The organism is Amaricoccus macauensis (genome assembly GCF_014201905.1).
GTDB lineage: Bacteria > Pseudomonadota > Alphaproteobacteria > Rhodobacterales > Rhodobacteraceae > Amaricoccus > Amaricoccus macauensis.
Window position 1 is genome coordinate 1 of sequence record NZ_JACHFM010000004.1, and the last position, 224496, is coordinate 224496.

Genomic DNA, 224496 nt, shown 5'->3' on the forward strand with positions numbered 1-224496 from the left:
TCCGCCTAAAGGGCCAGATATGCAAACGTTCGTCCATCGAAATGAACCAAACCGCCCACATATCCCTTCATCTAGATATGTTATGTCAAAGAGCGGGAGGCCGAAAAAACAACCCGTGGCGCCAAACCTCTGGCGCTACAAGCTGCCCGAACCTCCGATTTCCGCCGCCGCTGCGCTAGTGTTTGCCTCGCCGCCGGTGGAGCGTCTTCTACGGCCGAGTCTCAGAGTCCGCAAGCGAAAAAAGCGAGCTCATGACAGATTCTTTTCAGCCTGCCCGGCGGAGGGGCTGGCAACCCCGAGCGGCACCGTCTCGACGCCGCCATTCCACAGCGGACGCGGGCCTGCTTCGAGCCCCGGAAGCGCCAGATCGATCTCGCCATAGGTCCAGCCGGCGGAATCGACCTTTCCCATGGCGAAGACCCCGTCGTCGGGCAGCCCGGGGGCCGGCGGCACGTAGATCCCCGCCGCGCCGTAGCCCTGCCGGGCCGCGGGCAGCCAGTCGGCGCTTCCGATCGTCATGGCGGCGATGACCGGCACCCCGGTTTCTGCCGCGCGGGCGCGCGCGGCGATCCGGAGGCGGGCGACGCTGCGTGGAATGTCGGCGATACCGGGCGCCAGCAGCAGGCTCGCGCCCGAGTCGACCATCGCCCGGGCGATTTCCGGGCGGGTCAGGTCGCTGCCGATCAGGATACCAATGCGGCCGAGCGGTGTCTCGAAGACCCGGGCCATCTCGCCGGCGGTGAGCGGGAGTGCCTCGTTCGGGTCGATCGTGAGGCGATCCTGCCGGCCAACGCTGCCGTCGGGGGTGAAGAGGCGCGCGCGATCGACCGGATCGCCGTCACGCGGCCGCACCGGGCCGGTGGCCGCCGAGATCGTTGCCTTGAACTCGCGCGCGAGACTGGCGTGGAGATCGTCGACGTCCTTCAGCCGGGCCGTCATCGCCTCGATGGCCCGCTCGGGATCCTTGGCGTTCTCCTTGCCTGCGAGACTTGTGAGCTCGAGAGCGGCCAGTTGCGGGAAAACCAGCAGTTCGGCCCCCTGCTCCGTGGCGGTGCGGACCCAGACCCGCAGCTTTCCCACATAGTCATTCCAGCGCGAGTGCCACTCGATCGGAAAGGCTGCCGCGGCAAGCTTCATCATCGTCCTCCGCCGGCCTCCTGCGGCCGCGGCGGCATTCCGCCAGCCGAGCGCCGCGGGTGCAACAGGATTCTCGCCCGCCGCGCGGACGTGCCGCTCACGCCGCTCCGGCGTCCTTCGGCCCCGAACCGAGGCTTTGCAGGACCTCCGCCGCGATCTCGAAGGAGCGCAGGCGGGCGGCGTGGTCATGAATCTGGCCGGTGAGAATCACCTCATCTGGCTGAAACCTCTCGATAATCTCCGAGATTCCGGCGCGCACTGTCTCCGGGGAGCCAACGGCCGTGACCGAGAGCGCCTGATCCGCCATGGCGAGTGCGGCCGGATCGCAGACCGCGGTGATGTCGTCGACCGGCCGCGGCAGCGGCCCGGGTCGTCCAGTGCGCAAGTTCACGAAAGCCTGTTGCATCGAGGTCCGCAACCGCCGCGCCGCCGCGTCGGTCTCCGCCGCGAAGACGTTCACAGCGATCATCAGGCGTGGTGCGGCAAGCTCGGGCGAGGGCTTGAACGTCTCGCGATAAATCCGGCTCGCCGCCACCAGATCGGTCGGCGCGAAGTGCGAGGCGAAGGCGTAGGGCAGCCCGAGATGCGCCGCGAGTTGCGCGCCGAAGAGGCTCGATCCGAGAATCCAGACCGGCACGTGCGTGCCCTCGCCCGGGACCGCGCGCACCTGTGCGCCCGGCCGGGGATCACCGAGATAGCCGAGAAGCTCCACCACGTCCTGCGGAAAGCTGTCGGCGCCGGCCAGATAGCGCCGGAGCGCGCGCGCCGTCGCCATGTCGGTGCCGGGCGCCCGGCCCAGCCCAAGGTCGATTCGGCCCGGAAACAGCGTCTCCAACGTGCCGAACGCCTCCGCAACCTGTAGCGGAGCGTGATTCGGCAGCATGATGCCGCCCGCGCCGACGCGGATCGTCCGGGTCTCCGCCGCCACCCGGCCGATCAGCACCGCCGTCGCCGCGCTGGCGATGCCGGTCATGTTGTGATGCTCGGCGAGCCAGTAGCGCCGGTAGCCGAGCGACTCGGCATGGCGGGCAAGGTCGAGCGTGTTCCCCAGCGCCTCGGCCGCAGTCGAGCCTTCGGGAATCGGGGCGAGATCAAGGAGCGAATACGGGATCATGCAGCGGCATGTAGGCAGCGGACCGGCCGCGGCAAGGGCCAATCGCCACGCGACGATCCCCGGCGCTTGACCCCGGCACCGTGGGGGATCAGCCTCGGCCCCATGCTCAGCGCCCTCGCCCTTCTCTTCGCCGCCCCGGCCCTCGCGCAGGATCTGCCGCCCTACCTCGACGACCGCTCGGATCCGGCGAGCCTCGTGCGTTCCTACTACAACGCCGTGGCCCGGCAGGAGTACGCCCGGGCCTACGGCTATCTCGCCAGCCCGCCCGACTACCCGGGCTTCGCGGCCGGCTACGCCGAAACGGCGAAGGTCGAGCTCGAACTCGGCCCGGTGACGACCGACGGTGCCGTCGGCAGCATCTACGCCGCCGTCCCCGCCGCGATCCGCGCCACCGCGACCAATGGCACGGTCACGACGTTCGCCGGCTGCTACACCACACGGCAGATACAGCCGGCGATCCAGGACCCGCCCTTCCGGCCGATCGAGATCACCCAAGGCCACCTCGCACCGGTGGCCTCGGGTGGCACCCTCACCGCGGCGGTTCCGACCGACTGCGCCGACCGGATCCCGTGACCGCAGGCTCAGAGCGGCGAGAAGGCGCAGGTCCGCATCATCTCCCGCCGCTCGGCACTGCCCTCAGGCAGCGACGGCGGCAATCCGGGCCAACGCGCCAGCCCGACCCGCGTGCCCGGCCGCTCGCCCGCGACCACGCGCCACGTCGCAACGCTGCCCGCGAGGGGCTCGCCCGTCCCGCCGAACTCCACCATCGCCATGCCCGGCGCGAAGAGCTCGCCGGGCGGCGCCTCGCGCACACCCCGCGCCCCGGCGACCGCTGCCTCAAGCTCCGGCGAGCCGGTCTCGAGGCTCAGGAACCAGGTCTCCTGCGCCTCGACCATCGCGGCGGCGCCGGGCCAGAAGCCCGACACCCACTCCGTATCCGCGCCAAGCGTCATGCGACACGCGGCACGGTCGTCGAGATCACGATAGACCCAGAGATGGTGCAGCAGGTTCAGCCGCCCGGCGTCGGTCAGCCAGTAGCCGAGCATCGGCAGGTGCCGCGTCACCAGAGGCAGGCCTTCCTTGCGGAAGGCCTCCAGGTAACGCACCGCCTGTCCCGGCCGGAAGCTGTAGGTACGCCATTCGTAGAGCATCAGTACGGCAGCCCCACGTAGTTCTCCGCGAGCGCCGTCCGCGCGGCGACCGAAGAAAGCGTATACGACAGCTCGGCATCGTGGATCCGCCGGCCGAATGCATCATCCTCGGCGAAGGTGTGCAGCATGGTCGTCATCCACCAGCTGAACCGCTCCGCCTTCCAGATCCGCGCCAGCGCCCGCTCGGAATAGGCATTGAGCCCGGCCGGGGACTTGTCGGCATAGTGCTCCCGCAGCCCGTCGAAGAGATAGCGGATATCCGACGCCGCGAGGTTCAGACCCTTCGCGCCGGTCGGCGGCACGATGTGCGCCGCGTCGCCCGCAAGGAACAGCTTGCCGAAGCGCATCGGCTCGGCGACGAACGAGCGCAGCGGCGCGATCGACTTCTCGAACGACGGGCCGGTCACCACCGCGTCGGCGACCTGCTCCGGCAGGCGGCGGCGCAGCTCATCCCAGAACGCGTCATCCGACCAGTTCTCCACCTGATCGGTCAGCGGCACCTGCAGGTAATAGCGGCTGCGGGTCTTCGAGCGCATCGAGCAGAGCGTAAAGCCGCGCGCGTGCTTGCCGTAGACCAGTTCCTCCGCCGCCGGCGGCACGTCGGCCAGCAGCCCGAGCCAGCCGAACGGGTACACCCGCTCGAAGGTCTCGATCGCCTTTGGCGGCACCGCCTTGCGGCTCGGCCCGTGGAAGCCGTCGCAGCCGATGATGAAGTCGGCGTCGATGCGATGGGTGGCACCGTCCTTCTCGTAGCTGATCCACGGATTCTTGCCGCCGAATTCGCGCGGCGTGACGTGCTGGGCGTCGTAGATCGTCGTCACCCCGTCCGCCTCGCGCTTGTCCATCAGGTCGCGCGTGACCTCGGTCTGCCCGTAGATCGTGACGCGCTTGCCACCGGTCAGCCCGTGCAGGTCGATGTGGTGCAGCCCGCCGTTCAACGCGATCTCGAAGCCGTCATGCGGCAGGCCCTCGGCGTCGAGCTTCTCGGACGCCTGCGCCTCGCGCATCATGTTGACCATGCCCTGCTCGAGCACACCCGCACGCACACGTCCAAGGATGTATTCGCGATCGACCCGGTCGATAATAATGTTGTCAATTCCGGCGAGCGTCAGCAAACGCCCAAGCAGAAGCCCTGACGGGCCAGAGCCAATGATTGCGACCTGGGTACGCATAAAGCGTTTTCTCCTGTCCTTTTTGTCCGGCCCCCCCGGCCGGCGGTTTCGACCATCACTCATGCGTGGCCCCGACGAAAGTGCTGGTTGCACTTAAAGTCAGCGTTTATGGCTCTGCGCGACCAGATCGCCTCGCACGTCCCACTCGAACTGGGTCGCCAGGTCGACCTGGGATCTGCGAGGCGCGCTCGCCAAACCCGACGCCGATCCGTCCGGATCAGCCAATAGTTGTATTTTCCATCGATATGCGATTATGCTTCCGTTCCGCGTCCGGAGTCGGCACAGATACGGTCAGCCTGATCTCTCGCAACTCGCAGGCGAGGATCGTCCGCCCTGCCTGTGGGCTGGGCAGGATCAAGCCGTTGCAAGTAGTTTCAGGCTTCCCGGCGAGCAGCGTCCCAACCCGATCAGGATGCGCAGACGACTGGCGATAAGGGCTATAAGATGAAGATTGTAAGAACGCGCCTCACGATCTGGGACGCACTGGTGCTGAGTTCGCCCTTCATGTCGGGCCTCTTCTTCGATAGCCCTATTGGCAACCTTTACTTGTTTTACATCCCATTGTCCATGTATCTTTTTGGGCATATTCTTGTCAATGGCAACTTGCGATTCCCGGCATCGTTTGCTTACATGTTCTTTCTAATCGTATTTCTATCGGTTATCGGAAGCTTGGCCTTTTCGACACCAATAAAATATCTGATCTCTTACATGCCGCCAATCATTCTGACGTTCTTGGCGTATCATGCATACATCCGAGATTATAATTTTGACATTGAGCGAATATTTCGAAAGTACTATGCGGTCGCTGTATACTTTTCGATATTCGCTTTCGTCCAGGAAGCGTTCTGGCTTGCAGGGTCAACCATCCTTTTCGCATGGGCACTCATCGGAAAGACGAGCGGCTCCCTTCTCGGCGTCGTCGGGCTTAGCAGCGAACCCTCGAATTTTGCCGTAGCACTGATGCCGGCAGTCTACTTTGCCCTCTACAAAATTCTGGTCCTGAGAAAGATAACGCTCGGCGCGGTAGCGGTCATCGCAGCGCAGTTGCTCACCCTTTCCGCGCTGGGATACATGGGCATTATTGCCTCGATACTTCTGATTTTGCCCACGCTTGCGCGACGCCGCCTTCTCTTTTTCACCCTGGCGTCTCCTTTCATTTTGTATCTGGTCATCTCGATGATCAGTGTCGACGTCTTCGCGGTACGCTTCGCAGATACTCTGGAAGTGCTTAGAGATAAATCGGCCCTGAAACCCTATGACGTGAACCTGAGCACCTACACGCTCCTGGTGAATTACTATATCACCAAATCAGCGTTCTTTGACAACTATTACCTAGGTACAGGAATCGGATCCTACTATGAGATTTATAGTAGGTATATCGGGGGCTTCGAGGTGCCCTCGTACCTCGAAATCCTCCCTGGTAACAACTCCGCCTCATCGTTTCTCCTGAAGGTCACGGCAGAGATGGGCATTGTTGGCCTTGCCCTCTCCATCTTCTTTCTGGTGCGCTTCTTTTCATTAAATGTCGCAAATTATATCAATCATGCATTCTTTGTAACTCTCATTATCATTTACCTTCGGCTTGGGATGTACTTCGTGAACGGCGTTCCTTTCATAGTCATGATGTACATTTATAGCTATCAGTCCTATCGCCGGAAGAACCCGGCGGCGCTGGAGTCTGTTCCTCCGCGGTCAGAGCGGTTTCCGCCCGATCTGAATCATCCGCAATTCCCGAGAGACAGTGGGGTTGTCTGATTGCCTTTCCCCCGAGGCGGATCGGGACGAGAAGATGGGCAAACCTCAGTAGATGGATTGAGCGAGCGGGCGTTGGCGGCGGTCGATGCGAGGCTGAGCCGCCGAAGCGCGGGGCTTCGGCATTTCGATCTCGTCCTGTCATCCGGCGGGATGCTTGGGGTCGCGCGACCGAAAGCTTCCCGCCGAAGGCGCAGGGCACTGCTCTAATGTCCCGGCCGGGGCACGTGCGACATCAGCGTCTGACTGAAGCCTCCGTCAACGACGAGATCCTGCCCGCTGACGTAAGCGGCTCGCGGGCTCGCAAGGAACGCCGCCGCGTTGGCGATGTCCTCGGGCGCCCCCACGCGCCGCGCCGGAACCACGGCCGAGCGTGCCTCGAGGATCCCCGGCACCTGATAAAAGCTTTCCGACAGCGGCGTGCGAATCATCCCCGGGCTCACCGAGTTCGACCGCACCCCATCCGGCCCCCATTCAAAGGCGAGCTGGCGCGACAGCATGGCGACCGCGGCCTTTGACGGGCTGTAGGCGCCCGAGAAGGCCTGCGGCTCACTCGCCGCGATCGAGGCGACGTGGACGAGCGCCCCGCGCCCGCGCTCGCGCATCCCCGCGCCGAACGCCTGCGAGCAGGCGAGATAGCCCGTGAGGTTGATGCGCAGCACCAGATCCCATTCCGCCAGATCCGTCTCAGCGAGCGGCCCGCCGCGCAGGATGCCGGCGTTGTTGACGAGGATATCGCAACGTCCGATTGTCGCCGCAGCCCTGTCGATCGTCGCCCGGTCGGCCGCGTCGAACGCCAGCCCCCGGGCGCCATGGCCAACTTCCGCCGCCGCCGCGTCACACGCGGCCTGATCCCGGTCGAGGATCCAGACCGCCGCCCCGGCATCTGCCAGAACCTGTGCGATCCCCTTGCCGATACCCCCGGCCGCGCCGGTGACGACGGCCACGTCTCCCTCGATCCCGAGCCAGTGGCTCGGGGTGTGCTTCGTTTCCATCAGAATTGTCTCCTTCAGCCGGCGACGAGCGGGCAGCCGCCCTCACTCATGGGCCGGAACGCCTCTTCGGCGGGAATGGTGGCGAGCAGGTTGTAGATGTCGCCGGGTTCGGTGCTCTCTTCGGGAGTCTTCACCTGGAAGAGATACGCCGGGTGCAGCTTGCGGCCGTCGGGCCGGATCGTGCCCTGCCCGAAGGCGTCGTCGTCGGTCGGCATTTCCTTCATCTTCGCGATGACGGCACCGCCCGAGGCTTTCGCCTGATCGACGCCAACCGCCTTCACCGCCTTCAGGTAGTGGAGCACGCCCGCGTAGTCGCCGGCCTGGCTCATGTTCGGGAACACGTTCTCGCCGAGCCGTGGCCGCATCCGGTCCATGAAGGCCCGCGTCCGGTCGTTGAGGTTCCAGTAGAACGTCTCGGTCAGCGTCAGGCCCTGCGCCACGTCGAGGCCCATGCCCATCACGTCGGTGATGTAGCCGACCAGCGCCGCCATGCGGACACCGCTCGCGACGATGCCGAATTCCTGCGCCTGCCGCAGCGCGTTGATCAGCTCGTTGCCCGAGTTGGCGAGGCCGATCACGTTCGCGCCGCTGGCCTGTGCCTGCAACAGGAACGAGGAGAAATCCGTGGTGCTGCCGTAAGGATAGCGCACCGCGCCCAGCACCTGACCGCCCGCGGCCTCGACGAACCTCGTCGCGTCCTGCTCGGCGGCGTGGCCAAAGGCGTAGTCAGCCGTGATGAAGAACCACTTGTCGCCGCCGGTCTTGACCGACGAGGTCGCGGTCGAATGGGCCAGCGCCCAGCTGTCCCAGCTCCAGTGCACCCAGTTGGCGTTGCAGCTCTTCCCGGTCAGGTCGGACGAGCCCGCCGTGGTGATGAGCGCGGCCTTGTCCTGCGCCTTCAGCAGTTCCCCCGCCCCGAGAGCGATGGCGCTGTTGCCGACGTTCGAGATGAGATCGACGCCCTCCTGATCGAACCACTGCCGGATGACGCTGAGGCCCACGTCGGGCTTGTTCTGGTGATCGGCGACCAGCACCTCCACGGCGATATCGGGATTGGCCGCCGTGAACTCCTCGACCGCCTGCTTCGTGCACTCGACCGTCGTCGGCCCCGAGACGTCGCGGTAGATCCCCGACATGTCGGTGATGACGCCGATGCGGATCGTCTTGTCCTCGGCCCGTGCCGGTCCGAACGGCCAGACGCTGACGGCAGCGGCGGCAGCCGCCGTGCCGAGCAGTGTGCGTCGCGTAACGTGCATGGGTTCCTCCCCTTCAGGTGTTGTTGAGCCTGATTTCCGCCGGGTTGATGCCCGGAAGGTCATTTATCTCTTCCAGATAGTTGTCCTTGCCGCGCATCTCGCGCGGCAAGGCTCGCTCACGCCGCCTCGGCCAGATGCCGGCCGGTGATGAACCCGAAGGTCATGATCGGTCCGAGGGTGATGCCGGCCCCGGGATAGTTGCCGCCCATGATGCTCGCCCGGTCATTGCCCACCGCATAGAGCCCGGAAATCGGCTGCTCGTCGGCGTCGAGAACCTGCCCCTGCACGGTCGTCTTCAGCCCGTCGAAGGTGCCGAGATCGCCCATCACCAGCTTCACCGCATAGAACGGCCCCTTGGCCACCGGCCCGACGCAGGGGTTCGGCTTCACCTCCGGGTCCGCGAGATAGCGGTTGAACGCCGTCTCACCGCGGCCGAACTGCTCGTCCCGCCCGTTCGCCGCACCCCGGTTGTACTCGGCCACCGTCGCCTCGAGCGCGGCCGCATCGATCCCGCAGGCCTGCGCCAGCGCCGCCAGCGTCTCCCCCTTCTTCAGGTAGCCATTCTTCAGCAGCGGCCCGAGCGGCAGCGGCGCCGGCTTCGCGTAGCCGAGCCCGTACTTCCCCATCGTCTCCTTGTCGGCGATCAGCCACGCCGCCGTCTCCTTCTCGCCGTCGCAGGCCGCGATCATCGCCGCGCCCACGTCGTGATAGCTCTCGGCCTCGTTGCAGAACCGCTTGCCGTTCTTCAGGACGGCGATGATCCCGGGCTTGTAGCGGTCCAGCAGATGCGGGAACGCCGTGAACCCGCCCTTGCCGTTGGGCACCTTCGAGACTGGCATCCACGCCGCAGCCGAGGGATACCGGATCTCCATCTGCGCCCCGGCCGTCTCCGCCAGCTTGATCCCGTCGCCGGTGTTTGCCGCCGGCACCGGCGAGAGATGCTCGCCGCCCCGCTTCAGGTGCGGATAGGCCTCCGTCGTCCGCGCCCGGTCGTGCGGGAAGCCGCCACAGGCCAGCACCACGCCACGCCGCGCGGAGATCCGCACCGGGCCGTTCGCCCCCTTCACCACCGCGCCCGTCACCGCCTCACCCTCGCGGATCAGCGACTCCGCCGGCGTGCCGGTGTGGATCGGAATCCCGAGCTTGAAGCACGACCGCGCCAGCCGCGCCGCCAGCGCGTTGCCGCTCGTCACCTGTACACCCCGCCCGTAGCGGGCGAGTTCCACCGCATGAATCCCGAGCCGCTTCGCCACATAGAGTGCCGAGGTGATCGACTTCGTCGCCTTGAAGAAGTGCTTCAGGTCAGCGTTCGACGAGTTGAACATCATGCCGACGAAGGTGATCGTCGAGAGCGGCGGCCGCAGTCGCTTCAGCTCCGGGCCGAGTTCCGACGAATCGAACGGCGCCGCCAGCACCGAGCGTCCAACATCGACACCCCCCGGCGCCGTCGGGTGATAGTCGGGATACATCGTCGGAACGAAGCGGACCTCGGTCTCGTTCTCGAACCAGTCGAGCATCTTCGGGCCGGTGTCGAGGAACGCCTCGATCATGTCGTCCTGAAAGAAGTTGCCGGTCTCGGACTTCAGATACTCCTTCGCCCGGTCGCGGCTCTCCCGCGCATCCGTCTGCGCCCGGCCGTTCCCCGGGATCCAGAGCACGCCGCCCGAGAACGCCGTGGTGCCCCCGAACACATCGTCCTTCTCGATCACCACCACGTCGAGCCCGTGCTTCTTCGCCGTCACCGCCGTCGAGAGACCGCCCGCACCCGAGCCGATCACCAGCACGTCGCACGTGATATCCTGAGATAGCGCCATGTTTCCTCCGCTTCGGCCGACCTCTCCGTCATGACTGACGTTGCCGGCATTTCCGTTTTGCTGATGAGGAAACTAGCCGCCCCACACGCCACGGCGAATGGACGCTCCCGCTCAAAGCTTGCACAATTCGAATGTCCGGCGCGTGCGGCGGGCGGGGTCCGGCAGGGGGCAAGAAGCATGACCGCGGCAGTGCCAATCCCGCACTACTATCTCTACGGCCAGCTTGATGACGACGAGAGCGCCGCGGTCGAGCTGGATTTCGTCCACGTCGAGCCCATCGCCAAGCGGTCGGGCTCCTACGACTGGACGATCGCGCCGCACTCGCATCCGAACCACTATCAGGTGCTTTACGTAGCCGCGGGCGGCGGCTCGATCGACATCGAGGACAGTCGGATCCCGGTCGAGACGCCATGTCTGATGAGCGTGCCCGTGGGCGCGATCCACCAGATCCACTTTCTGCCGGGGACCGACGGCACGGTCATCACCGCCTCCGAGCCCTTCGTCAGCCAGTCCTCGCACGGCGACGCCCGGCTCATGGAGGCGACCCGCCTCGCCGGGGTCTTCCCCCTCGCAGGCACCGGCCTCGACCCCGCGCAGGTCGCAAGCTGCTTTGCCGAGCTCAGCCGCGAGTTCGTCTTTTCCGCCCCCGGCCGCCGACCGGCGATCATGGCGCACTTCATCACCGTGCTCGTGGCCCTGATGCGCGCCCAGGTCTTCGCCGCCGCGCCGAGCCAGCCGACGGACCGCAGCTACGCCCTCGTCCTGCGCTACCGCGATCTCGTCGAGCAGCACTTTCGCGCCGAGCGCGGAACCGAGTTCTACGCCAGCGCACTCGGCGTTACCCCGGCGCGGCTCAACGCCGCCTGCAAGACCCGGCTTGGCACGACCGCCTCCGGGCTCCTGCACGACCGGATCATCACCGAAGCGAAGCGCTGGCTGATCTACACCGGGATGACCGTCGCCGAAATCGGCTATGCCCTCGGCTTCGAGGATCCGGCCTATTTCAGCCGGTTCTTCTCCAAGCGCACCGGCGTCGCCCCGGGACGGCTGCGCGAGGAACTCGGCGCAGCACCTCCCGTGGCCCCTGCCGCGCCGCGCTGAATTGCGTTATTTCCGGCTCGCCCGCGCCGCGACAAGCGCCCCGCCGGTGATGAGCACCGTCGCCGCCACGAGCGACAGGCTCGGCCGCGCGAAGCCTGCCGCAATGAGCGCAAACGTCGACAGCAGCGGCGCGGCATAGGACGCGGTGCCAAGAAGCTGGATGTCGCCGCGCTTCACGCCGATGTCCCAGAGATAGAACGCGAGCCCCACCGGCCCGAGCCCGAGCGCCACCATCGCCACCCAGCCCGACGCCGTCCCCGGCCAGACCGTCGTCTCGAACGCCAGATGCGCCAGCAGCGACAGCGCCGCCGTTGCGAGGCAGAAGACCGCCACCGTCTCGGTCGGTGCCGTGCCGAAACGCCGGCTCAGGACCGAGTAGGCCGACCAGATGAGGGCGCAGGCCGCCGCCGCGAGGTAGCCCGGCAGGAACGCCGCCGCCACCGCCTGCCCCGGCCCCGCCACCACCAGCCCCGCGCCGAGAAGCGCCACCACCGCCCCCCCCACATGACCGGCCCGCAGCCGCTCACCCGGAAGCAGCCCGGAGAAGAGCACGATCAGCAGCGGCCAGAGGTAGGCGATGAGGCTCGCCTGCGCCGGCGGCGCCAGTTGCAGCGCCGCGAAATAGGACGCGTGATAGCCGAAAAGCCCGCCGATCCCGATGAGCCAGACCACACCCGGCACCCCGCGGATCGCGCCCGAAAGCCGGCCGGTCGCCGCGATCCAGACGAGCCCTGCGGTCCCGCCGATCGCGAAGCAGAACGCCGAAAGCTGGAACGGCGGCACCGGCCCGACGGCGACCGTCAGCAACGCCAGCAGCGCCCAGAGCAGGACGGCGCCAAATCCGGTCGCCGTCGCGCGGCCCCGGCTCATGCGGCGTCCGGCAAGACACCGTGCAGATAGTCGACGATCGCCCGCGCCCACGCCTCGTTGGCCACCGGCCGGACCAGCGATGCCCGCGCCTCGTCGGCAAGCTCGGTCGCGAAGGTGGTCCCGGCGCGCAGCGCCAGCAGCTCGTCCATGAACTCCGGCCCGAACTCCGGGTGCGGCTGGAGCGAGATCGCCTCCGGCCGCTCGGGATCGCCGTAGGCCACGGCGGCGAAGTCGCAATGCGCCGAGTGCGCCAGCACATGGGCGTTCGGCGGCAGCTCGACCACCTGATCCTGATGCAGCGCCCGCATGGCGAAATGCTCCGGCAGCGCCCCGAGCCAGGCCGGCGCCCCCGGCACCACGTCATACTCCTGCACCCCGAGCCCCCAGCCGCGATCGGACTTCACCGCTCGCCCGCCCAGCGCCTCGGCAAGGATCTGGTGTCCGAAGCAGATGCCGACGACCGGCACCCGCGCGTCGATGCAGTCGCGCAGGAACCCCTTCAGGGGCTCGATCCATGGCAGCCCGTCGTAGACGCCGTGCCGCGAGCCGGTGACGAGCCAGGCGTCAGCCTGCCCGGGAGCCGCCGGCATTGCGCCCGACACCACGGAGACGGTGGCGAATTCCAGCTTCGGCTCGACGGCGCCGAGCAGGGCCCGGAACATCGCCGGGTAATCGCCATGGCGTGCCTTCAGCTCCGGGGCCACATCGCCCGTCTCGAGTATCCCGAGCTTCATCTCGCCTGTCTCTCCCGCCTCACGCCGAGCGCCGCTTGCGCGAGATTTGGAGCTTTCCACGCTCCGCTGCAAGCCGACTTTCCCGCGTCGCCCGTCGACACCCCGGCGGCGCGTGACCGGCTGGCGGTTGACAGACGTTGCCACCCTCCCGGACAGTCTCCCGACAAGCTCGGAGGACCTCCCATGAAACTGACCCGACGCGCCATGATGATGGCGGCGGCGCTCGCCGCCGTCGCCTTGCCGGCGGCAGCGCAGGACTACCCGACCCAACCCGTGACGCTCGTCATCCCCTTCGCCGCCGGCGGCTCGACCGACGTGGTCGGCCGGATCATCGCCGAACGCATGGCGCAGGAACTCGGCCAGCAGGTGGTGGTGGAGAATCGCGCCGGCGCCGGCGGCAGCCTCGGTGCCGGCACCGTCGCCCGGGCGGCACCGGACGGCTACACCATCCTGATGGGCACCGTCGCCACCCACGCCCTGAACCCGCTCATTCTCGCTCAATCCCCCTATGACCCGGTCAAGGACTTCGCACCGGTCTCGCTGCTCATCATCGTGCCGAACGTGCTCGCGGTGAACCCCGAGCTGCCGGTCAAGACCGTGCAGGAGCTGATCGACCTCGCCAAGGAGAAGCCGGGCGAACTCGCCTACGCCTCTTCGGGCAACGGCACGCCGCTGCATCTCTCGGGCGAACTCTTCAAGTCGATGGCCGGCGTCGACATCGAGCACGTGCCCTATCAGGGCTCCGGCCCCGCGCTCACCGACGTGATCGGCAACCAGGTTCCGATCATCTTCGACAACCTCCCCTCGGCCTCGGCGCACATCAAGTCCGGTACGCTCCGCGCCCTCGGCGTCACCACCGCCGAACGCGCGCCGTCCTTCCCCGACGTGCCGACGATCGCCGAGACCCTGCCGGGGTACGAGACCTACACCTGGAACGCGCTCTTCGCGCCGGCCGGCACGCCGCCCGAGATCGTCGCGAAGCTGAATGCCGCGGCCCTCGCCGCCGTCGCCGACCCGAAGGTCGCCGAGCGCATGGACGAGTTCTCGGCCCAGATCGTCGGCTCCTCCCCAGAGGAACTCGCAGCCCACGTGGAAGCCGAGATGGCAAAGTGGAAGCCCGTGGTCGAGGGCGCCAACATCAAGGCCGACTGAGCATGGCGGGAGGCAGCGCCGCAGCGCGGGGCTGCCTCGACCCCGCGTTCCCGCTGCGCTGCCGCCGGCCGTGGCACCGTCTCGCGCAGAAACGCCGCCTCCTCCGCCAGCCAGTCGCGCAGCGCCGCGATGAGTGGCAAGTCCGGCCCGACCTGCCCTGAACGGAAAAGGGCCGCCCCGAAGGGCGGCCCCGATATCGAAACGCTGGCAGAGTGATCAGAGGAAGTACTGGCCGCCGTTCGCCGAGATCGTCGAGCCGGTGATGAAGCCCGCGTCGTCGGCCGACAGGAACACCACCGCGCGCGCAATCTCCTCCGGCTCGCCGAGGCGGCCGACGGGGATGAGCGGCAGGATGCGCTCCTTCAGCACCTTCTCGTCGATGGCACGCACCATCTCCGTCCCGATGTAGCCCGGGCAGATCGCGTTCACCGTGATACCGGCCCGCGCGCCTTCCTGCGCGAGCGCCCGGGTGAAGCCGAGATCGCCGGCCTTCGCCGCCGAGTAGTTCGCCTGACCGGCCTGGCCCTTCTGGCCATTGATCGACGAGATGTTGACGATGCGGCCGAACTTGCGCTCACGCATGCCGTTCCACACGCCGTGCGACATGTTGAAGAGGCCGGTGAGGTTCGTGTCGATGACTTCCTTCCACTGCTGGGGGGTCATCTTGTGGAACATCGCGTCGCGGGTGATGCCCGCGTTGTTCACCAGCACATCGACCGGACCGAGGTCGGCCTCGACGGCCTTGATGCCCTCGGCGCAGGCATCATAGTCCGCCACCGACCACTTGAAGGTCTTGATGCCGGTCTCCGCGGTGAAGGCCTTCGCCGCCTCGTCGTTGCCGGCGTAGTTCGCCGCGACGGTGTAACCCGCATCCTTCAGGGCCTTGGAAATTGCCGCGCCGATTCCGCGCGAGCCGCCGGTGACAAGAGCTACTCGTCCCATAAGTCGTTCCTCCTACGGTGAATTTTTTCTGAATCGACCCGGGGGCCCGCAGGTCCCCGGCAGTCAATAGCTCAACGTTCGACGCAGAGTGCAACACCCATACCGCCGCCGATGCACAGAGTGGCAAGGCCTTTCTTCGCATCGCGCCGCTTCATTTCGAACAGCAGCGTGTTGAGGATCCGGGCACCGGAGGCTCCGATCGGGTGGCCGATCGCGATCGCGCCGCCGTTCACGTTCACCTTCGACGTATCCCATCCGAGGTCGTTGTTGACCGCGCAGGCCTGCGCCGCGAACGCCTCGTTCGCCTCGATGAGATCGAGGTCGGAGGCCTTCCAGCCGGCCTTTTCCAGCGCCTTGCGCGACGCGGGGATCGGCCCGGTGCCCATGATCGCCGGATCGACACCGACCGTCGCCCACGAGGCGATCCGGGCGAGCGGCTCGATGCCGCGCTTCGCGGCCTCTTCCTCAGTCATGAGGAGCACTGCCGCCGCGCCGTCGTTGAGGCCCGAGGCGTTGCCCGCCGTCACCGTGCCGTCCTTCGAGAAAGCCGGCTTCAGCTTCTGCATCGCTTCGATCGTCGCGCCGTGCCGGATGTACTCGTCCGCGTCCACGACCGTCTCGCCCTTGCGGGTCTTCACGGTGAACGGGATGATCTCGTCCTTGAACCTGCCGGCCTTCTGCGCGGCCTCGGCCTTGTGCTGGCTCTGAACCGCGAACTCGTCCTGCTGCTCGCGGGTGATCTGGAACTGACGCGCCACGTTCTCGGCGGTGGTGCCCATGTGGTAGCCGTGGAAGGCGTCCCAGAGGCCGTCCTTGATCATCGTGTCGATGAAGGCGAGATCGCCCATCTTCTGTCCGGCGCGCAGGTGCTGCGCGTGCGTGGACAGCGACATGCTCTCCTGGCCGCCCGCGATCACGACCTTGTCGTCACCGAGCAGGATGTGCTGGGCGCCCATGGCGACGGCACGGAGGCCGGAGCCGCAGACCTGGTTGATGGTGATGGCGGTGCTCGACTGAGGCAGGCCGGCGTTGATCGCGGCCTGACGAGCCGGGTTCTGGCCCTGCGCCGCGGTCAGGACCTGACCGAGGATCGCCTGGGTTACATCTTCCGGTGACACACCCGCGCGCTCAAGCACGCCCTGGATCACCGCAGCACCGAGCGCCTGAGCCGGCGTCGTGGCGAAAGAGCCGTTGAAGCTCCCCACTGCAGTACGGCCAGCGGATGCGATTACTACGTTCGTCATGCTTCCTCCTACTGGCCCGCGGCGCCATTCTGGTCTTGCGCAGGCGAATCCTTCCCTGACGCTTCACCCTCTCGCACATGGCAAGGGCAGGCTCAACTGCCATAGGTGCGCAGAAAATCCCCCAGAGGCCGCCATACCGCCGTCCGCGCCTCGCTGCCGATGATCATCCCGACGTGACCGGTTCGTGCCACCCGAATCGCGGCGTGCGGCAGGACGGAGGCAAGCGGTCGCGCCAGCGAGGGCGGCGCGATCGAGTCGCTCTCGCCGCAGACCACGAGCGTCGGCGCGCGGATTTCCGAAGGCACGACGCGCTGGCCGAGAAATCGCCAGTCCTCCGATCCGGTCAGATTGCGGATCTGCCAGCCCACAAGCAGATCGCTCGCCGCCGCCGCCGGCATCGGCACCCCGTCGGCAAGCCAGTCCTCGAGCGCCACAAAGAGTTCCGCCGCCGGACTCGCCGGATCGAGGCGGGCGAGCTTCTGGAACTTCATCGCCGCCTGCATCGGATTGACCAGCGCGAACAGCGACTGGAGGAAGGTGACCGGCACCAGCCCGAAGGCGGCCCCCATCGACTTGAGCAACTGCTCGAAGCGCTCCGCCCCACGCGAGCGGATGAGCGTGCGCAGCGCGCCCGCGATGCCGATCCCCCGGGCGAAATTCCATGGCGCACCGATGGTGACGAGCGCCGCCACGTCCTCGGGCACCCGCGCGGCCAGCCCGACCGCGAGCGTGCCGCCCATGCAGTAGCCGATGACCGGCACCGGGCGCCCGGCGAGCGCGCGCGCCGCGGCGAGGGCCGGCACCAGCCGCCGCTCGCCGTAGGTGTCGAGGCTGAACCCCACCTCCTCGGGCCCCGGCTCGCCCCAGTCGACGAGCAGCGGCCGGAAGCCCTGCGCCGCCAGCCAGCGCAGCAGCGAGCGGCCCTTCAGGAGATCGAGGATGTAGGGGCGATTGATCAGGCTCGGCACCACGAGCACCGGCGGCCCGTCCGGCCGCGTCGCCCCGGGAACCGCTCCGAAGTCGCGCAGCCGCGTGCAGCCGTCGGACCAGATCGCCGGCGCCTCGTCGAGGCTGCGCCGGTAGGGGTGCCTCTGCCAGGTCTCGATCCCGGTCATCATCGCCTGAAGCCGCGCGGCGACTTCGGCCGTGATCTCGGTCTGGTCGAGACCGGCCACCGTCTCGCGATCCGGGGCGAGGGCTGGCAGCCATGGAAAATCCGGGCTGTCGGCGCGCGGGGCCATCGCGAGAGCCTGCCCGTAGGCCGAAAGCGCGACCGTGAGGTGAAAGATGAGCGGACTGGGTTCGCCCACCCGGTGCGGTGCGATTTCTCCCCTCACGCCAGCGGCGGACCTCCCGCCGCGGCATCGACCGCCTCGCCACCTGCCTCGTCTTGCGTCTCCGGCGCCGCGGGACCGATCCGGGTCCGCACCGCGGCGTGGACCAGATGATGCTCCCAGAGGTCGAGATATGCCCGCGCCCGGGCGGCAGGATCGTCGGCCGCCCCCCCGCGCCCGTCTCCGGCCTGCTCGTTCGTCGCCATGCAGTCCTCCCGCACACGCCCCCGGGTTTTTCGCAGATGCGAGAATGCCCTTGTTCGTACAGCCCCGCCGACGATAAGGTTGCATCAGCGAGAGGCACATTCACTAGGGGAGATGCGAGTGGCCGAGAAGCCCGAAAATGCCGCCGCCGAGCCGATCATCATCAAGAAGTATGCCAATCGCCGGCTCTACAATACCGCGAAGTCGAGCTACGTCACCCTTGACCATCTCGCGCAGATGGTCCGGGACGGTCAGGATTTCGTGGTAAACGATGCAAAGACTGGCGAGGACATCACCCGTGGTGTGCTTGCCCAGATCATCTTCGAGGAAGAAGCCAAGGGGCAGACGATGCTGCCGTCGGCGTTCCTGCGCCAGTTGATCCGCCTCTATGGCGACTCGCTGCAGGGCTTCGTCCCAGGCTATCTGGAAGCGTCGATGGAGACCTTCTCGCGCAATCAGGAAGCCATGCGCGAACAGGTCCGTCAGGCGTTCGACGCCAATCCTGCACTTGCGAACTTCGAGGCGCTGGCTCGTTCCAACATGGAATGGTTCGAGAACGCCCTGAAGATGTTCGCGCCGTTCGCCGGCGGCATGCCCGCGAAGCCGCCCGTGGCCGGTGCCTCTGCCGGCCGCAACCCGCGCAAGGACGTCGAGCTCGAGGAGCTGAAGGAACAGCTTGCCTCGATGCAGGCCCAGCTCGCGAAGCTGGTGAAGGAGGGCTGAGAGCCCACCCCGGTGCGCGCGCTCCGGCCCCGGAGCGATGGCGCGCGGACCTTACCCCACGCGTCGCGCGGTTTCGGCGATCTCAGCCCGCTCGACGCATTGCGCGGATGCCTCGCGGAGTGGCGGCAGTATCGGTTCCGCCTCCGGCCGGCCATAGAGCCAGCCCTGGAAACAGTCGATCCCCTGCTCGCGCAGCCAGATCGCGTCCGCCTCATCCTCGATGCGCTCGGCGACCGTCCCCATCTCGAAATGCCGCGCGATGCCCACGAGGCACTCCACCAGCACCTGCGCGTCCCGCTGCGCATGCACACCCCGGCAGAAGCTGCCGTCGATCTTCACGAAGTCGAAGCGGAAGTCGCGGAAGTGCCGGAACCCGGTCGCACCGGCGCCGAAGTCGTCGAGCGCGAAGGCGCAGCCGCTGCGGCGCACGTGCTCGATGAAGTCGCGGGTCTGCTCGGGGTCGCGCAGCGCCGCCGTCTCGGTCACCTCGAGGATCAGCCGCTCGCAGACCCCGCCGCCACGCCGGGTCGCCGCGGCCAGCATCCCAAGCCACGCCTCGTCACCCATGGAGAGCGGCGAGACATTCACCGAGACGCGCAGGCGCGGGGCCGCGGCAAGCGCCCGAAGTCCCGCGCGGAGCGCCGCCCGGTCGAGGGCACGGCCAAGCTCGCTCTCCTCGACCACCGGAACGAAAGCCCCCGCCGCCAGCAACTGCCCGTCCGGCAGCTGCAACCGGGCGAGCATCTCGAAGAACGCCGGGAAGCGCGGATTCGCCGCCCGCACCACCGGCTGGAAATGGAACAGCATCCGGCCCTGAGCGATCGCCTGTGCCACCTTGAACCGGAGCCGCGCCCGCGCCTCGAGCCGCGATGCCGCCAGTCCGTGCATCGGCTCCGCCAGCTTGAATGCATCGATCATGGGAAGCGGGATCATCGCGGGGCTCCTTCGGGCGGGCACTCCTGACCGTAGCGCTCACTCCCTTAAGCATCGGTGAATCGTCTCACCGTTCCCCGGACGGATCCTCGGCCTCCCGCAGCGCCGCCTCGAGCCGCGTCGTGGCGCTGCCGGGCCGCAGCGGCTGCGGCTGCCCCGGAGCCGGCGCCCAGCCGGTCAGTACGATCACCTCGAACGTCGCGGCGATGCGCCCGCCCGGCAGGGGCGCCGCGAGCGCGTAGGCCTCTTCCGTCCGGGCCAGCATCGCCCGCGGCATCGGCCGGCGCAGCCGCTCGCGCATGACGTTGGTCTCGCCCATCGCCCGAAGATCGCGCATGAGAGCGACGGCGCTGCCGTAGCTCACATCGAACCGCCGGCTGTCGGCCACCGGCATGGCGAACCCCACCCGCTGCAGGAGCCCCCCGAGATCGCGGATCTCTCCCATCGGCGCCACCCGGGGGCTGAGGCCGCCGAGGGTCGCGGTCTCCGCCGCCGCCAGTGCCTGCCTGAGCTCGCTCAGCGTCTCACCGCCGAACAGCGCCGCGAGCAACAGCCCGTCGGGGCGGAGCGCCCGGCGGCACTGCACGAGTTGCCCGACCGGATCGTTCGCCCAGTGCAGCGCGAGCGCGTGCACCACGAGATCATGCGCCCCGGGCGCAAGGTCGAGCCGCTCCGAGTCGGCCACGAGTGTCGCGCCCGCGAGCCCGAGGCGTTCCGCCCAGAGGCCCGCCTTCGGCCCGACGATCGCGGGTGCGAGAAAGCTGCGGTTAACCTCTTGCAGTCTTTCTCCGATCTCGTCGGCCACCGCCTCCTGCAGGAAGTCGGCGCCACCGATCCGGGCGGCTCGCGCCCGGCGCAGGGCGAGGAGGTCGGCATCGAACAGGGCTGGCGGGGTCGGCATCTGGCTCACCTCCTCGGCCCGCCTGAGATAAGGGGCGGCGCGCCGGATGACCATGCTCGAGACGATGACGAAGGCGGTCGTCGACGGGGTTTTCCCGCCGCGCTGCCTCGCCTGCGCGACACCGACCGAAAGCGCCGGGCGGCTCTGCGCCACCTGCTGGGGCGAGACGCATTTCATCACCGGCACCACCTGCCGCCGCTGCGGCGCGCCGCTCCATGGCGAGGCGGGGGCGGAGGACACCTGCGAGCGATGCCTTCGCCACCCGCCCGGCTGGGACCGCGGCGCCGCCGCCCTCGTCTACGGCGGCGCGGGCCGGCGCATGGTGCTGGCGCTGAAGCACGGTGACCGGCTCGATACCGCGGGCCCGCTCGCCGCATGGATGGCGGCGGCGGGCCGGCCGCTCCTCGCGGACGCCGACGTCATCGCGCCCGTGCCGCTCCACTGGTGGCGGCTGCTCCGCCGCCGCTACAACCAGTCATCCGAACTCGCCCGCCGCATTGGCCGCCTCGCGGAGAGGCCCGTCATCCCGGATCTGCTGGTGCGCCGCCGCGCCACCCCGCCGCAGGCAGGCGGCCGCGAGGCGCGCGCCGCAAACCAGGCCAATGCCTTCGCCCTCGCACGCCGTCGCAGCGTCGCGGGCCAGCGTGTGCTCCTCATCGACGACGTGCTGACGACCGGCGCGACGCTCTCGGCCTGCACCGAGGTGCTGCGCGCCGGCGGGGCCGCCGCGGTTGACGTGCTGGTTCTCGCCCGCGTTGCCTTCGACGAGTCGCTGGGCCTATAGTCGCGCCTCCCTGCGACAAGGCCCGAACGCCGATGAAGCCCGTCACCATCTACACCACCCCGACGTGCGGCTATTGTGCCGCCGCCAAACGGCTCCTCACCTCGAAGGGGGTGTCGTTCGACGAGATCAACGTCGCCGCCGACCCCGCGCGCCGCGTCGAGATGACCCAGCGCGCCATGGGTCGCCGCACCGTGCCGCAGATCTTCATCGGCGGCGCCCACGTGGGCGGCTGCGACGATCTCTATGCGCTGGAAAGCGCCGGCAGCCTCGACCGCGCGCTGGCCGGCGACTGATGCGCGCCGCACTCGTCCAGCTCACTTCCGGCGACGATCCGGGCGCGAACCTCGAGGTGACAGAAGCGCTGGTGCGCGAGGCGGCCGCGGGTGGTGCCGCGCTCATCCTGACGCCGGAATGCACCAACATGATGTCCTCGAGCCGCGAGCGGCAGCGCGAGTTCCTGCGCCCGGAGGCCGAAGACGCCACGCTCGCCCGGATGCGCGAGGTCGCCGCCGAGCTTGGCGCCTCCGTCCTCCTCGGCTCGCTGCTGCTCAAGGCCGATGACGACGCCGATGACGACGAGCGCTTCGTCAACCGCTCGTTCCTGATCGGCCCTGATGGTGGTATCGCGGCGCGCTACGACAAGATCCACATGTTCGACGTGTCGCTGAAGGACGGCGAGAGCTACCGCGAAAGCGCCGCCTTCCGCCCCGGCGACCGCGCCGTCCTGACCGAGGCCGCCGGCCTCCGGCTCGGGCTCAGCATCTGCTACGACCTGCGCTTTCCCCGGCTCTATCGCAGCCTCGCGCAGGCAGGCGCCGAGGTTCTGACCGTTCCCGCCGCCTTCACCGTGCCGACCGGCGAAGCGCACTGGCACGTGCTCCTGCGGGCGCGCGCGATCGAGTGCGGCGCCTATGTTCTCGCCCCGGCCCAGTCGGGGACCCATCCCGCCACCGCCGGCAAGCCGCGGCGCACCTATGGCCACAGCCTCGCCGTCGGCCCGTGGGGCGAGATCATCGCCGACGCGGGCGACGACGGCCCCGGCGTCACCTTCGTCGAGATCAAACGCGACGAGATCGCCCGGGCCCGCGAGATGGTGCCGTCGCTGCGCCACGACCGCGACTTCTCCGCGCCCTGATGACGGCACGGCACGATCCCCCGGAGTCTCCCCGCGACCCGGTGATCATCGCGCTCTTCAGCGAAATCGTCATGGTCGAGACGTTGACCCGCACCCGCCTCGCCCGGGTGCTGCCGAAGGGGATGGAACTCTCGCACTTCATGGTGCTGAACCACTTCGCCCGGCTCGGCGGCGAGCGCACGCCGGCGCAGCTCGCCCGCGCCTTCCGCGTGACGAAGGGCGCAATGACCAACACGCTCGCCCGCCTCGACGCCGCCGGATACGTCCACATCCGCCCGGACTGGGAGGACGGCCGGCGGAAGTGGGTGGCCCTGAGCCCGACCGGCCGCGCCGCGCGCGATCTGGCGGTCGCCGCCATCGAGCCGGTGTTCGACGACGTGGTGGCAGGCCTCGGACTCGACCGGATGCGCAGCGCGCTCCCCATCCTGCGCCGCCTGCGCGAGTTGCTGGACGAGGACGCCGCCCGGAGCGACCCCCGGCCGGGCTGACCCTATCCGAGATGCTCCAGCACCGAGCGCGCGGCCCGCAGGCCCGGCGGCTCACCGCCCCGCCCGAGCAGCCGCATCGCCTCATCACCGGCGGCTTTCTGCGCCGCCGAGGCGGCCGGATCGACCAGCAGTGCCTCGACGGCAGGACGGATCTCGCCGGGCGTGCAGTTCTCGAACAGGAATTCCGGCACTGCCCGCGTGCCCGTCACCAGATTGACCAGCGTCGCGGTATCGACCTTCACCAGCCGTTTCGCGAGCCAGGCGGTCAGCCGGTTCGTGTCGTAGCCGATCACCACCGGCGTCCCCGCCGCCGCAAGCTCGAGGCTGACCGTGCCTGACGCCGCCAGCGCCACGTCCGCCGCGGCGAACGCGGTCCGCTTGCGCATCTCCCAGCCCGCCGCATCGAACCCGCGCGGGTCGAGCACATGCGGCCAGCCGGCCGCGTCGGCCTTCAGCATCTCGTCGAGCAGGCCCACGACCCCGCGCGCCGCCGGCGCGATCACCGCGAGCTCCGGGTTCGCCGCCCGGAGCCGGCGCGCCACCTCGGCAAAGACCGGGGCGAGCCGCGTCACCTCGCCCCGCCGCGATCCGGGCAGCAGCGCCAGCACCGGCTGGCCCGGCGCGATCGCCAGCTCCTCGCGCAGGGCAGCCACCGCCTCCGGGCCCGCCTGCGGCTCGGTCGCCACCGGATGCCCGACGAAGTCGCAGGTCATGCCCGCCGCCGTCATGTAAGGCGGCTCGAACGGCAGGATGGCGAGCACGTGGTTGACGACCTCCGCCATCTTCGCCGCCCGCCCCGGACGCCACGCCCAGACCGAGGGGGCGACGTAGTGGATGACCCGCAGCCCCGGCAGCCGCTTGCGCGCCTTGCGCGCCACCCGCAGGGTGAAATCCGGGCTGTCGATCGTCACCAGCGCGTCGGGCCGGGCCGCAACCACCGCGTCCGCCGTCTCCGAGATCCGGCGCAGCAGGTTCGGCAGGCGCGGCAGCACCTCGGCGACCCCCATGACGCTGAGTTCGTCCATGGGAAAGCGGCTCACGAGCCCCTGCGCTTCCATCGAGGCGCCCCCCACCCCCTCGACCTCGACGCCGGGGGCGAGTTCGTTCAGCCCGGCGAGGAGCGCCCCCCCGAGCAGGTCGCCCGACGCCTCGCCCGCGATCATGAAAAGCCGCGTCATGTGCGCACCCTCCGCCGCAGCCGCGGATCGAGCATGTCCCGGAGCCCGTCGCCGAGCAGGTTCAGCCCCAGCACCGTCAGCACGATCGCGAGGCCGGGAAAGAGCGCGAGCCAGGGCGCGAACGCGATCATGGTCTGGCTCTCCGCCAGCATCCGCCCCCACGACGGCGTCGGCGGCTGCGCCCCGAGGCCGACGTAGGAGAGCCCCGCCTCGGCGAGGATGCCGAGCGAGAACTGGATCGTCGCCTGCACCACCAGCAGGTTCGCGAGGTTCGGCAGGATGTGCTCCACCGAAATCCGCGCCTTGCCCTTCCCCGCGAGCCGCGCCGACAGGATGAAGTCCCGCCGCCAGAGTGCCAGCGCCGCCCCGCGCGTCACCCGCGCGAAGACCGGAATGTTGAAGATGCCAATCGCAAGGATCGCGTTCAGCGCCGAGGGCCCGAGGATCGCGGTGATCATGATGGCGATGAGCAGCGAGGGAAACGCGAAGACGAGGTCGTTGCCGCGCATGATCGTCTCGTCGAGCAGCGTCCCCGGCCGGGCGGCGGCAGCGAGCCCGAGCGGAATGCCGAGCCCCATGCCGATCCCCACCGCGACGAGCGCCACGGCGATCGACACCCGCGCCCCCACCAGCAGCATGGAAAAGACGTCCCGCCCGAAGTGATCGGTGCCGAGCCAGTGCCCCGCCGATGGCGGTTGCAGCTTTGCCGCGATGTCGAGCGCCGACACGTCATAGGGCGTCCAGACGAACGAGAGAAGCGCGGCGGCAGCGACGAGCGTCACGAGGACGACGCCGACGATGGCGGAAGCGCGCCCCATCAGAGCCCCCCCGTCATGGCCGCCTCAGCCGCGGATCGACCGCGAGATAGGCGAGATCGACGACGTAGTTCACCAGCACCACGGCCACCACGAGCAGCAGGACGACGCTCTTCACCACGATGAGATCGCGCTGGCTGATCGCCTGAAACACCAGCCGCCCGAGGCCGGGCAGGAAGAACACGTTCTCGATGATGATCGCCCCCGCCAGCAGGAACGAGAACTGAAGGCCGATGATGGTGAGGACGGGAATGAGCGCATTCCTGAGCGCGTGCCGCGTCAGCACCTGCCACCGGGTCAACCCCTTGGCGCGGGCGGTGCGGATGAAGTCCTCCGACATGGTGTCGACCAGCGCCGAGCGCATCACCCGCGACAGGATCGCCGCCTGGGGCAGCGCCAGCGCCAGCGCCGGCAGCAGCAGCGCCTTCACGGCGGCCACCGGATCCGCCCAGCCGGGAAATCCCCCCGCCGGCAACCAGCGCAGGCGCACCGCGAAGAGCAGGACGAGCAGCATGGCGAACCAGAAGTTCGGCAGCGCCACGCCCACCTGCGTCGCGGCCATGATCCCGGTGTCGGTCGGCGTCCCCCGCCGCGCGGCCGCCCAGAGGCCGATCGGAAACGCGATCGCCGTCGAGAGCGCCAGCGACAGCAGCGCCAGCGGCAGCGACACCTGAACCCGGTCGAGGATCATCCCCGAAACCGGGGTGCGATAGGCATAGGAGGTGCCGAAATCCCCGGACAGCACGCCCCCCACCCAAGTGGCGTAGCGTTGCAGCGCCCCGGCATCGAGCCCGAGCTCGCTGCGCAGCGCCGCCACCGTCTCGGGCTGCGCGTTCATCCCGAGCATGAAGGAGGCGGGATCGCCCGGCACGACCTCCAGCACCAGAAAGATGACGAGGCTCGCCACGACGAGGCTCGCCACCAGCGAGGCGGTGCGGGTGAGGACGTAGCGCAGCATCAGGCCACCCGTTCAGACCTGCGGGCAGACCTGCGGGCGCGAAGGGCCGAAGCCGGCAACCGCCGGCCCCGGCAGGGCATGTGGCGCGACAGGGGCATCACTCCGCCCAATAGACCGCGGTCAGATCGGTCGCCTGCGTCGGCGAGTTCGGCCAGAGACCGCGCAGCCGGGCGTCCGCGACGCCGGTCTTCGCAAGCTGGAACAGGAAGGTGTTGACGAAGTGGGTCGCCACCCGCTCCTGCGCCGCCCGCAGCAGTTCGTTGCGCTCTTCGTCCTTGGAGGTGAAGTCGAGCCCGCGGATCAGCGCGCGCATCACCGGGTCGTCGTAGCCGAAATAGTAGTCCGGCCGGGCGTAGATCTCGATGTCCATCGGCTCGGTGTGGCTGATGATCGTCATGTCGAAGTCGTGGTTCTTGAACACCTGCTCCAGCCACTGCGCCCATTCGACGTTGACGATCTGCGGCTCGATCCCGACGGCGCGCAACTGCGACGCCACGATCTCGCCGCCGCGCCGGGCATAGGTCGGCGGCGGCAGCACGAGCGTCGGCTTCAGCCCTGTCACCCCGGCCTCGGCCAGCAGCGCCTTCGCCTTCTCGGGGTCGTGGCCCGAGAGCCCGGTCAGGTCCTCATAGGCCGCATTGTGCGGCGCGAAGTGACTGCCGATCGGCGTGCCGTAGCCGAACATGGCGCCGTCGATGATCGCCTTGCGGTCGATGGCATGGCCGATCGCCTCGCGCACGCGGATGTCGTCGAACGGCGGGCGCTTGTTGTTCATCGCGAGGATCGTCTCGCCCTCGGTCGATCCCACGATCACCTGAAACCGCGAATCTGCCTGAAACTGTGCGAGATTTTCCGGCGCCGGGAAGACCGGGAATGCGTCGATGTCGCCCGACATCATCGCCGCATAGGCCGCCGTCGGGTCGGAGATGAACTTGAAGGTGGCCCGCTCGAGCTTCGCGGGTTCGCCCCAGTAGTCGGGGTTGCGCACCAGCTCGATCCGGTCCCCCTGCACCCACTTCGAGAACTTGAAGGGGCCGGTGCCCACCGGCTGGGTCTTGTCGGTATCGATGCTCGCGGGCGAGACGATCACCGCGTCGCCCCAGGCGAGGTTCGACAGGAACAGGCCCTTCGGCTCGTCGAGGCCGATCTCGACGGTCACGTCGTCGATCGCCGTCACCTCGTTGATGCCCTTGAAGAGCTGCTTCTGGGCGTTGGTGGAATCCGGCGCCATGGCGCGGTCGAAGGAGAAGACCACGTCCTCGGCGGTGAACGCCGTGCCATCGTGCCACTTCACGCCCGGCCGCAGGTGGAAGACCCAACTGAGATTGTCCGGTGCAGGCTCCCAGCTCTCGGCGAGCGCGGGCAGCACCTCGCCGTCCGGGCCGAACCGCGTCAGCCCCTCGAAGACGTTGGCGTAAACCACCTCGTCGATCGCGGCGGCCGCGCCGGACGTGGGATCGAGGGTCGGTGGCTCGAGCTGCATCCCGACGACGATGTCGGTGCGCGGCGCGGCAAGGGCCGTGCCGGCGAGAAGCGGCGCGGCGAGGAGGGTCGCGGCGAGCAGGCGGCGAAGGGGGCTGGAGTCACGCATGAGGCGTCCTCGTGTCGGGAAGGGGCTGCATCCAGACGATCCGCTCCTCGAGGAAGTCATGCCCCTCGGGGGTGAATGCCCCCGGATCGTCGAGGAGCGCGACGTAGAGATGGGTTTCGCCGGGCAGGCTGTCGTTGCGGTAGAAAAGCGGACTGCCGCAGGTCGGGCAGAAGCCGCGCGTGACGCCGGGCGAGGAAGCGAATGCGGCGGGCGTTGCCCCGGACCACGCGAGCTGCGCGTCGGGAACGCTGACAAAGGTGGTCATCGGCGAGGCGGTGGCGCGCCGACAGCTTTCGCAGTGGCAGTGCAGCACCCAGGTCACCGGCCCGTCGAAGGCGAAGCCGATGGCGCCGCAGAGGCAGTGGCCGGTGTGGCTCATGCCACGGCCGGGCGCCGGGCGCCCTCGTGCACCGACCGGCGACGCGAAACGGCCGGGGCCGCGACCGAACCTGCTGTCATCCCTGTGCGTCCCCTCCCACCCCAAGGAGATCGCCCAACGCGCGGGCCATCACCGTGGCGGCGTCGAGCATGTCCTCGACATCGATATATTCGTCGGGTTGATGCGCAAGATCCAGTATCCCCGGGCCGTAGGCGACGCAGTTATCGAGCTTTCCGATGCGATCCACGTGCTTCTGGTCATAGGTGCCCGGCGAGACGACGTATTCCGGAGCCCGTCCGAAGCGCTCGGCGATCGCCCGGGTGAGCGCCGCGGAGACCGGCGCATCGCGCGCGGTCATGCTCGGCAGCACCTCGTGCATGTCGCGGATCGTATAGGAAAACGGCCGGCGCGCCGTGGCGCGGTCGATGGCCGCCGCGATCTCGGCCTTCACATCGCCGATCGCCTCCTCCGCGAGAAACCGCCGGTCGATCACCATGCGGCAGCGGTCAGGCACCACCGGCGCCGGCCAGCCGTCGAAGCCGTCTAGCTCCGGCTGGCCGCCGTGCACCGAGTTCAGGTTCAGCGTCGAGGCCCGCGCCTGCGGCGGCACCACCGGCATCGCGGTCCTGCGGGCGGCGAGCGCGGGATAAAGCGTCTCCTCCATCTCCGCGACGATCGCCCCCATGTGGCGGATCGCGCAGTCGCCGAGGAACGGCATCGAGCCGTGGGCGATGCGCCCCTCGGTCTCGATCTCGGCCCACCAGACGCCGCGGTGCCCGAGGCAGATGCGGTCCTTGCCGAGCGGCTCGGGAATGATGACCGCCGAGACGTGGGCGAAACGCCCGAGCCGCGCCAGATGCGCGACGCCGCCATAGCCGCCCGATTCCTCGTCCGCCGTGCCGGAAATCTCGATCGCGCCGGGGAAATCCGGGGTGTGCGAGAGAAACGCCTCGACCGCGACGATCGCCGCCGCCAGCCCGCCCTTCATGTCGCAGGTGCCACGCCCGTATATCCTGCCGTCGATCAGGTCGGCCGCGAACGGATCGGTGGTCCAGCCCTGCCCGACCTCCACCACGTCGGTGTGGCCGTTGAAGTGCACCGTCGGCCCGGGCCGCGTGCCCTCGCGCCGGGCGATGACGTTCCAGCGGGGATAGCGGTCGCTGTCACCGGGCGTGCCTTCGGCCCGGATGAACTCCGACGCGAAGCCCGTCCGCGCCAGCCGGGCGGCGATAAGCTCGCATATGTCGCGGTAGTGCTCACCCGGCGGGTTGAGCGTCGGGATGCGCACCAGCGCCTGCGTCAACGCAATGAGATCGTCCGCGCGGTCACGGATGTCGTCGGCCAGATGCATCGGGGGGTCTCCGCCTGTCCTGCCGCCAAGCTGCGGCAAGGCGGCATCCCATGTCCAGCCCGATGCGCCGCCCGGGGGGTGCCCGGGTCGGCGCCGAAGTCCTAGTCCCGATCGAGGTTTACCGTCCTCAGCCTGAGCGCATTGCCGATCACCGAGACCGACGAGAGGCTCATGGCGGCCGCCGCCAGCATCGGCGAGATCAGGATCCCGAACGCCGGGTAGAGCAGCCCCGCCGCGATCGGCACACCAGCCGCGTTGTAGGCGAAGGCGAAGAACAGGTTCTGCCGGATGTTCCGGAGCGTCGCCTTCGCGAGCCGCCGCGCCCGCACCACGCCCGCCAGATCGCCACCGGCCAGCGTGATGCCCGCGCTCTCGATCGCCACGTCGGCGCCCGTCCCCATGGCGATGCCCACGTCCGCCTGCGCCAGCGCCGGCGCGTCGTTCACCCCGTCGCCTGCCATCGCCACTTTCGCGCCCTTCGCCTGCAACTCGCGGATCACCGCCGCCTTGGTCTCGGGCGTGACGCCGGCATAGACCTCGTCGATGCCGAGCTCGGCCGCGACCGCGCGGGCGGTGCGCTCCGCGTCGCCGGTCGCCATGACGATCCTGAGGCCGAGGGCATGGAGCGCCTTCAGCGCCTCCGGCGTCGTGGGCTTCACCGGATCCGCCAGCGCCAGCGAGCCGACGTGGCGGCCGTCGACCAGCAGGTGCATCACCGTCTCACCCCGGTCGCGCGCCTCGTCGTAGGCCCGGTCATCGACCGCGTCCCCCACCATCGCGGCGTTGCCGAGGGCGATCTCCTGCCCGTTGATCCGGCCCCGCACGCCCTTCCCGGTCACCGCCTCGAAGCCTTGCGGCTCGGTCAGCGGCAGGCCCCGCGCCTCCGCGGCCCGCAGGATCGCATCGGCGAGCGGATGCTCCGAGCCCTTCTCGAGGCTCGCGGCGAGGCGCAGGATCTCGTACTCGTCGCCGCCGTTCACCGGCAGGATCGCCGCAAGCTCCGGCTTGCCGGCGGTGATCGTGCCGGTCTTGTCGAGCACCAGCGTATCGACCGACGCCAGCGTCTCGAGCGCGGCCGCGTCGCGGATCAGCACGCCCGCCTGCGCGCCCCGTCCGGTCGCGGTCATCACCGACATGGGCGTGGCCAGCCCGAGCGCGCAGGGGCAGGCGATGAGCAGGACCGAGACGGCGGCGATGAACGCCCAGGTGAGCGAGGGCTCCGGCCCGACGATCGCCCAGACGATGAACGCAAGCACCGCCACCGCGAGAACCGCCGGCACGAACCAGCCCGCCACCCGGTCGGCAAGCCGCTGGATCGGCGCGCGCGAGCGCTGCGCGGTCGCGACCATCTCGACGATGCGCGCGAGCACCGTGTCGCGCCCGACCCGCGCCGCCTCGATGACGAGGGTGCCCGAGCCATTGATCGTGGCGCCCGTCACGCTGTCGCCGGCCACCTTCTCCACCGGCACCGGCTCGCCGGTCAGCAGCGACTCGTCCACCGACGAATAGCCGTCGAGCACCGTGCCATCCACCGGCACCCGCTCGCCCGGCCGCACCCGCACCCGGTCGCCCACCACGATCGTCTCGAGCGGCACCTCGGTCTCGCCCGCGTCGGTGATCCGCCGCGCGGTCTTCGGCGCCAGATCCATCAGCGCCCGAATCGCCGAGCCGGTACGCTCGCGCGCCGCGAGCTCCAGCAGCTGCCCGAGCAGGACCAGCGTGACGATGACCGCCGCCGCCTCGAAATAGACGCCGATCTCGCCACCGTGCCCCCGGAAGCCATGCGGGAAGACGCCCGGCGCCACCGTCGCCACGACGCTGAAGAGATAGGCCGCCGTGACGCCGACCGCGATCAGGCTGAACATGTTGAGATGGCCGCTGCGGAACGACTTCGCGCCGCGCACGAGGAACGGCCAGCCGCACCAGAGCACGACCGGCGTCGCCAGCAGCAGCTCGAGCCACCGCCCCGCCGCCCCGAGATGGAGCGGCAACCCGAGCATCGGCCCCATGGAGATGACGACGAGCGGCACCGTGCAGGCCAGCGCCACCTTGAAGCGCCGGGTGAAATCCACCACTTCCGGGTTCGGCCCGCTGTCCTGCGGGATGCCCGCGGGCTCCAGCGCCATGCCGCAGATCGGGCAGTCGCCGGGATGATCCTGCTCGATCTCCGGATCCATCGGGCAGATCCAGAGCGTCCCCGGCGGCACGTCGACCGGGGGCGGCGCCTCGCCCGCGAACCCCGCCGGATCCGCCTCGAATCGCGACTGGCAGCGCGCCGAGCAGAAATAATGCCGCTGCCCCTCGTGCTTCGTCATGAAGCGGGCCGAAGCGCGATCGACGTCCATGCCGCACACCGGATCCTTCGCGGTGAGATACGTGTCCGGGTCGGCGGCGAACTTCGTGGCACAACCGGCGGAGCAGAAGTGGAAGGTGCGCCCGTCGTGCACGTGCGCGGGCTTGCCGCCATGCGGGTCGACCGTCATCCCGCAGACCGGGTCGCGGATCACCGCCGGGGCGTCAAGAACTTCAGCGGAATGCATGAGCCAAGCCTCCAAATTTCGAGCTTGCGCCCTAAATGGTCTTTCCAGTCACTGGAAGGTCAAGGGGAAGAATATGGGCGTGAGCATCGGCGAGGCGGCCGCGCAGAGCGGCCTGCCCGCGAAAACCATTCGCTATTACGAGGACATCGGGCTGGTCCGGCCGCTGCGCAGCGCCAACGGCTACCGGGCGTTCGACGGCAAGAACCTGCAGGCACTGGAATTTCTGGCCCGCGCGCGCTCCCTCGGATTCTCGATCGAGGAATGCCGCGAGCTTCTGGCGTTTCAGGCGGACGCGGAGCGCGCCAGTGCCGACGTGAAGCGGGTTGCGGTCGAGCATCTTGCGCGCATCGACGCGAAGATCGCGGAGCTGACGGCCATGCGCCGGAGTCTGGCGGATCTGGCAGAGCGGTGCGCCGGCAACGAGACACCGGACTGCGCGATCCTGCGGACCTTGGCCGGCGCCTGAGACAGCGCCGGACGAGATACGGCCGAACCGGCCCCGCGCTCACCGGGGCTCCACCGCCGGCATGGCGATGCGCTGCCATTGCGCCGCGACTTCGTCGGCGGTCACGGCCCTGATCGCCCGAAGATCGCGCGGATAGTCCACCCCGGCGGCCTCGGCGGCGCGCGTCGCGTGGAACTGACCGTTCGCCGCCCGCAGGATCCAGCCGCCTTCGCTGCACGCGTCCGAGGCGAGGAACGCGACGCCCGGTGCCACGTCGGCCGCGCGAAGCTCGTCCGGCTCCCCCTCGACACCCCACATCCGGGTCTTGGCGACGGGTGAGACGGCATTGACGACGATGCCATGGGCAACGCCCTCGGCCGCCAGCACATTGACGATGCCAACGGCCGCCATCTTGGCGGCGGCATAGGCGGCAAGCCCTTGCTGCACATACTGGGGATAGAGCGCCCGACAGGACGTCGTCAGCACGATCCGTCCGTATCCGGCCTGCCGCATGGTCGGCCACGCGGCCTGCGCGAGCCAGAGCGGCGCCTTGGCACCGACTGCCATCATGTGATCGAAGGCCGCCTCTTCGATCTCCTCGACGGCCTGATAGGCGACCCACCCGGCATTGTGGATGAAGCCGTCCAGACGGCCGTGGACCGCAACGGCCTCATCAACGAGCAGACGGCAACCGTTCCGTGATTCGAGCGAGCCCGCGATCGCCAGCGCATCGCAACCGCTCTCGCGCAGCTTGGCTGCCGCCCCCTCCGCGACCCCGGGATCGCCCCCAAAGCCGCTGGAATCGGCCCCCACGTCATGAATGATGACCGTTGCCCCGAGGTCCCCGAGAGCACGGGCATAGGCGAGGCCCAGGCCACGCCCGGCGCCGGTAATGAGGATCACTCTGTTTCTGAAGTTCATCCGGCGACTCCCATCTCGCTATCGGAATGGAGGCCGATCCACAGGCGCTTCTGACGTGGGACCGTGGAGCACTCGCAGGGATGTGCTGTCGCAAATCCGCCCTGCGGGTCACCCCGGCGACGCGGTGCGGGCGGGCTCCACGGAGTCCGCCCGAATCCGCTTGTCCTCAGGTGTCCTGACGCCCCGGGGTCGGGACGCTCGCCGGAGCCGTTCCGGTCTTGCCGGCGGCCGCGGGCTCAGGCCGCGCCACGGCGGAGTCGCCGATTGCGCCGGCCGCGCCGGCGCCGCTGAAGCTGGTACCCATGTCACTCTCCTTTTTCTTCATCACTCGGCGAGCCCGCAATCACGGGCACGCCGGAAACCCTGCACGCAATCGCTCCACCGGAAGATGCCGACACCCCATGACACGATGACGCGGGACCGACACCGGCGGCCGGACCAAACGTCCGAGTATCCGCGGCAGGATTCGACGGATCGCCGCGGGAGAGCCGCGCCTTGGCAAGCGTCTCGCAAACGATCCACGTCCCGACTTAGCGCCTTCCCGGCGCGTGTCCAGTGCATGTGCGAAGAACCTGTCCGCGACTTGCGCCGACGTGCCGGCAGCGCGGGCGATTGCACCCGGCGCCCGCGCCCGTTTGGCTCACGGGTCTCCGGTCGCGGGCGTATCGCGGGCCGGCTCTCGGCCCGGACAAACGCCGGGCTGGCCACCGACTGGGATCGCGGGCATCACTCGGGCCATGCTCGACTCATCCGCCTTCCTGAACGTCGACGCCTCGGTCACCGGACGCCGCTGGCTCGGGCCATCGGCAGAGCACGAACGCCTTGGCCTCGCGATCGCTCAGTCAAACGGCCTGCCGGAACTCGTCGGCCGCGTCCTCGCCCGGCGCGGCGTCACGCCCGCCGAGGCGGCGGCGTTCCTCGCGCCCTCGCTCCGCGACCTGATGCCCGATCCCTCGCGCCTGCGCGACATGGACAGGGCCGCGCTCCGGTTCTGGCAGGCGGTGCAGAAGCGCGAGCGCATCGCCGTCTTTGCCGACTACGACGTGGACGGCGGCGCCTCCGCCGCGTTGCTTCTCGTCTGGCTGCGCGAGATGGGCCTCGCCGCCACGCTCTACATCCCCGACCGCATCGACGAGGGCTACGGGCCGAACGTGCCGGCGATGGAGAACCTTGGCGCCGCACATGATCTGATCGTCTGCGTCGATTGCGGAACGCTCTCGCATGAGCCGATCGCCGCCGCCGGGACGGACGTCATCGTCCTCGACCACCACCTCGGCGCCGAGACCCTGCCCCCGGCCCTCGCCGTGGTGAATCCCAACCGCCAGGACGAGGACGGCAGCCTCGGCTATCTCTGCGCCGCCGGCGTCGTCTTCCTGCTCCTCGTCGCGGTCAACCGCCTCGCCCGCACTGGCGGAGCCGGCGTGCCTGACCTCCTCGGGCTTCTCGACCTCGTGGCGCTTGCCACCGTCGCCGACGTGGCGCCGCTCGTCGGGCTGAACCGCGCCTTCGTCCGGCAGGGGCTGAAGATCATGGCCCAGCGTGGCCGGCCGGGGATCGCGGCCCTTGCCGGGTCCGCCGGCGCCAACGGCCCGGTCACCGCCTTTTCCCTCGGCTTCGTGCTCGGGCCTCGGGTGAACGCCGGCGGCCGGGTCGGCGCGGCCGATCTCGGCGCCCGGCTCCTCGCCACCGCCGACCCGCACGAGGCCGCGGCCCTCGCCGCAAGGCTCGAAGCCCTGAACGCCGAGCGCCGCGCCATCGAGGCGTCAGTGCGCGCCGCCGCCGAGGCCGAAGCCGCCACCCGCCCGGACGGCCCGCTGGTCTGGGCGGCCGGAGCGGGCTGGCATCCGGGCGTCGTCGGCATCGTCGCCTCGCGGCTGAAGGACGCGTTCCACCGCCCGGCGGTGGTCATCGGCTTCGACGGCGACGCCGGCAAGGGCTCGGGCCGCTCGGCAAACGGCCTCGACCTCGGCGCCGCGATCCACCAGCTTGCCCGCGAGGGCCTGATCGAGAAGGGCGGCGGCCACCGCATGGCCGCGGGCCTCAGCCTCTCCCGCGCCCAGCTCGAGCCCGCCATGGCCCGCCTCGGCGATCTCCTCGCCTCACAGGCACCCGAGGCCGCGCCGTCGCCCCGCAGCCTGCGCATCGACGGCATCGTGGCGCCCGCCGCCGCCACGCCCGCGCTCGTCAGCGCGCTGGCCGACGCCGGCCCCTACGGGGCAGGCGCCCCCGCGCCGCGCGTGGCGCTGGCCGGCGTGCGCCTCGCGGGCACCCGGCGCGTCGGCGACAGCCACCTCGCGCTCTCGCTCGCCGGCACTGGCGGCCCCCGCCTCGAAGCGATCGCCTTCCGCGCCTTCGAGGGCCCGCTCGGCCCCTTCCTCGCCGAGCGCGTCGGCGGCGGCCTCCACGTCGCCGGACGGCTGGAGCGCGACGACTGGGGCGGCCGCACGCGCGTGAAACTGCATGTGGAAGACGCGGCACCCGGCGATTGAAACCTGCGATTTTCCGGCTTGAATCCACCGGGATGGCTCGCTACATACCCCGCGCGACCGGGCGCCCTTCGTCTATCGGTTAGGACACCAGATTTTCAATCTGGTAAGACGGGTTCGATTCCCGTAGGGCGTACCACCACCACCCGGCACTCGATTCGCCGGCACAGTCTGAAGCGACGGCACCTGGCCCCTTCGTCTATCGGTTAGGACGCCAGATTCTCAATCTGGAAAGACGGGTTCGACTCCCGTAGGGGCTGCCACCTCGCTTCTCGACCCCGCACCCGCGCGCGATCTCGCTCGTCCCCCGGTCGAGGCGCCCCTGCGGCGCAGGCGACGCCTCTCCTTGACGGTTACCCGAGATCGAAGTCGCTCGCGGAGAGCCGGCCCGTGTAGTCGGACAGCACGATGGTGAGCAACTGCTCTTCGCCATCGAGAACCAGCCTTGCCTCCACGATCGTGTCGCCGCCATCGCGGTGATAGCCGACGTCGCCCACGGCCAGATCCTCCGAATTTGCGGCACCGACGAAGCGCATCACGCCACCCGTTTCGATGGTTTCGAACTGGAACGAGTCCTGCCCCCGCTCGAAGTCGGTGACCGTCGTTGTACCGAAGAGGTTCATTTCCGGCGAGAAGTCGTAAAAATGGCGGTCGCTGATGGAAAACAGATCCCGCCCACTTCCCCCGGACATCGTCCCCATCGCGCCTCCGCCATAGAGACTGTCATTCCCGTCGCCGCCAACGAGAACCTCTTCTCCGCCTACAGGCTGGCTTTCATAGAATTGGAGCAACTCCGACCCCATCCCAAAGATGGCGTCATCGCCCGCCCCGCCATTCAGCACCTCGACCGGATTGCTGGAACTGGAGTCGGCAGCATAGATTTCGAACCCGCCGACGATCGTGTCGTTCCCCGCGCCTGCGTAGACCACGTTCGCGCCGGCGCCGGCGACGATGAGGTTGTCTCCGGTACTTCCGTTGATCGAATCGTGGCCGGAGCCGGTCTCGATGTTCTCGATGGAAACGAGCGTCGAGCGGGTGTCGCTGTCGCCCAGTCGCAGCGTTCCGAGACCAAGGTTCGCTCGCACCGCCGGCGCTCCGGCCAGAACATCGAAGCCGGAGCCTACAGGATCGATCTCGTAGACCGATCCGCTGACGTAGAGCGTATCGGTCCCGCCACCGCCGTCGATGAGGTCCGCGCCGAAGTCCACAAGGCCGACGCCGGTGGTCGGGGGCTCGTCGCCGGGCACGACCGTCCCGATCGGCCCGATGGCAAAGACATCGTCGTGCAACCCGCCGAGCATCGTGTCGTCGCCGAAGCCGCCGACGAGACTGTCGAGGCCGTTGCCGCCGTCGAGCCTGTCGTTGCCGACGCCCCCGACCAGCGTGTCGGAGCCGATGTTCCCGGTAAGCGTGTCGTTGCCGGCGTTGCCCAAAAACAGGTTGCCGGCGCCGTTGCCGACGAAGGCGTCATGCCCGGCGCCGCCGTCGATCGCCTCAATGTTCAGCAGCGCCTCGTCCGGCCACGCCTGCCCGGGGAAGCTCACGACCCCCGTGCGCAGGTCGGCACGCACCGACGTCGTGTTGCTGGTGTAGAGCGCAAGGTCGAACCCGCCCTCGCCATCGAGGACGTCCGAACCCGCGCCACCGTCGAGCGTGTCGTTGCCATTGCCCCCGAAGAGGAAGTCGCGCCCCTGCACCCCCTCAAGGCTGTCGTCGCCCCAAAAGCCATGGATCGCGTCAGCAAACGCAGTTCCACGCAGCGCATCCGCGCCGTTGGTTCCAAAGATGTCTGACATTCTGCCCCCCCGCAATTCGATGAGACTGGGATAGGACCCGAAGTCGCGCAAGCAAGATCTGCCGCTCGAAGTGCTCCTTCCGGCTTCGGATCTCTACCGACAGTACGGCCCATGCCGCCGTTCCGCCACGTCGAGGTGCAGGTGATCCTCGTGGAAGGCGTCCGAGCCCGGCCCCAGCACCGTCGAGAACGGACCGCAGGCCCCGGCGCGGGCGGTGGCGACGAGCGGTGGGGCGCCCGGCGCCACCGCGACCGGCGCGCCGGCCCCAGACCGCTCCGCCAGCCGGAAGGCCGCCATGTCGAGCGCATGGCCGAGCCCGTGCTCCGAGAGCTTCGCCCCCGGCTGGCCGTTCCTCCCTCGGCAGACATACGTGCCGGCGATGTCGAGCCCGACCAGCCGCTCGCCTGCCGCGGCCAGCACCGGCTTCACGTCCGCCGTGAGCCACGCCGCGAGCGCCCGGGCCGCGCCGCAGCTCACCACCGCCGGCGGATCAAGCGCCACGCCGGCCGCGAATCGCAGCTCGACGGGTGCCGCGACACCGCAGCCGCCCGGCCCGGTGATCTCCGGCAACGGCACCCCGACCAGCGCGTCGGCATCGCAAACCGGCCCCGCCACCGCCGGCCGTGGCAGCGGCGCCCCGGCGACCGGCACGAACACGCCCTCCGGCACCTCCCCTGCGGCGGCCGGCGCCTGCAGCGCGAGCCCGAGCACCACCAGCAGGCCGACCCGCGTCAAGCGCCCCCCGCCCGCAGCTCGCCGCGTCCGCCATTGCCGGCGAGGGCCACCTCCCCCGGGGTGGGCGACGGCAGGCAGACGAGGAAGGTCGAGCCCCGCGAGCCGGTCTCCTCCAGCGTGACCGTGCCGCCATGGCCCCGGACCAGCTCGCCCGCGATGGCGAGGCCGAGGCCCGAGCCGCCCGGCCGCGCCGAGCCCCGGAACGGCCGGAACAGGTTCTCCCGCGCCTTCTCTGGCAACCCCGGCCCGGTGTCGCGCACCCGGATCTCGGTGGTGCCGCCAACCTGGGCGGCAATGACCGTCACCGACGCCGGCTGACCCGTCGCCTCGACCGCCTGCACGCCGTTGCGCACGAGGTTCGTCAGCACCCGGAAAAGCTGGTCGGGATCGCCGCGCACCAGCAGATCCCCGGGCAGTGAGGCCGCGACCCGAGCGAGGCCGGAACCACCGCTCCCCTCGTTCTCCAGCACCTCCCCGACCAGCGGCGCAAGGCGGAAGATCGTGACGACCGGCGGCAGTTCCTCGGCCCGGCCGAAGTCGAGGGTCCGCTCGCAGAGATGGATCGCCCGCGCGAGCGAGCCCACGAGCTTCGGGGCGGTCCGCCTGACCGCCGGATCATCGCTCCCGTCGATGCGGTCGGCGAGAAGCTGCGCCGTCGTCAGCATGTTCCTGAGATCATGGCTGATCTTCGCCACCGCCGAGCCGAGCTGCGCCAGCCGCTCCTTCTGGCGCAGCGCCGAGACCAGCCGCACCTCGAGATCATGCAGCGCCACCTCGGCCTCGTGCAGCTCGCGCGCGCCCTCGCGCGGCGAGATGATCCGGGTCGAGTCCTCGGGGTCGTCGCGGAATGCGGTCATGTGCGCCACTACCCGGTCGATCGGCCGCACGATCAGACGCTGCACCGCGAGAAACAGCAGCGCCGCCGTTGCAAGGGAGAGGCCGAGCGACACGTAGAAGATCCGCTTCGCATGATCGACCAGCGCCATGCGCAGCGGCGTCTCATGCATGGTGACCTCGACGATGCCGCGCCCGGTCGCGCCCGTCACCTTGATGATGCGGTCCTGATCGAGAAAGAGCACGTGCAGCGCGTCCTGAATCCGCGTGCGTGTGTCGGAATGCACCAGATCGTAGCTCTCTGCCACCTGGCCATCGAACGGCGCGGAGAGCACGAGTTCGCGGACGCCGCCATCCCAGAGCACCACGTTCAGCAGCCCCGAGGTCTGAAGCAGGATGCTTTGCAACCCCTCCGAGGCCGCGTCGCCCGAGGAGTTCAGCATCGCGAGGGCGCCGAGTTCGCCCAGCTCCAGCCGGCTCTGCAGGTAATTATCACGGAATCGGGTGATCGACGGGACGGACACAAGTACCGTCGCAATGACGACGAAGATCACCGTCAGGCCGAGGAAGCGTCCGGAAAGCGTGTTAAGGGCCATGCGTCCCAGGGCTCACGATCTCGCGTGGAGTCTAGGCCTTGCGCCTCGCCGCCACAAGTCACCGTCCGGCCAAGCGAAAACTCGCCGGCCCGACCCGCGTGGCAGTCCGGCGGGAATCCGACGCTCCAGCGCATTCCGGGAATTGACTTTGGTGCGTCTCATCCGTAAGGCAAGCGCTCGAAATTAAGGGGAGCTCGACGCAGAGCGCTGACATCCCCGGCCGGCCCGGATCCGGCGAGACCAGGAGATGTGAGATGTCGAAGTCGAAGCGGACCTATCAGCCCAGCAACCTCGTGCGCGCTCGTCGCCACGGCTTCCGCGCCCGCATGGCGACGAAGGCTGGCCGGACCATCCTGAACCGCCGCCGCGCCATGGGTCGCAAGCGCCTTTCGGCCTGATTCCGAAGTCGCGGGACACCGCGCCGGATCGCCTGAAGCCATGCTCGACATCCTGAACCGCCGTGCGGACTTCCTCGCGGCGGCGCGTGCCGTTCGGCACACCCGACCGGGCCTGCTGTTTCAGGCGCGCCGCCGCGCCGAGGCGGAAGGCGTCGCACCGGAACGGCTGCGCGTCGGGTTCACCTGTTCGAAGAAGGTCGGCAATGCCGTCGCACGCAACCGCGCGAAGCGCCGGCTGCGCGAGGTGGCCCGGCTCGAACTGTCGGCGAACGGCCTCGCTGGCTGGGATTACGTTCTGATCGGCCGCCCCGGCGCCACGGCCGCCCGGCCGTTCGAAGACCTCCGTGCCGATCTCGTCTCGGCGCTCCGCGCGACGCACCGGCCCGACCGCCCTTCCGCCCGTCCTTCCGACCCTCCTTCTGGCCGTCCTGCAGAGGGCACGGCGCCGCAGAACACGGTTGTGCCCCGACGGCAAAGCTGAGACACCAAAGGGACGGGCGGCGTCGCCCTGCCTTTATGCCGCGAGCCTTTCTGCCATGACGGGATCTGCCATGGACTGCCGCCTGATCGTCTTCGACGTGGACGGCACGCTCGTCGATAGCCAGCACCTGATTCTCGCGTCGATGCAGGCCGCCTTTGACTTCCTCGGCGAGCCGCTGCCGCCGCGCGAGACGGCGCTCTCCGTCGTCGGCCTCTCGCTGCCGGAAGCGATGGGGACGCTCCTGCCGCATCTCCCGCCCGAGGACGCGCTGCGGGCCGCTGACAGCTACCGGCAGCATTTCCTCGCCCGTCGGCTCGAGAATGCGGCAGAATCGGTGCCGCCGCTCTATCCGGGCGCTCTCGACGCCCTCGAGCGGCTGAACGCGACGCCCGAGACGCTGCTCGGCGTCGCCACCGGCAAGGCAAGGCGCGGTCTCGACCACCTGCTCGACGCCTACGATCTCCGGCAGCTTTTCGTTACACTGCAGACCGCCGACGGCCACCCCTCAAAACCGCACCCGTCGATGCTGCTCAGCGCGCTCGCCGAGAGCGGCGCGACGCCCGGGTGCGCCGCGATGGTCGGCGACACCGAGTATGACATCGCCATGGGCCGGGCCGCGGGCATGCGCACTGTCGGCGTCGCGTGGGGCTATCACCCCCGCGACCGGCTGGCCGCGGCCGGCGCCGACGTGGTGATCGACGGTTTCGCCGAGCTCGACGCGGCGCTTGCCTCCCTCGGGCTGGTGCCCGCATGAGCCTCACCCCGCAGAAACGCTTCTGGACCGAGGCGACGCCCCGTCCCGAGCCCGACGGCTTCGGCGTGTCGCTCGATACGCGCCCCCTCAAGACGCCGGCCGGCGCCACGCTCATCGTCCCGACCGAGGCCCTCGCTGCCGCCATCGCCGCCGAGTGGAACGCCATCGACGGCGCGATCCGCCCTGACGAGCTCCACCTCACCCGCGCGGCGAACTCCGCCATCGACCGCATCGCGCCGGACCCCGGGCCAGTGATCGACGCCATCGCGGAATATGGCGGCTCCGACCTGCTCTGCTACCGCGCCGCCGAGCCGGAGGCCCTCGCGGAGCGGCAGGCCGCGGGCTGGGATCCCTGGCTCGCCTGGTCGGCGCGCGAACTGCACGCTCCGCTGATCGCCGTCACCGGCATTGCTCACCAGCAGCAGCCCGGCCCGAGCCTCGCCGCGCTGCACGCCGCCACCGCCGCCTACACCCCCTTCGCCCTCGCCGGCCTCTATGGACTGGTGTCGCTCTCGGGCTCGCTGATCCTCGGCCTCGCCGTCGCTCGCGGCGCGCTTCCGGCCGAAGAAGCGTGGGCTCTCGCCCGGATCGACGAGACCTGGCAGGCGGAGCAATGGGGCCTCGACGCGGAAGCAGAAGCAATGGCCGCCGCCGCGCGCGCGGATTTCCTCGGATCGGCCCGCCTGCTCACGCTGCTCGACTGACCAGCACTCCGCCCGCATCCGCGGCACATACAACGAACTGCCGGACTATTCATCAATTTCTGTGATGCCAGGGTTAATGAATCTTCATCGGCCCGCTTGACGTTTGGCTGCCTCCCTTCAACAGTAGCGCACGGGCGGTGAACATCGCCCCGTGAACAAAAACCCGGGGGGAGACGACCCCTGCCCCGTGTCCTCAGGATGCGGCCCAACAGGAAAACACACGGATGCACAAAGGTATTCTTCTCGGAGCGTTCGCCGGCATGGCCCTCGCCGCCGGAGCGGCGTCCGCGGGCACCCTCGACGATGTAAAGGCGCGCGGAACCCTCAAGTGCGGTGTCAATGCCGGCCTCGCCGGGTTCGCGGCGCCCGACGCCAGCGGCCGCTGGGAAGGCTTCGACGTCGCCTATTGCCGCGCGCTCGCCGCGGCGGTCCTCGGCGACGCCGAGAAGGTCGAGTTCACGCCCACCACCACCGAGACCCGCTTTACCGCACTGGTTTCCGGCGAGATCGACGTGCTCGCCCGCAACTCGACCTGGACCTTCACCCGCGACGTCGACCTGAAGCTCGACTTCATCGGGGTCAACTACTACGACGGCCAGGGCTTCATGGTGTCGAAGGATCTCGGCGTCACCTCCGCGAAGGAACTCGACGGCGCCACGGTCTGCATCCAGACCGGCACCACCACCGAGCTGAACCTCGCCGACTTCTTCAAGACCAACGGCATGACCTATCAGCCAGTGCCGATCCAGACCGAGGCCGAGGCGCGCCAGCAGTTCCTCGGCGGCGCCTGCGACGCCTACACCACCGACGCCTCGGGCCTTGCCGCCGCGCGCTCGGGCTACCCGAACCCGGAAAACTACATCATCCTGCCGGAGATCATCTCCAAGGAACCGCTCGGGCCGGTCGTGCGCCACGGTGACAACCAGTGGGCCGACATCGGCCGCTGGACCTTCAACGCGCTCGTCTCCGCCGAAGAGCTCGGCGTCACCAAGGCAAACCTCGACGAGATGAAGGGGTCGCAAAACCCGGAGATCCGCCGTCTCCTCGGCGTCGAGGGCAGCCTCGGCAAGATGTTCGGCCTGAATGACGACTGGGCCTACAACGCCATCAAGGCCGGGGGCAACTACGGCGAAATCTTCGCCGCCACCATCGGCGAAGGCACGCCCTCGAACCTCGCCCGTGGCCTCAACGGCCAATGGACCGACGGCGGCCTTCTCTACTCCCCGCCCTTCCGCTGAGCTCGTCGCTCCGGCCCGGACTCCGCACGGGGTCCGGGCCGCTTGACGCCTGAGCCGTTCTTGCAGCAGGAGGGCCGCGCATGACGATGCCAGTCGCCGTGACGGCAGAGCCGTTCCGCCTGAGCATGCTCATCTACGACACGCGATATCGGTCGATCACCATCCAGATCATCGCACTTGTCGCAACACTCACCTTCTTCGGCTGGATCGTGAGCAACACGCTCGCGAACCTCGCCGCACTCGGGAAGACCTTCGACTTCGGCTTCCTGCAGCAGCGCGCCGGTTACGACATCAACCAGGCGCTGATCCCCTACACGAACGACAGCACCCATGGCCGCGCGGCGCTCGTCGGCATCGTCAACACGCTCCTCGTCGCCGTCCTCGGCTGCATCACCGCGACGATCATCGGCGTGCTGGTCGGCGTGCTCCGGCTCTCGTCGAACTGGCTCGTCGCGCGCCTCGCCACGGTCTACGTCGAGACCTTCCGCAACGTGCCGGTCCTGCTCTGGATCCTCGCGCTGATGGCGGTCATCACCGACCTCTTCCCGGCGCCCGCCGCCTTCCGGGGCGACAACGCCACCGCCGCGATGATGGCCAACGGCACCGTCGCGATCACCAACCGCGGCGCCTACATCCCGTGGCCGGTCTTCGGCACGGGCTGGCAGGCGGTCGCCATCGTCTTCCTTCTCTCGATTGCCTCCGCCTGGGCGTTCGGGCGCTACGCCCACGCCCGGCAGGTGGCGACCGGCCGCACGCTGCCGACCTTCTGGATCAAGCTGGCGCTCATCGTCCTGCCCGCCCTCATCGTCGACTGGCTGGTCGGGGCGATCTCCTTCCAGGTGCCGGAGTTGAAGCGATTCAACTTCGAAGGCGGCGGCTTCATCGACAAGTCGCTCATCGCCCTCTGGTTTGCCCTCGCGCTCTACACCGGCGCCTTCATCGCCGAAATCGTCCGCGGCGGCATCCAGGCGATCGCGCGCGGCCAGAGCGAGGCGGCGGCCGCCCTCGGCATCAGGCCCGGGCGGATCATGAGCCTCGTCATCCTGCCGCAGGCGCTTCGGGTCATCATCCCGCCGCTGATCTCGCAGTTCCTGAACCTCACCAAGAACTCCTCGCTCGCGATCGTCGTGGGCTACGCCGATGTCCGCGCCACACTCGGCGGCATCACCATGAACCAGACCGGGCGAGAGCTGGAATGCATGATCCTGATGATGGGCTTCTATCTGCTCATCAGTCTGGCAATCTCCACGGTCATGAACGTCTACAACGCCTCCGTGGCCATGAAGGAGCGCTGAGATGGACGACGTCGCCTGGACCCGCACCGAGATGCTCGGCCCCGAGGCGCCCCCGGCCAGTGCCGTCGGCATCGTCGGCTGGATGCGCGCCAACCTGTTCTCGACCTGGCTGAACGTCATCCTGACCGTCGCCGCCCTCGGCGCGATCTGGTTGCTCGCCTCGCATATCGTGCCGTTCTTCGCCCATTCGGTCTGGAACGCGAGTTCCTACAGCGAATGCCGCGAGATCGTCGCCCGCACCTGGGGCGAAGGGGCAAGCGGCGCCTGTCTCGCGGTGATCCGCGAGCGCTGGAAGCAGTTCTTCTTCGGCTTCTACCCGGCAGACTACTACTGGCGGCCGACGCTCGCGTTCATCCTGATGTTCGTCGCGCTCGCCCCGGTGCTCTTCTCCAGCCTGCCGCGCAAGATGCTCTGGTTCTCCGCGATCTTCCCCGGCGTCGCCTACTGGCTGCTCTGGGGTGGCTCGATCTTCTTTCCGATCGCGATCTACCTCGGCTTCGTCGCGGGCTACGTCGCCTTCCGCGTCGCCGAGCGCGGCCCGAGCTTCCTGCCACCGCTCGCGGCGGCGGTCGTGACCATCGTCTGGTGGCTCTTCATCGCGGGGCCGCTCGCCAACCTTCTGCCCGACATCGGGCTTCCCGCCGTTCAGTCGAAGCAGTTCGGCGGCTTCATGCTGTCGATGACGATCGGCGTCACCGGCATCGCCTTCTCGCTGCCGCTTGGCGTGCTTCTCGCGCTCGGGCGGCGCTCCGACATGCTGTTCGTGAAGTGGATCTCCGTCGGCTTCATCGAATTCATCCGCGGTGTGCCGCTCATCACTCTGCTGCTGGTCGCGTCGTTTCTGCTCAACATCTTCATGCCGCCGGGCACGAACTTCGACATCATCCTGCGCGTCATCATCATGGTCACGCTCTTCGCCGCGGCATACATGGCCGAGGTGATCCGCGGTGGCCTCGCCGCCCTGCCGCGCGGCCAGTACGAAGGCGCCGACTCGCTCGGACTCAACTACTGGCAGGCGACGCGCCTCGTGATCATGCCGCAGGCGCTCAAGATCTCGATCCCCGGTATCGTCAACACGTTCATCGGCCTCTTCAAGGACACGACGCTGGTTGCGATCATCGGCCTGCTCGATCCCGTCGGCCTCATCACCTCGATCCGCGCCAACTCCGCTTGGAACGGCATCGTGTGGGAGCTCTACGGCTTCGTCGGGTTTATGTTCTTTATCTGCTGCTTCGGAATGTCCCGATATTCACAGTACCTCGAGCGCCGTCTCCGGACGGATCGCCACTGACAGGAGCCAAGACATGGCTGACACTCATCCAGTCGACGCCTCCGATCTCGAGCCCGTCGACAAGTCCGCACTCAAGGTCTCCGATCAGGTCGCGATCGAGATCATCGACATGAACAAGTGGTACGGCCAGTTCCACGTGTTGCGCGACATCAACCTCACCGTCCGCCGCGGTGAGCGCATCGTCATCGCCGGGCCCTCGGGCTCGGGAAAATCGACACTGATCCGTTGCATCAACCGTCTGGAAGAGCACCAGAAGGGCAAGATCATCGTCGACGGCGTCGAACTTACCTCGGACCTGAAGAACATCGACAAGGTCCGCTCCGAGGTCGGGATGGTGTTCCAGCACTTCAACCTCTTCCCGCACCTCACCATCCTCGAAAACTGCACCCTCGCGCCGATCTGGGTGCGCAAGGTGCCGAAGAAGGAGGCGGAGGAGACGGCGATGCACTACCTCCGCAAGGTGAAGATCCCCGAGCAGGCGCTGAAGTATCCGGGCCAGCTCTCCGGCGGGCAGCAGCAGCGCGTGGCGATCGCCCGCTCGCTCTGCATGAAGCCGCGCATCATGCTCTTCGACGAGCCGACCTCGGCGCTTGACCCCGAGATGATCAAGGAAGTGCTCGACACCATGATCGAGCTCGCCGAGGAGGGGATGACGATGCTCTGCGTCACCCACGAAATGGGCTTCGCCCAGGCCGTGGCGAACCGGGTCATCTTCATGGACCAGGGGCAGATCGTCGAGCAGAACGAGCCGCGCGAGTTCTTCAACAATCCGCGCAACGAACGGACGAAGCTGTTCCTCAGCCAGATCCTCGGCCACTGACCACGACCGGCATCGGGCGGCGATCCCCCGCCCGATGCCGGTCAACCTCTCTCGAGATTCCCTGAACCGAAACCGCAATTGTCAGGAGTTTCAGGCGCTTGACCTGAAAGAGCAGCTCGCGCGCCCACGTCTACGGAGCACCAGTCCTGCCATCGTCGCAGTTGACGCCGCCCTCCACCCCCTGCCCTATGGCGCCGACTCGAGAATCCGGAGGGGGCAAGATGAAGACGGTTTCGGAAAACAGGAGCTTCGGCGGGGTCCAGGGCGTCTACAGCCACGCCTCGGAGGCCTGCAAATGCGAGATGACCTTCGCGGTCTACCTGCCGCCGCAAGCAGAACACGGCAAGGTCCCGGTGCTCTGGTATCTCTCCGGCCTTACCTGCACCCACGAGAACGCCATGACCAAGGCGGGCGCGCAGGCATGGGCCGCCGAGGAAGGCATCGCGCTGATCTTCCCCGACACCTCCCCCCGCGGCGAGGGCGTGCCGAACGATGAGGCCTATGACCTCGGCCAGGGCGCCGGCTTTTACGTCGACGCCACCGAAGCCCCGTGGGCGGCCAATTTCCAGATGTGGCACTACATACGCCACGAGCTGCCCGAGCTCGTCTTCTCCGAATTCCAGCTCGACCGCGACCGCCAGGGCATCACCGGCCACTCCATGGGCGGCCACGGCGCGCTGACCCTCGCCATGTCCTTCCCCGAGAACTACCGCTCGGTCTCGGCCATCTCGCCGATCGCCAACCCCACCAAGTCCGACTGGGGCCGCAAGCAGTTCGCGGCCTACCTCGGCCCCGACGAGTCGAAGTGGCGGGCGCACGACGCGACGATCCTGATGGAGGAGCGCGGCTACCCCGGAACGATCCTCATCGACCAGGGATCGGCCGACCAGTTCCTCGACCTCCTGAAGCCCGAGGCACTCGTCGCCGCCGCCGCCGCCCGGCGCCAGCCCTTCGAGTTCCGCATGATCGAGGGCTACGACCACAGCTACTTCTACGTGGCGTCGGTGATGGAAGACCACGTCCGCTGGCACGCCGAGAACCTGCGCTGAGGCTTCACTCGAGCGCGCGCGGGATCACGAAATCAACGAGGCGGCCGGCTTTCCAGCCGACCGCCTCCCAACCGTCCACATCGAAGCCGATGACCGCCGTCGCCGCCGTCGGATAGTTCACGATGCCCTCGTCACCGGGTGGCTCGGCGAGGAGCCGGCAGGCAAAGGCACTCACCCCCGGCTGATGTCCCAGCATCAGCACCGTTCCCACGTCAGGCGCTGCCCGCAGCACAGCGAGCATCGCCTCCGGCCCGGCGTGATAGAGCTCGGGCAGATAGGTTGTCGGCGCCGCCCGTGTGACCGACACGATCCCCGCCCAGGTTTCCTGCGTGCGCCGGGCACTTGATACCAGTGCCACATCCGGCAGGAAGCCGTTCGCCTTCATCCACGCACCGATCAGCACGGCGCTCTTCCGGCCGCGCTTGTTGAGAGGCCGGTCGTGATCACGCTGGCCGGGATCCGCCCAGCTGGATTTGGCGTGGCGCATCAGGATCAGTCGTCGCATACCTCCTGCCTGCCATGAAAGGCTGTCATATAAAAGCCGGTTTGCGCGGCGGGCTGCCGCGTCTCACCCACCGGACAGGCCCGGCGCACCGCGCAGCCGGTCTGAAAGCACGAAACGCCTGCGGCGGTATCGAGCCAGGCGTGGCAGGCCGGCACATCGTAGCCGCCGGGTCCAAGCGCCCCGGCCGGACACGCATCGCGGCAGGGAGCAGCGCAACCGTCGCAGGGACAGGCAGCCGCAGCCGGCAGCGCGAGCCGCCCCCGCAGCGCCAGCGCACCGCGGAAGGAGACGAAAAGCCCGAGCCGCGCGTGCACCAGCAGCCCGACCGGCGAGCTCCACGCCGACCCGCTGCGCCGCGCCCAGGCAAGGAACGGCGCGTAGGGCGGCCCGCCGAACGGAAACACCGCCGTCCCGCCGACCTCCGCCGCCATGGCGCCGACCACCCGCGCCGACCAGCGGTCGAGCGGATTGGCCGCGCTGTCGGCAAACTCCGGGCTCGCCTCGAACAGCGGCCAGAAACCGGCGGGATCCGGGCCGAGGAGCAGAAGAGTGCCGGTCCCGGCGGGCGCGTCGTCGGCGGGCTCGGGATGGAACGCACCAAGGACGGTGAGGCCGTCCCGCGCCGCGCGGGCGTCGACCCCGGCGACGCCGAGGGCCGCCATCAACCGCGGATCAGACTGCCGGCACCGTGCGCGGTGAAGAGCTCGAGAAGGACGGCATGCGGCGCACGGCCATCGAGGATGACGACGGCGCGGACCCCGCCGTCGATGGCGTCAAGCGCTGTCTGCGTCTTCGGGATCATGCCGCCAGCGATCACTCCGGTGGCCGTCAGTTCCCGGACCTGGTCGGCGGAAAGCGTTGTCAGCACCGTGCCGTCCGAGCCCTTCACGCCCGCGACGTCGGTCAGCAGCAGCAGGCGGTCCGCCTTCATCGCGGCGGCGATCGCGCCGGCCGCCGTGTCACCGTTGACGTTGAAGGTCTCGCCGTGGCGGCCGGCGCCGATCGGCGCGACGACCGGAATGAAATCGGAGCCGAGGAAGCTGCGCAGGATCTCGGGGTTCATCTCGACCGGCCTGCCGACGAAGCCGAGGTCGATCGTCACCCGCTCGCCGTCGCGCTCGGCGATCGTGATGTCCTTCTCGCAGATCATCAGGTTCGCGTCCTTGCCCGAGAGCCCGATCGCCTTGCCGCCCTGGGCGTTGATCGCCTGAACGATGTGCTTGTTGATCTTGCCGGCGAGGACCATCTCGACCACCTCGACGGTGGCGGCATCGGAGACGCGCTTGCCGTCGATGAACTCGGACTGGATGTCGAGCCGCTTCAGCATGTCGTTGATCATCGGCCCGCCGCCGTGGACGATCACCGGATTGACGTTGCACTGCTTCATGAGCACGACATCGCGGGCGAACTGCTCCATCGCCTCGTCACTGCCCATGGCGTGGCCGCCGAGCTTGATGACGATGGTGGAGCCGTCGTAGCGCTGGAGATAGGGCAGCGCCTCGGAGAGCGTCCGCGCGGTGGCGATCCAGTCACGGGTGTGGGCGGTGGGCTTGTTCATGGCTCTCCCCTGTCGCGCGCTTGCGCCCGCGGCGCGACCGCCGGATACTACCCCTCGCGCGCTGGCACAAGGAGGCAGGTCTTGCGCAGCATTGCCGCTTTGGCGGTCCTCGCGGGCCTGGTCGCCTGCACTGGTGTGCCGCCGCCGGCACCAACGGACTGCGTCTCGCTGTTCGAGCGCTTCGATCTGATCGAGGCCACCATGTCGACTGCCGGGCCGCGTCGCGACCAGCCGACGATCCGGCCGGAACTGCAACGGATCACCAGCGCGATCCGGCAGTACGGCTGCATCAGCCTGTCGCGCGAACTGAATTTCGACGCTGCGCCAACGGCGCCGATCGTCGAGAGCGGTCCGCGCCTCGTGCCGCCGGTGCGCATCCATGCCGGCGCCGTCACCTCGATGTCCGACGACGCCGCCGCACGGGCGTTCTTTGAGAGCCACGGCCTTCGCGCGACGAGCATCGGCAGCGCGGCCCTGGGTCGGCGGATCTACGTCGGGCCGTTCGCCACGCGGGGCGCCCTCGACGCGGCGCTCGCCCTCGCGCGGAGCGCCGGCTTCACCCACGCCTATCCAGCGAGGTTCTGAATGCGGAGTCTAATTGCAGGTGGTGTCCTGCTCGTCATGTTGGGCGGCTGTTCCGCCGGAATACTGGCCGACCAGCCATCCCGGGGTGATCCCGACACCTGCCTCGCCCTTTTCCAGTCCTACGACCGGGCTGTGCGCACCTATCCGGCGAACGCATTCGGCAGCGACGACAATCCCGCACCCATGGTGCCGGGACCGGTGTCGCGCCCGGCGCGGCTCCTGATCAAGGAGGGGTGCCGCACGTCCTCCGCCGATCTCGACGGTCTGCCGGAACTCGCCGCGCGCCTTGCCGGGCATCAGGTCGTCAACAGCGGCGCGACGATCCGCCCGACCGTCGTGCATGTCGGGATCGTCACCGGAATCGAGGATGAGCGTGAGGTGACGCGGTTCTTCCGCGGCCTCGGCTACGGCACGCGCGGCACCGGGGCGCCAACGCTTGGCCGGCGGCTCTACGTGGGCACGTTCACCAGTCAGGGCGCGCTCGACGAGGCGATGGCGATCGCGCGTGAAGCCGGATTCGTCGCACCGATGGCAACGACGCGCACGCGGCTCTGAGCCCTCAGCTGAGCTCCGCGACGATGGCGCGCAGCGTCGCGAGCCCCCGGCCGGTCTCCGACGAGGTCACGACGATCTCGGGGAACGCGGCCGGGTGCTTGCCGAGCATGGTTTTCGTCGCCTCGATGGCCGCAGCGAGGTCGCGGGCATTCGGCTTGTCGGCCTTGGTGAGCACTGCCTGAAAGGTGACGGCGGAGCGGTCGAGCAATGTCATGATCTCGCCGTCCACCGCCTTCGGCCCGTGGCGGGCGTCGATCAGCAGGAAGACCCGGCGCAGGGTGACGCGGCCGGCGAGGTAGGAGCGCATCAGCTCCTGCCAGCGCGCCACGACCGGCTTTGGCGCCTCGGCGAAGCCATAGCCGGGAAGGTCCACCAGATAGCGGCTGTCACCCAGAGTGAAGTAGTTGATTTCCTGCGTGCGGCCCGGCGTGTTCGAGGCGCGCGCGAGCGCCTTTCGGCCAGTCAGCGCGTTGATGAGACTCGACTTTCCGACATTCGAGCGGCCGGCGAAGCAGACTTCGAGCCGATCCGCCGGTGGCAGGCCCGACATGTCGACGACGCCCTTGAGGAACGTGACCGGCCCGGCAAAGAGCAGGCGTCCTGCCTCGGCGGCCGCGGCATCGGGTTCGGGGGCCTCGGTGAAGACGCTGCGGCTCATGACGGTCGATCCTGCGTTGCGGCCGCGGCCGGGGAGAGAGCGCCAGCGATCAGCGGCGCCGCGCGAATTGCACCTGCCCCTGCGGGACCGGAGGTCGCAAGTCCCGGATGAGCCGGGAGCGTCGAGGGCGGGAGGAGGCGAGAGGCTGGACGACGACCCAAGCGGGACCCGTTACGGCTGCTTCCTTCCGGACCTGACCGGGTTGGCGGAGCGCCTGCCCGCGCCAACCTCTCGCCCGTGCATATACGCGGGCGCACCGCCCCCGACAAGTCCCCGACGCGGGCGCTCCCGGCGCGCACGCCTCAGCCGAAAAGCCCGGCGGCGTTCACCGTGAGCGCGAGGTAGACCTTGCCGTTCACCGGATTTGCCACCTGCAGCGTGCCACGACGTCCGGCGGCGCGCTTGTACCAGACGCTGCCCGGGTCGGCTTCGGCGCGCACGCCGATCTGGGTCACCACGTCCGCGTCAAGATCGAACGGCGTCTGGCCGGTGACGTCCACCGGGTAGGATTTCTTGCCGGTGAGCTCGATGAACTTCTCCACCCGGCTCGACTGCGGCTGCACCTTGCCCCAGAAGTAATTGTCCTCGATGCGGATGTTCGAGCCGAGCGCGGTGTTCACGTGCCCGCCGGCGGACGTATCGACGGAGAAAGGCCGTGTCACCTTCTCGCCCTTGCTGCCGATGTTGCGGATCTGGTTGCCGATGATGATCATGTTCGCGAGGCCACGGCCGGCTGCGGCGGGCTTGATCGAGATATAGGTGCCCTTCTCGTCCGACTCCGCGAGAGTGAAGATGTTGGAGATGAACTGACAGAAACCCATGGTCCGGGTCTCGCCGCTGCCGCCCAGCCCCTCTTCGAGCACGGTCACGCCGTTGTCGATGTAGTTGACCGCGACGATGTTGGTCGAGCGTGCGCCGAAGTGCAGGACCGGTGTCCGGTCGGTGCGCGGCAGGCCGACGTCCGAGCCCTGCCAGAAGTGGTTGTGCGAGATCATGAACGAGCCGATCGGCCCCTTGATCGCCGTCCGGGCCTTCTGGATGCGGTTGCCGAACACCTTGCCGTCGTTGTCGCTGGAGAGATCGAGCCCGATCAGCACGCGCTTGCTCGCGAGCTTGTCGGCGGAATTCGACGTGATGTCGCAGTGCTCGACCCGGAGGTCGCTGCCGGTCGAGTCGCCGACGCGGGTGCGGATGCCGAAGCGCGCCGGGTCGTCGAGATCGAGGAAGCGGAAGCGCATGTTGACGTAGCCGCCGTCGATAAAGATGGCCGACGCGCGGTTCAGACATTTCATCTTGATGCCTTCGAGCCCCCAGCGCGCGACACGCTGCTTCGAGCTCGAGAAGAAGCGCACGAGTGGCGCATCCGGGTCTTGCCACTTGTCGGACGGGATGAGGGTGCCGTTGACGATCTTCAGGGGTTTGGAGAACGGGTTGCCGTCGCCGTCGTCGATGTCGAGCGTGCGGTCGAGCGCGATCGTCCGCCCTTCGAGGTCGAGCACCGAGAAGCGGCGGTCAGACTTCAGTTCCTGCACCGCCCGCGCGAGATCGGCGTCCTGCGCGACGAACGGGTCATCGGAGGAGAGGTAAGCCGAAGCCTTCAGCCCCTCCTTCGCCCCGACCTTTGGCGCGTTCGCTGCCCCGGCCTCGGCGAGTACCATGTCGGCCTCGGCAAGCTCCGCGACCGGTGCCGCGCCGCTCCGCCCGAACGCGACGGTCGCAAAGCCCTGAGCGGCCGCGAGGGCTGCCCCGCCGATCAGGAGGTCGCGCCGGCTGGCGCCTTCTGGAAAATCGGACATGACGCACTCCCTTGCGGCTCGACGGCTCCCATTAGCCGGGCGCGCCCTCCGAGGCGCAAGGGTCAATCGGCCATGATCGCGGCCTGCGCTTTCCAACCGCGCGGGATTCTGCCATACCCCGCCCCGGCTAGACTCCCGAGGCAAAATCCCATGCAAACCGGCAAGATCTCGTTCCAGGGCGTGCGCGGCGCCTATTCGCACCAGGCCTGCGCCGAGGTGTTCCCGGGAATGGAGGGCCTGCCCTGCAACACCTTCGAGGGGGCGATCGAAGCGGTGAAGGACGGCCGCGCCGATCTCGCCATGCTGCCGGTCGAGAACTCGACCTACGGCCGGGTCGCCGACATCCACCACCTGCTGCCGGCATCGGGGCTGCACATCATCCGCGAGCATTTCCTCCGGGTGCACATCAGCCTGCTGGGCCTGCCCGGAACCCGGATCGAGGACATCCGCACGGCCATGAGCCACACGGTGCTGCTCGGCCAGTGCCGCAGCTTCCTGCGCGAGCGCGGCATTCAGTCGCGGGTCGGCGCCGACACCGCCGGATCGGCCGAGGCCGTCGCGGCGCAGAGCGACCGCAGCCTCGGGGCGCTTGCCTCCGAGCTTGCCGGCGGGATCTACGGGCTCGACGTTCTGGCGCGCCAGATCGAGGACCAGTCGAACAATACCACGCGCTTTCTCGTCATGTCGCCCGAGCCCGCCCCCACCCCGGAGCGCGAGGCGATCACCAGTTTCGTCTTCCGGGTGCGCAACATCCCGGCGGCGCTCTACAAGGCCATGGGCGGCTTCGCCACCAACGGCGTGAACATGACCAAGCTCGAGAGCTACATGCTGAACGGTCACTTCACCGCGACCCAGTTCTATGCCGACATCGAAGGCCATCCCGACGAGCCGCGCGTCCGCCGCGCACTCGACGAGCTCGCGTATTTCACCAGCCAGCTGCAGGTTCTCGGCGTCTACCCGCGCGACCCGTTCCGCGACGCGCAACCGCCGGTTCCGCTCGAGGCCGAGCCGCACCCCGCCTGACGGCGACGCATTCCAAGCTTGCGCCAGATCAAGGGGCCGGGCCATCGGACATGTCACGCTTTTCCCGAATGGGGAGGCGGGTGTGACAGATGATCGTCAGAAACGACTGGTGACAGACAGTCTTGTCCTGATCCGCGCCCGGGTGCTTCCCGCATCGAGTCAGTTCTACGACAATCTTTTCGTGCTCGCGCCGGACCTGCGCCGGCTGTTCCGCTCGGATCTCGCCGGGCAGGGTATGCGGTTCATGACGACCCTCGCGGTGATCGCGGAGCTTCTTAACGACGATGCCGAACTGGCGCGGGCCCTTGACGGTCTCGCTCAGGCACATCGCGGGATCGGGGTGCGCGCGGAGCATTTCCCTGCGGTCGGCGCCGCGTTGCTCGTCACGCTCGGCGAGACTCTGGGAGACCACTTCACCTGTGAATTGCAGGAGGCGTGGCGCTCAGCCTATGACGACTTCGCCGCACGGATGATAGAGCGCGGCGGCTTTGACTGATCTCCCGCCGCAGCCGGGCATGCGGAGGTCATCTCGCTCCGTCGCTGCCGGACGGCTGCCATTAACCCTGTCGGAAGGTGGCGCTGCCGGAGTCGGCGGTACGGGCCTACGATCGAATCAGGGGGCCTTCGCCGTTAACCATACTTCCGTCTGGCCTTCGCCCCGGTCAGTCACGGTACCTGGCGAAGACCCTGGCGCGGGCGTCGCTCACCGGCGCGCGGTATTTGTCCAGAAGCTCCTCGGCGGCGCTCCGCGCGACGATGCGCCGGAGCGTCTCGAGAAACTCCGCCTCTTCCTCGCTGGGCCCGCCGAGTGCCGCAGGGCGTGGCGCCGCAAGCGCGAGAAGATCGAGGACCGCGGCCCGAATCGGAACGCGGTTCGCGGGCGGGGTGGGAACGATGGCAAAACTGGTCATGGTCGTCATCTCCGTGCGGTTGACACGGACCTTGCATCCGGAGCCGTTACGCCATCGTAAGCAGCGCGTGAAACCCAGGCAAAAAAAGCGATCCCATGACCGCTCAGTAGCTGTACTCGCTGTAGATTCGCGACAGGTCGCCGTCCCAGTCCGTGTGGTAGCGGTGGAGCATCTCGTCGGCCGGAGTCTGGCCTGAGGCGACGATTTCGTGCAGCGCGTTCAGGAAGTGCGTCTCGTCGGCAATGAGCCCGCCTGCCCCCGCCCGAGCCCGGGCCTTGAGACCGCCCTCGGCGATCGCGAGCACGTCACGGGCCACGTCGCGCAGGCTGCGGCCGCGGATCTCGGCGCGCAGACCGAGGTGGCCGGCGTCGTAGCGCAGTTGATCGCGCTCTTCCGCCGTCCAGTCGCGGCAGATGTCCCAGGCCGCATCGAGGGCGGCCCCGTCATAGAGCAGGCCCACCCAGATCGCCGGCAGCGCGCAAAGTCGGCGCCACGGGCCGCCGTCCGCGCCGCGCATCTCCATGAATTTCTTGATCCGCACCTCGGGGAAGATCGTCGTGAGGTGGTCCGCCCAGTCCGAGAGCGTCGGCTTCTCGCCCGGCAGCGCCGGCAGGCGGCCATCGAGGAAGTCGCGGAACGACTGGCCGAGCGCGTCGATGTACTTGCCGTCGCGGTAGACGAAGTACATCGGCACATCGAGGGCGTAGTCCACGTAGCGCTCGAAACCCATGCCGGGCTCGAAGACGAAGGGCAGCATCCCGGTCCGCGCCGGATCGGTGTCCTGCCAGATGCGCGCCCGCCACGACTGCCAGCCGTTGACCCGGCCGTCGAAGAACGGCGAGGCGGCGAAAAGCGCCGTCGCGATCGGCTGGAGCGCGAGGGAGACGCGGAACTTCTTCACCATGTCGGCTTCGGAGGCGAAGTCGAGGTTCACCTGCACGGTGCAGGTGCGATACATCATCTGGGTGCCGTGACTGCCGACCGACTTCATGTAGCGGGTCATCAGGGCGTAGCGCCCCTTCGGCATCACCGGCATCTGCGCTTCGGTCCAGATCGGCGCGGCGCCGAGGCCGATGAAGCCCGCGCCCATGCCGTCGGCAAGTTCCTTCACCTCGCGGAGGTGGACGTTCACCTCGTCGCAGGTCTGGTGGATGGTCTCGAGCGGGGCACCGGAGAGCTCGAGCTGGCCTCCCGGCTCGAGGCTGACGTTGGCGCCGTCCTTGGTGAGGCCGATGAGCTTGCCCGCCTCGCGCATCTCTTCCCAGCCGAAGCGGTCGCGCAGGCCCTCGAGCATGGCGTTGATCGAGCAGTCGCCGTCGTAGGGGAGCGGCAGGAGGTTCTCCAGACCGTAGCCGAACTTCTCGTGCTCGGTACCGATGCGCCAATCCTCCGGCGGCTTGCAGCCCGACGCAAGATATTCCGCCAATTGATCGCGGTGCTCGATAAGACCACCGCCGGACTGTGGGATCGACATGAAATAGTCTCCAGCTCGAAGCGCCCGAATGCGTAGCGGGACGACCGGGACAAGGCAAGTCAGCCTGAGGTCGGAAACCTTGACGGCTTGCCGGGCAGCGGGAACAACCCGAAGTAGGGTTCCGCCTCTGCCAGCACCCGCTCGAAGGACGGGCGCCGCTTCAGCCGGTCGAGGTAGGCGGCGAGCGGCGCGTCCTCCGGGCCGAACGGTTGCGCGAGCTCGGCATAGAACAGCGCCGGCGCCGCGCTGCAGTCGGCCAGCGTGAAGGCGTCGCCAAGCATCCACGGACCCCGGATCTGCGACCTCAGGAACGCGTACGCCTTTGCGATCGTCGCCTGCGCCATGGCGACGCCGTAAGCGTCGCGCTCGCCCTCGGGCCGGAGAGCGTTTCCGACGATCGACTGCATCGGCAGATCGACGTAGCCATCGAAGACGCGGTCCCACATCCGCGCCTGCCACGCCTGATCGGGATCCTTCGGCACCAGCCCGCGGTGCCCGGCCTCGCGGTGGAAGGTGTCGAGGTATTCGATGATCGTCGTCGACTCGGCCACGGTCGCGCCGCGCTCCGAATCGACCAGGACGGGAACCTTCTGCAGGGGCCAGATCTGCGCCAGTCGGTCGCGCGCGGGCTGGTCGCCGAGGTCGACGATCAGCGGCTCGAACGGAACATCGAGCTCGTAGGCCGCGATCAGCGCCTTGTGGCAGAAGGACGAGAGCGGATGAAAATGCAGGGTCAGGGTCATGACAGCACTGAGCGCCTCGGCGGCATGAAACGCAAGCGTCCGCTGATTGCCGTTCCCCGACGATTGCGGCATAGCTCTTTCCGGGACGAGGGGGAACTCCATGCGCGACGCCGAAGCGGTGACCTTCGCCGGGGGGCGGATCGACCGGGCCTCGCGGCTGCGGGGCGATCAGGCCGCCCAGACCGCGCTCGCGGCCGACCCGAGGGCGCGTGGCCTTGCACTCTGGCGCGGCCGGCCACTGCTCGCGGCTCACGAGGGCGCGTTGTCCCTCGGCTGGCGGTCGCTCGACGATCCGCTGTTCGGGGAGGCGCGCGAGCCGCGGGTGTTTCTCGGCCTCGACGACGGCATCCCCTGCTTCGCCTGTGAAATCCTCGATTGGGACCCGGACGCCACGCCGGTCGAAGGCTTCGGTGCCGTGCCGCTGGTGCAGCACCCGGACCTGGACCCGAGCCTCGGCTTCGGCGATCTCCGCGCCAACATGGCCACCCTCGACGCCGCGGAAGCCGGAACGGCGGCGGCGGCCAAGGGCATTCTCGGCTGGCACCAGAGCCATGGTTTCTGCGCCAACTGCGGCACCCGCTCCGAGGCCGCCGACGCCGGTTGGCGCCGCACCTGCCCGGCCTGCGGGGCGCAGCACTTCCCCCGCACCGATCCGGTGGTGATCATGCTGATCCTGTCGGGAAACTCGGTCCTGCTCGGACGCTCGCCTGGCTGGCCCGAAGGGATGTACTCGCTCCTCGCGGGCTTCATGGAGCCCGGCGAATCGATCGAAGCCGCCGTGCGGCGCGAGGTCGCGGAGGAGACCGGCGTCCCGGTCGGGCCGGTCGATTACCTGTCGAGCCAGCCCTGGCCATTCCCGTCGAGCCTGATGATCGGCTGCCGCGGCATCGCGACCGGGCGCGAGATCACGCTCGACCCCGCCGAACTCGACGATGCCCGCTGGGTCAGCCGCGAAGCGATCGCCGCCTCGATCGCCGGGCACGACCCGACGATGCGCCCGGCCCGCGCCGGCTCGATCGCGCGGTTCCTGCTGGACCACTGGCTCTCGGACGCCCTCGACTGACCCCTCAGGCGACTGACCCCTCAGGCCCGGAGACCTGCTCCCCATGCTTCGCCGCATCGCCTGCGCCGCCGCTGCTTCCACCGTTTCCGCTTTCGCTCTGACGGCCCTTGCCGCGGGGGCCTTCGCTGAAGAGACCGTGACGGTGCACTATCGCTGCGAGGATGGGGCGCATCTGCCGGTTGCCTACATCAACACGCCGGAAGGCGACTCCTACGCGGTGCTGGTCCACGCTGCGAAGCTCGATGTCCTGAAGGCCGGCATCACCGGATCCGGCGTGCGCTACACCTCCATCGACGGGTCGAACCTCGTCTGGCACGTGAAGGGCAAGGAGGGCTTCCTCGCGCATGACGACGCGGACGAGACGATGATCCTGCGGAACTGCAAGGCGCGCTGACACGCGCGCCCGGGGCTTGCGCCGGTGGCGCAATCGGCGCAGACCCGCGAGCGCCCATGCCGTCGGAGGCCCCGGTGGAGCACGTCGTCGTCGCCTCGCTCCTGCTCATGCTCGCGGTCGTGGTCAGCGGCTGGCTCGCGCGCGCGCTGCCGGTCGACGTGCCGCTGCCGCTGGTGCAGATCGCCACGGGCGCCGTCATGGCAAGCGGCTCCGGGCTCGGGCTCCAGCTCGACCCGCAGGTGTTCTTCCTGCTGTTCCTGCCGCCGCTGCTGTTTCTCGACGGCTGGCGCATCCCGAAGGACGGGCTGGTGCGCGACTTCCGCGAAATCGCCGACCTCGCCTTCGGGCTCGTGGTGTTCAGCGTCCTCGGGCTCGGCTTCCTCGTCCACTGGATGATCCCGGCGATGCCGCTGCCGGTCGCCTTCGCGCTCGCCGCCGTACTCTCGCCCACTGATCCGGTCGCGGTCGGCGCCATCCTGCGCAAGGCGCCGGTGCCGCCGCGACTCCTGCACGTCCTCGAGGGCGAGTCGCTCCTCAACGACGCCTCCGGCCTCGTCTGCATGCGCTTCGCCGTCGCCGCGATGGTGACGGGCGGCTTTTCCCTGCTCTCGGCCTCCGGCACCTTCCTGTGGCTGGTGGTGGCCGGCGTCGCGGCCGGTGTCGCGACGACCTTCGCCGTGACCAGGGCGCAGGGCCTGATCGCGGTCCGGCTCGGAGAGGACCCGGGCTCGAAGATCCTCATGAGCCTGCTCATGCCGTTCGGCGCCTACCTGCTTGCCGAGGCGATCGGCGCGTCGGGGATCCTGGCCGCCGTGGCCGCCGGCGTCGCCATGGCCTATGTCGAGCAGTCCGGCCGCGCCCTGCCCGGCACCCGGATGCGCCGGATCGCGGTCTGGGACATGGTGCAGTTCGGGCTGAACGGCGCGATGTTCGTGCTGATCGGCGAGCAGCTTCCGACGATCGCCCGGAACACGGCCGCGGCGATGGACGGCGTTCATGGCTGGGGGGCGGCGCTTCTCGTCGTGCACATCGTCGTCATCACGCTGGCGCTCGTCCTGCTGCGTTTCGTCTGGGTCTGGGTGTCGCTCCGCGTCAGGCCGTTTCGCCGCAACCCGGGACCGATGCCGGGGGTCCGGACGCTGCTCATCGTGTCGTTCGCGGGCGTGCGGGGGTCGATCACCCTCGCCGGCATCCTCACCCTGCCGCTCGAACTGAACGGCGGGCCGTTCCCCGCCCGGGATCAGGCGATCACGCTGGCCGCGGGGGTCGTCATCCTGTCGATTGCCGCCGCGGGCATCGCCCTGCCATGGCTGCTCAAGGACTTCGGTCCGTTCCACGAGGACGACGCCGAGCGCTTCGAGCGCCGCGCCCGCAAGGCGGCGGCGCTCGCCGCGATCGACTCCATCGAGAAGGTCTCGCACGACGAGCATTCCGTCTCGGCGAAGACCGTCACCTGGATGGAAGCGGCCGCCCGGCTTTCAGACCTCTACCGTGCCCGGATCGACGGCATGGCGAAAACCGGGGACGAGGCCGAGGAGGTGCGCCGCACGCTGGCGATCGACCGCGACCTCCGCCTCGCGGCGCTTCGTGCGGAGCGCGCGACCTACTACCGCCTCGGCCGCGAGCGGAAGCTCTCCGACGCCCTCGTGCGCCGCCTCGTTTCCGAGGTGGATCAGGCCGAGACGCGGCTGACCCAGAGCTTCTGAACCCGGCTCAGGCCTTGCGGATCACGACTTCCACGTAGTCCGAGGGCACGACGAGCGTGCCGTCGTCCGCCCGGTTCGCGGCACGCAGCAGCCCGAGGACATCGGCCTCGAGTGCCGCGGACTTGTCGCCAAGCGCCTCGAACGCCTTCAGCATCGGCCCGTACCAGCGGCGGAAGACATCGACGAAATGCTCCGGCGAGCGGTAGCGGAAGACGAACGTCTGCGGATGCACCTCGATCGACCTCGCGCCGGCGCCGAACATCGTCTCGAGTGCCGCACGCGTGCCCCAGAGCGCCGGCGATTTCGCGCCGGGAGGCGGGGCGACGTGGGCGCCGATGGTGCGGAACATCTGGCCGATGAAGCCCTCCGGCGTCCAGTTCGCCATGGCGATGACGCCACCCGGCCGGCAGACGCGCATGAGCTCGGCCGCCGCGCGGGCATGATCGGCGGTGAACATCACGCCAAAGGTCGAGAGCACGGCGTCAAAGCTCGCATCGGGAAAGCTCAGCGCCTCCGCGTCCTCCACCCGGAACTCCACGTCCTGCCCCTCGGCGGCCGCGCGAGCCTTGCCACGCGCGAGAAGGGCGGGAACGTAGTCGCTGGAGGTGACGGCGCAGAACCGCCGGGCGGCGGCCAGCGCGGCGTTGCCGTTGCCGGACGCCACATCGAGGACGCGCGCGCCTGATCGCAGGTCGATCGTCTCGCAGAGCCGCTCGCCCACGATCTGCAGCGTGGTGCCGACGATGGCATAGTCGCCCGAGGCCCACGTCGCCTGCTGCCGGGTCTTGAGCGCGGTCAGGTCAATGCTCGGAACTGATTGGTCGGTCATCGAATCACTCCTTGTTTCAATGGATGCGACACTGCTCCGGACCGCGCGCTTGTGCATGAGGAGCGGCTGAGGATACCTTGGGGAGTGTCCGGGGGCTCGGACGGTGATCTACGGCTTCGGCGACTTCCAGCTCGACACCCTGCAATTCCGCCTCACCCGGGCGGGCGTCCCGGTGCGGATCGAGCCGCTGGTCTTCGATCTCCTCCGGCTCTTCGTGGAAAGCGCCGGCGGGGTCATCGACCGCGACCGGATGATCGAAGCGGTCTGGCGCGGGCGCATCGTCTCCGAGGCGACGCTCGCCACCGCGGTGAAGTCCGCGCGACACGCCCTCGGCGACAGCGGCACGGCTCAGACCTGGATCGAGACGGTGCGCGGCCGAGGCTTCCGCTTCCGCGGCGCGGTCATCGCTTCGAGCGCCACCCGGGTTGCCGAGGCAGACCCCGACGCCACGCACACGGCCGGCCGGCCGCCGTCGATCGCCGTCCTGCCGTTCGAGCGGATCGGCGAGCGCGAGAGCGCGCCGGGACTCGAGGACGCGCTGGCGCAGGACATCATCGTCGCTCTGGCGCGACTGCGCTCGCTCTTTGTCATCGCCCGCGCCTCGTCGTTTCGCTTTCGCGGGCCGGCGCCGGACGTGGCGGCCGTCGGGCGCGGCCTCGGGGTGCGCTACTGCCTGACCGGGACGGTCGAACTCGCATCGCGGCGCCTCGGCGTGACCGTGGAACTTGCCGACACCGCGACCGGCGGTGTCGTCTGGGCCGATCGTTTCGAGCGACCACTCGACGACGTGCACGCGGTGCGTGCCGAGATCGTCCGGGTGACCGCGGTCACCCTCGAGGCCCGGATCCAAGGCGCGGAGGCGCGTCTGGCGCAGGGGCAACCGGCGGAGAACCTCGACGCCTGGTCGGCCTTTCACCTCGGCCTCACGCAGATGCACCTCTACACCCGCGAAGGCAACGTGGCGGCGGAGCGGCTGTTCCGCCGATCGGTGACGCTCGAACCCGGGATGGCGCGCGGGCACGCGGGGCTCGCCTTCGTTCACTTCCAGAACGCCTTTCTGCACCACGTCCCCGACCGCCCGGCCGAGATCCGCGCGGCACGTGGCGCGGCGGAGCGCGGAATGGCGCTCGATCCGCTCGATCCGTTCGTCAACTTCAACCTCGGGCGGAGCTTCTGGCTGGAGGGCGACCTGGCCGGGGCGATGCCGTGGTTCGAGCGGGCGACCGAGCTCAGTCCGAACTACGCACAGGGCCACTACGTGCGCGGCCTCGTCGACGCGCTCGAAGGGCGGCACTGGCGTGCCGAGGCCGAGGCCGACACCGCGATCAGCCTCTCACCCCTCGACCCGTTGCTCTACGCCATGCGCGCCACTAAGGCGCTCGCGCGGGTCGCCGCCGGGGATTTCACCGAGGCCGCCCGCCACGCCGAGGCCGCGGCACGAACGCCGCGCGCCCACGTGGTGATCGCGATGATCGCGGCGGCAAGCCACGCGCTCGCCGACGAAGAGCGCGCCGCGCGCCGCTGGGCGGCATTCGCCCGGCGATCGGCGCACGACGCTGATCAGCGCTATTTCCTCGAGGCGCTGCCGGTCGCCGACCCGGAGACCCGGGCGCGGCTGGTCCTCGGGCTGACGCGAAGCGGGTTCTGAGGCAACCACCCCCGCGTCAGATGCTCAGGCAGGCCCGAACAGCCCGGCGAAGCGCTCGCGGAGCAGGTTCTTCTGCACCTTGCCCATGGCATTCCTTGGCAGCTCGTCGACCACGGCCACGTGCTTGGGGAGCTTGAAGGCCGCAAGCTGCTCGCGAAGCATCGCCACCACGTCGCCCGGATCCCCGGTGACCGTCAGGACCGCCACCACCGCCTCGCCGAAATCCGGGTGCGGCACGCCGACGACGGCGCTTTCCACCACGCCGGGCAGCGCGTCGAGGGCGGTCTCCACCTCCTTCGGGTAGACGTTGAGCCCGCCGGTGATGATGAGATCCTTCGCGCGCCCGACGATCGTCACGTAGCCGTCAGCGGCGATGCGCGCCACGTCTCCGGTCACGAACCAGCCGCCGTCCCGCATCTCCTCGGCGGTCTTCTCCGGCAGGCGCCAGTAGCCCTTGAAGACGTTCGGGCCGCGCACTTCGAGTATGCCGGTCTCCTCCGGCCCGAGGATCGCGCCTTCCGCGTCGGCGACGCGGGCCTCCACCCCGGGCAGCGCAGGCCCGACCGTGCCTGCGCGCCGCTCGCCCTCGAGGGGGTTCGAGGTGCTCATGGAGGTCTCGGTCATGCCGTAGCGTTCAAGGATCCGCTGGCCGGTCCGCGCCTCGAAAGCCTCGTGGGTCGCGGCGAGCAGCGGCGCCGAGCCGGAGATGAAGAGCCGCATGCCGGCCGTTGCCTCGCGCGTCAGGCTCGGGCTCGCCAGCATCCGGGTGTAGAACGTCGGCACCCCCATCATCACCGTCGCGCGCGGCAGGAGACCGATCACCCGCTCAGGGTCGAACTTCGGCAGGAAGACCATCCGCCCGCCGTTCAGCAGCATGACGTTCAGCGCGACGAAAAGCCCGTGGGTGTGGAAGAGCGGCAGCGCGTGGACCAACACATCCTCGGGCTGAAAGCCCCAGAACCGGTGCAGGGTGGTGGCGTTCGACCAGAGATTGTCGCTCGTCAGCATCGCCCCCTTGGAGCGCCCGGTGGTGCCGGAGGTGTAGAGGATCGCCGCGAGATCGTCCCCCGACCGCGCCGCCACGTCCCGCTCGGAGGGAAGCTTCGCGGCCTGCGCGAGCAACGTTCCCTCGCCCGCCGGTCCGAGGGTGAAGAGCCAGGCCTTGCCGACCAGCGGCGCGATCGCGCCTTCGCTCGCCGGATCACAGACCATCACCTTCGGCTCGGCGTCGCCGATGAAGTGGGTGAGCTCCGCCGGCGTATAGGCCGGGTTGAGCGGCACGTAGACCGCCCCTGCCTGCAAGACGCCGAGATAGAGCCCGATGGAGGCCACCGACTTCTCGACCTGCACCGCCACCCGGTCGCCCGGCTCCACGCCCGAGGCGACGAGGAGGGACGCGATGCGCCCCGCCCGGTCGAGGAGTTCGGCAAAGGTCAGCTTCGACCCGTCTTCCGCCTCGAGAAACTCCCGCGAGCGGTCGGCGGGAAACCCGGACGCCAGCCGGGCGAAGAGATTGGCATTCCCGCTCACGGCACGGCCTTCCGGAAGCGCGGGCTGACGGTGACGAGGCTCAGGATCTCGAAGAGCATCTGGGCGCCGGCATGGGCGGTGTTGGTGGTGGCGTCATAGGCGGGCGCCACCTCGACCACGTCGCCGCCGACGATGTCGATGCCCGCGAGGCCGCGCAGGATCGCCTGCACTTCGCGCGAGGTGAGCCCGCCGATCTCCGGCGTGCCGGTCCCCGGCGCGAAGGCCGGGTCGAGCGAGTCGATGTCGAAGGAGAGATAGACCGGACCATCGCCCACTACCTCGCGCGCCTTGGCGATGATCGCCGGGATGCCGATGAGGTCGACTTCCTCCGCGTGGATGCAGGTCATGCCGGACTCGGTCGCGAACTCGTAGAGGTATTCCGACGCGCCGCGCAGCCCGATCTGGATCGTCCGCGTCGGATCGAGCACGCCGGCAAGCACCGCGTTGCGGAACGGCGCGCCGTGGTTCTCGCGCAGCCCGTCGAACGGGCCGCCGGTGTCGGAATGCGCGTCGATGTGGACGAGGCCGACCGGGCGGTCGCGACCGACAGCCCGCAGGATCGGATAGGTGATCGAGTGATCGCCGCCGACCGACAGCGGCACCACGCCCGCGTCCACCATCGCCGCCACCCACGCCTCGATCTCGCGATGGCTCGCGGCGATGTCGTAGCGGCTGGAAAACGGCACGTCGCCCACGTCGGCGACCCGCAGGTCGTAGATCGGCGTCACGCCGTGCACATGGTGGTACGGCCCGACCCGCTCGATCGTCCGGACCGCCCTCGGCCCGAAACGGGTGCCGGAACGGTTGCCCGCCCCGAGGTCCATGGGCACGCCGCTGATCGCCACGTCGAGGCCGGAGAAGTCCGGTGACTCAGGATTGACTTGCCGGAACGGCGCCGTGAGGAAGGTCGGAACGCCCACGTAGGGGGCCGGCCGGGCGCCGCGACTGAACACGCGCTCGGCAACCCGTGCAAACTTCGGATCGTGCATCCGCCCGCCGGGGTCATCGGCGTAACGCGCCCTCAGCCGCTCCAGGTCCTCTTGGCTCCAGGCCATCAACGTCTCCCATTTCTCAGTCGCGCGCCCCGGACCCGGACCATCCGGCCGGGGCGACCTTCGGCAACCGGCCTTCGCCGGGACGGACGCGCTGCCCGTCCCGCGCCGGCCGCCCTTACTTGAACGCCACGTCCGTGACCGCGTGAGTCCACGCCCCCTCGGGCTTCTTGGTAATGACCGGGTCCGAGCCCGCCGTCAGAAGCGTCTCGACGGTGCGCTCGTAGTCGGCCGGATCAAGCGTGCCGTCCGTCCCGGCGGTGAGCTTGGCGATCTCGCCCATCATCTGCTTCTGGTGATGCTCGGTCTGCGCGCCGGTCTCGTCATTGTCGAGCACGATCATCGCGGCGTCGTCGGGGTTTTCCTCAGCCCACTTCCAGCCCTTCATGCTGGCCCGGACGAACTTCGCCATCTTCTCGACGAAGGCCGGATCCTTCAGCTTGTCCTCGATCACGTAGAGCCCGTCCTCGAGCGTCGCCACGCCCTCATCCTCGTACTTGAAGACGGTGAGCTCCTCCGGCTTCATCCCGGCGTCGATGACCTGCCAGTACTCGTTGTAGGTCATGGTCGAGATGCAGGCCGCCTGCTTCTGCAAGAGCGGATCGACGTTGAAGCCCTGCTTCAGCACGGTGACGCCCTGCGGGCTGCCGTCGGTCGGGATGCCGAGCTTCGACATCCACGAGAAGAACGGATACTCGTTTCCGCCGAACCAGACGCCGAGCGTGTGGCCGGGGAAGTCCTTGGTCGCCGTGACCCCTGAGTCATTGCGGCAGGTGAGTTGCATCCCCGAGCGCTTGAACGGCTGGGCGATGTTGACGAGCGGCAGGCCCTTTTCGCGCGCGGCGAGGGCCGAGGGCATCCAGTCGACGACGACATCGGCGCCGCCGCCGGAGATCACCTGCGCCGGCGCCACGTCCGGGCCGCCTGGTTTGATGGTGACCTCCAGCCCCTCCTCCTCGTAGAAGCCCTGGTCCTGCGCCACGTAGTAGCCGGCGAACTGCGCCTGCGTGACCCATTTCAGCTGCAGCGTCACCTCCTCGGCACTGGCACCGGAGGCGAATAGCGCCAGGGCGGAGGCCCCGGCGAGCGCGAACCACGTCTTTGTCATGCCTAGATGCTCCCACGTTGGACCGGTCGCCGGAGGGGCCTTCAGCGCCGCTGCGACGGGTGCCAGAATGTCACCCACCGCTCCAGAAGCGCCACGACGCCGTAAAACGCCGAGCCCACCAGCGCCGCGACCGCGATCTCCGCCCAGACCATGTCGAGGGCGAGCCGGCCCACTTCGGTCGAGATGCGAAAGCCCATGCCGAGCGTGGGCGAGCCAAAGAACTCCGCCACGATCGCCCCGATCAAAGCGAGGGTCGTGCAGATTTTCAAGCCGTTAAACAGGAACGGCGCGGCCGCGGGCAGCCGCAGCTTCAGCAGCGTCGGCCAGTAGCCGGCCGCATAGGTCCGCATCAGGTCCCGCTGCATCGGATCGGCGCTCGCAAGCCCCTGCACGGTGTTCACCAGCATCGGGAAGAACACCATGAAAACAACGACCGCCGCCTTCGACTGCCAGTCGAAGCCGAACCACATCACCATGATCGGCGCGAGGCCCACAATCGGCAGCGCCGAGGCGAAGCCACCGACCGGCAAAAGCCCGCGGCGCAGGAACGGCACCCGGTCCGCGAGGATGCCGACGAGAAACGCCGCGCCGCAGCCGATCGCGTAGCCAGAGAACGCGCCCTTCACCACGGTCTGCATCACGTCCGCCCGAAGCACCGGCCCGCTCGTCATGATCCGCGCCCAGATCGCGCTCGGCGCCGGCAGCAGGACCGGCGAGACGTCGAACGCCCGAACCACGATCTCCCAGAGCACGATCAGCGTCGCGCCGAAGACCAGCGGCGGCAGCAGGCGTGTCCAGAACGTCGTCGCCCTCGCCGCCAGCCAGATGTTGAGGAGCCAGCCGCCGATCCAGACGAGGACCCCCGTCGCCACCATCATCGGCTTGCCTCCCGGGCCGGATGGACTATCCCCTTGGTTCCGAAGGACAGCGTGCGATGCCGAAGCCACGGACGATCTCCCTGCCCGACGCGCGGCGCCTCTGGCTCCGGGCGCAGCGGCTCGACACCGCCGAGCCCTTCGGCGTCGGCGCGGGCGCCACGCGCGCCGCGATCGAGCATCTGGGCTACGTCCAGATCGACACGATCAACGTCATCGAGCGCGCCCATCATCATATCCTCTGGAGCCGCATCCCGGCCTATGCGCGCGGCGATCTGGTTCAGGCCCAGAGCGTGGAGAAGTCGGTCTTCGAGTACTGGGCGCACGCGCTCGCCTACATTCCGGCGCGGGACTACCGGCACCACATGGCGGCGATGCGCGCCCACCGCGAGACTCCGTCCGCGTGGTTCAGGGACATCGACGCGGGTGAGCTTCGCACCATGCTCGGCCGCATCCGCCGTGAGGGCGCGCTCAGCATCCGTGACATCGACGGAGACGTCCTCGTCGACAAGACCCACCCCTGGGCGAGCCGCAAGCCATCGAAGCGGGTGCTGCAACACGGCTTCTTCGGCGGCCAGCTCACGGTCAGCGCCCGCGCGGGCATGGTGAAGACATACGAGCTCACAGACCGGCATTTCGGCTGGCCGCCACGGCCGCGGATCGCGACCGAAGGCCAGACGCTCGATTACCTCCTCGACCGCGCGATCCGCGCGCAGGGCGTCATCAGCATCGACTCCGCCTGCTACATGGACGCGCCGCGCAAGAAGGCGATGGCGGCGCTGATCGAGGCCCGCGTCCGCCGGCGCCTGCTGGTGCCGGTGACGATCGAGGGGCTGAAGCCGCACTGGGTGACACCCGAAGCGCTCTCCGAGGCGCTGCCGGAGACGGACGCCGTTCACCTGCTGTCGCCCTTCGACCCGCTCGTCATCCAGCGGACCCGGCTGGAGCAGTTCTTCGGCCACGCCCACCGGTTCGAGGCCTATGTACCGGCGGCGAAGCGCAGATACGGCTACTTCGGCCTGCCGGTGCTGGTGGGCGACCGGGTGGCGGCGATCATCGACACCAAGGCCGACCGTGCGAACCGCACGCTTCTCATCCAGCAGTGGAGCTGGATCGACGCGCCCCGCGACGGCGATCAGGCTCGGATCGAGGCGGCGCTCGGCCGGTTCGAGGCGTTCCAGTTCGGCCCCTGAGGCGGCGTGTGGCTGGCGGCTCATGTCCGCCGCCCTCCCATCGCCGCGAAGGCCAGCCGCTCGACGAGCGCCACGAGCCCGACGAGGCCCGCCGCACAGATCGACGCCATGACGAGCGCCGCCCAGATCTGCACGGTCTGCCCGTAGTAGCTGCCCGAGAGCATCCGCGCGCCGAGACCCGCCACCGCCCCGGTCGGCAGCTCGCCGATGATCGCGCCGACGAGACTCGCGGCGACCGCCACCTTCAGCGAGGCAAAGAGCCAGGGCAGCGCGGCGGGCCAGCGCAGGCGCAGAAAGACCTGCCAGCGGCTCGCGTTCCAGGTGCGCATCTGGTCGAGCAGCATCGGCTCCGGGCTGCGCAGTCCCTGCACCATCCCGACGACGACCGGGAAGAAGCTCAGGTACATGGAGATGATCGCCTTCGGCAGCAGCCCGGTGACGCCGACCGAGTTCAGCACGACGATGATCATCGGCGCGATCGCGAGGATCGGCACCGTCTGGCTGGCGATCACCCATGGCATCACGCTGGCGTCCATGGTCCGGCCATGGACGATGAGCGCCGCGAGCACGACCCCGAGCCCGGCGCCGAGACCGAAGCCCGCGAGGGTCGCCGCGAGTGTCACCCAGGCATGATAGACGAGGCTGCGCTTCGAGGAGACGGGGACGGTCGCGGTCGTCTTCCAGAGCTCCGCCACCACCTGATGCGGTGCCGGCAGCTTGGGGCGCTCCTGCCCGAGAGTCTCGACCACGAGCGCCCGCGCGCCGAGGGTCCGCCCGTCGCGCGCCGCCTGATCGTGCGCCCACTGGGCGTTCAGCACGACCGCAAGGCCATACCACAGCACGACGATCGCGGCGACGACGGTCAGGACCGGCACCACCGCGCTCTGCCGCATCCCGCCTGCTGCCCCCCGCATTCCGTCTCCCGCCGATCGGTCCGGCGCGGAGGTTAGCAGCAATCGGCGATCCGTCCATCCTGACGCGTGGTCAGCCGGCGAGGCTCGTCACGTAAGTGACACGCAATTGCCATCCGCGCGTCGCGAAGGGGGCGGAAAGAGACGCCAGGAGATCTCATTCGGAGCTTACCCATGTTCTTCCGGCCGTCCGCCACCTCCCTCGTGTCCGTCGTGGCGCTGCTCGCCGCGTCGCCCACGCTTGCGGCGCCATTTTTCGACCGCGTCGCGAGCTTTCCTGTCGCTCTCAACCTTCCCGCCGGCACCGATCCCGCGACGCCGACATCGGCCGAGATCGTCGCCGCCAGCGGCGACGGCATGACGCTCGTCTACAGCGACAGCCCGAACCGGGCGATCGGCTTCGTCGACATCACCGACCCGAAGGCGCCGAAGCCGCTCGGCAGCCTCGGCTTCGACGGCGAGCCGACATCGGTCGGCATTCTCGGCGCCACGGCGTTCGTCGGCGTCAACACCCGCGAGAGCTTCACCGAGCCGACCGGCCGCCTCGCCGAGGTCGATATCGCGACCCGGACCGAGCGCGCGAGCTGCGATCTCGGCGGCCAGCCCGATTCCGTCGCCGTCGCCCGCGATGGCAGCTTCGTCGCCGTGGCGATCGAGAACGAGCGCGACGAGGACCTGAACGACGGCGCCCTGCCGCAGATGCCCGCCGGCTATCTCGCGATCGTGCCGCTCAAGGGCGGCGCGCTCGACTGTGGCGGGCTGATCAAGGCCGACATGACCGGCCTCAGCGGCGTCTCGCCCGAGGATCCCGAGCCCGAGTTCGTCGACATCAATGCCAACGGCGAGATCGCGGTGACGCTTCAGGAGAACAACGCCGTGGCGATCCTTGATCGCACCGGCAAGGTGCTGTCGCACTTCTCCGCCGGCAGCGTCGATCTCGACGGCATCGACGCGAAGGACGACGGCGCCCTCGTCTTCACCGACAGCCTTGCCGGCGTGCCGCGCGAGCCTGACACCGTGCAGTGGATCGGCACCGACCGCCTCGCGGTGGCGAACGAAGGCGACTGGCAGGGCGGCACCCGCGGCTGGACGATCTTCACCCCGGCGGGCGAAGTCGCCTACGACAGCGGCACCAGCCTCGAGCGTGCCATCGTCGAGATCGGCCACTACCCGGACAAGCGCTCCGACGCCAAGGGCGTTGAACCCGAAGGCCTCGAAGTCGCCCGCTTCGGCGACCAGGACTACGCCTTCGTGCTCTCCGAGCGCGGCTCGGTGGTCGCGGTCTACCGTCTCGGTGACGGCGAGCCGGTCCTCAGCCAGATCCTGCCCTCGGGCATCTCACCCGAAGGCGCCGTGGCGATCCCGTCGCGCAACCTGCTCGTGACCGCGAACGAGACCGACCTCGTGGAGGACGGTGGTGCGCGCTCGCACGTGATGCTCTACGAGCTCGCCGACCGCGAGGCCCCGGCCTATCCGACGATCACCTCCGCCGGGGCCCCGGAGCTCATCGGCTGGGGCGCCCTCTCGGGCCTTGCCGCCGATCCGGCGACGCCGGGCAAGCTCTACGCGGTCAGTGACAGCTTCTACGGCGCGCAGCCGCGCATCTTCGAGATCGACGCGACCACGACGCCCGCCCGCATCGTGCGTGCCATCGACGTGACGCGCGACGGCGCCCCGGCGCAGAAGCTCGACCTCGAAGGCATCGCCCCCGACGGCGAGGGCGGCTTCTGGCTCGCCAACGAGGGCGACCGCTCGAAGCTTGTCCCGCACGCGCTGCTGCACGTCGACGCGAACGGCGCCATCGAGGATGAGATCGCCCTGCCGGCCGAGCTTGCCGGGGCCGAGACGCGCTTCGGCGCGGAAGGCGTCGCGGTGATCGGTGACACGATCTGGCTGGCGATGCAGCGCGAGTGGAAGGACGACCCCAAGGGCGAGGTGAAGCTCCTCGCCTATCGCCCCGAAAGCGAAAGCTGGGGCGCGGTGCGCTATCCGCTCGACGCGGCGCCGGACGGCGGCTGGATCGGGCTTTCCGAGCTTGCCGTCCACGGTGACGCGCTGTTCCTGATCGAGCGCGACAATCAGATCGGCGCGGCCGCGAAGGTGAAGCAGATCACCAGCGTCCCGGTCGCCGAGCTGAAGCCCGCGCCGCTCGGAGGCGAGCTTCCGGTGGTCTCGAAGCAGGTGGTCCGCGATCTGCTGCCCGATCTCGCCGCGACGGGTGGTTATGTGGTCGACAAGGTCGAGGGCTTCACCATCGACGCCGGCGGCAATGCCTTCGCCGTCACCGACAATGACGGTGTCGATGACAGCTCGGGCGAGACCCACTTCCTGCGCCTTGGCGGCGCCTCGGCGATGTGATCGCCGTCGGCCGGTCCTGGCGTCGTGCCGGGACCGGCCATCACCAATCTCAGGCGCGCACCCGCTGCGGGCCGAGCGGACCGTAGTCGAATTCCGCCGTTGCCGGGCCGAAGCGGCGCAGGGCGTTCGGCGCATCGAACGCGTCCAGGCGCATCTCGATCAGGACCAGCCGGTCGGCATCCTCGGCGAGGGAGAGCGCGTCATCGAGTTCCGCCTCGGTGGAGGCCACCCGCACGTGGAAATTGCCACGATCCGTCAGGACACCCGGCAGCCCGGCGTAGTTCCAGTTCGCCACGTCGTTGTAAGCGTCGGTCATCCCGAGGATGAACCGCTCAATGGTATAGCCGCGGTTGTTGAGCACGAAGATGATCGGCTTCTGGTCAAGGCGCAGCAGGGTCGAGAGCTCCTGCGCGGTGAGCTGGAACGAGCCGTCGCCGATGAAGAGAACCTGCCGCCGGTCCGGCGCCGCGAGGCAGGTGCCGAGCGTCGCGGGCAGGGTGTAACCGATCGAGCCCCAGATGTTGCTGGCGATGTAGGTCACATCCGCCGGCAGGACTTCGCGGCCGAGCCCGATGTTCGAGGTGCCGGATTCCGCGAGCACCACGTCGCCCGGCCGGATGAAGTTCGCCATGCGCGGCCAGAGCCGGGCCTGCGTGAGCGGCACCGGGCCGCCGAACGACGCCTCGGCATGGGCATTGCGCTGGTTGCCCGAGCGCGGCCGGGCCGACGCCGGAAGGCAGGCCAGGAAGGCGCGGAGCAGCGCCTGCGGCTCGACGCCATAGTAGACCTGACCTTCGATTTCGACCGAATGCGATCCGAGAAGGACGCTCGCCTGCGGCAGTTGCGCCGTGAAGTGACCCGAGTTCACCTCGATGAACCGCGGCGCCGCAGCGATCAGGCAATCGGAGTTCTCGACGAGCGCCCGCGTCTCCGCCGTCGAGGCCGCGCCGCCGTAGAGGCCGGCCGACAACTCGTGCGCCTCGGGCAGGATCGCCTTGCCGGTCGAGAGCGCCGCAAAGCGGGTTCCCGTGGCCTCGGCAAGCGCCAGAAGCTCGCTCGCGTAGCCGAACCGCTCCGCGTCCATGTCGACGAGGATCGCCGGCGCCGAGGCGGCGTCCCAGAGCCGGCCGAGGTGCGCAAGCGCGGCCTCGAGCCGCTCGTCGCTCGACATCCGTCCGACGAGCAGCGGGCCGTCCGGCGCGTCGATCTCCACATGCGAGACGTCGGAGGGAAGCTGCAGGTAGACTGGCCGGCGCGCCTCGATCGCGGTGCGGATCACCCGGTCGATCTCGGCCGCGGCGGTCTCCGGCGTCAGCCGGGCCTGCGCGGCGGTGAACTGGGCAACGGCGATCAGCACGTCGGCGTAGTCGCCGGTGCCAAGCGTATGGTGCAGCGGCACGCCCTTGCGCATCTTTTCGAGCGGCGGCGCGCCGGTGATGCAGATCACCGGGACATGCTCGGCCGCCGCGCCCGCGATGGCACAGATCGCGCTCAGGTCGCCGACGCCGTAGGTGAGCAGCAGCGCCGAGGCGCCGCGCAGCCGCGCGTAGCCGTCGGCGGCGTATCCGGCATTCAGCTCGTTGCAGCATCCGACGAAGGCAAGGCCGCCGTCGCGGCCGATCTGGTCGAGGAACTGGAGATTGAAGTCGCCCGGGACGCCGAGGACGTGGCCGACGCCCGCCTCCTTCAGCCGCGAGATCAGGAAGTCACCAACCGTCGTCTTCATCTCTCATCCTCCGCAGCATCAGCGATCGCCCCATCATGCCCCCGAACCCGCACAAGAGGGTTGCAAAGTCGGCCACCTCCGGCCGACAATTCGCACAGCTTACGCACTATTTCCTGTTGAACGCATGGAAGCCGCATGGACAGCTTTGATACCGCGATTCTTCGAGCATTGCAGCGCGACGGCGCGATGACCAACGGCGCCCTCGCCGAGGTCGTGCATCTCTCGCCCTCGCAATGTTCACGGCGCCGGCAGGCGCTCGAGGCGGCCGGGATCATCGAGGGCTACGCCGCGCGGCTCGACCGCCGCAAGCTCGGCTTCGGGCTGAACGCCGTGGTGCGGGTGAACCTTGAGGGCCACGGTCAGGACACGGCCCGTGAGTTCGCGGATTTTCTTCAGCGCTGCGACGAAGTCTTGTCGGCGCATTCGGTGTCAGGCGACGCGGATTTCGTGCTCTACGTCTGCACGCGCGATCTCGACGCGTTCGCGGCATTGGTCCACGACCGGCTCTTGCCGCATCCGCTGGTGCGACAGATCCGTTCCGAGATCATGCTCAAGACCATCAAGGAGAGCCGCGAGCTTCCGCTCTGACCCCGCGCTCGCGCAGCGCCTGCCGCGTCAGGCCGCCAAGCTCGCTCGCCGTGCCGGGCCGGCCGAAGAGCGCGCGATCGAGCCGTTGCAGCGCCGCCGATCCGGCGGGGGCGATACCTCGGGCCGAGAGCAGCGCCAGCAGCGCCCGGCGGGCACCCACCGGATCGCGTCGCGCCTCCGCCCAGCGCAGGGCGAGTGCCGCCCGCTGCGCCCTGCCCCAGCGGCGCAGGCGTCCGACGGCGCCGCTGCGCCCCACGCCAAGCGTCGGCACCAGCGCGAGGGCGCCGACGACGGCGCCGAGCGCCAGCCCGACCGGGACGGCGCGCCGGGCCACGAGACCGGGCTCCTTCGGCAGGGCCGTGCCCTCGAAGGCGATTTCCGCGCCGCGCAGCATCTCCTCGCGCCAGACCCGGCTGCCGGTGTCGAACCAGGCGACGGGGATGTTGTCGAGTTCGGCCGGCACCGTGCTTTGCGGCTGCATCCGGTAGCGCCAGATCACCTTGGAGATCGGCCCGTCGGCGGTGCGCTCGACCGTGCGCTCCTCGCCGTCGATGAAGCTGAAGAGATTGCCCGCCGCCATCTGCGGAGCGGACGGCAGCGCCTCCGGCGGAAGGCCTGCGACCTCGAGGGTCACCGTCCGCCGCGTCCAGTCGCCCGCCACGATCCGGTCGGGCGCGGGTTCCCATTCGTCGGTCATCCGCACGGCGCGGGCGGGCATCCAGAACGGCTGGCGCAGACCGATCGCGACTTCCGGCGGCAGCGGCGGCTCGGCGACCTCGAAGGCGACGGGCGTGGAGGCCGCGTCGATCGTCATGCGCTGCCCGCCCGAGCCGGCGAAGATCAGATGGTGGGTGATCGGCCCGATTTCCTGCTTGCCGGGCTCCTGCGGGAAGAACGCGAAGCGCACCTCGAAGACGTGGGCGTTGCGGTTGTCGATGCGCTCCTCGGTCCATTCCGGCGCGCCGAGCTGCATCCAGCTCCAGCCCTTGAAGGGCGGGACGGCGAGCGTCTCCTTCGCCACGTTGCCGACGTATTCGCCGCGCAGGGTGGCGAGCACCATCTCGCCGAGCACCGGCCCACCCCGGGGCAGCGCGTCCGGGAGGAGAGCGAGCCTCACCTCGGGCGGCCAGCCGGTTTCGGCGACCACCGGCCGGGGCATGACGGCAAGCGCCGCGAGGAGCAGGAGGGCGAGGCGGATCACCATGGGTCTCCCGTCGGGGCAGGCAAGGTCCCCTCGCTCTCGCGCTGTTCGTGCTCGGCGGCGATACGGGCCTTCAGATAGCGCCCGGGGTCGTCGGGAATCGAGCGCAGCCAGTCCCTCGTCGCCTCGACCGACTGGATCGAATCGCTCGGGCGCGGCAGGCGCGGGCGCGCGCGCATCAGCGCCTGAATGTGCATCTCGTAGGTGCCGGGGTTCGTCGCGGCGACCTTGGCGTTGGCGACGCCGACCTTGCCCCAGACCCCACCGCCATCGCCGCTCTTGCGCTCGATGAAGCGCTCGAGCAGCACCCGATTCGCCCGCGCGTCGGAGTCGGTCGGATCGCTGTAGAGCACCGCGTCGAAGTAGTCCGCCGCGAGCGCATAGCGCCCGGTGAGCGCAAGCGTGTTGCCCCGGTTGTAGGTGGACCCGCGCCCCGCCGTCTGGAACACAAGCTCCGCCTCCGGGTAGCGTCCCGCCTCGTAGAGCGCGACACCGCGCCAGCGCGGCGCCTCGATGAGCTCCGCCGCGACGCCCGGCGCGCCTGCCCGGAGCGCGAGACGCCCCCACGCCGAGGGGCCGGCGGCAACGATGGTCGCAAGCGCCAGCACGACGCAGGCCATGGGCAGGATGCGGCGCAGCCTCATGCGCTCCTCCTGAAGAGGCCGAACGCGAGCAGGAGCGGCACCACCGCCAGCAGCCGGCCGTAGTCGTGCCATCCGAGGTGCCTGAGCGCGGCGGGTACCGTCACGCGGCCTCCTCCCGACCGAACGGCGGCAAGGAGTGGCTGGGGATCATCGAGGCTCGCGGCAACCCCGCGCCCGGCCCGCGCGATGGCGGCAAGGCCCGCGGGATCGCCGGGCGGCAGGTCGGACGGATGCTCGATCGGCGCGACGGCGAGCGTCGAGACCCGGGCACCCGCGGCGACGAGCGCCTCAACCGCCGGAAGCGCCTCGGCTGCGCCGCCGCCATCGCTCACCACCACCACGTCGCTCTTCAGCGTACCGGATTCCGCCAGCAGCCGCCCGGCCAGGTTGAGCCCGCAGGCGAGGCAGCTCCCGGGGTCGGGCACCGTCTCGCCGTCGAGCGCCGCGATCATCGGCCCGAGGACATCGCCGTCGGTGGAGAGCGCACTTCCGAGATAGGCGTCGCCTGCATACACGATGAGGCCCGCCGGCCGGGAACTCGCCGCCGAGACGATGAGCCGCGCCGCGTCCTCCGCCGCCGGGAGCGCACCGCCCATCGTCATGGAGCTGGAGACGTCGAACACGATGAAGAGCCCGTCGAGGTTGCGAAACGTCGGCGCGCTGCGATCGCGCAGCGCCGGCCCGGCGAGCGCCAGCGCCAGCGTCGCGAGGATCGCCGCCGGCAGGTATCCTGCCCGGCGGGCGCCGGGCAGCACGCGTCCGAGCCGCGCCATCGCCTGCAGGAGCACCGGATCCATCGCCGCGCCCCAGCCGGCCGGCGTGGTCGACCGCCGCTCCGCAAGGCGCGCGGCCGCGAAGACGACCGGCAGGGCCAGCAGCCACCAGGGCCGGAGCAGCGCGAGGTCGCCCCACGCGATCATGGCCGACGCCCTCCGCCCGCGAGCAGCAGCAGGCCAGCCGCGAAGGCAAGGCCGGCCGGCCAGGGCCAGAACGGCTGCTGGACCGCGACAGATGCGGCCTGATGGGCATTCGCTTCCATCCTGTCGATGTCGGCGCCCACGGCCGCGAGATCGGCGGTGGTGCGCACGCGGAAGGCGCCGCCCCCGGTGGTCGTCGCCATCTTCTCGAGCGTCCCGGCATCGACCGAGTCGCGGGTCGCCCCCGCCTCGCCGACCGCCGTCACCCCGAGCGCGATGGTGTGGACGCGGATGCCGAGTTCACTCGCGAGCCGCGACGCGCCGACCGGCGCCACGCGGCCGCTGGTGTCGACTCCGTCGGAGAGCAGCACAACCACCCGGCTCGCCGCATCGCCGGCCGCGAGCCGCTTCATCGCGAGGCCAAGGCCGTCGCTGATCGCCGTGGAGCGGCCCGAGATGCCGATGGTTGCCGCCTCGATCGCGTCGGCGACCGCCTCGGAGTCGTAGGTCATCGGCGTGGCGAAATACGGACCCTCGGCGAAGATCACGAGGCCCATGCGATCACCCTCGCGGCCACGGGCAAAGGCCGCGCCCACCTGCTTCACCGCGTCGAGGCGGCTCACGGTGTGGCCGTCGATCTCGAAATCCTCGTTCTCCATGCTGCCCGAGAGGTCGAGCACCAGCACGATGTCGCGCCCCGAGACCGGCAGCGCGCCGGTGTCGGTCAGACGCTGCGGCCCGGCCAGCGCGAGGACGAGGCACGTCCAGAGGATCGCCGGCAGCAGGACCGGCAGCCGCGCGGCGAGACCGTGGCGGCCGGCGTCACCCAGCTGCCGGGCGATCGTCGGCGGCACGAGCAGCGCGGCCTTCGCGTGGCGGACCGGCGGCAACAGCCGGCGGACGATGAGCGGCAGGGGCAGGAGGACGAGGGCTGCGGGCGTTGCGAGACTCCACATCGGCTCAGACCCCGAGCGCCCGGGCGAGCCGGCGCTCCTCGGCGTCGAGATCGAGGCTCTTCGTGTCAGGCCGATAGAGCCCGGCCTCGAGCGCCGGACGCGGCTCGGCCCCCGCCGGGAGTTCGCGCGCCGCGAGCCAGGCCAGCGCCACGTGCCGCTCCGCCGCGGCAAGCCGCCGGGTCGCGGCGATCTCGTCCCGGAGCCGGCGACGCGGATCGGCGCGCCGCGCGAGGACGAGGCGCAGCAGCCCGTAGACCGCGAGTGCCGCGAGCAGCCCGAGGCCGAAGGCGAGGAGCCCGTCAGCCCAGGCCTCCGCCTCGGTCGGGACCGGCAAGCGGATCGGGCGGAGTTGCGTGACGAGGTCGGCGGGATCCATGGCGCTTCAGCTCCACCCGTCGAAAAGATCCCAGGCCCGGGCAAGCGCGTCGCCATCAGCCCTCACGTCGACCTGCATCGCCGGGATGCCGACGCGGGCAAGCGCCTCGATCCGCTCCGACACGGGCTCGGGCCACCCGACCCGGCGGCTGCGCGCCTCAGCGGCGAAGGCGTAGGCGCCGGGCGGCGGCGCCAGCTCGAAGGCGTCCTGCACCAGCAGGAGCTTCAGCTGGCCGGCCCGGCCGAGCGAGCCCGCGAGCGCCTCGAACTCGGCGCCGGGATCGTCGAGGGCGGTCGCGAGGACGAGGCTTGCCCCGCGCGGCGCGAGCCCGAGCGCGGTTTCGAGCAGCGTGTCGAGCGTCGGCTCCGCCGCCGCCGCACCCGCAGCGGCGATCGCGGCGGCGTGGGCCTCCGCCAGACCGCCGGCAGCGGCGGCCATGCCCGCGAGGCGGCCACGCGGCGGCACATAGCGCATCTTGCTCGCAGCCAGCGCGAGCGACCCGACACGGCCGTCAGCCTCGAGCGCCCGCCAGCCGCCGAGCGCCAGCGCCTCGGCCGCCGCGACCGAGCGCAGCGCCCGGCGGGTGCCCCAGAGCATCGGCGCGCGGAAGTCGGCGACGAGGATCACCGTGGCGCCCCGCTCCTCGCGAAAACTTCGCACGTGCGGCGTCCCGGTGCGGGCGGTGACGTTGCGGTCGAGGTGGCGCACGTCGTCGCCCTCGACGAAGGGCCGCACGTCGATCGTCTCGAGCCCGGCGCCGCGCCGCCGTCCGGGAAACCCGGCCGGGCGCAGGTCGGGATGCCAGTGGCCTCCGCCGCCGGTACGAAGATGCCGGCGCAGCGCCAGCAGCCGCCCGGGCGTGACGTCGAGCGCCGGGTCGTCGGTGCCCGGACGGTCCACCGCCTGCATCACAGCGCCGGCACGCGCTCGACGAGCGTCGCGACGAGGCTCCGCGCGGTCACGCCGTCGGCCGCCGCGCGCCAGGTCGGCACCAGCCGGTGCGACAGCACATCCTGCGCCAGCTCGGCCACGTCCTCGGGCACCGCGAAATCGCGGCCATGCAGGAAGGCCCGCGCCCGCGCCCCGGCGGCGAGCGCCAGCGTGCCGCGCGGCGACACCGGATGCTGGATTGCCGCCCTGAGCTCCGGCAGGGTGTCGGCCTCGCGTGTCGCGGACACCAGCCGGACGATGTAGTCCTTGAGGGCCGGCGCCAGATGGACGGCCCGCACCTCCTCCCGGGCAGCGGCGAGGCCCCCCGGGGTCAGCCGCTCCACCGGACCATGGCGCGCCGCCCGCTCCTCGCTCTCGACGAGGTCGAGGATCTGGCGCTCCTCCTCCCGCCCGGGATAGTCCAGCAGGATGTGCAGCATGAAGCGGTCAAGCTGCGCCTCGGGCAGCGGGAAGGTGCCCTCGTGCTCGATGGAGTTCTGGGTCGCGACCACCATGAACGGATCGGGCAGCGCCCGGGTCTCGCCACCGACCGTCACCTGCCGCTCGGCCATGGCCTCAAGCAGCGCTGACTGAACCTTGGGTGGGGCGCGGTTGATCTCGTCGACGAGCACCAGCGAATGGAAGACCGGGCCGGCGACGAACTCGAAGGCGCCGCGATCGGGCTTCAGCACCAGCGTGCCGGTCAGGTCTGCCGGCATCAGGTCGGGCGTACACTGGATGCGCGAGAAGCTGACGGCGAGCGCGTCGGCGAGGAAGCGGGCGGCGCGGGTCTTCGCAAGCCCCGGCGGCCCCTCGAGCAGGATGTGCCCGCCGGTCAGGACGCCGATCGCCAGCCGCTCCACCAGCGACGCACGTCCGATGAGCCCCGCCTCGAGCCCGCGGACGAGGCCCCCGAGTTCAGTGCGTGCCCCGCTTGCCGGCATCCGGGTTTCCCGGCTGTCGTCCTCCATCGTTTTCCTCCCCTGAGGAAGCCCGTTTCCCCCAGCATCGCGGGAGTCGCTGGCGGAGGACAAGCCCTCCTTTGGGAGACATTGGTCGAATGAGGCTACTTGCCCTTGCCGATTCTCGGCTCGGTGCCGGCGGCGAGTCGACGGATGTTGGCGTGGTGCCGGACGAAGACGAGGACCGCGAGCGCCACGGCGAGCCAGATCGCGTCCGGGCGGCCGAAGAGCGCCAGCCAGAGCGGCGCCGAGGCGGCCGCGACAAGCGCCGCGAGCGAGGAGAAGCGGAACGCGACGGCGGTGGCGAGCCAGGTCAGGCAGGCGGCAATGCCGGCAGGCCAGGCGAGCGCCAGCAGGATGCCGAGGAAAGTCGCCACTCCCTTGCCGCCGCGAAAGCCGAGCCAGACCGGAAAGAGGTGGCCGAGAAACGCCCCGAGGGCCGCGACGAGCGCCGCAGGCTCGCCGGCGATGGCGCGCGCGACGAGCACCGCCACCGCGCCCTTGCCGCCGTCGAGGACGAGCGTGGCGAACGCCGCCGCCTTGTTGCCGGTGCGGAGCACGTTGGTCGCGCCGATGTTGCCCGAGCCGATCGAGCGCAGGTCGCCGAGCCCCATGGCCCGGGTGATGAGCACGCCGAACGGGATCGAGCCGACGAGATAGCCGAGGACGAGTGCGGCGAGGAAGGTGAGGCTCATGCGGCATCCCTCGTGAAGACGCGGTCCCCGCCGACCCAGGTCGCGAGCACCCGGCCCTGCATCCGGCGCAGGTCGTAGGGCGTGTTCTTCGACTTCGAGCGCAGCGTGGCGCGATCGAGGACGAAGGGCGTGTCCGGGTCGAAGAGCACGAGATCGGCCGGGGCGCCGGCTTCGAGCCGGCCGGCGGGCAGGCCGAGGAGCTTCGCCGGATTGAGCGCCAGCGCGCGCCAGAGGGCGGGCAGGGCCAGGTGGCCGGCGTGGTAGAGCTGCAGCGCCGCCGGCAACAGCGTCTCGAGGCCCACCGCCCCGGGGGCGGCTTCCTCGAACGGCAGGCGCTTCTCTTCCTCGTCCTGCGGCGTGTGGAACGAGCCCACCACGTCGATCTCACCGGCGGCGAGCGCCTCCACGAGCGCCATGCGGTCGTCCTCGGAGCGCAGCGGCGGGCGCAGCTTGAAGAAGGTCCGGTAGTCGCCGATGTCGAACTCGTTCAGCGTCAGATGGTGGATCGAGGCGCCGGCCGTCACCTTCAGCCCGGCGGCGCGCGCCCGGGCAAGCGCCGCGAGCGCACCCGCGGTCGAGATCTGGTCGGCGTGGTAGCGCACGCCCGTCGCCTCGACGAGGGCGAGGTCGCGCTCGAGGCCGATCCGCTCGGCGAGCGGCGAGACCGCGGGCAGGCCGAGCTGGCTCGCGAACTGGCCGGAGGTGGCGCAGGAGCCTTCGGTCAGGTGCGATTCCTGCGGATGCCCGACGACGAGCGCCCCGAGGCCGGCGGCATAGGTCAGGCAGCGCTGGAAGATGCGGGTGTCGCGAACCGCGCGGCCATCCATGAACGCAACCGCGCCGCCGTCCATCAGGAAGCCGATCTCGGTCATCTCGCGCCCGTCGCGGCCCTTGGTGAGCGCGGCCATGGGCAGCACGTTGACCGGGCTGGTCGCGACCGCGCGGCGCTGCAGGAATTCGAGCGTCTCGGGCGTGTCGATCGCGGGCAGCGTGTCGGGCCGCGTCACCATCGTCGTGACGCCGCCCGCCGCCGCGGCGGCGCCGGCGGTGCGGAAGCTCTCCTTGTGCCTCTCCCCGGGCTCGCCCACCTTCACGCCGATGTCGACGATCCCGGGCGCGAGATGCCGCCCGCCACAATCCTCGCCGGGCCGGGCGCCCTCGAAGACTTCCGCGATCAGGCCATCCCGGATCACGACGCCGCCCTCGAAGACGCGGTCAGCGGCGGGGTCGACGAGACGGGCGTTGGTCAGGGTCATCGGCGCTCCAGGCGCCTCGGCGACCAATTCGGCGAGGCGGGCCTCCGTGCGATCGCGCAGGGCCGCGAGCCCATCGAGTCGGAGGCCGGTCATCGCGCCGCTCCCCCCGGCTCGTTTCGCGCGCGCAGGTTGCGTGCGAGGAGGTCCATTGCTGCCATGCGCACGGCGACGCCCATCTCCACCTGTTCCTGGATGACGCTCACGTTGATGTCGTCGGCCAGAAGGCCGTCGATCTCGACCCCGCGGTTCATCGGGCCGGGGTGCATGACGATGGCGTCGGGCTTCGCTGCCGCCAGCTTCTCGGCGTCGAGGCCGAAGCGGTGGTAGTATTCACGCATCGACGGGATGAGCGCGCCGTCCATCCGCTCCTTCTGGAGGCGCAGCATCATCACCACGTCCGCGCCTTCGAGGCCCTTCGCCATGTCGTCGAAGATCTCGACGCCCATGCGGTCGGCGCCTGGGGGGATGAGCGTTGGCGGCCCGATCAGCCGCACCCGGTTTTCCATCCGCCCGAGCAGGATCATGTTCGAGCGCGCCACACGGCTATGGGCGATGTCGCCGCAGATCGCCACGGTGAGGCGCGAGAGCCGGCCCTTGCGCCGGCGGATGGTGAGCGCGTCGAGCAGCGCCTGTGTCGGGTGCTCGTGCCGGCCGTCGCCGGCGTTCAGCACCGCGCAGTTCACCTTGGAGGCAAGGAGGTTGACCGCGCCGGACGAGGAATGCCGCACCACGAGCAGGTCGGGGTGCATGGCGTTCAGCGTCATCGCGGTGTCGATGAGGGTTTCGCCCTTCTTCACCGACGACTGCGCCATGGACATGTTCATGACCGCCGCCCCGAGTCGCTTGCCGGCGAGCTCGAAGCTCGCCTGCGTCCGGGTCGAAGCCTCGAAGAACATGTTGATCTGGGTGAGGCCGTTCAGCGCGTCGGCGCGCTTGTCGGTCTGACGGTTCAGCGTGACATAGGTCTCGGCAAGGTCGAGGATGCTCTCGATATCCTCGCGCGAGAGGCCCTCGATGCCGAGGAGATGACGGTGCGCGAACAAGGGAGAACCTCCGGTTCCGGGTCGGCGCATCTATATCAGCCGCGTGCCGGTCGGCAACCCGCCGGCTTGTCTGCGACGGGACATCGCCTGCTGCCTTGCCGGCAGGTCGGAAAAGGGAGGAGAGGGAAATGCTGCGTCTCGTCCTGACGATCGCCGCAGTCACCGCCGCCGGAGTCACCGCCGCGCCGCTGCCCGCGTTCGCGCTCTCGGACGTGGCGAGCGAGCTGGTCGCGCAGGAGGTGAAGGCGGCGTGCGGCGGCGGACCGGGCCGCTACGATCCGGCCTTCGTCGTGGAGCGTGACCTCGACGGCGACGGCATGGCCGATCTCGTCGTGGCCCACGAGGGCATCGAGTGCGCGAGCGCGCCCCGCAGCGCCGAATGTGGCGAGGTCCTGTGCCGGATCAGGGTGTGGCTGCGCCGCGGCGCGCGGTTCACGCCCGCGCTCGGCGACGCCTCGGGCTATGACATGACCATCGGGCAGGGTCCGACCCCGGAAATCCGCTGGGTCGGCGAGGGCGGCGTGCCGACCACGATCCGTTGGGACGGCGAGGCGTTCCACTGAGGCTGGCCCAGCGCCCGCGCCCGGCATAGGGTCGGCGGCACAGAGGGAGGCCCGCGTTGCAGATCGAGTCGTTCACCCATGCCGAGCTGGTCGCAGCGCTGGAATGGCAGCTCGAATGCGGCGCTGACGAGGCGATCGGCGAGGTGCCGGCGAACCGCTTCGAGACCGCGGGAAACCCCGCCCCCCGGCAGACTCCGCGCCGCACGGCCGCTGCCCCTGCCCCGGCGGCCGCACCGCCGCGACCGGCGGCAAGCGGTCCGGCCGAGGTGGCCGCAGCCTGCGCCGATCTCGCGGCGCTGAAGGCCGCGATGACCGAGTTCGAGGGGCTGGCCGCCCTCCGCACCGGCGCGCGCTCCACGGTCTTCGCCGACGGCAACCCCGCCGCGCGCCTCATGGTGATCGGCGAGGCGCCCGGCCGCGAGGAGGACCGCGCCGGCCTGCCGTTCATCGGCCGCTCGGGCCAGCTGCTCGACCGGATGCTGGCGGCGATCGGCCTCTCGCGGCAGGCCGAGGATCCGGCGGCGGCGGTCTACATCACCAACACCCTGCCCTGGCGCCCGCCGGGGAACCGCGAGCCGTCGGCCGACGAGGTGGCGGCGATGCTGCCGTTCCTGCACCGTCACATCGAGCTCGTGGCGCCTGAAGTGCTGCTGCTCGTCGGCAGTTCGGCGGTCAGGACGATGCTCCAGACCAGCGACGGCATCACCCGGCGCCGCGGCAAGTGGACCGAGATCGCCGGGCTGCCGGTCATCGCCACCTGGCATCCGGCGGCGCTGCTGCGCGATCCGATCCGCAAGCGCGAGGCCTGGGCCGATCTTCTGATGCTGAAGGAGCGCCTCGATGGCTGAGTTGCCGTTCGTGCCGATCCGTATCGCGGTGCTCACCGTGTCGGACACCCGCAGCCTCGCCGAGGACCGCTCGGGCGCGGTGCTGGTCGAGCGGCTGGAGGCGGCCGGTCACGTCCTCGCCGACCGGGCGATCGTGACCGACGACCAGCCCGGCATCGAGGCCCGGCTCCGGGGCTGGATCGCCGATCCCGGCGTCGATGCGGTGATCTCGACCGGCGGCACCGGCCTCACCGGGCGTGACGTGACGGTGGAGGCGCACGAGGCGGTTTACGAGAAGTCGATCCCGGCCTTCGGCACGCTCTTCACCATGATCTCCTTCCAGAAGATCGGCACATCCGCGATCCAGAGCCGGGCCTGCGCCGGGGTGGCGGGCGGCACCTACCTCTTCGCGCTGCCGGGCTCGCCGGGCGCGTGCAAGGACGCCTGGGACGGGATCCTCGCCGCCCAGCTCGACCTGCGCCACCGGCCGTGCAACTTCGTCGAGATCATGCCGCGCCTCGAGGAACACCGGCGAAAGTGAGACGGGACCGGCCGGGGCCGAGCCCGCGTGATCAGGGCGGCTTCCCTTCCCGCGGGGCGGCTCCTATGGTTCCCGCACCAGCAGGAGGACAAGGCTTTGGCGGACGTGGACCGGAGTGGCATCTTCACCGGCGACGACCCGTTCCGCCTGGCCCGGCAGTGGCTGGCCGAAGCCGAAGCGACCGAGCCGAACGACCCTAACGCCATTGCGCTCGCCACCGTCGACGCCACCGGCCTGCCCAACGTGCGGATGGTGCTCCTGAAGGACGTCGAGGATGACGCCTTCGTCTTCTACACCAACTACGAGAGCGTGAAGGCGGGCGAGCTCGACGGCGCCGGCAAGGCGGCCTTCGTCGCGCACTGGAAGAGCCTCCGCCGGCAGATCCGTGCCCGGGGCCTCATCTCGCGCGAGGAAGGGCCGAAGGCGGACGCCTACTACAAGAGCCGTGGCCTGCAGAGCCGGCTCGGCGCCTGGGCCTCGAAGCAGTCGCGACCGCTGTCGAGCCGATCGGCGCTGATGCTCGAGGTCGCGAAGGTGACGGCGATGAAGGGCATCGACCCGGACCGCCCGCCGTTCTGGGGCGGCTATCGCCTGACGCCGCTCGAGATCGAGTTCTGGGCGGACGGCACGCACCGGCTGCACGACCGCTTCCGCTGGACCCGCCCCTCGCCGGACGCGCCCTGGTCCGTCGTTCGCCTCAACCCGTGAGGACGCCATGCCCGAGACCACCGATCCCGTCGACCTGACCGCGGCACTCGTCCGCTGTCAGACCGTCACGCCCGCCGAGGGTGGCGCCCTGCACATGCTGGGGGAGATGCTCGCCGCCGCCGGCTTCCGCGTCCACCGCGCCGACCGCAACGGCACGCCGAACCTCGTGGCGCGCTGGGGCAACGAGGGACCGGTCCTCGGCTTCAACGGCCATACCGACGTGGTGCCGACCGGCGACCCGTCAGCGTGGCGCCATGACCCGTTCGGCGGCCAGATCTCGCAAGGCAGGCTCTGGGGCCGGGGCAGCGCCGACATGAAGTCGGGCGTCGCGGCCTTCGTCGCGGCGGCCATCGACTTCGTGGCCGCGACCCCGCCGAATGGCAGCATCCTCATCACGATCACCGGCGACGAGGAGGGCACCGGCACCGATGGCACCCCGGCGATCCTCGAGTGGATGCGGGACAATGGTGATCGGATGGACCACTGCCTCGTCGGCGAGCCCACCTGCCCGACGCGCATGGGCGAGATGATGAAGATCGGCCGGCGCGGCTCGATGACCGCCACGTTGGTCGCCTACGGCAAGCAGGGGCACACCGCCTATCCCGACCGGGCACAGAACCCGCTGCCCGGCCTCGTGCGCCTGCTCGACCGGCTGGCGAGCAAGACGCTGGACCGCGGCACGGACCACTTCGGGCCCTCGACGCTGGCGATCACCACGATCGACGTCGGCAACCCGGCGAGCAACGTCATCCCGGCCGAGGCGCGCGCCCGGGTGAACATCCGCTTCAACGACGCCCATACGGGACAGTCGCTCTCCGACTGGATCGAGGAGGAGGCCGACATCGTCGCGAAGGAAGCCGGCATCGGCATCGCCGCGGGCTTCGAGATCTCGGGCGAGAGCTTCGTGACCGAACCCGGTCCGTTCGTGGAGCTGGTGGCGAAGGCGGTGGAGGCCGAGACCGGCGTACGGCCCGAGCTTTCCACCTCCGGCGGCACCTCGGACGCGCGCTTCATCAAGGACCACTGCCCGGTGGTCGAGTTCGGGCTTGTCGGCGCGACGATGCACCAGACCGACGAGCATGTGGAGGTGGAGCACATCGTCCAGCTGAAGGGGATCTACAGCCGCATCATCCGCGACTACTTCGCCGGCTGACTGCCCGAGGGGCTGGCCAGAAACGTCGTCAGGCGATCGTCCCGTCCTTCGACAGCAGGATGGCGATCCGCCTCGTCGTGCTGAAGGCGCTGAGGACGATCACAAGCATCGCCATCATCGGCACCGAAAGAATGGCACCGGCGACGCCCCAGATCGAGGTCCACGCAACGAGGCTGACGAGGATCACGAACGGGCTGAGGTTGAGCGAGCTTCCCATGAGCAGCGGCTCGACGAAGTTGCCGAACGCGACCTGCGGAATGCACATGACGAGCACGAAGACGACGAACGGCCAGAGCTCGCCCATCTGCAGGAGCGCCAGCATCGCCGGCAGCGCGACCCCGATGATGCCGCCGACGTAGGGGATGTAGTTGAAGAGCCCGATGAGCAGCGCCCAGAAGCCGGCGAGCTCGATGCCGTAGAGCCGCAGGATCACGTAGCTCGCCACGCCGAGCGCGAGGTTCACCAGCGTCTTCATTACCAGATAGGTGCCGATCCGGCTGTTCACGTCGCGGATCACCTGCTGGATGTGCGTGACCTTCGCCGGTTCGTCGGAGAGCCGCGCGATCTTCCGGGCGAAGGCCCCCTGCTCCGCAAGGATGAAGCCGGCGTAGATCAGGATCACCGCGAAGGTGGCGACGATTGACGCGACCGAGGTCACCGACGCGAGGATCATCCGCTGCAGGTCGAGCTTGCCGACGATGTCCCGGCGCAGACTCTGCCAGCTCGGTTCGTCCTCGAGGCCGATCGCCACCGCACCGCGCTGGATCAGCGCGAGGAACTGCTCCTGATACCGCGGCAGGAGGGCGGAGACCTGGTTCACGTTCTGCACGATCAGCCAGACGATCACCGCCATCACCCCGAGGCTGAGGACGACCGCGAGGGTATAGCGCAGGCCCGCCCATGCATGCCCGAACCCCGGCGCACGACCGATCAGCTCCGCGAGACCGAGCACGACGTAGGCGATGATCACGCTCGCCACCACCGGCAGGATGATCGGGCGGCCGATGACGAGGATCCAGCCGATCATCAACGCCAGTCCGACGCCGTAGAAGAGCCGGGGGAGACCGTCGCGCATGATGGGCACTCGCGGTTCGCGTTGCCGCATGGAACCCAATCCCGGGGATTGCGTCCACTGCCAATCCGCTGCCGCCGAACGAAAAACGGGGGGCGCGAAGGCCCCCCGTTCCCGTCTCAACTCTCGCGAGTTGATTACATCATGCCGCCCATGTCGCCCATGCCGCCCGGCATGCCGCCACCGACCGCGCCCTTCGGCTCCGGCTTGTCGGCGATCATCACCTCGGTGGTGATGAGCAGGCCAGCAACCGACGCGGCGTCTTGCAGCGCGGTGCGAACGACCTTCGCCGGGTCGATCACGCCGAACTTGTACATGTCGCCGTACTCTTCGGTCTGGGCGTTGAAGCCGAAGGCCGCGTCGTCCGACTCGATGATCTTGCCGGCAACGACGGCGCCATCGACGCCCGCGTTCTCGGCGATCTGCCGCAGCGGCGACTGAAGCGCCTTGCGGACGATCGTGATGCCCGCGGTCTGGTCGGAGTTCTCGCCGGTCACGCCATCGAGCTTCTTCGAGGCGCGCACCAGTGCCACGCCGCCGCCGACGACGACGCCTTCCTGCACCGCGGCGCGGGTGGCGTTCAGCGCGTCATCGACGCGGTCCTTGCGCTCCTTCACCTCGACTTCGGAGGCACCACCGACGCGGATCACCGCGACGCCGCCCGCGAGCTTCGCGAGACGCTCCTGGAGCTTCTCCTTGTCGTAGTCCGAGGTGGTCTCCTCGATCTGGGCGCGGATCTGGGCGACGCGCGCCTCGATCTCGGCCTTCTCGCCGGAGCCGTCGATGATCGTGGTCTCGTCCTTGGTGATCACGACCTTGCGCGCACGGCCGAGCATGTCGAGGCCGACATTCTCGAGCTTCATGCCCAGGTCCTCGGAGATCACCTGGCCGCCGGTCAGGATCGCGATGTCCTGCAGCATGGCCTTGCGGCGGTCACCGAAGCCCGGCGCCTTGACGGCGGCGATCTTCAGGCCACCACGGAGCTTGTTGACGACGAGCGTCGCAAGCGCCTCGCCATCGACGTCCTCGGCGATGATGAGCAGCGGCTTGCCGTTCTGGATCACCGCTTCGAGCAGCGGAACCATCGGCTGGAGCGAGCTGAGCTTCTTCTCGTGGAGCAGGATGTAGGCATCCTCGAGCTCCGCGATCATCTTGTCGGCGTTGGTGATGAAGTAGGGGCTGAGGTAGCCGCGGTCGAACTGCATGCCCTCGACGACCTCGGTCTCGGTCTCGAAGCCCTTGTTCTCCTCGACGGTGATGACACCCTCGTTGCCGACCTTCTGCATCGCATCGGCGATCTGCCGGCCGATCTCGGCCTCACCGTTGGCGGAGATGGTGCCGACCTGGGCAACCTCGTCCGAACCGGAGACGGTGCGGGCCTGCGACTTGATGTCGTCGACGACGAGCGCCACGGCCTGGTCGATGCCGCGCTTCAGGTCCATCGGGTTCATGCCGGCGGCCACCGACTTCATGCCCTCGCGGACGATCGCCTGGGCGAGCACGGTCGCGGTGGTGGTGCCGTCGCCGGCCTCGTCATTGGTGCGGCTCGCGACTTCGCGAACCATCTGCGCACCCATGTTCTCGAACTTGTCCTCGAGCTCGATCTCCTTGGCGACGGTGACGCCGTCCTTGGTGATCCGCGGAGCCCCGAAGGACTTGTCGATGACAACGTTGCGGCCCTTCGGGCCGAGGGTGACGCGTACCGCGTCAGCGAGCAGGTCGACGCCCTTGAGGAGGCGGTTGCGCGCATCGGTATCGAACTTGAGCTGCTTGGCGCCCATGAGTCTAACTCCTTGAAATCGTCTGGATCAGGCGGCCTTGGCGGCCTTCGAGTTCTTGATGATGCCGAGGATGTCGCTCTCCTTCATGATCAGGAGATCCTCGCCGTCGATCTTGACCTCGGTGCCCGACCACTTGCCGAACAGGATGCGGTCGCCGGCCTTGACGGTCATGGGGATCAGTTCGCCGGAGTCCTTGCGGGCGCCCTCGCCAACGGCGATGACTTCGCCCTCGGAGGGCTTTTCCTTGGCGGTGTCGGGGATGATGAGACCACCCTTGGTCTTCTCTTCGCCCTCGATGCGGCGGACGACGACGCGGTCGTGCAGCGGCGTGAATTGCATGTGGATCGCTCCCTTGGTTCGCGTTCCTGCCGGGCGGCCCTTGTCACTGATTTAGCACTCGCCGCCCGTGAGTGCTAACACGCTGCACGAGGTATGAAAGCGGCCCTCGCAAGTCAAGGGGGACGGGCGTGAAGAGTGACGAAGTTTCTGACCGGCACTGCCCTGCCGGCAGCCCACGGGCTCCGGGTTCGGCCGCTCTGTCACGACCCGGCCGGGGCCGGCCACCGCTCCGATCGCCCGAGCACACGATGGCGCTTCTGGCGGACCGACCTCAACGGCAGCCGCCGGCCTCGCGCGCGGTGCCGTCGCCCGCCCCGGGGACCAGAGCCGGGCTCAGCCGTCGACGTACTTCCGCCAGTCGTGTTCCTCGCGAAAGCCCAGCATCTCGCGGATCTTCGTGTTCGAGAACAGCGCCTCATTCTCGCCGAGCGGGCGTGTGACCGGCACCCCGGGGAAGAACCGTTCGATGAGCTCTGCGGTCGGGATGTTCATGCCGTTGGTGTCGTTGCCCGCATTGAACACCTGGAAGCCGAGACCGTCGGTCGTGAGGCAGCGGTCAACGATCTGCCCGAGGTCGCGCGCGTCGATGTAGCAGAACGCATTCCGCCGCCGCACCTCCGGCGCCGCGAAATAGCCCGGGAACAGCGTGGCGTATTCGTGCGGCTCGATGACGTTGCCGATCCTGAGCGCGTAGATGTCGATGCCGGAGCGCCGCTGAAAGCTTCGCGCCGTCACCTCGTTCAGCACCTTGGAGAGCCCGTAGCTGTCCATCGGGTCGACGTCGTAGTCCTCGTCGAGCGGCAACGACTTCGGGTCGGCAACGCCATTCGCGAAGCAGATGCCGTAGGTCGTCTCGGACGAGGCGATCACCACCTTGCGGATCCCGAGCTTCACCGCCGCCTCGATGACGTTGTAGGTGCCGATCGTGTTCACCCGAAACGTCTCGTTGTCGGGGCGGATCAGGATGCGCGGGATCGCGGCGAAATGCACCACCGCGTCAAAGGCCGGCACGCCGGTGCCGGCATCGAGTTCGCCGAGATTGCCGTAGGAGGTGAGCACGTTGAACACCTGGCCGGAATCGGTGATGTCCGCCGCCAGATTGTCGACCCCCGGCACGTCGAGCGGCACCAGATCGACGTTCACCACCTTCCAGCCGGCCGCAACCAGATACGGCACCACGTGCCGCCCGGCCTTTCCCGATCCACCCGTGAACAACACTCGCTTGCCGGTCGCCATGCCCATCCCTCCCGATGCAACTCTTCTCAATCTGGATGGCCGAGATCCGCGCTACCGTCCAGCCGGTGTCCGACTGCAAAGAAACCTTCGCAGAAGGCTTGCAATCCCCCCACGGCCATCGTATTTCCGCCGCCGACGGATTGGTAGCTCAGTTGGATAGAGCACTTGACTACGAATCAAGGGGTCGGGGGTTCGAATCCTCCCCAGTCCGCCACTTTCCCCTTCAAGCATTTGATTCAGCTCTGATTTCTTCGGGGCGCGTCTCTCAGACCGCCGTAAAACCTGCCAATTGGCAAGCGGTGATCGGCGTGACGATTCACCGCACTAACTAATCGGCCGCCTCATGTCGTCAGGCGCTCCGCCGAGCCTCGGCCCGCTGTCTCATTCGTCCGTCGCAACTTCGGACCCGAGTCAGGTTGCCCCGGGTGAAACATGCGCGAGGTGCCATCCACCTTGCTCCAAGCCGTGAGCGCCTGCGCCTTGATGAGAACGCCCTCCATCGTTCTCGCCTCGGCTTCCATGATCTTCGTCAGGATATCGCCGAGCGCCGTCGCTTTCGCGCTCGCATCCCGCCAAACGGCCCGCAGGCTTCGCGCGATCCGCCGGGCCGGTGAGCTGCTGAAGCAGATCGATGGGCGCGCAGGGATGCGTGCTCTGTTTGGCTGGCAGACCGGAGCGCACACTCATGCCAGCGAAGACGGCGTTCCGTTAACACGTTACCGATCTCGGGCGGCCTGGGTTGACGAGATGTGACCCTATGATCCGCCCTTGGGCAGACGCGAGCCTCGACATCGCGCCGGGCACGAGCACCTCGCGCCGCCCGTGATGGATGGGCTCAGCCGACCCGTCTCGGAAGAAAACTCGCCTCCCGCCTTGTGCAACTCACCTTTTGCGCGAACGTTAGGTCTCTGTTTGGGGAGGGGGCCATGAAGACAACCATCATCACAGAGTCGGTCATCAACGACGGCGAAGACCCTATCTTCACGTTTACCGAGGACGATGAACGGCTCGTCGTCAACCGGGGTGTCACGTTGTCCAACGGTGCGGACTTCGTCATATCCGCCTATGAGAGCAGCCTGAGCAACCTGCAGGCAGTGATCAACGGCACGGTGCAGGCTACCTACGGGGCTTGGTCTCCGGTTATGGCCTATCCGTCGGCGATGCATCTGACTGTCGGAAAAAGCGGCAAGCTCCTGGGGGGGCTGATCGGCTTCGAAGCGACCGGGGACAGCAGCCTCGTGAACAACGGGCTGCTGCATGCCACCATTGGCGCCTCGCTCGGCTACCCGAGCGAAGAAACGAAGAGCCTGGTCGTCAACAACGGCACGATCTTCGGCGACTCGACGGGCCTCAGCCTTTCGGGCAAGGAGGCGACCGTCGTCAACCAGGGGCTTATCAAGGCCGAAAGCAGTTGGGAAAGCTGGACCACTGCTATCCAGGTCTCTTCGATATCGACCACCGTGGTGAATGACGGATCAATCGTCGCGGACAATCCCAAGTCGGTCGGGATCAAGGCCTATGGCAACACGGATCCCCTGCCCGCTCAGACCCTCCTGGTCGAGAACAGCGGCACCGTGACCTCGCTGGATCGCTTCGGGATCCAGGTGAATAACGGGGTGGTGAGCACCATAGTGAACAGCGGCACGATCTCCGGTGGCAAGGAGTCGATACATCTGTCGTATGGCGCCGACACGGTCACGAACGACGGCTCTCTGGTCGGAGCAGCCACGCTCGGCGCGGGCAACGACATCTACCATGGCGAGAACGGTCAGGTCTCCGGGCCGGTCATGGGTGGAGGTGGAGCTGACCTCCTGGTAGGCGGCGCCAAGGCTGACGTTTTCGCCGCCGGCGTCGGCAGCGACACGCTGATGGGCGGTGGCGGCAACGACACCCTGACCGGAGCAGGCGGCGCCGATGTGATCTCCGGCGGTGCCGGGGCCGATGTCTTTCGCTTCGCCGCGGCCAGCGATGCGATCGGCGACCGGATCGTCACCACCGGCAGCGTCGCCGCCTTTCAGGGCGTTGGCGTTACCGGAGGCGATCGTATCGATCTCTCGCTGATCGACGCCAACCCCGACGTTGCCGGTCAGCAGCATTTCAACTTCGGCACCTCCCGTGGCGTCGGTGATCTCTGGTCGGTAGACGTGGGAGACGTCACCCACATTCGCGGCAACATCGGTGCCGGAATGCCGAAGTTCGACCTCGCGATCCACGACGGTGCCGGGGTGCATGCGAGCGACTATGCGGCGATCGACTTCATCCTCTGATACCTCCCGCCGCTTGAAGGAGGATGCGGTTCGCCATCAGCGTGGGCCGACGGTGACGCCTGCTTAGGGCATGCCGCGAACATACCTGGCGCACCGAGCCGGTTCTTTGTCCTCTCCTTGGGCAATCGCAGCCCTCTGGACTGGGACCAAGGACCGGCCTGCAACCCAGCACTTCCTGAACCTGACGGCCGAACAACCCGCTTCTCGCGAGTAGCCGTTCCCGGCTCCGGCCCTTCTCCACCTGGGAGATCACCAATGGGCGGCCGCAAGCGCCGCCTTTCTCGCGGCGCGGGTCGCACGCCTGATCCGCAGGTGCATGTTCTGCCCGCCCGCGATGGCAACGGCAGGCTCCCCTGACTGCACGAGCGCCTTGACGGAAGCTTGCCGGCGGCAGCCTCCGGGTGTCGGCGGACGCTACGCGCGCGGTAAGAGAAGGTCGGATGGCAATCCCTCGCGGCGATCTTCCCGCGGCCCGGACGCCGTCGCGCAGCTTGAGGACCGGACAACCAGTGTGACCGGCAAACGCTGGAGCTCCGGCGGCCGCCCGGGGCCCTCGATCGCCCCCAGCAGCATATCCGCCGCAGCCTTTCCCATTTCATGTTGCGGAACGCGGATGGTGGTCAGCGCCGGGTCCACGAGATCGATGAAGGGCATGTCGTTGAAACCGGTCAACGATACCTCACCCGGGCAGCCGATGCCTCTTTCGCGCATGTATTCAAGCGCCCCGAGCGCCAGCAGGTCGTTGCCGGCCGCGATTGCCGTTGTGTCTGGCCAGCATGCGAAAATCTGCCTCGCGGCACTGGCGCCCGCGGACCGGGCGTAGCTGTCGGCCGAAACGATCCGTGTCGCGCCGAGGCCGGCAGACACCATGGCGTCCTGAAATCCCTGCCGACGGAGACAGCCGGTCGAGACCGCCTCGGGGCCGCCGATATGCGCGATGCGGCGATGCCCAAGCTCCGCCAGATGCGCGATTGCAAGGCCCATTCCGCGGTGGTCGTCGGCGACCACCGAGGACGCGCGAAGGGTGTCCTCGGCACGGTTCACCAGCACAGTCGGCACCTTCAGGCCCAGGCAGAAGCTGACCGTCGGGTCGTTGCGCATTGCGGTCGCCAGGATCAGGCCGTCAACGCGGCGCCCGACCAACGCGTCGACGATCTCGGCCTGCTTGCCGAGAGGCACCCCGGCGTCGGCGACCAGCATCGAATAGGAGCGCCCGGTCAGCGCCGCCGACACCCCGTCGAGGATCGTCGAGAAAACCGGGTTCGCCAGATCGGGCACGATCACTCCGACGAGCCGGGATTTTCCCGTCCGCAGCGAGGCCGCGATGATGTCGCGGCGATAACCCTGCCGCTCCGCCTCTTCCGTGACGCGCTTCACGACGTCGGGCGTGATTCGATGGCGCTCCTCGGCGTTCAGCGCACGCGCCACCGTCGAGCGATGAACGCCGAGCGCATCCGCGATGGTCTGCAGCGTTGCGGCCTTTGGGCGCGGCTTTTCGTCCATGAGGGTCATCTTGTTGTTTCGGCTTCGGTTTCGGGCGTGTCGTCCCTGCGTGGGGGACCCGTATTGGCCGTCCAGTATGTCCCGATAACATGAATCGTTGACAGCATGCAATCGATCGCACTATGTTGCGTGCAATCGATTGCACGAGCTTCGAACGACACCCAGCGCCAAGCCAGACGCGGGATCCACGGGAGGAGGCAGAGGCAGACGCCCCCGCCGGAAGAGGAGGACAAGACATGACAGCCACGGAAGCAGAGCTACCCAAGATCGTCGAAAGCCAGGCCACCCTGACCGGCATCGTGCTGCGGGCCATGGCGAACACCAACAACCCGCGCCTTCAGGAGATCATGCGCTCTCTCGTGACGCACCTGCATGATTTTGCTCGGGAAGTTCGCTTGAGCGAACGCGAGTTCGACATCGGAATCGACTATCTGAACCGCGTCGGGCAGGCGACGAACGATACTCATAACGAGGGCATCCTGATTTCGGATGCACTCGGGTTCTCGACCCTGATCTGCCTCTTGAACAACGGCGATGACGGCGCGACCGAAACGGATGCCGCTCTGCTCGGCCCGTTCTGGCGGATGCACTCGCCCCGCACCGAGAACGGCGGATCGATCGTGCGCTGCACGACACCTGGACCCGCACTTTTCGCCGAGATCGCCGTCGTCGACGAGGCGGGTCAGCCGATCGAGGGCGTGGATGTCGATGTCTGGCAGGCCTCGACCGTCGGCCTCTACGAGAATCAGGACGCGGATCAGGCCGACATGAACCTGCGCGGCAAGTTCACGACCGGCGCGGACGGCAAGGTGACGTTCCGCTCGGTCAAGCCGGCCGGCTACCCGGTGCCGACGGATGGCCCGACCGGTGATCTTCTGCGTGCGCAGAACCGCCATCCCTATCGCCCGGCCCATGTGCATCTGCTGGGCTTCAAGGAAGGCTACAAGACGCTGATCACCCAGATCTTCGTCGACAAGGACAGCAACCTGGAAAGCGACGTCGTCTTCGGGGTGACCCGATCGCTCGTCGGAAATTTCCAGGAGGGTCAGGGGCCCGCGCCCGATGGCACGGATGGTCCGTGGTACCGGCTGGAGCACCGGCTGGTGATGAAGCCGGGCAAGGCGGAGCTGCCCGTGCCGCCGATCAAGTGATGCCCCGCATGGGCCACGACAACAATCATTCCGGGAGGAAATCATGAACAACCTGATCAAATCGACTGTTGCCGCCCTGGCACTCACCATCGGAACCGGCGTTGCCGCCTCCGCCGACGACGTGACGATCGGCACCGGCTACGGCATCGGCTTCCTGCCACTGCACATCCTCGACGCCAAGGATCTGATCGAGGCCCGCGCCAAGGAGGCGGGGATCGACCTGACCCCGACCTATCAGCGCATTTCCGGCTCTGCCGCGATGCAGGATGCGGTCATCTCGGGCTCGGTCGATCTTGGCGCGTACGGCATTCCGGCAATCCTGATCGGCTGGGACAAGACGCGCGGCAAGATCGTCGGAGTGGCAGGCGTCAACGCAAGTCCGCTGACGCTGCTGTCCAATCGCGAAGGCGTCACCGACCTGAAGGGGTTTGCCGCGACGGACCGCATCGCCATGCCTTCGCTGGTTTCACCGCAGATGTATGCGCTGCAGAAGGAATCCGAGGCGGAATTCGGAGAGGGCCAGCAGGACAAGCTGCGCGAGCAGGTCGTCGCGCTGCCGCACCCCGAGGCGCTGAACGCCATCACGGCCGGCGCGACCGAGGTGAACAGCTACTTCTCCGCGCCTCCGTTCACGCAGATCGCGCTGAAAAGCCCCAACGTGCATGCGGTGACCGATTCCGAGAAGATCTTCGGCGGCAAGTCGACCTTCCTCGCGCTGGCCAGCACCTCGGCCTATCTCGAGGATAACCCCGATGTCCCGGCGATCATCGTTGCCGCCCTCGATGACGCGGCCAAGCTGATCCGCGAGAACCCGGAGGAGGCAGCGGACATATACCTGGCGGCAGAACCGTCCAAGGTCATGACGAAAGAGGACCTAGTCGCCTTCCTGCGCGAGAATCCCGACGATTTCGGCCCCGAGGTCCACGGCGTTCAGGCCTATAGCGATTTCATGGGCCGCCATGGCGGCCTCGGCAAGACGCCGGCCAACTGGCAGGAGGTCTTTACCTCTGCCGTGCTGAACGGTCGCGAAGGGTCCTGACCCCTCCCCGCGCCTGAATCCCTGCAAGACCGATCCACGTCACCCACCGGAACAAGCATTCACCGGGAGGAGAACCCATGTCTTCTCAAGAGACAAATCGACTGGACCGCCGCACCGCTTCACGGCCTGCCCAGGATGCCGAGCCGAGTGCGCTGCTGAACATCAACGGCGTGACTCTGCAGTACAAGACCCCCGACCATCTCGTGACCGCGACGTATCGCGTCAGTTTCAACATCGAGACCGGCGACAGGTTCGTCCTGCTCGGGCCCTCGGGCTGCGGCAAGTCGACGTTGCTGAAATCCATCGCGGGCTTCATGCCGCCGGTCGAAGGCGACATCGCGCTGAAAGGCCGCAAGGTCAAACGCCCCGGACCTGATCGCGCCATGGTCTTTCAGGAATTCGACCAGCTTCTGCCCTGGAAGACCGTGCGCGAGAACGTGGCCTTTCCGCTGAAGATCAACGGCATCCCGAATGACGAGGCTGACAGGCGCGCGGCCGAGATGATCCAGAAGGTCAATCTGGCCAAGTTCCTCGACGTCTTTCCGCACATGCTCTCGGGCGGGATGAAACAGCGCGTGGCCATTGCCCGTGCCATGGCGATGCGCCCCGATGTCCTGCTGATGGATGAGCCCTATGCGGCGCTCGACGCGCTGACCCGGCGCAAGATGCAGGATGAGCTTCTGACCCTGTGGGAGGAGCTCCGCTTCACCCTCGTGTTTGTCACTCACTCGATCGAAGAGGCGGTCCTGCTCGGCACCCGCATCCTGGTCCTGTCGCCGCATCCCGGTCAGGTCCGCGCCGAGATCAACACGCATCAGTTCCACAGCAGCAATGCTGACAGCCCCGAATTCGCGGCAACCTGCGCGCGTATCCGCGGGATGCTGTTCGGCGACGCCGCCACTGCGCACTGAAGGAGGGGAACATGGCATCCAACGCCGCACCGGGCGATTTCGCCCCGGTCATCCGCGCCGAGTACGAGCGCACCGATCTTGGTGACGCGAAGCTCGAGGACGTGCAACGAAAGCTGCCGCTGGCCGAGACGCTGTGGAATTCCGCAGCCTTCCGCAAGACACTGATCCTGCTGGGTCTGGCCATGATCTGGCAGATCTACGGTGTCTGGCTCGACAATCCGATGATCTTCCCGACGATGGGCGAGACCCTGTCGGCGCTCTTGTCCAACATCGCGAACGGCACCATCCCGGTGCGCTTGCTGGCGACGCTGAAGGTGCTGGTGGTCGGCTATGTGATCGGCGTGATCCTTGCCACCGTCTTTACCACCATCGCGGTGTCGTCGCGGCTTGGCACTGACCTTCTGTCGACCCTGACCGCGATGTTCAACCCGCTGCCCGCCATCGCGCTTCTGCCGCTCGCGCTGCTGTGGTTCGGCCTTGGCACACCGTCGCTGGTGTTCGTGATCGTGAACTCGGTCCTCTGGGCGGTCGCGCTGAACATGCACACGGGCTTTCTGACGGTCAGCGAGACCATGCGGATGGCCGGCCAGACCTTCGGTCTTCGCGGCATGCGCTATGTCGTGCAGCTGCTGATCCCCGCCGCCTTCCCCGCCATCCTCGCGGGTCTCAAGATCGGCTGGGCGTTCGCCTGGCGCACCCTGATCGCGGCCGAGCTGGTCTTCGGCGTCTCCTCCGGACAGGGCGGCCTCGGCTGGTTCATCTTCGAGAACCGCAACCTGCTGGACACGCCCGCAGTCTTCGCCGGCCTTCTGACCGTGATGGCAGTCGGGCTCTTCGTCGAAGGCGTCATCTTCCGCTTCATCGAGAATCGAACGGTTCGCAAGTGGGGCATGCAGCGCGGCTGATCTCTCCGGGCGGGATGACCACATGCGGCAACCCGTCCGCCTCCCCAGTTTTCCGAAGGAAGCTCCGATGACCATCCAGGACAACACGACGCGTCAACCCGATCAGCCTGCCAGCGCCTTCCCGCGCCGCCTTGACGGCAAGGTCGCACTGGTCGTCGGTGGGACCGGCGCGATCGGCACCGCAACCGCCCGGCTCCTGCGCGACGCGGGCGCCACCGTGATCGTCACCTACCGCGAGCATGACCGCATCGAGGCGGAACTGAAGCGCCTCGCCGATGCGCTCGGCGACGAGGTCACGACGCTGCCGGCAGACGTGGCCGACACCCCCTCGCTGATCGCGCTGCGCGACACCATCGAGCGCGACTTCGGGCGGCTCGACATCCTCGTCAACAGCGCAGGCTATACCGTCCCGATCAAACACAGCGATCTCGACGCGCTGACCGACGACCTGATCGACCGCATGTTCGAAGTGAACTGGCGCGGCCAGTTCGCGACCATCCGCACCTTCGCGCCAATGCTCAAGGCCAGCGGTGACGGGCTCGTCGTCTCGCTCTCCTCGATCGCCGGGGCCACGGGCGTCGGCTCATCCATCGCCTACTGCGCCACGAAGGCCGGCATCGACGTGATGACGAAGTCGCTCGCCCGCAGCCTCGCCCCGGAAATCCGGGTTCTGGCCGTAGCGCCGGGTGTCGTCGATACGGAATTCGTGGCCGGACGCGGGGCGGACTTCAACGCGAAGGTCTCCCAGACGATCCCCGTCGGGCGCGTCGCCAGCGCCGAGGATGTCGCCGCCGCAATCGCCGCCTGCGCCACCATGCTGACCTACTCGACCGGCCACAACATCGTGGTCGACGGCGGTCGCGGTCTCTAGGGGGATGCCATGAAAGAGCCGCTCGCCCGGGTCATCGTCACTGCCGCGATCACCGGCAACCTGACCCGTCCCGAACAGACGCCGCACCTGCCGATCACCCCGCAGCAGATCGCCGAATCCGCGCTCGGCGCGGCCGAGGCTGGCGCGGCGATCGTGCACCTTCACGTCCGCAACCCCGAGACCGGCCAGCCGGCCATGGAGACGGCGCTCTACCGCGAGGTCGTGAGCCGCATTCGCGACCGGAATGCCGACGTCATCATCAACCTGACCACCGGTCCGGGCGGACGTTATGTCCCCTCGGACGGCGATCCGGCGAAAGCCGGCCCCGGCACGACGCTGCTGCCGCCCGAGGCACGGGTCGAACATATCGCGGAACTGCGCCCGGATATCTGCACGCTCGACCTCAACACCATGAATTCGGGCGGTCAGGTGGTCATCAACACCCCGGCCAATGTCCGCCGCATGGCAAAGATCATCCACGAAGCCGGTGTGAAGCCGGAATACGAGCTGTTTGATTCCGGGGACATTGCGCTGCTGCACGATCTCCTTGCCGAGAGACCGAGGCCGGATCACCTGCTGACCTCTTTCGTCATGGGAGTGAAGTACGGCTTCCAGCCCTCGCCCGAGTCGGTGCTCTATGCGCGCAACCTGCTGCCGCAAGGCGCGGATTTCACGGCGATCGGGATCGGGCGGCATTCCTTCCCCACGGTTGCCCAGTCCTATCTCGCCGGCGGCCATGTCCGCGTCGGGCTCGAGGACGCCGTCTATCTCGACCGGGGCGAGCTTGCGCCCTCGAACGCCGCGCTGGTCCTGAAGGCGCGCCAGATCGTTGAATCCCTCGGGGGCCAGGTCGCGAGCGCTGCGGAGGCGCGCGAGATGCTGCACCTGACCTCTGCCCCCACCAAGGCCATTTGAGCAAGGAACCCTGCCATGACCAGCTACAGCGACGACGTTAAGACCGAGGTGGAAACCGCCCGGGGTCTCCGGCTCAAGGAGAAGGCACCGAGCTATGACAAGATCGCGCTCGATCTCGAGGACTGGCAGCTGCGCCCGGCTTCCGACAGCGATGTCGTGGTCGAGATCCATGCCGCTGCGGTGAACCCGTCGGACGCAAAGGCGGCGACCGGGCTCATGCCCTACGCGGTCTTCCCGCGGACGCCGGGCCGTGACTACGCCGGCAAGGTCGTCGCCGGTCCGGACCGACTGCTCGGCAAGATGGTTTTCGGCTCCTCGGGGGATCTCGGCATCCGCCAGGACGGCTCTCATGCCACGCACATGGTCGTCGAGGCCGACGCGGTGGTCGAGCTGCCTGCCGGCCTCTCCGCGGCCGAGGCCGCCGGGATCGGCGTGCCCTTCGTCACCGCATGGGAAGGGCTGAAGCGCGCCGGCCTGCCCAAGGCGGGCGATACCGTGCTCATCCTGGGGCTGAACGGCAAGGTCGGGCAGGCGGCAGCACAGATCGCCACATGGCTCGGCGCCCGCGTTATTGGCACCGTGCGCCGCGACGAAGGCTATGAGGGGCATTCCAGCACCCCGGTCGAAGTCGTCGTCGCCGGCGAGGGCGCGGCCGAGCGCATCCGCGAACTGACCGGCGGCAAGGGTGCGGATATCGTCTTCAACACCGTGGGCGACCCGCTCTACGAACTCGGCCAGAAGTCGATGGCGGTCGGCGGCCGGGCGATCTTCATCGCGGTGATCGACCGCTTCGTGACCTTCGACATGCTGGCCTTCTACAAGGGCCGCCACACCTACGTCGGCATCGACACCATCTCGCTCGGCTCGGTCGCCTCGGGGGCGATTCTGCGCGAACTGGTCGAGGGGTTCGCCTCGGGCGCCCTGAAACCGTACCCCATCCACGACCGCGCCACCTATCCGCTGGACCGGGCCTACGACGCCTATCAGGCGGTGATGGGGTCGTCCCGCGATCGCGTCGTCCTGCTGCCGCGCGGCTGAGCGATGCATGTGACCCGCGCGGCCGAGGCGCCGGAATACATGGCACCCGGCCACTCCCAGATGACGATGCTGCGGCTTCAGGGGAAAGAGGCCGGGCCAGCCGACACGATGTGGCTGGCCCTCTCGACGATCGAGCCGGGTGGGGGCATCGCATTGTCCGCCTCGGGCGCCGAGAAGTTCTACGTGGTGGTCGAGGGCGAGATCGAGATCTCGAATGGAGCCGAAACCCACCATCTCGGCCGCTATGACTCCTGCCGCGTCGCCCCGGACGAGCCGCGCATGATCACCAACCCCGGGCCAGCGGTAGCCCGGTTGCTGCTGGCGATGGCGCAAGGCTAGCCACTCCGCCCGGGCATCGGGCGAAGGAAGAGGCCATGAACCCCGATCGGGTCCGTTGCTCAGGTAACGAGGCCGATCGCGGCGGACCCCCGCGCGACCCGCTCCGTCAACGCAGCAACCGGACGCGCGACCCGAGACGCACGGCCCGAAATGACCGGGTCGTGCGTTCCCTGGGCCTGCAGGCCCCGCGAAGGGCGGTCGGTGTGACGACGCGGATCCGCGAGCGCAGGCGTCCGCCGACCGTGGGGTCCCGGCCAGCTCCGGTGGTCCGGTCGCGGAAGGACGGCATGGCAAGAAGCCTCTGTCCGAGCGATGGCTTCTGCCGACTGGCCTGGAGGGCATCAAGGCCGCCCGCCAGCTCTGCGTCTCGCAGATGCCCTGTGGTCGATCACCACCGGGCGAACTCGGTGCCAGCCGTCAGCCACTTGCCCCAAGCTTCGAAAAGGCCGCGAGGAAGCGGTCGCGAAAGGCGTCCATTGGCCAGACGGGGGCATCCCGCGCCGGGGCCATGCCCTCCGTCCAGCCCCAGCCGTCGAGCCGGGCGAGGAGGTCGGGTGGACCGATCACGTGGACCGGCACGTCGCGGCCCCCCACGTCGCCAGAGACGAAGGCCGCCGGCTGGTGGTCGCCGAGCACCACGAGGAGCCTCGGCCGGGCAACTGGCCGGGTCGCGAGGGCGCCAACGGAGCGGAGGCTGTAGTCGAGCGCAAGGCGATACTGATCGCGCACCCGGTCCTCATTGCGCCAGACGACCTCCGGCGGCTCACCGGCGCGGAGCGCCATGGTATAGACGCGGCCGTCGCCGATCGCTTCCCACGGCAGCAGCGGCGGCAGCGGCGTCCACGGAGCGTGGGACGAGATGAGCGCGACGGCAGCCATCACCGGCGGCCGGTCCGGCGGCGAGAGCAGGTCGCGCTCCAGGACGGCGAGGGTGTACTCGTCCGGCATCGTCACCCAGCCGAACGGCTCGCCGCGATAGCCGAGATCGCGGGCGGCGAGAACCCGGTCGTATCCGAACCAGTCGGACTCCGGCCAGGCGAGGGTGATCGCCGGCATCACCGCCGCGGTCCGCCAGCCGGCCTTATGCCCGAGATGGAGCAGCGTGCGGCGCGGGCTGCCGAGGAGCGCGCGATATTTGCCCTCGCTGTCGATGGTCAGCCCCGAAAGCAGCGTCGCGTGCGCGAGCCAGCTCTGGCCGCCGACGATCGGCGAGGCGAGAAAACCCGAGCGGGCGGCGAGCCCCTGCCGGGCCAGCGCGGCGCCGATGTCATCGAGGGCTGCCATGACGGTCGGCGCGTAGAGCGGTGCCTCGATCGCCGAACGGCCGTAGGACTCGACGAAGACCACCAGAACGTCGATCCCGGCAAGCCCCGGCAGGAGCGCGCCCGGCGTCGCCCCGGCCCAGGGATCGCGGGCTGCCTCGGTGCGGAACGCCGCAAGCTCGGCGCGGGCATCGAGTGCCGCGCTGACATGCTCGACCGCCCAGCGGCTGGTCTTCGCCCCGCCCGGCAATCCGGCCGCACCGCTCATGTCGAGCGCGACGAGGCCGAGGCAGACGGCAGCGAGGAGCCCCGCTGCCAGCCGGCGCCCGACCGGGACACGATCAACGAGGCGGCCAGTCGCCCACCAGCAGAGGCCAGCCACGAGGACGAGCGCCGCGACGATCGCAAGCCCGGCGGCGAGCGCGGGCACCACCCCAAGCGCGCCTTCGGCAAGGCGCCAGGCGGCGACGAGGAGCGGGCCGTCGAGGACGGGGTTGAAGAGCCGCCGGAAGGCGATCCCGGTTCCGAGGTCGGCGAGCTTCAGGACGACACTCGCGGTGAGGACCAGCGTCACCGCGACGCGGGCCACTCTCGCGAGACGCTGCGGGCAGGCGGCCAGTCCGAGGAGCAACAGTGGCAGCTCAAGCGGGATGCCGGCCACGGCGGCACCAGTCAGGGCCCCGGGCTCCGCCGGCAGCGAGAGCACGAGCCAGAGGATCCCCGCCGCCGCGAGCCAGCCGGCGAACCCGCCCTGCCGATCGACATCAACCATCGGCGAGACGCGCGTAGACGTCGCCCGGACGGCCGCTCGCGGCCTGCGCTTCGAGCGCGGACAGGATGCCCTCGGCGCTGCACCAGTCTGGCAATGCAAAGACCGGCCGCTCGCCGGCCACGAGGTTGAAGCGGTAGCGGCCGAGGCTGGCCAGGCGGGCAACGCAGGCCTGCGCCACTGCCGGCGCCGCCGGCAGCACTTCGAACGCGACCCACGGCACCGGCCGCGTCAGCCCGGCCAGCACCTCCGCCTCGTGCCCCTCCACGTCGATCTTCACGAACCGCGGCACGCCGTGGGCGGCGATGAGCGCATCAAGGGTGACGACGGCGACCTCTTCCTCCGCATCCCAGCGCACGCGGGCAAAACCCGGCGCCGCCGCCATTCGGGCCGCGAAACCCGGCGCGAGCGACGAAACCGTCGGGTGCAGGCGGGACACCGCGAGCCGCGCGCTCCCCGCCCGGGCGCCCACTGCCGCCTCGACGAGGACAGCGCCCGGTGGCAGGTCACGGCGCAGGAAGTCGCGAAACAGCCCCTGCGGCTCGACCGCCACCACCCGCGCCCCGGCGGCGAGCAGCGCCCGCGTGCGGTTGCCCACATGGGCGCCGATGTCGAAGGCGAGATCACCGGGCCCGACGATGCCGCGATAGAACCGCGCAAGACGCGGGATCAGCCACGGCCGCGCCCGGTAGATGACGAGCGATCGCGCGAGCCCGATCCGGCTCAGGAGCGCCCCGGTCATCGCGCGCCGAGAAGCCAGACCACGTCCGCCGCGAAGGACGCGGTGAGGGCGGCGAGGGCGGCCGCCGCGAGAAGTGTCGAGACCGGCGGCCCCAGCGGCGGTGCGAGCAGAAGCGCCAGCACGGCGATCACCAGCGCACAGACCGCCCGGCGCCGGCCTGACGCGGGAAGTGGCGCGGCAAGCGTCGGGACGAGACGGCCGACACCGACGAAGGCGTAGCGCATGAGGCCGATGGCGAGCACCCACGGGCCGGCCTTGCCGAGACCGAGCGCGAGGGCGGAAAGCACGAGGATGAGGAGCGCGTCGACCTCCATGTCGAACCGCGCCCCGAACGCGGACTCCAGCTCCTGACGGCGGGCGAGCCAGCCGTCGACGCCGTCGAACGCGAGGATGACCGCCGCTGCGCCGAGCGCGGCCCACCCCGCCGCCGCGGAGGCCAGAAGCCCGGGGTCGAGCGCGAGGCCGGCGAAGACCGCCGTCGCCCCCGCGCGCGCCAGAGTGACGGCATTTCCAAGACCGAAGCGCGGATGAGGATGGAAGGCGCCGATCCGGTCCAGCATGACGGCGCTGACCGCGACGGCGACGAGGATCCCCGTGGCGGGCGCGAAACGCCCCTCGAACGGCAGCGCCGCGAGAACGGCCGCGGTGCCCGCGAGCACGAGCATCGAGGCGCAGGCGGCGACACGGACCACCGCCCCCGGCTGAAAGGTCGTGGGATCGAGCCGGGTCTGCGTCACACCCGCGCCTCCCGAGGGGTGCCGGCGGGCGGCATTCCTGCTACAGTCGGGTGGTCCCGCAGGCGGGAGGAAAAACAGTGCGGTACGGGCGCGTCTCCCGGCTCTTCCATTGGATCACCGTGCTTCTTGTCATGGTGATGATACCGGTCGGACTGACGATGATACAGGAGATCCCGCGCGGCGTGCAGGATCGCCTGTTCATCCTCCACAAGGGGCTTGGTCCGGTCGTGTTCATCGTCGTCGTGCTGCGTCTCGGCTGGCGCGCCTTCCACCCGGCGCCGCCGCTGCCCGCCGACTTGCCGTTGGTGCAGCGCCGGGCCGCGTCCGCAGTCCACGCCGGGCTCTACGTGTTCCTTCTGATCATGGCGATCAGCGGCTACGTCCGCGTCACCACCGGCGGCTTCCCGATCGAGGCGCTGAACGCCCTCGGCATTCCACCGCTCTTCGACAAGAACGAGGCGGTGGCGGCCGTGGCCAAGAGGGTCCACGCCACGGCGATCATCGGCCTTCTCGCCCTCATCGCGCTCCACGTCGCCGCCGCCACGTGGCACGGCGTGCAGCGCGACGGCATCGTCCGGCGGATGTGGCCACCGCTCTAGGCCCGGGTCGCAGGCCCGTCGGCGCGAGAGGTTCGCAAGGCTCGCCGGCCGCGGATGATCTCCATCACCGGCAGCTCGAACCAGCGGTACGACGCCCACGCAAGACCGACGGACGCGCCAACGCCGACAAGCAGGCCGAGGAATGACGTCCCCACGAACCGGGCGGTGATCTCCAGAATCGGATAGTGCAGCAGATAGAGTCCGTACGAAATATTTCCGAGAAACACGAAGAGCCGAGAATCCAGAACCGCAAGACCTGGCGATTCCACAAGTGCGCAGACGAAGAGCCCGCACACGATGAACCAGGTGACCGGATCGAGCCAGGTGGATGTATAGACATTCCCCGGTGCGACCGAGAGGTGCAATTGATCGCGTACGGCGGGAAGGTTCACGAAGAGCAGCGCCAGAAATACCAGACCGGCGGTTGCCGGAAGCCTTCCCTTCAGCTTCCTGATGCGAGGCAGAAACTCTGCCGCGACGACGCCGATAAAGAAGGCGAACCCGTATGTCGGGAGGATCGCGGGTTTGATCCGGTAGAGCCCCAGATAGATCACGGCGGGAACCATCACCATCGCGCCAACCAGAAAGATGGCCGGCCACCCCAGCTTCGGACGGAGCAGCCAGACGATGATGAAGACGGCATAGAACTGCACCTCGACCGGGATCGTCCACAGCTCCCGTGGCGCCTGGACGAAGAGGACGGCCTTGGCGATCGTCGCCGTGTCCCCGATCGGGAACGGGTAGCGAAAGTCCGGGTAGATGGAGTTCGAGATCACGATCGAGGCGAAGACCACCGAGAGGTACAACGGAACGACGCGGCCGACGCGCGCCCGGATGTAGGACGTGACATTCCGCTTGTCAGGCGCCCTGTCGAGGTAGAGGTGGGCCATCAGGAACCCGCTCAGCACGAAGAAGATCATCACCCCCACCTGACCGAAGCCGTAGCCCAGTGCCGATGGAAGCATCCCGACGATCGCGCTGTGCGACACGAGGACAATGCCAGCCGCCAGGCCCCGCAACCCGGTCAGAAGCGGAATCTGGTTGTCCTTCTGCTGCACTTCAGGGCTCTGAGACATCCTGCATCCCTCTTGACCAGATCGGTGCTCTGCTTCCGCTGGGGTCGCTTCGTGCGTCCCGGACGCAACGTTGATCACCCCCGCATGACATGTGCAATAATTCATGGTGATACGACGTGTTGCCGGCCACCATATCGTCCCGATGATCGCCACTGCTCCGGCCACCGTCTTCGAAGGCCACACGGGCAGATCGGCCCCGGCGAGCCTCTCCGCCGGAGTTCGCTGATCGGGCGTGTGTGAAGGATCCGCAGATCTTCATCTCGGCGCCTGCCGGATCGTGATCCCGCCGAACCCGGCCGCAGCGCCAGACCCTCCGACAAACGCTGCTTCGCAGTCCGCTACGCGAGACCGCTAGCGCAGATACGCCGCGATCCCGTCCCAGACGAGCTTCAGCGAGATGAGGAAGAGCGCGATCCGCACGATCTCGAAGAACACCTTCTCCGGCAGCAGGCGCGTCATGTACATGCCGGACACCGCGCCCACCATGGCGATCGGCATCAGGATTGCCGCACTCTCCACCGTCCCGAGGTTCATCTGGCCCAGCGCCCAGTAGGGTGGGATCTTCGCGAAATTGATGACGGCGAAAAGGATCGTCGAGGTGCCGGCGAAGACCATCTTCTCCAGCCGCTGCGGCAGGACGTAGACCTGAAACGGCGCGGCTCCCGAGTGGGCGACGAAGCTCGAGAACCCCGCGAGCGTTCCCCACGCCAGCCCGCGCGGCCAGTCCGCCGGCTTCGGCTCCGCTGGCACCCGCCGGAGCCAGCTCGACAGGCAGTAGAAGAGCCCGACAAAGCCCACAAAGAGCAGGACCGTCTCCTCCGAAACCGCCTCGGCGGCCATCCAGCCGATCAGCACGCCGAGCAGTCCCGCCGGGATCAGAATCTGCAGGTTCCGCGCGCTGAACTCCCGCCGGTAGAGCCAGAGCCCCACCACGTCGGAGGCCACGTAGATCGGCAGCAGGAGCCCCGCGGCGACGACCGGCGAAATCGTCAGTGCCATGAGCGGCACGGCGAGCGAGCCCACCGCCGGCAGACCGCCCTTCGAGAGCCCGACGATGAACGCGGCAAGCACCGCGACGACAAGATAGGCGAACGACTGGTCGAACAGGCCCAAGGCACGTCTCCTCACGCGGCCCCGGCCCGGCCGCGCGCCCGCCCTACGGCCTGAGTGCCGCCGAGGTCAACGGCCGTGCGCCGGCCCGTCCGCCGCAATGACGAAGTCGCGCTGCGCCTCGCGCACGATCTCACCGAGGAAGTCCGACACCGCCCGCACCCGGCCCACATCCCGCAGGTTCTCGTGCATCGCGGTCCAGTACGAGCGCATCGCCCGCGCCCCTGGCAGAACCGGAATGAGATCCGCCTCGTCAGCGGCGAGATAGTCGTGGAGCACCCCGATTCCGGCCCCGGCGCGCACGGCCGCGAGCTGCCCGATCGCGCTGGTGATCTCGACGCTTGACCGCCAGCTCCGAAGGAACTCCTGCGCGTAGTTGAGCGCGGGCGCCGCCACCAGATCCTCGACGTAGCCGACGAGCCGGTGCTCGCTGAGCCCGGCGAGGCTTTCCGGCAGCCCATTCGCGTCGGCATAGCCCCGCGAGGCGTAGAGCCCGAGGGTGTAGTCGGTGAGCCGCCGCGCCACCAACCGGCCCGCTTCCGGGCGGCCCACCATCACCGCGATGTCCGCCTCGCGCCGGGACAGCGAGAAGCCGCGCGGCGTCGGCACGAGCTGGACGGTCAGGTCCGGGTGCCGTGCCGCCAGCCGCGCCAGCCGCGAAGCGAGAAAGCCCACGCCGAAGCCGTCCGGCGCACCGACCCGCACCACGCCCGATACCGCGGCGTCGGCACCCTGAAGGTGCGCCTGCGACGCGAGAAGCTCCGCCTCGACCCGCTCCAGCGCCTCGACGAGTGCTGCCCCCGCATCGGTCAGCTCGCTGCCGTGCGTGCGCCGCACCAGCAGCTTCGCCCCCAGATCGTGCTCAAGCCCGGCGATGCGTCGGCTGAGCGTCGCCTGGTTCAGCCCGAGCGTCCGCGCCGCCGCCAGGATCTGCCCGGCCCGCGCCGCCGCAAGGAACAGCCGACAGTCATCCCAGTTAAGCCGGCTGAATGCGGTTTCTTGCATATCAGTTCCTGATTTCCGTCTGTTGATTGCGCTTTTCTACAATGCGATCTTCGGGGAGGCAAACTCGGGAGGAAGCATGATGACCGATCTCACGCACAACGTTGGCGGCAAGGCCGTCCCCGGAACGTCCGGCCGCTTCGCCGACGTCTTCAACCCGGCGACGGGCGTCGCGGAAAAGCGCGTGCCGCTCGCGACCACCGACGAGGTGAACGCGGTGGTGGCCGTCGCGAAGGCGGCATGGCCGGACTGGGCCAAGACCCCGCCACTCCGCCGCGCCCGCATCCTCGATCGCTTCAAGACCCTGCTCGTCGAGAACGCCGACAAGCTCGCCGAACTGATCTCGGCCGAGCATGGCAAGACCCATGACGACGCGCTCGGCGAAGTGACCCGCGGCCTCGAGGTCGTCGAGTTCGCCGTCGGCATCCCGCACCTGCTGAAGGGCGAAGTCACCGAGAACGTCGGCACCGGCGTCGACAGCCACTCGCTGCGCCAGCCGCTCGGGGTCGTCGCCGGCATCACGCCGTTCAACTTCCCCTGCATGGTGCCGATGTGGATGTTCCCCGTGGCACTCGCCTGCGGCAACACCTTCGTGCTGAAGCCCTCCGAGCGCGACCCCTCCGCTCCGCTCTTCATTGCCGAGCTGCTGCACGAAGCGGGGGTCCCCGCCGGCGTCTTCAACGTGGTGAACGGTGACAAGGAGGCGGTCGACGCCCTCCTCGACAATCCCGACGTCAAGGCGGTGAGCTTCGTCGGCTCCACGCCGATCGCCCGCTACATCTACTCCCGCGGCACCGCGAACGGGAAGCGGGTGCAGGCGCTCGGCGGCGCGAAGAACCACGCGATCATCATGCCGGACGCCGACATCGACATGGCGGTCGGCGCGCTGATGGGCGCGGCCTACGGCTCGGCCGGCGAGCGCTGCATGGCGATCTCGGTCGCCGTCCCGGTGGGCGAAGAGACCGCGAACCGCCTGATCGAGAAGCTCGTCCCGCAGATCGAGTCGCTGAAGATCGGGCCGAGCACCGACAGGGCCTCCGAGATGGGGCCGCTCGTCACCGCCCAGCACCTCGCCAAGGTCCGCGGCTACGTCGATCAGGGCGAGAAGGAGGGCGCGAAGGTCGTCGTCGACGGCCGCGGCTTCAAGGCACCGCAGGGCTACGAGAACGGCTACTTCATCGGCGGCACGCTGCTCGATGACGTGACCGCCGACATGTCCGTGTGGAAGGAAGAGATCTTCGGGCCGGTGCTCTCGGTCGTGCGCGCGAAGAACTATCAGGAGGCGGTCGATCTCGTTGGTCAGCACGAGTACGGCAACGGCGTCGCGGTCTTCACCCGCGATGGCGACTCGGCGCGGGCTTTCGCCCACGACATCGAGGTCGGCATGGTCGGCGTCAACGTGCCGATCCCGGTGCCGATGGCGTTCCACTCGTTCGGCGGCTGGAAGGCGTCGCTCTTCGGCGACCACCACATGCACGGGCCGGAGGGGGTGCGCTTCTACACCCGACTGAAGACGATCACGACGCGCTGGCCGACCGGCATGCGCTCCGAGGCCGAGTTCGTCATGCCGACAATGGGCTGACGCCCGGCGGGCGGGAGCGACATCGTGTCGCCCCCGCCCGCAATCTGCCGAGCTTCCCTCCGGCAACCATCTCGCGGCATCGCGAGGATCAGCGGTTTCCCCCAACCGCACCGGTCACGCAACTGACCAGCGCACCTGCCCATCCAGGGCCTCGCCAAACACCGGCGCAGGCAAGCCCGTTCGGCGGCCGCGCCGCGAACCGGCATTCGCGTTGACGCGAAGCCCCTCTGGCTTGCGCGAGCTCGCTGCACACCAAAGCTCGCTTCACGAGCGCCGGCTGTGACGCCGATGCGACAGCCAGATGCTTTCGTCTCATCCGGAGTGTGCAAAACATCACTGAGATCTGGCCAGTTCCGTGCCGCATCATGATATAGATCAAGGGCACGGTCGCGGGAATCGGCCATGCAAAGGCAAGCGTCCGGCGCGTCCTGGGGAGGGCGTCGGGGCGCGCGCGCCCCGGGGGGATTCCTTTCCGACCCCCCCGGGGCGCGTCAAGCCACCAGCCTCAGCCGATCGGCACGTGGCCTTGCCGGCCCGTCGGTCCGGTGAGGAGCCCAAGCGCACGGTTCATCGCTCCGGTCTCGCGCAGGGCGGCGACCTTCGCTGCAAGTGGCGCCCAGTCATCATTCGCGTCGACGGCCGACCAGATCGCCTCGACTTCCTCGATCACCATGGTCTCGGGCCGCCGACCTGCCGCCGGATGCGCCAGCGCCGCCGCAAGTCCCGGCATGGGCGGGAGCGCGCGCAGGCCCGCGACCACCTCGATCCAAGGGGCGGCCTCAAGGACCGGGCGGATCGGGCTCGCCGCCAGCCGCTCGGGCAGGCCGCCGCCGAGCAGGTCATGGAACACCTGCTGGAACGGCGGCGAACTCGCCTGCATCGCGCCCCAGAACGCATGCATCAGCGGCTGATCGTCGGAGTCGAGCCCGAGACGGGCGAAGGTCTGGCGCGCCAGTGCCGCCTGGAAGTGGCGGGGGAAGCTCTCGAAGACCGGCTCGATCGCCTCACGCGAGGCAATCGGGATCAGGCATTCGCCGAGCCGCGCAAGGTTCCATTGCAGGGCCTCCGGCTGACGGGCGAAGGCATAGAGACCGGACTGATCGAAATAGGCAGCGGTGAAGCCCGCGTCGAAGCGGTCGAGAAACCGCCACGGCCCGTAGTCGAAGCTCTCGCCGGTCAGGTTGATGTTGTCGGTGTTGAGCACGCCGTGGACGAAGCCGGCGGCGAACCACTCCGCGCCGAGCCGGGCGACGGCGCCGACGATCGCCTCGTAGAGCCCGCCGACGCCCGTCGCCTCGGGCCAGTAGTGCGTGATCGCATGATCCACGAGCGCGCGCATCTCGTCCCACTGCTGGTGGGCGGCGAGGCGCTGGAAGGTGCCAATGCGGATGTGCGAGTGCGAGAGCCGCACGAGGACAGACGAGCGGGTGGGCGACGGCTCGTCGCCGCGCTCCAGCGCCTCGCCGGTCTCCACCAGCGAGAAGGTCTTCGAGGTATAGACCCCCAACGCCTCCAGCATCTCGGTCGCGAGGATCTCGCGCACCCCGCCCTTCAGCGTCAGCCGGCCATCGGCGGTGCGGCTCCACGGCGTGAGACCCGACCCCTTGGTGCCGAAATCGAGCAGCCGGCCGTCCACGAGATCGCGCGCCTGCGCAAACAGGAACCCCCGCCCGTCACCGAGATCGGGGTTGTAGGACCGGAACTGGTGGCCGTGATAACGCAGCGCCAGCGGCTCAGGCAGGCTGCCCGGCAGCGGCTCGAACCGTCCGAAATGCCGGGTCCAGTCAGTGTCGGACAACGTGTCGAGCCCGACCCGCGCCGCCCAGCGATCGTTGCGGAACCGCAGGATCGTCTCGGGGAAGTCCGCCGGGCGAACCGGGTCATAGAACGCCGGGCCAAGGCGCGCGTGGATGGTCTCGGGATGAAAGCCCGAGGTCATCGGGCGCCCGCGCGCACGACCGTCGGACATGCCGGACGATCCTGGTTCGGGCCGTCGATATCACGGGAACTCACGGGGATCAGGTCTCCGGTCGCCGCGGCGGCGGCTCGTCCCGAGACCTAGGCCGCCCGCGCGGCCCCGTCCAGTGGCGTCCGGTGACCCGATGCCGCATCAGGTCAGCGCCGCCTCGCCCCTGTGGCCACGGGTCATGCGCTCGAGTGTGCCGTCGCGGCGGATCCGGGTATGGTAGAGCGCCATCGCCACATGCCCCACGATGAGCGCGAGCAGCGCCCAGCCCAGGAGCCCGTGCAGCGCGTTCGCCGGAGCCGTGAGCCAGGCGACGGCGGCCTCGCGGGGCGCCGCGAGCTGCACGCCGTAGACCGAGAAGCCGCGGGTGCCACCGACTGCGCGCAGGATGGCGAGACTCGGAACGGCGACCATCAGGCCATAGAGCGCGAGGTGCCCGGCCCGCGCCGCCCTTGCCATCGCAGGCGAACCCTCGGGTCGCGGCCGGCGGTGCAGGTTCGCCAGACCCCAGACACCCCGGACCAGCACGAGCAGCCAGAGGGTGAACCCGACGCTGTAGTGCGTCGACCAGAACAGCCGCTCGACGCCGGTGTCTTCGGCGAACACCCGGAGCAATGCACTCGCGAACTGCCAGAGGAAAAGTCCCGCCATGCCCCAATGGAGCGCGCGGGTGACGATGCCATAGCCTGCCGGGCTGTCCGGGAGATGCGATGCGGAGGCCATTGATGGTCCTTCGTAGTTTATGTTGCGTTGCAATACAGATGCGGCATTTCGCCGCAAGTGCAACGTGTCTGACGATGACAATCAGGCGAGCGTGCAGTCACCCCGGCTGCGTCTGGAACCGCGCGGCCAATCCCGAGCCGGGCAGTCAGGGACCCGCATCGGCGGCCGGAAGGCAGCGCCTGTCGAATTTCCGCGATCATGTGCTAGACTGCTGGTGGTGGACGAAACGCCTGCCTGCAACCCAGGGGTCAACGACCCGTCGAAGGAGAGCACCATGAGCGTCGCACGCGTGACCGAGATCACCTCGTCATCCAAGCAGAGCTTCGAGGACGCGATCAAGCAGGGCATCGACCGGGCCTGCAAGACCCTGAAGAACGTCCAGGGCGCATGGGTTCAGGAACAGACCATCACCATCGAGAACGATGCAATCGCCACCTACCGGGTGAACATGAAAGTGACGTTCGTGCTCGACGACTGACCGGCTGATTGGCGAGACGGAAGCGTCTCGCCAGTCCGCTCACCGCTCCGGAACCCGGATGCCCGCATTGGCGGGTGGGTGTGACGCTGGCGCGAATGCCGCATGGCTCGGATGTCGTCTTCTGTGTGCGCCGGTCTCACGCCAGTCGCAGCATCATCGTCGCAAAGACCGTGCCGGCGTTGATGGCGTAGGCATCCCCGTCGTAGTCGGCATGCAGGATGCCGACGAGCACCCCGTCGCCGGTGATGATCGGCGCCCCGGAGTCGCCCTCGGTCGAGAACCCCGCCGTGGTGTCGTTTCCCGAATTCGTCTTGTCGAACGAGATATAGATCAGATCCTTGAACACCATGTCCCCGGTGTTGGTCGTGGTGTTCACGTCGATGATCGTCCCGTACGTCCTGCCGGTGCTCCGGCCGTGCTTCACGACCTTCATGCCGGGAACCGGCGCCGCGATGCTCTTGATGGCTCCGATCTTCCAGGCGTAGTTGCGGAAGTCCACGTCGCTGTCGAGCAGCGCGGTTCCGGCGTCGAGCGTGCCATCGTAGTGCACCTCGTCCACCGTGGCGATGCGGTTGATCCACCCCACGGGAGCCGGCTGATAGACCACGTCATCGACTGGCGTGATACCATCCTTCTTCTTGTTGGGGCTGAGGACGTGGCCGGCGGTCAGCAGGTAGACCGGATCGTCGGCCTCGACGACGCCGTTGCGCGGGTATTTCCGCACGAAGCAGGTGATCGTCCCATACGCCTGATGAATGGCGAGCGCCGTCACACGCGCGATCTGGATCCCTGCCGCGACCGGACGCTCCTTCCAGACATAAGGCCCAGACATCCGCGTCTTCTCCCGAAAGAGGGAATGTGCAGTTCGTCATTGTCGGCCTTTCCAGCGCGGAAGGCAAGCGGCATCGGGTGGGACGCTTGCTCAGCTTTCGCCGCTGTGTCTGCGCCTCATACTCACTGCGGAAGGCCGCGAGAGATCGAACCCCGTGGCGGGCGACCAGAACGTCCACCAGTTGGCACCCATTCTGACTGCCGGGTTCCTCCCCGACGACGAAGATGTTCGCTTGGCCAGGGGAAGCCGTCGCAGACGAACGGCCGGTCGTGGCAGGGCCGGCCGTTCAGTCCTTCAAGGCGGTCGTCCAGTCCAGTCTTACCGCGCGAACTTCTTGTACTTGATCCGCTTCGGCTCCACGGCATCCGGGCCGAGGCGGCGGATCTTGTCGGCCTCGTAGTCCTCGAAGTTGCCCTCGAACCACTCGACGTGGGCGTCGCCCTCGAAGGCCAGCATGTGGGTGCAGATGCGGTCGAGGAAGAAGCGGTCGTGGCTGATGACGACGGCGCAGCCGGCGAAGTCCACCAGCGCGTCTTCCAGCGCGCGCAGGGTCTCGACGTCGAGGTCGTTCGTCGGCTCGTCGAGGAGCAGCACGTTGCCGCCCGCGCGCAGGAGCTTCGCGAGGTGGACGCGGTTGCGCTCACCGCCCGAGAGGAGGCCCACCTTCTTCTGCTGGTCGGTGCCCTTGAAGTTGAAGGCCGAGCAGTAGGCGCGGGAGTTCATCTCGGCGTCGCCGAGCTTCACCACGTCGAGGCCGTCGGAGATTTCCTCCCACACGGTCTTCGATGCATCGAGCGCGTCGCGGGACTGGTCGACGTAGGAAAGCTCGACGCTCTCGCCATATTCGATCGTGCCGGAGTCGGGCTGCTCCTGCCCGGTCAGCATGCGGAAGAGCGTGGTCTTGCCGGCGCCGTTCGGGCCGATGACGCCGACGATGCCGCCCGGCGGCAGCGAGAACGACAGATCGGAGATGAGCTCGCGATCGCCGTAATGCTTCTCGATCCCCGTCACCGTGATCACGTTCTGCCCGAGGCGCGGGCCGTTCGGGATGACGATCTGGGCGGTCGTGATCTTCTCGCGCTCCGACTTCGAGGCGAGCTCGTTGTAGGCGTTGATGCGCGCCTTCTGCTTGGTCTGCCGGGCCTTCGCGCCCTGACGGATCCACTCGAGCTCGCGCTGGAGCGTCTTCTGGCGTGCCTTGTCCTCGCGGGCTTCCTGCTCGAGGCGCTTCGCCTTCTGTTCGAGCCACGCCGAGTAATTGCCCTCGTAGGGGATGCCCCGGCCGCGGTCGAGTTCGAGGATCCAGCCGGTGATGTCGTCGAGGAAATAGCGGTCGTGGGTGACGATCAGGATCGTGCCCTTGTACTCGATCAGGTGCTTCTGCAGCCACGCGATCGTCTCGGCGTCGAGGTGGTTCGTCGGCTCGTCGAGGAGGAGCACGTCGGGGTTTTCGAGCAGGAGCTTGCAGAGCGCCACCCGGCGCTTCTCGCCGCCCGAGAGCTGGTCGACGGACGCATCGTCCGGCGGGCAGCGCAGCGCCTCCATGGCGACGTCGACCTGAGAGTCGAGATCCCAGAGGTTCTGCGCGTCGATCTGGTCCTGGAGGGTGGTCATCTCCTCCATCAGCTCGTCCGAGTAGTCCTCGGCGACCTTCATCGCGACCTCGTTGTAGCGATCGAGCAGGGCGCGCTTCGCCGCGACGCCTTCCATGACGTTGCCGCGCACGTCGAGGGAGCCATCGAGCTCGGGCTCCTGCGGCAGGTAGCCGACGGTGACCCCCTTCGCCGCCCACGCCTCGCCCTGGAAATCCTTGTCGGTGCCGGCCATGATGCGCAGCAGCGACGACTTGCCGGCGCCGTTGACGCCGACGACGCCGATCTTCACGCCCGGCAGGAACGACAGGCGAATGTTCTCGAAGACCTTCTTGCCGCCGGCATAGGCCTTGGAGAGGCCGTCCATGTGGAAGACATACTGCGGGGTCGCCATGGGAGTCGCCTCTCGGATCTCGGGTTGGCGCGGGATTTAGGCGGTCTCGCGCCGGAAGGCAAACCCGCTCAGGCGAGACCCGGCAACAGCGCCTTCACGCCGGCCGCGAGCATGCTCATGCTGATGGCGAGCAGGATCATTCCCATCAGGCGGGAGATGATGACTCGCAAGGTTGCCGAGAGGTGCTCGCCGATCGATGCGGCGAAGTAGAGCACGACGCCGAGGATCGCCACGATTGCAACCACCACCCCGGCAAACGTCACGTAGTCGGCCGAGCTGCGCGCCCCCTGAAGGAAGACGAGAAGCGTGGTGATCGTGCCCGGACCGATGACCATCGGGAAGGTGAGCGGGTAGAACGCGACCGCGTCGATGCGGGTCGGCTCGACGGTCTCGGATTTGCCGCCCTCGTGCGCCGGGTTGCCGGCGCCGTTCAGCATGTTGAGGGCGATGATCGCGAGCACGAGGCCGCCGGCGATGCGGAAATCGTCGATGCCCACCCCGAAGAAGGCGAGGATGTGCGAGCCGGCGAGGCCGACCGCGGCGCACATGACGAGCGTGTAGAAGGTGACCGCCAGTGCCGTGCGGCGCTGGTCGTGGACACTGAACCGGTCGGTCAGCGACAGGAAGAGCGGCAGGACCATGAGCGGGTTCATGATCGCGAAGAGCGCGCCGAAGAAGCGCAGGCCGAAGGTCGGGTCCATGGGTCGTCTTCTCCGCCGGGCTCACCACAGCTTGGCGAGGACCGCCGCGTGGGTCAACCCGGGGTTGGGCGACGGGGCGTAGCAGTCCCGCGTCAGGCGCGGATCAGCACCACGCCGAGAATGAGGAAGCCCGCGCCGAGCAGGCGGAGCGGGCTCGCGTGCTGCTCGGCGAGGCCGAGAATGCCGAAGTGGTCGAAGATGAGCGAGCCAAGCATCTGGCCGACAACGATGAGCGCGAGCACCGTCGCGGCGCCGAAGCGCGGCACCATGAGCACGCCGATTGCGATGAAGATCGCGCCGAAGACGCCCCCCGTCCACGAGAACCACGACCCGTTGGCGGACGGCACCGGCAGGCGCGGGCCCTCCATCACCAGCGCGGCGAGGGTGATTGCGATGAGGCCGCCGAGATAGCTGACGACGCCCGCCCACCAGGGCGAGCCGATTTCGGCGCGAAGATTGGAGTTCAGCACCTGTTGCAGGGCAATGCTGACCCCGGCACCGATGACCAGCAGATAGGCGAGGAGATTCGGCATCGGATCAGCGCTCCGGGAACGGCGCGGAGGGGTCGAGGCGGAAGATCTTGCCCGGGTTCATGATGTTCAGCGGGTCGAGGGCGCGCTTGATCGCCCGCATCACCTCGATGCCCGGCCCGTGCTCGGCCTCGAGGTGGCGCATCTTGCCCGAGCCGACCCCATGCTCGCCGGTGCAGGTGCCGCCCATGGCGAGCGCGCGCATGACCACCTTGTCGTTCACCTCCTCCGCCGCCGCCATCTCGCCCGGATCGTTCACGTCGACGAGAAAGCTCAGGTGAAAGTTGCCGTCGCCCACATGGCCGACGATCGGCGCGGTCAGCCCGGCTGCCTCGGCGTCGGCACGGGCCGCGAGCACCGCCTCGGCGAGGCGCGAGATCGGCACGCAGACGTCCGTCGCCTTCATCTCGGACCCCGGGCGCAGCATCTTCGTCGCCCAGAGCACATCGTGGCGCGCCTGCCAGAGGCGGTTGCGGTCCTCGGGCCGGGTGGACCAGCGGAAGACGCCCGCGCCGAACCCGTCGGCGATCTCCTCCACCATTCGCGCCTGCTCCTCGACCCCGGCGGGCGTGCCGATGAACTCGAAGAAGAGGGTCGGTTGCTCCGGGTAGTCGAGTTTCGAATAGGCGTTCACCGCCTTCATCTGCAGCGCGTCGAGCAGCTCGATGCGCGAGACCGGCACGCCCGACTGGATCGTCGTGATCACCGTATCCACGGCGCCTTCCAGCGTCTCGAACGAGGCAACGGCGGCGGAGATCGCCTCGGGCACGCCGTGCAGGCGAAGCTGGACCTCGGTGATGATGCCGAGGGTGCCTTCCGATCCGACGTAGAGCCGGGTGAGATCGTAGCCGGCGGAGGACTTCCGCGCGCGGGTGCCGGTGCGGATCACCTCGCCCGAGGGCGTGACGACGGTCAGCCCGAGGACGTTCTCGCGCATGGTGCCGTAGCGCACGGCGTTGGTGCCGCTGGCGCGCGTCGCCGCCATGCCGCCGATCGAGGCGTCAGCGCCGGGATCGATCGGGAAGAACAGCCCGAGGTCGCGCAGATGCGCGTTCAGCGCCTTTCGGGTAACGCCCGCCTCGACGCGCACGTCCATGTCACCGTCGTTCACCTCGATGATCCGGGCCATGCCGGAGAGATCGACGGTAATGCCGCCCTCGAGTGCGGCGATATGTCCCTCAAGCGAGGTGCCGGTGCCATAGGGCACGATCGGCACGCCCGCGCGGGCGCAGACCCTGACGATCTCCGCCACTTCCTCGGTGGTGCGGGGGAAGGCGACCGCATCCGGCGCGTGGCCGGCGTGATAGGTCAGGTCCTTGCCATGCTGCTCGCGCACCGCCAGCGCCGTCGTCAGCCGGTCGCCGAGGAGGAGCCGGAGCTCGGCGAGCGCCGGCGCCAGATCGGTGCGGCTGAAGGCATGGGCAACTGTCATGGGCGAGACTCCGGCTCGGCTGACGGGCCGTCAGGATGCCCCAAGCTGACGCCGGGGTGAACACGCGAAAGTACGCGGGTTGCGGTAGCCCCTTCCCCCCTCTATCGTCCTCGGCAAAACGAAAGAAAACGATCAGGGAGGGGACCGCAGCCCATGGCATCGGTCACGATAAGCGATCTCCGCAAGTCTTTCGGAACCGTGGAAGTGCTTCACGGCGTATCCATCGACATCGAGGACGGCGAGTTCGCCGTGCTCGTCGGCCCTTCGGGATGTGGCAAGTCAACACTGCTCCGGATGCTCGCGGGCCTCGAGCATGTGACCTCGGGCGAGATCCGCATCGGGTCGGAGGTGGTGAACGAACTGCCGCCCAAGGACCGGGACATCGCCATGGTGTTCCAGAACTACGCGCTCTATCCGCACATGACGGTGGCGGAGAACATGGCGTTCTCTCTGAGCCTCAAGGGTGCGCCCAAGGCCGAAATCGCCGAGAAGGTGCGGCCAGCGGCCGAGATCCTCGGCCTCGCGAAGCTCCTTGACCGCTACCCGCGCCAGCTCTCCGGCGGCCAGCGCCAGCGTGTCGCCATGGGCCGCGCCATCGTGCGCGACCCGCAGGTGTTCCTCTTCGACGAGCCGCTCTCGAACCTCGACGCAAAGCTGCGTGTCTCCATGCGCACCGAGATCAAGAACCTGCATCAGCGGCTCTCCACGACCACGGTCTACGTCACGCACGACCAGATCGAGGCGATGACCATGGCCGACAAGATCGTCGTCATGCACGACGGCCGCGTCGAGCAGATCGGCGCACCGCTCGAGCTCTACGACCGGCCGGCGAACCTCTTCGTGGCAGGCTTCATCGGCTCCCCGGCGATGAACCTGCTGCCCGGACGTGTCGATGGCGGCCGTTTCGTCGGCGATGGCGGCGTGTCGCTGCCCCTGCCGCCGCCGGCGCCGGGTGCGAGCGCCGGGGCAGGCATGATCTACGGGCTGCGGCCCGAGTCCATGAGCCTCGGCGGCGACATCCCGTTCCGGGTCGAGGTGGTGGAGCCGACCGGCTCGGAGACCCACGTGATGGGCAGCGTCGGCGGCGTCCCGGTGGTCGGCGTCTTCCGCGAGCGGATCGCCGCACGTCCGGGCGAAGAGATCCACGTCGGGATCGACGTCGGCGCCACGCATCTCTTCGACGCGGGATCGGGGATGCGACTCTCTGCCTGAGCACGGCGCCGGCGGAACGCGGGGCCGCCCGGCGCGCTGAAGAACGAACCTCGCGACGTTTCTTGGGGAGGAGACTCGAAATGGTTGACATCACACGCAGACACCTGATGGCAGGTGCCGCCGGCCTCGCCGCGGCGTCCGCGCTCGGCGGTCGCGCCTTCGCGCAGGCGGCGGCGCCCACCTACACGCCCGAGAGCGGCGCAGAACTCCGGCTCCTGCGCTGGGTGCCGTTCGTGAAGGGCGAAGAGGCGGCGTGGAACGCCAACTCGCAGGCCTTCACCGAGGCCACCGGCGTCAAGGTCACGATCGACCAGGAGAGCTGGGAAGACGTCCGCCCGAAGGCGGCGGTCGCCGCGAACGTCGGCTCCGGCCCCGACATGGTGATGAGCTGGTTCGACGACCCGTTCCAGTATCCCGACAAGCTCATCCCGGTGACCGAACTCGCGAACGCCATCGGGGAGGCGAACGGCGGCTGGTACGACGGCCCGCGCGGCTACGCGGTGAAGGACGGCGAGTTCATCGCCATGCCGCTCTGCGCCATCGGCAACGCCATCTGCTACCGCGACAGCCATATGAAGGCCGCGGGCTTCAGCGAGTTCCCGACGGACTCGGCGGGCTTCCTCGAACTCTGCAAGGCGCTCCACGGCAAGGGCACGCCGGCGGGCTTCCCGCACGGCAAGGCCGTCGGCGACGGCAACAACTATGCCCACTGGCTGCTCTGGTCGAATGACGGCGAGATGGTCGACGAGCAGAGCAAGGTGGCGATCGACAGCGAGGCGACCCGCAAGGCCATCGCCTACGCCCAGGAACTCTACAAGACGTTCATCCCCGGCACCGAGAGCTGGCTCGACATCAACAACAACCGCGCCTTCCTCGCCGGGCAGGTGTCGCTCACCGCGAACGGCGTCTCGCTCTACTACGCGGCGAAGAACGACCCGGCGATGGCAGAGATCGCCGAGGACATCCGCACTCACGTCCTGCCGATCGGCCCGGTCGGAAAGTCGGTCGAGCTGCACCAGACCACGTCGCTCTCGATCTTCAAGCACACGAAGTACCCCGAGGCGGCGATGGCGTACCTCCAGTGGATGTACGAGGCTGACCGGATGAACGCCTGGATCGAAGGGGCGAGCGCCTATTGCTGCCCGGCGCTCAAGGGCTTCGCCGACAATCCGGTCTGGACCTCGAACCCGATCCACGCGCCCTACGCCAAGGCGTCCGAGAGCCTGCGGCCGAACGGCTATGCCGGCCCCCTCGGCCCGGCGTCGGCCGGCGTCATGGCCGACTACGTGCTGGTCGACATGTTCGCCGAGGCCGTGACCGGCGCATCGGCCGATGACGCCATCCGCGGCGCCGCGCGCCGCGCGGGCCGCTACTACAGCTGAGCCGACATGGCCGGCGGGACGCCCCCGCCGGCCACCGCTCCCGGGGAGAGACGTATGGCGCGAGCACGGCGCGGGGGACCGCTCGTCTGGCTGACCGAGAGCCGCAACGGCCTCGGGCTTATCTTCATGCTGCCAGCGGCAGTGTTCCTGATCTGCTTTCTCACCTACCCGCTGGGTCTCGGGGTCTGGCTCGCGTTCACCGACACGAAGATCGGCCGGGCCGGCATCTTCATCGGGCTCGAGAACTTCACCTGGCTGTCCGAGGACCGGGTGTTCTGGCTCTCGGTCTTCAATACCTTCTTCTACACGCTCATCGCGTCGGTGCTGAAGTTCGCGCTCGGCCTCTGGCTCGCGCTCATCCTGAACGAGAACCTGCCGTTCAAGAACTTCTTCCGGGCGGTGATCCTGCTGCCGTGGGTGGTCCCGACGGTGCTCTCGGCGCTGGCGTTCTGGTGGATATTCGACAGCCAGTTCTCGATCATCTCGTGGGTGCTGATGAAGTGGGGCATGATCGACGCGCCGATCAACTTCCTCGGCGAGCCGTGGAACGCGCGTTTCTCGGTGATCGCCGCCAACGTCTGGCGCGGCATCCCGTTCGTCGCGATCTCGCTCCTCGCCGGGCTCCAGACCATCCCGCAGTCGCTGAACGAAGCCGCGGCGCTCGACGGGGCGACCTCGTGGCAGCGGTTCCGGCGCATCACGCTGCCGCTGCTCACGCCGATCATCGCGGTCGTGATGACCTTCTCGGTGCTCTTCACCTTCACCGACTTCCAGCTCATCTACGTGCTGACCCGGGGCGGCCCGGTGAACGCAACCCACCTGATGGCAACCCTCAGCTTCCAGCGGGCGATCCCCGGGGGGCAGCTTGGCGAGGGCGCGGCGATCGCGGTCGCGATGATCCCGTTCCTGCTCGCGGCCATCCTCTTCTCGTTCTTCGGCCTGCAACGGCGCCGCTGGCAGCAGGGCGGCGGAGACTGAAAGGGACCATCATGGCCGAGACTCCGCAGGACGACATCGTTGGCATGGAGCAGTTCAACTCGCTGCCCCGCCGGGTCGTCGTCACCTATATCCCGCTGGCGATCTTCGTCTTCGTGCTGCTCTTCCCGTTCTACTGGATGGCGATCACCGCGATCAAACCGGACCACCAGCTGACGAACTACAACGACTACAGCCCGTTCTGGGTGGTGCAGCCGACGCTTGACCACATCAAGTTCCTGTTCTTCGAGACGTCGTATCCCGGCTGGCTCTGGAACACCGTCGTGGTCTCGGTCGCCTCGACGGTGATCGCGCTCGCGGCATCGGTCTTCGCCGCCTATGCGATCGAGCGGCTGCGCTTCACCGGCGCGCGGGTGACCGGGCTCCTGATCTTCCTCGCCTACCTCGTACCGCCGTCGATCCTCTTCATCCCGCTCGCCTTCATCGTCTTCCAGGTCGGGATCTTCGACTCGCGTCTCGCGCTCATCCTCACCTATCCGACGTTCCTCATCCCGTTCTGCACCTGGCTCCTCATGGGCTACTTCCGCTCCATCCCGTTCGAGCTCGAGGAGAGCGCGCTGGTCGATGGCGCCACGCGCTGGCAGATCCTGACCAAGGTCATCCTGCCGCTGGCGGTGCCGGGCCTGATCTCCGCCGGGATCTTCGCCTTCACCCTGTCGTGGAACGAATTCATCTACGCCCTCACCTTCATCTCCTCGTCGGAGAACAAGACGGTGCCGGTGGGCGTGCTGACCGAACTGGTGCGCGGCGACATCTACGAGTGGGGCGCGCTCATGTCGGGTGCCCTCGTCGGCTCGCTGCCGGTCGTCATCCTCTACTCGTTCTTCGTCGACTACTACGTGTCCTCGATGACCGGGGCCGTGAAGGAATGAGGCACGGCGCCGTCAGCCCGGAGAGCATCCTGATCGCCGGAGCGTGGCGCGGCGCCGCGTCCGGCGAGAGCCTCCCGGTCCACGCGCCGGACACCGGCGAGGTCATCGGCGCGATCGCCCGGGGCGGCGCGGCGGAGATCGACGCCGCCGTCAACGCCGCACGCACTGCCTTCGAAGGTCCGTGGGGCCGGACGGCGCCGGCCGATCGCGGCCGCATCCTCGCCCGCCTCGCGGCACTCATCGCGGCAAACGCCGACGATCTCGTCGCCTCCGAGGCCGAGGACTGCGGCAAGCCCCTGAAGCAGGCGCGCGCCGACATCGCAGCCGTCGCGCGTTACTTCGAATTCTACGCGGGTGCCGCCGACAAGGTCCACGGCGAGACGATCCCCTATCAGCCCGGCTTCACCGTGATGGTGCAGCGGGTGCCGCACGGCGTCACCGGTCACATCATCCCGTGGAACTATCCCGCGCAGATGTTTGGCCGCACCCTCGCACCGGCGCTGGCCACCGGCAACGCCTGCGTGCTGAAACCGGCGGAAGCGGCCTGCGCCACCGTGCTCCGCCTCGCGGCGCTCGCCATGGAGGCGGGTCTACCAGCCGGCGCGCTCAACGTGGTGACCGGCCTCGGGAGCGAGGCGGGGGCGGCGCTCGCGGCGCATCCGGGCATCGACTTCCTGTCGTTCACCGGCTCGCCCGACACCGGAACCGCGGTGCAGAAGGCCTGTGCCGAGCATCACCGCGCCTGCACGCTCGAACTCGGCGGCAAGTCGCCGCAGATTGTCTTCGCCGACGCCGATCTCGACCGGGCGCTGCCGGTCATCCTCAACGCCATCGTGCAGAACGCCGGGCAGACCTGTTCGGCGGGCAGCCGTCTCCTTGTCGAGCGGCGCCTGCTCGACACGTTGGTGCCGCGCCTCGCGGAGCGCTTCGCCGGGCTCCGGGTCGGGCCGTCGCACCTCGACGCGGACTGCGGGCCCCTGATCTCCGAAACGCAGCTCACCCGGGTGCGCAGCTTTCTCGACCGCGCCGACGCCGACGGCCTGCCGCTCCTCGCCGAGGGCGGCGCCGATGCGCTGACGGCGGGAGGCTACTACGTCGCCCCGCGGCTCTATGGCCCGGTGCCCGAGGATCACCCGCTGGCGCAGCAGGAGGTCTTTGGCCCGGTCCTCGCGCTGGTGCCGTTCGAGGACGAGGCCGACGCGATCCGCATCGCGAACGGCACCGCCTTCGGCCTCGTCGCCGGCATCTGGACCGAGAACGGCGGCCGGCAGATGCGCATGGCGACGGCGCTCCGCGCCGGACAGGTCTTCGTCAACGGCTACGGCGCGGGCTCGGGGATCGAGCTTCCCTTCGGCGGCATGGGCCGCTCGGGACATGGACGGGAGAAGGGCATGGAAGCACTCCGCGAATTCACCGTGGCGAAGACCGTGGTGCTGAACCATGGCTGACCGGCTGGCGGGCAAGACCGCGCTCGTCACCGGCGGCGGCTCCGGGTTTGGCGCCGGCATCGTCGAGGCTTACGCGCGCGAAGGCGCGACGGTCACGATCTTCGACCTCGACGGCCCCGCCGCCGAGCGGGTCGCCGAACGCACGGGCGCGCGCGTTTTCGTCGGCGACGTCACGCGCAGCGACGACGTGGAGGCGGCGGTCCGCACCGCCTCCGAGGGCGGACGGCTCGACATCGTCGTGAACAACGCCGGCTGGACCCATCGCAACCGGCCGCTGATGGAGGTGACCGAAGCCGATTTTGACCGGATCTTCGAGATCAACGTGAAGGCCGTCTTCCTGATGACCCGCGCCGTGGTGCCGCTGATGCGCGGTCACGGCGGCGGGGTGATCCTCAACATCGGCTCGACCGCCGGCATCCGGCCGCGGCCGGGGCTCACCTGGTACAACGCCTCCAAGGGCGCGGTGAACCTCGTCTCGCGCTCGCTGGCCGTGGAACTCGCGCCGGACGCGATCCGGGTGAACTGCATCGCCCCGGTGATGGGCGTCACCGGCCTGCTCGAGGCATTCATGGGTCTGCCCGACACGCCGGAGAACCGCGCGAAGTTCGTCGCGACGATCCCCCTCGGCCGCCTGTCGACGCCCGAGGACGTGGCGGGCGCGGCGGTCTATCTCGCCTCCGACGAGGCCGGCTTCGTCACTGGCGTCGTGCTCGAAGTGGACGGCGGGCGCACCATCTAACTACGGCGCGCCCACCGCGCCGAGACCGGCGATCGCCGCCAGCGCATCGGCTGTGTCGCCATATTCGAGCCGCCAGCCGGGGGTGCGCTCGATCACCCCAAGCGCCGTCGCGAGGCCGTCGGCATCGCGCGAGAGCCACGCCCGACCGGCGACCAGCGCGGCCAGCGTCTCTTCCGGCCGCATCGGCTCGAGCGTGAGCCCGGCGCCGGGCACGTAGCCCGGAAAGACGAAGGCCGAGAGCGGCAGCGGCCGGGTCGCCACATCGGACGACGGCACATAGCGGCAGGGGCCCCGCTCGGCGCAGTGAAAGACCGGCGCGCTGGCCGACACCGGCAGCACCGCCTCCCCCACCGCCCAGCCTGACTGCTTGAGACAAAGCCCGAACGGCACCGCGACGGCGCGGCCGTATGCATCGAGCGGGACGCAATCGTCGCTGAAGTAGACCGCCCCTGCCCCGACCAGCGCCGCGGTCAGCGTGCTCTTGCCGCGACCACAGGCGCCGGCCAGCACGATGGCGGCCCCGGCCCCGTCCGCGACGGCCGCGGCATGGAGCACCGCGCTCCAGTCGCCACTCCCGTGGCCAAGCTCGACGAGGCGGCGAACGACCGCCCCGACCAGCGCCTCGGCGCGGGAATGATGCTCGGGCGCACGGCCCGCCTCCAGCAGCGCGAAGCCTGTCCCGGCCCGGCGCAGACGTAGCCTCGCGGCGGCGGGCGCCGCCGTCTCCGCATGGGCGAGACGCGGGTGCATCAAGTCCGCAAGCTCGTGATCCGCGCAATCGATCGCCACGGGAGCGCCCGTGAAGGCATACGTGCGCACCACAGGCCGCCAGACGCGACGCGGGCGCGGCCGGGGGGCGACGGGTACCGGCACCACGGGAACGCGGGCGGCAAGAACCGCCTCGGTCGCCCCGGCCTCGGCGGCGGGAACCCCGGCGTCGAGCGCCTCCCACGCGGCGCGACCTGCCGCATCGAGCAACAGGAGCGGCGCCTCGGCACCACGATCGACGACGAGATGATCGGTGAACGGAATGGCCCGCACCTCTGATCGGGCGGCGCTCATGCCGGCACCTCGGCCGGGCGGATCGCACGGTTGAGGCCACGCCACGCCCGGCCCGAGTGCTCGGCCACATTGGCAAGCCGGCGCCGGACCCGACCGGTCGGCCGCCCCCGGCGATCGCGCCACGCCGAGAGCGCGCGGGCGGCCGCACCCGGGACCTGCACCTCCGGCAGCCCGGCCCATGGAAACACCTCGCGGCTGGCCGCGAGCATGAAGCCAAGCGCGGCCGTCCCCTGCGGCGCGAGCGGCATCCGGGCGACCACCTCGTCCCAGTCGACCGCGCCGCCGCGCGCCACCAGCGCAAGATCGAGGGCGTCTCGCAGCGGCAGTTCCGCCGTGGCGAGGTTCCGGTCGTGCAGCATGGCGTGGATCACGTTGTGGATCACCAGATCAGTGGCCGATGGAACCGCCGCGCCGGCGAGTGCCGCAACCGGCACCGCGCGCGCGCGCATCTCGTCCGGCCTGAGCGGGCCGGCGAGATGACCCGGCACCGCCGGATGATGCAGCTCCACCTGCGCCGGGCGGCAGGGATGGGCGAGTTTGACACGATCATGGGCATGCGCCGGCCCCGCCGGCTTGCGGCGGAATCCGAGCGCCTCGATCGCCTCGGCCGCCGCGTCGGTCTCCGCCGGCGCCACCAGTATGTCTATGTCGCCAATGAAGCGACTGGCCGGATCCGCATGGATTCCGAGCAGGAGCAGCGCGGTTCCCTTCAGGAACACCGGCCGGATTCCCCGCCGGACCAGCATCAGTCCGATGTCACCGGCCTCCGCGGCCAGCCGCGCGTTGCGCCGGGCGTTCAGCCCGCGAATGGCGTCGAGATAGTCCGCGAGCTCCGGATCATCCGGTCGCTCGCCGCGCAACAGCAGTGCCGAGGCGAGCGCCGGCACCATGTGGTGGCGTCCCGCGACCGCGAGAACCTCCTCGGCGACCGACACGGCGCCGGTAGCCTCCGTGGATCGGACGCCAGCCGGTCGCACCGCGACCGGCTGGAGCAGTGCGCCGAGACGCACGCAAGGATGTGCGCTCTGAGCGCGGTCAGGTTCCAGCATGGCTGATCAGCGGAGCCGGTTGGCTCAGCGGAAGAACATGCTGATGAGCCAGCTGAGCGGCCCGTGCGAATGACCGGGGCCCCTGTGTCCCCTGCCACCTCCGTCGCCGCCTCTGCCTCTGCCGCCGCCTCTGCCGCTGGCGGCCCAGGCCTCGGATGCGTCAGCGGTGAGCAAGGCCATCACGGCCGGCGCAGTCACGCCGGCGTACTTCCCCATTTTCGCCAGCGCCGCCCGGCGCTCGGGGTCGGCCGGCTGGTCCCGATTATCGACGTCCTGGGACTCTCCGTTCAAATCTACCTCCTCGTGAACTGACAACTCATTGGTCGCCAGGCGAGCTTGCCCGCATGGCCTCTCAAGTCGACTCAGCCAAACGGACGATGTGTAAAAGAATTGGCAAGCAAGGCGTGCCGTCATTGCGGCAAGCGCCTCAGAACGGAACCTCGTCCGCGGCTACCACAAAGCGAGAAACGATGTTCTTGCGACCGGCTTTTTCGAACTCAATCGCCAGTTTGTCGCCCTCGACGCTTGCGACGGTTCCATAACCGAACTTCTGGTGGAACACCCGCGTCCCCACCTCGAAGGCCGGCAGCGCGGTTGCGTCAATAACCATGTTGCGCGCTTCTTGCGGTTGGGACGTGGTGCGGGCACCGGCACGCGCCTGCATCCGCCGCCATCCGGGCGAATTGTAGACATCGGCCTTCGCCGCCGCGTCCACGAGCGTCGACTCCGCGACCGCTGCCCCGCGCCCGACCGGAGCCGCCGCCCCGAAGGCACCGCCGTAGAGCCCGGGCGGCGTCAGCACCTCCACGTGCTCTGCCGGCAGCTCGTCGATGAAGCGCGAGGGAAGCTGTGACTGCCACTGGTTGTAGACCCGGCGGTTCGCCGCGAACGAGATGGTGCAGAGCACACGCGCCCGGGTGATGCCGACGTAGGCGAGGCGGCGTTCCTCCTCGACCCCCTTCACCCCGCTCTCGTCCATCGAGCGCTGCGACGGGAAGAGCCCGTCTTCCCAGCCTGGCAGGAACACCACCGGGAATTCGAGACCCTTGGCGCCGTGCAGCGTCATGATCGAGACCTTGGCGCCGCCGTCCTCGGCGTCGTTGTCCATGACGAGGCTCACGTGTTCGAGGAACCCTTGCAGGTTCTCGAACTCGTTCAGCGCCTTCACCAGCTCCTTCAGGTTCTCGAGCCGCCCGACCGCATCCGGCGAGCGCTCGGCCTTCCACATCTCGGTGTAGCCGCTCTCGTCGAGGATCTGCTCGGCAAGTTCCACATGGCCGGGCTTGCCCTCACGCACCGCCGCGTGCCAGCGATCGAAGCCCGCGACCAGCTCGCCCAGCGCCTTTCGCGCCTTCGCAGGCAGCCCGCCACGCTCGACGAGAAGCCGCGCCCCCTCCAGCAGCGACACGCCCGCGGCACGGGCGGAGCGGTTGATCTCCTGCACCGCCTTGTCGCCCAGCCCGCGCTTCGGCACGTTGACGATCCGCTCGAACGCGAGCCCGTCGTCGGGCGACACCGCGACGCGGAAATAGGCCATGGCGTCGCGGATTTCCTGCCGCTCGTAGAACCGCGGGCCGCCGATCACCCGGTAGGGCAGGCCGATGGTCAGGAACCGGTCCTCGAACGCCCGCATCTGGTGCGAGGCGCGCACCAGGATCGCGATGCCGTCGGCCTCGATCGGCGCGAGGCCACGGGTGCCGCGACCGAGCGCCTCGACCTCCTCGCCGATCCAGCGTGCTTCTTCCTCACCGTCCCAATGGCCGATGAGCCGGACCTTCTCGCCCTCGGGCACGTCGGTCCAGAGCGTCTTGCCGAGCCGGCTCTCGTTGCCGGCGATGACCCCGCTCGCCGCCGCAAGGATGTGCGGCGTGGAGCGATAGTTCTGTTCGAGCCGGATCACCCGCGCCCCGGGGAAATCCCGCTCGAACCGCAGGATGTTGCCGACCTCGGCGCCGCGCCAGCCATAGATCGACTGGTCGTCATCCCCGACGCAGCAGATGTTGCGATGCCCGCCGGCGAGCAGCCGCAGCCAGAGATACTGCGCGACGTTGGTGTCCTGATACTCGTCGACGAGAATGTAGCGGAACCACCGGCGGTACTGCTCCAGCACGTCCTCGTGACGTTGCAGAATATGCACGACGTGCAGCAGCAGATCGCCGAAGTCGCAGGCGTTGAGCGTCGCCAGCCGCTGCTGATACTCGGCGTAGAGCTCGGTGCCCCGATGGGCGTAGGACGACGCCTCGGAGGTCGGGACCTGCTCCGGGGCGAGCGCCCGGTTCTTCCAGCTGTCGATCAGCCCGGCGAGCATCCGCGGCGGCCAGCGCTTTTCGTCGATGCCGGCCGCCTGCACGAGCTGGCGCAGCAGGCGGATCTGGTCGTCGGTGTCGAGGATGGTGAAGTTCGACTTCAGCCCGACGAGCTCCGCGTGACGGCGCAGGATCCGCACCGAGAGCGAATGGAAGGTGCCGAGCCACGGCATCCCCTCGACCACGCCGCCCACCAGCCCGCCGATCCGGTGACGCATCTCGCGCGCCGCCTTGTTGGTGAAGGTCACCGCGAGGATCTCGTTCGGCCGCGCCCGGCGAGCCGCAAGAATATGGGCGATTCGCGCCGTCAGCGCCCGGGTCTTGCCGGTGCCGGCGCCGGCCAGCACCAGAACCGGACCGTCCAGCGCCTCGACAGCTTCCCGTTGCGCCGGATTGAGCCCGTCGAGCCAGGGGCCGGACACCGGCCCGGTACCGCCCGGCATGGCACGCTCCGACAGGCGGAGCCCCGGCTTCGCCTGTGCCGCGGCCTCGAAGGCCTCCGCCTCGTCGCTCGTCCAGCTCATGGACCGAAGGTTACTGCCGCACCGGCGGAAAGGGAAGGGCATGTTCGCGCTGTGTTCGTGGCGCCGATCAACATGCTGCGTTGTCCTCACCGCCCCACCGCCTATGCTGGGGCCATTCGAGAGGCACGCCTTGGATTCCGTCCTTCTTCAGCTCGCAATCTATCTCACCGCCGGTGTCATCGCCGTGTCGATCAGCCAGCGGCTCGGCTTCGGCTCAGTCCTCGGCTACCTCGCCGCCGGCATCGCCATCGGCCCGGGGCTGCAACTCGTCGGGCGCGAGACCGCGCTGGTGCAGGACTACGCCGAATACGGCGTCGTCCTCATGCTCTTCCTCATCGGGCTCGAGATGCATCCCCGCAGCCTCTGGGAACTGCGCCACCGGCTTCTCGGCCTCGGGGGCATGCAACTGGCGCTGACCATCCCGCTCATCGCCGCCGCCGGCCTCGCCCTCGGCCTGCCGTGGAATCAGGCGCTGGCGGCCGCCATGGCGCTCGCGCTCTCCTCGACGGCGATCGTCATGCAGACGCTCTCGGAGCGCCGCCTCGCCGCGACCGAGGGCGGGCGGGCCAGCATCGCCGTCCTGCTGTTTCAGGACGTGGCCGCGGTGCCGCTCCTTGCGCTCATCCCGCTCCTCGCGCTCGGCCCGGGCGCGGTGGACGCAGTGGCAGGCGCACATGCCTCGGTGCTCGACGGGCTTTCGCCTCTCGCTCACGTGGCCGTGGTCGTCGGCGCGGTCGGACTCGTCATCTTCGCCGGACGCCACCTCGCAGGGCCGGCGTTCCGCTTCCTTGGCCACGCCCGACTGCCCGAGGTGCACATCGCGAGCGCCCTGCTGCTCGTCGTCGCGGTCTCGCTCATGATGGAAGCGCTTGGGCTTTCGCCGGCGCTCGGCGCGTTCCTCGCCGGTGTCGTCCTCGGCGGCTCGGCCTACCGCCATGAGCTCGAGGCCGATCTCGCGCCGTTCAAGGGCCTGCTCATGGGGCTCTTCTTCATCACCGTCGGCGCCGGCGTCGACATCCAGCGCGCCGCCGAGACGCCGCTCCAGATCATCCTTCTGGTGGTCGGGTTCATCGCACTGAAGGCCGTCGTGCTCTGGCCGATCGCGCGGGCCTTCCGCCTGCCGCCGCAGGCGCGCGTCCTCTTCACCCTCGCCCTGCCGCAGGGCAGCGAGTTCGGCTTCGTGCTCATCACCTTCGCCGAGACGATCGGCGTGATCCCTCCCGAGATCGCGGCCACGCTGCTGCTGCTCATCGCCGGCTCGATGGTGCTGACCCCCGGCCTCTTCCACCTGCGTGACCTGCTCTCGCGCCGCCTGATCCGCCGGGGCGAGCGTGTCCCCGAACAAGTCGGGGATCCCGGCACGGTGATCGTCGCCGGCATGGGCCGCTTCGGCCAGACGGTGAACCGCATCCTGTCCGGCCTCGGCCACCGCACCGTGCTCCTCGACAGCCAGCCGGCACTGGTCGAGCGCATGCGCGCCCTCGGCATCCCGGCCTATCTCGGCCATGCGGACCGCCCGGAGGTGCTCGCCGCCGCCGGCCTCGCCGAAGCCCGCGCGCTCGTGATCGCCATCGACGACCCGGAGCAGGCGGTGCGCATCGCCAGCATCGTGCGCCGGCGGGCGCCGCACGTCCGGATCATCGCCCGCGCCCGCGACCGGCACGCCATCTACCGCCTGACCGCGGCGGGCGCGCATGAGTGCGTGCGCGAGGTCTTCGACGGCGCGGTGCGCACCGGCGGCCACGCCCTCGCCGCACTCGGCCACGACCGGCACGAGATCGAGGTCCTGCTGCGCGCCTTCGCCGCCGAGGACACCGCGATGATCGACGAGCTTGCCACCCTCTGGCGCCCGGACCTGCCGGCGGCCGACAACGCCGCCTTCGCCCGCCGCGAACAGGCGCAGCTCGCCGCCATCGAGGCGAAGCTCCGCCCGGCACCTCAGACCAGCGGCAGCGAGCCAGTTGCTCCCGGACCCGCGGCACACTAACTCCCCGGACATGCACCTGCGCCCCGACCAGCCCGACAGTCTCGCGAGCCTCACTGACGAGGTGCTCGCCTGCCGCGCCTGCGCCGACCGCTTCGCTGCCACCCGCACCCGCCATTCGCCACGCCCGGTGCCATGGCTCTCTGCCACGGCGCCGATCCTCGTCTGCGGCCAGGCGCCGGGCGCGCGGGTCCACGAGCTTGGCCGGCCGTTCGACGACCGCTCCGGCGACCGGCTGCGCGACTGGCTCGGGGTGGACCGCGCGACATTCTACGACCGCACCCGCTTCGCGGTGCTGCCCATGGCGTTCTGCTTTCCTGGCTATGACGCCTCCGGTTCCGACCTGCCGCCGCCGCCGCTCTGCGCCTCGCTCTGGCGCGCCCGCGCCCTCGCGGTGATGCCCGGGGTTCGCCTCACGCTGCTGATCGGCGCCCATGCCCAGCGCTGGCACCTCGGCCGCGCCCGCCCGGTTTCCGAAGCCGTCGCCGACTGGCGCGCGGCGCTCCCCGACCTCCTGCCCCTGCCCCACCCCAGCTGGCGCAACACCGGCTGGCTCAAACGCAACCCGTGGTTCGAGGCGGAGGTGGTGCCCGAACTCCGCGCCCGCGTCGCCACCCTGCTGGACACCGCTCCCTGATGCAGACCGCCCTCGATCTCGCCCATGCCGCCCACGCCGAGAACCCGGAGAACGTGGGCCTGCGCCTGCGCTTCCATGAGCGGATCCTCGACTCCGAGCTCATCGTGCCGCTGACCGCACCGCCCGACGGCGATCGCGTCGAGCCTCAGGTCTTCGCGCTCAGCGACGGGCCGGTGGTCCTCGCCTTCGACCGCGACGACCGCATGGCGGAGTTCCTCGGCACGCCCGCCGATTTCGCCGCGATGACGGGGCGCCGCCTCGTCGCACTCCTCACCGGGCACGGCACCGGACTCGCGCTGAACCTCGGGGCGCCTTCGGCCGCGCTCCTGCCCGCCGAGGCCGTCGACTGGCTCGCCCGGATCGCCGCCGAAGCTGTCCCGGAGACCTCCGCCCGGGCACAGGACATCGGCCCGGCCGGCATCGTGCCCCGGACGCTGCTCGACGCGCTGGCAATGAAGCTTGGCGCCATGGCCGACCGGCTCGGCAGCGCGCATCTGGCATCGGCCCGCCTCGGCGACGGCCCTCCGGGCCTGTTGCTCGGCCTCGTGGGCGTCCCCGAGCCGGCGCGCCCGGCAATGGCCGCCGCCGTCGCCGAGGCGGTCCGCTTCAGCGGGCTCGACCAGACCGTCCTCGACGTGACCTTCCCGGCCGAAGGCTCGGCCCTCGCCGCCGCCGTGGCCCGCGAAGGCCTGCGGCTCGAAATGCCGGCTCCCCCCGCGCCCGCCGCCAGCGCGCCCGCCGAGCCGAAGCCGCCGCGATTGCGGTAGGGCTCAGGCCGATCGGACGGGATCGCCCGATCGGCTATCGCCGCGCCTCAGGACACCGGAGCGGCGTTCAGTAGCTCTCCGCCCGGTTCACCACATTCAGGAAATCGAGCCCGGCCTCACCGCGCCGCACGTTTTCCGCGATCGCCATCGAGGCGGTCTCCGGCCGGGTCGCCGAAGCGATGTGCGGCGTCACGGTGACCATCGGATGCGCCCAGTAGGGGTGCTCCGCCGGCAGCGGCTCCTGCCGGAAGACATCGAGCGTCGCGTGACCCACATGCCCGTTGTCGAGCGCCTTCAGCAGGGCCTCATCGTCGATCAGCGGCCCGCGTCCGGGATTGATGATGCGCGCGCCGCGCGGCAGCATGGCGAGCGCCCGCGCATCGAGGGTGTTCTCCGTCGCGGGCGTCGCGGGCAACAGCAGCACGAGGATCTCCGACGCACCGAGAACCTCCGAGAGCCCCTCGGCACCGCTCCAGGTCTCGATCCCCGGCAGCTCACGCGGCCCCCGGCTCCAACCGACCACGCGGAAGCCGATTGACGTGAGCATCGCCGCCGTCGCCCGCCCGAGTTCGCCGAGCCCGAGGATCCCGACGGTGCGCTCCGGCGCGAGCGGCGGCACCACCGAGTTGCGCCAGACCCCGTCCTGCCCGAGAATGTGACCGTCGATCCCCATGTGATAGCGCAGGACATGCGCCGTCACCCACTCCGCCATGCCGCGGGTCAGGCCCACGTCCACCATACGGCAGAGCGGCACGACGATCGAGGTATCGCCAACGATCGACTCGACCCCGGCCCAGAGCGACAGCACCGCCTTGATCCGCTCGAAGGGCGCGAAGTCCCGCACCGGGCCACCGGGCTGATAGACCACATAGTCGAACGTCCACGGCCCCGACGGATCATTGGTCAGCGTGACGTCCAGGCCGGCATCGGCGAACGCGGCCAGCAGATGCGGCCGCCACAGCGGCCAGTGTTCGTCGGGCGCAGAAAACAGGATGCGCGGCCCCATTGGTCGTCCCCTTTCGAAGCGAAATCGTCAGTCGTTGCCGCGCGGCCTGTGGATGTGCGCGCTCTGGGCGAGGCCAAACGCCGCCAGCAGAACGAGCATCGCAGACCCGCCGTAGGAAATCAGCGGCAGGGGCACGCCCACGACCGGCATCAGGCCCATCACCATACCCATGTTCACGGCAAACAGAAGGAAGAAGCTCATGGCGACTCCCCCGGTCAGCAGCGCGCCGAAACGGTCGCGATTGGACACCGCCGACACGATGCAGAAGACGATGATCAGCAGGTAGAGCACGAGGATCGTCGTCGTCCCCACGTAGCCGAATTCCTCGGCGAGGGTGGTGAAGATGAAGTCCGTGTGCTTCTCCGGCAGGAAGTTCAGCCGAGCCTGCGTCCCCTGCATGTAGCCCTTGCCGAGCATGCCCCCCGAGCCCATGGCGATCTTCGCCTGCGTGATGTGGTAGCCCGCGCCGAGCGGGTCGGCGGACGGGTCGAGGAAGGTGAAGATCCGGCGAAACTGATAGTCCTCGATCAGCTGCCAGTCGGTGCCCTGCGACTTCAGGACCGCCGCGACCAGCCCGGTCCCACCGGCGATCGCCGCCGCGAAGTACCAGAGACTGACGCCCGCGAGAAACATCACCGCCCCGCCCCCGGCCAGCAGCAGGATCGCCGTCCCGAGATCGGGCTGCTCCATGACGAGCGCCACGGGCATCAGGATCAGGAGCAGCGGAAGCAACACCCAGAGCGGCCGCGACACCTTTTCCACCGGCAGCCGCGCGTAGTAGGCGGCAAGCGCCATCACCAGCGCGATCTTCATCATCTCGCTCGGCTGGATCTGCAGCGGCCCGATGGCGATCCAGCGCTGCGCCCCCATGCCGATCACCCCCATCACGTCCACCGCGATCAGCAGCACCAGCGACACCGCATAGGCAAACGGCGCCATCCAGCGCCAGAACCGGATGTCGATGAGACCGATCGCGATCATGATGAGGAGCCCGACGCCAAAGCGCAGGATCTGCGCCTCGGCCCAGGGTTCGAGCGAGCCGCCGGCGACCGAATAGAGCATCAGGAAGCCGGCCGTCGCCACGGCGCAGAGCAGCAGGACCAGCGACCAGTTGAGGGCGAGAAGCTTGCGCAGCACCCCCTCGTGCGCGACGCCCTTCATGGCTCACCCCCCGCTGCGGTTCTCGCGGCGCCGACACCATCCCGACCGCCTGTCCGCGGGCGGGCCGACGCGGCCACCGGCGCTGTCACGGACGCACCGCCTCTCACGCCGGGTCCCGCGCCGGCGTCGCCGCGGCCTCCTGCCCCTCGGGCGGCATGGCCAGCCGCTCCTTCTCGATCGCGTCACGCTGTTCCGCCGGGTACGCGCTGAGCGGTGGCAGCCCGCCGTGGAGCGCATAGAGCAGGATGTCGCGAGCGATCGGCGCCGCGACCGCCGAGCCGCCGCCGCCGTGCTCGACGATCTGCGCCACCGCATAGCGCGGCTTGTCATAGGGCGCGTAGCAGACGAAGAGCGCGTGATCGCGCCGCCGCCACGGCAGCTGCTCGTTCGAGGTGACGCCGGCCGCCCGCTCGGCGGCGGAGATGATGCGCACCTGACTCGTGCCGGTCTTGCCGGCCATCAGCATCGCCGGATCGACGATGCGCGAGCGATAGGCCGTGCCCTCGTTCGAGACCGCGAACATCCCGTCCCGCACCGCGGCGAGATGCCGGGGGTCGATGTCGAGCGCCACGGGGGCGGGATCGGGCACCGCGACGCCGCCCACCGCGCGCACCAGGCGCGGCGCCAGGTCGATCCCGCCGGCCACCCGCGCCGTCATGAGCGCGAGCTGCAACGGCGAGGCGAGGGTGAAGCCCTGACCGATGCCGTAGTTGAAGCTGTCGCCCGTGGTCCAGGACTCGTGCTTCACCGCCTTCTTCCAGGCCGCGTCCGGCATGTTGCCGGTCGAGACCGCCGGCATCGGCAGGTCGTGGGCGATCCCGAGCCCCAGACGATGCGCCATGGCGCTGATCCGGTCCGGCCCGAGCCGCCGGCCCATCTCGTAGTAATAGCAGTCGCAGGACTGGGAGAGGCTGCGTCGCAGGTCCACCCGGCCGTGGCCGCCGTGCTTCCAGCAGTGGAACCGGCGGTTGCCAAGCTGGGTGTAGCCGGGACAGCTCACCACGTCGCGCGGGCTCACCACGCCCGCCTCCAGCGCGGCGAGCGCCATAGCCACCTTGAAGGTCGAGCCGGGGGGATAGGTGCCGGTCACCGTCTTGTTGGCGAACGGTCGGTATTCGTCGGCGAGCAGCCCCTTCCACTCGGCAGAGGAGATGCCGAAGACAAAGCTGTTCGGATCGTAGCCGGGCGCTGACGCGAGCGCCAGGATGTCGCCGTTCGTCACGTCGACCACCACCGCCGCCGCGCTCTGCCCGGCCATCCGGCGCATGGCGTAGTCCTGCAGGCCCTTGTCGATGGTGAGCTCGACGTCCCGGCCCGGCGTGCCCTCGGCGCGACCGAGTTCGCGCATCACCCGGCCCGAGGCGCTCACCTCGATGCGCAGGGTCCCCGCCTCGCCGCGCAGCTCGGACTCGAGCCGCTGCTCGACGCCGGTCTTGCCGATCTGGAAGCGCGGGATCTGCAGCACCGGGTCGGGGCTCTCCATCTTCGCGAGATCCGCGTCCGAGACCGGCCCGACGTAGCCCACCACATGCGCCGTCGAGAACCCGTCCGGATAGAACCGGCTGAGCCCCACCTCGGCCTCGACGCCGGGCAGGACCGGCGCATTGGCCGACACCCGCACCACATCGTCCCAGCTCAGATGCTCGGCGACGACCACCGGCACGAACGGGCTCCGCCCCGCCATCTCCCGGATCGCCCGCTCCTGCCGATCGGCGGGAAGCTCGATGAGCTCGGCGAGGCGTGCCAGCACCGCCGCGGGGTCGCGCGCCTGCTCGCGCACCATGATGATGCGATAGTTCTGCCGGTTCCCCGCCATCAGCGCGCCAGTCCGGTCGGTGATGATGCCGCGCGCCGGCGGGATCAGCCGCAGATTGATGCGGTTCTCCTCGGCGAGGAGCTTGTAGCGGTCGCCCTGCACGATCTGCAGGTCGCGCATCCGCCACGCGAGCACGCCGGCGAGCCCGAACTGCACCCCGAGCAGCATCGCCGCCCGGCGCCCGATCCCCGGCGGGCTCATGCGCTGCCTCCCCGCGCCTTGATCCCGAGGCACCAGACCAGCCCGAACACCACCAGCGGATAGGCGATGGCCGTCGCCAGCACCGAACCGCCGAGCCGGGCAAGGCTCGGGCCCTCGACGAAGGTGGCGCCGAGCACCAGCCACATCCCGAAGAGCATCGCCGCATAGCCGGCGATCGCGGCAATCCACGTGAAGACGGAGGGTTGCATCTGCAACGTCAGGGCCCAGCGCCGGAACACCTCCGTCGCGAGCATGAGGCCGAGCGCCCCGAGCCCGATCGGCCGCATGAGCAGGATGTCGGCAACGAGCCCGAGCAGGGGCGCGGCCCAGAGCGGCACCCGATCCGGCCGGCGCACGACCCAGGCGATCATCAGGCAGTAGACCAGGTCCGGCGGCGTCACCCGCCCCGGGTCGAGCGGCATGGTCATGGCAATCGTGGCACCAACGCCGATCGCCGGCAGCAGCACCGCCTCGACGGGCCCGGGCAGCCCGCGCCCGCTCATTCGCTGACGCTCCCGACCGCAGCCGGTGTCGCGGGCCTCAGCGGCCCGATCAGCCCGCCCGGCCCCTCGACGACCGCCGGCGGCACCGAGCGCACCACCCGGACGAATTCCAGCCGCCGTGTATCGGCCGCGAGCCGCACCCGGGCGCGGCCGTCCTTGCCCGTGAACACCTGCCCGATGAGGATGTCCGGCGGATAGAGCCCGCCGTCGCCCGAACTCACCACCCGATCCCCGGGCCGAAGCTCGTCGCCCTGATCGAGAAATTCCAGCGTCGGCGATGGCGTGTTGTCCCCCGACACCATCGCCCGCTGCCCGGAGGGCCGGATCGTCACCGGAACCCGGCTCGAGGCGTCGGTGACGAGGATGATCCGGCTCGACCGCTCGCCGACGCCCGCGACGCGACCGACGAGCCCGAGCCCGTCCATCGCCGCCCAGCCGTCTTCGACCCCGTCGATGCGCCCGACGTTCACCATGGCGGAGTTGCGAAACGGACTGCCCGAATCCGCCAGCACCTCGGCGGTGACGAAGGTCAGCCGCGGATTGAGCCGCACCCGGTTCAGCGCCAGCAGCTTGGCGTTCTTCTGTTCGAGCTGAAGTGCGGCCTCGCGCCAGCCCTGCATCCGCTGGAGTTCACGGCGCAACTCGGTGTTCTGCTCGTAGATCCGGCCATAGGCGCGCAGATCGGCGATCATCCGCGCCACATGCGCCACCGGCTTCGTCGTCCACTCGAAGCCCGGAACGAAGCGGTCGACCAGATCGATGCGGAATTGCTCGACGCGTGCATTGTCGATGCGCCAGAGCAGGAACAGCCCGATGAGCAGCACCGCGAACGTGCCGATGAGCACGCGCCGGACGCCGCGAAGATAGTTCGGGGGGGAGTCGCTGCGAAGCGCCACGGGTCTCAATGCCTTTCACCGGTCGGGCCGGCGTGCCTCGGCCGGGCAGGTCTGGCGCCCGCCTCAGTTCGTCCCGAAGTCTATCACATGGGCAAGCTGGGATTCAAACTCCAGCGACTTGCCGGTGCCGAGCGCCACACAGTTGAGCGAGTCCTCTGCCACGGTGATCGCGAGCCCGGTCTGTTCGCGCAGCGCCAGATCGAGATCGCCGAGCAGCGCCCCGCCGCCGGTCAGCATCACGCCCCGGTCGACGATGTCCGCCGCGAGATCCGGCGGTGTCTGTTCGAGCGCGGTCATCACGCCGTCAACGATGAGCGCCACGGTCTCGGCCAGTGCCTCGGCGATCTGGCCCTGATTGATCTCGATCTCTTTCGGGATGCCGTTCAGCAGGTCGCGCCCGCGCACGTCCATCCGCGCCCCGCGGCCGTCATCGGGTATCCGCGCCGTGCCGATCTCGCACTTGACCTTCTCTGCCGTCGACTCGCCGACCAGCAGATTGTGGTGGCGGCGCAGGTAGTTGATGATTGCCTCGTCCATGCGGTCGCCACCGACGCGCACGCTTTTCGCGTATACCACGTCACCGAGCGAGAGCACCGCGACCTCCGTGGTGCCACCGCCGATGTCCACCACCATGTTGCCGGTCGGATCAGCGATCGGCATCCCCGACCCGATGGCCGCCGCGATCGGCTCCGAAATCAGCCCCGCCTTCCGAGCGCCGGCCGCGAGCACGCTCTCGCGGATCGCCCGACGCTCGACCGACGTCGCGCCGTGCGGGACGCAAACCAGGACCTTCGGCTTCGACCAGCCACCGCGGCGATGCGCCTTCTTCATGAAGTGCTTGATCATCTCCTCGGCGACCTCGAAGTCGGCGATCACCCCGTCGCGCAGCGGCCGGATCGCCTGGATCGACTCAGGCGTCCGCCCGAGCATCAGGCGCGCCTCCTCGCCGACCGCGAGCACGCGCTTCTTGCCGTCCTTGAAGGAATAGGCGACGACCGAGGGCTCGTTCAGGACGATGCCCTTGCCCTTGATGTAGACGAGTGTGTTTGCCGTTCCGAGGTCGATCGCCATGTCCGACGAGAACAACCCGCTCAAAGCACCAAACATATGTCGTTCGCCCTCTCGCCTCGCCGATGTTGTGGTTTTCCGTGGAACGCGTACTGCTTATAGTCTGGCCAGACACACATGGTAAAGTGTCTCGGCCGCAATCCCAGATAGATCGTTAACAAGGTTAACACAACTATAAGGCGATAAGGTTTTTCGTAACTCTCGGCGGGCGCCACGAGGCTCCGGAGGAACCCGGCGAGGCGTCGGAAGAGAAGCCCCGGGGTCGGAGCTTCTCTCCCGGGTCAGGCGTCAGAACTCGCCGAGGCCCTTGAAGTCCATCGCTTCGAGAAAGGCGGTCTTGTCCTCGATCGAGGCACTGCCGCCGAGGCTGATCATCACCTTGTTGTTGACCACGCCCTGCAGGTCCTCGCCGTCGCGGTTGAACTCGGTCCGCTGGATCCGGATCGGCTTGCCGCCCGCCACGCCCGAGAGGCTCGAGATCATTGCCCCGACGCTCGAGACCATCGGCGAATTGGCGACCAGGGTGATCGTCAGGTCATTACCGTCCCTGGTGTAAGTCGCCTCGGTGCTGGTGCCGCCACCGAACATTCCCATGAAATCGGTGCTGTCGTCCTCGGCGGCCGGCTCGCGGGTCCAGCCCGGCAGGGGCTCGGGCAGAAACTTCGCGAGGCTCTCGGCCTTCATGGAGCCGAGCAGCTTCGAGGCATAGTCGAGATCCTGCCGCGCACCATCGACGTCACCGTCGTTGTAGGCCTTGAGCGCGCTCTCGACCGTATCGGTGAACTCGTCGGCGCTCGCGGGAAGGGTCGCCGCCGCGAGGGCGACAGCCAGAGCAAGACTGCGGATCATTCCGGGGGGCTCCTTCAGGTTTATGGCTTTTCCGGGCAGGCCCGGAGAATCGCCGGCCACCATAGGGCCGGCGCGACGCCCGCGCGAGGGGGCGTCAGTCTTCCTCGACGAAGACCTCGTCCCGCTTGCGCCGCACCGACGGCAGGACCGCGACGACGATCGCGATGACGGCGAGCGCCAGCAGCGTCGCCGAGATCGGCCGCTCGAGGAAGATCATCGGATCGCCGCGCGACAGGATCATCGCTCGCCGCAGGTGCTCTTCCAGCAGCGGCCCGAGGACGAAGCCGAGCAGCAGCGGCGCCGGCTCGCAGCCGAGCTTCACCAGCACGTAGCCGACCAGGCCGAAGACCGCGATCGCGTAGACATCGAAGTGGTTCGAGGCGATCGCGTAGCAGCCGACCGACGCAAAGACCACGATCGCCGGAAACAGCACCCGGTACGGCACCGTCAGCAGCTTCACCCAGAGCCCGATCAGCGGCAGGTTCAGAATGACGAGCATCAGGTTGCCGACCCACATCGAGACGATGATGCCCCAGAAGAGCGCCGGCTCGTCCTTGATGACGTTGGGTCCGGGGGTGATCCCCTGAATGATGAACGCGCCGATCATCAGCGCCATGACCGGATGCGCCGGGATGCCGAGCGTCAGCATCGGGATGAAGCTGGTCTGTGCCGCGGCGTTGTTGGCGCTCTCGGGGCCGGCGACACCCTCGATTGCGCCCTTGCCGAAGTCCTGCGGGCGCTTGGACAGCCGCTTCTCGACCGAATAGGCCGCGAAGGACGACAGCACGTGCCCCCCGCCCGGCAGGATGCCGAGGACCGTCCCGAGGCCGGTGCCGCGCAGCACCGGCCATGCGATGCGGCGGAGCTGCTCGCGGGTGAGCCAGAGGTTCGACACCCGGCGGACCATGACCTCGCGCGTGGTCTCGTTCTCGAGGTTGCGCAGGATCTCGGCGACGCCAAAGACGCCGACCGCGACCGCGACGAAATTGAGGCCCGAGTAGAGCTCGAAGAAGCCGAAGGTGAAGCGCGGCGTGCCGGTGTAGATGTCCTGCCCCACCATGCCGAGCAGCAGGCCGAGGACGATCATCGCCAGCGCCTTCAGGATCGAGCCGTGGGCAAGCGCGATCGAGGCGATGAGTCCGAGCACGATGAGCGAAAAGTACTCCGGCGCGCCGAAATTGAGCGCCGCCCGCGCGAGCGGCGGCGCGGCGAGCGCCAGCACGAAGGTCGCGACCGTACCGGCGAAGAACGAGCCGAGCGCCGCGGTGGCGAGCGCCGCGCCCGCCTCGCCCTTGCGCGCCATCTGATAGCCGTCGATCGCCGTCACCGCCGAGGAGGTCTCCCCCGGCAGGTTGATGAGGATCGCCGTCGTCGAACCGCCGTACTGCGCGCCGTAGTAGATGCCCGCCAGCATGATGAGCGCGGTGACCGGCGCGAAGGAGAAGGTGATCGGCAGCAGCATGGCGATCGTCGCGGTCGGGCCAATCCCCGGCAGGACGCCCACGAGCGTGCCGAGCAGGCAGCCGACGAAGCAGTAGAGCAGGTTGACTGGCGTGAACGCGGTCTCGAAGCCGAGGGCGAGGTTCGCGAGAAGTTCCATCTCAGACGATCCCTCGCAGCCATGACCCGAAGAGCGGCACGGAGACGCCAAGCCCGAAGTGGAATATGACGACCGCGAGCGCCGTCAGGGCGGAGGCGATCGCGAGCGCGGCGAGCGGCGAGTTGCTGCGGCTCGCGAGCCCGCTCAGGAACGCCGCCGCGAAGACCGCCGGCACGAGGCCAAGGCCGCGGACGGTGGCGCCGAAGCAGACCAGCGCGGTGAGGATCAGGACGGCCCCCCGCCAGGGCACCGGGCCGAGCGGCGTGTCCGAGGCGGCCGCGGTCACGCCCTTGACGAGGATCGCCGCTCCGAGCACCCCGAGCGCGACCGCGAGCACCAGGGGAAAGTACCCCGGCCCCATGCGGAACGCCGTCCCGAGCTTGTAACCCGCGGCGGCGGTGCCAAAGGCCCCGGCGAAGCCGAGAAAGATCAGGCCGGACAGGATGTCCTTGACGCCCGCACGGCCCATCAACTCACTGCGCCTTGGCGCCGGCGGCGTCGATCAGCGGCTTCCAGAGCGCGATCTGGTCGCTGAGAAGCGACGCAAGCGCCTCTGGTGTCGCCTCGTCGGCGGCAACGGGCGCGGTGCCCAACTCGGCGAAACGCCCGGCGACCGTCGGATCTGCCACGGCGACCTTCAGCGCCGCCCCGAGCTTCTGCAGCGCCCCGTCGGGCGTGCCGGCGGGCGCGTAGAGCCCATGCCAGATCCCGAGCTGGAAGTCGGGCAGCCCGGCCTCGGCCGTCGTCGGCACGTCAGGCAGGTTGCCGAGCCGGTCGGGCGAGGTGACCGCATAGGCCTTCACTTCACCGCCGAGGATCTGCCCGGTGGTGTTCGTGGTCTGGTCGCACATGAAGTCGACCTGACCGCCGATGAGGTCGGTCATCGCCGGTCCGGTGCCCTGATAGGGAACGGTGACGAGTTCGGTGTCGATCGCTTCCATGAACAGCATGCCGCAGAGATGGCTCGCAGCGCCAATGCCGGCATTGGCGTAAGTCACCTCGTCCTTGTGCTCCTTCACGTAGGCGATGAGCTCTTCAAGGGTGCTCGGCGGGAAGTCCTTGCGCGCGATGATCGTCATCGGCACCGAGGTGACGAGGCCGATGGGCGCGAAGTCCTTCACCGGATCGAATGCGAGGTCCGGGTAGAGCGAGGGCGCCGTCGACATGCCGATGTGGTGGAGGAGCAGCGTGTAGCCATCAGGATCGGCCTTCGCCACCTGCGTCGCGCCGAGGGTGCCACCGGCGCCGCCGACGTTCTGCACGACGATCTGCTGGCCAAGCTCCTTGCCCATCGGCTCGGCGATGAGGCGCGTCACGGTGTCGGTCGGCCCACCCGCGGTGAAGGGCACGACGAACGTGATCGGCCCGGTCGGATACTCTTGGGCGAACGCGCCCTGCGACATGACGACAATCGCTGCCAGCGGCAAGAGTCCGCGCATGAAAATCTCCCCATTCTCGCTTGTGCGGCTCTCGGCCGATTCGACTCGAATGTTCGCGGCAGAAGGCAACAAAATCAAGCGCAACGCCGCAGCCTGCCGGGCCGCAGTCCGAAACAGCGAAAAGGCCCGCGCCGTCGCCGGCCGGGCCTTGTCCATCACTCGCCGCCTCACGCGTGGGCGGTACTCGTCAACTGCGGGCGGTCGCGCACCTCGCCCGCGTTACGCCCCTACCGCCAGCCGGCGTTTTGCCTCGCTGCTCGAAGGATCCCGGAGGACATATCCGCGCCCCCACACTGTCTCGATATAGTTCTCGCCCCCCGTGGCTTCGGAGAGCTTCTTGCGGAGCTTGCAGATGAAGACGTCGATGATCTTCAGTTCCGGCTCGTCCATGCCGCCGTAGAGATGGTTGAGGAACATCTCCTTCGTGAGGGTTGTGCCCTTGCGAAGCGAGAGAAGCTCCAGCATCTGGTATTCCTTGCCGGTAAGATGCACCGACGTGCCATCGACCTCGACCGTCTTCTGGTCGAGATTGACCGTGAACTTGCCGGTGGCGATGACCGACTGGGCGTGCCCCTTGGAGCGGCGCACGATGGCGTGGATGCGCGCGATCAGTTCCTGCCGGTGGAACGGCTTCGTCATGTAGTCGTCCGCGCCGAAACCGAAGCCCTTGAGCTTGTTCTCGGTGTCGTCCGCGCCGGACAGGATCAGGATCGGCGTCTCGACCTTGGCGAGGCGCAGCTGCCGCAGAACGTCATGCCCGTTCATGTCCGGCAGGTTGAGATCAAGAAGAATCAGATCATAGTCATAAAGCTTCGCAAGATCGATGCCCTCTTCGCCCAAATCTGTGGCGTACACGTTGAGATTGGCATTCTGGAGCATCAGCTCGATGCTCTTCGAGGTCGTCGGATCGTCTTCGACAAGGAGGACGCGCATGTCCTGCACTCCGTTCTACCAGCCGGCCCTTCGCACCGCGTCCGCACATAACCCCGAAATGGTTAACGAGTGGTTACGCGATAGTTCACCCCCTAGCAACTCTCCTTAAGGTTGTCGATACTTTTGCAGCGAGGTCACGCGCAGCGCCGATGCGCCGTGCCGCGCCATCGCCTCGCGCCAGGCGTCGAGCTCCTCCTGCGAGATGCCATACATCTCTTGGACCTCCTCGGCGTCCATCAGGCCGTTGTCAACCGCCGCCACCACGATCGCCTTGCGACGCGCAACCCATCGGTCGGTGTTGACCGGCGGCAGGTCGGACCGCGTCAGGCGGCTGCCATTCGGCAGCATGACGGAAACCGGCCCCTTCCCTCGACGAATGTACATGATCCACTCCACGAAACTCGCACTCACGACAGTCGGCTTGGTAGCGCCCCATCCCTTAAGTGCCCATGAAGCTAACCCTTGTCGGTGCTTAGGGTTTTACTATATTCTGGGCGATCCAAACATGTGGCCCAACCATGTCCGTCGCTGCCGCCCTCGCCGAGCTGAATTCTCTCGGGCTTCCCAAGGCCCCATGCGACACGCGCGTGGTCGTCGCCATGTCGGGCGGCGTCGACAGCTCCGTGGTCGCGGCCCTGCTCAAGGCCGAGGGCTACGATGTCGTCGGAGTGACGCTCCAGCTCTACGACCACGGCGCCGCCCTGGCACGCAAGGGAGCCTGCTGCGCCGGTCGTGACATCCATGACGCCCGCCGGGTGGCCGAGGCCATGGGCTTCCCGCACTACGTCCTCGACTATGAGAACCGGTTCCGCGCCGCGGTGATCGACGAGTTCGCCGACGCCTATCTCGCCGGCGCGACCCCTGTCCCCTGCATCCGCTGCAACGAGCGGGTGAAGTTCCGCGACCTCATGGAGACCGCCCGCGATCTCGAGGCGGACTGCATGGCGACCGGCCACTACATCCGCCGGATCGCCGGGCCGAACGGGCCGGAGCTGCACCGGGCGGCGGACCTCGACCGCGACCAGAGCTATTTCCTCTTCTCCACCACGCCCGCGCAACTCGACTACCTGCGCTTTCCCCTGGGCGGTCTCGCCTCCAAGGCCGAGACCCGCGCGCTCGCCGCCTGCTTCGGGCTCTCCGTCGCGGACAAGCCCGACAGCCAGGACATCTGCTTCGTGCCGAACGGCTCCTATGCGGCGGTGATCGAGAAGCTCAGGCCCGGTGCCGCGGAGCCGGGCGAGATCGTGCATCTCGACGGACGGGTGCTCGGCCAGCACGGCGGCGTCATCCGCTACACCGTCGGCCAGCGCCGCGGTCTCGGCATCGGCGGCGGCGACTCCGGTGGCGAGCCGCTCTTCGTCGTGCGCCTCGACGCGGACGCCCGGCGCGTCATCGTCGGCCCGCGCGAAGCCCTCGCCCGCGCCACGGTCCCGGTCAGCGAAGTGAACTGGCTCGGCGACTCCCCCTTCGAGGCGGCACCGCCCGAGGGCTGGGAAGTCGAGGTCCGGGTGCGCTCCACCCGTCCGCCTAAACCCGCCCGGGTCTTCCCCGAGGGGCCGGCGCGCGCACGCATCGAGCTGCTGGCACCCGAAGAGGGCGTGGCACCGGGCCAGGCCTGCGTCTTCTACGCCACTGATGGCACCCGGGTCCTCGGCGGCGGCTGGATCGCCCGGAGCTGAGGGGGCCGCCCGTGCCGAAGCGCCCGCTGCTTCCCGTCGACCCCGCCGAACGACTGCACCGGATCGTACTCATCACCCTGCAGACCGCCATGGCGATCGAGGTGCTGGTGCTGCTCTGGCGCCGCGACCTGCAGGACACGCTCCTCGTCCTCGCCATCATGATCCTGACACTGCTGCCGCTGCTGCTGCGCCACCGGCTCTCGGTCCGCATGCCCTACGCGTTCCAGATCATCGCCATCGTCTTCGTCTTCGCGGCGCTCTACCTCGGGTCGATGCGGCAGTTCTACGTGATGTTCCCGTGGTGGGACTCGATCCTGCACTTCAGCTCCGGGCTGCTGCTCGGCATCCTCGGCTTCATGCTGACCTACCTGCTGAACGAGGACGACCGCATCGACATGTCCCTGAAGCCGCTCTTCATGGCGGTCTTCGCCTTCACCTTCGCCCTGTCGCTCGGCGCGCTCTGGGAGATCGTGGAGTTCCTCATGGACGTGACCCTCGGCACCACCATGCAGACCCCGACGCCGGGCGACCCCTCCGGCCTCACCGACACGATGATCGACCTCATCCTCGATTCGACCGGCGGCCTCATCATCGCCGCCTACGGCTTCTTCTACGTGCGTCGGGGTTCGCAGTCGTTCATCTCCGACTGGATCGCCCGCTTCGTCCACGAGAACCCCGACTGGTTCCGCATCCGCCGCCGGCTCCGCCGCCGCTGAAACCGCGAAGGGGCCGGCCACGTCCCCGCGTGGCCGGCCCCTTCCGTTCGACGCGGGAAGCCCGCTCAGATGATCTCGCGGGCCTCGTCTTCCGAGGGCACGCGGCCCTGCGGCGTCAGGCGATTGACCGCGTCGGGCAGCGAGGTCTTCAGGCGCGACAGGATCTCGGCGCGCGAGAGCCCGGTCTTCTGGGCCAGCTCGTCGAGCGTGTCCCCGCCGAGCGCCGTCTCGAGCTCGTTCTCCTCGATGCCGGTGTTCGATCCGCTCGACACCCACGAGTCGGCCTTCTCGCCGTGCCCGGTGGTGCGGAAGCGATCCATCAGCGAGTCGAGCCCGTCCTTCAGGTTGCGCCCCGAGTCATCGCCGCCGCCGAACATCTTGCCGATGTCACCAAGGATCCCGCCACCGCCACCGGCACCCGCGTCGGCCGTCACGGTCCCCGCGGGATCGGGTGCGCCGCCCGCCGGCGCACCCGCCCGGGCATCGCCGATCATGTCACGGATCTTGTCGCGGTTCTGAAAGCCGGCGACGGCCACGAGGCCGAGCAGCGCCAGCAGCGACGGCATGCCTTTCGAAGCCATTTGGTTCTCCCGTTCGAGTTTGATGGATCAGGCGCGCTTCGAGATGAAACCCCAGACGGCGAGCACGATGATCGCGCCCACCGCGGCGCCGATCAGACCCGCGCCGTCGTTCGGACCATACCACCCCACGGCCTGACCGAGAAACGTCGCGACGAAGGCGCCGACGATACCGAGAATCGCGGTCAGAATGAACCCCTGCGGCTCGTTCGACCCCGGCATGATGAACTTCGCAATGACCCCTGCAAGGAAGCCGATGATGATCGTCCAGATAATGCCCACGCGGAGCCCTCCTCGTTCGCTGACCGCAGAAAACGCTTGGGAAGTCCCACAGTTCCGTGAAACGGACGAGCTTCTTGCCGCAGCGCGGGCGATCGTGGCGACAGCCGGATCCGTCAGCCGCCGATCAGCTCCAGCCACTCGTCCTCGGTCAGGATCGTGAGCCCGAGTTCGCGGGCCTTCTTCTCCTTCGAGCCGGCGCCCGGGCCTGCGACAACGTAGTCGGTCTTCGCCGAAACCGAGCCCGCCACCTTGGCGCCAAGCGCCTCGGCGCGCGCCTTCGCCTCGGCGCGGGTCAGCTTTTCCAGCGTTCCGGTAAAGACCACGGTTTTGCCCGCAACCGGAGAGCCGCTCGCGGCGGGTGCCGCCACGTCGCCGACCTCGAGCTCCGCCACCAGCCGCTCCACCGCCGCGCGGTTGCGCGCGTCGTGGAAGAAGTCGACGAGCGAGCCCGCGAGCACCTCACCGACGCCGTTCACCGCGTTCAGGTCATCCCACTCCGGCCCCGCGTGCTCGTGCGCCGCGGTCATCGCCTCGGCGAAACGCGTCCATGAGCCGTAGTGCCGCGCCACGATCCGCGCCGCCGTCTCGCCCACATGGCGGATGCCGAGCGAAAAGATCAGCCGGTCGAGCGGGATCTTCCGCCGCTCGTCGATCGCCCGGAACAGGTTCTCCGCCGAGCGCTCGCCCCAGCCCTCGCGGTTCTTCATCTGCGTCACGCCGCCCGGCCCGTGCCGCGCCGCGAGCGTGAAGATCTCCGCCGGCTCGCGGATCCAGCCGTCGACGAACAGCGCCTCGACGGCCTTCGCCCCCAGCCCCTCGATGTCGAAGGCGCCGCGGCTGACGAAATGCTTCAGCTTCTCCACCTGCTGCGCCGGACAGACCAGCGCGCCGGTGCAATAGCTGACCGCCTCGCCCTCCTCGCGCACCACGTCCGAGCCGCAGACCGGGCAGGCGGTCGGGAACCGGTACGGCTCCGACCCCGCCGGCCGGCGCGCGAGGTCCACATCCTCGACCTTCGGGATCACGTCGCCCGCGCGGTAGATCGTCACCCAGTCGCCGACCCGGATGTCGCGCCCCTCGCGGATCGGGTTGCCCTTCGAGTCCCGCCCGGCGATGTAGTCGGCATTGTGCAGCGTGGCATTGCGCACCACGACGCCGCCCACCGTCACCGGCAGCAGCCGCGCCACCGGCGACAGCGCGCCGGTGCGTCCCACCTGAATGTCGATCGCCTCCAGTTCCGTCGTCGCCCGCTCGGCGGAGAACTTGTGCGCCAGCGCCCAGCGCGGCGTCGTGGAGCGGAAGCCGAGCCGCGCCTGCAGGTCGAGCCGGTCCACCTTGTAGACCACGCCGTCGATGTCATAGCCGAGCGTCGCGCGCTGCCCCTCGATCAGGCGATACTGACCGAGCATCTCGTCCACGCTCTCGCACCGCCGCATCAGCGGGTTGGTGGCGAAGCCGAGCGCGTGAAGCCGCGCGATCGCGCCGTCCTGGGTGTCGGCGAGCGGCGCCGACAACTCGCCCCAGGCGTAGGCAAAGAAGCGCAGGGGCCGCGCCGCGGTGATCTTCGGATCAAGCTGCCGCAGCGAGCCGGCGGCGGCATTGCGCGGATTGGCGAAGGTCCGCCCCGAGGTCTCCGCCTGGCGCAGGTTCAGCGCCTCGAAGTCGGCATGGCTCATGTAGACCTCGCCACGCACCTCGATCACCCCCGGCGCGCCATCGAGCCGGTCGGGAATGTCGGCGATGGTGCGGGCATTGGCGGTGACGTTCTCGCCCACCTCGCCATCACCGCGCGTCGCCGCGGTGACCAGCACCCCGTCCTCGTAGCGCAGCGACAGCGACAGCCCGTCGATCTTCGGCTCCGCCGTGAAAGCGAGCGGCGCGTCGGGCGCGAGGTTCAGGAACCGCCGGACACGCTCGACGAACTCCACCACCTCGGCATCGTCGAAGGCGTTCTCGAGGCTCAGCATCGGCTTCGCGTGCCGCACCTTGGCGAACGCCTCGGACGGCGCGGCACCCACCTGCTCGGAGGGACTGTCGGACCGCTTCAGTTCGGGGAACATCGCCTCGATCGCCGCGTTCCGCAGCTTCAGCGCATCGTAGTCCGCATCGCTGATCTCCGGCGCGTCGTCGCGATGATACGCGAGATTCGCCCGCGCCATCTCGGCGGCCAGCGCCGCGAGTTCGTCGCGCGCCTCCTCCGGGCTCAGGTCTTCAACGGGTCGGAGAGTGGTCGCCATCTTGGCCTCCGGGAAGGGCCGCCGAGAGTTACCTCAGCCCGCGCTACCGGGGCAACCCGGGGGCGCCGCCGCGGCGGCCTTTGGGAAAAGTGGGAAGGGCACCGGAGCCGCCCTTCCCACGCCGCATCTACCAGGTACTCGTGCTGGGGAGGAATCCAACCAAGAACTACAGCGGCTTATGGGCTCTCCGTAGCGCAACGTGCATCCCGGCCGCAAGTTGCAAACGCCCATCCGCCGGGCAATTATCCGCTCATGGCGAAGATTCACCAACGATTTCAGTCGGAAACGGGTCGCTTCACAGCGACGCGAGGATCGCTTCCACCTCGGCTCGGGTCGGCATCGAGCGGGCCGCTCCCGCGCGCGTGACCGAGATTCCGGCCGCGGCGCAACCATAGCGGACCGCGACGTTTGCATCCTCCCCCCGGGCGAGAGCAGTCGCGAATCCCCCGTTGAAGGCGTCCCCGGCGCCGGTCGTCTCCACGAGTGCCCCGGCCGCCACGGCGGGCACCACCACCGAGCGTCCGTGGCCGTGCAGCAGCGCACCCTTCTCACCGAGCGTGACGACCACCGCACCGACGCCCCGGGCCAGCAGCTGGTCCGCCGCCGCCCGGACACTGTCGAGGTCGGTCACCTCGATGCCGGTCAGCTGGCCGATTTCCGTCTCGTTCGGCGTCAGATAGTCGCAGAGCTTCAGCACGGCATCGTCGAGCGGTTGCGCCGGTGCCGGATTCAGGATCGTCGTGACGCCGTTCGCCCGGGCAATCTCGAGGCCGCGCACCGCGGCGGCGAGCGGCTGCTCAAGCTGCGTCACGAAGACCGCCGCGTCGCTGATCAGCCCGGCCTCGGCATCGAGGTCCTCCGGCACGATCTCCGCCGCGGCACCCGGCGAAATGATGATCGCGTTATCGCCGGTGCCGTCCTCGATGAAGATGCACGCCGCCCCGGTATAGCTCTCCGGGTCACGCCTGACCGCCGGCTTGACGCCTGCCTCCGCCCACGTGACGAGCGCCATGTCGCCGAAGGCATCCGCCCCCAGCCGGGTGATGAAGCTCACGTCCGCCCCGAGGCGGCCTGCGGCCACCGCCTGATTCGACCCCTTGCCGCCCGGCCCGAGGACGAAGCTCCGGCCGAGGAGCGTCTCGCCGATCTTCGGCAGGCGCTCGGCACGATACGAGGTATCGGCGACGAAAACGCCGAGGATGACAACCGAGTTCGGCTTCGGCATGGCTCACGCCTCCGGTGGCAGGACACCCTTGCGCAGGGCGATGCAGCCCCAGAAACGGCGCTCGCCGGTCTGGATCACCGCATACGCCCGCTTCGCCCGCTCGTAGAACGCGAAGCGCTCGATCGGCATCAGCGGCCAGCTCCGGCCCTCGGCGGCGTCAAGCTCGGCCTGCACCTCGCGCTGCACGTCGGGGATCTCGTCCGGCGCGCCGCCCACCTCCATGCGCGCGGCCGCGTCGTCCACGAAGGTGTCGACCGGATAGACCGAGAGCACGCCCCGCGCGACGCGCTGCATCGGCGCGTCGATGCGGAGCAGCCGCCCGAGGCCGGTCTGCTGCGCCACCGCCTGCGCCGGAAAGTTCATGTCGCAGAGGATCAGGTCGTCACCGTGGCCCATGGCCCGCAGCGTGCCCAGCACCTCGGCGTTCAGGATCGGGTCGATCCCCTTCAGCATTTCGTCATCCTCCCGATGGTCTCGCATGGCCGGCTCATGTGGCCGGCTTCGTGGCGGATCCTTAGCACGCGGCTTCCCGCCGTCCACCCTTCACACCTGCGCGACGTCCTTGCTGCACCGCACAATAGCCGCCATGTACGCGGGCAGCACAAGAAAAAAGGATGGGCAGTCATGGGATACGATCTCGTCGCCTCGCTGCGCCGGAAGATGGGCGCAGTGCGGCACCTCGACATTTCCACCGCTGCGCGGAGCTTGCGTGCCGCGTTCGGGGGCGCCGCAAAGCCGGCCGCACCCGACCGGCCCGCATCCGACCGGCCCGCATCAAATCGGCCCGCAACAGATCGGCCCGCATCAGATCGGCCCCTGCGCCGTCGCCAGCGACTCGGCCAGGCCGTCGCAGATCTCGCCGCCCGGCGCGCGCCCGACCCCGCGGCGCTGCCGCGGCCCGAGCTTCCCGACCTCGATCCCCGCAGCTTCGAGTGCGCCGCCGGACGCCGCGACTACCGCCTGTTCGTGCCGCCGCAGAAGCCGGCCGGGCTTCTCCTGATGCTGCACGGCTGCCTCCAGACACCCGAGGACTTCGCCCTCGGCACCGGCATCAACGCCCTCGCCGCCGAGCACGGCCTCGTCGTGGCCTGGCCGGAACAGGCCCCGACCGACAACGCCCGCAGCTGCTGGAACTGGTTCGACCCCGAGCATCAGCATCGCGGCGCCGGCGAGCCCGCGATCCTCGCCAGTCTCGCCAAGGAGCTCCGCACCGAGTTCCGCGTGCCGCGCGCGCGGACCTTCGTCGCCGGCCTTTCCGCCGGCGGGTCCATGGCGGCCGTGCTCGGCGAGGCCTACCCCGAAGCCTTCGCCGCCGTCGGCGTGCACTCCGGGCTCGCCTGCGGCACGGCGCATGACGGCCGCTCGGCCCTTGCGGCCATGCGCGGCGCACCCGCCGCCGCCCGGCCGCTGATGCCCGCGAGCCGCTCGCCGCGCGTCATCGTCTTCCAGGGCACGACCGATCACGTGGTCCACCCGATGAATGCCGACCGGGTAATGGCGCGCGCCTGCGCGCTGGCCGACGTGCGCCCCTCGCGCGAGTCCCACGCCCCGATCGGCGAACGCACCGTCGGCCGCTCGGTCGCACGGCGCCCCGACGGCACGGCGGCGGCCGAACTCTGGATGATCGAGGGCACTGGCCACGCATGGTCCGGCGGCAACCGCGATGGCAGCTTCACCGACGCGGCCGGCCCCGACGCCTCGGCCGAGATGCTGCGCTTCTTCCTCGAAGCCGCCTGACCTCTCGCGGGGGCCGGTCCATGACGGGCCGGTCTCCGCACGGGACGGCATGATCCGGAAACGAAAAGAGGCCGGGCTTTCGCCCGGCCTCATCCCTCGAACCAACCCGGTGTTACTCCGGGATCAGTTGCCGTAAACCGAGTCGTAGGCGACCTGCCGCACGGCGAAGCGCGAGATCCCGAGATCGCGCAGATCACGGTTCGACAGCCCCTCGAGTTCCGCGAGCGTGCGGCGATAGAGGCGATAGTCGGAGATCGCACCGCTGAGGCGGGCGAAGAGACCGGGACGGGGGGTGCCGAATTCGGCGTGAATGGCGTTGGTGGCCATGGTGAAGTCCTTTCAGATGCTCAGTGGCGCTCCGATGAACGCCGTCGTTCGGTGTCGGCGCCCCGAAGAGCACCCTTCATTTCAGTTGCCGTAGACCGCGCGGTGCGCGATCGCGCGGATGCCTCCGCGGCCGAGGCCGAGATCGCCGAGCTGGCGATCCGTGAGCGCCGTCAGCTCCGCGAGGGTGGCGTGATAGGTCCGGAAGTTGTTCCAGGCCCGGGTGATCTTCCCGAGGAGACCCTCGGAATGCTCGCCGGCGACGGTATGACCGGAGCCGGACGTCGCGAGGCTCGAAGCCATCATGTCCGCTTCCTTTCGCTTTCGTTCGATATGAGCGTTTCCACTCTTGCTGCATCGCAAGATAAACGCTTGCTGATGCGAAGCAATGCCCAACGCGCGAAACCGGCCATGCCCCTCATGCATGGCTCTTAACAAACTGTCATAAATCAATTATTATCGTTTATCCACAGGCATATGCCACTTGGCTCACGGCGCCGCGATGTATGTTGCGATGCATGAATGCAGCACTCACAATCGCGCATGGAGCAACATTTGGCCCCGACCAACCCGAGGCCTGGCCAAGGTGCGACTCGGGCACCACTTGCCTCTCCGCGACGAGTGGCCGATCTAGGCGGGGGGCGGCCGGCGTCCCTGAACCCGAGGCGAGCTTGCGATGACCGTGACCCGAGACGACGTCCTTTCCGCACTCAGTCGCGTGCCGATGCCCGGAACCACCGGCAGCGTGGTGGACGCGGACATCGTGCGCGCGGTCGCCGTCGACGGCGACCGGGTGCGCTTCATCCTCGAAGTGGATCCCGCGATCGGCGCCCGGCTGGAGCCGACCCGCGCCGAGGCCGAGGCCGCCGTCGCGGCGTTGCCCGGCGTCGCCGGCGTCTCCGTGCTCCTGACTGCCCACGGCCCGGCGGCAAAGGCCGCGCCGCCGCCCGACCTCAAGCTCGGCCGCCACCCGACGCCGCAGGCCGGGCCCGAACCCGTCCCGGGCGTGCGCACCATCATCGCCGTCGCGTCCGGCAAGGGCGGCGTCGGCAAGTCGACGCTGGCGGCCAATCTCGCCGTCGCCCTCGCCCGGGCCGGCAAGCGCACCGGGCTCCTCGACGCCGACATCTACGGCCCCTCCCAGCCGCGGATGATGGGCGTCTCCGAGCGGCCAAAGTCGCCGGACGGCAAGACCATTATCCCGCTGCACGCCCACGGCGTCACGCTCATGTCGATCGGGCTGATGCTGAAGGAGGGCGAGGCGGTTGTCTGGCGCGGGCCGATGCTCATGGGCGCGCTGCAGCAGATGATGGGTCAGGTGGCATGGGGCGAGCTCGACACCCTCATCGTCGACCTGCCGCCCGGCACCGGCGACGTGCAGCTCACCCTCTCGCAGCGCTACCCGCTGACCGGCGCCGTGGTCGTGTCGACGCCACAGGACGTGGCGCTCCTTGACGTGCGCAAGGCCCTCGACATGTTCGACAAGCTCAAGGTGCCGGTCCTCGGCATGGTCGAGAACATGTCCGCCTACATCTGCCCGAACTGCGGCCATGAGGCGCACATCTTCGGCCACGGCGGCGCGCGGGCCGAGGCGGAGAAGATCGGCATCCCCTTCCTCGGAGAAATCCCCCTCGATCTGAAGGTCCGCGTTGCCGGCGACAGCGGCGCCCCGGTCACGGTCACTCACCCGGACAGTCCGGAGGCGCGGGCTTTCGCGGGGATCGCTCGCCGGTTGATCGACGGCGGCATCGTCTGACGTCGCGCGATCAGCGCCCGGGCCTTCCTGCGGACCTTCGGGCCGCCGGGATCACCGGCGGCCCGTCTCGCGGCCGCTGCCCTCAGGCCAGCGCCGTGTCGATCCGCTCAAGCGTCGCCTTCTCCGCCGCGCTCACCTTCTCGCCGCCGAAACCGAGGAATCCGCCCTCGGTCCCTGCCTCGGCCACCTTGCCGGCGATCGCCTTCAGCCAGTCGCGAAACGCCGGGGCGGCATCCGGCGCCTTCGCCGCCACGATTCCCGCCGCCGCGGTCAGCTCGGCGAGCGCGGAGTCGACGATCTCCGCCGGCTTCTTGCCCTTCGCCTGCTCCTTCAGGACCTCCTTCGCCTTGTCCCGGCCCTCGGAGCTGTCGTAGGCAGCCGCGATCTCGTGGAGAAGCGGCGCGGCATCCCCACCCTTCGCCCGCTGCACCGCGCCCGCCACGGCGAAGCTCTCCTTGAGCGCGCCGATAAGCCCGCGCGGGTCAGCCGCGGTCACGGCGATGCCCGCAACCATCGGAGCCGCCACCACCTGCGCCCATTCCTCCGGCGTGAAGTTGTCCTTCAATGCCATGTCTCAACCCTCCGTTCGCGGCATCCTGCCGCCTTTCGCCCGCGAAAGCGCGCACCCGTCGGGAATTGAGACTTTTTTCTCATTTCTGCCGCCGGTCTCACAGACATAACCCATCCGCTTGCCGACAGTTCATGAAAAGTTATGGTGAACATCACGGACTCCACTGGCCGCAGGCCGGGGAGCACCAGGGGAAGAACAGGGAGCCTTCCATGAGACGTATCCTGCTGGCCACCGCGGCCTGCGCCGGCCTCGCATCCGCGGCCGTTGCCGAGCCCACCAACATCGGCATCATCCTCGGCTTCACCGGACCGCTCGAGTCGATCACGCCGGGCATGGCGGCGAGCGCCGAGCTGGCCCTCAAGGAGGCTTCGGACTCCGGCAAGCTCCCGGGCGGCATCACGCTCGCGCCGACCCGTTCGGACTCAACCTGCATCGACGCCGCCGCTGCCACCACCGCGGCGCAGCAGCAGGTGAACACCCAGAAGGTCGCGGCCATCGTCGGCGCCGACTGCTCGGGCGTCACCACGGCGATCGCGAACAACGTGGCGATCCCGGCCGGCGTCGTCATGATCTCGCCGTCCGCCACCTCGCCCGCCCTCAGCACGATCGAGGACGACGGCTACTTCTTCCGCACCGCTCCCTCCGATGCGCGCCAGGGCGAAATCCTCGCCGCCATCGCCATGGAGAAGGGCATCAAGGAAGTCGCCGTCACCTTCACCAACAACGACTATGGCAAGGGTCTCGCCGACAGCTTCGGCGCCGCCTTCGAGAAGGCCGGCGGCAAGGTGCTGATCTCCGCCCCCCACGAGGACGGCAAGGCCGACTACTCCTCCGAGGTCGCGGCGCTCCAGGCAGCGGGCGCGGATACCCTCATGGTCTTCGGCTACGTCGACCAGGGCGGCGTCGGCGTTGTGCAGGCCTCCCTCGACACCGGCGCCTTCGAGAGCTTCGTCTTCGCCGACGGCATGTACGGCCAGAGCCTGATCGACAAGATCGGCGACGACATCAATGGCAAGGTCTGGGGCACGCTCCCGGGCGTCGAGGGCGAGGCCGCCGACAAGTTCGCCGCCTACGCCAAGGAGAACGGCATGGACCCGACCGGCACCTACGTGCCGGAGAGCTATGACGCGGGCGCGCTCATCGCGCTTTCGATCGCCGCCTCGGGCAGTGCCGACCGCACCGGCATCCGCGACAAGATGATGGACGTGGCGAACGAGCCCGGCGAAAAGATCTATGCTGGCGAACTCGCCAAGGGCATCGAACTGGCCGCCGCCGGTACCGACATCGACTACGAAGGCGCCACCGGCGTCGAGTTCGTCGGTCCCGGCGAGGCGCGTGGCTCCTACCGCGTCTACGAGATCAAGGACGACAAGGCCGAGACGATCGGCTACCGCTGATCCCTGCGACGAGCGGAGGCACCATGATCCGGGTCGAGGACCTGCACCTGCACTTCGGCGGCATTCGTGCCGTCGATGGTGCCTCCGTCAACATTGCCAAGGGCTCGATCACCGGCCTGATCGGACCGAACGGCGCCGGCAAGTCGACGCTCTTCAACGTCATCGCCGGGCTCTACCGGCCGACCTCGGGCAAGGTCTGGCTCGACGGCGAGGACGTGACCGGCCTCTCGCCGCACGCGCTCTTCCACAAGGGCCTGCTGCGCACCTTCCAGATCGCCCACGAATTCGCCTCGCTCACCGTGCGCGAGAACCTGATGATGGTCCCCGCCGAACAACCCGGCGAAGTCCTCTGGGACGCATGGTTCAAGCCCGGCCGCGTCCGCGCCCGCGAGGCCGAAGTCCGTGCCCGCGCCGACGAGGTGATCGACTTCCTTGAAATCCCCCACGTCGCCGACGAACTCGCCGGCAACCTCTCCGGCGGCCAGAAGAAGCTCCTCGAACTCGGCCGCACCATGATGGTCGACGCGAAGATCGTCTTCCTCGACGAGGTCGGCGCCGGCGTGAACCGGACGCTGCTCAACACCATCGGCGACGCGATCCTGCGCCTCAACCGCGAGCGCGGTTACACCTTCTGCATGGTCGAGCACGACATGGACTTCATCGGCCGCCTCTGCGACCCGGTGATCGTGATGGCCGAGGGGAAGGTCCTGACCGTCGGCCACCCGGCCGAGGTGATGAAGAACGAGGCGGTGATCGAGGCTTACCTCGGCCGCGGCCTCAAGAACCGCAAGGCCAGCGCCATGGGGCCCGCATGACCTTCCTCACAGCCGATGCGATGACCGGCGGCTACGGTGCCGCCGACATCCTGCACGCCTGCACCCTCGCCGTCGACCGGGGCGAGATCGCCGTCATCGTCGGCCCGAACGGCGCGGGCAAGTCCACCGCCATGAAGGCGGTCTTCGGCATGCTGCCGCTCCGCGCCGGCCACGTCAGCCTCGACGGCACCAACATCACCACCCTCTCGCCGCAGGAACGCGTCCGCGCCGGCATGGGCTTCGTGCCGCAGGTCCGGAACGTCTTCGTCTCGATGTCCGTCGAGGAAAACCTCGAAATGGGCGCCTTCATCCGGGACGACGACTTCCACGACACCATGGAGCAGGTGTTCAGCCTCTTCCCGATCCTGCGCCAGAAGCGCCGCCAACCGGCGGGCGAGCTCTCCGGCGGCCAGCGCCAGCAGGTCGCCGTCGGCCGCGCGCTGATGACGAAGCCCTCGCTCCTCATGCTCGACGAGCCGACCGCCGGCGTCTCGCCCATCGTCATGGACGAACTCTTCGACAAGATCCTCGAGGTCGCCGCCACCGGCATCGCCATCCTCATGGTCGAGCAGAACGCGCGCCAGGCCCTCGCCATCGCCGATCGCGGCTACGTCCTCGTGCAGGGCAGGAACCGCTTCACCGACACCGGGGAGGCGCTTCTCGCCGACCCGGAGGTCCGCCGCACCTTCCTCGGGGGCTGACGCAATGCATCGAACAGAGGACGCCCGCCGCAGGCGGCCGGATGGGCCGAACCCGGCGCGCATGAAAAACGGTCGCATCCCGGCCCGAACCGGAGGCGCCCGCGCATGGACGTCCTGAACGCCCTCGTCCTCTTTCTCAACTTCGTCATGATCCCGGCCACCGCCTACGGCGCCCAGCTCGCCCTCGGTGCCCTCGGCGTGACGCTGATCTACGCGGTCCTGCGCTTCTCGAACTTCGCCCACGGCGACATGATGGCCTTCGGCACCATGCTGGTCGTGCTCGTCACCTGGGGCCTCCAGTCCCTCGGGGTCAGCCTCGGGCCGCTGCCGACCGCACTCCTCGCCCTGCCAATCGGCATCCTCGGCACCATCGTCCTCGCGCTCGTGACCGACGCGTCCGTCTACCGCTTCTATCGAAGCAAGCGCTCCGAGCCGGTGATCTTCGTCATCGCCAGCGTCGGCGTCATGTTCGTCTACAACGCGCTCACCCGCTTCGTGATCGGCACCGACGACCAGCGCTTCGAGGACGGCGCCCGCTTCGTCGTCAAGGTCGGCGACTTCCGGAAATGGTCTGGCCTCGACGAAGGTCTCGCGATCCGCACCTCGCAGCTCATCACCGTGGTGGTGATGATCCTTACCGTCGCCTTCGTGTTCTGGTTCCTCCAGAAGACCCGCACCGGCAAGGCCATGCGCGCCTACTCCGACAACGAGGATCTCGCCCTTCTCTCCGGCATCAGCCCGGAGCGTGTCGTGCGCATCACCTGGATCCTCGCCGCCGCCCTCGCGGTCATCGCCGGCACGCTCTACGGCCTCGACAAGTCGTTCCGGCCGTTCACCTACTTCCAGCTGCTCCTGCCGATCTTCGCCGCGGCGATCGTCGGCGGCATCGGCCACCCGCTCGGCGCGGTCGCCGGCGGCTTCGTCGTCGCCTACTCCGAGGTCATGGTCACCTACGCCTACAAGGGCGTGCTCACCTACCTCCTCCCCGAGGCATGGCGCCCCGAAGGGCTCGTGCAGATGCTCGGCACCGACTACAAGTTCGCGGTCTCCTTCATCATCCTCGTCGTGGTGCTGCTGATACGGCCCACAGGCATCTTCAGGGGGCGCACCATATGACCGGCCGTGTCGCCTCACTCTATGCCGTCATGACCGCGCTCATCGTCGGCGTCGGCCTCCTGCAAGGCTGGGTCGTCGCGCTGTCGATCCTGCAACTCTGCCTGATCTCGGCCATCATGGCGCTCGGCGCCAACATGCAGTGGGGCTATGCCGGCCTCTTCAACGCCGGCATCATGGGCTTCGCGGCGCTCGGCGGCGTCGCGGTCGTTCTGGTCTCCATGCCCCCCGTCCCCGGCGCGCTCGGTGCCGGCGGCTGGAACCTCGGCCTCTCGGCCCTCGCGATCGTCCTCACCCTCGCCGCCGCGCTCTTCGCGCGCGAGCGCGTCGCGGGCTACTGGCGCGCGCCGGTGATGCTCGCGGTGATCGCCATCGGCTACTTCGTCATGCGCACGTTCCTCGACCCGGCGTCCGCCGCCATCGAGGCGATCGACCCGGCCGCCGCCGGCTATCTCGGCGGCCTCGGCCTGCCGGTCGTGATCTCCTGGGCGGTGGGCGGCCTCTTCGCCGCCGGTGCCGCCTACATCGTCGGCAAGGTCTCCCTCGGCCTGCGCTCGGACTATCTCGCGATCGCCACCCTCGGCATCGCCGAGATCATCCTCGCCGTCCTGAAGAACGAGAACTGGCTGACCCGCGGCGTCAAGAACGTCACCGGCCTGCCGCGCCCGATCCCTGACGAGCGCACGCTTCAGGCAGCGCCCTGGGTGCAGGATCTCGCCGTCCGCTTTGGCAGCGACGTCCAGACCGCCGCCGCCATCGTCGCGCGCCTCGCCTATTCCGCGCTCTTCGCCATCGTGCTCGTGGCGATCTTCTGGCTCGCCGAGCGGGCGCTGCGCTCCCCGTGGGGCCGGATGATGCGGGCGATCCGCGACAACCGCGACGCCGCGGAGGCGATGGGCAAGAACGTCACCCGCCGCCACCTGCAAATCTTCGTTCTCGGCTCCGCCGTCGTCGGCATCGCGGGCGCCATGCTCGTCACCCTCGACGGCCAGTTCACCCCCTCGTCCTACAACCCGCTGCGCTACACCTTCCTGATCTGGGTGATGGTGATCGTCGGCGGCTCGGGCAACAACTGGGGCTCGGTGCTTGGCGGCTTTCTCATCTGGTACGTCTGGGTGATGGCCGAGCCCTTCGGCAGCTGGGCGATGGCGACGGCCACCACCGGCATGACCCCGGGCAGCTTCTGGCAACAGAAACTCCTCGCCGCCGCCCCCCACATCCGCCTGCTCCTCATGGGCCTCATCCTCCTCACCGTCCTCCGCTTCGCCCCGCAGGGGCTCATCCCGGAACGAACGGCCCGGCGGTGACCGGAGCCGCCGGCGAGGCGGGGCCTGTCACGATCTGAGCTTGGGCGCGGCGTCGAGTTCTGCCGCCTACCTGGACTAAGACTGGTTGAGATCAGGCTAACGCAAACGGTATTATCGTTTAATATCAGACATGTGATAGGGGCGCGCAACTTGCGCACCCCTTCCCTCATCTCAGGCCGTGGGCTACTCGCCCGCCTCGACCTCGGGGGTGGACCCGGACCGCTCGGTCCGGCGCAGGCCACGGGACTCGAGTTCGTCCATCAGTGCGTGCCAGAGGGCAATGCAGAGGCCCGCCATGACGATGAGAAACGGCGCGGCCGCGATGATCGCCGCCGTCTGCAACCCGTCGAGGCCCCCCATGACCAGCAGCACTGACGCCGAGGCCCCGGCGAGGACGCCCCAGAGCACGACGACCGGGGCGGTCGGATGTGTCGTGCCACCCTCCGAGAGCATTCCCATCACGACCGAACCGGCATCGGCGCCCGAGACGAAGAAGATCGCCACCAGGAACATCGCGATGAAGCAGGTGAGCGTCGCCATCGGATACTGGTCGAGAAGCACGAAGAGTGAGACCGCCTCGCCTTGCGCCTTCACCGCCTCGACCAGCCCTCCGGGCCCCGCGAGCTCTGAGTGGAGCGCGGAGCCTCCCATGATGGTGAACCAGATGAAGGTGACCACGCTCGGGATCAGCAGCACGCCGGTCACGAACTCGCGGATCGTGCGGCCGCGCGAGATGCGGGCGATGAAGACGCCGACGAACGGCGCCCAGCTCACCCACCACGCCCAGTAGAAGATCGTCCAGCCGCCGAGCCAGTCGCCATCACTGAACGCGGCCGTCTTGAACGACATGCTCACGAGGTTGCTCAGGTAGTCGCCGAGCGCCTCCGGAAACGTGTTCAGGATGAACGTCGTCGGCCCGACGATCACCAGGAAGAGGAGCAGAAGAACCGCCAGGACCATGTTGATGTTGGCGAGATACTGGATGCCCTTCCCCACTCCCGAGACCGCGGACAGGATGAACATCACGGTCAGCACGGCGATGATGAGAAGAGCGATCAGGTTCGACTCGCCAGTACCCCAGAGGAAGTTCAGACCGCTGTTGATCTGCTGCGCGCCGAGACCGAGCGAGGTGGCGGTGCCGAACAACGTGGCGATGATGGCGAGCACGTCGATCGCCTTGCCGATCGGGCCGTTGACGCGATCCCCGAGGAGTGGGGTGAACGCGCTCGAGATCAGCACCGGCAAGTCCTTGCGGTAGCTGAAATAGGCAATGGCGAGGCCGGTGACGGCGTAGATCGCCCACGGGTGCAGCGCCCAGTGGAAGTAGGAATACTGCATCGCGAGCAACGCCGCCTCGCGGGTCTGGGGCCCGGCCAGGCCGTGCGGCGGCGCACCGAAGTGCGAGATCGGCTCGGCGACGCCCCAGAACATCAGGCCGATGCCCATCCCGACGCTGAACATCATGCAGACCCAGGAGACAGTGCTGAACTCCGGCTCGTCATCGTCGTGGCCAAGCTTGATGTGGCCGAACCTGCTGAGCGCGAGAAAGACCGAGAAGGCCAGGAACACCGCGGTCGATACGACGAACGACCAGCCGAACCCGTCGATGATGAACGCGAGCACCGCGTGGGCGACGGTGGCGAGGCTCTCCGAGCCGATCGTGCCCCAGAGCACGAAGCCGCCCGCGATCGCGACCGATGGCCAAAAGACCGCCGGTTCGAGACCGGACGGTCTCTTCCCAGTTTGCATTGTTAGTCCCCCCGTGTGCGAGCCACCTGGCTCAGAGTCTCCGTGACGTGACGTCAGACTTTGACATCGGGAAGTGTGCACTCGTTCGGCGCACACGCAGGGCGTGTTTGCGACGCATTTGCGTTGCTGAGCGAAGCCTTCGCCACTTGCGGGGGGCTCCCCGGCTCGCCGGGACGAACCCGGGCGGGAACTTTCGCTTCGGAAACGGTAGAACCGTGCGGCGAAACCCCTCGGGCCGGCAGGCAGGGTCGTTTTTCCAGCGCCTTGCGCTTCGGCCTCGGCCACACCAAGCTAGTTTGCCGCGGCCGGCGAGCCCCGGGCGGTGATACGAGCCGCAGGGGACAGGCAACCGGCAACGAACAAGCGACTGTCACATCCCGGCGGCAGCGACAGTCCCGAAGTCCAAGCCTTGAGGTCCCCCCATGAATACCCCGCTCCCGCATCGCCCCGCACGCACTCCGATGTCGCTCGCCGCCATTCTCGTGGCGGCCGCGTTCGGCCTTGCGCACCCCGCAATCGCCGACGAGGGAGCCTCTGATCTCGCAACCGCCTTTTCCGCCCTCGACAACAATGCCACCTGGGAGCGGGTCGGCGACGAGATCCCGGTCGACTTCGAGGACCACCACCCGCAGGGTATGCTGAAGATCGGCGACACCTTCTTCATCTCGACGGTGCGCATCGCCGAGCGCCCGGCGCCCTACGACACCCCGAAGGACGGTTTCGACCGCTCAGCCGGCAAGGGCACCGGCTTCCTGCTCAAGCTCTCGGCCAAGGGTGAGCTTCTTGGCAAGGTCGAGCTCGGCGAGGGCGACGCCTATCACCCCGGCGGCATCGACTTCGACGGGACCTCGATCATCGTCCCCGTGGCCGAGTACCGTCCGAACAGTTCCGCCATCATCTACCGCGTGAACCCCGAGACCCTTGAGGCCACCGAGATCCTGCGCTTCAACGATCACCTCGGCGGCGTGACGTTCGATCGCGAGAACCACCGGCTTCACGCGGTGAGCTGGGGTTCGCGCCGCCTCTACGCCTGGGACCTCGGCAGCGATGGCAAGCCCGCGTCCGCCTCGGCCGAGCCGGTTGCGAACCCGAGCTTCTACATCGACTACCAGGATTGCCACTACGCCGGACCGGCCCGGATGCTCTGCGGTGGCCTCACCAGGTATGGCCCCGAGGAGGCGGACCAAGTGGCGGTCGGCGGCCTCGATCTTGTCGATCTTGAGCGCAACGCCCCGGTTCACCAGCTTCCGGTCAAGATCTGGCTGAGGCCCGATCTCGTCATCACCAACAACCCGCAGTTCTGCGAAGCCGGGGACAACGGCGTCGACTGCTGGTTTGCCCCCGAGGACGACGCGACAACCATCTATCACTACCACGCGACGCCCGCCGCGAAGTGACATCAGGGGGGCGGGGCAGCCCACAGGCCGCCCCGCCCGTCCATTCAGCCCGTCAATTCAGGTCGTCGGGCAGCACCCCCTCGGGGATGTTCTGGTAGCTGACTGGCCGGAGGAACCGGCGGATCGACATCGTCCCGACCGAGGTGGCGCCGAAGTTCGTCGAGGCCGGATAAGGCCCGCCGTGGACCATCGCGTCCGAGACCTCGACGCCGGTCGGGAAGCCGTTCGCCAGCACCCGGCCCGCCTTGCGCTCCAGCACCGGCAGGAGCCGGCGCGCGAGGGCCGCGTCGCCCGCGTCCATGTGGAGCGTCGCGGTCAGCTGCCCCTCGAAGCTCTTCGCGACCGCGATCATCTCGTCCTCGTCCGCAACCGTGACGACGAGCCCGAGCGGCCCGAAGACCTCCTCGGCGAGCGCGTGATTGCCGACCCAGTCCGAGCCCTGCACGATGAAAAGCTGCGGGCTCGCCTGCCGCTGGTCGCAGGTCGTGGTCAGAAGCTCCCGCACGCCCGTGCCGCCGGCGATCCGCGCCGTGCCGTCGCGGTAGGCCTTCGCGATGCCGTCGGTCAGCATGACCTGCGTGCCCACCTTGGCGAGCGCCGCCTTCGTCGCCTCGGCGAAGCCCTGCGCCTGATCGGCGCGGACCACCGCGATGCCCGGATTGGTGCAGAACTGGCCCGCGCCCATGGTGAGCGATCCGGCCCAGCCCTCGGCGATCGCGTCGCCCCGCGCCGCGACCGCCTCCGGCAGCAGGAACATCGGGTTGACCGAACCGAGCTCGCCAAAGAACGGGATCGGCTCCGGCCGCGCCGCGCAGAGATCGAAGAGCGCGCGCCCGCCGCCGAGCGAGCCGGTGAAGCCCACCGCCTTGATGCGCGGATGCGTCACCAGCGCCTCGCCGACCTTGCGGTTGCCGCCCTGCACGAGGCTGAAGACGCCCGGATGCAGCCCGAGCCGCTCCCGCGCCGCCTGCACCGCCTCCGCGACGATCTCGCCGGTGCCGGGATGGGCCGAATGCCCCTTCACCACCACCGGGCACCCCGCCGCCAGCGCCGCCGCCGTGTCACCGCCCGCCGTCGAGAACGCCAGCGGGAAGTTCGACGCGCCGAACACCGCGACCGGCCCGACCGGCCGCTGCATCATGCGGATGTCCGGCCGCGGCAGCGGCTTGCGATCGGGCAGCGCCTTGTCGTGGCGCCGGTCGAGATACTCGCCCTCGCGGATGTGGAACGCGAAAAGCCGAAGCTGCCCCGTCGTCCGCCCGCGCTCGCCCTCCAGCCGCGCCGCCGGCAGGCCGGTCTCCTGCGTGCCGATCTCGGTGATCGCCGCGCCGCGCGCCTCGATCTCGTCGGCAATCGCCTCGAGAAACGCCGCGCGTTCCTCCCGCGTCGTGTAGCCGTAGGACCAGAATGCCGCTTCCGCCGCCTCGCAGGCCCGGTCGACCAGATCCGGCGTCCCGACGGAAAAGTCGTGCGCTGGCCCCGACGCCGGCTCCGAGCGGAAGGTCTGCTCCGTTCCGACCCACTCGCCTGCGATCAGGTGCTTGCCATGCGGTGCGAAGACCGCCGTCATCTCGCTCGTCGCCATGCTGCGACCTCCCTTGAACTTGATCCGCCTGCACTTCTGCCGGTTCTCGCTCGCGGCGCAAGGAGAACCGGCCCGGTGCTTGACCCGTGCCGCCGCCGGGCCTTAGCTCGGCGCGACAGACGGGAGATAGACGTGACGAGCCGCACCTCAAGCCCCCTGATCGACGGGATCGCCGACGGGATCGCCGTCGACTGGATCGCCGTCGACTGGGGATCATCAAACCTCCGCGCCTGGGCCATGAACGGCACCTCCCGCCCCATCTCCGAAACCAGCGCCGCCACCGGCGCGTCGACACTCGCGCCCGACGCCTTCGAGCCCGCGCTTCTCGGCGCCATCGGCCCCTGGCTCCGCGAGGCCGGGCAACCCCCGACCGACGTCATCATCTGCGGCATGGCCGGCGCCCGCGGCGCGTGGGTGGAAGCGCCGTACGGCACGGTCCCCTGCCCACCCTCACCGGCCAACCCGGCGCGCGTGCCCACCACCGACCCGCGCCTTGCCGTCCGCATCCTGCCCGGCCTCTCGCAGACCGCGCCGCCCGACGTCATGCGCGGCGAGGAGACCCAGATCGCCGGCCTCATCGCGGAGGAACCACGCTTTGACGGCGTTGCCTGCCTGCCCGGCACCCACACCAAGTGGGTGCATGTCTCGGCCGGGGAGGTAGTGAGCTTCGCGAGCTACATGACGGGCGAGATGTTCGCGCTCCTCGCCGGCCAGTCGGTCCTGCGCCGCACCGTGGCGCCCGACGGCTGGGACGAGGCGGCGTTCCTCGCGGGCGCCGAGGACGGTCTCGCGCGACCCGACCGGGTGCCCGCGCGTCTCTTCGGCCTGCGCGCCGGCGCCCTCGTCGGCGACCTGGACCCGGTCGTCGCCCGCTCCCGGCTGTCGGGCCTGCTGATCGGCGGCGAGATCGCCGCGGCGAAGCCCTACTGGCTCGGCCGCGACGTCGTCCTGATCGGTGCCCCCGCGCTGTCGCGTGCCTATGGCGGCGCCCTCGCGCTCGCCGGGCTCGACGCTCGCGAGGCCGATGCCACCGCCATGACGATCGCCGGCCTCGCGGCCGCCCGCGCTGCCTTGCGCACCCGTGTCGCCAGCAACGGAGCCCATCCATGACCCGCCCGCTCATCGCCATCCTGCGCGGCCTCGATCCCGCGCGTGCCGTCGAGACCGGCGAGGCGCTCCTCGCCGCCGGCATCACCCGCATCGAGGTGCCGCTGAACTCGCCCGAGCCGCTCAGAAGCATCGCGGCACTCCAGTCCGCCCTCGGCGACCGGGCCGAGATCGGCGCCGGCACCGTGCTGACGCCCGACGACGTCCGCGCGGTGGCCGGCACCGGCGCGACCTTCATCGTCTCGCCAAACGCCGACACCCGCGTCATCGAGCGCACCAAACAGCTCGGCCTCGGCTCCTACCCCGGCGTCTTCACCGCCACGGAATGCTTCGCGGCCCTTGCGGCCGGCGCCGACGCCCTGAAGATCTTCCCCGCAGGCGTCCTCGGCCGCGACGGCGTCACGGCGATCCGCGCCGTCCTGCCGCGCGGGACCCAAATCTATGCGGTCGGTGGCGTCGGCCCGGGCGACTTCGCCACCTGGACGGCGGCGGGCATCGACGGCTTCGGCCTCGGCAGCGCGCTCTTCAAGCCGGACTGGGCACTTCAGCGCATCTCGGACGCCGCGCGCGCCAGCGTCGCTGCGTGGGACGCGACGCTCGGCATCGTCTCCACCTGAGACACCGCCAGGCTACCGTGGCAAGCTACCGTGGCTACCGTGGCGGGCTGCCCTGCCGGAAATCGGGGTTTCCCGGATCCACCGATGGGAGTATGCCCACGGCCGACCCTTCCTTGCGATCATTCCGGAGCGTCTCCCGTGCCTGACACCCCCACCGACAGCGGCTTCTTCACTCAGGATCTCGCCTCGAGCGACGCCGAGATCTTCGGCGCGATCGAGCAGGAGCTCGGACGCCAGCGCGACGAGATCGAGCTCATCGCTTCGGAGAACATCGTCTCGCGCGCCGTGCTGCAGGCACAGGGCTCGGTGATGACCAACAAATACGCCGAGGGCTATCCCGGCCGGCGGTACTATGGCGGCTGCCAGTACGTCGACGTGGCGGAAACGCTGGCGATCGAGCGCGCCTGCCAGCTATTCGGCGCGAAGTTCGCCAACGTACAGGCGAACTCCGGCAGTCAGGCCAACCAGTCGGTGTTCCTCGCGCTGCTCCAGCCCGGCGATACCTTCCTCGCCATGGACCTCGCCTCGGGTGGCCACCTCACCCACGGCGCGAAGCCCAACATGTCGGGCAAGTGGTTCAAGCCGGTGCACTACGGCGTGCGCAAGCAGGACCAGCGGCTCGACTACGACGCGGTCGCCGAACTGGCGAAGGAGCACCAGCCGAAGCTCATCATCGCCGGCGGCTCGGCCATTCCGCGCCAGATCGACTTCGTGAAGTTCCGCGAGATCGCCGACTCGGTCGGGGCGTACCTGATGGTGGACATGGCGCACTTCGCCGGCCTCGTCGCCGGTGGCCAGCACCCGAACCCGGTACCGCATGCCCATGTGGTCACCACCACGACGCACAAGACGCTTCGCGGCCCGCGCGGCGGCATGGTGCTGACGAACGACGAGGCGATCGCGAAGAAGATCAACTCGGCGATCTTCCCGGGCCTGCAGGGCGGCCCGCTCATGCACGTCATCGCCGGCAAGGCGGTGGCCTTCGGCGAGGCGCTGCGCCCGGACTTTGCCGACTACGCGGCCGCGGTCGTGGCGAACGCGAAGGCGCTCGCCGAGGCGCTGATGAAGGGCGGTGTCGACATCGTGACCGGCGGCACCGACACCCACCTGATGCTCGTGGACCTGCGGCCGAAGGGCGTGACCGGCAAGGACGCCGAGGCGGCGCTCGGCCGGGCGCACATCACCTGCAACAAGAACGGTATCCCGTTCGACCCGGCACCGCCCACCGTGACCTCCGGCGTCCGCCTTGGCACGCCCGCCGGCACCACCCGCGGCTTTGGCGAGGCGGAGTTCCGCGAGGTCGGCGCGCTGATCGTCGAAGTCCTCGACGGGCTTGCCGAAAACGGCCCGGACGGCAACGGCGACGTGGAGGCTTCGGTCAAGGCCCGCGTGCAGGCGCTCTGCGACCGCTTCCCGATCTACCCGGGGCTCTGACAATGCCGGGTGGCCGGTCGACCGGCCACCCTGATCCCCCCCTACCGCAAGTCCGGCACGTCGAGCCGGCCGCGGGCACGGCAGGCGTCCTCCTGCACGTCCTGCCCACAGGCGCGCGGCATGAAATCCGGGGTCAGGCAGATGCGGATCTCCTGCAACTGCCCCCCGCCGCAGGTGACGATCACCCCATCGGACGAGAGTGCCGGGTTCGCCTTCAGGAACGCCGCCTCGATCGCGCCGGGCGATGCCCCGGCCGGCGGCGCCGGCAGCAACAGCGCCTCGTAGACCCGCCGCGACGCAGCGAAATAATCCTCCGGCTCCAGCTCGCTGCACCGGCCGTGCTTCTTCCACTGGTACCAGGCGAGCCCGCCCGACCCCATCACGTCGGCCATCGCCGCCGTCTCGCGCCGGCTCGGATCTCGTGCGTCCGTGTCGCAGTACTCCGGCCAGCCGCCGGCTGCGTCCTGCGGCCAGAGGCCGTGCAGCGTGAAGCCGAGATCGCGCGCCGGATCGCACTGGCCGCCGCGCTGCGCGTCCTCCGGGCCGCCGTCGGTCTGGCACCACGTCGGCGTCCAGGTCAGCGCCAGCACGTAGTAGTCGAAGCCCGCTGCGGGCATTCCGGTGAAGGTAAGGCCAAGCGCCACAGACGCCGCCAGCGAAAAGCTCTTTATCATCCTGCCCATCAGGACTATATAACGGGCCGATCTCCCCTCGAAAACCGATCCTCGCGCCGTGGCGCAACCGAGTTTTCGGACCGGGCGAAGCTTGTTTTTGAAGAAGGAACCGCAGCGATGGCGCTCCCCCTGATGCAGAAGGCGACGGCTGTGTGGCTCGTCGAGAACACAACCCTCACCTTCCAGCAGATCGCCGATTTCTGCGGTCTGCACGAGCTCGAGGTGAACGGCATCGCCGACGGCGAGGTGGCACAGGGCATCAAGGGTTTCGATCCGATCGCAAACCGCCAGCTTTCCGCCGAGGAAATCCGCCGCGCCGAGGCAAACCCCCACCACAAGCTCCGGCTGTTCCACAACCCCGCCGCCGATGGCGAAGCGAAGCGCAAGGGGCCGCGCTACACCCCGCTTTCCAAGCGTCAGGACCGGCCGGCGGCGATCGCCTGGCTTGTCAAGTTCCACCCGGAGCTCTCGGACGGCCAGATCTCGAAGCTCGTCGGCACGACGAAGCCGACGATCGAGTCGATCCGCGATCGCACCCACTGGAACATCGCCAACATCTCGCCGGTCGATCCCGTGGCCCTTGGCCTCTGCAAGCAGATCGAACTCGACAGCGCCGTGGCGAAGGCGGTGAAGCGCGCGCCGGGTGACGGCGTGATGAGCGACGCCGAGCGCATGAAGCTCGTCTCGATCGAGCAGTCGCTCTCCATGGAGCCCGAGCCGCGCATCCCGTCGAACGTGGCCGGCGTCGAGAACTTCACGCTCACCCGCAAGGAAGAGCGTCTGTCGCCCGAGGCCGCCAAGGCCGACGCCGAGGCGTTCTTCAACATCGCCCCCGGCAAGGACGACGACGAGGACGAGGACGACAACCTCGTCTGAGCCCGCGGCTCCCGGCCTGCGACGCGCCAGACAAGTCAGGGCGCGTCCTGGCCGCACACAGCCAGCGCGAGCGGCAGCGGGACGCGGTTGCGGGCTTTGGGCAATCACGGGCCACGGGCCGCCGTTACGGGCCAGCGCCACGGCTCAGCGTCGCGGGCCAGAGTCACGGGGCGCTTGCCTCGTCGCGGTTAACCTCGTGGCAGGAAGCGCGTTCGCAAGGCGACGGGCGGGCGATATCCTCTGAATCAGGGGCGCTGCGCCGTTAACCATGACGCAGCCGCCAACGCCCGAGCCCGAGCGGTCACGCGAAGCGCGCGACCTCCGCCTCGATCTCGCCGACGACCCGGCGCAGGAGCTCGGGGTCGTCGCACTCCCCCATGATCCGGACGAGCGGCTCGGTCCCCGACTTGCGGATCACCAGCCGGCCGCGCCCGTCGATCCGTGCCTCCGCATCGGCGATCGCCGCCTTAACGCTCGCCTCGTCGAGGGGTGTGCGGCCCTTCTTGTAGCGGACGTTGGTCAGGACCTGCGGGAAAGCCGGGAACACCCGGGCGAGCTCACTCGCCGGCCTGCCGGTCTCCACCATCGCCGCGAGGAATTGCAGCGCCGCGATGAGCCCGTCGCCGGTCGTGACGTAGTCGGTCATGACGATATGTCCCGACTGCTCGCCCCCGAGGGTAAAGCCACCCTCGCGCATCGCCTCGACCACGTAGCGATCGCCCACCGCGGTCCGCACGAGATCCAGCCCACGTGCCGCGAGATAGCGCTCGAGCCCGAGGTTCGACATGACCGTGGCGACGAGCGTCCCCTTCGCGAGACGCCCCTGCGCTGCCCAGCGGTCGGCGATGAGCGCCATCAGCTGGTCGCCGTCCGCCACCACGCCCTTCTCGTCGATGATCATCACCCGGTCCGCGTCGCCGTCGAGCGAGACGCCGAGGTCGGCCTTGTGCGCGACCACCGCCGCCACGGCCGCCTGCGGATGGGTGGAGCCGACGCCCTTGTTGATATTGAACCCGTCGGGCGAGACGCCGACCGGGATCACCTCGGCGCCGAGTTCCCAGAGCACTTCCGGCGCGGTGCGGTAGGCCGCGCCGTTGGCGCAGTCGACCACCACCTTCAGCCCGTCGAGGCGCAGGCCCTTGGGGAACGTCGTCTTGGCAAACTCCATGTAGCGGCCGCGCGCGTCGTCGATGCGCTGCGCCCGGCCGATCCGCGACGGCTCCGCCAGCTCGGGCGCCGCGTCGAGCAGCGCCTCGATTTCCTCCTCCGCCGCGTCGGACAACTTGAAGCCGTCCGGCCCGAAGAACTTGATGCCGTTGTCCTGAAACGGGTTGTGCGAGGCGGAGATCATCACGCCGAGATCGGCCCGCATCGAGCGGGCGAGCATGCCGACCGCCGGCGTCGGCACCGGGCCGACGAGAAAGACGTTCATGCCGACCGAGGTGAACCCCGCCGTCAGCGCTGTTTCGAGCATGTATCCCGAGCGACGGGTGTCCTTGCCGATCAGCACCCGATGCGCGTGCCCGCCATTGGTGAAGTACCGTCCCGCGGCCTGCCCGAGCCGGAGCGCGGTGTCGGGCGTCATCGGCGCATCGTTGGCCCGGCCCCGAACGCCGTCGGTGCCGAAGAGCTTCCTTGCCATGCCTCTACTCCTGGTCGCCGGACCCGTTCAGTGCGGACCAGAGGTCGACTGCCTGCCGGGTCTCTTTCACGTCATGCACACGTAACACTTGCGCTCCCTGGCGCAAAGCCTCGAGCGCGACGGCAAGCGAGCCCGCCACCCGGTCGGCGGCGACCGGAGCGCCGGCGACCGAGCCGATGAAACGCTTCCGCGAGGCACCGAAGAGCAGGCCGCAGCCGAGCCCGTGCAGTACCGCAAGGCCGCGGATCAGCGCCAGATTGTGCGCGACCGTCTTGCCGAAGCCGATCCCCGGATCGACAAGGATCGTCCCGCGCGGGATCCCGGCCGCTTCCGCCGCATCGACGCGGGCGGCGAGGAAATCCGTCACTTCGAGCAGGACGTCCTCATAGGTCGGCGCGTCCTGCATGGTGCGCGGGTCGCCCTTTGCGTGCATGAGGCAGACCGGCCGGCCCGAGGCCGCCGCGACCGTGAGGCTTGCCCTCGCATGGCCGAGGGCCGCCACGTCGTTCCAGAGATCGGCGCCGGCGGCGAAGGCCGCTTCGGCCACCTCGGGATTGCGGGTGTCGATCGAGACCGGCGCGGCGATCCCGGCGGCGCGCAGGGCGGCAATGACCGGCACGACCCGGGCCGCTTCGGCTTCGGGCGCCACGGGCTCCGCGCCCGGCCGGGTCGATTCACCGCCGATGTCGAGGATGTCCGCGCCCTCGTCGAGCATTGCCCGCGCCCGCGCCACCGCGTGGTCGAAGGCGAAATGCTCGCCGCCGTCGGAGAAGCTGTCCGGGGTGACGTTCAGGATCCCCATGATCCGCGGCCGGTCGAGCGACAGCCCCGCGACCGGCGGACGCGGCGCCGTCAGCGCCTCCCGCACGGCTGGCGGCAGCTCGGCAGCAGGCCGCAGCCGCGGCTCCCGCCCGGCATCGTGGAACGCCACCTCATTGAACCAGAGCGGCCCGCCCGCAAGCACCAGCGCGTCCGGCGGCCGTGGCCCGCCGCTCCGGGGCAGCGGGCGCCAGCGCGGGGTCATGCGGCCGCGTCGCCGTCCAGCACCGCCGCCACCAGTCCGGGCAGCTCGGCGAAGTCCGAGAAGGCCGCCACATGCGGCAGGTCCGTGATCTCGGCCAGCCGATAGCCTTCGGTGTGCAGCAGGAACGGCACACCGCCGCGCCGTGCCGTCTCGGCATCAGTCTCGCTGTCACCGATCATGATGGTCACGTCGCCGGAAAGCTGGTCGGCGGTGTGCCGGAGCATGGCCGGATCGGGCTTCATGACCGCGAGGCTGTCACCGCCGGTGAACCCGGTGATCGGCGGCATGAGGGCGAGTTGCTGCAGGAGGTCGATGGCCGGCCCGTTCGGCTTCTGGGTGCAGACCCCGAGGCCGTGCCCTGCGGCGGCGAGCGCCGACAGCGCCTCGTGCACGCCGGGATAGACCACCGTCCCGGTGACCGGATCCGCGCCGTAGATCTCGCGGAACCGCTCCACATGCGGGTCGAGGTCGCCGGGGATGCCGCCGGTATGGTTGAGCAGGCTCTCCACCAGCCTCACGACGCCGTGGCCGACGAAGCCCCGCCCGGTGTCAAGGTCGATCGACGGGCGCCCAAGCTCGGCGAGGAGCGCGTTGCCAGCGGCGACGAGCGAGGGAATCGAGTCAAGGAGCGTGCCGTCGAGGTCGAAGACCAGTCGCGCCTTTGTCATGGGAGTGCTCCTGCCAAATCTTCCGGCCGCGCCAGCGCGCCGCCCACGATGATCACCGTCGCGGCGCCAAGCTCGGCCCCGAGCCATGCGGCAAGGCCGGCGGGATCGTCCGGCCCGGGTGCGGCGTGCTTCAGGGCCGCCGTCGTCATGTGCGACGGCGCCCAGACGGTCAGGCGGCCATGCTTTGCCGCCCAGTCGAGTTCGGTGCGGGTCGCCGCCACGTCGAAGCGCGGGTCCGCCCCCGCGAAGGCCCAGACCGACTGCTCGATCGAGAGAAGGCCAATCCGCCGCTCCGCTTCGCTCAGGGCGGGCTTCTGCGGGTCGCGGGGCGCGAGAACGACGATGACCGGCCGGCCGAGCGCGGCGAGCGCGTCGCGCCACGCGGGCGCGTCCGCGCCGAACGCCGCCTCGGGCGGCAGATGCACGATCACCGGGTCCGCCGCCGCGACGGTGCTCGGCGGCACCACCTGCCGGATCCGTGACGCGCCATCCTCGAGCCGGGAACGGGCGATCTCGACCCCGAGGGTTCCCGGGATCCGGTCGAGCTTCTCGATCCGCACGAAGACCCTGACCCCGCGGGGGTCAGCGAGACAGCGGGCAGCGATCCGCTCCGCCAGCGTCTCGAGCAGGTTCACCCGCTCGGCGGCAAGCTCGGCTTCGATCGCCTCGGTGATCGTGTCGTAGGAAATCACCTTGTCCACGTCGTCATCCTCGGCGGCGGCGTGATGCGACACCTCGAGAACCACGTTGAAACGGATGCGCTGCGTGACGCCTCGCTCGGAGCGGAAGGCACCGATCTCCACATCGCGGGTGTAGTCGCGCACTGAAATCCGGTCGAGCGGCGGGCCGACATGCGTGGCGCTCGCGCGCGCATGCGGCAGCTCGAAGGCGATCGCGGTCTCGTCCATCGGTCCTCGCCCCCAGCGGCTCTGCCCCGCGCGGGAGATAGCGTTCGTGCCCCCCACCTGCAAGGCTGGGAGCCTTCGACCATCGAAAGGCTTGCCCGCAGGCCGGGCTCCGCTATCGTGCCGCCACGCGCGCGAGACGCGGGAAAATCGGGAGGATGCGGTGCTCTATCACCTGGAATTCACCGTTGGCTATGGCGCCGACATGAGCCAGCAGGATCTCTTCGACATCTGGCAGGAAGAGGCCGGCGTGGCGATCGGCGCCAAGGAGGCGGGAGTCGTCGTCGACCTCTGGAAGGTGGTCGGTGAGCGGCGGGTGATCGTCATCATCGACATCGACTCGCCGAACACGCTGGACCAGATCCTGTTCGACCTGCCGATCATGAAGCGGATGGGCCAGTACGTGACGATCAAGACGACGCCGATCCGGCGCTACGAGGACTTCGCCGAAGACGTGAAGGCCCGGCTGAAGTCGTAGGCCGAGGCTGAAGCGGGACCCGAGGCAGGGTCCCGCCCGCCGACCGCGCCCGCCGCGGCGTCTCAGATCACCGCGGCCGCGAGGCCGTCGAGGTAGCGCTCCGCATCGAGTGCGGCCTCACAGCCCGAGCCCGCGCTCGTCACCGCCTGGCGGTAGATGTGGTCCTGCACGTCTCCGGCGGCGAAGACCCCCGGAATGCTCGTCTGGGTGGCGTTGCCGTGGCGGCCGCCCTGCGTGATGATATATCCGTTCTCCATTTCGAGCTGGCCTTCGAAGAGCCCGGTGTTCGGCTTGTGGCCGATGGCGATGAAGACGCCGCTGAGGTCCACGTCCTCCTTGGCGTCGGACGCCGTGTCCGCGAGGCGCAGGCCGGTGACGCCGGTCGCGTCGCCCAGCACCTCGTCGACGGTGCGGTTCCACTTCAGCGTGACCTTGCCCTCCTTCGCCTTCTGGAACAGCCGGTCCTGGAGGATCTTCTCGCCGCGCAGGCTGTCGCGGCGGTGCACCAGCGTGACGTGCTTCGCGATATTGGCGAGGTAGAGCGCTTCCTCGACCGCGGTGTTGCCACCGCCGACCACGGCGACGTCCTGGCCCTTGAAGAAGAAGCCGTCGCAGGTGGCGCAGGCCGAGACGCCCTTGCCCATCAGCGCCTGCTCCGAGGGCAGGCCGAGATACTGCGCCGAGGCGCCGGTCGCGATGATGAGCGCGTCGCAGGTGTAGGTGCCGTAGTCGCCCACCAGCCGGAACGGCCGCTCGCCGAGATGCGCCTCGGCGATGTGGTCGAAGACATATTCCGTCTCGAACCGCTCGCCATGCTTCTGGAAGCGCGCCATCAGGTCCGGTCCCTGAACGCCGTCCACGTCCGCCGGCCAGTTGTCCACATCGGTCGTCGTCATCAGCTGGCCGCCGGCCTCGAGGCCGGTGATGACAAGCGGCTTGAGGTTCGCGCGCGCGGCGTAGATCGCGGCCGTGTGGCCGGCGGGGCCGGAGCCGAGGATGATCAGGCGGGAATGGCGGGTGGTCATGGGAGCCTCGTCCTGGGAGCGCCGGAAGCCGCGCTGTCGGAGCGCAACATAGCCATCCGTCGCGGCGCGGCAATTCCCCAGTGGAAACGGCGCGAGACTCGGGCCCCGCGCCGCCCTCGGGTCAGTGCTCGCCGCTCGACATGGCGGCTTCGCGCAGATCTTCCTCGGTGGCGCCCGCGCCGTTGAAGATCACGTTCAGGAACACCGCGCCGATGGAGGCGAGGATGATGCCGGAGTCGATCAGCGGATGGATGACGTGCGGCAGCCACATCTTGAAGTCGGGCGCGACGAGCGGGATCATCCCGAGGCCGACCGAGATCGCCACCACGAAGAGGTTGTTGCGGCTGGTCGTGAAATCGACGCGGCCGAGGATGCGCACGCCGGTCGCCGCCACCATGCCGAACATCACGAGCCCGGCGCCACCGAGGACGACCGTGGGCAGCGCCTCGACCAGCGCCCCCATCTTCGGGATGAGACCGAGCACCACCATGATGACGCCGCCCGCGACGCAGACATAGCGCGAGCGGATGCCCGTCACGCCGACGAGCCCGACGTTCTGGCTGAACGAGGTGTAGGGGAAGGTGTTGAAGACGCCGCCGATCACCGTGCCGAGCCCGTCCATCCTCAGGCCCGCCGACAGGGCCGGCTGGGTGAGCTTCTTGCCGGTGATGTCGGAAAGCGCGAGGAACATGCCGGTCGATTCGATCAGCGTCACGATCATCACCAGCGTCATCGTCGCGATGAGCACCGGGTCGAAGATCGGCGCGCCGAAGTGGAACGGCCGGATCGGCGCGAACCAGGCGGCGGAGGCGACCTTGTCGAAGTGCATCATGCCGAGGCCCGCGGCGATGACGCCGCCGACCACGATGCCGAGCAGCACGGCGATGTTCGAGAGAAACCCCTTGGCGAAGCGGGCGAACCCGATGACGATGGCGAGCACCACCAGCGACAGGAGGATATGCGACACCGGGGCGTAGGCCGGGTTCGGCATCGACGGCGCGAGCTTCAGCCCGTCGGGCGCGGGCGGCACGGCGCCACCCCCGGCCTTCGCGGCCTCGAGCCAGGCGGCGTTCTCCGGCGAGACCAGCATCGGCGCGGTGGGGCCGAAGGGATTGCCGAAGATCCAGTTGATGCCGATGCGCATCAACGAGATGCCGATGACGAGGATGATCGTGCCCGTCACCACCGGCGGGAAGAAGCGCAGCATGCGGCTGGCAACCGGGGCGATCAGCACCCCGATGATGCCGGCGCCGATGATCGCGCCGAAGATCATGCGCGCGCCCTCGGTGCCGGGATGCGTCACGGCGATGGAGACCATGGGGCCGACGGAGGCGAAGGTCACGCCCATCATCACCGGCATCCTGACGCCGAACCACGGCGTCGCGCCGAGCGACTGCAGGATCGAGACGACGCCGCAGCAGAAGAGATCGGCGGAAATGAGGAACGCGACGTCCTCGGGGGCGAGTTGCAGCGCGCGGCCGACGATGAGCGGCACGGCGATGGCACCGGCGTACATGACGAGGACGTGCTGCAGGCCGAGGGCAAAAAGCTTCGGAGCTGGCAGCATCTCGTCAACGGAGTGTCGGGCGTTGTCCATGTCGGGGGGTCTCTCCATGCACCGGAATCAGATTCCGCGGCCGAATGGGCCGCAGCTCAATAACGAGATGGTGAAGAGCGGATGCCCCGCTGTCCAGCGTGGCGCGTCCCGAATGCAAGAAGGGGCGGCAGAGCCGCCCCTTCGATCGTCCGGTCAGTGGGCGTGGCTGCCTTCCCCGGCATCTTCCCAGCCGTTGTAGACCAGGTTCAGGATCACCGCGGTGACGGCGGCGAGCAGGATGCCGCTGTGCAGGAGCGGCGAGAGCGCTTCCGGCATCTGGTCAAAGAAGTTGTGCGACAGTTCGGGGATGAGCCCCATGCCGATGCTGATCGCGACGATGTAGAGGTTGTGCCGCTTGGCGCCGTGGAAATCGACACCGTGCAGGATGCGGATGCCGGTCGCGGCGACCATTCCGAACATCACGAGCCCGGCGCCGCCAAGCACGAACTGCGGGACCGACGCGACGAGAAGCGCGAGCTTCGGCATGAGCGCCAGCACCACCATGATGATGCCGCCCGCGATCGTGACGTAGCGGCTGCGGACACCGGTGACACCGACGAGCCCGACGTTCTGGCTGAACGAGGTATGCGGGAACGTGTTCAGGATGCCGCCGATGAGCGTGCCGAGACCGTCGACGCGAAGGCCGCGCGACAGGTCATCCTGGGTGATCCGCCGGCCGGTGAGCTCACCGAGCGCCAGGAACATGCCCATGGACTCGATCATCACCACGATCATCACCACGCACATCGTCGCGATCGCAATGGCGTCGAAGACCGGCCAGCCGAACATGAACGGGTAGATCGGCGCGGCCCACGGCGCCTCGGCCAGACCCGCGAAGCTCACCTCGCCGAGGGCGAGAGCGATCATGAAGCCGACGATCAGGCCGGCAAGCACTGATATGTTGGCAAGGAACCCCTTCACGAACCGGGTAATGAGCACGATCGAGACCAGCACCACGAGCGAGACGCCGAGATAGAGCGGCGCACCGAAGTTCGGGTTGCCGACACCTCCGCCCGCCCAGTTGGCGGCCACCCGGAGCAGCGAAAGACCAATCACCGAGATGATGACACCGGTAACGACCGGCGGGAACATGGGCAACAATCTGCTAATGAATGGTGATACGAAGATACCGAAGGCGCCGGCGGCAATCACCGCGCCGAAGATACCGTTGATGCCAAGTGCCGGGTTTGCACCCATGGCAAGCATCGGCCCCACGGCAGCGAACGTCACACCCATCATGACCGGCAGACGAATGCCGAACTTCCAGAAGCCGATCGACTGGATCAGCGTGACAATGCCCGCCGCCAGAAGATCGCAGTTGATGAGCAGCGCCACCTGATCCTTCGGCAGCTTCAGCGCGCCACCGATGATGAGCGGCACCGCGACCGCACCGGCGTACATGACGAGGACGTGCTGAAGCCCGAGCACCGACAGTTGCCCGACCGGCAGCACCTCGTCCACTGGATCCACCCGAGGTCCGCCCTCGGTCGTTGCGAAATCGACATCTGATTTTGTCACGCAGCTAGCCCTCCCCATTAGCTGATTGCGGATCAATGCACCCGCGACTGGGAAGTTCATGCCGTCTTTAGGGGTCGCTTGAGAAGTCCGCCCGCAGACTAAGCACCTTCGTCGATTGACGAGCAATCGCCAGCGGCGCCCCGGCAACCGGAGGCGTCAGATCTGCTTTTCGGGCATCCGCACGACGAGGCCGTCGAGGGCGTCGCTCACGGTGAGCTGGCAGGTCAGGCGGCTTCGCTGAGGGTCGGGCTCATAGGCGAAATCGAGCATGTCCTCCTCCATCGTCTCCTTCGGCGGCAGCCGGTCGACCCAGGCGGGATCGACGTAGACGTGGCAGGTGGAACAGGCGCAGGCGCCGCCGCAGTCGGCCTCGATACCGGGGATGCCGTTGTCGCGGGCGCCCTCCATCACCGTCAGGCCGGTCGGCACCTCGACCTCGTGCGGGGTACCGTTGAACTCGATGTAGGTGATCTTCGCCATCTGCGCCCGCATTCTCCTGTCAGCGGGTATTTAGTGCGTCGCCCGCCGCGGTTCCATCCCCGATTTTTGCATCCCTGCCTTGCCGCGGCATCGGCTCTCGCCGGCGGCCCTCGCTGCTGTCAGGTGCCGACGTCGGGGGCGGGGCAGTCGAGCGGGGTCTTGTCGATGCCCGCGAGGTCGATCACGAGTTGCCCGGCGCGCACCCCGTCGCTGCTCTCGATGAGCCGCACCGCGATGCCGTTCGGACCGGACTCGAAACTCCAGCACTCGCGCTCGGACCCCGGCCCGTAGCTGAAGCAGATGTCGTTCCCCTCGGGCCACCAATAGCCCTCGGCGCAGCTGCCATCCGGGTGCTGCCAGAGGCTTCGCCGTCCGGGGAAATACTGCTCGGAGCCGAACAACGCGCCGTCGCGGGTGGCGAATCGGAGCGTATTGCCCTCGGACAGCGCCTCGAAGGACGCCGGATCAAGCGGCGCCGCGGCGGCCGGCAGGGCAGCGGCGACCAGGAGCGGAATGAGGAAGCGTCGCATGGGCCAGAGCTAGCGCCCGACGGACCCGAATGCCACCCTTGGAGCGCCTGCGCGATCGCGCTACGCAGATGGCTCGCACAGAGGGGGCACGGGGAATGGAGTCAGAGCAGGGTCGGGCGTCGGCCGCGCGACGGGAGACAATCGACCTGCCCCGCGCGTCGCCCGGCACAACGCGACAGATCGAGGTCCTGCGCTTCGGCACGCCCGGGGCACGGCCCAAGGTCCATCTGCAGGCCGGGCTCCATGCCGACGAACTGCCCGGGATGCTGGTGCTGCACCGGCTAGCGGCGCTCCTGTCGGAGGCCACGATCGCCGGAGAGATCGTGCTCGTGCCGATCGCCAATCCGATCGGCCTCGCCCAGCACGTTCAGGGTCTCCTGCGTGGCCGGGTCGAGGCGAACACGTCCGCGAACTTCAACCGCGGCTATGCCGATCTGGCTCCGGCGGCGGGTGATGCCCTCGACGGGCAGCTTGGGACGGATGCGGCCGCCAACGTCGCGGCCATTCGGGGCGCGATGGCCACGGCCCTCGCGGACCTTGCGCCAGCGTCCGAGCTCGACGCCATGCGGCAGGCACTGCTCGGGCTGGCGCTCGACGCGGACATCGTGCTCGACCTGCACGCGGACAGCGAGGCGCTGGTCCATCTCTACACCGGCACGCCGCTCTGGCCGGACGCGGCCGACCTCGCCGGGGATCTCGGAGCGGCGGCGGTGCTCCTCGCCGAGGTCTCGGGCGGCAATCCCTTCGACGAGGCGCTGAGCGGCCCGTGGTGGGCCCTCGCCCGACGCTTCCCCGACGCGGCGATCCCGCCCGCCTGCCTCGCCGTGACGGTCGAGCTGCGCTCGAACAACGACGTGGATGCGGCTCTCGCGGACCAGGATGCGGCGGCGATCCTGCGGTTCCTCGTGCGCCGCGGCGTGGTGGCCGGCGAGGCCGCGCCGCCGCCCGCGTCGGTCGAAGCGACACCGCTCGACGCCATGGCGCAGGTGATCGCCCCGGCCGCGGGGATCGTCGTCTACCGCGCCCCGCTCGGCGCGGCGCTGGCGGAGGGCGATCTGGTGGCCGAGATCGTCGACCCGCTCGGCGAGACGGTGGCGGTGCGGGCGCGCACCGCGGGCATCCTCTTCACCCGCCACGAACAGCCGATCGCGTGGCCCGGCAAGGTCATCGGCAAGATCGCCGGGGCGGTGACCCTGCCGGAGCGCGTCGGCCCGCTGCTGGGCGACTAGAACGGCTAGAACGCGAAGGCCGACTGGCGCGGCAAGTCGTCGAGCTGCACGCCCTCGATTGCCAGCATCCGGCGCTTGGTCTCGGCTCCGCCCGGTGCCGAGAATCCGCCGATCCTGTTGCCCGCGCCCAGCACCCGGTGGCAGGGCATGAGCAGCGGAATGGGGTTCGCGCCCATCGCCCGTCCCACGTCGCGAGCCGCCTCGGGACCGACGCCGAGGCGCGCCGCGACCTCGCCATACGTCGTCGTCTCTCCCCAGCGAAGCGTGCGGACGACGGCGTAGACCCGGGCAAAGAACGGCTCGCGGGCGCGAAGGTCGAGGAGGGCTGCGGAGAAATCCGCCTGCTCGCCGAGGAAGTACCGGCGGACCGCCTCCGTGACCTCGCCGAGACTGTCCGGCAGTTCCGCGAGCTCCGCGCCGGCACGGCGCCGGATCGCGGCCTCGGCGGACGCGGCCCGGCTCGAAGGCAGGCAGAATCCGGTGATGCCCGCCTCGCCCCAGGCGATGCCGCAGAAGCCGGCGGACGTGTCGAAGACATGCGCGTACATGCGAGGCAGGATCCGCCTTCAGCCCGCCCTTCGCAACCCGGATCCGGCTGCTTCCGCGCCGCCGACCGCCGCGAATTGCCCTGTTCGGGAGCACAGCCCGCATCTAGCGTGGATTGAAGCTCCCGCTCCAGATGCCCGGAGGCCGCCCCGTGCCCGACCGCCGCCACCAACCGCTCCTGCCCGAAGCCGCCGGCATCGAACACCGCGACATCGAAATCCTCGGGGTGCCGCTGGAACTCGGCGCCGCGTCACGCGGCACGCTCATGGGACCGGACGCCCTGCGCACCGCCGGCATCGCACGGGCGCTGGCCGGGCTCGGCCACCACGTCACGGACCATGGCAACCTCCACGATGCACCGCTTGCGGACGTGGCCATGGACCCGGAGGCCGCCGCCATGTGCCGCTTTCTGCCGGAGATCGCCGGCTGGGTCCGCACGATCCACGCTCGCTCCTGCGAGATGGCTGCGCGTGGCGGGGTGCCGGTGTTTCTCGGCGGCGATCACTCGATCTCCATGGGCACGGTGAGCGGCGTGGCGCGACACTGTGCCGCGGCGGGCCGCGAGCTGGCAGTGCTCTGGGTCGATGCCCACCCGGACTACAACGTGCCCTCCACCTCGCCGAGCGGCAACATGCACGGGATGGCGCTGGCCTTCCTCGCCGGGGAGCCGGTGCTGGCGTCGATCCTCGACCGCCCGGTCCAGGCGGTCGCCCGCGAGAACCTGCACGTGTTCGGTGCCCGCTCCATCGACCCCGGCGAGCGGGCGCGCCTGCGGGCGCATGGCATCGACGTGGTGGACATGCGCCAGATCGACGAGCGCGGCGTCGCGGCGCTGATGGCCGAGCGCATCGCCCGCTGGCAGCAGAAGGCCGTGTGGCTGCACGTGAGCTTCGACGTTGATTTCCTTGATCCCGAGGCAGCCCCCGGCACCGGCACGGTGGTGCCGGGCGGCGCCACCTACCGCGAAGCGCATCTGGTCATGGAGATGCTCTCGGATGCGGGGCTCGTCTGCTCCCTCGACCTGGTGGAGCTGAACCCGTTCCTCGACACCCGTGGCCGCACGGCCCTAGCGGCCACCGAGCTGGTGGCGAGCCTCTTCGGGCGGCGCGTTCTCGACCGGCAGCCCGGCGCCACTGCCGCCGCCTAGGCCCTCGGACGACGCGACAACCGGGACCAACCGGCAGGCCGACCGTCTGCCCCCGGGGCGTCTGCCTCCGGGGCACGTCAGGCACAAGTTCAGTGAAAGGTTGTGTCGAACGGCCCCCAAGATCCTTGAAACCGCGCTCCGCGAAGCCTAACCACTAGGAATGATTTCTCAAAAGGCAAAGTATGCGCTGAAGGCCCTTGGCACACTCGCCGAGGAAAAGGCGCGTGGCGGAGGGGCTCTCACCATCGAGGAGATCGCTACCCGCGCCGGCGTGCCCAAACGCTTTCTTGAGCACATCCTGCTCGTCATCAAGAACGGCGGCATCATCGGCAGCCGGCGCGGCCGCATCGGCGGCTACCAGCTCATCAAGGACCCCGCGACGGTCACGCTCGGCGCGGTGCTGCGGCTGATCGACGGGCCGATCGCTCCCCTGCCCTGCCTGTCGCGCGGCGCCTACCAGCGCTGCGAGGACTGTCAGGACGAGGCGACCTGCGCCATCCGCCGCGCGTTTGGCGACGTCTTCGCGGCATACCTGCTTCTCATCGAATCGATGACCGTCGAGGACCTGATTCGGGTAAATGAGCTGCCAGCCCCGCTGCTCGATTCGGCAATATCGTCCTGAGCCCCCGCTAACCCGTTGATCCATCCGGATTCAGCGGGCATTCCCTTTTGCTTGATTATCACGATAAACTCTGTCGTCATTATCGGGCAAATAGCGATGGAGGTTTCATGGACCGGATGCTTCCCGGCGATGCGCACGCAGCGGCCGATGCCACTGCAGACCGCACGGTCTACGTCTTCGACATGTACGGCGCCGTCCACCAGATGGTGGTGAGCGACGACAGCGACGGACCGAGGGCCGAACGCCGTGAGGAGGGCCTCCGCGAAGCCGCCCGCCTTACCCCGGCTCTGGTAAGGCGATGGCTCGCGGGCGCGGCGATCGCCGTGATCGGCCTCGGCCTCACCCTCGAGCCGGGCGCGGTGCTTGCCGCCGACACCCTGCTCAACGTCTCGTATGATCCGACCCGCGAGCTCTACAAGGAGTACGACAAGGCCTTCGCCGAGCACTGGGAAGCCCTTGGCCACGGGGTGCCGAAGATCAAGACCTCGCACGCCGGCTCCGGCGCGCAGGCCCGTTCGGTGATCGACGGCCTCGACGCGCAGGTCGTGACACTGGCGCTCGCATCCGACGTGGACGCGATCGCCTCGAAGACCGGCAAGATCCCGGAGGACTGGCAGAGCAAGCTGCCGCACAACTCCGCCCCCTACACCTCGACGATCGTCTTCCTGGTGCGCTCGGGCAACCCGAAGGGCATCGCCGACTGGGGCGATCTGGTGAAGGATGACGTGCAGGTCATCACGCCGAACCCGAAGACCTCCGGCGGCGCGCGCTGGAACTACCTCGCCGCATGGGCCTGGGCCGACAAGCAGTATGGCGGCAATCCGGACGAGATCCGCACCTACATGCACGACCTCTTCGCCCATGTGCCGGTGCTCGACACCGGTGCCCGTGGCGCGACGACGACCTTCGCCCAGCGCGGCATCGGTGACGTCCTGCTCGCCTGGGAGAACGAGGCGTTCCTCGCCGAGAAGGAGCTCGGACAGGGCGAGTTCGAGATCATCCGACCGTCGCTGTCGATCCTCGCGGAGCCGACGGTCGCAGTGGTGGAGGGCAACCTGCACTCCGACGCGCAGAAGGCCGCGGCCGGGGAATATCTCTCCTGGCTCTACAGCCCCGAGGCACAGGCGATCGCCGTGAAGAACTTCTACCGCGCCTGGGACACCAGCAAGGCCGACCCGGCGGACGTCGCCCTCCTGCCCGCGCTCGATCTCGTCACCATCGACGACCTCGGCGGCTGGAAGAAGGTTCAGCCCGAGCACTTCGGCGACGGCGGCATCTTCGACCAGATCTATCAGGCGAAGTGACGAGCATGGCCCGTTTCCGCAATCAATCCGCCCTGCCCGGCTTCGGTCTCGCGTCGGGGATCATGATGACGGTGCTCTCGATCGTCGTCATCCTGCCCATCGTGGCGCTTCTCGCGAGGGGCGGCCAGATCGGGGCGGGCCAGCTCTGGTCCGACATCAACTCGCCGCGGGTCTGGGCAGCGCTTGCCCTCTCCTTCCGCGTCGCCTTCCTCGCGGCGGTCTTCAACCTCGGCTTCGGCCTGATGCTCGCGTGGGTGCTCAGCCGTTACGAGTTTCCCGGCCGGCGGCTGATCGACGCGGCCGTGGATCTGCCCTTCGCGCTGCCGACGGCGGTGGCGGGCATCGCGCTCACCGCGCTCTACGCCCCCAACGGCGCGCTCGGCTCGATCGCGGCGGAGATGGGGGTGAAGGTCGCCTACACCCCCCTTGGCATCTGGATCGCGCTGGTGTTCGTCGGCTTGCCGTTCGTCGTGCGGACGGTGCAGCCGGTGATTGCCGAGCTCGACCGTGAGGTCGAGGAGGCGTCCGCCACCCTCGGCGCTGGCCGGGCCCGCACCTTCTGGCGCGTGATCCTGCCGACGCTCTCGCCGGCGCTCCTCACCGGCTTCGCTCTCGCGCTTGCCCGGGGCGTCGGTGAGTACGGCTCGGTGATCTTCATCGCCGGCAACCTGCCGCAGGTGACCGAGATCGCACCGCTGCTGATCGTGATCCGGCTCGAAGAATTCAACTACGACGGCGCCGTGGCCATCGCCATCGCCATGCTCGCCATCTCCTTCACGATGCTTCTCGCCATCAACCTCGTCCAGGTCCTGAACCGGAGGAAATACGGCAATGCGTAACGATCGCTTCGTCCCGTCGATCTACCGCTCCAGCGAGCAGCTCCGCGCCTTCGGTCCCCGGGCGGGCATGTTGCTCGGCCTCTTCACCGGCTTCGGCCTCGCCGTCTGGGTCAGCATCGCCGGCGGCGGACTGATCGCGGCGTTCCTCGCCTACAGCCTCGGCGCTTCCGCGACGCTCTTCACCGTCGTCGGCTTCGCCTCGCTCCGGCCGTCGGCGATCGTCCGCCGCGCCGCCGCGCCGCTGCATTTCCACAGGATCTGAGTATATGGTCGATCTGGTGCTTTCCCCCGCTGACCCGTCGCGCCTGGCGAAGCCGGCTCGGCGCCCGGCGGGTCGGAGCGTGACGTCGGAGCCGGTATGGCTCCGCATCACGCTCATCTGCCTGTCGCTGGCGCTGCTGACGGTGCTGCTGTTCGCGCCGCTGCTTGCGGTCTTTGCGCAGGCGCTTCAGGAGGGGATCGGTTCGGCCCTCGAGTCGCTCGCCGATCCCGACGCCCACTCCGCGATCCGGCTCACCCTGATCACCGCCGCCTTCGCGGTACCGCTGAACGCGGTCTTCGGACTCGCGGCGGCCTGGGCGATCGCGAAGTTCGATTTCCGCGGCAAGGCGTTTCTCATCACGCTCATCGACCTGCCGTTCTCGGTCTCGCCCGTGGTGGCCGGTCTCTGCTTCGTGCTGCTCTTCGGCGCCAACAGCGGCATCGGCGGCTGGTTCGTCGCGAACGGCATTCCGATCGTCTTCGCCGTGCCCGGCATCGTGCTCGCGACGATGTTCGTGACCTTCCCGTTCGTCGCCCGCGAGCTCATCCCGATCATGGAGGAGCAGGGCCGCGCCGAGGAAGAGGCGGCGCTCACCCTTGGCGCCTCCGGCTGGCGGATGTTTCGCACCGTGACGTTGCCGAACGTGCGCTGGGCGCTGCTCTACGGCGTGCTGCTCTGCAACGCCCGCGCCATGGGCGAGTTTGGCGCCGTGGCGGTCGTTTCGGGGCGGATCCGTGGCGAGACCACCACGATGCCGCTGATGATCGAGATGTTCTACAACGAATACATGCCGGTGGCGGCCTTCACCCTCGCGGCGCTGCTGGCGCTGCTCGGTCTTGTCACCCTGGCGGCGAAATCGCTGCTTGAATGGCGCCATGGCGGTGAGCTTGCCGCCGCCGCCCGCCGTCATTGATCCCACCCGTGCTCCGATAGGAACCAGTGCCATGCATATTGAAGTCGAAGAGCTCGCCAAGGAATTCGGCGCCACCACCGCGCTGCTGCCGGTCAGCGTGTCGATCCCGTCGGGTGCGCTCATTGCGCTGCTCGGGCCGTCGGGGTCGGGCAAGACGACCTTGCTGCGTATCCTTGGCGGCCTTGAGTTTCCCACGTCGGGACGGGTGCTCTTTGACGGGCAGGACGCCACGGGGCTGAGCGTGCAGGAGCGCCGGGCGGGCTTCGTGTTCCAGCACTACGCTCTCTTCAAGCACATGACGGTTTTCGAGAACATCGCCTATGGGCTGCGGGCGCGGCCGAAGTCGAGCCGGCCGACGGCCCCGGAGATCGACAGGAGGGTGAACAAGCTGCTCGGCCTGATCCAGCTTCCCGACATCGGCGGGCGCTATCCGGCGCAGCTTTCCGGCGGGCAGCGCCAGCGGGTGGCGCTGGCCCGGGCGCTGGCGATCGAACCGCGGATGCTGCTCCTCGACGAGCCGTTCGGGGCGCTCGATGCCCGGGTCCGCAAGGAGCTCCGCACTGGCCTCAGGGAGATCCATGACCAGACCGGGCTCACCACGATCTTCGTCACCCACGATCAGGACGAGGCGATGGAACTCGCGGATCTCGTCGTCGTCATGTCGATGGGCCGCATCGAGCAGGTCGGCACTCCGAAGGAGATCCGTGGCCGGCCGGCAACACGCTTCGTCGCAGAGTTCATCGACGCCTGATCCAGCCCCGGAGAGCTCGGGTGCGCACGTTGCGCACCCGGTATAAGCCATTGAAACATATGGAAATGATCTTTGCGGTCAACCAAGTCGCAATATTGAATAATCCGCTTGCGTGGAACCGAATTCCGGGAGAGATGTGAGTGAATGTCCCGAGGAATGAGCTAGTCACTCGCGCCTCCACCTGACCGGGCGGAGGTCTCCTCCGCCCGGTCCTTTTCCCGGATATCCCTTAGCCGCGCCCGACGTAACGAGTGCCCGTCAGGCCCCCTCGTCAAGCCTCGTGGCCGCCCCAGGGACCGTGGTGGGCGCCGGGCGTGTCGACCCGTTCGAAGCCGTGCGCGCCGAAGAAATCGCGCTGGGCCTGCAGCATGTTCGCGGTGCCGCGCGCGGTGTGCATGGTGTCGAAATAGCCGAGCGCCGCGGCGAGCGCCGGGGTCGGGATCCGGGCGAGCGCGCCGGCGGAGACCACCTCACGCAAGCCGGTTTCGCTGCGCTTCAGGCGGTCGGCGAACTGCGGCGCGAACATGAGGTTCGTCACCTCGCCGCCCTCCATGGCCGTTGCCATGTCGTCGAGCATTGCCGAGCGGATGATGCAGCCCGCGCGCCAGACCCGGGCAATCCCGCCCATGGGCAGGGACCAGCCGTATTCCTTCGACGCGGCCGCGAGCAGGCCGAACCCCTGAGCGTAGCAGGCGATCTTGCCGGCCAGAAGCGCGGCCTCCAGCCGGTCGATCATCCCCTCCGCCGGCACCGGCTTCGCCGGGAGATCGAAGATGCGCGCGCCCTCGGCCCGCTCGGAGACGCGCGAGGAGAGATTGCGCGCCGCCACCGCCGCCTCGATCGCGGTAGCCGGCGCGCCGAGCATCAGCGCCTCGATCGCGGTCCAGCGCCCGGTGCCCTTCTGCCCGGCGCTGTCCTTGATGACGTCGAGCATCGGCTGGCCGGTCTTCGGGTCGATCGCGCGCGAGACCATGCCGGTGATCTCGATCAGGTAGGATTTGAGCGGCCCGCCGTTCCAGCGGTCGAAGACGTCGGCGACCTGGAGCGGCGTCATCCCGAGGCCGTCGCGCATGATGCCGTAGACCTCGGCGATCATTTCCATGTCGGCGTATTCGATGCCGTTGTGGACGGTCTTGACGAAGTGACCCGCCCCGTCCGGCCCCATCCAGTCGGCGCAGGGGCTGGAGCCGAACCGCGCGGCGATCGCCTTGAAGATCGGCGCGACGCGGTCCCATGCCTCCTTCGGGCCACCGCCCATGATGGCGGGGCCGTGGCGCGCGCCCTCCTCGCCGCCGGAGACGCCGACGCCGAGATAGGGCGAGCCGCGCTCCGCCGCGGCAGCCGCCCGGCGGACGGTGTCGTGGAAGTTGGCGTTGCCGCAGTCGATGATCAGGTCATCGGTGTCGAGCAGCGGCAGAAGGTGGTCGATCATCTCGTCGACCGGCGCCCCCGCCGGCACCATGAGAATGATCGCGCGCGGCGTCTTCAGCGCCGCGACGAGCGCCTCCAGCGTCTCGCAGGGTGTGATGCGGGAGCCGAGGTCGCCGGCGTCCGCGACGAATTTCTCCGTGACGCTGGTCGTCCGATTGAAGACCGCGATGTCGAAGCCCTTCTCGGCGATGTTGAGCGCCAGCGCCGCCCCCATCGTCCCGAGTCCGATCAGCCCGATGTCCGCCGCCATGTGGTTCTCCTCCCCCGGATACTCCGGTCGCGGCAGAAATATGGCGGCCGTTCCCCGGTGAGGCAAGGAAACGCCTCAGGGCAGGCCGAGGACGAGCAGAAGGGCGGCGATGGTCACGAAGCCGCCGACGGTGGTCGCGAGCATGACCACTGCGGCCTGCGCCCCCTGATCATATTGCGCGGCGAGGATCGGATAGACGCCCATCACCGGCATGGCCGACATGAGGACGCCCGCGCGCACCATCACCGGGTCGAGCGCCACGCCGAGCGCCCAGAGGATCGCGAAGGCCGCGCTGACCGCCGCCGGCTGGATCAGCAGCTTGCCCGCCGCCACCCAGATCACCCGGAGGCTGCGGGCGGCGCGCGGCACGTCGACGAGCGCGCCACCGATCACCACGAGCGAGATCGCGGCCGACGAGCGGGCGACGAGGTCGATCGCCTGCCCGAGCACCGGCGGCACGGCGATGCCGAGGAGCGTCAGCGCGAGACCCGTCGCGAGGGCGAGCATCAGCGGGTTCGTCGCCACGCCGCGAACCGTGCGCCCCCACGCCGCGCCACCGCGCGAGGCCTCGGCGAGGATCAGCGTCAGCGGGATCAGGATCATGTTTTCCACGATCATGTTCAGCGCCAGTGCCTGATCCGCCACCGCCGGCAGGGCGAGAAGCAGGATCGGATAGCCGAAGAAGCCGCTGTTCGGGCAGGCCGAGCCCATGCCCTCGAAGGTGGCGGCGGCCTTGGACCGGCCGCCGCCCACCGCCACCGCCCAGAAGAGGCCGAAGGTCGCGAGCGAGCCGATGAGGTAGGCCGCCACGTAGCCCGGATCGAACAGCGCCCCGAGGTCGCGCCCGGTGACGGCGCGAAAGATCAGCGCCGGCAGGGCGAGCATCACCACGTAGCGCCCGAGGGCGCGCAGGTCGCTCGCGGCAAAGGCGCCGACGCGCCGGACCACGTAGCCGAGCGCGATGAGGGCGAAGATCGGGCCGGTGATGGCGAAGATGGCGCTCACGCGGGGGCTTTCGGTGTTCGGTGGGTCATGCCGGTCTTCCTGGCGGACCGTATCGGATGGCTCCGGTCCGCGCCAGTGCGGCCCGGGCGAAGGGTCGGCCGCTCAGGCGCCGACGGGCGCCACGTCGGCGCGGCGGCCGGTCTCGATCGAGCGCCAGACCGCGTCCATCACCGCGAGGTTGCGTGCGCCCTCGATGGCGCCCACGTGGGTCGGCGCGCCCTCCTCGACCACGGCGCGGAAGTGCCGGATCTGGCGGGCATAGGGGCTTTCAAAGGGGGCGCTCTCGCGCACGGGTTTCATGGGGACGGTCCAGTCGCGCGGGCCGTCGTGGCGCCAGACTTCGAGGCCAGGCAGGGTGACGGAGGCCTCGGTTCCGACGAAGCGGTGGGAGTCGACGTCGTGGACGGCGAAGCGCGGGCTGTCGCCTGCGGTCAGGTCCCAGCTCCACGGCCCGGCGGCGGTGTCGGAGACGACGAAGGACGCGAGCGCGCCATCGGCGAATTCGAAGGTGATCGCACCGGTGTCCTCGACGGCGAGGCCGCGCGTCGCGCTCGACGAATGGGCCGAGAGCGACACGATTTCGCCGCAGAGGTAGCGCAGCAGGTCGATCTCGTGGATCAGGTTGATGAGGAAGGTGCCGCCGATGCCTGGCGTGCGCCGCCATTCGGGCGCGAAGTAGTCGTCGGGCTTCATGAGGCAGGCGCTGGCGCTGACGCAGACGAGGCGGCCGAGGGTGCCGGCGTCGACGATTTCCTTGGCCTTCTGCAGGACCGGATGGTGCCGCCGGTGGTGTCCGACAAGAACCGCGAGCCCGCTCTCGGCCTGGGCGGCGAGCAGCGCTTCGGCCTCGGCGACGGTGTTGCCGACCGGCTTCTCGACGATCGCGGGCACTCCGGCCGCGAGGCAGTCGAGGGCGATCGGCACGTGGGTCTCGTTCGGGGTCGCGATGATCACGCCGTCCGGCCGCTCGGCGTCGAGAAGCGCCTTGTGGTCGCGATGGTGCGCGGTGCCAAAGCGCGCCGCGAGGGCCGCGCCGCCGTCGAAGGGATCGGCGATGCCCGCGAGCGTGAAGCCTTCGGTTTCGGCAATGGCCTGCGCGTGGGTCGAGCCAATCGCGCCGCCGCCGATCACGGCGAGTCTCATCGTGTGCTCCTGTGAAAATGCGGCGGACGCACCCCTTCGGGTGCGCCCGCCATCCTGTCGGGGCCTCAGCCGGCGAGGGCGGCGTCGACCACCGCCTTCGTCCGCTGCAGGGCGAGGGCCGCGCGGTCCGCGCCGTTCATCCGCTCGGCGAGCTCGTAGTTCGGCAGCTCGATGCTGATGACGGTGTCCGACGGGATCGCCCGGGCGAAGCCCGCGAGGTCGATGCCGCCATCACCCGGCATCAGCCGCGCGCGCCGCGCCACGTCGATCAGCCCGGCGTCGGACCGGTCGTAGTCCTTCGGGCCGTCGCAGAACTGCACGTAGTTGATCCGCTGCCGCGGCATCGCGGCCACTTCGTCGAGCGTGCTCGACGAGCGGTCGAAGTGCAGCGCGTCCACGAGCACGCCGCCGTTCGGCTCGCCGGACGCCTCGACGATCCGCAGCGCGGTCGCGAGGTCCGGGACCCTTGTCCACGGCATGAACTCGAGGTCGACGGTGAGCCCGAAGCTCGCGGCGAGGCGGGCGAGCTTGCCGAAGGACTCGGCGAGGCGCGCCTCTTCCGGGTCGTCGCCGGCGACGAGCACGTTCTTCGCGCCGAGGCGCTGGCCGCGCTCGAAGAACCGCTCGAAGCTCCCGACGTCGGTCTCGGGCTTCAGGCGCACGATCTCGATGTCGGCGACGCCGATGCCGGTGTCGTCGAGCGCCGCCAGCGTGTCAGCCAGAACCCGGTCGTCGGTCAGGAGCGGATAGTCGGCCTCCGCCCCCGGCGCCGCCGGAAGCATCCGGAGCCCGATGAGGTCGTAGCCCGCGGACTTCGCGGCCTTCACCGCTTCCACGGGCGGAAGCTCGAAGACGGTCAGGAACGCCAGTGAGTAGCGATGCGACATGGGGAGGTCTTTCACTTTACTGGAGCGGCGAGAAGGGCAGCGGCATCAGGATCGCGGACGTCATGTCCGGCGTCAGCCAGTCCGGGCCACCCTTGGCCGGCCAGTTGCCGTCGGCGACCGACTGGCCGCGCGCCTTCGCCCGGGCCTCGAGGCTCGGATAGGGCCAGAGCTGGGTGAGACGCGGGGCGCCGTCGAGCGAGTACATCGCGACCGTGAGCGGCGAATACTCGCTGCGCTTCGGCACGGCGCCTTCCCACTTGCCCATGGTCGGCATCAGGCCGTTCAGCTTCATCTTGTAGGTGCGCAGTTCGTAGAACGGGCCGAACTTGCCGGTCTCCACCGGCGGCAGGAAGTCGAGCGGCTTGTAGCTGTCGAACGTGAGGCCGACGAGGTGCTCCATGCAGCCGAAGGGGTTGTCGCTGCGGAGCGCGCGCTCCCGCTCGGCGGCCAGATCCTCGAGGCTGTCGAAGCCGCGCAGGACATAGACCTCGTTCAGCGAGCCGATGTCCGAGCCGAACGCGCCGAGGAGCTTGCCCTTGGCTTCGGGCGCATTGACCCAGGCCTCGATGGCCGGGGCGGCCTTGCCGGCGCCGAAGATCACCGTCTTGAGCGTCGCGATTTCGTAGTAAGTCATCCTGCGTTTTCCCTGGTTGCTTCCGTGGTTTCGTCAAGTCCGGTGACGGGCAGTCCCGCGAGCACCCTGCCCGCGACGTATCCGAAGGTCATGGCCGGCCCGAGGGTGATGCCGCCGCTCGGATAGTTGCCCCCCATGATGCTCGACATGTCGTTGCCGACCGCGAAGAGGCCCGGGATCGTGGCACCATCCTGCTTCAGGACCCGGGCGGCAGCATCCGTCTTGAGCCCCGCGAAGGTTCCGAGGCTGCCGGGAACGATCCTGACCGCAAAGTAGGGGGCGGATACGATCGGGCCGAGCGACGAGTTCTTGCCCTTCGAGATCGGGTCGCCCTGCACCCGGTTGTAGGCGGACTGGCCACGACCGAAGTCCGGATCCTCGCCCTCGACGGCGTTGCGGTTGAACGTCTCCACCGTCGCCTCGAGCGTCGCGGGATCCATTCCGCAGGCCTTCGCGAGATCGGCGATCGAGAGCCCGCGCTTCAGGTAGCCCGACTTGAGGTAGGAACCGAGCGGGAACGGGAAAGGCTTCGCCCAGCCGATGCCCCAGCGGCGCTGCGCCTCATAGTCAGCGATGAGCCATGCCATCGGTTCCGCGCCGACGGGCGTCGCCCGGAGCAGCGCCGCCATGAAGTCGTGGTAGCTGTCCGCCTCGTTCACGAACCGCCGCCCCTGCGCATCGACCGCGATGAAGCCGGGCTTCGCGCGCTCCACGAGGTGCGGATAGCGCCCCACGGTGCCGTCCTTGCGCGGCACGAGCGATACAGGCGCCCAGGCGCCCGGATGCACGAGGTCGTCCGCGACCACTGCGCCGATCGCCTCGGCCATGCGCATACCGTCGCCGGTGTTCGACTCCGGCGCCGCGGAGTGGTGTCCCGTGCCGTCCGGCGCGTGCTCGAACATCGCCGCGATCCGGGCGCGGTCATGCGGGAAGCCGCCGGTCGCGAGCACGACGCCCTTCTCCGCCCGGATCACCCCCGGCACCGTCCCGCCGATCCGGGCACCGACGATGCGCTCGCCCTCGACGAGAAGCGTGTCGGCGGGAGCGTCGGTGCGGATGCGGACCCCTGCGTCGAGGGCGCTGCGGAGCAGCCGCGCCATCAGCGCGTTGCCGTTCACGAGATGCGTCGAGCGGCCGTGGCGGGCGAGATCCAGTCCATGCCGAAGGAACCGCCGCGTCACATGAACGAAGGACGTGGTGGAGCGAAGCCAGTTCACGAAGTGGTTGAGATCGACGCCCGAGGCGATGCCCATGCCGCCGACGGAGATGAGATCGAGCGGCGGGCGAAGCTTTGTCAGCCAGGGACCGAGGGCACGGCCATCGTAGGGCGCGCCCGCGACCGAGCGGCCGCCGGTGACATGGCCGGGGGTGGCATGAAAGTCGGGGATCCGGTTGCCGTCGATGAACGCCACTTCGGTCTCGGCCTCGAAATAGCGCAGCATCTCCGGGCCATTCTCGAGAAAGACCGGGAGCCGCGTATCGCCAGCGGCATTGCCGAGTTCGCTCGCGAGATAGCGCAGGGGCTCGGACGCGTCCTCGACGATCCCGGCCCGCTCGGCGAGCGGGTTGCGCGGAACCCAGAGCCAGCCGCCGGACCAGGCGGAGGTGCCGCCGAGCACCGCCTCCTTCTCGACGACGACGACGCTGAGCCCGGCGCGAGCTGCGACGACTGCCGTCGCGAGGCCGCCGGCGCCGGAGCCTATGACGAGCACGTCACAGGCCGCGGGAAGGGGCGTCCCGTCCTCGGGAGCGGGGATGTTGTTGGGGAGGTTTGTCATGTGTCAGTTGCCAGTTCTGCTTCGAGTTGCAAAGAACCGAGATCCGCGGCTGGCCGCGCCGATCTCGGCAGCGGCCTCCGCGAGCGGTCCGGCCAGTGTCTCCATCCGCGCGGCATCGAGACGAACGCTCGGGCCGGCAATCGAAAGACAGCCGACCACCGCGCCGTTTCCGGTGTCGGGGCCGCCGTCGGAGTCGTCTTCGGGGCGGCGGATCGGCACTGCCATCGCGGCCATTCCGGCGAGATAGCTGTCGATCGCCACGGCGTATCCGCGCTGCCGCGCCTCCGCGAGCCCGGCGAGAAGTTCCTTCGGTCCGCTTGGCGCGTGTGTGCCCGACCCTGCCCGGGTGGGCGTGATGCCCTGCCGCGAGACCGCCATCAGCGCGTCGTCGTCGCTCATGGACGCGAGCCACGCCATGCCGCCGGCCGATGAGGCGAGATGCACCACGACGCCCTGCTCGCGACCGGGATCATAGCGCAGGCCCGTGGTCGCGCCCTGCGCCACGCCGACCCAGACGAGATCCCCCTCGTCTATGACGCTCAGCCGCACCAGCTCGCCCGACTCCGCCGCCATGCGGTCCAGAATCGGCTGCGCCACGTCGGTGATGCCGCTCTGCCCGAGGAAGCTCAGCCCCATGGATGCGAGCTTAATGGTGAGCCCGTAGTCGCCCTGAACCCGGTCCTGCCGCACGTAGCCGAGGCGGGCGAGGTCGTTCAGCAGCCGGTGCGCCCCGCTTGGCGGCATATCGAGGCGCGAGGCGATCGCACCGACCGACATTCCGCCGGGCTGCCGGCAGAGAAGTTCGAGAATTCCCAAGGTGCGTTCCAGTACGCCGCTCATCTGCGACTCTCCGAGTTGTCTGTGAGAGAGTGGTAGCATGGGCCATACGAAATTGGAATAGCATTCTGTTATTGAATGACGGTTCATTTTCCCCCATGCAGAGGGGGCAAATTGCCGAATCGCCGGGCAGACACCTTCTGGCCCTTGCATCGGCACAGCCTCGGGAGGTGGCTCGGATGGATGTGACCCTGACTGGTGAAACTCGACTGTACTATATCGTGGGCGACCCGATCGCTCAGGTGAAGTCCCCGCCCTCGCTGACCGCGATCCTCGTCGAGCGCGGTGCCAATGCGCTCGTCGTGCCGGCGCACGTCTCGACTGCCGATCTCGATCTCTTCATGCGCGCCGCGCGTGCCACCCGGAACGTCGACGGCATCGTCGTCACCGTGCCGCACAAGCTCGCCGCCCTCGCCCACTGCGACGAAGCGACCGAACGCGCGCAGTTCGCCGGGTCGACCAACGTCATGCGCCGTGGCGCGGACGGGGTCTGGCGCGGTGACAACACCGATGGTCAGGGCTACATGGACGGGATCAAGGCCTGCGGCTTCGACGTGGCCGGCAAGACCGCGCTGCTCGTCGGCGCCGGCGGCGCGGGCTCGGCGATCGCCTACGAGATCCTCGCCCGGGGCGCGACGCACCTGAAGATCCACGACATCGACGACGCCCGTCGCGAGCGCATCGTCTCGCGTCTCTCGGAGCGCTTCCCCGGCCGGGTCTCGGTCGGCGACGCCGATCCGAGCGGGGTCGATCTGGTGGCGAACGCCACGCCGCTCGGGATGCGCGAGGGCGATCCGCTGCCGGTCGACACGACGAAGCTGACCTCGAACCAGTTCGTCGCCGACGTGATCACCAAGCCGGAGATCTCGCCCATGCTCGTCGCCGCCCGTGCTCTGGGCTGCGCCACGATGCCGGGTGCCGGCATGTTCAACGCGCAGGCGCAGTTGCTCGTGGACAAGATGCTGACGATGGAAACGGTTTGATCAGGGCCAGACAGACGCCGGCGCGCGCAGATCATGTGGATCTCGCGCTGCCGGGACTGCTTATGCCGCCTGGGCGAAGCTCACCCGGTTTCGCCCGGCTTCCTTCGAGCGATAGAGGGCGGAGTCGGCGCGCTTGATGATCGCCTCGGGATCGGTGTCGGCTGCCGTGGCGATCGCCACGCCGATCGACACCGTCACCTCGACCGCGCCGCCGTCCGGCAGGGGCATCGAGCCCCCCTCGATTGCCCGCCGGATGCGCTCCGCCGCCGCTGCGGCGGCGGTCTGGTCGACGTCCGGCATGGCGACAAAGAATTCCTCGCCGCCAAAGCGCGCCACGAGGTCGACGCCGCGGATATTCTCCTGCAGGCGCCGGGAGAACTCCTTCAGGACGGCGTCGCCCGCATCGTGGCCGAAGCGGTCATTGATCGACTTGAACTTGTCGAGGTCGATCATCATCACCGCAAAGACGCCGTCGGTGTCGTGCGCCCGCTCCATCACCCGCAGCACGTGCTGGCTCGCGTAGCGGCGATTGTAGATGCCGGTCAGCGGGTCGATGGCCGCGAGCTTCAGCCCGTTGCGCAGGTTGGAGCGCAGCCGATCGGAGTAGCGCTTGCGGCGGAGCTGCGAGCGGATGCGGGCGATCAGCTCGGAGATGTCGAACGGCGATTCGATGTAGTCCGACGCCCCGAGGTCGAGGCCCTTCGCCGCCACATGCACGTCGCCGTTCTCGACAACGAGGATCACCGCCGACTGGCGCGTCTCCGGCCGGGACCGCAGCGCCGAGACGAGGCGCAGACCATCGCCGCCCTCGGCCAGCGACTGGTGCACGACGAAGCAGTCGGGCAACTCCATGCGCGCGAGATTGGTCGCCTCGCGCTCGGAATGCGTGACGATCGTCGGGATCGCCAGCCGCGCGGAGAGCTGCTCCGCCCAGAGCGCGCCCTGCGCGTCCGACGGCGGCGCGAGCAGGATCGGCCCGCAGGTGTCGAGGTCCATGTCCGCGCCGATGTCGCCGACGAAGTCCGCGATCCCGAGTTCGCGCGAGGTCATGTCGCGCAGGCGGAGCTCGTCGAACATCATCTTCATGCGCATCAGGTTGCGGACCCGGGCGAAGAGCGCGAGGTCGTTGAACGGCTTCGACAGGAAGTCGTCGGCACCGGCATCGAGGCCGCGGATCCGCTCCTCGGGGGTGTCGAGGGCGGTGACCATGATGACCGGGATGTGCGCCGTCTCCTCGCGCGCCTTCAGCGCCTCGCAGACTTCGAAGCCGTCCATGTCGGGCATGAGAACGTCGAGCATCACCATGTCGGGCTGCTCGCTGCGGGCCATCTGCAGGGCCTGGGCGCCGTTTTCGGCAACGACGACGTCATAGTAGGCGGAGGACAGCTTGGCCCGCAGGAGGAGCCGGTTCGTGGCGACATCATCCACAACCAACACTCGACCCGACATCCGGACGCCTCCCTCTTGAGCACTCAGGCTCGTCGGAGCGACCATGGGGCGACTGTATTAACAAAAGGTAACCGGCGGCGTCCGAATTGGCCGAAGCCGCCCGGCAGGCGGGGCATTATCCAACGGTATTCAATGTTTTAATCGTATTCCGAGACTCCGTGCCCTCCCGGTGCCGTCATCGCGTCGATCTCGGCCCGGTGGCGCAGCATCGTCCGGAAGACCGCCCAGTCGCGCGCGTAGCGGCTAGCGCCGCGAGGCTCGCGTCGCTGGCCACCCTGATGCATGGCACGGGCCGCGGCTTCGAGGGAGGGATGCAGGCGCGCGGCGGTCGCGGCGGCCATCGCCGAGCCGAGGAGCACGGCGTCGGGCGCCGCCGGCTCGACGATCGTCCGGCCGGTCGCGTCGGCGTAGAGTTCCATGAGCAGGGGGTTGCGGACGTGCCCGCCGGTGACGTGCAGTGCGCGGGTGCCAAAGCCGGCCGCGTCGAAGGTGTCGAGGATGTGCCGGAGCCCGAGTGCGAGCGCGACAGAGGTGCGCCAGTAGAGCCGGCAGACCCCGTCGAAGGAGGCATCGAACGCCAGGCCGGAGATGACGCCGAGGGCGTCGGGGTCGGCGAGGGGCGAGCGGTTGCCGTGGAAGTCCGGCAACACGTTGAGGCGGGGCGCAAGGTCGGGCTCCCCGGCGCGAAGCGCGCCGATCCGGACGATGACGCGGGCGTGCAGCTCCGGCGTCGGGACTTCACCATGCAGGCGCAGCAGGTGGTCGAGGAGCGCGCCGGACACCGACTGGCCGCCCTCGGTGAGCCAGAGGCCGGGCAGGATGACGCCGAGCTGTGGCCCCCAGAGGCCCGGGACCAGCCGTCGCTCCGTCGCGAGCGCCATCAGGCAGGACGATGTCCCGGCGACGAGCACGAGGTCTTGTGCCATCTCCGGCGTGCCCGCGAGATGGCCGAGCACGCCGAGGGCACCCGCGTGGGCGTCAATCAGCCCGGTCGCCACCCGGGTCTCCGGCGCGAGGCCGAGCGCGGTTGCGGCCTCCGGCAGCAGCGGCCCGAGGTCGGTGCCGGGCGCTGTGCCCTCCGCCGGCAGCCCGGCGCGGGCGGGCAGGTCGGCGAGGTCCATCGCGTCGAGGAAATCGGCCGGCCGGCCGGGGCGGAGGTGGCTGCGATACCCCCACTTGCACGCCAGCGTGCAGAGCGAGCGCGCGGGCGTCCCGGTGGCCCGCCACGCGAGGAAGTCCGTGAGGTCGAACGCCGTCCCGAGCCGCGACCACGTGGCCGGCAGGTGCCGCTTCAGCCACATGAGCTTCGGGATCTGCATCTCGGGCGACATGGCGCCGCCGAGATCGTCGAGCACCGGATGGCCCGAAGCGGTGCACACCGCCGCCTCGGCGCGGGCGCGGTGGTCGTACCACGAGATGGTGTCGGAGCGGTCGTCGCCGTGCGGCCCGGCAGCGAGCGGCGCGCCGGCCCGGTCGCGCAGGACGAGGCTGCAGGTCGCATCGAAGGCCAGCCCGGCGATCCGGGCCGGGCCCGCCCCGGCCTCGGCCCGGGCATCAGTCAGTGCTGCGCCACAGGCGCTCCAGATTGCTTCGCTGCACTGCTGCGACTGGCCGCCGATGTCGGTGCGGGTCTCGATGGGCGCCTCGGCCCGGCCGAGCAGGCGCCCCGCACGGTCAAAGACGCCCGCCCGGGCACTGCCGGTGCCGACGTCGACGGCGGCGACGAGATCAGCCGGCGAGGACATCGAGGAGCGCCGGCATCCGGTCGATGATCACGTCAGGCCTGAGGCGCGCCACGTCGGCCCGGTGCCGGTCGGAGGCCGCATGGCTGCCGCCGGTGAAGGCGACCACACGCATCCCGGCGGCTTGCGCCGCCATGATCCCGGCGGGGCTGTCCTCGACCACGAGGCAGTCGGCGGGCTCATGGCCGAGCCGCTCGGCGGCGAAGAGGAAGAGGTCGGGCGCGGGCTTGCCGTGCTTGACCATGGTCGAGGAGAACACCCTGCCCTCGAACCGCGACCAGAGGCCGGTGATGCGGAGCGAGAGTTCGATCCGCTCCGGCTGCGACGAGGAGGCGACGCAGTAGGGAGCGGCGAGCGCGTCGAGGGTCGCGGCGATGCCCGGGATCGGTTGAAGCTCGGCGCGAAACGCCGCGTAGAGATCGCGGCGCATGTCGTCGAGCGCCGCGTCACTGACGCTGAGGCCGTGGTCGCGCGCGAGGATCTCGCGCGTGGTGGCAAGCGAGCGGCCGAGGAAGAACTCGTCGGCCTCGTCCGGCGAGAGGACGAGCCCGGCCGAGGCGAGCGTGGCGAGCAGCAGGCGCAGCGAAATCGGCTCGCTGTCCACCAGCACCCCGTCGCAGTCGAAGATGACGAGCCCCGGCCGCGCCATCAGCGGCCGAGATACCGCTCGAGCGTCGCCGCCGTGCCGTCGGCCCAGAGCGCGCGGAGCCAGCCGGCGAAGGCGTCGCGGAAGGCGGGCGCGTCGGCCGCGTCGCCGTAGATGTCGCGCATGTCGAGCCACGCGCCCGGGTCGGTCTTCGCGCGCTGCGCGGTTTCGCTCAGGCGGTCCCAGATCGGGTCGTTCGGTTCGATCACCGCGCCCGAGTCCGTCGTCCCGGCGCAGTAGCGGCACCAGAGCGCGCTTTCGAGGGCGAGGCCATCGACGGCGAGGCCCTGCGCCAGCCGGTCGGCGATCGAGGGGATGATGAACTTCGGCTGGCGGTTGGAGCCGTCGAAGCAGAGCCTGCGGATGGTGTCGCCGATCTTCGGGTTGGCGAAGCGCCGCTCGATGATGTCGAAGTACTGCGCGGGCTCCATCCCCGGCACCGACGGCACGATCGGTACGACTTCCTCCAGCTCCACCTTGCGCAGGAAGTCGCGCACCAGCGGATGCTCCATGCCTTCGTGGACGAAGTGGATGTCGAGAAGCCCGGCGGGATAGGCGATCATCGCGTGCCCGGCGTTGAGGATGCGCAGCTTCATCATCTCGAACGGCGTCACGTCCTCGACGAACTGCGCGCCCACCTCCTCGAAGGCCGGGCGGCCGGCGGGGAAGTTGTCCTCGATCACCCACTGGATGAAGTCCTCAGCGAAGACCGGCCACGCATCGTCGATGCCGTAGGTCTCGCGGGTGATCTGGCGCTCGCGGTCGGTCGTGACGGTGGCAATGCGGTCGACCATGGCGTTCGGGAACGCCACGCTGTCGCGCACCCAGTCGGCGAAGCCCGCGTCCTGCGCGGCGGCGAGGCCCGCCACCGCATCACGGCAGACCCGGCCGTTGTGGGGGACGTTGTCGCAGGAAAGCACGGTGAAGGGCGGCACGCCGGCGGCGCGGCGCGCCTTCAGGCCGGCGAGAATCAGGCCGAAGACCGTCTTCGGGTCGTCCGGGTTCGCCGCATCGGCGGCGATCGCCGGGTTCTCGGGGTCGAATTTGCCGGTCGCCGGGTTCACGAAGTAGCCGCCTTCGGTCACGGTCAGCGTCACGATGCGGATCGCCGGGTCGGCAAGCGCCCTGACGATCGCCGGGCCGTCCATCGGCGGCAGGAAGTCGGTCATCACCCCGGTCACCCGCGCCGAGGACACGTCCGCCGACTGTTCGACGACGGTGGTGAGCCAGTCCTGTCCGGCGAGCGCGTCACGCATCTTCACGTCGTAGGGCGTGACGCCCGCGCCGACGATCGCCCAGTCCCGGTCGCGGCCGGCGTTCATCAGCCGGTCGAGGTAGACCTGAAGGTGCGCCCGGTGGAAGTTGCCGACGCCGAAGTGCACGATGCCGGCGGAGAGATCGCCGCGCGCGTAGGCGGGGCGCTCGACCCCGGCGGGCAGGCTGTCGAGACTGGCGAGGGAAAGCGGCGTCGTGGTGGCCATGGAGAAGCCCTCTCAGATGGTGCGGAGCATGCCGCCGTCGACGAAATAATTGCCGCCCACCGCGTAGGACGCGCGGGGCGAGCAGAGAAACACCATGAAGTCGGCGAGCTCCTCCACGGTGCCGAAGCGCTTGATCGCCGCGTGCTCGTCGGCGACGGACTGGAGATAGCCCTCCCAGTCGCCGCCCGTGTCGGCGGTGAGTTGGGTCGCGGTCTTCTTCCAGTCCGGCGTGAGGATGAGGCCGGGGCTGACGGTGTTGACGCGGATGCCTTGCGGGATGAATTCGGTCGCCATGGTCTTCGAGAGCATGACGAGGGCGGCCTTGGTCACGTTGTAGATCGGCTCGTACCAGAGCGGCTGCGTGGCGCAGATCGAGGCGTTGTTGAGGATCGCCCCGCCGCCGCGCGCTGCCATCATCGGCGCCAGACCGCGGGCGAGGCGCACCGCGGCCATGACGTGCAGATCCCAGTAGGCCTGCCACTTCTCGTCCGGCGCTTCGAGGATCGTCTCGTTCGAGCCGGTGCCGGCGTTGTTGACGAGGATGTCCGCGCCGCCGAAATCGGTGCGCGCCGCCTCGACGAGGCTGGCGCAACCTGCCGCCGTGCTCACGTCGCAGGCGTGGCCGACGACGTTGACGCCGAATTCCTGCGTGAGGCCGGCGGCGGCACCGACCACGCGCTCGCGGTCGCGGGCGGCGATCAGCACGTTCGCCCCCTCACGGGCGAAGGCGCGCGCGACGCCGAGGCCGATCCCGATGCTGCCGCCGGTGACGACGGCGACCTTTCCACTCAGATCAAGATCCATTTCAGCTGAACCACTGTCCGCCGTCGACGTTGTACGTCTGGGCAAGGATGTAATCGGCGTCCTTCGAGGCGAGGAACACCGCCATGCCGGTCAGATCGTCCGCCGTGGCCATCCGGCCGTAGGGGACGCTCTCGCCGACGATCCGCTTCTTCTCGCCGAGGGGACGGTTCTCGTGCTTCGCGAAGAGCGCGTCGACGCCGTCCCAGTGCTCGCCGTCGACGACGCCGGGCGCGATGGCGTTCACGTTGATGCGGTGCTCGATCAGGTTCATCGCCGCCGACTGGGTCAGGCTGATGACCGCCGCCTTTGTGGCGCAGTAGACGGCGACCAGCGCCTCGCCGCGGCGGCCGGCCTGGCTCGCCATGTTGATGATCCGCCCGCCGCGGCCCTGGGCGATCATCTGTTTCGCCGCCGCCTGCATGCAGAAGAGCGTGCCGCCGACGTTGATGCGGAACAGCCGCTCATAGCTCTCGCGGGTGATCTCGACGATGGGCGCGAGGTCGAAGAGCGCGGCGTTGTTGATCAGGATGTCGAGCCCGCCCGCTCGCTTCACCACTGAGGCGAAGGCCGCGTCGATCGACGCCTGATCGGTCACGTCGAGCTTCACCGCGTAGGCCTGCGGGCCGATCGCGGCGGCGGTTTCTTCCGCGCGCTCCATGTTGATGTCGCCGATCGCGACCGTCGCACCCTCCGCCACGTAGGCTTTGGCGAAGGCCGCGCCGATGCCGCGCGCTGCCCCGGTGATGAGCGCGGACTTGCCTTCCAGTCGCATTGTCAGAGTGCCTTTCCGTTCGCGTCGAAGCGGTGGATCTTCGCGGGCTCCGGGGTCAGGAACACCACATCGCCGTGGCTGACCCGGATCTCGCCGTCCGCCCGCACGTTGATCGTGCCGTGGTCGTCGGTGTGGACGTGGAGGAAGGTGTCCGAGCCGAGGTGTTCGGCGACGCCGACGACGCCGCGCCATGCGCCGTTGGTGACGGTGATCTTCATGTGCTCCGGCCGGACGCCGATCGTCTTCGCGCCCATCGCCTCGGCCGCCTTGCCTTCGACGAAGTTCATCTTCGGGCTGCCGATGAAGCCCGCGACGAAGAGGTTCTTCGGGCTGCGGTAGAGGTCGAGCGGCGAGCCCACCTGCTCGATGTTGCCGGCGTTCAGGACGACGATCTTGTCGGCCATGGTCATCGCCTCCACCTGATCGTGGGTGACGTAGATCATGGTCTTGCCCAGCGACTGGTGCAGCTCGGAGATTTCGAGGCGCATGGTGCCGCGGAGCGCCGCGTCGAGGTTCGAGAGCGGCTCGTCGAAGAGGAATGCCGACGGCTGGCGCACGATCGCGCGGCCGATCGCCACGCGCTGCCGCTGGCCGCCCGAGAGCTGCCCGGGCTTGCGTTCGAGATAGTTCGAGAGGTTGAGGATGCGCGCGGCGTTCGCGACCTTCTTGTCGATCTCGGCCTGGCTCTCGCCCGCCATCTTGAGCGGGAAGGCGATGTTCTTCGCCACGGTCATGTGCGGGTAAAGCGCGTAGGACTGAAAGACCATGGCGAGCTTGCGCTTCGCCGGGGCCTCGTTCGTCACGTCGCGGCCGTCGATCGAGATCGTGCCGCTCGTCATGTCCTCGAGCCCGGCGATCAGGCGCAGCAGCGTGGACTTGCCGCAGCCCGAGGGGCCGACGAAGACGACGAACTCGCCGTCCTCGATGTCGAGGTTGAGCTTCGGGATGATGTTGGTCGCACCGAAGGCCTTGTGGACGTCGCGGAGCTGGATGGTGCCCATGGCGGTGTTTCCCCCGAGATTACTTCACGGCGCCGAAGGTCAGGCCGCGGACGAGCTGCTTCTGGCTGAACCAGCCCATGATCAGGATCGGCGCGATCGCCATGACCGACGCCGCCGAGAGCTTGGCCCAGAACAGTCCCTGCGGACTGGAGAAGCTGGCGATGAAGGCGGTGAGCGGCGCCGCGTTGGTGGTGGTGAGGCGGATCGTCCAGAAGGACTCGTTCCAGGCGAGGATGATGTTGAGCAGGAGCGTCGAGGCGATACCCGGCACCGCCATCGGCGTCAGCACATGCCAGATCTCGCCCCAGAGGTTCGCCCCGTCCATGCGCGCGGCCTCGAGGATCTCGCCCGGGATCTCGCGGAAGTAGGTGTAGAGCATCCAGACGATGATCGGCAGGTTGATGAGCATGAGCAGCACGGTCATGCCGATCCGGCTGTCCATGATCCCGAGCCTGAGGAAGATCAGGTAGATCGGCACCAGCACCGCCGCCGCCGGCATCATCTTGGTCGAGAGCATCCACATCAGCACGTCCTTGGTGCGCTTCGTGGGTGAGAACGCCATCGCCCACGCCGCCGGGATGCCGATGAGGAGCCCGAGCACGGTCGAGCCGACCGCGAGCACCACGGAGTTCGTGAACGGCTTGATGTAGTTCTGCTGGTTCTGGACCTCGCGGTAGCTCTCGAGGCTGAACGACGGGATGAGGTTGAAGCCGGCGATCGCCTCGCCCTCGGTCTTCAGGCTGGTGATGATCGTGTAGAGGATCGGGAAGAAGATGAGGAGAGCAACCACCCAGGCAGCGATCGTGTAGCTCACCCGGGTGCTGGTCTTGACGGCACGGGCCATGGTTGTCCCCCCTCAGTCCAGGTTCTTGCCGACGGCGCGCATCAGGAAGATCGCGACGATGTTGGCGATGATGACGGCGACGACGCCCCCGGCCGCGGCCCCGCCCACGTCCTGATTGAGGAGCGCGGCGCGGTAGATCAGGAACGGCAGGTTGGTGGAGGCATAGCCCGGGCCACCGTTGGTGGTGACGAGGATCTCGGCATAGACCCCGAGCAGGAAGATCGTCTCGATCAGGATGACGATGGTGATCGCCCGCGACATGTGCGGCAGCGTCAGGTAGCGGAAGCGCGAGAACGCGCTGGCGCCGTCCATCTCGGCCGCCTCCTTCTGCTCGCCATCGAGCGATTGCAGCGAGGTGAGCAGGATGAGTGCGGCAAACGGCAGCCACTGCCACGCGACGATGAGGATGATCGAGAAGAGCGGGTAGGACGCGAACCAGTCTACGGGCTGCAGGCCGAAGAACTTGGCGATATCCGCCGCGACCCCGTAGCCCGGGTGCAGGATCATGTTCTTCCAGACCAGTGCCGCCACCGGCGGCATGACGAAGAACGGCGAGATCACGAGGATCCGCACGAGGCCCTGGCCGAAGATCGGCTGGTCGATGAGCAGCGCGACGCCGATGCCGCCGACCACGCTGATCGCGAGCACGCCGAGCACGATCGCGAGCGTGTTGCGGATCGCCTGCCAGAACGCGGGATCGGTGAGGAAATACTGATAGTTCTCGAAGCCGGCCCAGCCGCCCGCGGCGGGGTTCAGCAGGTTGTAATAGCGAAACGAGAAATAGACCGTCATCGCCAGCGGCACGATCATCCAGATGAAAAGGACGACGATCGCCGGAAGCCGCATGAGGCGCGCGATGCTCGCGGTCTGGCGGGTGGCCATGGGAAATCCCTCCCGTCGGATGTCCTGAGGAGACGAACCCGCCCGGGAAGACGCCCGCGGCGGGTTCGATCGGAGGAGGTGCTACCGGCCGTAGCCGGCGCGGCGCATCTCGCGCTCGGTCGTCGACTGGGCCTGCGCCAGTGCGTCATCGACGCTCGACTGCCCGGCGATGACCGCGGCGACGAGCTGGCCGACGGTGGTGCCGATCGACTGGAACTCCGGGATCGCCACGAACTGGCCACCGGTGTAGGGCACGGGCTTCACGGACGGCTTGGTGATGTCGGCCGCATCCATCGCTTCCTTGGCCTTCGCCGCGAACGGCGCCGCGTCGAGGTAGTTCTGGTTCTCGTAGAGCGAGGTCCGCGTCCCCGGGGGCACGTTCACCCAACCCTCCTTGCCCGCGACCATCTCGGTGTAGGCCTTGTCGGTCGCCCACTCGATGAAGGTCTTGGCCGCATCGGCGTTCTTCGAGCTGGTCGGGATCGCGAGGTTCCACGACCAGAGCCAGTTGCCGTGATTGTCGACGCCATCCTTGTGCGGGTAGATCGCGAAGGCGACCTTGTCGGCCACCGTCGACTGCTTCGGGTCGGAGACGAACGAGCCGGCGGACGTCGCGTCGATCCACATGCCGCACTTGCCCTGCTGGAACAGCGTCAGGTTCTCGTTGAAGCCGTTCGACGAGGCGCCCTGCGGCCCTGCGTCCTTCATCAGGTCGGCGTAGAACTGCAGGGTTTCCTTCCACTCCGGCTGGTCGAACTGCGGTGTCCACGTCTCGTCGAACCAGCTCGCGCCGAAGCTGTTCGCCATCGAGGCGACGAGCGCCATGTTCTCGCCCCACCCGGCCTTGCCGCGCAGGCAGATGCCGTTGATGCCGGCCGAGCGATCGGTCATCTTGCGTGCCGCGTCGCCGACGAATTCCCATGTCGGGTCATCGGGCATGGTGAGCCCGGCCTTCTCGAGCAGGTCGGTGCGGTACATGAGGAACGCGGACTCGCCGTAGAACGGCGCGCCATAGAGCTTGTCGTCGACCGTCAGGCCGCCACGGATCGCCGGCAGCATGTCGTCGACATCGTAGTCCGCGGAGAACTCGAGCGGCAGGAGCCAGCCCTGCTTGCCCCAGATCGGCACTTCGTAGTTGCCGATCGTCAGGATGTCGTACTGGCCGCCGCCGGTGGCGATGTCGGTCGTGACACGCTCGCGGAGGATGTTCTCCTCCAGCGTGACCCAGTTGACTTCGATGTCCGGGTGCGCCGCGTTGAACTCCGAGGTCAGCCCCTGCATGCGGATCATGTCGCCGTTGTTGACCGTGGCGATGGTGATGGCAGCGGCGTTTGCCGAGACGGTGAACGCGAGAGCGGAAGCCGCCCCCATCAGAATGGGTGTGAGACGCATGATTCCTCCGTTGGAACCGTTCAATCACGGTTGTTGTTGATTGAGGCCCACCGTCGCAAGATTCCGCCAATCTGTCAACGGCAAAGTGGGCAAACGCCCACTCGCCGGGCAAGTGATTGATAATCGAATGCCGATTACCCGTGCTCCGTCATGCGTCGGCGAGCAATCCTTCCGCCGTCGCCTCATCGGTGATGAGGCCATTCACCAGGCCGCCGCGGAGTGCCGCGGCGATAGCCGGACGCTTGCTGCGGCCCTTGGCAAGCGCAATCACCGTGCTGCGCGTCCGGTCGGGGATCGGTGCGCTCGCGGTGCGTGTGTTGGCGCCATTTTCGAGCAACCGCCCGTCGCGATCGAAGATCCAGCCGCAGATCTCGCCGACCGCACCGGCCGCGCGCTCGGCCGCGAGGTCCTCCCCGGTCAGGAACTTGTCGAGGAACAGCGGCGCCTCCTCGTTCATCTCGCCGATGCCGACGAACGCCACGTCGGCAGTGCTGGCGAGCGCGAGCGTCGAGCGAAGCAGGCTCTGTTGCCGCATCAGCGCCCGCTCCTCCGGCGAGGCGAGATAGACCGGGAGGGTCATGGGAAAGTGCCGCGCGTCCACCACCTCGGCCATGGAAAATATCACATTATAATATGCTGCCGTGCCGTCCGGCCCGACGTTGCCAGTTAGCGAGACAATGCAGTGCTGACGGCATTCGATCGGCGGCAGATGCTCGATCGCGGCCTTGAGGGTGCGCCCGGTGCCGACCGCCATCACGATCGGCTGCTCGCGTTTCAGCCAGCGGGTGATCTCCGCCGCCGCCGCGTCGGCGATGCCGACAGTGCCCCCGTCGCTGCCCGGGTCGGTCGGGACGACCTCGGCGCGCAGCAGGCCGTAGCGGTCGGTCAGCGCCTTCGCGAGATCGAGGCAGCGGGCGATCGGATGCTCGATCCAGACCCGGACCAGCTTTTCCGAGACCGCGAGCGACACGAGGCGCTGGGCCACCTGGCGCGAGATGCCCATTTCGGCGGCGATCTCGTCCTGGGTGCGGCCGGCGATGTAGTAGAGCCAGCCCGCGCGTGCCGCGTCGTCGAGACGTTTCAGCGAACCCCTTCTCCGGGCCATTCCCTCACCTGCACTGCGCAATTGCCCGGAGTTTAGGCAAGTGCGCAAGTCGTGCAAGCGGTTGTGAGTGGCCGGCCGCAATGGCCCGATGTGATGGCGTGAGGGGATCCTCTAATGAATCCATGGTATTGACCGTTCAGCTTGCGATCACCGGCTCGTGAGGATGGTTGACGCTGACTGCGAACCGTTCGCATCTACGCAATGCGGGAGCGGCAGGCGAAGGAGCCCCGGGGATGGCGTCAAAGCGGGAACGGCTCGCAAAGCGGCTTTTCGGCAAGGAGATCCACGCGCTGGCGGACGCCGAGGCGGCGATTCTGAACCAGATCGACCGGCGCGAGCCGATCAGCCAGGATGTGACCCGGATCATCGCCGGGCAGTCCAGCGCCGGCGACCGGCTCGCGGACCGGGTCGCCTCGGTGGGCGGCTCGTGGGGTTTCATCGGCGGCTTCTCGGTGGTCCTGCTCGGATGGATGTTGCTGAACAGCGACGTGCTCAGCCGCTGGGGCTTCGTGTTCGACCCCTACCCCTTCATCTTCCTGAACCTGATGCTCTCGACGCTCGCCGCGATCCAGGCGCCGATCATCATGATGAGCCAGAACCGACAGGCCGAGAAGGATCGCCTCGCCGCCCAGCTCGACTTTCAGGTGAACCTGCGGACCGAGATCGAGATCCTTCACATCCAGGCCAAGATCGACGACGCGATCCTCACCCGCCTCGACCAGATCATCGAACGGCTGGACGCGAAGCCTGCGGACGGGCGCTAGCCGCCCGGGCGACCGGATGAGACGGGACTATTGCTCCACGAGGGCGCGGACCGCAGCGATGACGAGGTCCGGGCGGTCGTTCTGGATCATGTGGCCGCTGCCCTCGGCCACCACCAGTCGGCCCTGTGGCGACATCTCGGCGAGGCGCGACTGGAAGCGCAGCAGCACCGGTTCCAGCGCGTGCAGGTCGGTGCCGTGGTCCGTCGCGGCGACAACCGTGAGCGGCACGTCGGGGAACGGGCCGGCCTCGCGCACCTGCCGCGTGCTCTCGGGCATGCCTTCGCCTTCGAGGAATTCCGCCGATCCCGGCTCCATCTCCCAGAGCGGATCGAGTTCCGGCGGCTGCTCGGCGATCGTCGAGTCGAGCAGCACGAGACCCGCCACGTCGTGGGGATAGGTCCGCGCGAACATTTGCAGGTAGAGCCCGCCGAGCGAATGACCGACGAGGATCCACGGCGGCGGCACGCCAACCGCGTCAAGGAGGGCGTGAAGCCGCTTCGCCACCGTTTCGGCCGTCGCCGGGTCGGCGGCGTGCAGCGGCAGGCTCTGACCAAGACCCGCTCGATCGTAGAGGATCACCCGGGCGAACCCCGAGATCGGCCCGGCCACCTTGTCCCAGGCGTGGCTGTCGCCGCCGAGACCCGATTCGAAGACCACGCCGGGACCACTGGTCCCGAGCCGCTCCACGTGGAGGTTCTGCCCGTCGACGCCATAGAGCCCACCATGGGCCGCCGGCGCCGGCCCGGCCGCGGCGAGTGCGAGCGCGATCACCCCGCCCCGAAGTGCTGACATCGATGCCTCCTGCGTCAACATTGGAATCGTAGGACGCAGGCGAGGTCGCGGCCAGCCGTCCGGCTGGCGGTTTGCATCACGTATCCGGGGGGCGTGTCAGCGGCGCAGCATGGCGATGCGCACGAGCAGGCGCTCCACGAGTGCCATCGCTGGCACCGGACGCGAGGAGCGCAGCGTCAGTTCGGCCTCCATGAGCAGACCGAGCGCGGTCTCGAGGCGGTCGCGGCCGAAGGCGCGCGCCTGCCCCGCCATCCGGCTCCGTCGCGGCCCGAAGACCGGCGGCCGTGCCCGGGCGAGTGCGGCCTCCGGATCGCCGGCCGACGCGGCGGCGTGGAGCGTGCGGAAGTAGCGGCCGGCCGCGATCGTCACCGAGACGGCACTGCCGGCGCCGAGGTTGCGAAACGCCCGCGCAAGCCCGCGGGCGTCGCCTTCGCCGGCGAGCATCAGCACTTCGTCGATCTCCGCCTCGCCGGACGGCGGCGCCACTGCGGCCACGTCCTGCGAGGCAAGCGGCGACGCGTCACCGCGCTTGTAGAGCGCGAGCTTTTCGAGGAACTGCCGGAAGTCGCCGGGATCGAGCGTCCGCGCAAGCAGGTCGATCTCGCCCATCGCCTCGCGGCCGACGTTGGCGAGACCGGCGGCGGCGAGCGCCGCCTCGATCTCGGCCCGGTCCGGCGGATCATTGTAGACGGCGAGCGCGGCGGCGTTGCGCGCCGCCTCGAACGTCTTGCGCAGGCCGCTCGCGGCCCCGAGGCTGCCCGCCGTCACCACGACACGCGCGTCGCCCGCCGTCCAGTCTTCGAGCGCGGCCTTGATGGCGGCGAGCGCCGGCTCGCCGGCCTCTTCAACCAACACCGCGCGCGGCCCGGGGAAGAAGCCGACCGCCTTCACCGCGTCGAGAAGCATCGCCGGATCACGCCGGAGGTCGGTGCCGGCGAGGCGGGTGAGGCGCATCTCGTCGGCGGCCTTCGGGCCCACCAGCGCATCAACGAGCGTCTTGCGCTTCAGGGCCACCCGCATGGCGTCGGCACCATAGAGCAGAAATCCGGCCATCCCGGGGTCGGGCCGCGCGAGAACCTTCGCGGCGTCGCGCCCGGAGAGTTTCACGCCCAGCCGTCGGCCGAGAGCGCCAGCCGCTGCACGATCTGATCCGCGAGCGTGACGGCGAGGCGCCGTTCCGCGTCGATCTCTGCCGCCCGCGCGGCAAAGGCGGTCGAGGCGACCGCGTCGGGCGCGTTGAAGCCCGTGACCGAGCGCACCACGCCCGAGGCAACCGGCAGGCCGCCGGTCACCGGCACGAGGGTGTATTCCGCCATGCCGTTCACGCCGAATCGCGTCGTCACGTTTTCCTGCGTGAGCGCCGTGCCGGTGCTTTCGAGGACCAGCCGCACGGTCAGACGATAGGCGGGATCGACTGGCTGGCCGAGACGGTTCACCAGCCGCTCGCGCAGCTCGAACCCGGCCTTGCCGTCGATCAGGCCCACATCGACCCGCCCGGCCATGCGCGACGCGGACGCGCCCTCGCCATAGAGTGGCGCGAAGCCGCAGCCCGCCACGGGCAGCAGCGCGAGGAGCCCGAGCATCCGGCGGCGCGAGACGGCGTCAGACCACGACATTGACGATCCGATCCGGCACGACGATGACGCGGCGCGGCGTCTTCCCGTCGAGCGCCCGCTGCACTGCCGGGTCCTGCAGCACCAGCGCCTCGACCGTCGCGGCGTCAGAGCCCGCGGGCACGGTGATCTCGGCCCGGCGCTTGCCGTTCACCTGCACCGGCAGCGTCACGGCCGCCTCGGCGAGCATCGCCGGATCCACGACCGGCCACGGCGCCGCGGCGACGAGGCCCTCGCCTCCGACCAGCGCCCAGACGTCTTCGGCGAGGTGCGGCGTCATCGGAGCGACGAGCTGCGCCAGCGTGCGGAGCGCGAAGCGCCGGTCTTCCGCCGGCGCGCTCTCCGCCCGGCTGATCGCCGCCGTCAGCTCATAGATGCGCGCGATCGCCTTGTTGAAGGCAAAGCCCTCGATGTCGGCCGTCACGTCGCGGATCGCCCGGTGCGCCGCGCGGAGCAGCGGCTCGGCGTCGCCGTCGCCACCTGCCGCCGTGCTCGCTTCGTGGGCGAGGCGCCAGACGCGCCCGAGATGCTTCGACGCCGCCTCGGCGCCCGAGGCCGTCCATTCCACGTCCCGGTCGGGCGGGCTGTCGGAGAGCACGAACCAGCGCGCGGTGTCGGCACCGTAGTGCGCGATGATGTCGGCCGGATCGACGACGTTCTTCTTCGACTTCGACATCTTGGTCGACGGCCCGACCTCGACCGGCGTCCCGTCGGCGAGGTGCGCGCCGGCCTCGTCGTGGATCACCTCGGACGGCTCGCGCCAGACCGGGCGGCCGTCGGCGCCGGCGGTGGAATATGTCTCGTGCGTCACCATGCCCTGGGTGAAGAGCGCGTTGAACGGCTCGCCGGCCGACGCGGGCAGGTGGCCGGTCTTCACCATCGCCCGCGCGAAGAAGCGCGAGTAGAGCAGATGCAGGATCGCGTGCTCGACGCCGCCGATGTACTGGTCGACGTTCATCCAGTAGCCGGCTTCGGCGAGATCGGTCGGGCCCTCGGCGTGCGGCGCGGTGAAGCGCGCGTAGTACCAGGACGAATCAACGAAGGTGTCCATCGTGTCGGTCTCGCGCCGCGCAGGCCCGCCACAGGTGGGGCACGTGGTCTTCGACCAGGTGGGATGGTGCTCGAGCGGGTTGCCGGGCTTCTCGAAGCTCACGTCATCGGGCAGGCGGACCGGCAGGTTCTCGCGCTTCTCCTGCACCACGCCGCAGGTCGGGCAGTGGATCACCGGAATCGGGCAGCCCCAGTAGCGCTGGCGGCTGACCCCCCAGTCGCGCAGGCGGTAGCGCACGACACCGGAGCCGATGCCCTTCGCCTCGCAGAGGTCGATTGCCGCCTCGACCGCCGCCTCGCCGGTCATCACACCGCCCTCACCGAGCGGGCGGACGTACTCGACCGGCTCGGTCTTCGGCGGCACGAACGCCTCGGTCCCGACGCGGACGTCCGAGCCCTTCGCGGTGAAGACGTCCTCGACCGGCAGCCCGTACTTGCGGGCGAAATCGAGGTCGCGCTGGTCATGCGCCGGGCAGCCGAAGATCGCACCGGTGCCGTAGTCCATCAGGATGAAGTTCGCGATCCAGACCGGAAGCTCCCACGTGGGATCGAACGGGTGGGTGACGCGGATCCCGGTGTCGAGGCCGATCTTCGGCGCGGTCTCGATCTCCTCCTCCGAGGTGCCGGACTGGCGGCACTCGGCGATGAACGCCGCCACCTTCGGGTCGGAGGCGAGCGCCTTTGCCAGCGGATGCTCCGGCGCGATCGCCGCGAAGCTCGCGCCCATCAGCGTGTCCGGGCGGGTGGTGAAGACCTCGAGTCGCTCGAACCCCTCGGGGGCGCCCTTCGTCTCGAAGGCGAATTGCAGGCCCCGGCTCTTGCCGATCCAGTTGCGCTGCATGGTGCGCACCTTCTCGGGCCAGGCGTCGAGCCCGTCGATGGCGGCGAGCAGGTCGTCGGCCATGTCGGTGATGCGGAAGAACCACTGGACGAGCTCGCGCCGCTCGACGACCGCGCCGGAGCGCCAGCCGCGTCCATCGACCACCTGCTCGTTCGCGAGCACGGTCATGTCGACCGGATCCCAGTTCACCTGCGCGCTCTTGCGGGTGACGAGGCCGGCGTCGAGCATGTCTAGAAACAGCGCCTGCTGCCGGCCGTAGTACTCCGGGTCACAGGTGGCGAACTCGCGGCTCCAGTCGATCGACAGCCCGAGCGGCTTCATCTGCGCCCGCATCGCGTCGATGTTCTGATAGGTCCAGGCGCCAGGCTGGACGCCCTTTTCCATGGCGGCGTTCTCGGCCGGCAGGCCGAAGGCGTCCCAGCCCATGGGGTGCAGCACGTTGTAGCCGCACGCCTTGCGATAGCGCGCCACCATGTCGCCCATGGTGTAGTTGCGCACGTGCCCCATGTGGATGCGGCCCGACGGATAGGGGAACATCTCGAGGACGTAGTATTTCGGCCGCGCCGGATCGTGCCGCGCCTTGAAGATGCCGGCGTCCTCCCAGGCGAGCTGCCACTTCTGCTCGATCACACGGGGGTCGTAACGCGACATGGGTAATCCTCGACAAGACGGGGCCTCGTGCGACAGAGGCCCCGGAGAGACAAGTCTCGAAAGGCGACGGCGGTCAGCGGATCACTGGCCCGCCACGGCAATGCGCATCTGACGGGCGCGGGTGAGGATCGCGTCCTCGAGCGCCTTGTTCTCCGCCACGCCCACCGGCACCGCGCGGCCGCCCTGCTGACGGTAGGCAGCGACCTTGAGCGCCCGCGCATCAAGCGAGGGATCGGAGATATAGACAGTCACCCGGTAGGCGCCGCCGTTGAGGCTGCCCCAGTCGGTGACGATGAGACCGGAGAACGGGTCGGCAGCCTCGAGCGGCAGGAATGACAGCGTGTCGAGCGATGCCTGCCACAGGAAGCGATTGACCGCGACCTGGCGATTCACATCGCCGCGGTGGCGGAACAGGTCGAAAATGCTCTCGTCGCTGATCTCCTGCTCGGCGTTCCGGCGCTCAAGCGCCTTCTGTCGCTGGAGATCGGCATCCCCACCACAAGCACTCAGCGCCACGAGGGCGGCAAGGGCGAGACAGATTGCGCGCTTGTCTATCACGAGCCGAACAGTCCCTCAGGCATCTTCGCGCGGTGTGTAAAGAGAACCCCAGCGCCCGGCAAGCCCAAAGCATGAGGTGCGCCCCCGGGGCCACTGTGGCGTCCTTGCATCAGGGGCGCGGGCAATCTTCCCCCTGCCTGCCATTCGCTTGCCCTGAGAGAGCCGATGAGAGATGACAGGCTCACGGGTCCGGGATGTCTCGGATTTGAGATGGGTTTCAAAGAAGAACCACGAGGAAAAGCGATGAAGAAGGTGCTCTTCGCAACCACCGCGTTCGCCGGCCTGGCGATTGCCGGTGTGGCCTCGGCCCAGGGTATCGCGCTGTTCGGCGACGCCCGTCTGGGTCTTGGCTATAACATCCAGAACGACGGCACGACCTGGTACGGCGACGACGGCGAGGTCCAGGACGACCTGCGCGCTGTCTCCCGCGTCCGGTTCGGCGTCAACATGACCGGTGAGACCGATAGCGGCATCACCTTCGGCGCGACCATCCGTGCGGACAACTCCGCTGGCGGCCACGGCGGCACCGAAGGCCAGCGTGCCGGCGAAGTGTTCGTGTCGGGCAGCTGGGGTACGCTGACCTTTGGTGACACCAACGCTGCCGACGAGCAGTGGGTCGGCGACGTGCCGGGCGATCTCTCGCTCACCAGCCTCGGCGAGCGTGACGAGACCGCGTTCATCTCGAACGGCGGCAGCTTCGGCAACGACTACGCCGGCAGCTTCGCGGCGAACCCGGCGGCGCGTCCGACCGTTCGTTACGACTTCGACATCGCCGGCTTCGGCATCTCGGCGTCGTCCAACCGTGATCTCGACGACATCACCGTCGGCACCGGCTACTCCGCCGACTTCGGCGGCGGCACTTGGGCGTTCGGCATCGGCTACAACAACTTCACCGGCTTCACCTCGACGACCGGCATTGACTACGAGGACGGCACCCAGTGGTCGGCCGGCCTGAAGGGCGAGTACGAGAACTTCTCGTTCGGCGTGACCTACGTCACCACCGACATGGACGGCGACTCCGACCCGAAGTTTGACTCGCTGCTCGTCGGCGGTGAGTTCGGCTTCGACGCCTTCACGCTCGGTGCCTACTACGGCAACATCCTGAAGGCCGAAGGCGTTCTCGCGGATGAGGCCGGTGGCATGACCGACCTCGGCGACATCGACGGCAACGACACCTTCGCGGTCACCGGCAAGTACGACCTCGGCGGCGGCGCCTCGATCAACGGCGGCGTGGGCCAGGACTACAACGGCGACACCGTCGGCGACTTCGGTATCAAGATGGCGTTCTGATCCCGAAAACGGGACAGTGAGAGGGAAAGGCGGGCTCCGGCCCGCCTTTCTTTTTGGCGTGCTCTGGATCAGAGGTTGCCCCTGCCCTATGGTCGCAGCCCCTAGCCGAGCCGGAGTCCGCCCCATGGCCCTCGCAGACATCGAAGCCCGCATCGCGGCGGCCGCGGCCCGTTCCGGCCGCGCGCCGGAATCGGTCACCCTCGTCGCCGTCTCCAAGGTGCAGCCGGAAGACCGGGTGCGTGCCGTCATCGCCGCGGGCCAGCGGGTCTTCGGCGAAAACCGCGTGCAGGAGGCGGAGGGTCGGTGGACCCCGCTCAGGGCCGAAGTGTCCGACATCACGCTCCATCTGGTCGGCCCGCTCCAGACCAACAAGCTCAACAAGGCCCTGGCACTCTTCGACGCCATTCACAGCGTCGATCGCGACAGCCTCGCCCGGAAGCTTGCCGAGGCGGTTCAGGCCCGCGGCGCCTGCCCGACGCTGTTCGTCCAGGTGAACACCGGCCGCGAGCCGCAGAAGGCGGGCATCGACCCTGACGAGCTCGACGCCTTCCTCATGCGGCTGCGCGGCGACTATGCGCTTCCGGTCTTCGGCCTCATGGTGATTCCTCCCGCGGACGAGGACCCGGCACCGCACTTCACCGCGCTCGCGGAAATGGCGGCGCGAAATGGCCTCACCGGGCTCTCCATGGGCATGAGCGACGACTTCGAGACGGCGATCGCGCATGGCGCCACCCATGTGCGCGTCGGATCGGCGCTCTTCGGCAGCCGGACCGGCTGACCCCCGAAAACGACAGCCTCCCGACAGGTTCGGCCGCTATCAGAGGGGGCCGGACGGGATCGCACGACCCTCGCCTCGAGGGTCTTGCGCGCTGTCTGGCATGCCCGAAAGGGTCGCCGACCGCGTCATCAAAGGTTCACTGTGCTCCCCCTCCCCAGCGGGTAAGAGAGCGCCAAACAGCAGCGGCCAGCGTAGAAGAAGGTTGAGAGACATGAACGAGAGGCAGGTGGTCGAGGACTTGCAGATGGTCGAGGACTTGCAGGATGCCGAGAACCGGCGGAATGCCGAGGACTGGCTGGCGGCGGAACTCGCCGACACCCTGGACGAAGACTACGAGCTCGAGATTTCAGAACCGGCGATCAGCAACGAGATCCGCCGGATCTATCGCCGGCACCATCCCGCGGCGATCGACCGGGTCACCTACTTCCGCACCCTGCTCCATCTCCAGTCCGAGCTCATCAAGCTTCAGGACTGGGTGCAGCACAGCAAGGAAAAGATCGTCGTCATCTTCGAGGGCCGCGACTCCGCGGGCAAGGGCGGGGTCATCAAGCGCATCACCCAGCGGCTGAACCCGCGGGTCGTGCGCGTCGTGGCACTGCCCGCGCCGTCCGACCGCGAGAAGACCCAGTGGTACTTCCAGCGCTACGTGCCGCACCTGCCGGCCGGCGGCGAGATCGTGCTGTTCGACCGCTCCTGGTACAACCGTTCCGGCGTCGAGCGGGTCATGGGGTTCGCCGACGAGGATGAGGTCGAGCAGTTCTTCAACGATGTCCCCGAGTTCGAGCGGATGCTGGTCCGCTCCGGTATCCGGCTGGTGAAATACTGGTTCTCGATCACCGACGAGGAGCAGCAGCTCCGCTTCCTGATGCGCATCCACGATCCGCTGAAGCAGTGGAAGCTCTCGCCGATGGACCTGAAGAGCCGGGTGCGCTGGGAGGACTACACCAAGGCCAAGGAAGAGATGTTCGACCGTACGAACATTCCCGAAGCGCCCTGGTACATCGTCGAAGGCAACGACAAGAAGCGTGCCCGCCTGAATTGCATCGACCACCTCCTCGGGCTCATCCCCTACCAGCCGGTCGAGCACGAAGAGATCCATCTGCCCGAGCGCATCTTCAACCCGAACTACGAGCGGGAGGTGCTGCCGAAGGAACTCTACGTTCCCGAGAAGTACTGAAATCTTCCCCGGGGGGGCATCCTCCCCGGGCATTCGTCCTCGGCCGCCCCGGAGCAGCCGGCGGGAGACACTCCCCGCCCGCGCTCCGGGTCCGCCGGGTTGTCCCCCATGACCTGGCCGGGTAGACCCCTGCCAGGAGTCGTTGCTTGTGGAGTACCCCGATGAGTGGAACGGTGAGGATCGCCGCCGGGAGTATCCTGATCGGCATCCTCGTGCTCGGGATCAAGTGGCTCGCCTACATGGTGACCGGTTCGGTCGCGCTGTATTCGGATGCCCTCGAAAGCTTCGTCAACGTGGTGACCGCCATCGCGGCGCTGCTCGCGGTCCGGCTCTCCGAGCAGCCGGCCGACCACAACCATCCCTACGGCCACCACAAGGTCGAGTACTTCAGCGCCGTTCTGGCGGGTGCGCTGATCATGGTCGCCGCCCTTCTCATCCTGCGCGAGGCCTGGGGCGCCATCCAAGCGCCGCGCACCATCGAGGCGCCGGGGCTCGGTCTCGCGCTCGCCGGTGTCGCGAGCGTCATCAATGCGCTCTGGAGCTGGCTGCTGGTCAGTCGCGGCCGCAAGCTGCGATCGCCCGCGCTCGTCGCGGATGGCGAGCATCTCATCTCGGACGTCATCACCTCGGTCGGGGTGGTGATCGGCATCGCGCTCGCGATCTATACCGGATGGGCGATCCTCGATCCGGCGCTGGCCGGGTTCGTCGCCCTCAACATCCTGTGGTCCGGCTGGCGGGTGATCCGGGATTCGCTCGGTGGCCTGATGGACGAGGCGGTGTCGGATCAGGAGCTTGAGCGCATCCGCGGAGTGATCGCCCAGAACGCGGAAGGCGCCATCGAGGCCCACGACGTGCGCACCCGCAACGCGGGCCGCGTGACCTTCATCGACTTCCACCTCGTGGTGCCGGCCCAGATGCCGGTGAGCGACGCGCACGACATCTGCGACCGCATCGAGCGGGAGCTGAAGGAGACGGTCGAGGGCTCGCTCATCACCATCCACGTGGAGCCGGAGAACAAGGCCAAGCACAGCGGCGTCGTCGTGGTTTGACGCGGGGGCGTTGCGCGGAGCAAATGTTTCGCGACAACCGGTTCCATGGAGTCCCGATGACCACGCCCCTCGCCCTTGTGCTCAACGCCGGCTCTTCGTCGCTGAAGTTCGCCCTCTACGACATCGCCGCCGCGCCGGTCGAGCGGGCGCGGGGCATCGTCGAGCGCATTGGTGGCGCCCCGCGGCTGAAGGCGGCGTTCCGCGCCGATCTGCCCTCGGTCGCCCGCGATCTCGCCTCCGAGGCGGTGCATGACCACGCCGGCGCCCTCGGTGCGGTCCTGTTCCTCATCGAGGCGTCGTTTCCGGATGCACGCATCGTCACGGTCGGTCATCGCGTGGTCCACGGCGGGACAACCTACGCCGCGCCGATCGTGGTGACGCCCGAGGTTCTCGCCGAGCTCACGCGGCTGATCCCGTTCGCGCCGATCCATCAGCCGCACAACGTCTCGGGCATCGAGGCGGCGCAGGCCGCCTTTCCCGATGCGCTGCAGGTCGCCTGCTTCGACACTGCCTTCCACCGCACCCAGCCGTGGGTAAACGACACCTACGCGTTGCCGCCCGATTACTATGCCCGTGGCGTACGGCGCTACGGGTTCCACGGGCTGAGCTACGAATACGTCTCGGGCGAGCTTGCCCGGATCGCGCCGGAGCGCGCCGCGGGGCGGGTGGTGATTGCCCATCTCGGCAACGGCGCCTCGATGTGCGCGGTGGAGGGCGGGCGCTCCATCTCCTCGACCATGGGCTTCACCCCGCTCGACGGCCTGCCCATGGGCACGCGCTGCGGCCAGATCGACCCGGGCGTCATCTTCTACATGCTGGCGGAGGAGGAGCGGCCGATCGACGACGTGCAAACGCTGCTCTACACCGAGTCCGGGCTTCTCGGCCTCTCGGGGCTGTCGAACGACATGCGCACTCTGGAGGCGAGCGGTACGGCCGAGGCGGATGCGGCGATTGCCTACTATACCGCGCGGATCCGCGAGCAGGTCGGCCGTCTCGCCGCCACCCTCGGCGGGCTCGACGCCCTCGTCTTCACCGCCGGGATCGGCGAGAACTCGCCGCGTATCCGCGCGGAGGTCTGCGAGCGGCTCGGCTGGATCGGCATCGAGCTCGACCCGGAGCGCAACGCTGCCAGCGCCGAGGTCATCACCACGTCCGCGAGCCCGGTCGAAGTCCGCGTCGTCCCGACCGATGAAGAAATCGTTATAGTCCGGGCCGCGAAATCCCTGTGGGAAGCGGGTGATGCGGCGTGCCGCCCCTTTCCTCCCGACCGTCGCCTGAGCGATACCAAAGTCTGAATACCCCCAACAGTGAGGATTGACCCTATGTCGAAGATCAAGCGGTTCGAATCCGGCGCCCGCATGAGCCAGGCGGTCCGCCATGGCGATACCATCTATCTCGCCGGCCAGGTCGGCACCGGCACGACCGTGACCGAGCAGGCCACCTCGGCGCTTGCCGAGGTCGAGCGCCTGCTCGACCTGACCGGCGGCTCGAAGTCCTCGATCCTGCAGGTCACGGTCTGGCTCGCCGACATGAAGGACTTCGCCGAGATGAACGCGGTCTATGACGCGTGGGTCGACCCGGAGCACAAGCCGACCCGCGCCGCCGGTGAAGCGAAGCTCGCCACGCCGGACTATCTCGTCGAGTTCATCGTCACCGCCGCGCGGAACTGACGGACTCACCGCCGGAGCAGGTGCCCGCGGCGCTTGTTCCGGCGGCTTTTGCCCGTCACCTTGGGGCGAGGGGCGGGCATCGTGTTCGTCCCCCGGAATGGAGGATGAACATGCCGAGCCTTGTCGTCAGCAACGCGACGATCGCGACCATGGACGACGAAGGGCGCGAGTTCGTCGGCGACGTTCGGATCGACGACGGGGTGATCACGACCGTCACACCGGCGTCTGCGCGGGAGTCCGGCTCGGACGCGGATGCGGCGGACGAGGTCATCGACGCCAACGGATGCGTGGTGACGCCGGGCCTCGTGAACACCCACCACCACCTTTATCAGGTCCTGACCCGGGCGGTTCCCGCCGGACAGGACGCGCTGCTTTTTGGCTGGCTGAAGACGCTCTATCCCATCTGGGCGCGGATGGAGCCTGACGACATGTTCGTCTCCGCGCAGATCGGGCTCGCCGAGCTGGCGCTTTCCGGCTGCACCATGAGCTCGGACCACCTCTATATCTTTCCGAATGGCGTGCGCCTCGAGGACACGATCGAGGCGGCGCGCACGGTCGGCATCCGCTTTCATCCCACACGCGGCGCGATGAGCGTCGGCGAAAGTGCCGGCGGCCTGCCGCCGGACAGTCTGGTCGAGGCCGAGCCCGCGATCCTGAAGGACATGATCCGGGTGGTGGACACCTTCCACGACCCCGCCCCCGGCGCCATGGTCCGGGTTGGCCTCGCGCCCTGCTCGCCGTTCTCGGTCTCGACCGGGCTGATGCGAGATGCCGCGGCACTCGCCCGCGACAAGGGGGTGATGCTCCACACCCACCTCGCCGAGAACGACGAGGATGTGGCCTATTCGCTCTCCGAGTTCGGCTGCCGGCCGGGGCAATATGCCGAGGATCTGGGCTGGACCGGCGAGCACGTGTGGCACGCCCACTGCGTGAAGCTCGACGCGGGCGAGATCGACCTCTTCGCCCGGACCCGCACCGGCGTCGCGCATTGCCCGTGCTCGAACTGCCGCCTCGGATCGGGGATTGCGCCAGTGCGGGCGATGCGGGACGCGGGCGTGCGCGTCGGCCTCGGGGTCGACGGCTCGGCCTCGAACGACAGCGGGCACCTGCTTTCCGAAGCACGACAGGCGATGCTGCTCCAGCGCGTCCGCAACGGCGCCGACGCCATGAGCGCGCGCGAGGCGCTGAGGATTGCCACGCGTGGCGGGGCGGAGGTGCTCGGCCGGGGTGCGGAGCTCGGGGTGATCGCGCCGGGCAGGCGGGCGGACCTGGCGATCTGGGACGTCTCCGGGCTCGCCGCGGCCGGCGCGTGGGATCCGGTCGCGGCGCTGGTGCTCTGCGGGC

219 protein-coding genes, 3 tRNA genes and 1 other RNA gene (1 of these 223 only partly in view) are annotated in these 224496 nt (G+C 68.9%); 93 read left to right on the forward strand and 130 right to left on the reverse strand.

The features are described from left to right. Nucleotides 1-249: 249 nt before the first annotated feature. Together HNP73_RS17340 and HNP73_RS17345 are read right to left on the reverse strand one after the other, a co-directional pair. Nucleotides 250-1140 (reverse strand): nitrilase-related carbon-nitrogen hydrolase, encoded by an 891-nt coding sequence (locus HNP73_RS17340; protein ID WP_184152726.1) that lies wholly within the window; start codon nucleotides 1138-1140, stop codon nucleotides 250-252. Between the two features lie 94 nt (nucleotides 1141-1234). Next, nucleotides 1235-2251, reverse strand: a complete 1017-nt coding sequence (locus HNP73_RS17345; RefSeq protein ID WP_184152729.1) for an LLM class flavin-dependent oxidoreductase — start codon at nucleotides 2249-2251, stop codon at nucleotides 1235-1237. Nucleotides 2252-2317: 66 nt separating this feature from the next. On the opposite strand from HNP73_RS17345, the gene HNP73_RS17350 reads away from it, so the two are divergent. Beyond that, a complete protein-coding gene (locus HNP73_RS17350; protein ID WP_221288808.1) occupies nucleotides 2318-2824 on the forward strand; it encodes a hypothetical protein in 507 nt (168 codons plus the stop codon). Between the two features lie 8 nt (nucleotides 2825-2832). On the opposite strand, the gene HNP73_RS17355 is transcribed toward HNP73_RS17350, so the two are convergent. Continuing rightward, nucleotides 2833-3402 carry an NIPSNAP family protein gene (locus tag HNP73_RS17355; protein WP_184152732.1) on the reverse strand — a complete coding sequence of 190 codons (570 nt, stop codon included), beginning with the start codon at nucleotides 3400-3402 and terminating at the stop codon, nucleotides 2833-2835. After that, nucleotides 3402-4574, reverse strand: coding sequence for a 4-hydroxybenzoate 3-monooxygenase (gene pobA, locus HNP73_RS17360; protein ID WP_184152735.1), 1173 nt, complete (start codon nucleotides 4572-4574; stop codon nucleotides 3402-3404). Before pobA ends, HNP73_RS17355 begins: the two co-directional genes overlap by 1 nt. Before the next feature lie 444 nt (nucleotides 4575-5018). Here pobA and HNP73_RS17365 point away from each other — a divergent pair, with 444 nt between their 5' ends. Continuing rightward, on the forward strand, nucleotides 5019-6329 hold the full coding sequence (locus HNP73_RS17365; protein ID WP_184152738.1) for a hypothetical protein: 1311 nt from the start codon (nucleotides 5019-5021) through the stop codon (nucleotides 6327-6329). Between the two features lie 203 nt (nucleotides 6330-6532). Here the strand turns inward: HNP73_RS17365 and HNP73_RS17370 are convergent, their stop codons facing one another. The 3 genes from HNP73_RS17370 to HNP73_RS17380 form a co-directional block, all read right to left on the reverse strand. Continuing rightward, on the reverse strand, nucleotides 6533-7321 hold the full coding sequence (locus HNP73_RS17370) for an SDR family NAD(P)-dependent oxidoreductase (RefSeq protein WP_184152741.1): 789 nt from the start codon (nucleotides 7319-7321) through the stop codon (nucleotides 6533-6535). A 14-nt stretch (nucleotides 7322-7335) separates the two neighbouring features. Continuing rightward, a complete protein-coding gene (locus tag HNP73_RS17375; RefSeq protein ID WP_184152743.1) occupies nucleotides 7336-8577 on the reverse strand; it encodes an ABC transporter substrate-binding protein in 1242 nt (413 codons plus the stop codon). Between the two features lie 116 nt (nucleotides 8578-8693). After that, nucleotides 8694-10391, reverse strand: a complete 1698-nt coding sequence (locus HNP73_RS17380; RefSeq protein WP_184152746.1) for an FAD-dependent oxidoreductase — start codon at nucleotides 10389-10391, stop codon at nucleotides 8694-8696. A gap of 177 nt (nucleotides 10392-10568) precedes the next feature. Here HNP73_RS17380 and HNP73_RS17385 point away from each other — a divergent pair, with 177 nt between their 5' ends. Continuing rightward, nucleotides 10569-11492 carry a helix-turn-helix domain-containing protein gene (locus tag HNP73_RS17385; RefSeq protein ID WP_184152749.1) on the forward strand — a complete coding sequence of 308 codons (924 nt, stop codon included), beginning with the start codon at nucleotides 10569-10571 and terminating at the stop codon, nucleotides 11490-11492. 6 nt (nucleotides 11493-11498) lie between these two features. On the opposite strand, the gene yddG is transcribed toward HNP73_RS17385, so the two are convergent. After that, nucleotides 11499-12362: an aromatic amino acid exporter YddG gene (yddG, locus tag HNP73_RS17390; protein WP_184152752.1), complete on the reverse strand. Its 864-nt coding sequence runs from the start codon at nucleotides 12360-12362 to the stop codon at nucleotides 11499-11501. Continuing rightward, complete coding sequence (locus HNP73_RS17395; RefSeq protein ID WP_184152755.1) at nucleotides 12359-13096, reverse strand: type 1 glutamine amidotransferase; 738 nt, start codon at nucleotides 13094-13096, stop codon at nucleotides 12359-12361. Before HNP73_RS17395 ends, yddG begins: the two co-directional genes overlap by 4 nt. Nucleotides 13097-13279: 183 nt before the next feature. On the opposite strand from HNP73_RS17395, the gene HNP73_RS17400 reads away from it, so the two are divergent. Continuing rightward, nucleotides 13280-14248, forward strand: a complete 969-nt coding sequence (locus HNP73_RS17400) for a Bug family tripartite tricarboxylate transporter substrate binding protein (RefSeq protein ID WP_184152759.1) — start codon at nucleotides 13280-13282, stop codon at nucleotides 14246-14248. 216 nt (nucleotides 14249-14464) lie between these two features. Here the strand turns inward: HNP73_RS17400 and phbB are convergent, their stop codons facing one another. The 4 genes from phbB to HNP73_RS17420 form a co-directional block, all read right to left on the reverse strand. Next, entirely contained in the window at nucleotides 14465-15190 is a 726-nt protein-coding gene (gene phbB, locus HNP73_RS17405) for an acetoacetyl-CoA reductase (RefSeq protein ID WP_184152762.1), read from the reverse strand. A gap of 71 nt (nucleotides 15191-15261) precedes the next feature. Next, a complete protein-coding gene (locus HNP73_RS17410; protein WP_184152765.1) occupies nucleotides 15262-16434 on the reverse strand; it encodes an acetyl-CoA C-acetyltransferase in 1173 nt (390 codons plus the stop codon). 92 nt (nucleotides 16435-16526) lie between these two features. After that, on the reverse strand, nucleotides 16527-17771 hold the full coding sequence (locus HNP73_RS17415; protein ID WP_184152768.1) for an alpha/beta fold hydrolase: 1245 nt from the start codon (nucleotides 17769-17771) through the stop codon (nucleotides 16527-16529). Beyond that, nucleotides 17768-17974: a hypothetical protein gene (locus HNP73_RS17420; RefSeq protein ID WP_184152771.1), complete on the reverse strand. Its 207-nt coding sequence runs from the start codon at nucleotides 17972-17974 to the stop codon at nucleotides 17768-17770. The genes HNP73_RS17415 and HNP73_RS17420 overlap by 4 nt, the downstream gene beginning before the upstream one ends. Nucleotides 17975-18092: 118 nt before the next feature. Between HNP73_RS17420 and phaR the strand changes: the two genes are divergently transcribed. Further along, nucleotides 18093-18695, forward strand: a complete 603-nt coding sequence (phaR, locus tag HNP73_RS17425) for a polyhydroxyalkanoate synthesis repressor PhaR (protein ID WP_343063363.1) — start codon at nucleotides 18093-18095, stop codon at nucleotides 18693-18695. Between the two features lie 51 nt (nucleotides 18696-18746). On the opposite strand, the gene HNP73_RS17430 is transcribed toward phaR, so the two are convergent. Together HNP73_RS17430 and HNP73_RS17435 are read right to left on the reverse strand one after the other, a co-directional pair. Further along, nucleotides 18747-19628 (reverse strand): EAL domain-containing protein, encoded by an 882-nt coding sequence (locus tag HNP73_RS17430; RefSeq protein ID WP_184152777.1) that lies wholly within the window; start codon nucleotides 19626-19628, stop codon nucleotides 18747-18749. Between the two features lie 67 nt (nucleotides 19629-19695). Next, nucleotides 19696-20529: a methyltransferase domain-containing protein gene (locus HNP73_RS17435; RefSeq protein ID WP_184152780.1), complete on the reverse strand. Its 834-nt coding sequence runs from the start codon at nucleotides 20527-20529 to the stop codon at nucleotides 19696-19698. Nucleotides 20530-20575: 46 nt separating this feature from the next. On the opposite strand from HNP73_RS17435, the gene HNP73_RS17440 reads away from it, so the two are divergent. From HNP73_RS17440 to HNP73_RS17455, 4 genes are read left to right on the forward strand one after another with little or no spacing between them, the layout of a single operon-like run. After that, nucleotides 20576-21313: a ComF family protein gene (locus tag HNP73_RS17440; RefSeq protein ID WP_184152785.1), complete on the forward strand. Its 738-nt coding sequence runs from the start codon at nucleotides 20576-20578 to the stop codon at nucleotides 21311-21313. A 32-nt stretch (nucleotides 21314-21345) separates the two neighbouring features. Further along, on the forward strand, nucleotides 21346-21606 hold the full coding sequence (gene grxC / locus HNP73_RS17445) for a glutaredoxin 3 (protein ID WP_184152787.1): 261 nt from the start codon (nucleotides 21346-21348) through the stop codon (nucleotides 21604-21606). After that, nucleotides 21606-22448, forward strand: a complete 843-nt coding sequence (locus HNP73_RS17450) for a carbon-nitrogen hydrolase family protein (RefSeq protein WP_184152791.1) — start codon at nucleotides 21606-21608, stop codon at nucleotides 22446-22448. The genes grxC and HNP73_RS17450 overlap by 1 nt, the downstream gene beginning before the upstream one ends. Further along, entirely contained in the window at nucleotides 22448-22936 is a 489-nt protein-coding gene (locus tag HNP73_RS17455; RefSeq protein WP_184152795.1) for a MarR family winged helix-turn-helix transcriptional regulator, read from the forward strand. Before HNP73_RS17450 ends, HNP73_RS17455 begins: the two co-directional genes overlap by 1 nt. Nucleotides 22937-22938: 2 nt before the next feature. Here the strand turns inward: HNP73_RS17455 and lpxB are convergent, their stop codons facing one another. From lpxB to HNP73_RS17490, 7 genes are all read right to left on the reverse strand, one after another. Beyond that, complete coding sequence (gene lpxB / locus HNP73_RS17460) at nucleotides 22939-24114, reverse strand: lipid-A-disaccharide synthase (protein ID WP_184152798.1); 1176 nt, start codon at nucleotides 24112-24114, stop codon at nucleotides 22939-22941. Continuing rightward, a complete protein-coding gene (locus HNP73_RS17465) occupies nucleotides 24111-24932 on the reverse strand; it encodes an ABC transporter permease (protein ID WP_184152802.1) in 822 nt (273 codons plus the stop codon). Before HNP73_RS17465 ends, lpxB begins: the two co-directional genes overlap by 4 nt. A gap of 13 nt (nucleotides 24933-24945) precedes the next feature. After that, nucleotides 24946-25887, reverse strand: a complete 942-nt coding sequence (locus HNP73_RS17470) for an ABC transporter permease (RefSeq protein WP_184152805.1) — start codon at nucleotides 25885-25887, stop codon at nucleotides 24946-24948. Between the two features lie 97 nt (nucleotides 25888-25984). Then, nucleotides 25985-27478: an ABC transporter substrate-binding protein gene (locus HNP73_RS17475; RefSeq protein WP_184152808.1), complete on the reverse strand. Its 1494-nt coding sequence runs from the start codon at nucleotides 27476-27478 to the stop codon at nucleotides 25985-25987. Further along, entirely contained in the window at nucleotides 27471-27857 is a 387-nt protein-coding gene (locus tag HNP73_RS17480; RefSeq protein ID WP_184152811.1) for a GFA family protein, read from the reverse strand. Before HNP73_RS17480 ends, HNP73_RS17475 begins: the two co-directional genes overlap by 8 nt. Nucleotides 27858-27933: 76 nt before the next feature. Next, nucleotides 27934-29208, reverse strand: coding sequence for an acetylornithine deacetylase/succinyl-diaminopimelate desuccinylase family protein (locus HNP73_RS17485; protein ID WP_184152814.1), 1275 nt, complete (start codon nucleotides 29206-29208; stop codon nucleotides 27934-27936). Nucleotides 29209-29309: 101 nt separating this feature from the next. Further along, nucleotides 29310-31748 (reverse strand): heavy metal translocating P-type ATPase, encoded by a 2439-nt coding sequence (locus HNP73_RS17490; protein ID WP_184152817.1) that lies wholly within the window; start codon nucleotides 31746-31748, stop codon nucleotides 29310-29312. Between the two features lie 79 nt (nucleotides 31749-31827). Between HNP73_RS17490 and HNP73_RS17495 the strand changes: the two genes are divergently transcribed. After that, entirely contained in the window at nucleotides 31828-32214 is a 387-nt protein-coding gene (locus tag HNP73_RS17495) for a MerR family DNA-binding protein (RefSeq protein ID WP_184153835.1), read from the forward strand. A gap of 39 nt (nucleotides 32215-32253) precedes the next feature. Here the strand turns inward: HNP73_RS17495 and HNP73_RS17500 are convergent, their stop codons facing one another. Continuing rightward, on the reverse strand, nucleotides 32254-33114 hold the full coding sequence (locus tag HNP73_RS17500) for an SDR family NAD(P)-dependent oxidoreductase (RefSeq protein ID WP_184152819.1): 861 nt from the start codon (nucleotides 33112-33114) through the stop codon (nucleotides 32254-32256). A gap of 166 nt (nucleotides 33115-33280) precedes the next feature. Further along, a complete protein-coding gene (locus HNP73_RS17505; RefSeq protein ID WP_184152822.1) occupies nucleotides 33281-33418 on the reverse strand; it encodes a hypothetical protein in 138 nt (45 codons plus the stop codon). Nucleotides 33419-33851: 433 nt separating this feature from the next. On the opposite strand from HNP73_RS17505, the gene recJ reads away from it, so the two are divergent. The 3 genes from recJ (at nucleotide 33852) to HNP73_RS17520 (ending at nucleotide 35863) form a co-directional block, all read left to right on the forward strand. Continuing rightward, entirely contained in the window at nucleotides 33852-35603 is a 1752-nt protein-coding gene (gene recJ, locus HNP73_RS17510; RefSeq protein ID WP_184152825.1) for a single-stranded-DNA-specific exonuclease RecJ, read from the forward strand. A gap of 61 nt (nucleotides 35604-35664) precedes the next feature. After that, nucleotides 35665-35739: transfer RNA gene (locus HNP73_RS17515), tRNA-Glu, on the forward strand. Nucleotides 35740-35788: 49 nt separating this feature from the next. Further along, nucleotides 35789-35863, forward strand: a tRNA-Glu gene (locus tag HNP73_RS17520). Nucleotides 35864-35953: 90 nt separating this feature from the next. Here HNP73_RS17520 and HNP73_RS17525 read toward each other — a convergent pair. From HNP73_RS17525 to HNP73_RS17535, 3 genes are all read right to left on the reverse strand, one after another. After that, a complete protein-coding gene (locus HNP73_RS17525; protein ID WP_184152828.1) occupies nucleotides 35954-37396 on the reverse strand; it encodes a calcium-binding protein in 1443 nt (480 codons plus the stop codon). Nucleotides 37397-37489: 93 nt separating this feature from the next. After that, on the reverse strand, nucleotides 37490-38131 hold the full coding sequence (locus HNP73_RS17530) for an extensin family protein (protein ID WP_184152831.1): 642 nt from the start codon (nucleotides 38129-38131) through the stop codon (nucleotides 37490-37492). Next, nucleotides 38128-39561 carry a sensor histidine kinase gene (locus HNP73_RS17535; RefSeq protein ID WP_184152834.1) on the reverse strand — a complete coding sequence of 478 codons (1434 nt, stop codon included), beginning with the start codon at nucleotides 39559-39561 and terminating at the stop codon, nucleotides 38128-38130. Before HNP73_RS17535 ends, HNP73_RS17530 begins: the two co-directional genes overlap by 4 nt. Nucleotides 39562-39815: 254 nt before the next feature. Between HNP73_RS17535 and rpmH the strand changes: the two genes are divergently transcribed. The 9 genes from rpmH to fghA all read left to right on the forward strand — a co-directional run bounded on the left by rpmH (nucleotide 39816) and on the right by fghA (nucleotide 47591). Further along, nucleotides 39816-39959, forward strand: a complete 144-nt coding sequence (gene rpmH, locus HNP73_RS17540) for a 50S ribosomal protein L34 (RefSeq protein ID WP_184152837.1) — start codon at nucleotides 39816-39818, stop codon at nucleotides 39957-39959. 40 nt (nucleotides 39960-39999) lie between these two features. Beyond that, nucleotides 40000-40440, forward strand: a complete 441-nt coding sequence (gene rnpA / locus HNP73_RS17545) for a ribonuclease P protein component (protein ID WP_184152840.1) — start codon at nucleotides 40000-40002, stop codon at nucleotides 40438-40440. A 55-nt stretch (nucleotides 40441-40495) separates the two neighbouring features. Further along, the gene (locus tag HNP73_RS17550; protein ID WP_246399930.1) at nucleotides 40496-41194 is read left to right on the forward strand and encodes an HAD-IA family hydrolase; all 699 of its coding nucleotides are present in this window, start codon (nucleotides 40496-40498) and stop codon (nucleotides 41192-41194) included. Then, a complete protein-coding gene (locus HNP73_RS17555) occupies nucleotides 41191-41898 on the forward strand; it encodes an ATP12 family chaperone protein (RefSeq protein WP_184152843.1) in 708 nt (235 codons plus the stop codon). Before HNP73_RS17550 ends, HNP73_RS17555 begins: the two co-directional genes overlap by 4 nt. Before the next feature lie 224 nt (nucleotides 41899-42122). Continuing rightward, the gene (locus HNP73_RS17560) at nucleotides 42123-43136 is read left to right on the forward strand and encodes an amino acid ABC transporter substrate-binding protein (protein WP_184152846.1); all 1014 of its coding nucleotides are present in this window, start codon (nucleotides 42123-42125) and stop codon (nucleotides 43134-43136) included. A gap of 80 nt (nucleotides 43137-43216) precedes the next feature. After that, nucleotides 43217-44431 (forward strand): amino acid ABC transporter permease, encoded by a 1215-nt coding sequence (locus tag HNP73_RS17565; protein ID WP_184152849.1) that lies wholly within the window; start codon nucleotides 43217-43219, stop codon nucleotides 44429-44431. Between the two features lies 1 nt (nucleotide 44432). Then, nucleotides 44433-45722 carry an amino acid ABC transporter permease gene (locus HNP73_RS17570; protein ID WP_184152852.1) on the forward strand — a complete coding sequence of 430 codons (1290 nt, stop codon included), beginning with the start codon at nucleotides 44433-44435 and terminating at the stop codon, nucleotides 45720-45722. A 13-nt stretch (nucleotides 45723-45735) separates the two neighbouring features. Beyond that, nucleotides 45736-46542: an amino acid ABC transporter ATP-binding protein gene (locus tag HNP73_RS17575; RefSeq protein ID WP_184152855.1), complete on the forward strand. Its 807-nt coding sequence runs from the start codon at nucleotides 45736-45738 to the stop codon at nucleotides 46540-46542. A 221-nt stretch (nucleotides 46543-46763) separates the two neighbouring features. Further along, complete coding sequence (gene fghA / locus HNP73_RS17580; protein WP_184152858.1) at nucleotides 46764-47591, forward strand: S-formylglutathione hydrolase; 828 nt, start codon at nucleotides 46764-46766, stop codon at nucleotides 47589-47591. A 4-nt stretch (nucleotides 47592-47595) separates the two neighbouring features. On the opposite strand, the gene HNP73_RS17585 is transcribed toward fghA, so the two are convergent. Genes HNP73_RS17585 through argB form a run of 3 tightly spaced genes read right to left on the reverse strand, consistent with a single transcriptional unit; the run spans nucleotide 47596 to nucleotide 49654 of the window. Further along, on the reverse strand, nucleotides 47596-48096 hold the full coding sequence (locus tag HNP73_RS17585; RefSeq protein WP_184152861.1) for a SixA phosphatase family protein: 501 nt from the start codon (nucleotides 48094-48096) through the stop codon (nucleotides 47596-47598). Continuing rightward, entirely contained in the window at nucleotides 48084-48758 is a 675-nt protein-coding gene (locus tag HNP73_RS17590) for a ferredoxin (protein WP_184152864.1), read from the reverse strand. The genes HNP73_RS17585 and HNP73_RS17590 overlap by 13 nt, the downstream gene beginning before the upstream one ends. Then, complete coding sequence (argB, locus tag HNP73_RS17595) at nucleotides 48758-49654, reverse strand: acetylglutamate kinase (protein WP_184152867.1); 897 nt, start codon at nucleotides 49652-49654, stop codon at nucleotides 48758-48760. The genes HNP73_RS17590 and argB overlap by 1 nt, the downstream gene beginning before the upstream one ends. Before the next feature lie 81 nt (nucleotides 49655-49735). Here argB and HNP73_RS17600 point away from each other — a divergent pair, with 81 nt between their 5' ends. Next, nucleotides 49736-50239 (forward strand): hypothetical protein, encoded by a 504-nt coding sequence (locus tag HNP73_RS17600; protein ID WP_184152870.1) that lies wholly within the window; start codon nucleotides 49736-49738, stop codon nucleotides 50237-50239. Then, complete coding sequence (locus HNP73_RS17605; RefSeq protein WP_184152873.1) at nucleotides 50240-50794, forward strand: hypothetical protein; 555 nt, start codon at nucleotides 50240-50242, stop codon at nucleotides 50792-50794. A gap of 4 nt (nucleotides 50795-50798) precedes the next feature. On the opposite strand, the gene yihA is transcribed toward HNP73_RS17605, so the two are convergent. The 3 genes from yihA to HNP73_RS17620 all read right to left on the reverse strand — a co-directional run bounded on the left by yihA (nucleotide 50799) and on the right by HNP73_RS17620 (nucleotide 53248). Then, nucleotides 50799-51452, reverse strand: a complete 654-nt coding sequence (gene yihA / locus HNP73_RS17610; protein WP_184152876.1) for a ribosome biogenesis GTP-binding protein YihA/YsxC — start codon at nucleotides 51450-51452, stop codon at nucleotides 50799-50801. Between the two features lie 135 nt (nucleotides 51453-51587). Continuing rightward, nucleotides 51588-51686: signal recognition particle sRNA small type (ffs, locus tag HNP73_RS17615), an RNA gene on the reverse strand. 68 nt (nucleotides 51687-51754) lie between these two features. Continuing rightward, nucleotides 51755-53248 carry an FHA domain-containing protein gene (locus HNP73_RS17620; RefSeq protein ID WP_184152879.1) on the reverse strand — a complete coding sequence of 498 codons (1494 nt, stop codon included), beginning with the start codon at nucleotides 53246-53248 and terminating at the stop codon, nucleotides 51755-51757. Nucleotides 53249-53398: 150 nt separating this feature from the next. On the opposite strand from HNP73_RS17620, the gene HNP73_RS17625 reads away from it, so the two are divergent. Next, a complete protein-coding gene (locus tag HNP73_RS17625) occupies nucleotides 53399-54271 on the forward strand; it encodes a prephenate dehydratase (protein WP_184152882.1) in 873 nt (290 codons plus the stop codon). Between the two features lie 109 nt (nucleotides 54272-54380). Then, nucleotides 54381-54767 carry a globin domain-containing protein gene (locus HNP73_RS17630; protein ID WP_184152885.1) on the forward strand — a complete coding sequence of 129 codons (387 nt, stop codon included), beginning with the start codon at nucleotides 54381-54383 and terminating at the stop codon, nucleotides 54765-54767. A 166-nt stretch (nucleotides 54768-54933) separates the two neighbouring features. Here the strand turns inward: HNP73_RS17630 and HNP73_RS17635 are convergent, their stop codons facing one another. From HNP73_RS17635 to HNP73_RS17645, 3 genes are all read right to left on the reverse strand, one after another. Beyond that, nucleotides 54934-55182: a hypothetical protein gene (locus HNP73_RS17635; RefSeq protein ID WP_184152888.1), complete on the reverse strand. Its 249-nt coding sequence runs from the start codon at nucleotides 55180-55182 to the stop codon at nucleotides 54934-54936. Between the two features lie 103 nt (nucleotides 55183-55285). Then, nucleotides 55286-56656 (reverse strand): glutamate--cysteine ligase, encoded by a 1371-nt coding sequence (locus HNP73_RS17640; protein WP_184152891.1) that lies wholly within the window; start codon nucleotides 56654-56656, stop codon nucleotides 55286-55288. 59 nt (nucleotides 56657-56715) lie between these two features. Then, nucleotides 56716-57471 (reverse strand): glutathione S-transferase family protein, encoded by a 756-nt coding sequence (locus HNP73_RS17645; protein ID WP_221288811.1) that lies wholly within the window; start codon nucleotides 57469-57471, stop codon nucleotides 56716-56718. Between the two features lie 28 nt (nucleotides 57472-57499). Between HNP73_RS17645 and nudC the strand changes: the two genes are divergently transcribed. From nudC to HNP73_RS17660, 3 genes are read left to right on the forward strand one after another with little or no spacing between them, the layout of a single operon-like run. Further along, nucleotides 57500-58462: an NAD(+) diphosphatase gene (gene nudC / locus HNP73_RS17650; RefSeq protein WP_184152894.1), complete on the forward strand. Its 963-nt coding sequence runs from the start codon at nucleotides 57500-57502 to the stop codon at nucleotides 58460-58462. Nucleotides 58463-58505: 43 nt separating this feature from the next. Next, nucleotides 58506-58856: an MliC family protein gene (locus HNP73_RS17655; protein WP_184152897.1), complete on the forward strand. Its 351-nt coding sequence runs from the start codon at nucleotides 58506-58508 to the stop codon at nucleotides 58854-58856. A 56-nt stretch (nucleotides 58857-58912) separates the two neighbouring features. Beyond that, nucleotides 58913-60562 carry a Na+/H+ antiporter gene (locus HNP73_RS17660; protein WP_184152900.1) on the forward strand — a complete coding sequence of 550 codons (1650 nt, stop codon included), beginning with the start codon at nucleotides 58913-58915 and terminating at the stop codon, nucleotides 60560-60562. Nucleotides 60563-60569: 7 nt separating this feature from the next. On the opposite strand, the gene HNP73_RS17665 is transcribed toward HNP73_RS17660, so the two are convergent. After that, nucleotides 60570-61391 (reverse strand): class I SAM-dependent methyltransferase, encoded by an 822-nt coding sequence (locus HNP73_RS17665; protein WP_184152903.1) that lies wholly within the window; start codon nucleotides 61389-61391, stop codon nucleotides 60570-60572. Nucleotides 61392-61494: 103 nt separating this feature from the next. On the opposite strand from HNP73_RS17665, the gene HNP73_RS17670 reads away from it, so the two are divergent. After that, complete coding sequence (locus HNP73_RS17670; protein ID WP_184152906.1) at nucleotides 61495-63039, forward strand: winged helix-turn-helix domain-containing protein; 1545 nt, start codon at nucleotides 61495-61497, stop codon at nucleotides 63037-63039. A gap of 24 nt (nucleotides 63040-63063) precedes the next feature. Here HNP73_RS17670 and HNP73_RS17675 read toward each other — a convergent pair whose 3' ends face one another. The 4 genes from HNP73_RS17675 to HNP73_RS17690 form a co-directional block, all read right to left on the reverse strand. Next, complete coding sequence (locus HNP73_RS17675) at nucleotides 63064-64569, reverse strand: AMP-binding protein (protein WP_184152909.1); 1506 nt, start codon at nucleotides 64567-64569, stop codon at nucleotides 63064-63066. Next, nucleotides 64566-65624, reverse strand: coding sequence for an agmatinase (gene speB / locus HNP73_RS17680; RefSeq protein WP_184152912.1), 1059 nt, complete (start codon nucleotides 65622-65624; stop codon nucleotides 64566-64568). The genes HNP73_RS17675 and speB overlap by 4 nt, the downstream gene beginning before the upstream one ends. Nucleotides 65625-65739: 115 nt before the next feature. Further along, complete coding sequence (locus tag HNP73_RS17685) at nucleotides 65740-66729, reverse strand: ABC transporter substrate-binding protein (protein ID WP_184152914.1); 990 nt, start codon at nucleotides 66727-66729, stop codon at nucleotides 65740-65742. A gap of 41 nt (nucleotides 66730-66770) precedes the next feature. Continuing rightward, nucleotides 66771-67607 carry an ABC transporter permease gene (locus HNP73_RS17690; protein ID WP_184152917.1) on the reverse strand — a complete coding sequence of 279 codons (837 nt, stop codon included), beginning with the start codon at nucleotides 67605-67607 and terminating at the stop codon, nucleotides 66771-66773. A 56-nt stretch (nucleotides 67608-67663) separates the two neighbouring features. Between HNP73_RS17690 and HNP73_RS17695 the strand changes: the two genes are divergently transcribed. Further along, nucleotides 67664-68797 (forward strand): winged helix-turn-helix domain-containing protein, encoded by a 1134-nt coding sequence (locus tag HNP73_RS17695; RefSeq protein ID WP_184152920.1) that lies wholly within the window; start codon nucleotides 67664-67666, stop codon nucleotides 68795-68797. Nucleotides 68798-68817: 20 nt separating this feature from the next. Here HNP73_RS17695 and HNP73_RS17700 read toward each other — a convergent pair whose 3' ends face one another. Further along, nucleotides 68818-69711: an ABC transporter permease gene (locus tag HNP73_RS17700; protein WP_246399931.1), complete on the reverse strand. Its 894-nt coding sequence runs from the start codon at nucleotides 69709-69711 to the stop codon at nucleotides 68818-68820. Between the two features lie 171 nt (nucleotides 69712-69882). On the opposite strand from HNP73_RS17700, the gene HNP73_RS17705 reads away from it, so the two are divergent. After that, nucleotides 69883-72066, forward strand: coding sequence for an esterase-like activity of phytase family protein (locus HNP73_RS17705; RefSeq protein ID WP_184152923.1), 2184 nt, complete (start codon nucleotides 69883-69885; stop codon nucleotides 72064-72066). 49 nt (nucleotides 72067-72115) lie between these two features. Here HNP73_RS17705 and HNP73_RS17710 read toward each other — a convergent pair whose 3' ends face one another. Then, nucleotides 72116-73792, reverse strand: a complete 1677-nt coding sequence (locus HNP73_RS17710) for an alpha-keto acid decarboxylase family protein (RefSeq protein ID WP_184152926.1) — start codon at nucleotides 73790-73792, stop codon at nucleotides 72116-72118. A 135-nt stretch (nucleotides 73793-73927) separates the two neighbouring features. On the opposite strand from HNP73_RS17710, the gene HNP73_RS17715 reads away from it, so the two are divergent. Further along, entirely contained in the window at nucleotides 73928-74380 is a 453-nt protein-coding gene (locus HNP73_RS17715; protein ID WP_184152929.1) for an Lrp/AsnC family transcriptional regulator, read from the forward strand. Here HNP73_RS17715 and HNP73_RS17720 read toward each other — a convergent pair. The 10 genes from HNP73_RS17720 to HNP73_RS17765 form a co-directional block, all read right to left on the reverse strand. Further along, complete coding sequence (locus tag HNP73_RS17720; protein WP_221288812.1) at nucleotides 74352-75584, reverse strand: hypothetical protein; 1233 nt, start codon at nucleotides 75582-75584, stop codon at nucleotides 74352-74354. The genes HNP73_RS17715 and HNP73_RS17720 overlap by 29 nt on opposite strands. Further along, nucleotides 75578-76225, reverse strand: a complete 648-nt coding sequence (locus HNP73_RS17725; protein WP_184152935.1) for a hypothetical protein — start codon at nucleotides 76223-76225, stop codon at nucleotides 75578-75580. The genes HNP73_RS17720 and HNP73_RS17725 overlap by 7 nt, the downstream gene beginning before the upstream one ends. Continuing rightward, the gene (locus HNP73_RS17730; RefSeq protein WP_184152937.1) at nucleotides 76222-77145 is read right to left on the reverse strand and encodes a vWA domain-containing protein; all 924 of its coding nucleotides are present in this window, start codon (nucleotides 77143-77145) and stop codon (nucleotides 76222-76224) included. Before HNP73_RS17730 ends, HNP73_RS17725 begins: the two co-directional genes overlap by 4 nt. Then, complete coding sequence (locus tag HNP73_RS17735) at nucleotides 77142-78098, reverse strand: VWA domain-containing protein (protein ID WP_184152940.1); 957 nt, start codon at nucleotides 78096-78098, stop codon at nucleotides 77142-77144. The genes HNP73_RS17730 and HNP73_RS17735 overlap by 4 nt, the downstream gene beginning before the upstream one ends. A 4-nt stretch (nucleotides 78099-78102) precedes the next feature. Beyond that, the gene (locus HNP73_RS17740; protein WP_184152943.1) at nucleotides 78103-78474 is read right to left on the reverse strand and encodes a hypothetical protein; all 372 of its coding nucleotides are present in this window, start codon (nucleotides 78472-78474) and stop codon (nucleotides 78103-78105) included. Between the two features lie 6 nt (nucleotides 78475-78480). Further along, nucleotides 78481-79383 carry a DUF58 domain-containing protein gene (locus HNP73_RS17745; protein WP_184152946.1) on the reverse strand — a complete coding sequence of 301 codons (903 nt, stop codon included), beginning with the start codon at nucleotides 79381-79383 and terminating at the stop codon, nucleotides 78481-78483. After that, the gene (locus HNP73_RS17750) at nucleotides 79383-80348 is read right to left on the reverse strand and encodes an AAA family ATPase (protein ID WP_221288845.1); all 966 of its coding nucleotides are present in this window, start codon (nucleotides 80346-80348) and stop codon (nucleotides 79383-79385) included. The genes HNP73_RS17745 and HNP73_RS17750 overlap by 1 nt, the downstream gene beginning before the upstream one ends. A gap of 122 nt (nucleotides 80349-80470) precedes the next feature. Then, nucleotides 80471-81061 carry a glycerol-3-phosphate 1-O-acyltransferase PlsY gene (gene plsY, locus HNP73_RS17755; protein WP_184152952.1) on the reverse strand — a complete coding sequence of 197 codons (591 nt, stop codon included), beginning with the start codon at nucleotides 81059-81061 and terminating at the stop codon, nucleotides 80471-80473. Beyond that, a complete protein-coding gene (gene pyrC, locus HNP73_RS17760) occupies nucleotides 81058-82317 on the reverse strand; it encodes a dihydroorotase (RefSeq protein WP_184153847.1) in 1260 nt (419 codons plus the stop codon). Before pyrC ends, plsY begins: the two co-directional genes overlap by 4 nt. 89 nt (nucleotides 82318-82406) lie before the next feature. Continuing rightward, nucleotides 82407-83360, reverse strand: a complete 954-nt coding sequence (locus HNP73_RS17765) for an aspartate carbamoyltransferase catalytic subunit (protein ID WP_246399933.1) — start codon at nucleotides 83358-83360, stop codon at nucleotides 82407-82409. A gap of 128 nt (nucleotides 83361-83488) precedes the next feature. Between HNP73_RS17765 and HNP73_RS17770 the strand changes: the two genes are divergently transcribed. From HNP73_RS17770 to dapE, 5 genes are all read left to right on the forward strand, one after another. Then, a complete protein-coding gene (locus HNP73_RS17770; protein ID WP_184152958.1) occupies nucleotides 83489-83923 on the forward strand; it encodes a hypothetical protein in 435 nt (144 codons plus the stop codon). A 62-nt stretch (nucleotides 83924-83985) separates the two neighbouring features. Beyond that, a complete protein-coding gene (locus HNP73_RS17775) occupies nucleotides 83986-84771 on the forward strand; it encodes a uracil-DNA glycosylase family protein (RefSeq protein ID WP_184153850.1) in 786 nt (261 codons plus the stop codon). Further along, nucleotides 84764-85291 (forward strand): molybdenum cofactor biosynthesis protein B, encoded by a 528-nt coding sequence (moaB, locus tag HNP73_RS17780; RefSeq protein WP_184152983.1) that lies wholly within the window; start codon nucleotides 84764-84766, stop codon nucleotides 85289-85291. Before HNP73_RS17775 ends, moaB begins: the two co-directional genes overlap by 8 nt. Nucleotides 85292-85396: 105 nt before the next feature. Further along, nucleotides 85397-85999 (forward strand): pyridoxamine 5'-phosphate oxidase, encoded by a 603-nt coding sequence (pdxH, locus tag HNP73_RS17785; RefSeq protein WP_184153853.1) that lies wholly within the window; start codon nucleotides 85397-85399, stop codon nucleotides 85997-85999. 7 nt (nucleotides 86000-86006) lie between these two features. Further along, nucleotides 86007-87152: a succinyl-diaminopimelate desuccinylase gene (dapE, locus tag HNP73_RS17790; protein WP_184152999.1), complete on the forward strand. Its 1146-nt coding sequence runs from the start codon at nucleotides 86007-86009 to the stop codon at nucleotides 87150-87152. 28 nt (nucleotides 87153-87180) lie between these two features. Here dapE and HNP73_RS17795 read toward each other — a convergent pair whose 3' ends face one another. From HNP73_RS17795 to HNP73_RS17810, 4 genes are all read right to left on the reverse strand, one after another. Further along, the gene (locus HNP73_RS17795; RefSeq protein WP_184153003.1) at nucleotides 87181-88227 is read right to left on the reverse strand and encodes an AI-2E family transporter; all 1047 of its coding nucleotides are present in this window, start codon (nucleotides 88225-88227) and stop codon (nucleotides 87181-87183) included. Between the two features lie 134 nt (nucleotides 88228-88361). After that, nucleotides 88362-90005 (reverse strand): chaperonin GroEL, encoded by a 1644-nt coding sequence (groL, locus tag HNP73_RS17800; RefSeq protein ID WP_184153006.1) that lies wholly within the window; start codon nucleotides 90003-90005, stop codon nucleotides 88362-88364. 27 nt (nucleotides 90006-90032) lie between these two features. Then, nucleotides 90033-90344, reverse strand: coding sequence for a co-chaperone GroES (groES, locus tag HNP73_RS17805; RefSeq protein WP_184153009.1), 312 nt, complete (start codon nucleotides 90342-90344; stop codon nucleotides 90033-90035). 333 nt (nucleotides 90345-90677) lie between these two features. Beyond that, the gene (locus HNP73_RS17810) at nucleotides 90678-91580 is read right to left on the reverse strand and encodes an NAD-dependent epimerase/dehydratase family protein (protein WP_184153012.1); all 903 of its coding nucleotides are present in this window, start codon (nucleotides 91578-91580) and stop codon (nucleotides 90678-90680) included. A 137-nt stretch (nucleotides 91581-91717) separates the two neighbouring features. On the opposite strand from HNP73_RS17810, the gene HNP73_RS17815 reads away from it, so the two are divergent. From HNP73_RS17815 to HNP73_RS22945, 3 genes are all read left to right on the forward strand, one after another. Beyond that, nucleotides 91718-91794 (forward strand) — tRNA-Arg (locus HNP73_RS17815). A 218-nt stretch (nucleotides 91795-92012) separates the two neighbouring features. Beyond that, nucleotides 92013-92333 (forward strand): hypothetical protein, encoded by a 321-nt coding sequence (locus HNP73_RS22940; protein WP_221288814.1) that lies wholly within the window; start codon nucleotides 92013-92015, stop codon nucleotides 92331-92333. Between the two features lie 173 nt (nucleotides 92334-92506). Next, nucleotides 92507-93847 carry a calcium-binding protein gene (locus tag HNP73_RS22945; RefSeq protein WP_221288815.1) on the forward strand — a complete coding sequence of 447 codons (1341 nt, stop codon included), beginning with the start codon at nucleotides 92507-92509 and terminating at the stop codon, nucleotides 93845-93847. A gap of 414 nt (nucleotides 93848-94261) precedes the next feature. Here the strand turns inward: HNP73_RS22945 and HNP73_RS17825 are convergent, their stop codons facing one another. Further along, on the reverse strand, nucleotides 94262-95359 hold the full coding sequence (locus HNP73_RS17825; protein ID WP_184153015.1) for a LacI family DNA-binding transcriptional regulator: 1098 nt from the start codon (nucleotides 95357-95359) through the stop codon (nucleotides 94262-94264). 113 nt (nucleotides 95360-95472) lie between these two features. Here HNP73_RS17825 and HNP73_RS17830 point away from each other — a divergent pair, with 113 nt between their 5' ends. The 8 genes from HNP73_RS17830 to HNP73_RS17865 all read left to right on the forward strand — a co-directional run bounded on the left by HNP73_RS17830 (nucleotide 95473) and on the right by HNP73_RS17865 (nucleotide 102519). After that, nucleotides 95473-96501 (forward strand): dioxygenase family protein, encoded by a 1029-nt coding sequence (locus tag HNP73_RS17830; protein WP_246399935.1) that lies wholly within the window; start codon nucleotides 95473-95475, stop codon nucleotides 96499-96501. A gap of 43 nt (nucleotides 96502-96544) precedes the next feature. Further along, nucleotides 96545-97540 carry an ABC transporter substrate-binding protein gene (locus tag HNP73_RS17835; RefSeq protein WP_184153017.1) on the forward strand — a complete coding sequence of 332 codons (996 nt, stop codon included), beginning with the start codon at nucleotides 96545-96547 and terminating at the stop codon, nucleotides 97538-97540. Nucleotides 97541-97617: 77 nt separating this feature from the next. After that, the gene (locus tag HNP73_RS17840; protein ID WP_184153020.1) at nucleotides 97618-98451 is read left to right on the forward strand and encodes an ABC transporter ATP-binding protein; all 834 of its coding nucleotides are present in this window, start codon (nucleotides 97618-97620) and stop codon (nucleotides 98449-98451) included. Between the two features lie 11 nt (nucleotides 98452-98462). After that, nucleotides 98463-99356, forward strand: coding sequence for an ABC transporter permease (locus HNP73_RS17845; protein WP_184153023.1), 894 nt, complete (start codon nucleotides 98463-98465; stop codon nucleotides 99354-99356). A 67-nt stretch (nucleotides 99357-99423) separates the two neighbouring features. Then, nucleotides 99424-100227 (forward strand): SDR family NAD(P)-dependent oxidoreductase, encoded by an 804-nt coding sequence (locus HNP73_RS17850; protein ID WP_184153026.1) that lies wholly within the window; start codon nucleotides 99424-99426, stop codon nucleotides 100225-100227. Nucleotides 100228-100236: 9 nt separating this feature from the next. After that, nucleotides 100237-101142, forward strand: coding sequence for a beta-keto acid cleavage family enzyme (locus HNP73_RS17855; RefSeq protein ID WP_184153030.1), 906 nt, complete (start codon nucleotides 100237-100239; stop codon nucleotides 101140-101142). A 15-nt stretch (nucleotides 101143-101157) separates the two neighbouring features. Then, nucleotides 101158-102180: a quinone oxidoreductase family protein gene (locus tag HNP73_RS17860; protein ID WP_184153033.1), complete on the forward strand. Its 1023-nt coding sequence runs from the start codon at nucleotides 101158-101160 to the stop codon at nucleotides 102178-102180. A gap of 3 nt (nucleotides 102181-102183) precedes the next feature. Then, on the forward strand, nucleotides 102184-102519 hold the full coding sequence (locus HNP73_RS17865) for a cupin domain-containing protein (RefSeq protein ID WP_184153036.1): 336 nt from the start codon (nucleotides 102184-102186) through the stop codon (nucleotides 102517-102519). Between the two features lie 417 nt (nucleotides 102520-102936). Here the strand turns inward: HNP73_RS17865 and HNP73_RS17870 are convergent, their stop codons facing one another. From HNP73_RS17870 to HNP73_RS17880, 3 genes are read right to left on the reverse strand one after another with little or no spacing between them, the layout of a single operon-like run. Then, nucleotides 102937-104553 carry an alkaline phosphatase family protein gene (locus HNP73_RS17870; RefSeq protein WP_184153040.1) on the reverse strand — a complete coding sequence of 539 codons (1617 nt, stop codon included), beginning with the start codon at nucleotides 104551-104553 and terminating at the stop codon, nucleotides 102937-102939. Then, nucleotides 104546-105292, reverse strand: a complete 747-nt coding sequence (locus HNP73_RS17875) for an FkbM family methyltransferase (RefSeq protein ID WP_184153043.1) — start codon at nucleotides 105290-105292, stop codon at nucleotides 104546-104548. Before HNP73_RS17875 ends, HNP73_RS17870 begins: the two co-directional genes overlap by 8 nt. Continuing rightward, entirely contained in the window at nucleotides 105289-106029 is a 741-nt protein-coding gene (locus tag HNP73_RS17880; RefSeq protein ID WP_221288816.1) for a CDP-alcohol phosphatidyltransferase family protein, read from the reverse strand. The genes HNP73_RS17875 and HNP73_RS17880 overlap by 4 nt, the downstream gene beginning before the upstream one ends. Nucleotides 106030-106106: 77 nt before the next feature. Here HNP73_RS17880 and HNP73_RS17885 point away from each other — a divergent pair, with 77 nt between their 5' ends. Beyond that, entirely contained in the window at nucleotides 106107-106628 is a 522-nt protein-coding gene (locus HNP73_RS17885; protein ID WP_184153046.1) for a cytochrome b/b6 domain-containing protein, read from the forward strand. Here HNP73_RS17885 and HNP73_RS17890 read toward each other — a convergent pair. From HNP73_RS17890 to HNP73_RS17900, 3 genes are all read right to left on the reverse strand, one after another. Beyond that, nucleotides 106625-107686, reverse strand: a complete 1062-nt coding sequence (locus tag HNP73_RS17890) for an acyltransferase family protein (RefSeq protein ID WP_184153049.1) — start codon at nucleotides 107684-107686, stop codon at nucleotides 106625-106627. The two genes, HNP73_RS17885 and HNP73_RS17890, sit on opposite strands and share 4 nt — an antisense overlap. Nucleotides 107687-108055: 369 nt before the next feature. Further along, complete coding sequence (locus tag HNP73_RS17895; RefSeq protein ID WP_246399939.1) at nucleotides 108056-108817, reverse strand: sulfite exporter TauE/SafE family protein; 762 nt, start codon at nucleotides 108815-108817, stop codon at nucleotides 108056-108058. A gap of 66 nt (nucleotides 108818-108883) precedes the next feature. Continuing rightward, nucleotides 108884-109819: a LysR family transcriptional regulator gene (locus tag HNP73_RS17900; RefSeq protein ID WP_184153052.1), complete on the reverse strand. Its 936-nt coding sequence runs from the start codon at nucleotides 109817-109819 to the stop codon at nucleotides 108884-108886. Nucleotides 109820-109898: 79 nt separating this feature from the next. Here HNP73_RS17900 and HNP73_RS17905 point away from each other — a divergent pair, with 79 nt between their 5' ends. Continuing rightward, nucleotides 109899-111398 (forward strand): CoA-acylating methylmalonate-semialdehyde dehydrogenase, encoded by a 1500-nt coding sequence (locus HNP73_RS17905; RefSeq protein ID WP_221288817.1) that lies wholly within the window; start codon nucleotides 109899-109901, stop codon nucleotides 111396-111398. Nucleotides 111399-111903: 505 nt separating this feature from the next. On the opposite strand, the gene HNP73_RS17910 is transcribed toward HNP73_RS17905, so the two are convergent. Continuing rightward, nucleotides 111904-113367, reverse strand: coding sequence for a protein adenylyltransferase SelO family protein (locus HNP73_RS17910; protein WP_221288818.1), 1464 nt, complete (start codon nucleotides 113365-113367; stop codon nucleotides 111904-111906). 141 nt (nucleotides 113368-113508) lie between these two features. Continuing rightward, nucleotides 113509-114087, reverse strand: coding sequence for a cytochrome b (locus HNP73_RS17915; protein WP_184153058.1), 579 nt, complete (start codon nucleotides 114085-114087; stop codon nucleotides 113509-113511). A gap of 274 nt (nucleotides 114088-114361) precedes the next feature. Here HNP73_RS17915 and HNP73_RS17920 point away from each other — a divergent pair, with 274 nt between their 5' ends. Then, entirely contained in the window at nucleotides 114362-114565 is a 204-nt protein-coding gene (locus tag HNP73_RS17920) for a dodecin family protein (protein ID WP_184153061.1), read from the forward strand. Between the two features lie 136 nt (nucleotides 114566-114701). Here HNP73_RS17920 and HNP73_RS17925 read toward each other — a convergent pair whose 3' ends face one another. From HNP73_RS17925 to HNP73_RS17945, 5 genes are all read right to left on the reverse strand, one after another. Beyond that, a complete protein-coding gene (locus HNP73_RS17925; RefSeq protein ID WP_184153064.1) occupies nucleotides 114702-115397 on the reverse strand; it encodes a chymotrypsin family serine protease in 696 nt (231 codons plus the stop codon). 318 nt (nucleotides 115398-115715) lie between these two features. Further along, nucleotides 115716-117383: an energy-dependent translational throttle protein EttA gene (ettA, locus tag HNP73_RS17930; RefSeq protein ID WP_184153068.1), complete on the reverse strand. Its 1668-nt coding sequence runs from the start codon at nucleotides 117381-117383 to the stop codon at nucleotides 115716-115718. A gap of 68 nt (nucleotides 117384-117451) precedes the next feature. Continuing rightward, a complete protein-coding gene (locus tag HNP73_RS17935; RefSeq protein ID WP_184153071.1) occupies nucleotides 117452-118084 on the reverse strand; it encodes a MarC family protein in 633 nt (210 codons plus the stop codon). Nucleotides 118085-118176: 92 nt separating this feature from the next. Then, nucleotides 118177-118617, reverse strand: coding sequence for a DMT family transporter (locus HNP73_RS17940; protein ID WP_184153074.1), 441 nt, complete (start codon nucleotides 118615-118617; stop codon nucleotides 118177-118179). 4 nt (nucleotides 118618-118621) lie between these two features. Then, a complete protein-coding gene (locus HNP73_RS17945) occupies nucleotides 118622-120046 on the reverse strand; it encodes an FAD-binding oxidoreductase (RefSeq protein WP_184153077.1) in 1425 nt (474 codons plus the stop codon). A 153-nt stretch (nucleotides 120047-120199) separates the two neighbouring features. On the opposite strand from HNP73_RS17945, the gene HNP73_RS17950 reads away from it, so the two are divergent. From HNP73_RS17950 to HNP73_RS17975, 6 genes are all read left to right on the forward strand, one after another. Then, nucleotides 120200-121258 carry an ABC transporter ATP-binding protein gene (locus tag HNP73_RS17950; protein WP_184153080.1) on the forward strand — a complete coding sequence of 353 codons (1059 nt, stop codon included), beginning with the start codon at nucleotides 120200-120202 and terminating at the stop codon, nucleotides 121256-121258. An 80-nt stretch (nucleotides 121259-121338) separates the two neighbouring features. Further along, entirely contained in the window at nucleotides 121339-122640 is a 1302-nt protein-coding gene (locus HNP73_RS17955) for an ABC transporter substrate-binding protein (protein ID WP_184153083.1), read from the forward strand. Nucleotides 122641-122694: 54 nt separating this feature from the next. Continuing rightward, the gene (locus HNP73_RS17960) at nucleotides 122695-123618 is read left to right on the forward strand and encodes a carbohydrate ABC transporter permease (protein WP_184153086.1); all 924 of its coding nucleotides are present in this window, start codon (nucleotides 122695-122697) and stop codon (nucleotides 123616-123618) included. Nucleotides 123619-123629: 11 nt separating this feature from the next. Next, nucleotides 123630-124508 carry a carbohydrate ABC transporter permease gene (locus HNP73_RS17965; protein WP_184153089.1) on the forward strand — a complete coding sequence of 293 codons (879 nt, stop codon included), beginning with the start codon at nucleotides 123630-123632 and terminating at the stop codon, nucleotides 124506-124508. After that, nucleotides 124505-125956: an aldehyde dehydrogenase family protein gene (locus tag HNP73_RS17970; protein WP_184153092.1), complete on the forward strand. Its 1452-nt coding sequence runs from the start codon at nucleotides 124505-124507 to the stop codon at nucleotides 125954-125956. Before HNP73_RS17965 ends, HNP73_RS17970 begins: the two co-directional genes overlap by 4 nt. Continuing rightward, nucleotides 125949-126695 (forward strand): glucose 1-dehydrogenase, encoded by a 747-nt coding sequence (locus tag HNP73_RS17975; protein WP_184153095.1) that lies wholly within the window; start codon nucleotides 125949-125951, stop codon nucleotides 126693-126695. Before HNP73_RS17970 ends, HNP73_RS17975 begins: the two co-directional genes overlap by 8 nt. Here HNP73_RS17975 and HNP73_RS17980 read toward each other — a convergent pair whose 3' ends face one another. From HNP73_RS17980 to HNP73_RS17990, 3 genes are all read right to left on the reverse strand, one after another. Further along, nucleotides 126696-127757: a hypothetical protein gene (locus HNP73_RS17980; RefSeq protein WP_184153098.1), complete on the reverse strand. Its 1062-nt coding sequence runs from the start codon at nucleotides 127755-127757 to the stop codon at nucleotides 126696-126698. It lies immediately after the preceding gene. Then, entirely contained in the window at nucleotides 127754-128692 is a 939-nt protein-coding gene (locus tag HNP73_RS17985; RefSeq protein WP_184153101.1) for a nucleotidyltransferase family protein, read from the reverse strand. Before HNP73_RS17985 ends, HNP73_RS17980 begins: the two co-directional genes overlap by 4 nt. A 541-nt stretch (nucleotides 128693-129233) precedes the next feature. Beyond that, nucleotides 129234-131636: an ATP-dependent helicase gene (locus HNP73_RS17990; protein ID WP_184153104.1), complete on the reverse strand. Its 2403-nt coding sequence runs from the start codon at nucleotides 131634-131636 to the stop codon at nucleotides 129234-129236. 130 nt (nucleotides 131637-131766) lie between these two features. Between HNP73_RS17990 and HNP73_RS17995 the strand changes: the two genes are divergently transcribed. From HNP73_RS17995 to HNP73_RS18005, 3 genes are read left to right on the forward strand one after another with little or no spacing between them, the layout of a single operon-like run. Continuing rightward, nucleotides 131767-133623 carry a cation:proton antiporter domain-containing protein gene (locus HNP73_RS17995; protein ID WP_184153107.1) on the forward strand — a complete coding sequence of 619 codons (1857 nt, stop codon included), beginning with the start codon at nucleotides 131767-131769 and terminating at the stop codon, nucleotides 133621-133623. 10 nt (nucleotides 133624-133633) lie between these two features. Continuing rightward, nucleotides 133634-134257, forward strand: coding sequence for a uracil-DNA glycosylase family protein (locus HNP73_RS18000; protein ID WP_184153110.1), 624 nt, complete (start codon nucleotides 133634-133636; stop codon nucleotides 134255-134257). Continuing rightward, nucleotides 134257-135024, forward strand: coding sequence for an SseB family protein (locus HNP73_RS18005; RefSeq protein ID WP_184153113.1), 768 nt, complete (start codon nucleotides 134257-134259; stop codon nucleotides 135022-135024). The genes HNP73_RS18000 and HNP73_RS18005 overlap by 1 nt, the downstream gene beginning before the upstream one ends. A gap of 67 nt (nucleotides 135025-135091) precedes the next feature. On the opposite strand, the gene HNP73_RS18010 is transcribed toward HNP73_RS18005, so the two are convergent. The 12 genes from HNP73_RS18010 to sciP all read right to left on the reverse strand — a co-directional run bounded on the left by HNP73_RS18010 (nucleotide 135092) and on the right by sciP (nucleotide 146892). Continuing rightward, complete coding sequence (locus tag HNP73_RS18010) at nucleotides 135092-136030, reverse strand: 2-hydroxyacid dehydrogenase (RefSeq protein ID WP_184153116.1); 939 nt, start codon at nucleotides 136028-136030, stop codon at nucleotides 135092-135094. A 27-nt stretch (nucleotides 136031-136057) separates the two neighbouring features. Continuing rightward, on the reverse strand, nucleotides 136058-137191 hold the full coding sequence (gene rodA / locus HNP73_RS18015; RefSeq protein WP_184153119.1) for a rod shape-determining protein RodA: 1134 nt from the start codon (nucleotides 137189-137191) through the stop codon (nucleotides 136058-136060). A 103-nt stretch (nucleotides 137192-137294) separates the two neighbouring features. Further along, on the reverse strand, nucleotides 137295-139208 hold the full coding sequence (gene mrdA, locus HNP73_RS18020; RefSeq protein ID WP_184153122.1) for a penicillin-binding protein 2: 1914 nt from the start codon (nucleotides 139206-139208) through the stop codon (nucleotides 137295-137297). Next, nucleotides 139205-139711: a rod shape-determining protein MreD gene (mreD, locus tag HNP73_RS18025; protein WP_184153125.1), complete on the reverse strand. Its 507-nt coding sequence runs from the start codon at nucleotides 139709-139711 to the stop codon at nucleotides 139205-139207. Before mreD ends, mrdA begins: the two co-directional genes overlap by 4 nt. Continuing rightward, nucleotides 139708-140607, reverse strand: a complete 900-nt coding sequence (mreC, locus tag HNP73_RS18030) for a rod shape-determining protein MreC (protein WP_184153128.1) — start codon at nucleotides 140605-140607, stop codon at nucleotides 139708-139710. Before mreC ends, mreD begins: the two co-directional genes overlap by 4 nt. 63 nt (nucleotides 140608-140670) lie before the next feature. After that, a complete protein-coding gene (locus HNP73_RS18035; RefSeq protein WP_184153131.1) occupies nucleotides 140671-141714 on the reverse strand; it encodes a rod shape-determining protein in 1044 nt (347 codons plus the stop codon). A 249-nt stretch (nucleotides 141715-141963) separates the two neighbouring features. Continuing rightward, the gene (locus tag HNP73_RS18040) at nucleotides 141964-142524 is read right to left on the reverse strand and encodes a hypothetical protein (RefSeq protein WP_184153134.1); all 561 of its coding nucleotides are present in this window, start codon (nucleotides 142522-142524) and stop codon (nucleotides 141964-141966) included. A 94-nt stretch (nucleotides 142525-142618) separates the two neighbouring features. Beyond that, nucleotides 142619-144124, reverse strand: coding sequence for a tripartite tricarboxylate transporter permease (locus HNP73_RS18045; RefSeq protein ID WP_184153137.1), 1506 nt, complete (start codon nucleotides 144122-144124; stop codon nucleotides 142619-142621). A gap of 1 nt (nucleotide 144125) precedes the next feature. Beyond that, nucleotides 144126-144593: a tripartite tricarboxylate transporter TctB family protein gene (locus HNP73_RS18050; protein WP_184153140.1), complete on the reverse strand. Its 468-nt coding sequence runs from the start codon at nucleotides 144591-144593 to the stop codon at nucleotides 144126-144128. 4 nt (nucleotides 144594-144597) lie between these two features. After that, nucleotides 144598-145563 (reverse strand): tripartite tricarboxylate transporter substrate-binding protein, encoded by a 966-nt coding sequence (locus tag HNP73_RS18055; RefSeq protein ID WP_184153143.1) that lies wholly within the window; start codon nucleotides 145561-145563, stop codon nucleotides 144598-144600. A gap of 219 nt (nucleotides 145564-145782) precedes the next feature. Then, nucleotides 145783-146496 (reverse strand): response regulator transcription factor CtrA, encoded by a 714-nt coding sequence (ctrA, locus tag HNP73_RS18060; protein ID WP_184153145.1) that lies wholly within the window; start codon nucleotides 146494-146496, stop codon nucleotides 145783-145785. A gap of 105 nt (nucleotides 146497-146601) precedes the next feature. Continuing rightward, nucleotides 146602-146892, reverse strand: coding sequence for a CtrA inhibitor SciP (sciP, locus tag HNP73_RS18065; RefSeq protein ID WP_425486645.1), 291 nt, complete (start codon nucleotides 146890-146892; stop codon nucleotides 146602-146604). Between the two features lie 122 nt (nucleotides 146893-147014). On the opposite strand from sciP, the gene mnmA reads away from it, so the two are divergent. After that, entirely contained in the window at nucleotides 147015-148175 is a 1161-nt protein-coding gene (mnmA, locus tag HNP73_RS18070; protein ID WP_184153149.1) for a tRNA 2-thiouridine(34) synthase MnmA, read from the forward strand. 11 nt (nucleotides 148176-148186) lie between these two features. Further along, the gene (locus HNP73_RS18075) at nucleotides 148187-148891 is read left to right on the forward strand and encodes a DUF2238 domain-containing protein (protein ID WP_184153151.1); all 705 of its coding nucleotides are present in this window, start codon (nucleotides 148187-148189) and stop codon (nucleotides 148889-148891) included. 65 nt (nucleotides 148892-148956) lie between these two features. Here the strand turns inward: HNP73_RS18075 and HNP73_RS18080 are convergent, their stop codons facing one another. The 5 genes from HNP73_RS18080 to HNP73_RS18100 form a co-directional block, all read right to left on the reverse strand. Next, entirely contained in the window at nucleotides 148957-149472 is a 516-nt protein-coding gene (locus HNP73_RS18080) for a YidB family protein (protein ID WP_184153154.1), read from the reverse strand. Nucleotides 149473-149499: 27 nt separating this feature from the next. Next, complete coding sequence (locus HNP73_RS18085; RefSeq protein ID WP_184153157.1) at nucleotides 149500-149751, reverse strand: GlsB/YeaQ/YmgE family stress response membrane protein; 252 nt, start codon at nucleotides 149749-149751, stop codon at nucleotides 149500-149502. 113 nt (nucleotides 149752-149864) lie between these two features. After that, nucleotides 149865-151988 (reverse strand): NAD-dependent DNA ligase LigA, encoded by a 2124-nt coding sequence (gene ligA / locus HNP73_RS18090; protein ID WP_184153160.1) that lies wholly within the window; start codon nucleotides 151986-151988, stop codon nucleotides 149865-149867. A gap of 295 nt (nucleotides 151989-152283) precedes the next feature. Then, the gene (gene rbsK / locus HNP73_RS18095; RefSeq protein WP_184153163.1) at nucleotides 152284-153213 is read right to left on the reverse strand and encodes a ribokinase; all 930 of its coding nucleotides are present in this window, start codon (nucleotides 153211-153213) and stop codon (nucleotides 152284-152286) included. Nucleotides 153214-153216: 3 nt separating this feature from the next. Beyond that, on the reverse strand, nucleotides 153217-153693 hold the full coding sequence (locus tag HNP73_RS18100; protein WP_246399941.1) for an RbsD/FucU family protein: 477 nt from the start codon (nucleotides 153691-153693) through the stop codon (nucleotides 153217-153219). A 144-nt stretch (nucleotides 153694-153837) separates the two neighbouring features. On the opposite strand from HNP73_RS18100, the gene HNP73_RS18105 reads away from it, so the two are divergent. Continuing rightward, nucleotides 153838-154950, forward strand: a complete 1113-nt coding sequence (locus HNP73_RS18105; RefSeq protein WP_184153166.1) for an extracellular catalytic domain type 1 short-chain-length polyhydroxyalkanoate depolymerase — start codon at nucleotides 153838-153840, stop codon at nucleotides 154948-154950. A gap of 123 nt (nucleotides 154951-155073) precedes the next feature. On the opposite strand, the gene HNP73_RS18110 is transcribed toward HNP73_RS18105, so the two are convergent. Both HNP73_RS18110 and HNP73_RS18115 read right to left on the reverse strand, forming a co-directional pair. Then, nucleotides 155074-155277 (reverse strand): DUF1127 domain-containing protein, encoded by a 204-nt coding sequence (locus tag HNP73_RS18110; protein WP_184153169.1) that lies wholly within the window; start codon nucleotides 155275-155277, stop codon nucleotides 155074-155076. A gap of 81 nt (nucleotides 155278-155358) precedes the next feature. Then, the gene (locus HNP73_RS18115) at nucleotides 155359-155580 is read right to left on the reverse strand and encodes a YjiS-like domain-containing protein (protein ID WP_221288821.1); all 222 of its coding nucleotides are present in this window, start codon (nucleotides 155578-155580) and stop codon (nucleotides 155359-155361) included. A gap of 370 nt (nucleotides 155581-155950) precedes the next feature. Between HNP73_RS18115 and HNP73_RS18120 the strand changes: the two genes are divergently transcribed. Then, a complete protein-coding gene (locus HNP73_RS18120) occupies nucleotides 155951-157030 on the forward strand; it encodes an Mrp/NBP35 family ATP-binding protein (protein WP_184153172.1) in 1080 nt (359 codons plus the stop codon). 82 nt (nucleotides 157031-157112) lie between these two features. Here HNP73_RS18120 and HNP73_RS18125 read toward each other — a convergent pair whose 3' ends face one another. Beyond that, nucleotides 157113-157601 carry a hypothetical protein gene (locus HNP73_RS18125; RefSeq protein WP_184153175.1) on the reverse strand — a complete coding sequence of 163 codons (489 nt, stop codon included), beginning with the start codon at nucleotides 157599-157601 and terminating at the stop codon, nucleotides 157113-157115. 209 nt (nucleotides 157602-157810) lie between these two features. On the opposite strand from HNP73_RS18125, the gene HNP73_RS18130 reads away from it, so the two are divergent. The 5 genes from HNP73_RS18130 to HNP73_RS18150 all read left to right on the forward strand — a co-directional run bounded on the left by HNP73_RS18130 (nucleotide 157811) and on the right by HNP73_RS18150 (nucleotide 162934). After that, entirely contained in the window at nucleotides 157811-158998 is a 1188-nt protein-coding gene (locus HNP73_RS18130; protein WP_184153177.1) for an ABC transporter substrate-binding protein, read from the forward strand. Between the two features lie 23 nt (nucleotides 158999-159021). Then, nucleotides 159022-159813 carry an ABC transporter ATP-binding protein gene (locus tag HNP73_RS18135; RefSeq protein ID WP_184153181.1) on the forward strand — a complete coding sequence of 264 codons (792 nt, stop codon included), beginning with the start codon at nucleotides 159022-159024 and terminating at the stop codon, nucleotides 159811-159813. Continuing rightward, nucleotides 159810-160514: an ABC transporter ATP-binding protein gene (locus tag HNP73_RS18140; protein WP_184153184.1), complete on the forward strand. Its 705-nt coding sequence runs from the start codon at nucleotides 159810-159812 to the stop codon at nucleotides 160512-160514. The genes HNP73_RS18135 and HNP73_RS18140 overlap by 4 nt, the downstream gene beginning before the upstream one ends. Nucleotides 160515-160619: 105 nt before the next feature. After that, the gene (locus tag HNP73_RS18145) at nucleotides 160620-161630 is read left to right on the forward strand and encodes a branched-chain amino acid ABC transporter permease (RefSeq protein WP_184153188.1); all 1011 of its coding nucleotides are present in this window, start codon (nucleotides 160620-160622) and stop codon (nucleotides 161628-161630) included. Continuing rightward, entirely contained in the window at nucleotides 161627-162934 is a 1308-nt protein-coding gene (locus HNP73_RS18150) for a branched-chain amino acid ABC transporter permease (protein WP_184153191.1), read from the forward strand. The genes HNP73_RS18145 and HNP73_RS18150 overlap by 4 nt, the downstream gene beginning before the upstream one ends. Before the next feature lie 183 nt (nucleotides 162935-163117). Here HNP73_RS18150 and HNP73_RS18155 read toward each other — a convergent pair whose 3' ends face one another. Further along, nucleotides 163118-164683, reverse strand: a complete 1566-nt coding sequence (locus tag HNP73_RS18155; protein ID WP_184153193.1) for a BCCT family transporter — start codon at nucleotides 164681-164683, stop codon at nucleotides 163118-163120. Between the two features lie 422 nt (nucleotides 164684-165105). Between HNP73_RS18155 and HNP73_RS18160 the strand changes: the two genes are divergently transcribed. After that, nucleotides 165106-166080 (forward strand): DUF6454 family protein, encoded by a 975-nt coding sequence (locus HNP73_RS18160; RefSeq protein WP_184153195.1) that lies wholly within the window; start codon nucleotides 165106-165108, stop codon nucleotides 166078-166080. A 52-nt stretch (nucleotides 166081-166132) separates the two neighbouring features. On the opposite strand, the gene HNP73_RS18165 is transcribed toward HNP73_RS18160, so the two are convergent. Beyond that, nucleotides 166133-167665 (reverse strand): aldehyde dehydrogenase (NADP(+)), encoded by a 1533-nt coding sequence (locus HNP73_RS18165; protein WP_246399943.1) that lies wholly within the window; start codon nucleotides 167663-167665, stop codon nucleotides 166133-166135. A gap of 180 nt (nucleotides 167666-167845) precedes the next feature. Here HNP73_RS18165 and HNP73_RS18170 point away from each other — a divergent pair, with 180 nt between their 5' ends. From HNP73_RS18170 to glyA, 3 genes are all read left to right on the forward strand, one after another. Next, nucleotides 167846-168775, forward strand: coding sequence for a 2-dehydro-3-deoxygalactonokinase (locus HNP73_RS18170; RefSeq protein ID WP_184153883.1), 930 nt, complete (start codon nucleotides 167846-167848; stop codon nucleotides 168773-168775). Further along, nucleotides 168772-169389, forward strand: a complete 618-nt coding sequence (locus HNP73_RS18175) for a 2-dehydro-3-deoxy-6-phosphogalactonate aldolase (protein WP_184153197.1) — start codon at nucleotides 168772-168774, stop codon at nucleotides 169387-169389. Before HNP73_RS18170 ends, HNP73_RS18175 begins: the two co-directional genes overlap by 4 nt. A gap of 138 nt (nucleotides 169390-169527) precedes the next feature. Beyond that, on the forward strand, nucleotides 169528-170823 hold the full coding sequence (gene glyA / locus HNP73_RS18180; protein ID WP_343063364.1) for a serine hydroxymethyltransferase: 1296 nt from the start codon (nucleotides 169528-169530) through the stop codon (nucleotides 170821-170823). Between the two features lie 41 nt (nucleotides 170824-170864). Here glyA and HNP73_RS18185 read toward each other — a convergent pair whose 3' ends face one another. After that, nucleotides 170865-171497 carry a ribonuclease T2 family protein gene (locus HNP73_RS18185; protein ID WP_184153201.1) on the reverse strand — a complete coding sequence of 211 codons (633 nt, stop codon included), beginning with the start codon at nucleotides 171495-171497 and terminating at the stop codon, nucleotides 170865-170867. A 117-nt stretch (nucleotides 171498-171614) separates the two neighbouring features. Between HNP73_RS18185 and HNP73_RS18190 the strand changes: the two genes are divergently transcribed. Further along, entirely contained in the window at nucleotides 171615-172373 is a 759-nt protein-coding gene (locus tag HNP73_RS18190; protein ID WP_184153203.1) for a DUF1013 domain-containing protein, read from the forward strand. 301 nt (nucleotides 172374-172674) lie between these two features. Here the strand turns inward: HNP73_RS18190 and glmM are convergent, their stop codons facing one another. From glmM to HNP73_RS18210, 4 genes are read right to left on the reverse strand one after another with little or no spacing between them, the layout of a single operon-like run. Beyond that, nucleotides 172675-174015 (reverse strand): phosphoglucosamine mutase, encoded by a 1341-nt coding sequence (glmM, locus tag HNP73_RS18195; RefSeq protein WP_184153205.1) that lies wholly within the window; start codon nucleotides 174013-174015, stop codon nucleotides 172675-172677. Between the two features lie 4 nt (nucleotides 174016-174019). Then, the gene (gene folP / locus HNP73_RS18200) at nucleotides 174020-175039 is read right to left on the reverse strand and encodes a dihydropteroate synthase (RefSeq protein WP_184153207.1); all 1020 of its coding nucleotides are present in this window, start codon (nucleotides 175037-175039) and stop codon (nucleotides 174020-174022) included. Next, entirely contained in the window at nucleotides 175036-175707 is a 672-nt protein-coding gene (locus HNP73_RS18205; RefSeq protein WP_184153210.1) for an HAD-IA family hydrolase, read from the reverse strand. The genes folP and HNP73_RS18205 overlap by 4 nt, the downstream gene beginning before the upstream one ends. Continuing rightward, entirely contained in the window at nucleotides 175704-176615 is a 912-nt protein-coding gene (locus HNP73_RS18210) for a dihydroneopterin aldolase (protein WP_184153213.1), read from the reverse strand. The genes HNP73_RS18205 and HNP73_RS18210 overlap by 4 nt, the downstream gene beginning before the upstream one ends. Before the next feature lie 160 nt (nucleotides 176616-176775). Here HNP73_RS18210 and HNP73_RS18215 point away from each other — a divergent pair, with 160 nt between their 5' ends. Next, on the forward strand, nucleotides 176776-177090 hold the full coding sequence (locus HNP73_RS18215; protein WP_184153217.1) for a muconolactone Delta-isomerase family protein: 315 nt from the start codon (nucleotides 176776-176778) through the stop codon (nucleotides 177088-177090). Nucleotides 177091-177152: 62 nt separating this feature from the next. Here HNP73_RS18215 and trxB read toward each other — a convergent pair whose 3' ends face one another. The 5 genes from trxB to HNP73_RS18240 form a co-directional block, all read right to left on the reverse strand. Then, nucleotides 177153-178115 carry a thioredoxin-disulfide reductase gene (gene trxB, locus HNP73_RS18220; protein ID WP_184153220.1) on the reverse strand — a complete coding sequence of 321 codons (963 nt, stop codon included), beginning with the start codon at nucleotides 178113-178115 and terminating at the stop codon, nucleotides 177153-177155. A gap of 121 nt (nucleotides 178116-178236) precedes the next feature. After that, nucleotides 178237-179712, reverse strand: a complete 1476-nt coding sequence (locus HNP73_RS18225; protein ID WP_184153223.1) for a nucleobase:cation symporter-2 family protein — start codon at nucleotides 179710-179712, stop codon at nucleotides 178237-178239. A 153-nt stretch (nucleotides 179713-179865) separates the two neighbouring features. Further along, the gene (locus HNP73_RS18230) at nucleotides 179866-181230 is read right to left on the reverse strand and encodes a nucleobase:cation symporter-2 family protein (RefSeq protein WP_343063365.1); all 1365 of its coding nucleotides are present in this window, start codon (nucleotides 181228-181230) and stop codon (nucleotides 179866-179868) included. Between the two features lie 156 nt (nucleotides 181231-181386). Next, a complete protein-coding gene (locus tag HNP73_RS18235) occupies nucleotides 181387-181710 on the reverse strand; it encodes a 2Fe-2S iron-sulfur cluster-binding protein (protein WP_184153229.1) in 324 nt (107 codons plus the stop codon). Between the two features lie 119 nt (nucleotides 181711-181829). Further along, nucleotides 181830-182240 (reverse strand): hypothetical protein, encoded by a 411-nt coding sequence (locus HNP73_RS18240; protein WP_184153232.1) that lies wholly within the window; start codon nucleotides 182238-182240, stop codon nucleotides 181830-181832. A 95-nt stretch (nucleotides 182241-182335) separates the two neighbouring features. Here HNP73_RS18240 and HNP73_RS18245 point away from each other — a divergent pair, with 95 nt between their 5' ends. Continuing rightward, entirely contained in the window at nucleotides 182336-183469 is a 1134-nt protein-coding gene (locus HNP73_RS18245) for a succinylglutamate desuccinylase/aspartoacylase family protein (protein WP_184153235.1), read from the forward strand. 5 nt (nucleotides 183470-183474) lie between these two features. Here HNP73_RS18245 and HNP73_RS18250 read toward each other — a convergent pair whose 3' ends face one another. After that, a complete protein-coding gene (locus tag HNP73_RS18250) occupies nucleotides 183475-184017 on the reverse strand; it encodes a methylated-DNA--[protein]-cysteine S-methyltransferase (protein ID WP_184153238.1) in 543 nt (180 codons plus the stop codon). 149 nt (nucleotides 184018-184166) lie between these two features. On the opposite strand from HNP73_RS18250, the gene rocF reads away from it, so the two are divergent. From rocF to HNP73_RS18285, 7 genes are all read left to right on the forward strand, one after another. After that, nucleotides 184167-185162 (forward strand): arginase, encoded by a 996-nt coding sequence (gene rocF, locus HNP73_RS18255; RefSeq protein WP_343063366.1) that lies wholly within the window; start codon nucleotides 184167-184169, stop codon nucleotides 185160-185162. Nucleotides 185163-185322: 160 nt separating this feature from the next. Then, the gene (locus tag HNP73_RS18260) at nucleotides 185323-185784 is read left to right on the forward strand and encodes an RrF2 family transcriptional regulator (protein ID WP_184153244.1); all 462 of its coding nucleotides are present in this window, start codon (nucleotides 185323-185325) and stop codon (nucleotides 185782-185784) included. A gap of 107 nt (nucleotides 185785-185891) precedes the next feature. Then, the gene (locus HNP73_RS18265) at nucleotides 185892-187088 is read left to right on the forward strand and encodes a sulfate ABC transporter substrate-binding protein (RefSeq protein ID WP_246399944.1); all 1197 of its coding nucleotides are present in this window, start codon (nucleotides 185892-185894) and stop codon (nucleotides 187086-187088) included. Nucleotides 187089-187093: 5 nt separating this feature from the next. Continuing rightward, a complete protein-coding gene (gene cysT, locus HNP73_RS18270; protein ID WP_184153247.1) occupies nucleotides 187094-187927 on the forward strand; it encodes a sulfate ABC transporter permease subunit CysT in 834 nt (277 codons plus the stop codon). After that, entirely contained in the window at nucleotides 187920-188189 is a 270-nt protein-coding gene (locus HNP73_RS18275) for a hypothetical protein (RefSeq protein ID WP_184153250.1), read from the forward strand. The genes cysT and HNP73_RS18275 overlap by 8 nt, the downstream gene beginning before the upstream one ends. A 4-nt stretch (nucleotides 188190-188193) precedes the next feature. After that, on the forward strand, nucleotides 188194-189102 hold the full coding sequence (gene cysW, locus HNP73_RS18280; RefSeq protein WP_184153253.1) for a sulfate ABC transporter permease subunit CysW: 909 nt from the start codon (nucleotides 188194-188196) through the stop codon (nucleotides 189100-189102). A 31-nt stretch (nucleotides 189103-189133) separates the two neighbouring features. Further along, nucleotides 189134-189853 carry a sulfate/molybdate ABC transporter ATP-binding protein gene (locus tag HNP73_RS18285; RefSeq protein ID WP_184153255.1) on the forward strand — a complete coding sequence of 240 codons (720 nt, stop codon included), beginning with the start codon at nucleotides 189134-189136 and terminating at the stop codon, nucleotides 189851-189853. Between the two features lie 271 nt (nucleotides 189854-190124). Here HNP73_RS18285 and gndA read toward each other — a convergent pair whose 3' ends face one another. The 7 genes from gndA to HNP73_RS18320 form a co-directional block, all read right to left on the reverse strand. Beyond that, a complete protein-coding gene (gene gndA / locus HNP73_RS18290; RefSeq protein ID WP_184153258.1) occupies nucleotides 190125-191534 on the reverse strand; it encodes an NADP-dependent phosphogluconate dehydrogenase in 1410 nt (469 codons plus the stop codon). Nucleotides 191535-191609: 75 nt separating this feature from the next. Further along, a complete protein-coding gene (locus HNP73_RS18295; protein WP_184153262.1) occupies nucleotides 191610-192539 on the reverse strand; it encodes an AEC family transporter in 930 nt (309 codons plus the stop codon). A gap of 102 nt (nucleotides 192540-192641) precedes the next feature. Continuing rightward, on the reverse strand, nucleotides 192642-193682 hold the full coding sequence (locus HNP73_RS18300; protein ID WP_184153265.1) for a Gfo/Idh/MocA family protein: 1041 nt from the start codon (nucleotides 193680-193682) through the stop codon (nucleotides 192642-192644). Between the two features lie 65 nt (nucleotides 193683-193747). After that, nucleotides 193748-194569 carry a sugar phosphate isomerase/epimerase family protein gene (locus HNP73_RS18305; protein WP_184153268.1) on the reverse strand — a complete coding sequence of 274 codons (822 nt, stop codon included), beginning with the start codon at nucleotides 194567-194569 and terminating at the stop codon, nucleotides 193748-193750. Between the two features lie 16 nt (nucleotides 194570-194585). Next, complete coding sequence (locus HNP73_RS18310; protein WP_184153271.1) at nucleotides 194586-195203, reverse strand: NIPSNAP family protein; 618 nt, start codon at nucleotides 195201-195203, stop codon at nucleotides 194586-194588. Further along, nucleotides 195200-196981 carry an FAD-dependent oxidoreductase gene (locus tag HNP73_RS18315; protein ID WP_184153274.1) on the reverse strand — a complete coding sequence of 594 codons (1782 nt, stop codon included), beginning with the start codon at nucleotides 196979-196981 and terminating at the stop codon, nucleotides 195200-195202. Before HNP73_RS18315 ends, HNP73_RS18310 begins: the two co-directional genes overlap by 4 nt. Nucleotides 196982-196984: 3 nt before the next feature. Beyond that, nucleotides 196985-197821 carry an IclR family transcriptional regulator gene (locus tag HNP73_RS18320; protein WP_184153277.1) on the reverse strand — a complete coding sequence of 279 codons (837 nt, stop codon included), beginning with the start codon at nucleotides 197819-197821 and terminating at the stop codon, nucleotides 196985-196987. A 176-nt stretch (nucleotides 197822-197997) separates the two neighbouring features. Between HNP73_RS18320 and HNP73_RS18325 the strand changes: the two genes are divergently transcribed. Continuing rightward, the gene (locus HNP73_RS18325) at nucleotides 197998-198801 is read left to right on the forward strand and encodes a shikimate dehydrogenase family protein (protein WP_184153280.1); all 804 of its coding nucleotides are present in this window, start codon (nucleotides 197998-198000) and stop codon (nucleotides 198799-198801) included. 60 nt (nucleotides 198802-198861) lie between these two features. Here the strand turns inward: HNP73_RS18325 and HNP73_RS18330 are convergent, their stop codons facing one another. From HNP73_RS18330 to HNP73_RS18380, 11 genes are all read right to left on the reverse strand, one after another. After that, complete coding sequence (locus HNP73_RS18330; protein ID WP_343063367.1) at nucleotides 198862-200238, reverse strand: PleD family two-component system response regulator; 1377 nt, start codon at nucleotides 200236-200238, stop codon at nucleotides 198862-198864. A gap of 149 nt (nucleotides 200239-200387) precedes the next feature. Further along, on the reverse strand, nucleotides 200388-201995 hold the full coding sequence (locus HNP73_RS18335) for an FGGY-family carbohydrate kinase (protein WP_184153286.1): 1608 nt from the start codon (nucleotides 201993-201995) through the stop codon (nucleotides 200388-200390). Next, nucleotides 201979-202641, reverse strand: a complete 663-nt coding sequence (locus HNP73_RS18340; RefSeq protein WP_184153289.1) for an HAD family hydrolase — start codon at nucleotides 202639-202641, stop codon at nucleotides 201979-201981. The genes HNP73_RS18335 and HNP73_RS18340 overlap by 17 nt, the downstream gene beginning before the upstream one ends. Then, nucleotides 202641-204119: a mannitol dehydrogenase family protein gene (locus tag HNP73_RS18345; protein WP_184153293.1), complete on the reverse strand. Its 1479-nt coding sequence runs from the start codon at nucleotides 204117-204119 to the stop codon at nucleotides 202641-202643. Before HNP73_RS18345 ends, HNP73_RS18340 begins: the two co-directional genes overlap by 1 nt. 12 nt (nucleotides 204120-204131) lie before the next feature. After that, nucleotides 204132-204923 carry an SDR family NAD(P)-dependent oxidoreductase gene (locus HNP73_RS18350; protein WP_184153296.1) on the reverse strand — a complete coding sequence of 264 codons (792 nt, stop codon included), beginning with the start codon at nucleotides 204921-204923 and terminating at the stop codon, nucleotides 204132-204134. A gap of 1 nt (nucleotide 204924) precedes the next feature. Further along, nucleotides 204925-205695: an L-iditol 2-dehydrogenase gene (locus tag HNP73_RS18355; RefSeq protein WP_184153299.1), complete on the reverse strand. Its 771-nt coding sequence runs from the start codon at nucleotides 205693-205695 to the stop codon at nucleotides 204925-204927. A 2-nt stretch (nucleotides 205696-205697) separates the two neighbouring features. Then, a complete protein-coding gene (locus tag HNP73_RS18360; protein WP_184153302.1) occupies nucleotides 205698-206696 on the reverse strand; it encodes an ABC transporter ATP-binding protein in 999 nt (332 codons plus the stop codon). A gap of 19 nt (nucleotides 206697-206715) precedes the next feature. Next, entirely contained in the window at nucleotides 206716-207540 is an 825-nt protein-coding gene (locus tag HNP73_RS18365) for a carbohydrate ABC transporter permease (RefSeq protein WP_184153306.1), read from the reverse strand. Nucleotides 207541-207552: 12 nt separating this feature from the next. Further along, nucleotides 207553-208422, reverse strand: a complete 870-nt coding sequence (locus HNP73_RS18370) for a carbohydrate ABC transporter permease (RefSeq protein ID WP_184153309.1) — start codon at nucleotides 208420-208422, stop codon at nucleotides 207553-207555. A gap of 81 nt (nucleotides 208423-208503) precedes the next feature. Continuing rightward, the gene (locus HNP73_RS18375; protein ID WP_184153312.1) at nucleotides 208504-209814 is read right to left on the reverse strand and encodes an ABC transporter substrate-binding protein; all 1311 of its coding nucleotides are present in this window, start codon (nucleotides 209812-209814) and stop codon (nucleotides 208504-208506) included. A 148-nt stretch (nucleotides 209815-209962) separates the two neighbouring features. Beyond that, nucleotides 209963-210919 carry a sugar-binding transcriptional regulator gene (locus tag HNP73_RS18380; protein WP_184153315.1) on the reverse strand — a complete coding sequence of 319 codons (957 nt, stop codon included), beginning with the start codon at nucleotides 210917-210919 and terminating at the stop codon, nucleotides 209963-209965. A 233-nt stretch (nucleotides 210920-211152) separates the two neighbouring features. Here HNP73_RS18380 and HNP73_RS18385 point away from each other — a divergent pair, with 233 nt between their 5' ends. Further along, nucleotides 211153-211683 (forward strand): DUF1003 domain-containing protein, encoded by a 531-nt coding sequence (locus HNP73_RS18385; RefSeq protein WP_184153318.1) that lies wholly within the window; start codon nucleotides 211153-211155, stop codon nucleotides 211681-211683. Nucleotides 211684-211710: 27 nt separating this feature from the next. Here the strand turns inward: HNP73_RS18385 and HNP73_RS18390 are convergent, their stop codons facing one another. From HNP73_RS18390 to HNP73_RS18410, 5 genes are all read right to left on the reverse strand, one after another. Beyond that, a complete protein-coding gene (locus HNP73_RS18390) occupies nucleotides 211711-212475 on the reverse strand; it encodes an alpha/beta fold hydrolase (protein ID WP_184153321.1) in 765 nt (254 codons plus the stop codon). A gap of 96 nt (nucleotides 212476-212571) precedes the next feature. After that, entirely contained in the window at nucleotides 212572-213582 is a 1011-nt protein-coding gene (locus HNP73_RS18395) for a DNA polymerase III subunit delta (RefSeq protein ID WP_184153324.1), read from the reverse strand. After that, complete coding sequence (gene lptE, locus HNP73_RS18400; RefSeq protein ID WP_184153327.1) at nucleotides 213579-214091, reverse strand: LPS assembly lipoprotein LptE; 513 nt, start codon at nucleotides 214089-214091, stop codon at nucleotides 213579-213581. Before lptE ends, HNP73_RS18395 begins: the two co-directional genes overlap by 4 nt. Continuing rightward, nucleotides 214078-216630: a leucine--tRNA ligase gene (gene leuS / locus HNP73_RS18405; RefSeq protein ID WP_184153329.1), complete on the reverse strand. Its 2553-nt coding sequence runs from the start codon at nucleotides 216628-216630 to the stop codon at nucleotides 214078-214080. Before leuS ends, lptE begins: the two co-directional genes overlap by 14 nt. Nucleotides 216631-216711: 81 nt before the next feature. Further along, nucleotides 216712-217188, reverse strand: coding sequence for a DUF3576 domain-containing protein (locus HNP73_RS18410; protein WP_184153331.1), 477 nt, complete (start codon nucleotides 217186-217188; stop codon nucleotides 216712-216714). Between the two features lie 243 nt (nucleotides 217189-217431). Between HNP73_RS18410 and HNP73_RS18415 the strand changes: the two genes are divergently transcribed. The 7 genes from HNP73_RS18415 to HNP73_RS18445 all read left to right on the forward strand — a co-directional run. Then, a complete protein-coding gene (locus HNP73_RS18415) occupies nucleotides 217432-218478 on the forward strand; it encodes a porin (RefSeq protein WP_184153334.1) in 1047 nt (348 codons plus the stop codon). 124 nt (nucleotides 218479-218602) lie between these two features. Further along, the gene (locus HNP73_RS18420) at nucleotides 218603-219256 is read left to right on the forward strand and encodes a YggS family pyridoxal phosphate-dependent enzyme (protein ID WP_184153337.1); all 654 of its coding nucleotides are present in this window, start codon (nucleotides 218603-218605) and stop codon (nucleotides 219254-219256) included. A gap of 244 nt (nucleotides 219257-219500) precedes the next feature. After that, nucleotides 219501-220433 carry a polyphosphate kinase 2 gene (gene ppk2, locus HNP73_RS18425; RefSeq protein ID WP_184153889.1) on the forward strand — a complete coding sequence of 311 codons (933 nt, stop codon included), beginning with the start codon at nucleotides 219501-219503 and terminating at the stop codon, nucleotides 220431-220433. A gap of 161 nt (nucleotides 220434-220594) precedes the next feature. After that, nucleotides 220595-221482: a cation diffusion facilitator family transporter gene (locus HNP73_RS18430; protein ID WP_184153340.1), complete on the forward strand. Its 888-nt coding sequence runs from the start codon at nucleotides 220595-220597 to the stop codon at nucleotides 221480-221482. A 56-nt stretch (nucleotides 221483-221538) separates the two neighbouring features. After that, nucleotides 221539-222777: an acetate/propionate family kinase gene (locus tag HNP73_RS18435; RefSeq protein WP_184153342.1), complete on the forward strand. Its 1239-nt coding sequence runs from the start codon at nucleotides 221539-221541 to the stop codon at nucleotides 222775-222777. 27 nt (nucleotides 222778-222804) lie between these two features. Further along, nucleotides 222805-223152 carry a RidA family protein gene (locus tag HNP73_RS18440; RefSeq protein ID WP_184153345.1) on the forward strand — a complete coding sequence of 116 codons (348 nt, stop codon included), beginning with the start codon at nucleotides 222805-222807 and terminating at the stop codon, nucleotides 223150-223152. A gap of 110 nt (nucleotides 223153-223262) precedes the next feature. Beyond that, a protein-coding gene (locus tag HNP73_RS18445; RefSeq protein WP_184153360.1) for an 8-oxoguanine deaminase crosses the window boundary here: on the forward strand, nucleotides 223263-224496 show its 5' portion. Its footprint extends 125 nt past the window's final position; 1234 of the gene's 1359 nt are visible here — the first part of the coding sequence; the start codon lies at nucleotides 223263-223265; the stop codon falls past the right edge of the window.

Coding starts and splice junctions, on each gene's coding strand:
- HNP73_RS17635 (WP_184152888.1), bottom strand. CDS start 55,182: ATGACCAGTTTTGCCATCGTTCCCACCCCGCCCGCGAACCGCGTTCCG.
- HNP73_RS18150 (WP_184153191.1), top strand. CDS start 161,627: ATGACCGGCCGTGTCGCCTCACTCTATGCCGTCATGACCGCGCTCATC.
- glmM (WP_184153205.1), bottom strand. CDS start 174,015: ATGGCAAGGAAGCTCTTCGGCACCGACGGCGTTCGGGGCCGGGCCAAC.
- HNP73_RS17980 (WP_184153098.1), bottom strand. CDS start 127,757: ATGAGCGCCGCCCGATCAGAGGTGCGGGCCATTCCGTTCACCGATCAT.
- HNP73_RS18035 (WP_184153131.1), bottom strand. CDS start 141,714: ATGTTTGGTGCTTTGAGCGGGTTGTTCTCGTCGGACATGGCGATCGAC.
- HNP73_RS17470 (WP_184152805.1), bottom strand. CDS start 25,887: ATGCTGCGCTACGTCCTCACCCGCACCGCCTCGCTGGTGGCGAGCCTC.
- HNP73_RS17960 (WP_184153086.1), top strand. CDS start 122,695: ATGGCGCGAGCACGGCGCGGGGGACCGCTCGTCTGGCTGACCGAGAGC.
- HNP73_RS17500 (WP_184152819.1), bottom strand. CDS start 33,114: ATGAACTTCAGAAACAGAGTGATCCTCATTACCGGCGCCGGGCGTGGC.
- HNP73_RS17795 (WP_184153003.1), bottom strand. CDS start 88,227: ATGCGCGACGGTCTCCCCCGGCTCTTCTACGGCGTCGGACTGGCGTTG.
- HNP73_RS17485 (WP_184152814.1), bottom strand. CDS start 29,208: ATGCATCTGGCCGACGACATCCGTGACCGCGCGGACGATCTCATTGCG.
- HNP73_RS18145 (WP_184153188.1), top strand. CDS start 160,620: ATGGACGTCCTGAACGCCCTCGTCCTCTTTCTCAACTTCGTCATGATC.
- HNP73_RS18285 (WP_184153255.1), top strand. CDS start 189,134: ATGCATATTGAAGTCGAAGAGCTCGCCAAGGAATTCGGCGCCACCACC.
- HNP73_RS18005 (WP_184153113.1), top strand. CDS start 134,257: ATGCAGACCGCCCTCGATCTCGCCCATGCCGCCCACGCCGAGAACCCG.
- HNP73_RS18160 (WP_184153195.1), top strand. CDS start 165,106: ATGAATACCCCGCTCCCGCATCGCCCCGCACGCACTCCGATGTCGCTC.
- grxC (WP_184152787.1), top strand. CDS start 21,346: ATGAAGCCCGTCACCATCTACACCACCCCGACGTGCGGCTATTGTGCC.
- HNP73_RS18390 (WP_184153321.1), bottom strand. CDS start 212,475: ATGTCAGCACTTCGGGGCGGGGTGATCGCGCTCGCACTCGCCGCGGCC.
- phbB (WP_184152762.1), bottom strand. CDS start 15,190: ATGGGACGAGTAGCTCTTGTCACCGGCGGCTCGCGCGGAATCGGCGCG.
- HNP73_RS17525 (WP_184152828.1), bottom strand. CDS start 37,396: ATGTCAGACATCTTTGGAACCAACGGCGCGGATGCGCTGCGTGGAACT.
- HNP73_RS18235 (WP_184153229.1), bottom strand. CDS start 181,710: ATGGCGAAGATCACCTACATCGAGTTCAACGGTACCCCGCACGAGGTC.
- HNP73_RS18190 (WP_184153203.1), top strand. CDS start 171,615: ATGGCGCTCCCCCTGATGCAGAAGGCGACGGCTGTGTGGCTCGTCGAG.
- HNP73_RS18275 (WP_184153250.1), top strand. CDS start 187,920: ATGCGTAACGATCGCTTCGTCCCGTCGATCTACCGCTCCAGCGAGCAG.
- HNP73_RS18380 (WP_184153315.1), bottom strand. CDS start 210,919: ATGGCCCGGAGAAGGGGTTCGCTGAAACGTCTCGACGACGCGGCACGC.
- HNP73_RS17865 (WP_184153036.1), top strand. CDS start 102,184: ATGCATGTGACCCGCGCGGCCGAGGCGCCGGAATACATGGCACCCGGC.
- HNP73_RS17855 (WP_184153030.1), top strand. CDS start 100,237: ATGAAAGAGCCGCTCGCCCGGGTCATCGTCACTGCCGCGATCACCGGC.
- recJ (WP_184152825.1), top strand. CDS start 33,852: ATGCTCGACTCATCCGCCTTCCTGAACGTCGACGCCTCGGTCACCGGA.
- HNP73_RS18340 (WP_184153289.1), bottom strand. CDS start 202,641: ATGGCGCGGCCGGGGCTCGTCATCTTCGACTGCGACGGGGTGCTGGTG.
- HNP73_RS17605 (WP_184152873.1), top strand. CDS start 50,240: ATGCGGAGTCTAATTGCAGGTGGTGTCCTGCTCGTCATGTTGGGCGGC.
- HNP73_RS18350 (WP_184153296.1), bottom strand. CDS start 204,923: ATGGATCTTGATCTGAGTGGAAAGGTCGCCGTCGTCACCGGCGGCAGC.
- cysT (WP_184153247.1), top strand. CDS start 187,094: ATGGCCCGTTTCCGCAATCAATCCGCCCTGCCCGGCTTCGGTCTCGCG.
- rodA (WP_184153119.1), bottom strand. CDS start 137,191: ATGAAGGGCGTCGCGCACGAGGGGGTGCTGCGCAAGCTTCTCGCCCTC.
- HNP73_RS17840 (WP_184153020.1), top strand. CDS start 97,618: ATGTCTTCTCAAGAGACAAATCGACTGGACCGCCGCACCGCTTCACGG.
- HNP73_RS17590 (WP_184152864.1), bottom strand. CDS start 48,758: ATGGCGGCCCTCGGCGTCGCCGGGGTCGACGCCCGCGCGGCGCGGGAC.
- HNP73_RS17475 (WP_184152808.1), bottom strand. CDS start 27,478: ATGCGTGACTCCAGCCCCCTTCGCCGCCTGCTCGCCGCGACCCTCCTC.
- groL (WP_184153006.1), bottom strand. CDS start 90,005: ATGGGCGCCAAGCAGCTCAAGTTCGATACCGATGCGCGCAACCGCCTC.
- dapE (WP_184152999.1), top strand. CDS start 86,007: ATGCCCGAGACCACCGATCCCGTCGACCTGACCGCGGCACTCGTCCGC.
- HNP73_RS22945 (WP_221288815.1), top strand. CDS start 92,507: ATGAAGACAACCATCATCACAGAGTCGGTCATCAACGACGGCGAAGAC.
- HNP73_RS17715 (WP_184152929.1), top strand. CDS start 73,928: ATGGACAGCTTTGATACCGCGATTCTTCGAGCATTGCAGCGCGACGGC.
- HNP73_RS17965 (WP_184153089.1), top strand. CDS start 123,630: ATGGCCGAGACTCCGCAGGACGACATCGTTGGCATGGAGCAGTTCAAC.
- HNP73_RS17560 (WP_184152846.1), top strand. CDS start 42,123: ATGCACAAAGGTATTCTTCTCGGAGCGTTCGCCGGCATGGCCCTCGCC.
- pobA (WP_184152735.1), bottom strand. CDS start 4,574: ATGCGTACCCAGGTCGCAATCATTGGCTCTGGCCCGTCAGGGCTTCTG.
- HNP73_RS17555 (WP_184152843.1), top strand. CDS start 41,191: ATGAGCCTCACCCCGCAGAAACGCTTCTGGACCGAGGCGACGCCCCGT.
- HNP73_RS17395 (WP_184152755.1), bottom strand. CDS start 13,096: ATGAAGCTCGGGATACTCGAGACGGGCGATGTGGCCCCGGAGCTGAAG.
- HNP73_RS17835 (WP_184153017.1), top strand. CDS start 96,545: ATGAACAACCTGATCAAATCGACTGTTGCCGCCCTGGCACTCACCATC.
- HNP73_RS18045 (WP_184153137.1), bottom strand. CDS start 144,124: ATGGAACTTCTCGCGAACCTCGCCCTCGGCTTCGAGACCGCGTTCACG.
- speB (WP_184152912.1), bottom strand. CDS start 65,624: ATGGCCTGGAGCCAAGAGGACCTGGAGCGGCTGAGGGCGCGTTACGCC.
- HNP73_RS17685 (WP_184152914.1), bottom strand. CDS start 66,729: ATGACAAAGACGTGGTTCGCGCTCGCCGGGGCCTCCGCCCTGGCGCTA.
- HNP73_RS18100 (WP_246399941.1), bottom strand. CDS start 153,693: ATGCGAGACCATCGGGAGGATGACGAAATGCTGAAGGGGATCGACCCG.
- HNP73_RS17705 (WP_184152923.1), top strand. CDS start 69,883: ATGTTCTTCCGGCCGTCCGCCACCTCCCTCGTGTCCGTCGTGGCGCTG.
- HNP73_RS17695 (WP_184152920.1), top strand. CDS start 67,664: ATGCCGAAGCCACGGACGATCTCCCTGCCCGACGCGCGGCGCCTCTGG.
- HNP73_RS18105 (WP_184153166.1), top strand. CDS start 153,838: ATGGGATACGATCTCGTCGCCTCGCTGCGCCGGAAGATGGGCGCAGTG.
- HNP73_RS17740 (WP_184152943.1), bottom strand. CDS start 78,474: ATGGATCCCGCCGACCTCGTCACGCAACTCCGCCCGATCCGCTTGCCG.
- HNP73_RS17550 (WP_246399930.1), top strand. CDS start 40,496: ATGACGGGATCTGCCATGGACTGCCGCCTGATCGTCTTCGACGTGGAC.
- HNP73_RS17365 (WP_184152738.1), top strand. CDS start 5,019: ATGAAGATTGTAAGAACGCGCCTCACGATCTGGGACGCACTGGTGCTG.
- HNP73_RS17970 (WP_184153092.1), top strand. CDS start 124,505: ATGAGGCACGGCGCCGTCAGCCCGGAGAGCATCCTGATCGCCGGAGCG.
- HNP73_RS18305 (WP_184153268.1), bottom strand. CDS start 194,569: ATGTCGCATCGCTACTCACTGGCGTTCCTGACCGTCTTCGAGCTTCCG.
- gndA (WP_184153258.1), bottom strand. CDS start 191,534: ATGGCGGCGGACATCGGGCTGATCGGACTCGGGACGATGGGGGCGGCG.
- cysW (WP_184153253.1), top strand. CDS start 188,194: ATGGTCGATCTGGTGCTTTCCCCCGCTGACCCGTCGCGCCTGGCGAAG.
- HNP73_RS17825 (WP_184153015.1), bottom strand. CDS start 95,359: ATGACCCTCATGGACGAAAAGCCGCGCCCAAAGGCCGCAACGCTGCAG.
- HNP73_RS18320 (WP_184153277.1), bottom strand. CDS start 197,821: ATGAGCGGCGTACTGGAACGCACCTTGGGAATTCTCGAACTTCTCTGC.
- HNP73_RS17570 (WP_184152852.1), top strand. CDS start 44,433: ATGGACGACGTCGCCTGGACCCGCACCGAGATGCTCGGCCCCGAGGCG.
- mnmA (WP_184153149.1), top strand. CDS start 147,015: ATGTCCGTCGCTGCCGCCCTCGCCGAGCTGAATTCTCTCGGGCTTCCC.
- HNP73_RS18435 (WP_184153342.1), top strand. CDS start 221,539: ATGACCACGCCCCTCGCCCTTGTGCTCAACGCCGGCTCTTCGTCGCTG.
- HNP73_RS17660 (WP_184152900.1), top strand. CDS start 58,913: ATGCCGTCGGAGGCCCCGGTGGAGCACGTCGTCGTCGCCTCGCTCCTG.
- HNP73_RS18205 (WP_184153210.1), bottom strand. CDS start 175,707: ATGACAAAGGCGCGACTGGTCTTCGACCTCGACGGCACGCTCCTTGAC.
- HNP73_RS18370 (WP_184153309.1), bottom strand. CDS start 208,422: ATGGCCACCCGCCAGACCGCGAGCATCGCGCGCCTCATGCGGCTTCCG.
- HNP73_RS18130 (WP_184153177.1), top strand. CDS start 157,811: ATGAGACGTATCCTGCTGGCCACCGCGGCCTGCGCCGGCCTCGCATCC.
- HNP73_RS18440 (WP_184153345.1), top strand. CDS start 222,805: ATGTCGAAGATCAAGCGGTTCGAATCCGGCGCCCGCATGAGCCAGGCG.
- HNP73_RS17875 (WP_184153043.1), bottom strand. CDS start 105,292: ATGACCGGGGCGCTCCTGAGCCGGATCGGGCTCGCGCGATCGCTCGTC.
- HNP73_RS17935 (WP_184153071.1), bottom strand. CDS start 118,084: ATGGACCCGACCTTCGGCCTGCGCTTCTTCGGCGCGCTCTTCGCGATC.
- HNP73_RS17410 (WP_184152765.1), bottom strand. CDS start 16,434: ATGACGAACGTAGTAATCGCATCCGCTGGCCGTACTGCAGTGGGGAGC.
- fghA (WP_184152858.1), top strand. CDS start 46,764: ATGAAGACGGTTTCGGAAAACAGGAGCTTCGGCGGGGTCCAGGGCGTC.
- HNP73_RS18185 (WP_184153201.1), bottom strand. CDS start 171,497: ATGATAAAGAGCTTTTCGCTGGCGGCGTCTGTGGCGCTTGGCCTTACC.
- HNP73_RS17440 (WP_184152785.1), top strand. CDS start 20,576: ATGACCATGCTCGAGACGATGACGAAGGCGGTCGTCGACGGGGTTTTC.
- HNP73_RS18430 (WP_184153340.1), top strand. CDS start 220,595: ATGAGTGGAACGGTGAGGATCGCCGCCGGGAGTATCCTGATCGGCATC.
- HNP73_RS17645 (WP_221288811.1), bottom strand. CDS start 57,471: ATGCCGCAATCGTCGGGGAACGGCAATCAGCGGACGCTTGCGTTTCAT.
- HNP73_RS18335 (WP_184153286.1), bottom strand. CDS start 201,995: ATGTCCTCGCCGGCTGATCTCGTCGCCGCCGTCGACGTCGGCACCGGC.
- HNP73_RS17620 (WP_184152879.1), bottom strand. CDS start 53,248: ATGTCCGATTTTCCAGAAGGCGCCAGCCGGCGCGACCTCCTGATCGGC.
- HNP73_RS17845 (WP_184153023.1), top strand. CDS start 98,463: ATGGCATCCAACGCCGCACCGGGCGATTTCGCCCCGGTCATCCGCGCC.
- HNP73_RS18010 (WP_184153116.1), bottom strand. CDS start 136,030: ATGGGGCCGCGCATCCTGTTTTCTGCGCCCGACGAACACTGGCCGCTG.
- HNP73_RS18260 (WP_184153244.1), top strand. CDS start 185,323: ATGATTTCTCAAAAGGCAAAGTATGCGCTGAAGGCCCTTGGCACACTC.
- HNP73_RS17535 (WP_184152834.1), bottom strand. CDS start 39,561: ATGGCCCTTAACACGCTTTCCGGACGCTTCCTCGGCCTGACGGTGATC.
- HNP73_RS17730 (WP_184152937.1), bottom strand. CDS start 77,145: ATGATCGCGTGGGGCGACCTCGCGCTGCTCCGGCCCTGGTGGCTGCTG.
- HNP73_RS17905 (WP_221288817.1), top strand. CDS start 109,899: ATGACCGATCTCACGCACAACGTTGGCGGCAAGGCCGTCCCCGGAACG.
- HNP73_RS18240 (WP_184153232.1), bottom strand. CDS start 182,240: ATGCGACGCTTCCTCATTCCGCTCCTGGTCGCCGCTGCCCTGCCGGCC.
- rnpA (WP_184152840.1), top strand. CDS start 40,000: ATGCTCGACATCCTGAACCGCCGTGCGGACTTCCTCGCGGCGGCGCGT.
- HNP73_RS17860 (WP_184153033.1), top strand. CDS start 101,158: ATGACCAGCTACAGCGACGACGTTAAGACCGAGGTGGAAACCGCCCGG.
- leuS (WP_184153329.1), bottom strand. CDS start 216,630: ATGTCGCGTTACGACCCCCGTGTGATCGAGCAGAAGTGGCAGCTCGCC.
- HNP73_RS18415 (WP_184153334.1), top strand. CDS start 217,432: ATGAAGAAGGTGCTCTTCGCAACCACCGCGTTCGCCGGCCTGGCGATT.
- HNP73_RS18140 (WP_184153184.1), top strand. CDS start 159,810: ATGACCTTCCTCACAGCCGATGCGATGACCGGCGGCTACGGTGCCGCC.
- HNP73_RS17770 (WP_184152958.1), top strand. CDS start 83,489: ATGCTGCGTCTCGTCCTGACGATCGCCGCAGTCACCGCCGCCGGAGTC.
- yddG (WP_184152752.1), bottom strand. CDS start 12,362: ATGAGCCGGGGCCGCGCGACGGCGACCGGATTTGGCGCCGTCCTGCTC.
- HNP73_RS18225 (WP_184153223.1), bottom strand. CDS start 179,712: ATGGACAACGCCCGACACTCCGTTGACGAGATGCTGCCAGCTCCGAAG.
- HNP73_RS17625 (WP_184152882.1), top strand. CDS start 53,399: ATGCAAACCGGCAAGATCTCGTTCCAGGGCGTGCGCGGCGCCTATTCG.
- HNP73_RS17710 (WP_184152926.1), bottom strand. CDS start 73,792: ATGAAGACGACGGTTGGTGACTTCCTGATCTCGCGGCTGAAGGAGGCG.
- HNP73_RS17585 (WP_184152861.1), bottom strand. CDS start 48,096: ATGCGACGACTGATCCTGATGCGCCACGCCAAATCCAGCTGGGCGGAT.
- HNP73_RS18250 (WP_184153238.1), bottom strand. CDS start 184,017: ATGTACGCGCATGTCTTCGACACGTCCGCCGGCTTCTGCGGCATCGCC.
- HNP73_RS17925 (WP_184153064.1), bottom strand. CDS start 115,397: ATGTCTGGGCCTTATGTCTGGAAGGAGCGTCCGGTCGCGGCAGGGATC.
- ppk2 (WP_184153889.1), top strand. CDS start 219,501: ATGGTCGAGGACTTGCAGGATGCCGAGAACCGGCGGAATGCCGAGGAC.
- HNP73_RS18040 (WP_184153134.1), bottom strand. CDS start 142,524: ATGATCCGCAGTCTTGCTCTGGCTGTCGCCCTCGCGGCGGCGACCCTT.
- HNP73_RS17435 (WP_184152780.1), bottom strand. CDS start 20,529: ATGCCGACCCCGCCAGCCCTGTTCGATGCCGACCTCCTCGCCCTGCGC.
- HNP73_RS18175 (WP_184153197.1), top strand. CDS start 168,772: ATGACCCGCCCGCTCATCGCCATCCTGCGCGGCCTCGATCCCGCGCGT.
- HNP73_RS17975 (WP_184153095.1), top strand. CDS start 125,949: ATGGCTGACCGGCTGGCGGGCAAGACCGCGCTCGTCACCGGCGGCGGC.
- HNP73_RS17385 (WP_184152749.1), top strand. CDS start 10,569: ATGACCGCGGCAGTGCCAATCCCGCACTACTATCTCTACGGCCAGCTT.
- HNP73_RS17735 (WP_184152940.1), bottom strand. CDS start 78,098: ATGTGGAGTCTCGCAACGCCCGCAGCCCTCGTCCTCCTGCCCCTGCCG.
- HNP73_RS17920 (WP_184153061.1), top strand. CDS start 114,362: ATGAGCGTCGCACGCGTGACCGAGATCACCTCGTCATCCAAGCAGAGC.
- HNP73_RS17400 (WP_184152759.1), top strand. CDS start 13,280: ATGAAACTGACCCGACGCGCCATGATGATGGCGGCGGCGCTCGCCGCC.
- HNP73_RS17745 (WP_184152946.1), bottom strand. CDS start 79,383: ATGCAGGCGGTGGACCGTCCGGGCACCGACGACCCGGCGCTCGACGTC.
- folP (WP_184153207.1), bottom strand. CDS start 175,039: ATGACCCCGCGCTGGCGCCCGCTGCCCCGGAGCGGCGGGCCACGGCCG.
- HNP73_RS18300 (WP_184153265.1), bottom strand. CDS start 193,682: ATGAGACTCGCCGTGATCGGCGGCGGCGCGATTGGCTCGACCCACGCG.
- rpmH (WP_184152837.1), top strand. CDS start 39,816: ATGTCGAAGTCGAAGCGGACCTATCAGCCCAGCAACCTCGTGCGCGCT.
- HNP73_RS18155 (WP_184153193.1), bottom strand. CDS start 164,683: ATGCAAACTGGGAAGAGACCGTCCGGTCTCGAACCGGCGGTCTTTTGG.
- HNP73_RS17430 (WP_184152777.1), bottom strand. CDS start 19,628: ATGATCCCGCTTCCCATGATCGATGCATTCAAGCTGGCGGAGCCGATG.
- HNP73_RS18125 (WP_184153175.1), bottom strand. CDS start 157,601: ATGGCATTGAAGGACAACTTCACGCCGGAGGAATGGGCGCAGGTGGTG.
- HNP73_RS18310 (WP_184153271.1), bottom strand. CDS start 195,203: ATGACTTACTACGAAATCGCGACGCTCAAGACGGTGATCTTCGGCGCC.
- ctrA (WP_184153145.1), bottom strand. CDS start 146,496: ATGCGCGTCCTCCTTGTCGAAGACGATCCGACGACCTCGAAGAGCATC.
- lpxB (WP_184152798.1), bottom strand. CDS start 24,114: ATGACGCGGCTTTTCATGATCGCGGGCGAGGCGTCGGGCGACCTGCTC.
- HNP73_RS18360 (WP_184153302.1), bottom strand. CDS start 206,696: ATGGGCACCATCCAGCTCCGCGACGTCCACAAGGCCTTCGGTGCGACC.
- HNP73_RS18355 (WP_184153299.1), bottom strand. CDS start 205,695: ATGCGACTGGAAGGCAAGTCCGCGCTCATCACCGGGGCAGCGCGCGGC.
- yihA (WP_184152876.1), bottom strand. CDS start 51,452: ATGAGCCGCAGCGTCTTCACCGAGGCCCCCGAACCCGATGCCGCGGCC.
- HNP73_RS18245 (WP_184153235.1), top strand. CDS start 182,336: ATGGAGTCAGAGCAGGGTCGGGCGTCGGCCGCGCGACGGGAGACAATC.
- HNP73_RS17900 (WP_184153052.1), bottom strand. CDS start 109,819: ATGCAAGAAACCGCATTCAGCCGGCTTAACTGGGATGACTGTCGGCTG.
- HNP73_RS17505 (WP_184152822.1), bottom strand. CDS start 33,418: ATGGGTACCAGCTTCAGCGGCGCCGGCGCGGCCGGCGCAATCGGCGAC.
- HNP73_RS17340 (WP_184152726.1), bottom strand. CDS start 1,140: ATGATGAAGCTTGCCGCGGCAGCCTTTCCGATCGAGTGGCACTCGCGC.
- HNP73_RS18055 (WP_184153143.1), bottom strand. CDS start 145,563: ATGCGCGGACTCTTGCCGCTGGCAGCGATTGTCGTCATGTCGCAGGGC.
- HNP73_RS17830 (WP_246399935.1), top strand. CDS start 95,473: ATGTTGCGTGCAATCGATTGCACGAGCTTCGAACGACACCCAGCGCCA.
- HNP73_RS17480 (WP_184152811.1), bottom strand. CDS start 27,857: ATGAGCCACACCGGCCACTGCCTCTGCGGCGCCATCGGCTTCGCCTTC.
- HNP73_RS17725 (WP_184152935.1), bottom strand. CDS start 76,225: ATGAGGCTGCGCCGCATCCTGCCCATGGCCTGCGTCGTGCTGGCGCTT.
- HNP73_RS17720 (WP_221288812.1), bottom strand. CDS start 75,584: ATGGTGATCCGCCTCGCCCTCCTGCTCCTCGCGGCGCTTGCCGTCATG.
- HNP73_RS17565 (WP_184152849.1), top strand. CDS start 43,217: ATGACGATGCCAGTCGCCGTGACGGCAGAGCCGTTCCGCCTGAGCATG.
- trxB (WP_184153220.1), bottom strand. CDS start 178,115: ATGACCACCCGCCATTCCCGCCTGATCATCCTCGGCTCCGGCCCCGCC.
- HNP73_RS17380 (WP_184152746.1), bottom strand. CDS start 10,391: ATGGCGCTATCTCAGGATATCACGTGCGACGTGCTGGTGATCGGCTCG.
- HNP73_RS18080 (WP_184153154.1), bottom strand. CDS start 149,472: ATGGCTTCGAAAGGCATGCCGTCGCTGCTGGCGCTGCTCGGCCTCGTG.
- HNP73_RS17750 (WP_221288845.1), bottom strand. CDS start 80,348: ATGCCGGCAAGCGGGGCACGCACTGAACTCGGGGGCCTCGTCCGCGGG.
- ligA (WP_184153160.1), bottom strand. CDS start 151,988: ATGGCGACCACTCTCCGACCCGTTGAAGACCTGAGCCCGGAGGAGGCG.
- HNP73_RS17950 (WP_184153080.1), top strand. CDS start 120,200: ATGGCATCGGTCACGATAAGCGATCTCCGCAAGTCTTTCGGAACCGTG.
- HNP73_RS18375 (WP_184153312.1), bottom strand. CDS start 209,814: ATGCGTCTCACACCCATTCTGATGGGGGCGGCTTCCGCTCTCGCGTTC.
- mrdA (WP_184153122.1), bottom strand. CDS start 139,208: ATGAGCCCGCCGGGGATCGGGCGCCGGGCGGCGATGCTGCTCGGGGTG.
- HNP73_RS18135 (WP_184153181.1), top strand. CDS start 159,022: ATGATCCGGGTCGAGGACCTGCACCTGCACTTCGGCGGCATTCGTGCC.
- HNP73_RS17945 (WP_184153077.1), bottom strand. CDS start 120,046: ATGACAGTTGCCCATGCCTTCAGCCGCACCGATCTGGCGCCGGCGCTC.
- HNP73_RS18115 (WP_221288821.1), bottom strand. CDS start 155,580: ATGATGGCTTCGAGCCTCGCGACGTCCGGCTCCGGTCATACCGTCGCC.
- HNP73_RS22940 (WP_221288814.1), top strand. CDS start 92,013: ATGCGCGAGGTGCCATCCACCTTGCTCCAAGCCGTGAGCGCCTGCGCC.
- nudC (WP_184152894.1), top strand. CDS start 57,500: ATGCGCGACGCCGAAGCGGTGACCTTCGCCGGGGGGCGGATCGACCGG.
- HNP73_RS17455 (WP_184152795.1), top strand. CDS start 22,448: ATGACGGCACGGCACGATCCCCCGGAGTCTCCCCGCGACCCGGTGATC.
- HNP73_RS17575 (WP_184152855.1), top strand. CDS start 45,736: ATGGCTGACACTCATCCAGTCGACGCCTCCGATCTCGAGCCCGTCGAC.
- HNP73_RS17375 (WP_184152743.1), bottom strand. CDS start 8,577: ATGCACGTTACGCGACGCACACTGCTCGGCACGGCGGCTGCCGCCGCT.
- HNP73_RS18050 (WP_184153140.1), bottom strand. CDS start 144,593: ATGGGCCGTGCGGGCGTCAAGGACATCCTGTCCGGCCTGATCTTTCTC.
- HNP73_RS18210 (WP_184153213.1), bottom strand. CDS start 176,615: ATGGACGAGACCGCGATCGCCTTCGAGCTGCCGCATGCGCGCGCGAGC.
- HNP73_RS17665 (WP_184152903.1), bottom strand. CDS start 61,391: ATGACCGACCAATCAGTTCCGAGCATTGACCTGACCGCGCTCAAGACC.
- HNP73_RS17915 (WP_184153058.1), bottom strand. CDS start 114,087: ATGGCCTCCGCATCGCATCTCCCGGACAGCCCGGCAGGCTATGGCATC.
- HNP73_RS17450 (WP_184152791.1), top strand. CDS start 21,606: ATGCGCGCCGCACTCGTCCAGCTCACTTCCGGCGACGATCCGGGCGCG.
- moaB (WP_184152983.1), top strand. CDS start 84,764: ATGGCTGAGTTGCCGTTCGTGCCGATCCGTATCGCGGTGCTCACCGTG.
- HNP73_RS17955 (WP_184153083.1), top strand. CDS start 121,339: ATGGTTGACATCACACGCAGACACCTGATGGCAGGTGCCGCCGGCCTC.
- HNP73_RS17655 (WP_184152897.1), top strand. CDS start 58,506: ATGCTTCGCCGCATCGCCTGCGCCGCCGCTGCTTCCACCGTTTCCGCT.
- HNP73_RS17345 (WP_184152729.1), bottom strand. CDS start 2,251: ATGATCCCGTATTCGCTCCTTGATCTCGCCCCGATTCCCGAAGGCTCG.
- HNP73_RS17370 (WP_184152741.1), bottom strand. CDS start 7,321: ATGGAAACGAAGCACACCCCGAGCCACTGGCTCGGGATCGAGGGAGAC.
- HNP73_RS18315 (WP_184153274.1), bottom strand. CDS start 196,981: ATGACAAACCTCCCCAACAACATCCCCGCTCCCGAGGACGGGACGCCC.
- HNP73_RS18345 (WP_184153293.1), bottom strand. CDS start 204,119: ATGGCCACCACGACGCCGCTTTCCCTCGCCAGTCTCGACAGCCTGCCC.
- HNP73_RS18165 (WP_246399943.1), bottom strand. CDS start 167,665: ATGGCGACGAGCGAGATGACGGCGGTCTTCGCACCGCATGGCAAGCAC.
- HNP73_RS18365 (WP_184153306.1), bottom strand. CDS start 207,540: ATGGCCCGTGCCGTCAAGACCAGCACCCGGGTGAGCTACACGATCGCT.
- HNP73_RS17690 (WP_184152917.1), bottom strand. CDS start 67,607: ATGATGGTGGCGACGGGGGTCCTCGTCTGGATCGGCGGCTGGCTCCTC.
- HNP73_RS18420 (WP_184153337.1), top strand. CDS start 218,603: ATGGCCCTCGCAGACATCGAAGCCCGCATCGCGGCGGCCGCGGCCCGT.
- HNP73_RS18385 (WP_184153318.1), top strand. CDS start 211,153: ATGGCGTCAAAGCGGGAACGGCTCGCAAAGCGGCTTTTCGGCAAGGAG.
- HNP73_RS18110 (WP_184153169.1), bottom strand. CDS start 155,277: ATGGCCACCAACGCCATTCACGCCGAATTCGGCACCCCCCGTCCCGGT.
- HNP73_RS18265 (WP_246399944.1), top strand. CDS start 185,892: ATGGACCGGATGCTTCCCGGCGATGCGCACGCAGCGGCCGATGCCACT.
- HNP73_RS17420 (WP_184152771.1), bottom strand. CDS start 17,974: ATGGCGACGAACGAGCAGGCCGGAGACGGGCGCGGGGGGGCGGCCGAC.
- HNP73_RS17640 (WP_184152891.1), bottom strand. CDS start 56,656: ATGTCGATCCCACAGTCCGGCGGTGGTCTTATCGAGCACCGCGATCAA.
- HNP73_RS17355 (WP_184152732.1), bottom strand. CDS start 3,402: ATGCTCTACGAATGGCGTACCTACAGCTTCCGGCCGGGACAGGCGGTG.
- HNP73_RS17940 (WP_184153074.1), bottom strand. CDS start 118,617: ATGCCGAATCTCCTCGCCTATCTGCTGGTCATCGGTGCCGGGGTCAGC.
- HNP73_RS17700 (WP_246399931.1), bottom strand. CDS start 69,711: ATGCGGGGGGCAGCAGGCGGGATGCGGCAGAGCGCGGTGGTGCCGGTC.
- rbsK (WP_184153163.1), bottom strand. CDS start 153,213: ATGCCGAAGCCGAACTCGGTTGTCATCCTCGGCGTTTTCGTCGCCGAT.
- lptE (WP_184153327.1), bottom strand. CDS start 214,091: ATGTCGTGGTCTGACGCCGTCTCGCGCCGCCGGATGCTCGGGCTCCTC.
- HNP73_RS17910 (WP_221288818.1), bottom strand. CDS start 113,367: ATGTCCGACGGTCGTGCGCGCGGGCGCCCGATGACCTCGGGCTTTCAT.
- HNP73_RS17990 (WP_184153104.1), bottom strand. CDS start 131,636: ATGAGCTGGACGAGCGACGAGGCGGAGGCCTTCGAGGCCGCGGCACAG.
- HNP73_RS17870 (WP_184153040.1), bottom strand. CDS start 104,553: ATGGTTGATGTCGATCGGCAGGGCGGGTTCGCCGGCTGGCTCGCGGCG.
- HNP73_RS17465 (WP_184152802.1), bottom strand. CDS start 24,932: ATGGGGCGCGCTTCCGCCATCGTCGGCGTCGTCCTCGTGACGCTCGTC.
- mreD (WP_184153125.1), bottom strand. CDS start 139,711: ATGAGCGGGCGCGGGCTGCCCGGGCCCGTCGAGGCGGTGCTGCTGCCG.
- HNP73_RS17850 (WP_184153026.1), top strand. CDS start 99,424: ATGACCATCCAGGACAACACGACGCGTCAACCCGATCAGCCTGCCAGC.
- HNP73_RS17490 (WP_184152817.1), bottom strand. CDS start 31,748: ATGCATTCCGCTGAAGTTCTTGACGCCCCGGCGGTGATCCGCGACCCG.
- groES (WP_184153009.1), bottom strand. CDS start 90,344: ATGCAATTCACGCCGCTGCACGACCGCGTCGTCGTCCGCCGCATCGAG.
- pyrC (WP_184153847.1), bottom strand. CDS start 82,317: ATGACCCTGACCAACGCCCGTCTCGTCGACCCCGCCGCTGACCGCGTC.
- ettA (WP_184153068.1), bottom strand. CDS start 117,383: ATGGCGACCCCGCAGTATGTCTTCCACATGGACGGCCTCTCCAAGGCC.
- argB (WP_184152867.1), bottom strand. CDS start 49,654: ATGAACAAGCCCACCGCCCACACCCGTGACTGGATCGCCACCGCGCGG.
- HNP73_RS18000 (WP_184153110.1), top strand. CDS start 133,634: ATGCACCTGCGCCCCGACCAGCCCGACAGTCTCGCGAGCCTCACTGAC.
- plsY (WP_184152952.1), bottom strand. CDS start 81,061: ATGAGCCTCACCTTCCTCGCCGCACTCGTCCTCGGCTATCTCGTCGGC.
- HNP73_RS18325 (WP_184153280.1), top strand. CDS start 197,998: ATGGATGTGACCCTGACTGGTGAAACTCGACTGTACTATATCGTGGGC.
- HNP73_RS18120 (WP_184153172.1), top strand. CDS start 155,951: ATGACCGTGACCCGAGACGACGTCCTTTCCGCACTCAGTCGCGTGCCG.
- HNP73_RS17810 (WP_184153012.1), bottom strand. CDS start 91,580: ATGGCGACCGGCAAGCGAGTGTTGTTCACGGGTGGATCGGGAAAGGCC.